This is a genomic window from Prauserella oleivorans (assembly GCF_042685745.1).
GTDB lineage: Bacteria > Actinomycetota > Actinomycetes > Mycobacteriales > Pseudonocardiaceae > Prauserella_A > Prauserella_A oleivorans.
Map to the genome: position 1 here is coordinate 680,087 of NZ_JBHUNT010000001.1, position 225,711 is coordinate 905,797.

216 protein-coding genes, 3 tRNA genes and 1 pseudogene (2 of these 220 only partly in view) are annotated in these 225,711 nt (G+C 70.1%); 106 read left to right on the forward strand and 114 right to left on the reverse strand.

Features of this window, described 5'->3' with window-relative positions; genetic code table 11:
* A protein-coding gene (locus ACFSZT_RS03355) for a FadR/GntR family transcriptional regulator (RefSeq protein ID WP_377396294.1) crosses the window boundary here: on the forward strand, positions 1-87 show its end. The gene continues 663 nt to the left of window position 1, outside the view; 87 of the gene's 750 nt are visible here — the last part of the coding sequence; its start codon lies off the left edge, out of view; its stop codon occupies positions 85-87.
* A gap of 50 nt (positions 88-137) precedes the next feature.
* Here ACFSZT_RS03355 and ACFSZT_RS03360 read toward each other — a convergent pair whose 3' ends face one another.
* The 3 genes from ACFSZT_RS03360 to ACFSZT_RS03370 form a co-directional block, all read right to left on the reverse strand.
* The gene (locus tag ACFSZT_RS03360; protein WP_377395295.1) at positions 138-1,343 is read right to left on the reverse strand and encodes a thioester domain-containing protein; all 1,206 of its coding nucleotides are present in this window, start codon (positions 1,341-1,343) and stop codon (positions 138-140) included.
* A 129-nt stretch (positions 1,344-1,472) separates the two neighbouring features.
* Positions 1,473-2,525, reverse strand: a complete 1,053-nt coding sequence (locus tag ACFSZT_RS03365; RefSeq protein ID WP_377395298.1) for a trans-sulfuration enzyme family protein — start codon at positions 2,523-2,525, stop codon at positions 1,473-1,475.
* Positions 2,526-2,817: 292 nt separating this feature from the next.
* Positions 2,818-2,900, reverse strand: a tRNA-Leu gene (locus ACFSZT_RS03370).
* A gap of 130 nt (positions 2,901-3,030) precedes the next feature.
* Here ACFSZT_RS03370 and ACFSZT_RS03375 point away from each other — a divergent pair.
* The 7 genes from ACFSZT_RS03375 to pknB all read left to right on the forward strand — a co-directional run bounded on the left by ACFSZT_RS03375 (position 3,031) and on the right by pknB (position 12,427).
* The gene (locus ACFSZT_RS03375) at positions 3,031-4,275 is read left to right on the forward strand and encodes an FhaA domain-containing protein (protein ID WP_377478157.1); all 1,245 of its coding nucleotides are present in this window, start codon (positions 3,031-3,033) and stop codon (positions 4,273-4,275) included.
* Positions 4,276-4,399: 124 nt separating this feature from the next.
* A complete protein-coding gene (locus tag ACFSZT_RS03380; RefSeq protein ID WP_377395304.1) occupies positions 4,400-4,870 on the forward strand; it encodes an FHA domain-containing protein FhaB/FipA in 471 nt (156 codons plus the stop codon).
* A complete protein-coding gene (locus tag ACFSZT_RS03385; protein WP_377395307.1) occupies positions 4,867-6,243 on the forward strand; it encodes a Stp1/IreP family PP2C-type Ser/Thr phosphatase in 1,377 nt (458 codons plus the stop codon). Before ACFSZT_RS03380 ends, ACFSZT_RS03385 begins: the two co-directional genes overlap by 4 nt.
* Positions 6,243-7,736 carry an FtsW/RodA/SpoVE family cell cycle protein gene (locus tag ACFSZT_RS03390; RefSeq protein ID WP_377395310.1) on the forward strand — a complete coding sequence of 498 codons (1,494 nt, stop codon included), beginning with the start codon at positions 6,243-6,245 and terminating at the stop codon, positions 7,734-7,736. Before ACFSZT_RS03385 ends, ACFSZT_RS03390 begins: the two co-directional genes overlap by 1 nt.
* Positions 7,733-9,202, forward strand: a complete 1,470-nt coding sequence (locus ACFSZT_RS03395) for a peptidoglycan D,D-transpeptidase FtsI family protein (RefSeq protein ID WP_377395313.1) — start codon at positions 7,733-7,735, stop codon at positions 9,200-9,202. The genes ACFSZT_RS03390 and ACFSZT_RS03395 overlap by 4 nt, the downstream gene beginning before the upstream one ends.
* A 4-nt stretch (positions 9,203-9,206) precedes the next feature.
* Complete coding sequence (locus ACFSZT_RS03400) at positions 9,207-10,445, forward strand: serine/threonine-protein kinase (protein ID WP_377395315.1); 1,239 nt, start codon at positions 9,207-9,209, stop codon at positions 10,443-10,445.
* Positions 10,442-12,427, forward strand: coding sequence for a Stk1 family PASTA domain-containing Ser/Thr kinase (gene pknB / locus ACFSZT_RS03405; protein WP_377395318.1), 1,986 nt, complete (start codon positions 10,442-10,444; stop codon positions 12,425-12,427). The genes ACFSZT_RS03400 and pknB overlap by 4 nt, the downstream gene beginning before the upstream one ends.
* A 164-nt stretch (positions 12,428-12,591) precedes the next feature.
* On the opposite strand, the gene ACFSZT_RS03410 is transcribed toward pknB, so the two are convergent.
* Genes ACFSZT_RS03410 through ACFSZT_RS03420 form a run of 3 tightly spaced genes read right to left on the reverse strand, consistent with a single transcriptional unit; the run spans position 12,592 to position 14,338 of the window.
* A complete protein-coding gene (locus tag ACFSZT_RS03410) occupies positions 12,592-13,230 on the reverse strand; it encodes an aminodeoxychorismate/anthranilate synthase component II (RefSeq protein WP_377395321.1) in 639 nt (212 codons plus the stop codon).
* A gap of 23 nt (positions 13,231-13,253) precedes the next feature.
* The gene (locus tag ACFSZT_RS03415; protein ID WP_377395324.1) at positions 13,254-13,412 is read right to left on the reverse strand and encodes a hypothetical protein; all 159 of its coding nucleotides are present in this window, start codon (positions 13,410-13,412) and stop codon (positions 13,254-13,256) included.
* Positions 13,412-14,338 (reverse strand): class E sortase, encoded by a 927-nt coding sequence (locus ACFSZT_RS03420; RefSeq protein ID WP_377395327.1) that lies wholly within the window; start codon positions 14,336-14,338, stop codon positions 13,412-13,414. The genes ACFSZT_RS03415 and ACFSZT_RS03420 overlap by 1 nt, the downstream gene beginning before the upstream one ends.
* Positions 14,339-14,497: 159 nt before the next feature.
* Here ACFSZT_RS03420 and crgA point away from each other — a divergent pair, with 159 nt between their 5' ends.
* Both crgA and ACFSZT_RS03430 read left to right on the forward strand, forming a co-directional pair.
* Complete coding sequence (crgA, locus tag ACFSZT_RS03425) at positions 14,498-14,764, forward strand: cell division protein CrgA (RefSeq protein ID WP_377395329.1); 267 nt, start codon at positions 14,498-14,500, stop codon at positions 14,762-14,764.
* 60 nt (positions 14,765-14,824) lie between these two features.
* The gene (locus ACFSZT_RS03430; RefSeq protein ID WP_377395332.1) at positions 14,825-15,238 is read left to right on the forward strand and encodes a PH domain-containing protein; all 414 of its coding nucleotides are present in this window, start codon (positions 14,825-14,827) and stop codon (positions 15,236-15,238) included.
* On the opposite strand, the gene ACFSZT_RS03435 is transcribed toward ACFSZT_RS03430, so the two are convergent.
* On the reverse strand, positions 15,224-16,153 hold the full coding sequence (locus tag ACFSZT_RS03435) for a rhomboid family intramembrane serine protease (protein ID WP_377395335.1): 930 nt from the start codon (positions 16,151-16,153) through the stop codon (positions 15,224-15,226). The two genes, ACFSZT_RS03430 and ACFSZT_RS03435, sit on opposite strands and share 15 nt — an antisense overlap.
* A 50-nt stretch (positions 16,154-16,203) precedes the next feature.
* A complete protein-coding gene (locus ACFSZT_RS03440) occupies positions 16,204-16,761 on the reverse strand; it encodes a peptidylprolyl isomerase (protein WP_377395338.1) in 558 nt (185 codons plus the stop codon).
* 100 nt (positions 16,762-16,861) lie between these two features.
* Between ACFSZT_RS03440 and ACFSZT_RS03445 the strand changes: the two genes are divergently transcribed.
* On the forward strand, positions 16,862-17,578 hold the full coding sequence (locus ACFSZT_RS03445) for a hypothetical protein (RefSeq protein WP_377395341.1): 717 nt from the start codon (positions 16,862-16,864) through the stop codon (positions 17,576-17,578).
* 69 nt (positions 17,579-17,647) lie between these two features.
* Here the strand turns inward: ACFSZT_RS03445 and ACFSZT_RS03450 are convergent, their stop codons facing one another.
* The 3 genes from ACFSZT_RS03450 to ACFSZT_RS03460 all read right to left on the reverse strand — a co-directional run bounded on the left by ACFSZT_RS03450 (position 17,648) and on the right by ACFSZT_RS03460 (position 19,733).
* The gene (locus ACFSZT_RS03450) at positions 17,648-18,094 is read right to left on the reverse strand and encodes a DUF6918 family protein (RefSeq protein WP_377395344.1); all 447 of its coding nucleotides are present in this window, start codon (positions 18,092-18,094) and stop codon (positions 17,648-17,650) included.
* A gap of 181 nt (positions 18,095-18,275) precedes the next feature.
* Positions 18,276-18,800 (reverse strand): DUF2020 domain-containing protein, encoded by a 525-nt coding sequence (locus ACFSZT_RS03455; RefSeq protein WP_377395347.1) that lies wholly within the window; start codon positions 18,798-18,800, stop codon positions 18,276-18,278.
* A gap of 84 nt (positions 18,801-18,884) precedes the next feature.
* Entirely contained in the window at positions 18,885-19,733 is an 849-nt protein-coding gene (locus tag ACFSZT_RS03460; protein ID WP_377395350.1) for an SAM-dependent methyltransferase, read from the reverse strand.
* Between the two features lie 108 nt (positions 19,734-19,841).
* On the opposite strand from ACFSZT_RS03460, the gene ACFSZT_RS03465 reads away from it, so the two are divergent.
* From ACFSZT_RS03465 to ACFSZT_RS03505, 9 genes are all read left to right on the forward strand, one after another.
* On the forward strand, positions 19,842-20,609 hold the full coding sequence (locus tag ACFSZT_RS03465; RefSeq protein WP_377395353.1) for an aminoglycoside adenylyltransferase family protein: 768 nt from the start codon (positions 19,842-19,844) through the stop codon (positions 20,607-20,609).
* Between the two features lie 33 nt (positions 20,610-20,642).
* Positions 20,643-20,981, forward strand: a complete 339-nt coding sequence (locus tag ACFSZT_RS03470) for a tRNA-binding protein (protein WP_377395356.1) — start codon at positions 20,643-20,645, stop codon at positions 20,979-20,981.
* A gap of 146 nt (positions 20,982-21,127) precedes the next feature.
* Entirely contained in the window at positions 21,128-22,111 is a 984-nt protein-coding gene (locus tag ACFSZT_RS03475; RefSeq protein ID WP_377395358.1) for a hypothetical protein, read from the forward strand.
* Between the two features lie 11 nt (positions 22,112-22,122).
* Positions 22,123-22,521, forward strand: a complete 399-nt coding sequence (locus ACFSZT_RS03480) for a hypothetical protein (protein WP_377395361.1) — start codon at positions 22,123-22,125, stop codon at positions 22,519-22,521.
* A gap of 40 nt (positions 22,522-22,561) precedes the next feature.
* Positions 22,562-23,968, forward strand: coding sequence for a glutamate decarboxylase (locus ACFSZT_RS03485; RefSeq protein ID WP_377395364.1), 1,407 nt, complete (start codon positions 22,562-22,564; stop codon positions 23,966-23,968).
* A 188-nt stretch (positions 23,969-24,156) separates the two neighbouring features.
* Positions 24,157-25,518 carry a hemolysin family protein gene (locus ACFSZT_RS03490; RefSeq protein ID WP_377395367.1) on the forward strand — a complete coding sequence of 454 codons (1,362 nt, stop codon included), beginning with the start codon at positions 24,157-24,159 and terminating at the stop codon, positions 25,516-25,518.
* Positions 25,519-25,523: 5 nt separating this feature from the next.
* Positions 25,524-26,525 carry a hemolysin family protein gene (locus ACFSZT_RS03495; RefSeq protein ID WP_377396298.1) on the forward strand — a complete coding sequence of 334 codons (1,002 nt, stop codon included), beginning with the start codon at positions 25,524-25,526 and terminating at the stop codon, positions 26,523-26,525.
* A 113-nt stretch (positions 26,526-26,638) separates the two neighbouring features.
* Positions 26,639-27,676, forward strand: coding sequence for a sodium:calcium antiporter (locus ACFSZT_RS03500; protein ID WP_377395370.1), 1,038 nt, complete (start codon positions 26,639-26,641; stop codon positions 27,674-27,676).
* Between the two features lie 63 nt (positions 27,677-27,739).
* A complete protein-coding gene (locus ACFSZT_RS03505; RefSeq protein WP_377395373.1) occupies positions 27,740-28,468 on the forward strand; it encodes a class I SAM-dependent methyltransferase in 729 nt (242 codons plus the stop codon).
* Between the two features lie 14 nt (positions 28,469-28,482).
* Here the strand turns inward: ACFSZT_RS03505 and ACFSZT_RS03510 are convergent, their stop codons facing one another.
* Together ACFSZT_RS03510 and ACFSZT_RS03515 are read right to left on the reverse strand one after the other, a co-directional pair.
* Entirely contained in the window at positions 28,483-30,051 is a 1,569-nt protein-coding gene (locus ACFSZT_RS03510) for an alkaline phosphatase D family protein (protein WP_377395376.1), read from the reverse strand.
* A gap of 116 nt (positions 30,052-30,167) precedes the next feature.
* Positions 30,168-30,743, reverse strand: coding sequence for a hypothetical protein (locus tag ACFSZT_RS03515; protein ID WP_377395379.1), 576 nt, complete (start codon positions 30,741-30,743; stop codon positions 30,168-30,170).
* 166 nt (positions 30,744-30,909) lie between these two features.
* Here ACFSZT_RS03515 and ACFSZT_RS03520 point away from each other — a divergent pair, with 166 nt between their 5' ends.
* Positions 30,910-31,416 carry a GNAT family N-acetyltransferase gene (locus ACFSZT_RS03520; RefSeq protein WP_377395382.1) on the forward strand — a complete coding sequence of 169 codons (507 nt, stop codon included), beginning with the start codon at positions 30,910-30,912 and terminating at the stop codon, positions 31,414-31,416.
* 29 nt (positions 31,417-31,445) lie between these two features.
* Here ACFSZT_RS03520 and ACFSZT_RS03525 read toward each other — a convergent pair whose 3' ends face one another.
* Positions 31,446-32,237, reverse strand: coding sequence for an IclR family transcriptional regulator (locus ACFSZT_RS03525; protein WP_377395385.1), 792 nt, complete (start codon positions 32,235-32,237; stop codon positions 31,446-31,448).
* 137 nt (positions 32,238-32,374) lie between these two features.
* Here ACFSZT_RS03525 and ACFSZT_RS03530 point away from each other — a divergent pair, with 137 nt between their 5' ends.
* From ACFSZT_RS03530 to ACFSZT_RS03555, 6 genes are read left to right on the forward strand one after another with little or no spacing between them, the layout of a single operon-like run.
* Entirely contained in the window at positions 32,375-33,850 is a 1,476-nt protein-coding gene (locus tag ACFSZT_RS03530; protein WP_377395388.1) for a mannitol dehydrogenase family protein, read from the forward strand.
* A gap of 20 nt (positions 33,851-33,870) precedes the next feature.
* The gene (locus ACFSZT_RS03535) at positions 33,871-34,884 is read left to right on the forward strand and encodes an L-idonate 5-dehydrogenase (protein ID WP_377395391.1); all 1,014 of its coding nucleotides are present in this window, start codon (positions 33,871-33,873) and stop codon (positions 34,882-34,884) included.
* A 59-nt stretch (positions 34,885-34,943) separates the two neighbouring features.
* Entirely contained in the window at positions 34,944-36,344 is a 1,401-nt protein-coding gene (locus ACFSZT_RS03540; RefSeq protein ID WP_377395394.1) for an MFS transporter, read from the forward strand.
* 48 nt (positions 36,345-36,392) lie between these two features.
* Positions 36,393-37,637 (forward strand): D-mannonate dehydratase ManD, encoded by a 1,245-nt coding sequence (gene manD / locus ACFSZT_RS03545; RefSeq protein ID WP_377395397.1) that lies wholly within the window; start codon positions 36,393-36,395, stop codon positions 37,635-37,637.
* Between the two features lie 20 nt (positions 37,638-37,657).
* On the forward strand, positions 37,658-38,305 hold the full coding sequence (locus ACFSZT_RS03550) for a bifunctional 4-hydroxy-2-oxoglutarate aldolase/2-dehydro-3-deoxy-phosphogluconate aldolase (RefSeq protein WP_377395400.1): 648 nt from the start codon (positions 37,658-37,660) through the stop codon (positions 38,303-38,305).
* Positions 38,302-39,261, forward strand: a complete 960-nt coding sequence (locus ACFSZT_RS03555; RefSeq protein WP_377395403.1) for a sugar kinase — start codon at positions 38,302-38,304, stop codon at positions 39,259-39,261. Before ACFSZT_RS03550 ends, ACFSZT_RS03555 begins: the two co-directional genes overlap by 4 nt.
* A gap of 72 nt (positions 39,262-39,333) precedes the next feature.
* Here ACFSZT_RS03555 and ACFSZT_RS03560 read toward each other — a convergent pair whose 3' ends face one another.
* On the reverse strand, positions 39,334-40,887 hold the full coding sequence (locus ACFSZT_RS03560; RefSeq protein ID WP_377395406.1) for an SLC13 family permease: 1,554 nt from the start codon (positions 40,885-40,887) through the stop codon (positions 39,334-39,336).
* A 260-nt stretch (positions 40,888-41,147) separates the two neighbouring features.
* Between ACFSZT_RS03560 and ACFSZT_RS03565 the strand changes: the two genes are divergently transcribed.
* The 3 genes from ACFSZT_RS03565 to ACFSZT_RS03575 all read left to right on the forward strand — a co-directional run bounded on the left by ACFSZT_RS03565 (position 41,148) and on the right by ACFSZT_RS03575 (position 43,696).
* Positions 41,148-42,089, forward strand: a complete 942-nt coding sequence (locus ACFSZT_RS03565) for an ATP-binding cassette domain-containing protein (RefSeq protein WP_377395409.1) — start codon at positions 41,148-41,150, stop codon at positions 42,087-42,089.
* Complete coding sequence (locus ACFSZT_RS03570; protein ID WP_377395412.1) at positions 42,086-42,829, forward strand: ABC transporter permease; 744 nt, start codon at positions 42,086-42,088, stop codon at positions 42,827-42,829. Before ACFSZT_RS03565 ends, ACFSZT_RS03570 begins: the two co-directional genes overlap by 4 nt.
* A 66-nt stretch (positions 42,830-42,895) precedes the next feature.
* Positions 42,896-43,696: a DUF4097 family beta strand repeat-containing protein gene (locus ACFSZT_RS03575; protein WP_377395415.1), complete on the forward strand. Its 801-nt coding sequence runs from the start codon at positions 42,896-42,898 to the stop codon at positions 43,694-43,696.
* Between the two features lie 44 nt (positions 43,697-43,740).
* On the opposite strand, the gene ACFSZT_RS03580 is transcribed toward ACFSZT_RS03575, so the two are convergent.
* Together ACFSZT_RS03580 and ACFSZT_RS03585 are read right to left on the reverse strand one after the other, a co-directional pair.
* Positions 43,741-46,881 carry a BTAD domain-containing putative transcriptional regulator gene (locus ACFSZT_RS03580; protein WP_377395418.1) on the reverse strand — a complete coding sequence of 1,047 codons (3,141 nt, stop codon included), beginning with the start codon at positions 46,879-46,881 and terminating at the stop codon, positions 43,741-43,743.
* A 116-nt stretch (positions 46,882-46,997) separates the two neighbouring features.
* Entirely contained in the window at positions 46,998-48,404 is a 1,407-nt protein-coding gene (locus ACFSZT_RS03585) for a DHA2 family efflux MFS transporter permease subunit (RefSeq protein WP_377395421.1), read from the reverse strand.
* Positions 48,405-48,484: 80 nt separating this feature from the next.
* Between ACFSZT_RS03585 and ACFSZT_RS03590 the strand changes: the two genes are divergently transcribed.
* Positions 48,485-48,892: a winged helix-turn-helix transcriptional regulator gene (locus ACFSZT_RS03590; protein WP_377395425.1), complete on the forward strand. Its 408-nt coding sequence runs from the start codon at positions 48,485-48,487 to the stop codon at positions 48,890-48,892.
* Positions 48,893-49,874: 982 nt separating this feature from the next.
* Here ACFSZT_RS03590 and ACFSZT_RS03595 read toward each other — a convergent pair.
* The gene (locus ACFSZT_RS03595; protein WP_377395428.1) at positions 49,875-50,387 is read right to left on the reverse strand and encodes a hypothetical protein; all 513 of its coding nucleotides are present in this window, start codon (positions 50,385-50,387) and stop codon (positions 49,875-49,877) included.
* Between the two features lie 191 nt (positions 50,388-50,578).
* Here ACFSZT_RS03595 and ACFSZT_RS03600 point away from each other — a divergent pair, with 191 nt between their 5' ends.
* Positions 50,579-51,649 (forward strand): helix-turn-helix domain-containing protein, encoded by a 1,071-nt coding sequence (locus tag ACFSZT_RS03600; protein ID WP_377395431.1) that lies wholly within the window; start codon positions 50,579-50,581, stop codon positions 51,647-51,649.
* 75 nt (positions 51,650-51,724) lie between these two features.
* Here the strand turns inward: ACFSZT_RS03600 and ACFSZT_RS03605 are convergent, their stop codons facing one another.
* The 3 genes from ACFSZT_RS03605 to ACFSZT_RS03615 form a co-directional block, all read right to left on the reverse strand.
* Positions 51,725-52,138: a hypothetical protein gene (locus tag ACFSZT_RS03605; protein WP_377395434.1), complete on the reverse strand. Its 414-nt coding sequence runs from the start codon at positions 52,136-52,138 to the stop codon at positions 51,725-51,727.
* 157 nt (positions 52,139-52,295) lie between these two features.
* Positions 52,296-52,368: transfer RNA gene (locus tag ACFSZT_RS03610), tRNA-Ala, on the reverse strand.
* A 31-nt stretch (positions 52,369-52,399) separates the two neighbouring features.
* Positions 52,400-52,585, reverse strand: a complete 186-nt coding sequence (locus tag ACFSZT_RS03615) for a DLW-39 family protein (RefSeq protein ID WP_377395437.1) — start codon at positions 52,583-52,585, stop codon at positions 52,400-52,402.
* 129 nt (positions 52,586-52,714) lie between these two features.
* Between ACFSZT_RS03615 and mbp1 the strand changes: the two genes are divergently transcribed.
* On the forward strand, positions 52,715-52,948 hold the full coding sequence (gene mbp1 / locus ACFSZT_RS03620; protein ID WP_377395440.1) for a microaggregate-binding protein 1: 234 nt from the start codon (positions 52,715-52,717) through the stop codon (positions 52,946-52,948).
* 1 nt (position 52,949) lies between these two features.
* Here mbp1 and ACFSZT_RS03625 read toward each other — a convergent pair whose 3' ends face one another.
* Both ACFSZT_RS03625 and ACFSZT_RS03630 read right to left on the reverse strand, forming a co-directional pair.
* Positions 52,950-53,819: a hypothetical protein gene (locus ACFSZT_RS03625; protein ID WP_377395443.1), complete on the reverse strand. Its 870-nt coding sequence runs from the start codon at positions 53,817-53,819 to the stop codon at positions 52,950-52,952.
* 72 nt (positions 53,820-53,891) lie between these two features.
* On the reverse strand, positions 53,892-54,116 hold the full coding sequence (locus tag ACFSZT_RS03630) for a DUF3072 domain-containing protein (protein ID WP_377395446.1): 225 nt from the start codon (positions 54,114-54,116) through the stop codon (positions 53,892-53,894).
* A 117-nt stretch (positions 54,117-54,233) separates the two neighbouring features.
* Here ACFSZT_RS03630 and ACFSZT_RS03635 point away from each other — a divergent pair, with 117 nt between their 5' ends.
* A complete protein-coding gene (locus ACFSZT_RS03635) occupies positions 54,234-54,587 on the forward strand; it encodes a VOC family protein (RefSeq protein WP_377395449.1) in 354 nt (117 codons plus the stop codon).
* Here the strand turns inward: ACFSZT_RS03635 and ACFSZT_RS03640 are convergent.
* Positions 54,562-55,203, reverse strand: a complete 642-nt coding sequence (locus tag ACFSZT_RS03640) for a GyrI-like domain-containing protein (protein WP_377395452.1) — start codon at positions 55,201-55,203, stop codon at positions 54,562-54,564. The two genes, ACFSZT_RS03635 and ACFSZT_RS03640, sit on opposite strands and share 26 nt — an antisense overlap.
* Positions 55,200-55,721 (reverse strand): PadR family transcriptional regulator, encoded by a 522-nt coding sequence (locus ACFSZT_RS03645; RefSeq protein WP_377395456.1) that lies wholly within the window; start codon positions 55,719-55,721, stop codon positions 55,200-55,202. The genes ACFSZT_RS03640 and ACFSZT_RS03645 overlap by 4 nt, the downstream gene beginning before the upstream one ends.
* Positions 55,722-55,975: 254 nt before the next feature.
* On the opposite strand from ACFSZT_RS03645, the gene ACFSZT_RS03650 reads away from it, so the two are divergent.
* Positions 55,976-56,668: an SRPBCC family protein gene (locus tag ACFSZT_RS03650; RefSeq protein ID WP_377395459.1), complete on the forward strand. Its 693-nt coding sequence runs from the start codon at positions 55,976-55,978 to the stop codon at positions 56,666-56,668.
* Positions 56,669-56,741: 73 nt separating this feature from the next.
* Here the strand turns inward: ACFSZT_RS03650 and ACFSZT_RS03655 are convergent.
* The 9 genes from ACFSZT_RS03655 to dnaA form a co-directional block, all read right to left on the reverse strand.
* Positions 56,742-56,815: transfer RNA gene (locus ACFSZT_RS03655), tRNA-Ile, on the reverse strand.
* A 50-nt stretch (positions 56,816-56,865) separates the two neighbouring features.
* Positions 56,866-57,600, reverse strand: a complete 735-nt coding sequence (locus ACFSZT_RS03660) for a DUF3566 domain-containing protein (RefSeq protein ID WP_377395462.1) — start codon at positions 57,598-57,600, stop codon at positions 56,866-56,868.
* 33 nt (positions 57,601-57,633) lie between these two features.
* Positions 57,634-60,192 (reverse strand): DNA gyrase subunit A, encoded by a 2,559-nt coding sequence (gene gyrA, locus ACFSZT_RS03665; protein ID WP_377395466.1) that lies wholly within the window; start codon positions 60,190-60,192, stop codon positions 57,634-57,636.
* Positions 60,193-60,235: 43 nt separating this feature from the next.
* Complete coding sequence (gene gyrB / locus ACFSZT_RS03670) at positions 60,236-62,200, reverse strand: DNA topoisomerase (ATP-hydrolyzing) subunit B (RefSeq protein ID WP_377395469.1); 1,965 nt, start codon at positions 62,198-62,200, stop codon at positions 60,236-60,238.
* Between the two features lie 266 nt (positions 62,201-62,466).
* Positions 62,467-63,000 carry a DciA family protein gene (locus tag ACFSZT_RS03675; protein WP_377396302.1) on the reverse strand — a complete coding sequence of 178 codons (534 nt, stop codon included), beginning with the start codon at positions 62,998-63,000 and terminating at the stop codon, positions 62,467-62,469.
* A gap of 229 nt (positions 63,001-63,229) precedes the next feature.
* A complete protein-coding gene (gene recF / locus ACFSZT_RS03680; protein WP_377395472.1) occupies positions 63,230-64,381 on the reverse strand; it encodes a DNA replication/repair protein RecF in 1,152 nt (383 codons plus the stop codon).
* A 12-nt stretch (positions 64,382-64,393) separates the two neighbouring features.
* Positions 64,394-65,284 (reverse strand): phosphogluconate dehydrogenase (NAD(+)-dependent, decarboxylating), encoded by an 891-nt coding sequence (gnd, locus tag ACFSZT_RS03685; RefSeq protein WP_377395475.1) that lies wholly within the window; start codon positions 65,282-65,284, stop codon positions 64,394-64,396.
* Positions 65,285-65,313: 29 nt separating this feature from the next.
* On the reverse strand, positions 65,314-66,447 hold the full coding sequence (dnaN, locus tag ACFSZT_RS03690; RefSeq protein ID WP_377395478.1) for a DNA polymerase III subunit beta: 1,134 nt from the start codon (positions 66,445-66,447) through the stop codon (positions 65,314-65,316).
* 916 nt (positions 66,448-67,363) lie between these two features.
* Positions 67,364-69,001 carry a chromosomal replication initiator protein DnaA gene (gene dnaA / locus ACFSZT_RS03695; protein ID WP_377395481.1) on the reverse strand — a complete coding sequence of 546 codons (1,638 nt, stop codon included), beginning with the start codon at positions 68,999-69,001 and terminating at the stop codon, positions 67,364-67,366.
* Positions 69,002-69,519: 518 nt separating this feature from the next.
* Here dnaA and rpmH point away from each other — a divergent pair.
* The 8 genes from rpmH to ACFSZT_RS03735 all read left to right on the forward strand — a co-directional run bounded on the left by rpmH (position 69,520) and on the right by ACFSZT_RS03735 (position 74,913).
* The gene (gene rpmH, locus ACFSZT_RS03700; protein WP_083841012.1) at positions 69,520-69,663 is read left to right on the forward strand and encodes a 50S ribosomal protein L34; all 144 of its coding nucleotides are present in this window, start codon (positions 69,520-69,522) and stop codon (positions 69,661-69,663) included.
* A gap of 23 nt (positions 69,664-69,686) precedes the next feature.
* Entirely contained in the window at positions 69,687-70,055 is a 369-nt protein-coding gene (gene rnpA, locus ACFSZT_RS03705) for a ribonuclease P protein component (protein ID WP_377395484.1), read from the forward strand.
* Positions 70,056-70,081: 26 nt separating this feature from the next.
* Entirely contained in the window at positions 70,082-70,381 is a 300-nt protein-coding gene (yidD, locus tag ACFSZT_RS03710) for a membrane protein insertion efficiency factor YidD (protein ID WP_377396305.1), read from the forward strand.
* Positions 70,382-70,385: 4 nt separating this feature from the next.
* Positions 70,386-71,471 carry a membrane protein insertase YidC gene (yidC, locus tag ACFSZT_RS03715; protein WP_377395486.1) on the forward strand — a complete coding sequence of 362 codons (1,086 nt, stop codon included), beginning with the start codon at positions 70,386-70,388 and terminating at the stop codon, positions 71,469-71,471.
* A gap of 29 nt (positions 71,472-71,500) precedes the next feature.
* Positions 71,501-72,043 (forward strand): Jag family protein, encoded by a 543-nt coding sequence (locus ACFSZT_RS03720; RefSeq protein WP_377395489.1) that lies wholly within the window; start codon positions 71,501-71,503, stop codon positions 72,041-72,043.
* Between the two features lie 188 nt (positions 72,044-72,231).
* On the forward strand, positions 72,232-72,936 hold the full coding sequence (gene rsmG, locus ACFSZT_RS03725) for a 16S rRNA (guanine(527)-N(7))-methyltransferase RsmG (RefSeq protein WP_377395492.1): 705 nt from the start codon (positions 72,232-72,234) through the stop codon (positions 72,934-72,936).
* A 145-nt stretch (positions 72,937-73,081) separates the two neighbouring features.
* A complete protein-coding gene (locus ACFSZT_RS03730) occupies positions 73,082-73,927 on the forward strand; it encodes a ParA family protein (RefSeq protein ID WP_377396308.1) in 846 nt (281 codons plus the stop codon).
* Entirely contained in the window at positions 73,924-74,913 is a 990-nt protein-coding gene (locus ACFSZT_RS03735) for a ParB/RepB/Spo0J family partition protein (protein WP_377395495.1), read from the forward strand. The genes ACFSZT_RS03730 and ACFSZT_RS03735 overlap by 4 nt, the downstream gene beginning before the upstream one ends.
* A gap of 48 nt (positions 74,914-74,961) precedes the next feature.
* Here the strand turns inward: ACFSZT_RS03735 and ACFSZT_RS03740 are convergent, their stop codons facing one another.
* Together ACFSZT_RS03740 and ACFSZT_RS03745 are read right to left on the reverse strand one after the other, a co-directional pair.
* Positions 74,962-75,912, reverse strand: coding sequence for a D-alanine--D-alanine ligase family protein (locus ACFSZT_RS03740; RefSeq protein ID WP_377395498.1), 951 nt, complete (start codon positions 75,910-75,912; stop codon positions 74,962-74,964).
* A 36-nt stretch (positions 75,913-75,948) separates the two neighbouring features.
* Positions 75,949-77,280 carry an aminotransferase-like domain-containing protein gene (locus tag ACFSZT_RS03745; protein WP_377395501.1) on the reverse strand — a complete coding sequence of 444 codons (1,332 nt, stop codon included), beginning with the start codon at positions 77,278-77,280 and terminating at the stop codon, positions 75,949-75,951.
* A 167-nt stretch (positions 77,281-77,447) separates the two neighbouring features.
* On the opposite strand from ACFSZT_RS03745, the gene ACFSZT_RS03750 reads away from it, so the two are divergent.
* Both ACFSZT_RS03750 and ACFSZT_RS03755 read left to right on the forward strand, forming a co-directional pair.
* Positions 77,448-78,086, forward strand: a complete 639-nt coding sequence (locus ACFSZT_RS03750; protein ID WP_377395504.1) for a GNAT family N-acetyltransferase — start codon at positions 77,448-77,450, stop codon at positions 78,084-78,086.
* A gap of 166 nt (positions 78,087-78,252) precedes the next feature.
* Complete coding sequence (locus ACFSZT_RS03755; protein ID WP_377395507.1) at positions 78,253-78,903, forward strand: hypothetical protein; 651 nt, start codon at positions 78,253-78,255, stop codon at positions 78,901-78,903.
* A 51-nt stretch (positions 78,904-78,954) separates the two neighbouring features.
* On the opposite strand, the gene ACFSZT_RS03760 is transcribed toward ACFSZT_RS03755, so the two are convergent.
* The 9 genes from ACFSZT_RS03760 to ACFSZT_RS03800 all read right to left on the reverse strand — a co-directional run bounded on the left by ACFSZT_RS03760 (position 78,955) and on the right by ACFSZT_RS03800 (position 89,743).
* Positions 78,955-80,097 (reverse strand): N-acetylmuramoyl-L-alanine amidase, encoded by a 1,143-nt coding sequence (locus tag ACFSZT_RS03760; RefSeq protein ID WP_377395510.1) that lies wholly within the window; start codon positions 80,095-80,097, stop codon positions 78,955-78,957.
* A gap of 202 nt (positions 80,098-80,299) precedes the next feature.
* Positions 80,300-80,623 (reverse strand): thioredoxin, encoded by a 324-nt coding sequence (gene trxA, locus ACFSZT_RS03765; RefSeq protein ID WP_377395513.1) that lies wholly within the window; start codon positions 80,621-80,623, stop codon positions 80,300-80,302.
* A gap of 32 nt (positions 80,624-80,655) precedes the next feature.
* Positions 80,656-81,651, reverse strand: coding sequence for a thioredoxin-disulfide reductase (gene trxB / locus ACFSZT_RS03770; protein WP_377395516.1), 996 nt, complete (start codon positions 81,649-81,651; stop codon positions 80,656-80,658).
* Between the two features lie 143 nt (positions 81,652-81,794).
* Positions 81,795-82,559, reverse strand: coding sequence for a hypothetical protein (locus tag ACFSZT_RS03775; RefSeq protein ID WP_377395519.1), 765 nt, complete (start codon positions 82,557-82,559; stop codon positions 81,795-81,797).
* Positions 82,556-83,158 (reverse strand): RNA polymerase sigma factor SigM, encoded by a 603-nt coding sequence (sigM, locus tag ACFSZT_RS03780; RefSeq protein WP_377395522.1) that lies wholly within the window; start codon positions 83,156-83,158, stop codon positions 82,556-82,558. The genes ACFSZT_RS03775 and sigM overlap by 4 nt, the downstream gene beginning before the upstream one ends.
* A gap of 42 nt (positions 83,159-83,200) precedes the next feature.
* Positions 83,201-84,745 carry a protein kinase family protein gene (locus ACFSZT_RS03785; protein ID WP_377395525.1) on the reverse strand — a complete coding sequence of 515 codons (1,545 nt, stop codon included), beginning with the start codon at positions 84,743-84,745 and terminating at the stop codon, positions 83,201-83,203.
* 77 nt (positions 84,746-84,822) lie between these two features.
* On the reverse strand, positions 84,823-86,676 hold the full coding sequence (murJ, locus tag ACFSZT_RS03790) for a murein biosynthesis integral membrane protein MurJ (protein WP_377395528.1): 1,854 nt from the start codon (positions 86,674-86,676) through the stop codon (positions 84,823-84,825).
* Positions 86,677-87,122: 446 nt separating this feature from the next.
* A complete protein-coding gene (locus tag ACFSZT_RS03795) occupies positions 87,123-89,231 on the reverse strand; it encodes a DUF6049 family protein (RefSeq protein WP_377395531.1) in 2,109 nt (702 codons plus the stop codon).
* Positions 89,228-89,743, reverse strand: coding sequence for an NUDIX hydrolase (locus ACFSZT_RS03800; RefSeq protein ID WP_377395534.1), 516 nt, complete (start codon positions 89,741-89,743; stop codon positions 89,228-89,230). Before ACFSZT_RS03800 ends, ACFSZT_RS03795 begins: the two co-directional genes overlap by 4 nt.
* Positions 89,744-89,844: 101 nt before the next feature.
* Here ACFSZT_RS03800 and ACFSZT_RS03805 point away from each other — a divergent pair, with 101 nt between their 5' ends.
* Positions 89,845-91,305: a CCA tRNA nucleotidyltransferase gene (locus ACFSZT_RS03805; RefSeq protein ID WP_377395537.1), complete on the forward strand. Its 1,461-nt coding sequence runs from the start codon at positions 89,845-89,847 to the stop codon at positions 91,303-91,305.
* A gap of 1 nt (position 91,306) precedes the next feature.
* Here the strand turns inward: ACFSZT_RS03805 and ACFSZT_RS03810 are convergent, their stop codons facing one another.
* Positions 91,307-93,235: a TNT domain-containing protein gene (locus ACFSZT_RS03810; RefSeq protein ID WP_377395540.1), complete on the reverse strand. Its 1,929-nt coding sequence runs from the start codon at positions 93,233-93,235 to the stop codon at positions 91,307-91,309.
* Between the two features lie 69 nt (positions 93,236-93,304).
* The gene (locus tag ACFSZT_RS03815) at positions 93,305-93,580 is read right to left on the reverse strand and encodes a YbaB/EbfC family nucleoid-associated protein (RefSeq protein ID WP_377396311.1); all 276 of its coding nucleotides are present in this window, start codon (positions 93,578-93,580) and stop codon (positions 93,305-93,307) included.
* A gap of 135 nt (positions 93,581-93,715) precedes the next feature.
* Here ACFSZT_RS03815 and ACFSZT_RS03820 point away from each other — a divergent pair.
* Positions 93,716-94,291, forward strand: a pseudogene (locus tag ACFSZT_RS03820) (YqgE/AlgH family protein); the annotation flags it as partial.
* A gap of 74 nt (positions 94,292-94,365) precedes the next feature.
* Here the strand turns inward: ACFSZT_RS03820 and ACFSZT_RS03825 are convergent.
* Positions 94,366-94,788, reverse strand: coding sequence for an SdpI family protein (locus ACFSZT_RS03825; RefSeq protein ID WP_377395543.1), 423 nt, complete (start codon positions 94,786-94,788; stop codon positions 94,366-94,368).
* A gap of 254 nt (positions 94,789-95,042) precedes the next feature.
* On the opposite strand from ACFSZT_RS03825, the gene leuS reads away from it, so the two are divergent.
* On the forward strand, positions 95,043-97,892 hold the full coding sequence (leuS, locus tag ACFSZT_RS03830; protein ID WP_377395546.1) for a leucine--tRNA ligase: 2,850 nt from the start codon (positions 95,043-95,045) through the stop codon (positions 97,890-97,892).
* Positions 97,893-97,904: 12 nt separating this feature from the next.
* On the opposite strand, the gene ACFSZT_RS03835 is transcribed toward leuS, so the two are convergent.
* On the reverse strand, positions 97,905-98,639 hold the full coding sequence (locus tag ACFSZT_RS03835) for a TetR/AcrR family transcriptional regulator (protein WP_377395549.1): 735 nt from the start codon (positions 98,637-98,639) through the stop codon (positions 97,905-97,907).
* A gap of 361 nt (positions 98,640-99,000) precedes the next feature.
* On the opposite strand from ACFSZT_RS03835, the gene ACFSZT_RS03840 reads away from it, so the two are divergent.
* Together ACFSZT_RS03840 and ptsP are read left to right on the forward strand one after the other, a co-directional pair.
* On the forward strand, positions 99,001-99,870 hold the full coding sequence (locus ACFSZT_RS03840; RefSeq protein WP_377395552.1) for a ribokinase: 870 nt from the start codon (positions 99,001-99,003) through the stop codon (positions 99,868-99,870).
* A gap of 48 nt (positions 99,871-99,918) precedes the next feature.
* On the forward strand, positions 99,919-101,547 hold the full coding sequence (ptsP, locus tag ACFSZT_RS03845; protein WP_377395555.1) for a phosphoenolpyruvate--protein phosphotransferase: 1,629 nt from the start codon (positions 99,919-99,921) through the stop codon (positions 101,545-101,547).
* Here ptsP and ACFSZT_RS03850 read toward each other — a convergent pair.
* The 4 genes from ACFSZT_RS03850 to ACFSZT_RS03865 form a co-directional block, all read right to left on the reverse strand.
* On the reverse strand, positions 101,544-102,128 hold the full coding sequence (locus tag ACFSZT_RS03850) for a DUF1707 SHOCT-like domain-containing protein (protein ID WP_377396314.1): 585 nt from the start codon (positions 102,126-102,128) through the stop codon (positions 101,544-101,546). The two genes, ptsP and ACFSZT_RS03850, sit on opposite strands and share 4 nt — an antisense overlap.
* Before the next feature lie 124 nt (positions 102,129-102,252).
* Positions 102,253-102,903 (reverse strand): response regulator, encoded by a 651-nt coding sequence (locus tag ACFSZT_RS03855; RefSeq protein WP_377395558.1) that lies wholly within the window; start codon positions 102,901-102,903, stop codon positions 102,253-102,255.
* On the reverse strand, positions 102,900-104,054 hold the full coding sequence (gene macS, locus ACFSZT_RS03860) for a MacS family sensor histidine kinase (protein WP_377395561.1): 1,155 nt from the start codon (positions 104,052-104,054) through the stop codon (positions 102,900-102,902). The genes ACFSZT_RS03855 and macS overlap by 4 nt, the downstream gene beginning before the upstream one ends.
* Positions 104,051-105,226: an AI-2E family transporter gene (locus tag ACFSZT_RS03865; protein ID WP_377396317.1), complete on the reverse strand. Its 1,176-nt coding sequence runs from the start codon at positions 105,224-105,226 to the stop codon at positions 104,051-104,053. Before ACFSZT_RS03865 ends, macS begins: the two co-directional genes overlap by 4 nt.
* A gap of 319 nt (positions 105,227-105,545) precedes the next feature.
* On the opposite strand from ACFSZT_RS03865, the gene ACFSZT_RS03870 reads away from it, so the two are divergent.
* Positions 105,546-106,451: a hypothetical protein gene (locus ACFSZT_RS03870; RefSeq protein WP_377395565.1), complete on the forward strand. Its 906-nt coding sequence runs from the start codon at positions 105,546-105,548 to the stop codon at positions 106,449-106,451.
* Between the two features lie 192 nt (positions 106,452-106,643).
* Complete coding sequence (locus tag ACFSZT_RS03875; protein WP_377395568.1) at positions 106,644-109,610, forward strand: beta strand repeat-containing protein; 2,967 nt, start codon at positions 106,644-106,646, stop codon at positions 109,608-109,610.
* Positions 109,611-109,678: 68 nt separating this feature from the next.
* Here the strand turns inward: ACFSZT_RS03875 and ACFSZT_RS03880 are convergent, their stop codons facing one another.
* A complete protein-coding gene (locus ACFSZT_RS03880) occupies positions 109,679-110,467 on the reverse strand; it encodes a dioxygenase family protein (protein ID WP_377395571.1) in 789 nt (262 codons plus the stop codon).
* Positions 110,468-110,658: 191 nt separating this feature from the next.
* Here ACFSZT_RS03880 and ACFSZT_RS03885 point away from each other — a divergent pair, with 191 nt between their 5' ends.
* Positions 110,659-111,027, forward strand: a complete 369-nt coding sequence (locus ACFSZT_RS03885; protein ID WP_377395574.1) for a hypothetical protein — start codon at positions 110,659-110,661, stop codon at positions 111,025-111,027.
* 3 nt (positions 111,028-111,030) lie between these two features.
* Here the strand turns inward: ACFSZT_RS03885 and dnaB are convergent, their stop codons facing one another.
* From dnaB to ACFSZT_RS03960, 15 genes are all read right to left on the reverse strand, one after another.
* Positions 111,031-112,413, reverse strand: coding sequence for a replicative DNA helicase (dnaB, locus tag ACFSZT_RS03890; protein WP_377395577.1), 1,383 nt, complete (start codon positions 112,411-112,413; stop codon positions 111,031-111,033).
* A 500-nt stretch (positions 112,414-112,913) separates the two neighbouring features.
* Entirely contained in the window at positions 112,914-113,708 is a 795-nt protein-coding gene (locus ACFSZT_RS03895) for an ESX secretion-associated protein EspG (protein WP_377395580.1), read from the reverse strand.
* 118 nt (positions 113,709-113,826) lie between these two features.
* A complete protein-coding gene (locus ACFSZT_RS03900) occupies positions 113,827-115,242 on the reverse strand; it encodes a hypothetical protein (protein ID WP_377395583.1) in 1,416 nt (471 codons plus the stop codon).
* A gap of 65 nt (positions 115,243-115,307) precedes the next feature.
* Positions 115,308-115,946, reverse strand: a complete 639-nt coding sequence (locus ACFSZT_RS03905; protein ID WP_377395586.1) for a DUF3558 domain-containing protein — start codon at positions 115,944-115,946, stop codon at positions 115,308-115,310.
* Positions 115,946-116,380 (reverse strand): hypothetical protein, encoded by a 435-nt coding sequence (locus ACFSZT_RS03910; protein WP_377478160.1) that lies wholly within the window; start codon positions 116,378-116,380, stop codon positions 115,946-115,948. Before ACFSZT_RS03910 ends, ACFSZT_RS03905 begins: the two co-directional genes overlap by 1 nt.
* Before the next feature lie 85 nt (positions 116,381-116,465).
* Positions 116,466-116,999 (reverse strand): DUF3558 family protein, encoded by a 534-nt coding sequence (locus ACFSZT_RS03915; protein ID WP_377395593.1) that lies wholly within the window; start codon positions 116,997-116,999, stop codon positions 116,466-116,468.
* Position 117,000: 1 nt separating this feature from the next.
* Positions 117,001-117,639 carry a DUF3558 domain-containing protein gene (locus ACFSZT_RS03920; RefSeq protein ID WP_377395596.1) on the reverse strand — a complete coding sequence of 213 codons (639 nt, stop codon included), beginning with the start codon at positions 117,637-117,639 and terminating at the stop codon, positions 117,001-117,003.
* On the reverse strand, positions 117,636-118,073 hold the full coding sequence (locus ACFSZT_RS03925) for a hypothetical protein (protein ID WP_377478162.1): 438 nt from the start codon (positions 118,071-118,073) through the stop codon (positions 117,636-117,638). The genes ACFSZT_RS03920 and ACFSZT_RS03925 overlap by 4 nt, the downstream gene beginning before the upstream one ends.
* A gap of 202 nt (positions 118,074-118,275) precedes the next feature.
* Complete coding sequence (gene rplI, locus ACFSZT_RS03930; RefSeq protein WP_377395602.1) at positions 118,276-118,731, reverse strand: 50S ribosomal protein L9; 456 nt, start codon at positions 118,729-118,731, stop codon at positions 118,276-118,278.
* A gap of 14 nt (positions 118,732-118,745) precedes the next feature.
* Positions 118,746-118,994: a 30S ribosomal protein S18 gene (gene rpsR / locus ACFSZT_RS03935; protein ID WP_377395605.1), complete on the reverse strand. Its 249-nt coding sequence runs from the start codon at positions 118,992-118,994 to the stop codon at positions 118,746-118,748.
* A 35-nt stretch (positions 118,995-119,029) separates the two neighbouring features.
* Positions 119,030-119,509, reverse strand: a complete 480-nt coding sequence (locus tag ACFSZT_RS03940; RefSeq protein ID WP_377395608.1) for a single-stranded DNA-binding protein — start codon at positions 119,507-119,509, stop codon at positions 119,030-119,032.
* A 10-nt stretch (positions 119,510-119,519) separates the two neighbouring features.
* The gene (rpsF, locus tag ACFSZT_RS03945) at positions 119,520-119,852 is read right to left on the reverse strand and encodes a 30S ribosomal protein S6 (RefSeq protein ID WP_377395611.1); all 333 of its coding nucleotides are present in this window, start codon (positions 119,850-119,852) and stop codon (positions 119,520-119,522) included.
* 101 nt (positions 119,853-119,953) lie between these two features.
* A complete protein-coding gene (locus ACFSZT_RS03950; RefSeq protein WP_377395614.1) occupies positions 119,954-120,886 on the reverse strand; it encodes a hypothetical protein in 933 nt (310 codons plus the stop codon).
* Between the two features lie 86 nt (positions 120,887-120,972).
* Positions 120,973-121,851, reverse strand: a complete 879-nt coding sequence (locus tag ACFSZT_RS03955) for a hypothetical protein (RefSeq protein ID WP_377395617.1) — start codon at positions 121,849-121,851, stop codon at positions 120,973-120,975.
* Positions 121,852-121,926: 75 nt separating this feature from the next.
* Complete coding sequence (locus ACFSZT_RS03960; protein WP_377395620.1) at positions 121,927-122,757, reverse strand: hypothetical protein; 831 nt, start codon at positions 122,755-122,757, stop codon at positions 121,927-121,929.
* Positions 122,758-122,854: 97 nt separating this feature from the next.
* Between ACFSZT_RS03960 and ACFSZT_RS03965 the strand changes: the two genes are divergently transcribed.
* Together ACFSZT_RS03965 and ACFSZT_RS03970 are read left to right on the forward strand one after the other, a co-directional pair.
* Complete coding sequence (locus tag ACFSZT_RS03965; protein WP_377395623.1) at positions 122,855-123,625, forward strand: deoxyribonuclease IV; 771 nt, start codon at positions 122,855-122,857, stop codon at positions 123,623-123,625.
* A complete protein-coding gene (locus tag ACFSZT_RS03970; RefSeq protein ID WP_377395626.1) occupies positions 123,618-125,006 on the forward strand; it encodes a glycosyltransferase 87 family protein in 1,389 nt (462 codons plus the stop codon). The genes ACFSZT_RS03965 and ACFSZT_RS03970 overlap by 8 nt, the downstream gene beginning before the upstream one ends.
* Here ACFSZT_RS03970 and ACFSZT_RS03975 read toward each other — a convergent pair.
* The 3 genes from ACFSZT_RS03975 to ACFSZT_RS03985 all read right to left on the reverse strand — a co-directional run bounded on the left by ACFSZT_RS03975 (position 124,898) and on the right by ACFSZT_RS03985 (position 129,971).
* Positions 124,898-126,445, reverse strand: a complete 1,548-nt coding sequence (locus ACFSZT_RS03975) for a glycosyltransferase family 87 protein (protein WP_377395628.1) — start codon at positions 126,443-126,445, stop codon at positions 124,898-124,900. The two genes, ACFSZT_RS03970 and ACFSZT_RS03975, sit on opposite strands and share 109 nt — an antisense overlap.
* Before the next feature lie 117 nt (positions 126,446-126,562).
* Positions 126,563-129,049 carry a transglycosylase domain-containing protein gene (locus tag ACFSZT_RS03980; protein WP_377395631.1) on the reverse strand — a complete coding sequence of 829 codons (2,487 nt, stop codon included), beginning with the start codon at positions 129,047-129,049 and terminating at the stop codon, positions 126,563-126,565.
* Positions 129,050-129,572: 523 nt separating this feature from the next.
* A complete protein-coding gene (locus ACFSZT_RS03985; RefSeq protein WP_377395634.1) occupies positions 129,573-129,971 on the reverse strand; it encodes a DUF5318 domain-containing protein in 399 nt (132 codons plus the stop codon).
* A gap of 253 nt (positions 129,972-130,224) precedes the next feature.
* On the opposite strand from ACFSZT_RS03985, the gene ACFSZT_RS03990 reads away from it, so the two are divergent.
* Together ACFSZT_RS03990 and ACFSZT_RS03995 are read left to right on the forward strand one after the other, a co-directional pair.
* Entirely contained in the window at positions 130,225-130,803 is a 579-nt protein-coding gene (locus tag ACFSZT_RS03990) for a PadR family transcriptional regulator (RefSeq protein ID WP_377395637.1), read from the forward strand.
* A 13-nt stretch (positions 130,804-130,816) separates the two neighbouring features.
* Complete coding sequence (locus ACFSZT_RS03995) at positions 130,817-131,905, forward strand: inositol-3-phosphate synthase (RefSeq protein WP_377395640.1); 1,089 nt, start codon at positions 130,817-130,819, stop codon at positions 131,903-131,905.
* Between the two features lie 73 nt (positions 131,906-131,978).
* Here the strand turns inward: ACFSZT_RS03995 and ACFSZT_RS04000 are convergent, their stop codons facing one another.
* A complete protein-coding gene (locus ACFSZT_RS04000; protein WP_377395642.1) occupies positions 131,979-132,620 on the reverse strand; it encodes an HAD family hydrolase in 642 nt (213 codons plus the stop codon).
* 87 nt (positions 132,621-132,707) lie between these two features.
* Between ACFSZT_RS04000 and ACFSZT_RS04005 the strand changes: the two genes are divergently transcribed.
* The 3 genes from ACFSZT_RS04005 to ACFSZT_RS04015 all read left to right on the forward strand — a co-directional run bounded on the left by ACFSZT_RS04005 (position 132,708) and on the right by ACFSZT_RS04015 (position 136,535).
* Positions 132,708-133,163 carry a MarR family winged helix-turn-helix transcriptional regulator gene (locus ACFSZT_RS04005; protein WP_377395645.1) on the forward strand — a complete coding sequence of 152 codons (456 nt, stop codon included), beginning with the start codon at positions 132,708-132,710 and terminating at the stop codon, positions 133,161-133,163.
* On the forward strand, positions 133,160-134,374 hold the full coding sequence (locus ACFSZT_RS04010; protein WP_377395647.1) for an MFS transporter: 1,215 nt from the start codon (positions 133,160-133,162) through the stop codon (positions 134,372-134,374). The genes ACFSZT_RS04005 and ACFSZT_RS04010 overlap by 4 nt, the downstream gene beginning before the upstream one ends.
* 94 nt (positions 134,375-134,468) lie before the next feature.
* Positions 134,469-136,535, forward strand: a complete 2,067-nt coding sequence (locus ACFSZT_RS04015) for a PhoX family protein (protein ID WP_377395650.1) — start codon at positions 134,469-134,471, stop codon at positions 136,533-136,535.
* 48 nt (positions 136,536-136,583) lie between these two features.
* Here the strand turns inward: ACFSZT_RS04015 and ACFSZT_RS04020 are convergent, their stop codons facing one another.
* Complete coding sequence (locus ACFSZT_RS04020; protein WP_377395653.1) at positions 136,584-137,330, reverse strand: alpha/beta fold hydrolase; 747 nt, start codon at positions 137,328-137,330, stop codon at positions 136,584-136,586.
* 79 nt (positions 137,331-137,409) lie between these two features.
* Between ACFSZT_RS04020 and ACFSZT_RS04025 the strand changes: the two genes are divergently transcribed.
* From ACFSZT_RS04025 to ACFSZT_RS04040, 4 genes are all read left to right on the forward strand, one after another.
* Positions 137,410-138,102 carry an SDR family oxidoreductase gene (locus ACFSZT_RS04025; RefSeq protein ID WP_377395656.1) on the forward strand — a complete coding sequence of 231 codons (693 nt, stop codon included), beginning with the start codon at positions 137,410-137,412 and terminating at the stop codon, positions 138,100-138,102.
* Positions 138,103-138,244: 142 nt separating this feature from the next.
* On the forward strand, positions 138,245-138,604 hold the full coding sequence (locus ACFSZT_RS04030; protein WP_377395659.1) for a GntR family transcriptional regulator: 360 nt from the start codon (positions 138,245-138,247) through the stop codon (positions 138,602-138,604).
* Positions 138,601-139,503, forward strand: a complete 903-nt coding sequence (locus tag ACFSZT_RS04035; protein WP_377395662.1) for an ABC transporter ATP-binding protein — start codon at positions 138,601-138,603, stop codon at positions 139,501-139,503. Before ACFSZT_RS04030 ends, ACFSZT_RS04035 begins: the two co-directional genes overlap by 4 nt.
* Entirely contained in the window at positions 139,500-140,198 is a 699-nt protein-coding gene (locus ACFSZT_RS04040; protein ID WP_377395665.1) for a hypothetical protein, read from the forward strand. Before ACFSZT_RS04035 ends, ACFSZT_RS04040 begins: the two co-directional genes overlap by 4 nt.
* A gap of 4 nt (positions 140,199-140,202) precedes the next feature.
* On the opposite strand, the gene ACFSZT_RS04045 is transcribed toward ACFSZT_RS04040, so the two are convergent.
* From ACFSZT_RS04045 to ACFSZT_RS04055, 3 genes are read right to left on the reverse strand one after another with little or no spacing between them, the layout of a single operon-like run.
* The gene (locus ACFSZT_RS04045) at positions 140,203-141,507 is read right to left on the reverse strand and encodes an amidohydrolase family protein (RefSeq protein WP_377395668.1); all 1,305 of its coding nucleotides are present in this window, start codon (positions 141,505-141,507) and stop codon (positions 140,203-140,205) included.
* Between the two features lie 21 nt (positions 141,508-141,528).
* A complete protein-coding gene (locus ACFSZT_RS04050) occupies positions 141,529-142,185 on the reverse strand; it encodes a response regulator (RefSeq protein WP_377395672.1) in 657 nt (218 codons plus the stop codon).
* Positions 142,182-143,936, reverse strand: a complete 1,755-nt coding sequence (locus tag ACFSZT_RS04055) for a sensor histidine kinase (RefSeq protein WP_377395675.1) — start codon at positions 143,934-143,936, stop codon at positions 142,182-142,184. The genes ACFSZT_RS04050 and ACFSZT_RS04055 overlap by 4 nt, the downstream gene beginning before the upstream one ends.
* A 143-nt stretch (positions 143,937-144,079) precedes the next feature.
* Between ACFSZT_RS04055 and ACFSZT_RS04060 the strand changes: the two genes are divergently transcribed.
* Both ACFSZT_RS04060 and ACFSZT_RS04065 read left to right on the forward strand, forming a co-directional pair.
* Positions 144,080-144,802: an ABC transporter ATP-binding protein gene (locus ACFSZT_RS04060; protein ID WP_377395678.1), complete on the forward strand. Its 723-nt coding sequence runs from the start codon at positions 144,080-144,082 to the stop codon at positions 144,800-144,802.
* Positions 144,799-147,021: an FtsX-like permease family protein gene (locus ACFSZT_RS04065; RefSeq protein WP_377395681.1), complete on the forward strand. Its 2,223-nt coding sequence runs from the start codon at positions 144,799-144,801 to the stop codon at positions 147,019-147,021. Before ACFSZT_RS04060 ends, ACFSZT_RS04065 begins: the two co-directional genes overlap by 4 nt.
* 44 nt (positions 147,022-147,065) lie before the next feature.
* On the opposite strand, the gene trmB is transcribed toward ACFSZT_RS04065, so the two are convergent.
* The 4 genes from trmB to ACFSZT_RS04085 form a co-directional block, all read right to left on the reverse strand.
* Positions 147,066-147,764: a tRNA (guanosine(46)-N7)-methyltransferase TrmB gene (gene trmB / locus ACFSZT_RS04070; protein WP_377395683.1), complete on the reverse strand. Its 699-nt coding sequence runs from the start codon at positions 147,762-147,764 to the stop codon at positions 147,066-147,068.
* Between the two features lie 22 nt (positions 147,765-147,786).
* Positions 147,787-148,281 (reverse strand): hypothetical protein, encoded by a 495-nt coding sequence (locus tag ACFSZT_RS04075; RefSeq protein WP_377396320.1) that lies wholly within the window; start codon positions 148,279-148,281, stop codon positions 147,787-147,789.
* Positions 148,282-148,565: 284 nt separating this feature from the next.
* Positions 148,566-149,333 (reverse strand): hypothetical protein, encoded by a 768-nt coding sequence (locus ACFSZT_RS04080; RefSeq protein WP_377395686.1) that lies wholly within the window; start codon positions 149,331-149,333, stop codon positions 148,566-148,568.
* Positions 149,334-149,376: 43 nt separating this feature from the next.
* Complete coding sequence (locus tag ACFSZT_RS04085) at positions 149,377-150,315, reverse strand: ABC transporter ATP-binding protein (protein WP_377395689.1); 939 nt, start codon at positions 150,313-150,315, stop codon at positions 149,377-149,379.
* A 270-nt stretch (positions 150,316-150,585) separates the two neighbouring features.
* On the opposite strand from ACFSZT_RS04085, the gene ACFSZT_RS04090 reads away from it, so the two are divergent.
* Together ACFSZT_RS04090 and ACFSZT_RS04095 are read left to right on the forward strand one after the other, a co-directional pair.
* Entirely contained in the window at positions 150,586-151,161 is a 576-nt protein-coding gene (locus ACFSZT_RS04090) for a TetR/AcrR family transcriptional regulator (RefSeq protein WP_377395692.1), read from the forward strand.
* Entirely contained in the window at positions 151,158-152,078 is a 921-nt protein-coding gene (locus ACFSZT_RS04095) for an SDR family oxidoreductase (protein ID WP_377395695.1), read from the forward strand. Before ACFSZT_RS04090 ends, ACFSZT_RS04095 begins: the two co-directional genes overlap by 4 nt.
* 97 nt (positions 152,079-152,175) lie before the next feature.
* Here the strand turns inward: ACFSZT_RS04095 and ACFSZT_RS04100 are convergent, their stop codons facing one another.
* Together ACFSZT_RS04100 and ACFSZT_RS04105 are read right to left on the reverse strand one after the other, a co-directional pair.
* Entirely contained in the window at positions 152,176-152,832 is a 657-nt protein-coding gene (locus ACFSZT_RS04100) for a response regulator (RefSeq protein ID WP_377395697.1), read from the reverse strand.
* Positions 152,829-154,034, reverse strand: coding sequence for a sensor histidine kinase (locus ACFSZT_RS04105; protein ID WP_449301425.1), 1,206 nt, complete (start codon positions 154,032-154,034; stop codon positions 152,829-152,831). Before ACFSZT_RS04105 ends, ACFSZT_RS04100 begins: the two co-directional genes overlap by 4 nt.
* Positions 154,035-154,169: 135 nt before the next feature.
* Between ACFSZT_RS04105 and ACFSZT_RS04110 the strand changes: the two genes are divergently transcribed.
* The 6 genes from ACFSZT_RS04110 (at position 154,170) to ACFSZT_RS04135 (ending at position 162,099) form a co-directional block, all read left to right on the forward strand.
* Positions 154,170-155,771: a dynamin family protein gene (locus ACFSZT_RS04110; protein WP_377395700.1), complete on the forward strand. Its 1,602-nt coding sequence runs from the start codon at positions 154,170-154,172 to the stop codon at positions 155,769-155,771.
* A gap of 113 nt (positions 155,772-155,884) precedes the next feature.
* Entirely contained in the window at positions 155,885-156,271 is a 387-nt protein-coding gene (gene grpE / locus ACFSZT_RS04115) for a nucleotide exchange factor GrpE (protein WP_377396326.1), read from the forward strand.
* Positions 156,272-156,332: 61 nt separating this feature from the next.
* Positions 156,333-158,222, forward strand: a complete 1,890-nt coding sequence (locus ACFSZT_RS04120) for a dynamin family protein (protein WP_377395703.1) — start codon at positions 156,333-156,335, stop codon at positions 158,220-158,222.
* 63 nt (positions 158,223-158,285) lie between these two features.
* Positions 158,286-158,981, forward strand: a complete 696-nt coding sequence (locus ACFSZT_RS04125) for a hypothetical protein (protein ID WP_377395706.1) — start codon at positions 158,286-158,288, stop codon at positions 158,979-158,981.
* A gap of 330 nt (positions 158,982-159,311) precedes the next feature.
* Positions 159,312-161,141: a phosphoenolpyruvate carboxykinase (GTP) gene (locus ACFSZT_RS04130; protein ID WP_377395709.1), complete on the forward strand. Its 1,830-nt coding sequence runs from the start codon at positions 159,312-159,314 to the stop codon at positions 161,139-161,141.
* 91 nt (positions 161,142-161,232) lie between these two features.
* Positions 161,233-162,099, forward strand: coding sequence for an LLM class F420-dependent oxidoreductase (locus ACFSZT_RS04135; RefSeq protein ID WP_377395712.1), 867 nt, complete (start codon positions 161,233-161,235; stop codon positions 162,097-162,099).
* Here the strand turns inward: ACFSZT_RS04135 and ACFSZT_RS04140 are convergent.
* The 4 genes from ACFSZT_RS04140 to ACFSZT_RS04155 all read right to left on the reverse strand — a co-directional run bounded on the left by ACFSZT_RS04140 (position 162,089) and on the right by ACFSZT_RS04155 (position 166,485).
* Positions 162,089-163,384, reverse strand: a complete 1,296-nt coding sequence (locus tag ACFSZT_RS04140) for an Nramp family divalent metal transporter (protein WP_377395715.1) — start codon at positions 163,382-163,384, stop codon at positions 162,089-162,091. The two genes, ACFSZT_RS04135 and ACFSZT_RS04140, sit on opposite strands and share 11 nt — an antisense overlap.
* 87 nt (positions 163,385-163,471) lie before the next feature.
* On the reverse strand, positions 163,472-163,741 hold the full coding sequence (locus ACFSZT_RS04145) for a helix-turn-helix domain-containing protein (RefSeq protein WP_377395718.1): 270 nt from the start codon (positions 163,739-163,741) through the stop codon (positions 163,472-163,474).
* Positions 163,742-163,908: 167 nt separating this feature from the next.
* A complete protein-coding gene (locus ACFSZT_RS04150) occupies positions 163,909-165,516 on the reverse strand; it encodes an alpha/beta hydrolase (protein WP_377395721.1) in 1,608 nt (535 codons plus the stop codon).
* Between the two features lie 90 nt (positions 165,517-165,606).
* Positions 165,607-166,485, reverse strand: coding sequence for a septum formation family protein (locus ACFSZT_RS04155; RefSeq protein ID WP_377395723.1), 879 nt, complete (start codon positions 166,483-166,485; stop codon positions 165,607-165,609).
* Between the two features lie 98 nt (positions 166,486-166,583).
* Here ACFSZT_RS04155 and ACFSZT_RS04160 point away from each other — a divergent pair, with 98 nt between their 5' ends.
* Both ACFSZT_RS04160 and mctP read left to right on the forward strand, forming a co-directional pair.
* Positions 166,584-166,862, forward strand: a complete 279-nt coding sequence (locus ACFSZT_RS04160; protein ID WP_377395726.1) for a DUF3311 domain-containing protein — start codon at positions 166,584-166,586, stop codon at positions 166,860-166,862.
* Positions 166,859-168,502 (forward strand): monocarboxylate uptake permease MctP, encoded by a 1,644-nt coding sequence (gene mctP / locus ACFSZT_RS04165; RefSeq protein WP_377395729.1) that lies wholly within the window; start codon positions 166,859-166,861, stop codon positions 168,500-168,502. The genes ACFSZT_RS04160 and mctP overlap by 4 nt, the downstream gene beginning before the upstream one ends.
* Here mctP and ACFSZT_RS04170 read toward each other — a convergent pair.
* Together ACFSZT_RS04170 and ACFSZT_RS04175 are read right to left on the reverse strand one after the other, a co-directional pair.
* Positions 168,499-169,740, reverse strand: coding sequence for an RNA polymerase sigma factor (locus tag ACFSZT_RS04170; protein ID WP_377395732.1), 1,242 nt, complete (start codon positions 169,738-169,740; stop codon positions 168,499-168,501). The two genes, mctP and ACFSZT_RS04170, sit on opposite strands and share 4 nt — an antisense overlap.
* A gap of 2 nt (positions 169,741-169,742) precedes the next feature.
* A complete protein-coding gene (locus ACFSZT_RS04175) occupies positions 169,743-170,102 on the reverse strand; it encodes a YciI family protein (RefSeq protein ID WP_377395735.1) in 360 nt (119 codons plus the stop codon).
* Between the two features lie 85 nt (positions 170,103-170,187).
* On the opposite strand from ACFSZT_RS04175, the gene ACFSZT_RS04180 reads away from it, so the two are divergent.
* The gene (locus ACFSZT_RS04180; RefSeq protein WP_377395738.1) at positions 170,188-170,754 is read left to right on the forward strand and encodes a peroxidase-related enzyme; all 567 of its coding nucleotides are present in this window, start codon (positions 170,188-170,190) and stop codon (positions 170,752-170,754) included.
* Positions 170,755-170,878: 124 nt separating this feature from the next.
* On the opposite strand, the gene ACFSZT_RS04185 is transcribed toward ACFSZT_RS04180, so the two are convergent.
* Complete coding sequence (locus ACFSZT_RS04185) at positions 170,879-171,040, reverse strand: hypothetical protein (protein ID WP_377395741.1); 162 nt, start codon at positions 171,038-171,040, stop codon at positions 170,879-170,881.
* Positions 171,041-171,347: 307 nt separating this feature from the next.
* Positions 171,348-171,884 carry a helix-turn-helix transcriptional regulator gene (locus ACFSZT_RS04190; RefSeq protein ID WP_377395745.1) on the reverse strand — a complete coding sequence of 179 codons (537 nt, stop codon included), beginning with the start codon at positions 171,882-171,884 and terminating at the stop codon, positions 171,348-171,350.
* A gap of 27 nt (positions 171,885-171,911) precedes the next feature.
* Here ACFSZT_RS04190 and ACFSZT_RS04195 point away from each other — a divergent pair, with 27 nt between their 5' ends.
* Entirely contained in the window at positions 171,912-172,610 is a 699-nt protein-coding gene (locus ACFSZT_RS04195; protein WP_377395748.1) for an enoyl-CoA hydratase/isomerase family protein, read from the forward strand.
* A gap of 157 nt (positions 172,611-172,767) precedes the next feature.
* Here ACFSZT_RS04195 and ACFSZT_RS04200 read toward each other — a convergent pair whose 3' ends face one another.
* On the reverse strand, positions 172,768-173,940 hold the full coding sequence (locus ACFSZT_RS04200) for an alpha-D-ribose 1-methylphosphonate 5-triphosphate diphosphatase (RefSeq protein WP_377395751.1): 1,173 nt from the start codon (positions 173,938-173,940) through the stop codon (positions 172,768-172,770).
* Between ACFSZT_RS04200 and ACFSZT_RS04205 the strand changes: the two genes are divergently transcribed.
* The 7 genes from ACFSZT_RS04205 to ACFSZT_RS04235 are packed head-to-tail and all read left to right on the forward strand — an operon-like array spanning position 173,939 to position 180,397.
* Complete coding sequence (locus ACFSZT_RS04205; protein WP_377395753.1) at positions 173,939-174,100, forward strand: hypothetical protein; 162 nt, start codon at positions 173,939-173,941, stop codon at positions 174,098-174,100. The genes ACFSZT_RS04200 and ACFSZT_RS04205 overlap by 2 nt on opposite strands.
* Before the next feature lie 2 nt (positions 174,101-174,102).
* Positions 174,103-174,792 carry a phosphonatase-like hydrolase gene (locus ACFSZT_RS04210; RefSeq protein ID WP_377395756.1) on the forward strand — a complete coding sequence of 230 codons (690 nt, stop codon included), beginning with the start codon at positions 174,103-174,105 and terminating at the stop codon, positions 174,790-174,792.
* 57 nt (positions 174,793-174,849) lie between these two features.
* Positions 174,850-175,818 carry a phosphate/phosphite/phosphonate ABC transporter substrate-binding protein gene (locus tag ACFSZT_RS04215; RefSeq protein ID WP_377395759.1) on the forward strand — a complete coding sequence of 323 codons (969 nt, stop codon included), beginning with the start codon at positions 174,850-174,852 and terminating at the stop codon, positions 175,816-175,818.
* Positions 175,811-176,614, forward strand: coding sequence for a phosphonate ABC transporter ATP-binding protein (phnC, locus tag ACFSZT_RS04220; protein WP_377395762.1), 804 nt, complete (start codon positions 175,811-175,813; stop codon positions 176,612-176,614). Before ACFSZT_RS04215 ends, phnC begins: the two co-directional genes overlap by 8 nt.
* The gene (gene phnE / locus ACFSZT_RS04225) at positions 176,614-178,215 is read left to right on the forward strand and encodes a phosphonate ABC transporter, permease protein PhnE (RefSeq protein ID WP_377395766.1); all 1,602 of its coding nucleotides are present in this window, start codon (positions 176,614-176,616) and stop codon (positions 178,213-178,215) included. Before phnC ends, phnE begins: the two co-directional genes overlap by 1 nt.
* A complete protein-coding gene (locus ACFSZT_RS04230; RefSeq protein ID WP_377395769.1) occupies positions 178,191-179,267 on the forward strand; it encodes an alcohol dehydrogenase catalytic domain-containing protein in 1,077 nt (358 codons plus the stop codon). Before phnE ends, ACFSZT_RS04230 begins: the two co-directional genes overlap by 25 nt.
* The gene (locus ACFSZT_RS04235; protein ID WP_377395772.1) at positions 179,264-180,397 is read left to right on the forward strand and encodes a TIGR03364 family FAD-dependent oxidoreductase; all 1,134 of its coding nucleotides are present in this window, start codon (positions 179,264-179,266) and stop codon (positions 180,395-180,397) included. The genes ACFSZT_RS04230 and ACFSZT_RS04235 overlap by 4 nt, the downstream gene beginning before the upstream one ends.
* A gap of 5 nt (positions 180,398-180,402) precedes the next feature.
* Here the strand turns inward: ACFSZT_RS04235 and ACFSZT_RS04240 are convergent, their stop codons facing one another.
* Both ACFSZT_RS04240 and ACFSZT_RS04245 read right to left on the reverse strand, forming a co-directional pair.
* Positions 180,403-181,125, reverse strand: coding sequence for a GntR family transcriptional regulator (locus ACFSZT_RS04240; protein WP_377395775.1), 723 nt, complete (start codon positions 181,123-181,125; stop codon positions 180,403-180,405).
* 105 nt (positions 181,126-181,230) lie between these two features.
* Positions 181,231-182,424 (reverse strand): AAA family ATPase, encoded by a 1,194-nt coding sequence (locus ACFSZT_RS04245; protein ID WP_377395778.1) that lies wholly within the window; start codon positions 182,422-182,424, stop codon positions 181,231-181,233.
* 162 nt (positions 182,425-182,586) lie between these two features.
* Here ACFSZT_RS04245 and ACFSZT_RS04250 point away from each other — a divergent pair, with 162 nt between their 5' ends.
* Together ACFSZT_RS04250 and ACFSZT_RS04255 are read left to right on the forward strand one after the other, a co-directional pair.
* A complete protein-coding gene (locus ACFSZT_RS04250; RefSeq protein ID WP_377396329.1) occupies positions 182,587-183,600 on the forward strand; it encodes a glycerophosphodiester phosphodiesterase in 1,014 nt (337 codons plus the stop codon).
* A gap of 128 nt (positions 183,601-183,728) precedes the next feature.
* On the forward strand, positions 183,729-184,298 hold the full coding sequence (locus tag ACFSZT_RS04255; protein WP_377395781.1) for a DoxX family protein: 570 nt from the start codon (positions 183,729-183,731) through the stop codon (positions 184,296-184,298).
* A gap of 102 nt (positions 184,299-184,400) precedes the next feature.
* On the opposite strand, the gene ACFSZT_RS04260 is transcribed toward ACFSZT_RS04255, so the two are convergent.
* Both ACFSZT_RS04260 and ACFSZT_RS04265 read right to left on the reverse strand, forming a co-directional pair.
* On the reverse strand, positions 184,401-185,216 hold the full coding sequence (locus ACFSZT_RS04260; protein ID WP_377395784.1) for an ABC transporter permease: 816 nt from the start codon (positions 185,214-185,216) through the stop codon (positions 184,401-184,403).
* Between the two features lie 70 nt (positions 185,217-185,286).
* Positions 185,287-186,264 (reverse strand): ATP-binding cassette domain-containing protein, encoded by a 978-nt coding sequence (locus ACFSZT_RS04265; protein ID WP_377395787.1) that lies wholly within the window; start codon positions 186,262-186,264, stop codon positions 185,287-185,289.
* 178 nt (positions 186,265-186,442) lie between these two features.
* Between ACFSZT_RS04265 and ACFSZT_RS04270 the strand changes: the two genes are divergently transcribed.
* Positions 186,443-187,270 (forward strand): potassium channel family protein, encoded by an 828-nt coding sequence (locus tag ACFSZT_RS04270; protein ID WP_377395790.1) that lies wholly within the window; start codon positions 186,443-186,445, stop codon positions 187,268-187,270.
* Between the two features lie 146 nt (positions 187,271-187,416).
* Here ACFSZT_RS04270 and ACFSZT_RS04275 read toward each other — a convergent pair whose 3' ends face one another.
* On the reverse strand, positions 187,417-188,745 hold the full coding sequence (locus ACFSZT_RS04275; RefSeq protein ID WP_377395793.1) for an acetyl-CoA C-acetyltransferase: 1,329 nt from the start codon (positions 188,743-188,745) through the stop codon (positions 187,417-187,419).
* A 96-nt stretch (positions 188,746-188,841) separates the two neighbouring features.
* On the opposite strand from ACFSZT_RS04275, the gene ACFSZT_RS04280 reads away from it, so the two are divergent.
* Together ACFSZT_RS04280 and ACFSZT_RS04285 are read left to right on the forward strand one after the other, a co-directional pair.
* Positions 188,842-190,188 (forward strand): 3-oxoacyl-ACP reductase, encoded by a 1,347-nt coding sequence (locus ACFSZT_RS04280; protein ID WP_377395796.1) that lies wholly within the window; start codon positions 188,842-188,844, stop codon positions 190,186-190,188.
* A gap of 1 nt (position 190,189) precedes the next feature.
* Positions 190,190-191,047, forward strand: a complete 858-nt coding sequence (locus tag ACFSZT_RS04285; protein ID WP_377395799.1) for a MaoC/PaaZ C-terminal domain-containing protein — start codon at positions 190,190-190,192, stop codon at positions 191,045-191,047.
* Here the strand turns inward: ACFSZT_RS04285 and ACFSZT_RS04290 are convergent.
* Positions 191,034-191,693, reverse strand: coding sequence for a TetR/AcrR family transcriptional regulator (locus ACFSZT_RS04290; RefSeq protein ID WP_377395802.1), 660 nt, complete (start codon positions 191,691-191,693; stop codon positions 191,034-191,036). The two genes, ACFSZT_RS04285 and ACFSZT_RS04290, sit on opposite strands and share 14 nt — an antisense overlap.
* Positions 191,694-191,781: 88 nt before the next feature.
* Between ACFSZT_RS04290 and ACFSZT_RS04295 the strand changes: the two genes are divergently transcribed.
* Positions 191,782-192,333 (forward strand): SCP2 sterol-binding domain-containing protein, encoded by a 552-nt coding sequence (locus tag ACFSZT_RS04295; RefSeq protein WP_377395804.1) that lies wholly within the window; start codon positions 191,782-191,784, stop codon positions 192,331-192,333.
* 17 nt (positions 192,334-192,350) lie between these two features.
* On the opposite strand, the gene ACFSZT_RS04300 is transcribed toward ACFSZT_RS04295, so the two are convergent.
* Positions 192,351-192,803: an FxsA family protein gene (locus ACFSZT_RS04300; protein ID WP_377395806.1), complete on the reverse strand. Its 453-nt coding sequence runs from the start codon at positions 192,801-192,803 to the stop codon at positions 192,351-192,353.
* 68 nt (positions 192,804-192,871) lie between these two features.
* Between ACFSZT_RS04300 and ACFSZT_RS04305 the strand changes: the two genes are divergently transcribed.
* Positions 192,872-194,143 carry a pentapeptide repeat-containing protein gene (locus tag ACFSZT_RS04305; RefSeq protein WP_377395809.1) on the forward strand — a complete coding sequence of 424 codons (1,272 nt, stop codon included), beginning with the start codon at positions 192,872-192,874 and terminating at the stop codon, positions 194,141-194,143.
* Here ACFSZT_RS04305 and ACFSZT_RS04310 read toward each other — a convergent pair.
* From ACFSZT_RS04310 to pdhA, 3 genes are read right to left on the reverse strand one after another with little or no spacing between them, the layout of a single operon-like run.
* Positions 194,140-195,510 carry a dihydrolipoamide acetyltransferase family protein gene (locus ACFSZT_RS04310; RefSeq protein ID WP_377395812.1) on the reverse strand — a complete coding sequence of 457 codons (1,371 nt, stop codon included), beginning with the start codon at positions 195,508-195,510 and terminating at the stop codon, positions 194,140-194,142. The two genes, ACFSZT_RS04305 and ACFSZT_RS04310, sit on opposite strands and share 4 nt — an antisense overlap.
* Before the next feature lie 16 nt (positions 195,511-195,526).
* Positions 195,527-196,555, reverse strand: a complete 1,029-nt coding sequence (locus ACFSZT_RS04315; RefSeq protein WP_377395815.1) for an alpha-ketoacid dehydrogenase subunit beta — start codon at positions 196,553-196,555, stop codon at positions 195,527-195,529.
* The gene (gene pdhA / locus ACFSZT_RS04320) at positions 196,555-197,769 is read right to left on the reverse strand and encodes a pyruvate dehydrogenase (acetyl-transferring) E1 component subunit alpha (RefSeq protein ID WP_377395818.1); all 1,215 of its coding nucleotides are present in this window, start codon (positions 197,767-197,769) and stop codon (positions 196,555-196,557) included. Before pdhA ends, ACFSZT_RS04315 begins: the two co-directional genes overlap by 1 nt.
* Positions 197,770-198,133: 364 nt before the next feature.
* On the opposite strand from pdhA, the gene ACFSZT_RS04325 reads away from it, so the two are divergent.
* Together ACFSZT_RS04325 and ACFSZT_RS04330 are read left to right on the forward strand one after the other, a co-directional pair.
* A complete protein-coding gene (locus tag ACFSZT_RS04325) occupies positions 198,134-199,564 on the forward strand; it encodes a M20/M25/M40 family metallo-hydrolase (RefSeq protein ID WP_377396332.1) in 1,431 nt (476 codons plus the stop codon).
* Entirely contained in the window at positions 199,564-200,814 is a 1,251-nt protein-coding gene (locus ACFSZT_RS04330; protein WP_377395821.1) for an aminotransferase family protein, read from the forward strand. Before ACFSZT_RS04325 ends, ACFSZT_RS04330 begins: the two co-directional genes overlap by 1 nt.
* Positions 200,815-200,867: 53 nt before the next feature.
* Here the strand turns inward: ACFSZT_RS04330 and ACFSZT_RS04335 are convergent, their stop codons facing one another.
* The 6 genes from ACFSZT_RS04335 to ACFSZT_RS04360 form a co-directional block, all read right to left on the reverse strand.
* Positions 200,868-202,148 (reverse strand): ABC transporter substrate-binding protein, encoded by a 1,281-nt coding sequence (locus ACFSZT_RS04335; RefSeq protein ID WP_377395824.1) that lies wholly within the window; start codon positions 202,146-202,148, stop codon positions 200,868-200,870.
* A 15-nt stretch (positions 202,149-202,163) separates the two neighbouring features.
* Positions 202,164-203,258, reverse strand: a complete 1,095-nt coding sequence (locus tag ACFSZT_RS04340) for a branched-chain amino acid ABC transporter permease (protein WP_377395827.1) — start codon at positions 203,256-203,258, stop codon at positions 202,164-202,166.
* Positions 203,258-204,154 (reverse strand): branched-chain amino acid ABC transporter permease, encoded by an 897-nt coding sequence (locus ACFSZT_RS04345; protein WP_377395830.1) that lies wholly within the window; start codon positions 204,152-204,154, stop codon positions 203,258-203,260. The genes ACFSZT_RS04340 and ACFSZT_RS04345 overlap by 1 nt, the downstream gene beginning before the upstream one ends.
* A gap of 112 nt (positions 204,155-204,266) precedes the next feature.
* On the reverse strand, positions 204,267-206,105 hold the full coding sequence (locus tag ACFSZT_RS04350) for an AMP-dependent synthetase/ligase (RefSeq protein ID WP_377395833.1): 1,839 nt from the start codon (positions 206,103-206,105) through the stop codon (positions 204,267-204,269).
* Positions 206,102-206,878, reverse strand: coding sequence for an ABC transporter ATP-binding protein (locus tag ACFSZT_RS04355; RefSeq protein WP_377395836.1), 777 nt, complete (start codon positions 206,876-206,878; stop codon positions 206,102-206,104). The genes ACFSZT_RS04350 and ACFSZT_RS04355 overlap by 4 nt, the downstream gene beginning before the upstream one ends.
* A complete protein-coding gene (locus tag ACFSZT_RS04360; protein ID WP_377395839.1) occupies positions 206,866-207,654 on the reverse strand; it encodes an ABC transporter ATP-binding protein in 789 nt (262 codons plus the stop codon). Before ACFSZT_RS04360 ends, ACFSZT_RS04355 begins: the two co-directional genes overlap by 13 nt.
* Before the next feature lie 147 nt (positions 207,655-207,801).
* Between ACFSZT_RS04360 and ACFSZT_RS04365 the strand changes: the two genes are divergently transcribed.
* The 3 genes from ACFSZT_RS04365 to ACFSZT_RS04375 all read left to right on the forward strand — a co-directional run bounded on the left by ACFSZT_RS04365 (position 207,802) and on the right by ACFSZT_RS04375 (position 210,860).
* Positions 207,802-209,205: a M20/M25/M40 family metallo-hydrolase gene (locus ACFSZT_RS04365; RefSeq protein ID WP_377395842.1), complete on the forward strand. Its 1,404-nt coding sequence runs from the start codon at positions 207,802-207,804 to the stop codon at positions 209,203-209,205.
* Between the two features lie 540 nt (positions 209,206-209,745).
* Complete coding sequence (locus ACFSZT_RS04370) at positions 209,746-210,729, forward strand: DUF222 domain-containing protein (protein ID WP_377395844.1); 984 nt, start codon at positions 209,746-209,748, stop codon at positions 210,727-210,729.
* On the forward strand, positions 210,618-210,860 hold the full coding sequence (locus ACFSZT_RS04375; RefSeq protein WP_377396335.1) for an HNH endonuclease signature motif containing protein: 243 nt from the start codon (positions 210,618-210,620) through the stop codon (positions 210,858-210,860). Before ACFSZT_RS04370 ends, ACFSZT_RS04375 begins: the two co-directional genes overlap by 112 nt.
* 144 nt (positions 210,861-211,004) lie before the next feature.
* On the opposite strand, the gene ACFSZT_RS04380 is transcribed toward ACFSZT_RS04375, so the two are convergent.
* The 6 genes from ACFSZT_RS04380 to ACFSZT_RS04405 form a co-directional block, all read right to left on the reverse strand.
* Positions 211,005-211,616: an energy-coupling factor transporter transmembrane component T family protein gene (locus ACFSZT_RS04380; protein WP_377395847.1), complete on the reverse strand. Its 612-nt coding sequence runs from the start codon at positions 211,614-211,616 to the stop codon at positions 211,005-211,007.
* Positions 211,613-212,287 (reverse strand): energy-coupling factor ABC transporter ATP-binding protein, encoded by a 675-nt coding sequence (locus ACFSZT_RS04385; protein WP_377395850.1) that lies wholly within the window; start codon positions 212,285-212,287, stop codon positions 211,613-211,615. The genes ACFSZT_RS04380 and ACFSZT_RS04385 overlap by 4 nt, the downstream gene beginning before the upstream one ends.
* A complete protein-coding gene (locus ACFSZT_RS04390; RefSeq protein ID WP_377395853.1) occupies positions 212,284-213,432 on the reverse strand; it encodes a thiolase family protein in 1,149 nt (382 codons plus the stop codon). Before ACFSZT_RS04390 ends, ACFSZT_RS04385 begins: the two co-directional genes overlap by 4 nt.
* Positions 213,429-214,691 (reverse strand): class I adenylate-forming enzyme family protein, encoded by a 1,263-nt coding sequence (locus ACFSZT_RS04395; protein WP_377395856.1) that lies wholly within the window; start codon positions 214,689-214,691, stop codon positions 213,429-213,431. Before ACFSZT_RS04395 ends, ACFSZT_RS04390 begins: the two co-directional genes overlap by 4 nt.
* Positions 214,688-215,263 (reverse strand): biotin transporter BioY, encoded by a 576-nt coding sequence (locus ACFSZT_RS04400; RefSeq protein WP_377395859.1) that lies wholly within the window; start codon positions 215,261-215,263, stop codon positions 214,688-214,690. Before ACFSZT_RS04400 ends, ACFSZT_RS04395 begins: the two co-directional genes overlap by 4 nt.
* A gap of 64 nt (positions 215,264-215,327) precedes the next feature.
* Complete coding sequence (locus ACFSZT_RS04405) at positions 215,328-216,329, reverse strand: ABC transporter substrate-binding protein (RefSeq protein WP_377395863.1); 1,002 nt, start codon at positions 216,327-216,329, stop codon at positions 215,328-215,330.
* A 34-nt stretch (positions 216,330-216,363) separates the two neighbouring features.
* Between ACFSZT_RS04405 and ACFSZT_RS04410 the strand changes: the two genes are divergently transcribed.
* The 9 genes from ACFSZT_RS04410 to ACFSZT_RS04450 all read left to right on the forward strand — a co-directional run.
* A complete protein-coding gene (locus tag ACFSZT_RS04410) occupies positions 216,364-217,392 on the forward strand; it encodes a FecCD family ABC transporter permease (protein ID WP_377395866.1) in 1,029 nt (342 codons plus the stop codon).
* Complete coding sequence (locus ACFSZT_RS04415; RefSeq protein ID WP_377395869.1) at positions 217,389-218,432, forward strand: FecCD family ABC transporter permease; 1,044 nt, start codon at positions 217,389-217,391, stop codon at positions 218,430-218,432. The genes ACFSZT_RS04410 and ACFSZT_RS04415 overlap by 4 nt, the downstream gene beginning before the upstream one ends.
* Positions 218,433-218,620: 188 nt before the next feature.
* Entirely contained in the window at positions 218,621-219,442 is an 822-nt protein-coding gene (locus ACFSZT_RS04420; RefSeq protein WP_377395872.1) for a transporter substrate-binding domain-containing protein, read from the forward strand.
* A gap of 157 nt (positions 219,443-219,599) precedes the next feature.
* Positions 219,600-220,409 (forward strand): amino acid ABC transporter permease, encoded by an 810-nt coding sequence (locus ACFSZT_RS04425; protein ID WP_377395875.1) that lies wholly within the window; start codon positions 219,600-219,602, stop codon positions 220,407-220,409.
* Positions 220,406-221,200 carry an amino acid ABC transporter ATP-binding protein gene (locus ACFSZT_RS04430; protein ID WP_377395877.1) on the forward strand — a complete coding sequence of 265 codons (795 nt, stop codon included), beginning with the start codon at positions 220,406-220,408 and terminating at the stop codon, positions 221,198-221,200. The genes ACFSZT_RS04425 and ACFSZT_RS04430 overlap by 4 nt, the downstream gene beginning before the upstream one ends.
* Positions 221,201-221,365: 165 nt before the next feature.
* Positions 221,366-223,759, forward strand: coding sequence for an oxidoreductase (locus tag ACFSZT_RS04435; RefSeq protein ID WP_377395880.1), 2,394 nt, complete (start codon positions 221,366-221,368; stop codon positions 223,757-223,759).
* 16 nt (positions 223,760-223,775) lie between these two features.
* Entirely contained in the window at positions 223,776-224,237 is a 462-nt protein-coding gene (locus ACFSZT_RS04440) for an SRPBCC family protein (protein WP_377395883.1), read from the forward strand.
* A gap of 28 nt (positions 224,238-224,265) precedes the next feature.
* The gene (locus ACFSZT_RS04445) at positions 224,266-224,490 is read left to right on the forward strand and encodes a hypothetical protein (RefSeq protein ID WP_377395886.1); all 225 of its coding nucleotides are present in this window, start codon (positions 224,266-224,268) and stop codon (positions 224,488-224,490) included.
* Between the two features lie 88 nt (positions 224,491-224,578).
* Positions 224,579-225,711, forward strand: the 5' portion of a protein-coding gene (locus tag ACFSZT_RS04450) for an NHL domain-containing thioredoxin family protein (protein WP_377395889.1). 715 nt of this gene lie beyond the right edge of the window; only the first 1,133 of its 1,848 coding nucleotides appear in the window; the start codon lies at positions 224,579-224,581; its stop codon lies beyond the right edge, outside the window.

Consider the following 225,711-nt stretch of genomic DNA (forward strand, 5'->3'; position numbering starts at 1 on the left):
GGCACGCTGGCCTGCCAGGCGCTGTACGACTACTACGCCGAGTACATCCCCGAATCGCAACGGGCACTCCTGGCACCACTGCTGTGAGCGCGACCGGGGTGCCGCGATGCCGTCGGCCACGGCACCCCGATGGCGGGTCAGGAATGCTGCCGCCGCTGCAGCAGCAGGATCACCGCACCGGCGGCGACCAGCACGACACCGATCGCGAGAGGTGTGAGGGCCGAGAAGCCGGTCTGGGCGAGGTCGTCCGACTCCGCCTGCGGCGACGGCGTCGCCGAACTGGTCGGCGGTGCCGCGACCGCACCAGTCTCGGTGCTGGTCGGCGGCGCCTCGGTGGGCGTCGTCTCCGGCGGCGGAGTCGTCTCCGGCGGAGCGGCCGTCCAGGTGGCCCAGGCGCCGGCGGACAACGTGGTCTTGTCCGACGACGCCACGATCAGCGACTGCGCCGGCCTGCTCTGGTAGTTCTCGCTGACGAACAGCCTGCCGGTGTCCACATGCGCCTTCGCGTCCAGAGTGAACGAGCCCTCGCCGTCGGCCGCGTCGGCGGGGACGTCGACGTAGACCTCGCTGCCGTCCGCGAGGTCGGCGGCCTCGACCGGGTCGCCGTCCGCGTCGGTCAGCGCGACACCCTCGGGCAGCTCGCTGGTGAGGCCGGTGATCTCGCCGGTCGTCGACACCGTGAACGGGCCGAGCCGCTCGCCCGCGGCCCCCGTGAGTTCGCCGGGGCTGACGTCCAGGGCGGGCGCGGGCTGATCGCCGATGCCGACGTTGTCCTCGCCGGTCAGGTAGTCGTAGAGGCCCAGCACGTCGTCGGCCGCCTCGGGCGCGTGCGGCACGGGGTTGTCGCGGTTGATGTCCTTGCCGTCACTGAAGTGCCAGACGGCGGCCTGCGTGGCCGTGATGGCCTCGCGTTCGCTGAGCCCGTCCCGCACCTCGATGCCGGACTCGGCGAGCGTCTGCTCGAGCGACTCGATGTCCACCGCGGGATAGCCGTGGTGGAGCACCCAGTTGATCTTGTCGCGGTGGTCGTGGAACGGCGAGCCGGGATTCGGGAAGCCGTCCCACGGCTGCTCGCTCAGCCCGCGCGCCGGGTCGATGCGGACGTCGATCTCGACGCAGTAGGCGCGCAGCGAGTTGCCGCCGTCGAGGTCGAGCGTGAACAGCGTCGTCGACATCTCGCCATAGCCCTGGCCGAGGTCGACGCGGTAGCCGGACGTGCCCGCGCCGGTGTCGATGCGGGCGGTGGCCTCGTCGGCGGCCGCCGGCAGGGCACCGGTCAGCAACACGGCCGAGGCGCCGAGAACAGCCGCGCCCACGCGGACGCGGCCAGGTGTGGTGTGCATGAATCTCCTAACCCCACAGCGGAGGTGCACTTCCCCAGTTCGAGTGAAGATCACTCGTTCGATGGGCGCGGAGCATACACAGGGCAACAAGCCCAGTCTCAGAAAACTCGAAAGTGGTACATACCAGCGTCAGGTGGTGACGGAATCCAGTGCCTGCGACAGATCGAGCCACAGGTCCTCGGGGTCTTCCAGGCCGACGCTGAGGCGCAGCAACCCGGCGGGCACGTGCGCGTCGCCGGGCAGGGCGGCGCGGCGCTCGATGGTCGTCTCGACGCCGCCCAGGCTGGTGGCGTGGTGGATGAGCTCGAGCCGTGCGCAGGCGCGGTCGGCCGATTCGGCGTCGGCGAGGTCGAACGCCACCATCGCTCCGGATCCGGGATAGCGCACGCGTGTGACCGCGGCGTGGGTGGCGAGCCGTTCGACGAGCAGGGCCGCGGACCGGGACGCCTCGGCGAACCGCACACCGAGGGTGCGCAGCCCGCGCAGCGCGAGCCACGCCTCGAGGGCGCCCGGTGTCGCGCCGCCGCGGGTGCGCGCGTCGCGCAGCCGTCCGGCGAGGTCCTCGTTCGCGGCGACGGTGATGCCGAGGAGGAGGTCGCTGTGCCCGCCGATGAACTTCGTCGCACTGTGCACGACGATGTCGGCACCCATCGCCAGCGGCTGCTGACCGAGCGGGGTGGCGAACGTGTTGTCCACGACGATCAGCGGCCTGCGCGTGCTGCCGGCGGCGTCGGCGACGGCGGGGATGTCCATCACGTCGAGGGTGGGGTTGGTCGGTGACTCCAGCCACAGCAGGTCGGCCTCGCCTGCCGCCGAGACCCACGCGGCGGTGTCGGCGGGTTCGATGCGGCGGACGGTGAGCCTGCCCATGCGCTCGGCGTGCTCGAACGCACCACGCGTGCCCGTGTAGCTGTAGGTGGGGACGGCGACGGAGGAACCGGCCGGCAGCAGGTCGAGCACAGCGGACACCGTGGCGATCCCGGAGGCGAACGCCGTGGCGGATCCTCCTTCGAGGGAGCCGATGGCCTCCTCGAGCGCCGCCCAGGTCGGTGTGCCTGCCTCGCGCGAGTAGTCCAGGCCGAGTGCGCTGGCCGGGACGATGGGTACGTTGGCGGGCTGTCCCTGCCCGTGGGGCCGTCCGGCGACAACAGCCCGAGTGCGGGCCGACCAAGAACCGTTCACGCCAAGAGGCTAGCCACGACCCCGCAAGCCCGACGCGAACAAGTAACGCCCGCCACGCAGTGACGGTGCCGAACCACCAGCTGCAGAGACCCAACGAAACGACCCAACGAAACCGCACGCACAAGGGTTGCCAACAGACGCTGGTCCGTGCCCGAAGCAACCACGCCGGATCAGGAGGGAGCCGGCACCGTGGGGGGGCACGGGGGCACGGGGGGCACGGCCCCCCGACTCAATGACGAAAAGATGAAATGCGAAGCGCCCCCACGCAAGCAGGGGCGCCCCAACCTCGGAGTGGGCGAGGAGGGAGTTGAACCCTCACGTCCTTTCGGACACACGGACCTGAACCGTGCGCGTCTGCCATTCCGCCACTCGCCCGAGTAACTGCGACAGCTCGGATAGCGTAGCAGGCCGCCGGATCGGGTTTCACCGGCCCCGGTGTTCGACGCTCAAAACCCAGATACGATCTGGTTGGGAGTTGTCCGCTGAGGAAGGAGGGTTGTCCGGGATGGGCCGCGTGCAGCGTTTCGATCGGCGCCTCGAGAGCCTCGTGGGCAACACCTTCGCGCGGATGTTCGGTGGCAACGTCGTCACGCAGGAAGTTGCGCAGAGTCTGGAGCGTGAGAGTGAGGACAACGTTCGTGAGCTCGCGGGTGGGCGCAAGCTCGCCCCGAACCACTACATCGTGTCCTTGGGTGCCACTGATCACGACCGGATGGCGGGGGATGAGCAGCGCGTCACCAGGCTGCTCGCGGACGCCGTCGCAGCGCACCTCGCCGAGCACGGCTGGGACACCTATGGTGACGTCGTAGTTTCGCTAGAGCGCAACGAAGCGCTGCATACTGGACAGTTCAAGACCCGCTCGACCGTTGATCCCGACGTCAAAGCACCTGGCGTCGGGGGTCAGGCACGGCCGGCACGAACCAGCGACGCAGGAGACCGACCAATGAGCCAGCCCGGCGGCTACGGCCAATACGACCAGGGTGACCCGTACGGCCAGCAGGGTCAGTACGGCTACGGACAGGGACAGCCCGGCTACGACCAGGGCTACGGCCAGCCCGGCGGCTACGACCAGGGCTACGGTCAACCCGGCGGCTACGACCAGGGCTACGGCCAGCCCGGCGGCTACGACCAGGGCTACGGCCAACCCGGCGGCTACGACCAGGGCTACGGCCAACCCGGCGGCTACGACCAGGGCTACGGCCAACCCGGCGGCTACGACCAGGGCTACGGCCAACCCGGCGGCTACGACCAGGGCTACGGCCAACCCGGCGGCTACGACCAGGGCTACGGTCAACCCGGCCAGCCTCCTGCCCCGGCACCCGGCTACGACCCGGGTGGCTACGCGGCTCCGCCGAGCCCGCCCGGGGGCTACCCGGCGCAGACTCCGCCGCCTGCCGACCCGTACGCCCAGCAGGGCTACCCGCCTCCGCCGCCGCCCGGGATGCCCGGTGCGCCCCGGCAGCTCCAGGCCACGCTGCAGCTGGACGACGGCTCCAACCGCACCTACTCCCTGAAGCAGGGCGGCAACGTCGTCGGCCGTGGTCAGGACGCCGACTTCCGGCTCCCGGACACCGGTGTCTCGCGCCGCCACCTGGAGATCACCTGGGACGGCCAGAGCGCCACGCTGGCGGACATCGGTTCCACCAACGGCACCACCGTGAACGGCACCCCGGTGCAGACCTGGCAGCTCGCCGACGGCGACGTCATCCGGGTGGGCCACTCCTCGCTGGTGTTCCGCACACAGGGCTGAGGCCGGGCTTTTCGGCCATCCCGCATGGCCCGCTCAGGCGGGTCCCGCATAATGGCGGCCATGTGGGGGCCCGTGGCGTGTTCGTCGCGGGGAGGGCGCGAAAAGGCGGGAGCTGACACAACAGGTGCCGGAGCTGGTCGTACAACTCACCAGAGCAGGCTTTCTGCTTCTGCTCTGGCTCTTCGTGTTCGCCGCGCTTCGCGTGGTGCGCTCGGACCTCTACGCAGCGTCCGGGCTGCGCGTGAACATGCCGAGCTTCCGGCGTGGCAAGGAGAAGAAGCCACGTGCGGGGCGCGGCGGCAAGCTGCCGCGCCAGCTCGTCGTCACGCACGGTGCGCTCGCGGGCACCAGGATCGCCCTGGACGGCAAGCCGATCCTCATCGGCCGGGCCGACGACTCGACCCTGGTGCTCGACGACGACTACGCGTCCACCCGGCACGCGCGCCTGTCCCTCCGTGGAGATGAGTGGTACGTGGAAGACCTGGGCTCGACGAACGGCACCTACCTGGACCGGGCTAAGGTCACTGCACCCCTCCGAGTCCCGCTCGGCGTCCCCATCCGGATAGGCAAGACGGTGATCGAGCTTCGCCCATGACTCTCGTCCTTCGCTATGCGGCCCGCAGTGACCGAGGCCTGGTGCGCTCGAACAACCAGGACTCGGTGTACGCCGGCCCACGCCTGCTCGCCCTGGCCGACGGCATGGGAGGCCATGCCGCCGGCGAGGTGGCCAGCAAGGTCGTCATCGCCTCGTTGGCGCATCTCGACGACGACGAGCCCGGCGACGACCTGGTAAGTCAGCTGCGCGACGCCGTGGCCCAGGGCAACCAGGCCATCTCCGAGCTGGTCGCGAACGACCCCGACCTGGACGGCATGGGCACCACGCTCACGGCTGTGCTGTTCTCCGGGTCACGGCTGGGTCTGGTCCACGTCGGGGACTCGCGGGCGTACCTGCTGCGCAACGGCCAGTTCTCGCAGATCACGCGCGACGACAGCTTCGTCAACGAGCTCCTCGAGCAGGGCCGGATCACCGAGGACGAGGCGGCCACGCACCCGCAGCGCTCGCTGCTGCTCAAGGCGCTCACCGGGCACGAGGTGGAGCCGAGCTTCACCGTCCGCGAGGCGCGTGCGGGTGACCGCTACCTCCTGTGCTCCGACGGGCTGTCGGGCATGGTGAGCAACGAGACACTGCAGGAAGCCATGCAGATCCCGGACCCGCAGGAGTGCGCGGACCGGATGATCGAGCTGGCCCTCAAAGGCGGCGGCACCGACAACGTGACGGTGATCGTGGCCGACGTCGTGGACGTCGACTTCGGCGAGGACGCACCCATCGTGGGCGGCGCCGCGGGCGACGGCAGTGACGAGGGACCGCAGGGTGACTCGCCCGCCGCCCGGGCGCGCGCGCTCACGGCGCCGCCGCCGACACCACAGCGGGTCGAGCCCACGGAGCCGCTGCCAGACCCAAAAGCGAAGCGCCGTAAGCGAATCCGGCTGCTGGTCGCGTTGGGACTGGCCCTGATCCTGCTCGCGGCGGCGGCCATCGCGACGCGCTACTTCGTGCTCCGGCAGTACTACGTCGGCGTGGGTGGAAACGACGAGGTCGTGATCTACCAGGGCGTGCCTGGCAGCGTCCTTGGTCTGGACCTGCATCGCCAGGCCGAGGGCTCGTGCCCTCCGGACGCCTCGCTGTGCGAGCCGCTGCGCCTGCAGGACCTGCAGCAGGACGCACGGGCGGCCGTGCGCAACTCCGTCAAGCGCGACGACCTGGCCGCGGCCAGGGACTACATCGACACCCTGCGCCGCAACAACATGCTCGAGATCTGCGACGAGCAGCCGCAGGGTGGCGGCGTCGTGGGCGGCATCGGCCAGGGCGACACGGCACAGCAGCCGACCGAGACGGCGGCACCGGAACAAGGCGGCCAGCAGCCGGGGGTGGACTGCCGTCCGGCGCCCGGCTCAGGCGGTAACTGATGGCTCAGCCCGCAGGAAACCCGGGCGCGGTCGGTCAGCAGTACACGACGAACCCGCCGCGCGAGCTGCCCACTCGCCGAGGCACGGAACTGCTGCTGCTGGCGTTTGCCGCGTTCCTCGTCACCACGGCGTTCGTCCTCGTGCAGGCGAACCAGGAACAGGAGCTGTCCTGGTCGATCGTCTGGTACGGCCTGGCCTACCTCGCGATCTTCGGCGTCGCGCACGTCGCCGTCCGGCGCTGGGCGCCGTACGCCGATCCGCTGATCCTGCCGTGCGTGGCGCTGTTGAACGGCCTCGGGCTGGTAATGATCTACCGGATCGACCTGGCCCGGCAGCAACGGGCCATCTCGCTCGGACAGGACGTCACCTCCAGCGCACCGCGCCAGGTGCTGTTCACGGTGATGGCGCTGGCGCTGTTCCTGGCGGTGCTGATCCTGGTGAAGGACCACCGCACGCTCACCCGCTACGCCTACACGTTCGGCCTCATCGGCATGATCGCGCTCGCGCTGCCCGCCGTGCTGCCGAGCTCGTTGTCGGAGGTCAACGGCGCGAAGGTGTGGCTGAAGCTGCCGGGCTTCTCGATCCAGCCCGGTGAGTTCGCCAAGATCCTGCTGATGATCTTCTTCGCGTCGTTCCTGGTCGCGAAGCGGGACCTGTTCATGACCGCGGGCAAGCGCGTGATGGGCGTCGAGCTGCCCCGTGCTCGCGACCTCGGGCCGATCATCATCGCCGCGGTCGTGTGCCTCGGCATCCTGGTGTTCGAGCGCGACCTCGGCACCGCGCTGTTGTTCTTCGGCATCGTGCTGGTGATGCTCTACGTCGCCACCGAACGCATCATCTGGGTGGTCGTCGGCCTGAGCATGTTCCTCGCCGGCGGGCTCATCGCCTACCAGCTGTTCACGCACGTGCAGCAGCGCGTGGCGAACTGGATCGACCCGCTGGCCACCTACGACGACCCGGGCGGCGGCTACCAGATCGCGCAGGGCCTGTTCGGGCTCGGCACGGGCGGCATGTTCGGCACCGGGCTCGGCGCGGGCAGGCCGGAGATGGTGCCCGAGGCGCACACGGACTTCATCAGCGCCGCCCTCGGCGAGGAGCTCGGCTTCGTCGGCCTGGGCGCCGTGCTCATGCTCTACCTGCTGCTCGCCATGCGCGGTATGCGCAGCGCACTGGCGGTGCGGGACACCTTCGGCAAGCTGCTCGGCGGTGGGCTCTCGTTCGCCATCGTCATGCAGGTGTTCGTGATCGTCGGCGGGGTCACCAAGCTCATCCCGATGACCGGTGTGACGACACCGTTCCTGTCCGCGGGCGGATCGTCGCTGCTGGCGAACTACATCCTCGTCGCGCTGTTGCTGCGGATCTCCGACACCGCGCGACGCCCGCAGCAGCCCTCGCGGCCGCGTCAACCGGTGCAGCAGGCCCCGCTGGCCGAGGCCCACACCGTGATGGTGCAGCGGCCGCGGCAGGCCACCGACGGGGGGAATGTGTCGTGAACACACCACTGCGCAAGGTCGGCGTCGCCATGCTCGTCATGGTGACGCTGCTGATGGTCAACGCCACCTACGTGCAGGTGGTCAAGGGCGACGAGTACAGCGCCGACTCCCGCAACTCGCGCGTGCTCTACGAGGAGTACTCGCGGGAACGCGGCAAGATCGTGTCCGACGAGGCCGGCCAGGTGCTGGCGGGCGTGGCGCCGTCCGACGACATCTTCCAGTTCCAGCGGACATACCTGAACGGACCGATGTACGCGCCCGTCACCGGGTACTACTCCGTGATGTACGGCGCGGGCGGTCTGGAACGGGCCGAGGACCAGTTCCTCAACGGCTCCGATCCGCGGCTGTTCGTGCGCAGGCTGTCCGACATGATCACCGGCCGCGACCCGCGGGGCGGCAACGTGCGGCTCACCGTGCGACCGTCGGTGCAGGAGGCCGCGTACAACGCGATGGTCGACAACGGCTATACCGGCTCGGTGGTGGCGCTGGACCCGAAGACCGGCGACATCCTGGCGATGGTGTCCACACCGTCGTACGACCCGTCGCGGCTGGCCTCGCACGACAGTGACGCGCAGCAGAAGGCGTGGCAGGAGTTCAGCGAGTCCGAGGACAACCCGATGCTGAACCGGGCGATCCGCGAGACGTACCCGCCGGGCTCGACGTTCAAGATCGTCACGACGGCGGCGGCGCTCGAGAACGGCATGACCGCCGACAGCCCGGTGACCAACGCGCCCGAGGTCACGCTGCCGGGCACCAGCACCACGCTGGAGAACTACGGCGGCCAGACCTGCCCCGGCAGCACGCTGGCAGCGGCGCTGAAGTACTCGTGCAACACCGCGTTCTCCGAGACCGCCGCGCAGCTCGGCGCGGACAAGCTGCGGGCGACGGCCGCCAACTTCGGCATCGGAGTCGAGGACCTGCAGATCCCGCTCGGCGTGGTGCCGTCGAGCCTCGGTGACCTGGAGAGCGACGCGGCGCTGTACCAGAGCGGCATCGGTCAGCGTGACGTCCGGCTGACGCCGCTGCAGGACGCGCTGCTGGCGGCGACCGTCGCCAACGACGGCGTCGCCATGAAGCCGCAGCTGGTGAAGGCCCGGCTGGCTCCGGACCTGTCGACCATCGAGGAGAGCACGCCCGAGGAGCTGACCGGCGAGCCGGCGCTGTCCGCGGAGAACGCCGAGGTTCTCACGCAGATGATGATCGAGTCGGAGGAGAACACCAGCGGCGGTGGCAAGGACCCCTCGCTGAAGATCGCCTCCAAGACGGGTACCGCCGAGCACGGGTCCGACCCGAAGTCGACCCCGCCGCACGCCTGGTACACGGCGTTCGCCCCGTACGACGACCCGAAGATCGCCGTCGCCGTGATCGTGGAGTCGGGCGGCAACCGTGGCCTGGCGGCCACCGGTGGCACCGTGGCCGCCGAGATCGCCAGGACCACCATCGCCGCCGCCCTCGGGGGTGGCTGAGCCGATGCTGTCGTCCGGGCAACTCATCGCGGAGAGATACCGCCTCACCAGCCGGATCGCGGTCGGTGGCATGGGCGAGGTGTGGGTGGCGAGCGACACCCGCCTCGACCGGCCGGTCGCCGTGAAGATCCTCAAGGCGGAGTTGTCCGGCGACGCCGAGTTCCTGCACCGCTTCCGCGCCGAGGCCAAGACGACGGCCTCGCTCAACCACCAGAACATCGCCGCCGTCCACGACTACGGCGAGACCCAGGCCGGCGAGCACTCGATCGCGTTCCTGGTCATGGAGATGGTGGAGGGCGAGCCGCTCGCCGCGATCCTGGCGCGGGAGGGCCGGCTCTCCGCCGAGCGCACGCTCGACATCCTCGAGCAAGCTGGGCACGCATTGCAGGCCGCGCACGAGCGCGGGCTCGTGCACCGCGACGTCAAGCCCGGCAACATCCTGGTGACGCCCGCGGGTGCGGTGAAACTCACGGACTTCGGCATCGCGAAGGCCGCCGACTCGGCACCGGTGACGCGCTCGGGCATGGTGATGGGCACCGCCCACTACATCGCCCCCGAGCAGGCGCTCGGCCACGACGCCGAACCGGCGAGCGACGTCTACTCGCTGGCCGTCTGCGGATACGAGTGCCTGGCCGGGCGCAGGCCGTTCCTGTCCGAGAACGCTGTGACGGTCGCCATGATGCACATCCGGGACCTGCCGCCGCCGCTGCCGGCGGACGTCCCGCCTCCCGCGCGTGCCGTCATCGAAGCCACGCTGGTCAAGGACCCCAGGCAGCGTTACGCGAGCGGCGGTGAGTTCGCGGCCGCCGTCGCCGCGGTGCGGGCGGGGCACCCGTTGCCGACACCGTCCGGGCTGGCCGGGTACGCCACGAACGGTGTCGCCACCTCGGGTCCGATGGTTAACGTGGGTCCCGGTTCGCACCCGTCGATGCAGCCGGTGTCGCCGCCCACCGGGACACCGCCGGGAGCGGTCGTGGCGCCGCAGGCGGCACAGCACCGGCGCAGGCCGGCGGGGTTGTGGATACTTCTGTCGCTGGCGCTGGTGCTGCTCGTCGCCGTGGTCGTGGTGCTGCTCATCGTGCTGCTGGGACGGGACGACGGCCCTGCCCCCGGCATGCTGGGCAGCGAACCGACGAGTGTTCAGGACAACTGGTCCGGGACCAGCGAGCGTTCTCCTGGTGGAGCAGGCGTGGAAGGCATGATGGGCACATCGTGGACGGAATGGAACGGCACCGAGCAATGAGCGCACCCCGAATGCTCTCGAACCGCTATGAGCTGGGCGACACGCTCGGCTACGGTGGCATGTCCGAGGTCCACCACGGCCACGACGTGCGGCTCGGCCGCGAGGTGGCCGTGAAGATCCTGCGCGCGGACCTCGCGCGCGATCCGCAGTTCCAGGAACGCTTCCGGCGCGAGGCGCAGAACGCCGCGGCCCTGAACCATCCCGCGATCGTCGCCGTGTACGACACCGGCGAGGCCGACACCGAGTACGGCCCGCTGCCCTACATCGTCATGGAGTACGTCGAGGGCCGGACGCTGCGCGACATCGTCAAGACCGAGGGCCCGATGTCGCAGAAGCGGGCCATGGAGGTCATGGCCGACGTCTGCGCCGCCCTGGACTTCTCGCACCGGCACGGCATCGTCCACCGGGACGTGAAGCCGGCGAACGTGATGATCACGCGCAACGGCGCCGTCAAGGTGATGGACTTCGGCATCGCCCGCGCCGTCCACGACGGCCAGGCCGCGATGACGCAGACCGCGGCCGTCATCGGCACCGCCCAGTACCTGTCGCCGGAGCAGGCGCGGGGTGAGCGGGTGGACGCCCGCAGTGACGTCTACGCGGCGGGCTGTGTGCTCTACGAGCTGGTGACCGGCGAGCCGCCGTTCACGGGCGACTCCCCCGTCGCCGTCGCCTACCAGCACGTGCGGGAGGACCCGAAGCCGCCGTCGGCGGTGAACCCGGCCGTCTCGCCCGAGCTCGACGCCGTCGTGCTGAAGGCGCTGGCGAAGGGTGCGGCCAACCGCTATCAGTCGGCGGCCGAGATGCGCTCGGACCTGGTGCGCACGTTGACGGGCCAGCGCCCGTCGGCGCCGATGGTGATGTCCGACGACGAGCGCACACAGGTGCTGAACGCGCCGCGGCGGGATCCGGAGCCCTACGACGACTACGACCCGGATGCCTACGACGCCGAGGAGGAGGCGCGCCGCAAACGCCGCAAGCGCGGCATCATCGCGGCGTTGCTCGTGGCACTGGGCGTCGGTGCCGTCGCACTGATCGCCTGGCTTTCGGGCGCGTTCGACAGCGAACCGGAGCTCGGCACGGTGCCCGAACTCACCGGCAAGACCGTCGAGCAGGCCGAGGCGCAGCTGCGCGGGATCGGCTTCAGCAACCTCAAGCGGGAGAACATCGTCTGCCGCGACCAGGCACCGACCGACGGTGGCCAGAACTGCTCGCCCGACCAGATCGGCAAGGTGATCGCCACCACCCCGCAGGCCACCGAGCGCGTGCCGCTGACCGAGCAGATCACGCTCAGGGTGGGCGTGGCCCCGGAACAGGTGCAGGTGCCCGACCTCACCGGCCTCGACCGTGCGGCGGCCGAGGAGCGGCTGCGGCAGGCCAACCTGGTGCTCGACCAGAACGTGGTGGAGGTCGAGGTCGACGACGAGTCGTCGTACGGCAAGGTGATCGAACAGGACCCGGCCGCAGACACCGAGGTGGAGCAGGGCTCGTCGGTGCAGATCACCATCGGCGTGGAGCCGGAGAAGATCGACGTCACCAACTACACCGGTCAGAGCTTCGACGTGGCGAAGGCGGGTCTCGAGGGCGCCGGCTTCACCGTTACCCGCAACGACGTCGACTCCGCGGAGCCGGCGGGCACGGTCGTCAACCAGACGCCGAACGCGGGCAGCTTCCCCAAGGGAACCGAGGTCACCCTGGACGTCTCCAACGGCGCCAACCAGCAGATTCCGATGCCCGACCTGCGCGGCATGACCGAGGACCAGGCCATCCAGGCGCTCAAGAGCGCGGGCTGGAACGGTGCCGTCAGTACGCAGACCGAGGAGGTTCGCGACTCCGAGGACGTCGGCAAGGTGACCAACACCAGCCCGGCGCCGGGTTCGACCATCACCAAGAACCAACCGATCACCCTCTACATCGGCGAGGAGGACGGCTCGACGGAGACGTCGGAGTCCGAGGACGAGGATCCGCTGCCGGGTTTCCCGTAGGCGGGACGAGGTAGCCCGCCGGGGCACGGTGGTCGTGCTCAGCACGAGCGCGACCACCGGCGCGGCGCGGGCGAGCGCAGGCGGTCGGTGCGGCCGGCGTCAAGCAGAGCGTGACAAGCGCGGCTGACGGGAGGCCACCGCGTAGCCAGGACGGTGCGTGTCTCTCAGGCGGCCGCGCGCTGGAGCGCCCTCGTCGCACGTTCGAGGTCGTCGACGACGGCGGCGGACACCGGGTGGCCGGCGTTCGCCATCCAGTTCGCGAGCATGCGGTGGCCGCCCTCGGTGAGCACCGACTCGGGGTGGAACTGCACGCCCTCAATGGGCAGCGTGCGATGCCGCATGCCCATGACGATGCCCGACTCGGTGCGCCCGGTGACCTCGAACGTGTCCGGGATGGTCTCGGGCAGCACCGTCAGCGAGTGGTACCGGGTGGCCGTGAACGGCGCGGGCAGCCCGGCGAGGACGCCCGCGCCCGTGTGCTGCACCTGGCTGGTCTTGCCGTGCAACAGTTCGGGTGCACGGTCGACGGTGGCGCCCCACGCGACGCCGATGGCCTGGTGCCCCAGGCACACCCCGAGCATCGGTACGCGCTCGTCGGCGCAACGCTTCACGACGTCGATGCTGCGACCGGCGCGTTCGGGTGTGCCGGGGCCGGGCGAGACGAGCACGCCGTCGAAGCCGGGGATCTCGTCGAGGTCGACCACATCGTTGCGCCACACCGTGCAGTCCGCGCCGAGCTGCGCCAGGTACTGCACCAGGTTGTAGACGAAGCTGTCGTAGTTGTCGACGACGAGAACGCGCATACCCAGGAGCGTAGCCGGTGCGGCTACTCCTGCACCGAGACGTCGTTGAACGGCAGCAGCGGCTCGGCCCACGGGAACACCACGAACATCAACAGCGCGACCACACCGAGCACGAGCACGGCCGCTTCCACCACGCGCAGCGCCGGCGGTCCGGGCAGGTGGCGCCAGATCCAGCCGTACATCAGGCTTCCCCGATCTCGGCGAGAAGGTCGTCGTAGCCGGTGCCCGGCTGCTTCTGGAACTGGTTGGTCAGCACGGCGTGGATGATCATGCGCTCCCGGTCCGAGAACTGCGGATGGCAGGTGGTGAGGGTCAGCAGTGCCGCCTGCGACGCCTTGGGCAGCACGTCGGCGGGCTGGTACGGCACCGGCGCGACGGCATCGCCGCGGTCGGGCGTGACGATGACGCGGCCCACCGTCTGCGCGTAGGCGCCCTGCTTGTCCTGCAGTGGCGACACGTTGGCGCACTTCGGGTCGCCTGCCTTGCGTTCGGCCCAGCCGGCGACCTCGTCGCGCATCGGCAGCACCCGGTAGACGAAGAAGCTGTCGACCGTCTCGATGACGACGGCGTCGCACGAGTTCAGCAGGTCGAGGTCGTTGAACGGCGCGCCCTTGCCGACGCGGTGGCCGGCGATGCCGACGTTGCCCGGCTCGCCCGGCATGGCGGTGCCCTTGTAGTGGCCGGGGCCGACTTCGAGAGCCGCGGCGCCGACACCTTCCTGCACCGTGAAGTTCCAGTCCGCGCCGAACGACGGGATGTAGATGCGCGCGAACGCCTGGCCGTCGAGGGGTTCGGTGTGCAGGGTGCGTTCGGCCCACTGCTCGTCCAGGGCTGCGCTGGCCTCCTGCTGCAGCTTGCCCGACTTCCAGTTGGTGACGTAGAGCTCGTAGACGACGAACAGCAGCAGCACCAGGCCGAGCGTGATGAGGAGCTCGCCGAAGGTCCGTACCACGGCGCGGCCCTTGCCGCCGCCCCGGCGGGCACGTGCCGTCGGCGGCTTGGCCGGAGGTGGCTGGGTCGGCTGGATCGTCCGCGTCGGAGCGCGCCCTTGTCCGCTGAAATCCGGAACCGGGATCTCCCGGGTCTCCGGATCCTCGTACCTCGACAAGCGAGCTCCTCTCACACCGCGGGCGGCACGGCTGCCGTCACGATCTGCTGGTAGGGCGCTTGCTCCCCGGTTCGAGCGCCTGCCCGCTTACGTTAACGTGTGGAGGTGTCGGCAGTTGCGCACTGCCGCGGATTCGACCGAGAGCACGCGAGGACTCCCATGCCCAAGTCCAAGGTCCGTAAGAAGACGGCGTACACCCCACCTGCCGATCGGCGCACGCCGGTCAAGGTGCGGGCGGCCGGGCCTTCGCACCCGGTCTACAAGATCGTGATGTTCGGGCTCATGCTCGTGGGCCTCGCCTGGCTGGTCGTCAACTACCTGGCGGGCGACAAGATCCCGTTCATGCTCGAGCTGGGCAACTGGAACTTCGCCATCGGCTTCGCGCTCATGATCAGTGGCCTGCTGATGACCATGAGGTGGCGCTGAGCCGAACGGCGAGCAGACGGAATCACAACGGTGTGACTAATCCCCAGTGTGGATATACCTGTGGATAACTCCACCCTGAGCTGGGCACCGCATCCGGGTCTGGTAGCGATCGGCTGGGTCCTCGCCATCGCCGGGGCCGCGGGCGCGGTGGTGTTCGCCTCGGGCGGTGACCGGCCGGGCACGGTACTGCTGGGCGTCGTGGCCGCCGCGGTGGCCGCCGGGGCGCTGCACGGCACACTGCTCCGCCCCCGGCTCACGGCCGACGCGTCGGGTCTGCGCATCCGGACCCTCGGCGGTGTGCGGCGGCTGTCCTGGCCCGACGTGGAGTTGCGACTCACCACCACGCGCAGGCTCGGCCGCGACAGCGCCGTGCTCGAACTGGAGAGCGACGAACTCGTGGTGCTCGGCTGGCTCGAACTGGGCGCCGACCCGCGCGACGTGCACGACGAACTCGCCGCGTTACGCCACTCCTAGGCAGACGCCGGGGATGGCGCAGGCCTCCGCGACCGCGGCTCCGTCGCGATAGACGATCAGGCCGACCATCGCCAGCGTCAGGAACACCAGCGTGCCGACCTGGTAGGCGGTCCGCTGCTTCGCCGGCGCATAGACCATCGCGACCATCGCGAGCGCCCCAATGATGAGCCCGCCCAGGTGCCCGAGCAGCGAGATCCCGGGGATCGTCACCGTCAGCACCAGGTTGAGCACGATGATGCCGATCGCCGAACTCGGGTTCAGCTTCAGCCGCAGCACGGCCACCAGCAGCGCGCCCATCAGTCCGTACACGGCGCCGGACGCGCCGGCGACCGCCGAGGTGAGGTCGCCGAACACGAACACGGCCGTCGATCCGCCGAGCAGCGAGACCAGGTAGAGGGCCAGGAACCGGATCTTGCCCAGCAGCACCTCGAGATCCCGCCCCAGGATCCACAGCGCGAGCATGTTCATCGCGAGGTGGAGCAGCCCGTAGTGCAGGAACCCCGAGGTGAGCAGCCGCCACCACTCGTCGGTGACGACCACCCGCAGCGGCCACAGCATGCCGTCGAAGAAGACCTCGGACCGCTGGTTCTGCATCATCTCGCCCGCCTGCGCGGCGGTGACCAGGTAGACGAGCACGTTGACCGCGATGAGCAACGGCGTGACGACGGCCCGCGTGGACACCGGCGCCCCCGCGACGGTGCGCGACCCCCGGAACGCCGGACGTCGGACCCGGCTCTCCCGGGCACCGGCGTGGACGCAGTCGACGCACTGGTAGCCCACAGGGGCGTCGCGAAGGCAGTCCGGGCACGCGGGCCGGTTGCACCGGACGCAGCGCAGGCCTGTCTGCCGGTTCGGATGCCACCAGCAGCCGGGCAGGGCTTCCTGCTGATGCGGCGGGTAGGGAGGCTGGGTCACAGTGCTTCCACGCTACCCGGTTCGCTCGGCCACTCGCCGCTATCGGCAGGTCACGCCCGCTCGACGGTGACGCGCTCGATCACGACGTCGTCCAGCGGCTTGTCCGCGGGACCGGTGGCCGTGCGGGCGATCTCGTCGACGACCGTGCGCGAGTCCTGGTCGGCGACCTCACCGAAGATCGTGTGCTTGAAGTTCAGGTGCGGCGTCGGTGCGACCGTGATGAAGAACTGCGACCCGTTGGTACCCGGTCCGGCGTTCGCCATGGCCAGCAGGTAAGGCCGGTTGAACTGCAGTTCCGGGTGGAACTCGTCGTCGAACTTGTAGCCCGGACCGCCGCGGCCGGTGCCGGTGGGGTCACCGCCCTGGATCATGAAGCCGTTGATGACGCGGTGGAAGATGGCCCCGTCGTAGAACGGCCCCGACTTCTCGCCCTTGGCGTTCGGCTGCGAGTACTCCTTCGTGCCCTCGGCGAGCCCGACGAAGTTCGCGACCGTCTTGGGGGCGTGATCCGGGAAGAGGTTGATGGCGATGTCGCCACGATTGGTGTGCAGGGTGGCCTTGATCTTGCTGCCGACCACGCTCGCATTGCTCTCAGTCACGCGATTCATCGTGCCATCCCCGGCGAGATGTGCCGGAAAGGGGCAGGATGGGTAGTACGTGCAAGGCCCAGCAAATCGACGACCGACGACGAATGACGAGGTGAAAGCGATGGCTCGAACCGCGGAATCGGCGGGTGAGTCCGTGAAGAACGGCTCGCGCAACCTCAAACTACGCGCCATGGAGGCAGGCAGGGTCGGTGCCGACATGGCCGCGCAGGCAGCGCAGGTGGCCGAGCACCGGCTCACGGAGGGCACCGAGGCCGCGCGCCAGGAGCTCGCAAAGACCTCGCGCCGGACCCGCAAGAAGCTGGCCGCGCAGGCGAAGCGCACCAGCAAGGAGGTTTCCAAGAGCGCGAAGCAGGCTCGCAAGATCGCCGCCGAGCGCCGCGAGGAGATGCGTGAGCCGACCCGCCGGGCTCGGCAGGCCGCGATCGAGGCCGCCCGGTCGGCGGGTCAGTCGAAGCGGCGGGCCAAGAAGGACTTCAAGCGCGCGAAGAAGGAGTTCAAGGCCGCGGTCGCCGAGGCCAGGGCCGCTGCCGCGGGCGAGAAGAAGAAGCGCAGCAAGATGCCGCTGCTGCTCGGTCTCGGCTTGGTGGTGGCCGCGGTGGCGTACGCGCTGCGGTCGAAGCCGGAGCCGCCGGTGGCCCCGGCCCCGCCGCGCAGCACCGACACCCCGGCGTCGGGCCCGCAGTCCGGCCAGGACAAGCCTGGTCCGGCCACGTCGGGTGGTACCACCGCCGGCCCGTCGGGCTCGACCCCGACCACCCCGCCCGCCCAGAACAACGGGCAGCCGACCGGCAGCACGCAGGAGCAGAAGAAGAGCTGACCGACCCCGGCACGACGAAGGCCACCCTCCGCGCGGGAGGGTGGCCTTCGTGCGTACGGGCCCGACTGATCAGGCGGCGTAGCGGTCGATCAGCTTGCCGAGGCGCGGCAGGGCCTCCTCGACGTTCTCCTTGCCCTTCGGGCGGAGCTTGCCGTACACCTTCTTGATGCTCTCGCGGCTGCTCTTCTCGGCACGCGCGTCCGTGACGGAGAGCAGAGCGTCGGAGGCCTCGTCTGCGCGGGTCGGCAGGTAGGCGCCGAAGTCGCTGCCACCGCTGGCCTTGAAGTCGGCGAAGATAGGCTCGAGCGCCGCCACGAAGTCATCGAGCAGGCTGTCCACGGCGGAGGAGATGATGCCCGGCTTGATCTTCTTCACCGCGCCGTAACCGGTCTTGATGACGGTTCCCGAGACACCGCCCTTGCCCGCGACCTCTTCGTCGATCAGGTTCGCGAGGTCGGTCACGACGTTCGGACGCCGGCTGGAGTCGAGCAGAGCTTCCTTGAGGGTGTCAGCCACGAAATCTTCCTTCGTCACTTCGAGATTCAGGGGGAGTGTCGCAGGGCCCATTCGTGGCGTCAGCGAACCCCTGAACGGAGTACGCAGCACGGAGGCGGCCAACGCTGGGTTGCCTGCGCGTGCGGGCAACACTAGTACACGATCAAATCGCCCTGCACTCAGTGGTACTTCTCCGTCACGCTCAGATCCCGAGGCCGGAAATGGCCGCCGCGGCAACGGTTCGCGCTTTCACGCTCTGTTGCTGGTTGGTGGTGACGATGACGGCCTGGCCACCCTTGGCGACGGCGTAGACGGCGCCGTCGTCGCGTGACTCGTAGCCGCCTTTCCAGCCGGGCGGCTGCTCGGTGGGGTTCGACGTGGCGATCGGCGCGGCCCGGTCGACCAGTGCCGTCGCGACCTCCGACTCGCCGACGTAGACCCGAACGGTCATCTGGAGCTCGCCGTCGGGACGGTAGAAGAAGCACGTGGGATGCGGCGTGTCCGCCGACGTGCGCACCTCGCCCACGTGCTGACCGTTGGACCGGGCGACCTCGTCGGTGTCGAGATACGGGCATGGTCCGGACCTCACCGGTTCCGGGTCGGGCGGCAGCGTCGGTGCGGTGGAGGCCGGTGCGGTGGAGGCCGGCCGGGCCGGTGTGGCCTCGTCTCGGGCCGCGCAGCCGGCGAGCAGCAGGGCGGCCGCGCCGAGCGCAAGCAGTCGTCGCATAGCTCGGACAGTGAACCAGAACGCGGCAGCCGAGGGAATCGGGCGCGCGGCGCCGTGAATCGGCCGACCGCTGGGGACCGGCGCTTACGGCTTGCGGGCCACTCCGGCCAGCGCCACCTTGTCGGCGACGGTCGGCGGATTGAGCGCCGGACCGTCCGGCCACCAGTCGTTGAGCTGCACGAGACCGGGTTCGAGCACCTCGAGTCCGTCGAAGTAGGCCTCGATCTGCTCGCGGGTGCGGAAGTAGCCCGACCCCATGTCGCCGCGCGCGAAGACGTCCTCGACGAACCGTGCCAGTTCGGTCCCCTCGCCGCCGTCCTGCGGGTCGTGGAAGTGGATCAGCGCCACGTAGGAACCCGAGGGCAACGCTTCGACGTAGCGCCGCATGATGTCGTGCGGCTTCTCGGAGTCCGGCACGTGGTGCAGCGTGCTGCACTGCATCAGCACGAACGGCCGGTCGAGCTCCAGGTGCTGGACGATCTCCGGGTGGCCCAGCACCTCGTCCGGCTTGGTCAGGTCGGCCATGACGAGGTGGGTCAGCTCGTTCTCCTCGAGCAGCGCGCGACCGTGGGCGGCCACTACCGGGTCGTTGTCGACGTAGACCACCCGCGCGTCCGGGTTCACCCGCTGTGCGGTCTGGTGCGTGTTCTCGGCGCTGGGCAGTCCGGCGCCGAGGTCGAGGAACTGGTCCATTCCCGCCGGGCCGGCGAGGAACCGCGTCGCGCGGATCAGCCACTCGCGGCCGGACCGGGCGAGCTCCTTCATCTGGGGCGCCACCGAGTCGATCTGCGCGAAGACCTGCCGGTCGACCTCGTAGTTGTCCTTGCCACCCAGGAAGCAGTCGTAGACGCGCGCCACGCTCGGCTTGCTGGTGTCGATTACCGCAGGCAGGCCGGCAGCGCCGGTGGCCGATGTCACTCCGTCCGCATTCACGCGCGTCACCGTACCGGAGCAACCACGTGCGGTCACCGGGGCGGAGGCAGCCTTGTCCGTTCCGTTGCGGTTTGCCCACGGCGGAGGCGGTTCGCCGACAATGCCGGCATGCGGCAGGTACTCCAGGTCGTCGAGCTGATCGGCGACGTCCTCGACCGCCAGGCGATCGGCTGCTACCTGCACGGCTCCGGGGTACGGGGCGGACTGCGGCCTGCCAGTGATCTGGACCTGCTCGTGGTGGCCGAGCGCGGTTTGGACACCCGGCAGCGGCGGACGCTGCTCGGCGGGCTGCTCACCCTGTCCGGCTTCTCCGGTGGTGCCCGCCCGATCGAGCTGACCGTGGTGGTCCAGTCCGAGGTGCGCCCGTGGCGGTTCCCGCCGACCGGCGACTTCCTCTACGGGGAATGGCTGCGGGAGGAGTTCGAGGCCGGTGCGCTGCCCCAACCGGAGCCGATGCCGGACCTCGCGCTGCTGGTCACGATGGTGCTGGCCGGTGACCATCCGCTGGCCGGGCCGCCACCGGCGCAGCTCCTCGATCCCGTGCCGCACGCGGACCTGGTGCGGGCGAGCGTGGCGAGCATCCCCGAGCTGCTTGCCGAACTGGACCACGACACCCGCAACGTCGTCCTCACTCTGGCGCGCATCTGGACGACGCTCGCGACCGGGGAGATCCGTTCGAAGGATGCCGCGGCCGACTGGGCGCTCAGGCGACTTCCGCCGGAGCATCGGTCCGTGCCGGCCCATGCCAGAACGCTGTACCTGCAGAGCCGGTACGCCGAGGAGGCCTGGCCGGACGTGGTGCGGGCGCGGGTGGGTCCGGACGTCGCGCGGATGCTCGCCGAGATCGACCGGCTGTCCGGCGGCCGAGGCCGGTGAGGCAGCGTGTGGCCGCGTGGGAAGAATCGCGGCATGGACATCATCGAGTGGTCGGACTTCGAGAAGGTCGAGCTGCGCGTGGGCACCATCGTGGAGGCGGCACCGAACGAGAAGGCCCGCAAACCGGCCTATGTCCTGAAGGTCGACCTCGGTGCGGAACTCGGCCTGCGGACGTCCAGCGCCCAGATCACGGACCACTACGAGCCGGACGCGCTGATCGGCCGGCAGGTGCTGTGTGTCTGCAACTTCGAACCCAAGCGCATCGCGGGCGTGAAGTCCGAGGTGCTGGTGACCGGCGCGCACGATGCCGAGGGCCGTGTGGTGCTGGCCGGCTTCGAGCATCCCGTCCCGAACGGCACCCGCCTGCTCTGATCTGCTCTGACCCGGGCGTTTGCCGGGTGCTCCCACCGGGTACTGCCAGGCGCATGCCACGGAAGGGTGAACGCGGGTGAGCGCGCACGGCGCCGGAGCGTGCTGAGGTCGTCGGCATTCTGGCTGATCCAGACCTCCCTTCCGAGTTGGCCAACGAGCTGCCCGATGTGCTGCCGCTGCTGCTGCGCGGATCGTGGACAAGGCACACGAGCGGGTTCCGCGACACCAAGTGGGATCTGGCGCTCTGCCTCACCGATCTGCCACTGCGACGGGACGACGGCGAGGTGATCGTCGCCGAGCTCGACTGCTCGCGGCGCGTCGCGCTGATCTCGGTGCCCGCGGTGGGCGGGATGAACCTGCGTCGCCGTCTGCACAGCCTGCTCGTTCCGCTGGTCGCCCACCTCCGCGGCCGGCAGCAAGCCGGGGACATCGCCGAACACGGCCGCTACCGCGTCCACAACGGCGAGCAGGACGGAGAAGTCGAGGTCGGGCTGCCGAGCCGAACGGGCATGCTGCGGCTGCTCTCCGGCATGGTCCGGGCCAATCGGCCGTGGCGGCTCGTCGTCGGGCCTGTCCACCGCGCTGGCCGGTGCGCTCACCGGTACGGCGTTCGGGGGCTGCTGTACTCGTGCATCTGGTTGCCGGCCACGGCCATGGGCCCCGTCCGGCTGGCGGGCACGGCGCTGGCCGCCCTCGTGGTGCTGGGGGGTTGGATCATCGTGAACCACAGCCTGTGGGAGCGCCGTCCGGGGAACCCGCGCGTCGCGGCGCGCGACGTACGGCTGCGCAACGCGGGCACCGTCGCCACCGTCGGCGTGGAACGCTCGTCTTCTTCTCCGCCCTGTTCACCGTGGCGCTCGCCGCGGCCGGGCTCATCATCCCGCCGGATTTTCTGGCGACCAACCTCGGCCGGCCGCGCCCCTGTCCGACTACCTGGCGATCGGCCTGATGGCGAGCACACTCGGCACGGTCGCGGGCGCGGTCGGCTCCGGGCTGGACGACGACACGACCGTCCGGTAGGCGACCTACGGCTACCGGGAACAGGAGCGGCGCCGGCCGGTTCAACAGCGGCAGGAGCAGCCGGAGACGTGAGGCGTCTGCCAGGTGCGCGCATCCGGTCGGCTGGCTAGGCTCGCCGCGCATGGTGACCCTGGCTGCTGCGAAACGTCTCGTGACGTTCGTCGACGTCGACGATCAGGCGTCCGGCACCGTCTCGGTGTCCGCGCGGCTGGAGCTGGAGCTCGCCGACGGACGCCGGGTGGTGCTGCTGGACGACCGCGGTTGGGGCACGTCCGGCAGCTGGGCTGCGACGTCGGCGCACGAGATGCGCGAAACCGCGCGCGTGGTGGTCGGTCCCGATGAGCCGTTCGACGGCCGCTCACACGAGGACATGGCCGCCGACCACTGGGCGTCACTGCAACGGGAAGCGCGGCAGCAGGGCGTGGCCGTGGGCGAGCTCCGGACACTGCCACACGACGTCGTGCTCAGCCGGGAGGTCCTCGCGCGGCTCTCGGACGGTGGCACCTCAGGACGACCCTGATCGACCTGCGAAGACGCCGGCGCCGATCTAGCGTTGGCGCATGACACCGGCGCCCGACGACGGATCCAGGCGGCAACACCTCGCCGTGAACCCCGTTTTCGCGGCCGAACCCGCGCACATCCCGCGCAACAACCTGCCCCTCGAGGATCTCGATCCTGCCGTGGCGTACCAGATCGTCCACGACGAGCTGATGCTCGACGGCAACGCGCGGCTGAACCTGGCGACGTTCGTGACGACGTGGATGGAGCCCGGCGCCGAACGGCTGATGGCCGAGTGCTTCGACAAGAACATGATCGACAAGGACGAGTACCCGCGCACGGCCGCGCTCGAGCAGCGCTGTGTGCGGATCCTCGCCGACCTGTGGCACGCGCCACGGACCGACGACGTCGCCGGGTGCTCGACCACCGGGTCCAGCGAGGCGTGCATGCTCGCCGGCCTCGCGTTGAAGCGGCGCTGGCAGCACGCGCGGCGGGCGGCCGGGCTGCCCACGGACCGGCCGAACATCGTCATGGGCGTCAACGTGCAGGTGTGCTGGGAGAAGTTCGCCAACTACTTCGACGTCGAGGCCCGCCTCGTGCCCATGGAGGGCGAGCGGTTCCACCTCGACGCCGAGCAGGCCGCCGCCCACTGCGACGAGAACACGATCGGCGTCGTCGCCGTGCTCGGCTCGACGTTCGACGGCAGCTACGAGCCGGTCGCCGAGATCTGCACCGGCCTGGACCGGCTGGAAACCCGACGCGGCTGGGACATCCCGGTGCACGTCGACGGCGCGTCCGGCGCGATGATCGCCCCGTTCTGCGACCCGGACCTCGTGTGGGACTTCCGGTTGCCGCGCGTGGCGTCGATCAACACCTCGGGCCACAAGTACGGGCTCGTCTACCCCGGGGTCGGCTGGGTCGTGTGGCGGGAGCCGGCGGCGCTGCCGGAGGATCTGGTGTTCCGCGTGAACTACCTCGGCGGCGACATGCCGACGTTCGCGCTCAACTTCTCCCGGCCCGGCGCGCAGGTGGTGGCGCAGTACTACACGTTTCTGCGGCTCGGGTTCGAGGGCTACCGTCGGGTGCAGCAGACGTGCCGGGACGTGGCGACGTCACTGGCCGCGCGGATCGGTGAGCTCGGGCCGTTCCGCCTGCTGACTACAGGTGCCGAACTGCCGGTGTTCGCGTTCACACTGCACGACGACGTCAGCGGCTACTCGGTGTTCGACGTCTCGGCGCAGCTGCGGGAATCCGGCTGGCTCGTGCCGGCGTACACGTTCCCGGACAACCGCACGGACCTGGCGGTGCTGCGCATCGTCGTGCGCAACGGCATGTCCCACGACCTCGCCGACCTGCTGCTCGACGACCTGCGCGCCGCCCTCGGCCGGCTTTCGCGGCAGGACAAGCCGTTGCGTGGTGGCGAGTCCGCGTCGTTCGCCCACGGCACGGAATCGGGTCCGCGGCGTTGACTGACCGGGGCAACGCGTCGCATCCCTTACAGTGGTACATATGTCGGATTTGGGAACTTTCGCGGTTCCTGGATCGTCGACTGGTGACTGCACCATTCGGTCGGTCGGCACGAAACAGAGAGGACGATGGACCCCTACCGAAGTACCACCCGCGCCACTCCTGAGCCGATCGGATCGGGGGTGGCGCGATGACCGTGGTCACCATCCTCCTCGGCATGCTCGTCGTGCTCCTCCTCACTGCCGCCACCGGCTATTTCGTGGCGCAGGAGTTCGCCTACATGGCGGTGGACCGTTCCCGGCTCAAGGCCCGCGCCGCCGACGGGGACGCGGGCGCGCAGCGGGCGCTCGGCATCACCCGGCGCACGTCGTTCATGCTCTCCGGTGCCCAGCTCGGCATCACCGTCACCGGCCTGCTGGTCGGTTATGTCGCGGAGCCACTCATCGGTGCCGGTGTCGGGTCGCTGCTCGGTGGGGTCGGGATCCCGACGGGTGTGGGGATCGCACTGGGCACCGTGTTCGCCCTGTTGTTCTCCACCGTCGTGCAGATGGTCTTCGGTGAGCTCTTCCCGAAGAACCTGGCCATCGCCAAACCGGAGCCGGTCGCTCGCTGGCTCGCATGGTCGACACACGTCTACCTCGCCGCCTTCGGCTGGCTCATCAAGCTGTTCGACCACTCGTCGAACCTGTTGCTCAAGGCTTTGCGGATCGAGCCGGTGCACGACGTGGAACACGCGGCGACGCCCAAGGACCTGGAGCGCATCGTCGCCGAGTCCCGCGCGAGCGGCGACCTGCCCGGGGAGTTGTCCACATTGCTGGATCGTGCGCTGGACCTGCACGAGCGCGACGCCGAGCACGCCATGATCCCGAGGCCTCGAGTCGCCACGGTGCCCTCCGACGCCACCCTCGCCGATGTCGCGGAACTCATGGCGGCGGGCCATTCGCGTTACCCCGTGCTCGGCGACGACGTGGACGACGTTCGCGGCATCGTGTGCCTGAAGGACGTGCTCGCCCTCGACCCGGCCGAGCGGAGTGCCCGGCTGGTGCGCGACATCGCCCGCCCGCCGACCATGGTCCCCTCGTCACTCCCGCTCCGGGACGTGCTCACCGCCCTGCGCGGCGACGGCGAACAGCTGGCGTGCGTCATCGACGAGTACGGCGGGTTCGCCGGAGTCATCACCGTCGAGGACATCGCCGAGGAGCTCGTCGGCGAGATCGCCGACGAGCACGACCTACCCGGGGCCGACACCGTCCGCCTGCCTGACGGGAGCTGGGTCGTCGACGGTGGCATGCACGTCGACGAGGTGGAACGGTTGCTCGGCCACGAGCTGCCCCAGGGTGACTACGAAACGATCGGCGGCCTCGTGATCACCGAGCTCGGCACGCTGCCCTCGCCCGGCGACGCGGTGACGGTCGCGCTGCGGCTGCCACCAGGCGCCGACGAGGATGCCGAACCCGTCCGGCTCAGCGCGACCGTGGGCACCGTCGACCGCAGGGTTCCGGCTCGGGTGCGGCTTCACCTCGACCCGGACGCCGAGGAGGTGACCTCGTGAGTGGAATGAGCCCCTGGCTCGCCATGGCCGTCTCCGCCGGGATCATCGCGCTCAGCGCGTTCTTCGTCGCGGTCGAGTTCGCGCTCGTCGCCGCGCGCCGCTACCGGCTCGAGGAAGCGGCAGGCACCAGCGTGTCCGCCCGCGCCGCATTGCGCAGTGCCCGCGAGCTGTCGTTGCTGCTGGCCGGATCACAGCTGGGCATCACCCTCTGCACGCTCGCGCTCGGCGCGATCGCCAAACCCGCTGTGCACGACATGCTCACGCCGATCATGGAGGCCTGGGGACTGCCTGCCGCCACCGCGGACGTGATCGCGTTCGTGCTCTCGCTGGTGGTCGTCACGTTCCTGCACCTGGTGGTGGGCGAGATGGCGCCCAAGTCGTGGGCGATCGCCCACCCGGAGCGCTCGGCGACGCTCCTGGCGCTGCCGATGCGCGGGTTCATGTGGTTCACGCGGCCGTTACTGATCCTGCTCAACGGTGTCGCGAACTGGTGCCTGCATCGAGTCGGCGTCCAGGCCGTCGACGAGGTCGCCGAAGGCCACACTCCCGACGACCTGCGTCAGCTCGTCGAGCACTCGGCGAGTGCGGGCGCGCTCGATGCCGACCGGCGCGAGCAGCTCACCACCGCGTTGGACCTCCGGACGCGTCGGGTCCGCGACATCATGCGCCCGCGTGAGGACGTCGTCGGCGTTCCTGCGGCGGCATCGGTCGCCGAGGTCCAGCAGACCTCGCGGGACAGCGGGCATCTCCGGCTCGTCGTCCACGGGGACGACGGTCGGGCGGCAGGCATCGTCCATGTCCGCGACACGCTCACCCGCCCGGCGGGCACCACGGCGGCGGAACTGATGCGTCCGCTGCTGAGCCTGCCCGCCGATACGCCAGTGGACAGCGCGCTCACCACCATGCGGGAGCGTCGCAACCATCTCGCCGTCGCCACCGAGGACGGAGCGGTCGTCGGCCTGGTCACTATGCAGGACCTGCTCGACGAGTTGCTCACCGCGGCCTAGCCCGTCCGCGGCCGGGACTGTGGACTAGCCGACACTTCGACCGCATTCCCGCGTGAGGGAGCGTGCAGCGGGGTAGCCGGGGCCCGGATGATCACGGGTTCGCGAGGAGGCTGGTGTCCGCGGTAGTGACGCAGCAGTGGCCGGTCGGCTGGGCGGTCACGGTGTTCGTGGCCGCCGCCGCGGTGACGGTGCTGTGCAGTGTCCGGCTGGCCGCACTGGGCGATGCGCTGGCGGACCGTACCGGCTGGGGCGAGGCGCTGTTCGGTGCCGTGTTCTTCGGGCTGGCGACGTCGTTGTCCGGCATCGTCATGACCGGGGTGAGCGCGGCCGGAGATCAGCCCGAGCTGGCCTATGGCAACGCTGTCGGCGGCATCGCCGCGCAGACGCTGGCGATCGTGGTGGCCGATGCGGCGTATCGGCGCGTGAATCTGGAACACGCGGCGGCCTCTCCCAACAATCTCCTGTTCGGGTGCCTGCTCATCGTGCTGCTCAGCACGGCGCTACTGGCCTCCTTCAGCCCGGACCTCACCGTGGCCGGTGTGCATCCGGCTTCGGCCGTCATGGTCGTCTTCTACATCGGTGGGCTGGCCCTGATTCGCGACCGGCAGGAGCCGATGTGGCGTGCGGTTCGCACCAGCGAGACCAAATCGGACGAACCGGAGGACCACGGTCCGCTGAGCAGCCGCGGGCTGGGGACGCTGTGGGGCGAGTTCGTGGCGGTCGCGGCGGTGATCGTCGTCGGCGGCTGGGCAGTCGCGCAGGCGGCCGACAGCCTGGTCTCGGCCACCGGGTTGAGTGCCGGCGTGGTCGGTGCCGTGTTCATGGGGATCGTCAACGCCCTGCCGGAAACCGTCACCGCGCTGGCGGCCGTCCGCCGAGGAGCGGTGACACTCGCCATCGCCGGCGTGGTGGGCGGCAACAGCCTCGACGCGCTCAACCTTGTCGTCGGCGACGTCGCGTTCTCCGGCGGGTCGCTCTACCACGCCGCCAGCCCCGATCAGCTGTTCACCACCACGGCCGCGCTGCTCATGACGGCGGTCCTGCTCGGTGGACTGCTCGTTCGGCAACGGAAAGGGTGGTGGCGGCTCGGATTCGACGGCATCGTGCTGGTGGTCATCTATGCGGCCAGCGTGCTGACGCTGTCCTTCTGACGCCGCGATCGGCCGGGCCGGACGGTTTGCTCCTCCCGAGCGCGTTCTGCTTGGCTGTTCGCCGTGTCGAGGTTCGATGACCCGGCCTGCTACGGCGAGGCATGGGCGCCGGTGTACGACGATCAGTTCGACGGTTCCGATGTGTCGCCCGCAGTCGACTTCCTCGCCGACCTCGCACCCGGCGGACCGGCGTTGGAACTGGCGATCGGAACCGGCCGGGTGGCGCTACCGCTGGCGGAGCGCGGGGTCGACGTGGCCGGCGTCGATTCGTCGGAGGCGATGGTGGCGCGGTTGCGGGAGAAGCCGGGTGGGCAGGCCATCCCCGTCACCATCGGCGACATGGCGGAGCTTCCCGTCCGCGGGTCGTTCCGGCTGGTGTATCTGGTGGCCAACAGCCTCTTCGCGTTGCTCACCCAGGCCAGGCAGGTCGAGTGTTTCCGGGCCGCTGCCCGCGTGCTCGCGCCCGGCGGGTCGTTCGTGCTCGAGTGTTTCGTCCCGGATCCCGGGCGGTTCGACCGCCGCGTACGGACGCTCTCGGTCGGCGAGAACTCGGCCAGCTACGAAGTCGCCCAGCACGATGCGGTAGACCAGCGCGTGTTCGCCCAGCACGTGACCGTGGACGAACGAGGACACCACCTGCGGCCACTGGCGATCCGCTACGCGTGGCCGAGCGAACTCGACCTCATGGCACAGCTGGCCGGGCTCCGGCTCGGACAGCGGCACGCCGACTGGGACCGCAGACCGTTCGATGCCTCCGCCACCAAACACATCTCGGTCTACCGCCCGCGGTGACCGATGTGGACGCCTCAGGCCGGAACACCGCCCGGTACGCCGTTCTGCACCACGAAGCTCGCGCGTGTACTGATCGGTGCGTCCGGCCGTGACACGTACGGCAGCACACGGAAGTCGTTGACGAGCTCGTCCGGGGTCACCGTGACCCGGCAATAGCCGCGCTGGAAGTTGCAGAACTTCATGTGCGGATTGGCCCGGAGGTAGTCCTCGCCGACCGGGAGCATGTCGGCACCGTCGCGACCACTGCTGATCGACGTGCCGACGATCTCGGTGCCCACGACCGGCGAATCGGGGTCCTGGTAGTCGGCCTTGAGGTCCATGAAGTAGTTACTGTGCCGGTCACCGGTCACCACGACGAGGTTGTCGACCTCACGTCGATGGGCCTCGGTGAGCAACCGGTCGCGCTCCACGACATAGGCATCCCATGAATCGGCGAACCAGTGCTGGACTTCGTCGTCGGGGTTGCGGTCCAGCTGGGCCATCGGCAACTGGTTGCCGATGATCTGCCAGCGCGCCTGCGAGGATGAGAAACCCTCGATGAGCCAATCGGCCTGCTTGCCGCCGAGCATGGTCGCGTCCGGGTCGAGGCGGCCGTCGCGCGTGGACCGGTACTGCCGCGAGTCCAGCATCGTGAAGTCGGCCAGGGTGCCGTAGGAGAGCCTGCGGTGGATGCGGACGTCCGGGCCGGACGGCATCTGCGTGTGCCGCAGCGGCTGGTTCTCGTACATGGCCTGGAACGCGGCGGCCCTGCGCCGCAGGAAGACCGCGGGATCCTGATCCGGCTCACTGTCCGATTTGGACCTGTCTTCGCTCCAGCCGTCCTCGACCTCGTGGTCGTCGAAGGTGACGATCCAGGGGCACAAGGCGTGCGCCGACTGGAGGTGCCGATCGGATTTGTACAGCGAGTACTGCAGCCGGTAGCCGGTGAGGTCTACGGTCTCGCCGAGCATGTACTCCGGTAGCGGTTTGCCGTCGTGGTCGGCGGTGAACCCGTACGCCTCCTCGTAGATGTAGTCGCCGAGGTGCAACACCAGGTCGAGGTCCTCCTCGGCCATGCGCTGGTACGCCGTGTAGTGGCCGCCGTGATAGCTCTGGCAGGAGGCGACGGCGAAAGCCAGGGACGAGGGCATCGTGGCGAGGGCGGGTGCGGTGCGGGTCCGGCCGACCGGTGACAGCTCGTTGCCGACGCGGAAGCGGTACCAGTAGTGCCTGCCCGGTTCGAGTCCGTGGACCTCGGGATGCACCGAGTGGCCGAGTTCCGGCGTGGCGAACGCGGTACCCGCCTTGACCACGTCGGCGAACCGCTCGTCGGTGGCGACCTGCCACAGCACCGGGATGATCTTGTCCGGCATACCGCCCTTGCCGTCGGAAGCGAACGGATCCACGGCCAGCCGGGTCCACAGCACGACACCGTCCGGTGCCGGATCGCCGGACGCGACGCCCATCGTGAACGGGTAGCCGCCCAGTCGTGGCGCCGCGGAGACACTGGCGTCCCACCACCCGGTGCCGAGCAGGACGGCTGCGGCACCGGCACCGGAGGCACCGAGGAACCGGCGGCGGCTGAACGACGAGCGACGAGACATGGGCTTCCTTCACGGCCGGACTGTAGTTGCCGCAAGATCGTCAGCGCGCCAGTTGGCCACCGCGGAACGCGGTCATGGCGTACCGGTCACGATTACGCCACGGCCGGCGTGGTGCCTCAGGTTCGGCTCCGGAACAGGTCGTCGATCAGTCCGGCAACCCGGTCCGGTGCGGGATCTTTCGCGACCATCGCGCTCATGGCCTGGGCCTGTGGCGTCGTCGGCAGGTACCCGACCAGCAGCATGGGCAGCAACAGGCGTCGGACGAGCAGATCCCGCGCCGAGGTGGACCCCGGCCTCCGGACGACCGCGACGTTCACGCGGATCGCGTGCTCGTTGCCGGGCGGAACACCCGGCCGGTCGGTCTCGATGGCGGCGAACCGGAACCCGTGCGCGAGGTTGCACGCAGCACAGTCCCTCGGTCCACGGCCCATCCGGTCGCCACAGTCGTCGCAGACGATCCGGTCGAGGGCGCCGTCCACCACGCGCCAGTCGTGCCGATCCGGTTCCGCCGCCACGATCCCGGCGAGCTCGGTTTCCGATTCCGCACCGAAATCGGCGCAGAACCGTCGCCATTCGTCCTCGACGATGTCGTCCACCAACGCCCGGCACCGGGCGCAGTCCGGCGCGCCGGCGTACTCGTAGCCGCCACATTCACGGCATCGGATCGGCTCGGCACCGACTGCGGGTCTCATGCGCTCATCGTCCCGTCAGGCGGCGATGGGCGCGATCGGATTTTCCGAATGGGCGGGTGCGAGACGCTCGCGCGCCGGCTTGCGGGACACTGACCACCCGGCGCGTGCCGGCGCTCCGGCGGGACAACAGGAGGCGGGTTCTCCGTATCGGGAATACTTTCCGGCTATGGGAAGGCATCCGTCTCAGGACCGGCTGACGATCGAGCCCGACGACCTCACCCGTCAGCCGGTTCGGGAGCTGATCGCCGAACACCTCGCCGACATGCACGCCACCTCACCCGCCGAAAGCGTGCACGCGCTGGACCACGCGGCGTTGCAGGAACCCGAGGTGTCGTTCTGGACGTCGTGGAGCGATGGGACCCTGCTCGGGTGTGCCGCTCTGAAGGAACTGTCCCCCTTCGAAGGTGAGATCAAGACGATGCGAACCAGGCGGGAAGCCCGCGGTCGCGGCGTGGCCTCGCACCTGCTCACCTTCCTGATCGACGAGTCCCGCAGGCGCGGCTATCACAGGATCAGCCTGGAGACCGGGAGCCAGGACTTCTTCGCCCCCGCCCGGCGCCTCTACGCCCGGCACGGATTCACCCCGTGCCCGCCGTTCGCCGACTACCAGGCGGACCCCAACAGCGTGTTCATGACCCTCCGCCTCTCCGAGGAGTCCACTGCGGACGGTTGACACCCGCCGCCCGCCACCGGCACGTGCGCTCAACCCGTGGCCGGGGCGAGCGTGTACTCCTCCGGGGCGAGCTCGGCGGCGAGTTCGCGCAGCAGCGCGCCGATCTCGGCGAGACGTTCGGGCGTCATGCGCTCGGCGGGTCCGGTGACACTGATCGCGACGTCCTGCGAGGTCGTGGAGGTGAGGGCGATCCCGACGCAGGCGATACCGGATTCGTTCTCCTGGTTCTCGATCGCCCACCCCAGGGCGCGCGCGGCGGCGACCGCGTCGCGGAAACGCCGGTCGAGCGTGGACTGCGTGTGGTCGGGGTCGGCTTCCTCGACATAGCTGGTCATGAGCGCGTCGCTCTGGGGTGCCGAGGCGACGAGCGCGCGCCCCAGGGCCGTGGTCGCGATGTGCGCACGACGGCCGACGCGTGACCACACCCGGACGGAGCGCTCCGGTTCGATCTTGTCGAGATAGACGACGCGGCGCCCGTCGAGCACGCCGAGGTGGACGAGTTCCTCCGTCCGGCGCGAGAGTTCGAGCAGCAGCGGCCGGAAGAGCAGAGGGAGGTTGTCACCGGCCCCGAAGGTCCGCACCATCCGCCGGAGCGCCTCGCCGAGGACGTAGTTGCGGTCCTCGCCGTCGCGGGTGACGTAGTCGCGGTGCGCGAGGCCGCGGAGCAGCCGGTGGACCGACCCCTTGTTGATGCCCGTGCGGGCCGCTATCTCGCCGAGCGGGAGCCCCTCCGGGCCGGCGGCCGCGACCGTCTCGAGCACGAGGAGCGCGCGATCGAGACTGGTGACGGGTGGTGTGTCCGATGTGGCTTCGGTCTCCATGGCCCCATTCTCGTCCGGCTCGATCTTGCGTTGCGCTGAACGCGAGTTTAGCTTGTGTTCTGCTCTGCAAAACGATCGGTTCATATGGCGAAACGCGTGAACTGTAGCCCTCTGCGTCGCGGAAGGACAAGGACGTCATGACACAGCCACTCGGCCGGGAGAGTGTGCCCGCGGGCTCGCTCATCGGAGCATCCGCCCCGGACCGGACGGGAATCGTCCACCTCGGCCTGGGCAACTTCCATCGCGCCCACGGTGCCGTCTACACCGCGCGGGCGATGGCCGCCGCCGGCGGGAACTGGGGCATCCGCGGCTTCGCCCACTCCTCGGACCGGATCGTCGGCCCCATGCGGGCTCAGGACAACGTCTACTCGATCCTCCAGCTCACCGAACACGGCGCAGAGGCGGGTGTCGTCGACGTCCACCGCGACACCGGCGTCGCCGTCCACGACCCGGAGGCGGTCGTGGACGCCATCGCGGATCCGGCTCACCGCATCGTCACGCTCACCGTCTCCGAGAACGGGTACACGCGCGACCCCGCGACCGGCCGCCTGGCGCTCGACCATCCCGAGGTCGCGGCGGACCTCGCCGCCGACTCGACGCCGCGCACCTCCGTCGGCATGCTCGCCCGTGGCCTCGAGAAACGCGCCGCCTCGGGCGAAGGCTTCGCCGTCCTCTCCTGCGACAACCTCCAGTCCTCCGGCGACGTCACCAGGGCCGTGGTCGACGAGTTCCTGCGGGCCGCCGACGTGAGCGACGACGTGCTCTCCTTCGTCTCCACCTCGGTGTCGTTCCCCAACGCGATGGTCGACCGCATCGTGCCGAAGAGCACCGAGGAACACACGCGCCTCGTCGCGGACCTCCTCGGCGTCGAGGATCGCTGCCCCGTTCCCGCCGAGGACTTCACGATGTGGGTGCTCGAGGACGACTTCGCCGGCGGCCGGCCCGCCTGGGACCTCGCGGGCGCCACCTTCTCCGACGAGATCGAGGCCTACGAGATGGTGAAGCTGCGGCTGCTCAACGGCTCGCACTCACTGATCGCCTACCTCGGCATCCTCTCCGGTGCGCCGACGATCGACATCGCATGGAGCCAAGACTTCGTGCGCGACGCCGTTCTCGGCGGGATCGCCGACGACTACCTCCCGACGTTCACCCCGCCCACGGGATTCGACGCCGAGGCCTACGTGTCCCAGTTGGACGCCCGGTGGCGCAACCCGCTCATCGGGCACGCGACCACGCAGGTGGGCACCGACGGCTCGGTCAAACTCCTCCAGCGCATGCCGGACGCGGCGCTCTTCCACCTCCGGCGCGGACACGTGCCGCACCACCTCGCACTGTGCACAGCCGCCTGGATCGCGTGCGTGGCCCCGCCCACGGGCTTCAACCCGCACCCGCTCGCCGCACGGATCGTCGAACCGGCACGGGACCGGCTCGCGGCGGCCGTCGACGGGGCCGTGACCGTGCTCGACCACGTACGCCGAATCGTGAACGGCGGCTTCTTCCCGGACGCCCTGGCCGCACAGGAAGTGTTCACCGCCCGCGTGGCCGAACTGCTCACCCTCATCACCCGCGACGGTGTGCGAGCCGCGGCCGCCGACGTCGCCTCCGCCCGCTGACCGCCAGGAGCTGATGACCGATGAAAGGCCTGTTCATCCACGGTCCCGAGGACATGCGCCTCGAGGACGTCGCCGTCCCCGAGCCCGGCCAGGGCGAGGTGCTGCTGCGCGTGCGCTACGTCGGCATCTGCGGCTCGGACCTGCACTACTACTTCCACGGCAGGAACGGTGAGAACGTCGTGCGCGAACCGTTCACCCCGGGGCACGAGTTCTCCGCGACCGTCGAGGCTGACCCCAGCGGGGAGTGGCCGCCGGGGACGCCGGTGACGGTGCACCCCGCGCGATACGGCACTCCGGTGAAAGGGCTCGCGGACCGTCCCCACCTGTGGCCGGGCGGCGACTACCTCGGCAGCGCCGCCGACCTTCCCCACCGCCAGGGCGCCGCGGCGGAGTACGTGCTCGTCGAGAAGCACATGCTCCGCGCGTTACCCGACGGGCTGTCACTGCGGGACGCGGCGCTCGCTGAGCCCCTCGGCGTCGCGCTGCACGCCCTCACGATCGCCGGCGACGGCTGCGGGAATCTCGGCGACCGCGCCCTCGTGCTCGGCGCCGGTCCCGTGGGTCTCCTTGTCGTCGCGGCCCTCGTCGCCCGAGGTGTCGAGCACGTGGCCGTCGGGGACATCCACAAACCTGCCCTGGAGCGGTCCCGCGCGCTCGGTGCCCACGAGACGTTCCTCGTCGGGACCGACGACATCCCGGCGACGGCGTACCCCGTCGTGTTCGAGTGCTCGGCGGCGCCCGCCTCCCTCACCCAGGCGATCGCCTCGGCGGCTCGGGCCGGTGTCGTCATCCAGGTGGGGATGCTCGCCGACGCGGCGATCGGCGTGAATCTCGCCCCGCTCGTGTCGAAGGAGGTGCAGCTGCGCGGCACGTTCCGCTTCTCGACGGAGATCGACGAGGCCGTGGACATGCTCGCGGCCAACCCCTCGATCTCCCAGGTCGTCACGCACGTCCTGCCCGCAGCCGAGGCGGTGGAGGCGTTCGCCATCGCCAAGGACTCCGCCGCCTCCGGCAAGGTCCTCCTCGAGTTCTGACCCCGCCCTCCCCGATCGACGGCACCGACGAGGGTGCCACCACCCACGAAGGAACAACGATGTCCACTTCAACCCCACCGCCCGAGACCGGCACCACCAACGCCACCCCGGCCCAGCGCAGCACCGGCGACCTCGCCCGCGCCGCGATGTCCGGGTGGCTCGGCACCGCGCTCGAGTTCATGGACTTCCAGCTGTACTCGCTCGCGGCCGGGCTCGTCTTCGGTCAGCTCTTCTTCACCGGCAGCAGCCCGGCCATCGCCGTCGTCTCCGCGATGGCGACCTACGCGGTCGGCTACGTCGCCCGGCCCGTGGGCGCCTGGTATTTCGGACGGCTCGGCGACCGCGTCGGCCGCACCAAGGTCCTGTTCATCACGATCGCGCTGATGGGCGGTGCGACGACACTCATCGGCGCGCTGCCGACCGTCCACGACATCGGCATCCTCGCGCCGATCCTACTCGTAGTGCTGCGCCTGGTGCAGGGCTTCGGCGCCGGTGCGGAGATCTCGGGCGCCGGCGTGATGCTCGCCGAGTACGCGCCGGCCAGGCGCCGCGGCATCATCGCCTCGCTCGTCGCCCTCGGCACGAACTGCGGCACCCTCGGCGCGTCGGCGATCTGGGGCATCCTCGTCGCGGTGCTGTCGGAGGAACAGCTGCTCGCCTGGGGCTGGCGGATCCCGTTCCTCGGCAGCGCCGTGATCCTGCTGTTCGCCGTGTGGGTTCGGTTGCGGCTCAAGGAAAGCCCGGTGTTCGAGGAGAGCCCGCACGTCACCGACGGGGTGGCACTCACCACGGAGGAGATCCGGGAGAAGGCGCAGCGGGAGAACGACACGCCGATGCTCGAGGCGCTCGAGCAGAAGCAGTGGCGCGCCATGGTGCCCGCGTTTCTCCTGCGGTTCGGGCAGGCGGGGAACTCGGGTCTCCTGCAAACCTACATGGTCTCGTTCATCACCGTCACGCTCGCGATGTCCGACTCGGTGGCCACCAGCGTCGTCATCGTGTCGTCCCTGTGCGCGTTCGTCACGGTGCCGATCGTCGGCGCGCTCGGCGACAAGTTCGGCCGTCGCCGCATGTACCAGGTGATGAGCGTGATCTCGCTGATACTCATCGTGCCGACCATGATGGCGATCGCTGGAGCGGACGTGCCGCAGGTGTTCATCGGCTACATCGTGATGCACAACGTGTCGGTGATGGCGCTGGCCTCGCTGGAGAACCTCACGCTGCCCGAGATCTTCGGCTCGCGCCACCGGTACGCCGCGACCGGTGTCATCCGGGAGATCGCCGCGATGATCGCCACCGGCATCGGGCCGGTCATCGCTGCCGCATGGGTCGCCGCCACGACCGGATCGTGGATCCCGGTCGCGGTGCTGCTCGGGTTCTTCACGATCTGCCCGCTCATCGCGACACTGCTCATGCCCGAGGTGGCCGGCCGCGACCTCAAGGACCCGCGCAACGCCGTCTGATCCGCAACATCCACTTTAGACACTCACGTCCCGGAGGAAGCGACCACCGTGAGCATCTCGACCGTCGACATCATCGTCACCAGCCCCGGACGCAACTTCGTCACCCTCAAAATCGTCACCTCCGACGGTGTCGTCGGGTGGGGTGACGCGACGCTCAACGGGCGCGAACTCGCCGTCGCTTCCTACCTCCGGGACCACATCGCGAGCACCCTCATCGGCCGCGACGAGGACCGCGTCGAGGACACGTGGCAGTACCTGTACCGCGGCGCGTACTGGCGCCGCGGGCCCGTGACGATGGCCGCGATCGCCGCTGTCGACATGGCGCTGTGGGACATCAAGGCGAAGAAGGCGGGCGTTCCGCTCTACCAGCTGCTCGGCGGGGCGAGCCGCGAGAAGATCCGCGTCTACGCACACGCCTCCGGCAACGACTACGCGGCGCTGTCCTACTCGATCCGCGCGTACCTGGCCGAGGGCTACACCGCGATCCGGATCCAGACGGGGGTTCCGGGCCTCAAGTCCGTGTACGGCGTCTCCCCGACCGCGAAGCCCGGCCAGAAGTACGACTACGAACCCGCGCACCGGGCCGCCGACGGAAGTGCCGCCACCCGCCCCGAGGAGGAGGAATGGGACACGCCCGCCTACCTGCGACACGTTCCCTCGGTCTTCGAGAAGGTGCGGGAGGAGTTCGGGCCCGAGCTGCGGCTGCTCCACGACGGTCACCACCGCATGTCGCCGATCGAAGCGGCCAGATTGGCGAAATCGCTCGAACCGTACGACCTCTTCTGGCTCGAAGACGCCACGCCCGGCGAGGACCCGGAGGCGTTCCGGCTCATCCGGCAGCACAGCACGACGCCGCTGGCCACGGGTGAGGTGTTCAATTCCGTCCACGACTACCAGACGCTCATCACCGGACGGCTCATCGACTACGTGCGTTCGGCGCCCACGCACACAGGCGGTGTCACGGGGATGAAAAAGCTGCTCGACTTCGCCGGCATCTACGGAATCCGTTCGGGCATCCACGGGCCGACCGATGTCTCGCCGATCGGCATGGCGGCCGCGCTCCACCTCGACCTGGCGATCCACAACTTCGGCATCCAGGAGTACATGCCGCACAGCGACCTCACGCTCGAGGTGTTTCGTACGTCGTACACGTTCGACCGTGGTTTCCTCCACCCCGGCGACAGCCCGGGCCTCGGCGCGGAACTCGACGAGGAACGCGCCGCGGCTCACCCGTACACCGCCGCCTACCTTCCGGTGAACCGCCTGCTCGACGGCACCGTGCACGACTGGTGAGTCCAGAGAGGACAGACAGCATGAGCCAGCGCCAGACACTGCCACAGCGGACGGCCGCCGCCCGCCTCATCGTCGTCATTCGCGGTGAGAGCGCGGCGGATTACGTACCGGTGATCGACACCATGATCGAGGCGGGCGTGCGGAGTTTCGAGCTCACCCTCACCACACCTCGGACGTTCGCCGCGCTGCCCGGGCTCGTCGAGCGCTACGGGGCTAGGGCCGACATCGGGATCGGCACCGTGACCCGGCCGGTGGATGTCGACGCCGCCGTCGACGGGGGCGCGCATTACCTCGTCACCCCCGTCTCCGACCTCACTGTCGTCGATCGCGCCCTCGAACGCGACATCGCCATCGTCCCCGGCGGGCTCACTCCTACCGAGCTCTTCTCGACGTGGAACCGTGGAGTCGCCGCGGTGAAGCTGTTCCCGGCAGGGCAGGTAGGCGCCGGCTACCTCAAGGATCTGCGCGGTCCGTTCCCGGACCTCACCGTCATCCCGTCCGGAGGAGTGGACCTCGAAGCGGCGCGGGCCTGGCTCTCCGCCGGTGCGGCGGCGGTCAGCGTCGGTGGTCCGCTCCTCGGGGACGCGCTCAAGGGTGGTGAGCTCGGCGCCCTCGCGGCGCGGGCACGCCGGTTCGTCGAGGTGTGCGCCGGGAGTGATACCGAATGACGGTGCGGGTGCTCACCCTCGGCGAGACGATGGGTCTGTTCACTGGAGGGCGGATCGGTTCGTTCGCGCACGTGTCCGAGGCGCAGGTGGGGATCGGTGGCGCGGAGACGAACGTCGCCGTCAGCCTGAGCCGGCTGGGCGTGCCGGTGACGTGGATCGGACGGGTCGGTGACGACTCGCTGGGCAGGCGGATCGTGCGGGAGATCCGCGGCGAGGGCGTCGACGTGCGGGCTCACCTCGACCCCGACGCGGCGACGGGCCTGATGCTCAAGGAGCTCACGGGACCGGGGACGGCGCGGGTGTACTACTACCGGGCCGGATCGGCCGGTTCCCGCCTGGCGTCGGCGGACGTGCCGGCGGGCCTCGTGGAGAGTGCCGGGCTCGTGCACCTCACGGGCATCACGCCGTTGCTCTCGGATTCCGCACGCGAGACGTGCCTCTCCGTGGTGCGGCGGGCGAAAGCCGCTGGGGTGCGCATCAGCTTCGATGTGAACTACCGGTCGACGCTCGCTCCCGCCCACGTCGCCGCGGAGGTGCTGGGCGAGCTGGTCGCGGAGGCGGACCTCGTGTTCGGCTCCCCCGAGGAACTCGCGCAGGTGGTCCCCGGTGCCGGGACGCAGGAGATCGACGCGCTGGCCCGCGCGCTCGATCCCGGCGGCGCGCGCGAGATCGTCGTGAAGCGAGGCGCCGACGGCGCGTCGGCCTACGCCGACGGCTCCGTCATCCACGCCCCGGGCCATCGCATCGAGGTGGTCGACACCGTCGGTGCCGGGGATGCGTTCGTAGCGGGGTACCTCAGCGGTGACGTGCAGGGGTGGAGCGTCAAGGCCAAGCTTGCCCGCGCGAACGCGTGCGGAGCGGTGATGTGCACGATGCCCGGCGACTGGGAGGCCGCGCCCACCCCCGCGGAGCTCGAGGCGTTCCTCGCCGCCGACGGCGACCCGGTGCAGCGCTGAGGCTGTCCACGTGCTCGCCGAGGGCGGATTCGGCGACGTCGCGGCGCCGGGGCGGCACCGCGTTCCCGGGTGTCAGAGACCGGAACCGAACACCAGCGGCACCAGCGTGTACATGACGATCATGACCAGCACCAGCGAGAGCGCGTTGAGCCAGACGCCGGCGCGAACCATCTGCTTGATGGAGACCTCGCCCGAACCGAAGGCCACGGCGTTGGACGGGGTGGCCACCGGCAGCATGTAGGCCGAGCACACGGCCAGAGTGACAGCGATGGTCATGAACAGCGGGTCCATGCCCAGCCCCACGGCCACGGCACCGAAGATCGGGAAGAACGCGGCCGCTGTGGCGGTGTTCGACGTCAGCTCGGTCAGCGCGAGGCTGACGACGATGATGACGAGAAGCACCAGCCAGGACGGCACACCGACGAGGCCGCCGACCTGTCCGCCGAGCCACTTGCTGAACCCGGTGGCCGTGAACATCGCGGACAGCGACAGGCCACCACCGAACAACAGCAACAGGCCCCACGGGATCTCCTTGGCGGCGGACCAGCGCAGCAGCGGCGCACGGTAACGGTCCACGGAGCGCTTCTCCGCGGGCACCAGGAAGCAGGCGATGGCGGCAGCCATGGCGACCTGGGTGTCCGAGATGCCGCCGAGGAACGGCAGGGTCTGCGCGACCGCCGGGATGTCCGCGATAAAGGGCACAGCGACCCAGAAGAAGATCGCGGTCAGAAAGATGGTGCCGACGCGGCGTTCCGGCGTGGTCATGCGTCCGAGTTCGGCCAATTCGGACCGGATCATTCCGGCGCCGCCGGGGATCTCCTTCACCTCGGCGCGGAAGACGAGCTTGGTCAGTACGAGCCAGGCCACGAACAGCATGACGATGGCCCACGGCACACCCACCAGCATCCAGCGGCCGAACTGCAGGTCGAAGTCGTGGGCCTCGCCGAGATATGCCTTCATGAGGGCCATCGGGGGCTGGCCGATCAAGGTGGCGGTGGAGCCGATGGTGACGCCGTAGGCGACACCGAGCAGCATGGACGCGGCGAACTTCGTGCCGGCGGCCCGCTCGTCCACGGAACGCACCAGCCGCAGGATGGACACGGCGATCGGCACCATGATCACGGCTGTCGCCGTGTTGGATACCCACGCCGAGATGAAGGCGGAGGCGGCCATCAAGCCGAACACGATCTGAGCGGGCCGGGTCCCGACCGTCCGGATGGTCAGCAATGCCACGCGCATGTGCAGGTTGGATTTCTCCGTGGCCAGGCCCAGGATGACGCCGCCCATCACGAGGAACACGACCGAGTCGGCGTAAGGGGCTGCGACGTCTTGCATGCTGCCCATGCCGAACAGCGGGAACAGCACCAGGGGCAGCAGCGAGGTCACGGGGATGGGGGCGGCCTCGGTCATCCACCAGATCGCCATCCAGAGGGCGCAGCCGGCCACCGCGCGGCCTTCGAAAGACAACGACGACGGCAGGATCAGTGCCAGCACCAGGCCGGCTGCCGGCCCGAGGGCCAGGAGCCACCAGTTGCGCTTCTCACCGGTGTCGAGGGCATCGCCTTTCTCGGCGGGAGCGGTCGTCGGCCGTGTGGAGTCCGGCTCTCCTGTCGGTGGGTTCCTCATTGCCCTGCCTTCGAACGATGCCGTACCAAGCGCTGTTCAGATCACGTCTGAAGCTGAGATCTCCGGAACCGTACGTTGCCTGGACCAAGAAGGTGAAGGACACATTCGCGCTGTATTGATACATGTCGTGTCCTAATGCCGCCTGAGAGTTGTGTCTTCCCCATGCCAACGCGGCCGTCATCGCGATGTCAGTGGCCGTGTCAGTGGCCGTGTCAGTCGCGTGTCAGGGGGGTGACAGCGAGCCCGACGACAGTGGTCACATGACGGATTCAGCGATCGCGGTCTCGGGACTGCGCAAGGCATACGGGGACAAGGTCGTGCTCGACGGCATCGACCTGGACGTTCCTGCGGGCTCGATCTTCTCCCTGCTCGGCCCGAACGGGGCGGGCAAGACGACGACGGTGAACGTGCTGACCACGCTGCTGCGAGCCGACGGCGGCACGGTCCGCGTCGCCGGGCACGACGTCGCGACCGAAGCCAGGGCGGTGCGCGCGGCGATCGGGGTCACCGGCCAGTTCGCGGCCGTGGACGAGCTGCTGACAGGACAGGAGAACCTGCAGCTGATGGCGGACCTGAGCCGGATGCCGGCCAGGGACGGCAAGCGGCTCGTCGCCGACCTGCTGGAGCGCTTCGACCTGGTGGAGTCCGCGACCAAGCCCGCCTCGACCTACTCCGGGGGTATGCGCCGCAAGTTGGACCTGGCGATGACGCTCGTCGGCAACCCGCGGATCATTTTCCTGGACGAGCCCACGACGGGTCTGGACCCGCGCAGCCGCCGCACGATGTGGTCGATCATCCGTGACCTCGTCGCCGACGGTGTGACCGTCTTCCTCACCACGCAGTACCTCGAGGAGGCCGACCAGCTCGCCGACCGGGTCGCGGTGCTCGACCAGGGCCGTCTCGTCGCCGAGGGCACCCCGGACGAGCTCAAGCGTCGCATCCCCGGCACGCACGTCCGGCTCCGGTTCACCAGCGTCGCCGAACTCGACACGGCCGCGCGGCTGTTCGCCGATGGCACGCGCGACGACGACACACTCACCCTCCGGGTTCCCAGCGACACCGGAACGGCCTCCCTGCGGGCCCTGCTCGACCGGCTCGACGCGCACTCGCTCCAGGCCGAAGAGCTCTCCGTGCACACACCCGACCTCGACGACGTCTTCCTCGCCCTGACGGGCCGCGCCTCGGAGGTGGCCGCGAAATGAACACCCACTCGATGGTGATGCTTCGCCGCAATGTCAAACACATCGTCCGCAATCCGACCTCGGTGTTCAACGCGGTCCTGATGCCGATCGTGATCATGTTGATGTTCGTCTACATGATGGGCGACGCCTTCGACGTCGGTGTCGACTACATCGACTACGCGACACCGGGCCTCATCCTGCTGGCCGTCTGTTATGGACTCGGGGCGACAGCGACGGGGGTGAACTCCGACATGACCAAGGGCATCATCAACCGGTTCAAGGTCATGGACGTCTCCCGTGGCGCGGTGCTGACCGGTCACGTCGTCGCCAGCGTGGCCACCAACATCATCGCCATCGCCGCTCTCATCGGTGTGGCCCTGCTCCTGGGATTCAGCCCGTCGGCGAACTTCGCCGAATGGCTCGGCGTGGCCGGCATGGTCGTGCTGCTCGGTGTCGCGGCAGGCTGGCTCACCGTCGCGCTGGGACTGGCCGCGAAGTCCGTCGAAACGGCGGGAATGGCGTCCGTTCCCCTCGTCATGCTGCCGTTCTTCAGCAGCGCCATCGTGCCGGCGGAGAAGATGGGGCCGGGCCTGCGGCAGTTCGCGCAGTACCAGCCCTTCACCCCGATCATCGAGACCGTTCGCGGGCTGCTGAACGGTTCGCCCTCCGCCGGTGACGCGATCGTCGCCATCGCCTGGTGCGTCGGCATCGCTCTCGTCGGCTACCTGTGGGCTCGATCCACGTTCAAGAAGCGCGCCTGACCAGCCAAATTCCGCTCATCACCTTCCGTTCCAGCACATCGAAGACGAAACGAAAGCAGAGTTGACATGCCTACCTTCGCCACCCCCCAGCCGATCGCCGTCAGCGTCGAGGTCGCCGGTGCCCGGGTCCGGGTCGCCGCGAGCGACCGGAGCGACACCGTCGTGCGGGTCGAGCCCCTCGACACCACCAGCCGGAAGGACCTCAAGGTCGCCGAGAACACCGAGGTCGGCTTCGCCGACGGGCGGCTCTCGGTCAAGACGACGGTGTCCGGGCACAGACGTGGCTCGGTCGCCATCACGATCGAACTTCCAGCAGGATCCAGTGTGGACGCGGGTCTGGCGCACTCGACCGTGCACGTCAACGGCCCGCTCGGCGCGGGTGAGCTGAATCTGGCCTCGGGCCAGGTCCAGCTGGAGAGCGTCAGCAGCTTGAAGGCGAACATCGGCGGGGACGCCACCATCGACGGGGCAGCGTTCGCCATGCGGATCGGCGAGGCCAAGGGCGCCGTCGGGCTCTCGAACTCGGGTGGCGAGGTCTGGATCGGGCACGCCGCGGCCGGCGTCGAGTTCGAGAGTGCCGCCTGCGACCTCGGGATCGGGCACGCCGACGGCGACATCACCGCCCGGAGCGCGAGCGGCGCCATCCGCGTCGGCCGGATGAGCCATGGCCGGGCACGCCTGACGACGGGCTCGGGCGACATCGAGGTCGGCGTCGCCGAGGGCACCGCTGCGGCCGTCGACGCGAGCAGCGAGCGAGGCGCGGTGCACAACTACCTCTCGGCCCCCGCGGACCCGGCCGCGGACGCCGCCAAGGTCGCCGTTTCGGCCCGCACCCGCGACGGTGACATCACCATCCAACGCGGCTGACCAGGTGGGCGAGGCCCGCGATCCGTGGAAGCGGATCGCGGGCCTCATTCTGCGAGGGCGGTCTTGACCAGTTCGGACCAACTCTCCCGCGCGCCCTCCTGGGTCGCCTCGGCAAACCGGGCTGCGCCGAGGTGCTGCCGCGCCGCCCGCTCGATCCTGCCCACATCGGGCTGGGAACGGTCCGCCATGCCGCGTACGCCCCCGCTCGCCGCGAGCAACCGCGCGGCCTGGTCGTACTGGCCCTGGCGCACGGCGAAATCCGCGAGGCCCACGAGCACCTGGGCGATCAAGAGCACGTGCCCGGTCTCGGCGGCCGCGCGGGCGGCCTCGGCACGGTGTTCACGAGCTTCGTCGACGTCCTCGGCGAGGTAGCCGAGCAGGTCGTGGCTCACCGCGCGGATGTAGGCCCGCTCGGCGTCCGCGCCCATCAGTGACGTGGCGACGTCGAGCTGCCGGCGCGCCTCGTCGGAGTCCCCGGTCCAGCGCGCCAGTTCGGCCTTCACCAGCGCCAGCTCGGCCAGTGCCTCCGGCCACGCGACCCGCTCGGCGTACCGCTGCGCCTCGGCCATGGCCCACTCGCTCGATTCCAAGTCGCCCGTGAGCCAGTACAGACGGGCCTGGCGCGAGCGCATCCGCACGAGGTCCTCGAGCGCGCCGACCTCGGCGACCACCGCGGCCGCCTGTTCGTAATGCTCGCAGGCGTTCGCGAACTCCCCGCGGGTGGCGATCCGCTCCGCCAGCTCGGTGAGGGCGAACGACATGCCCCACCGTTCACCGAGCGCGCGGAACTCGTTGAGCGCCGCCTCGAGATACGCGTCCGCGTCCCGGCCACCGTGACCGAGCTGGATCCGCATCTTGCCCAGCTGCAGCCGGGCCAGTGCCCGCACCCACGGGTCCTCGTCGGCGAGCAGCGGTTCGAACGCGGACAGCGACGCCTCCGGCCCGTGCAACAGGCGTTCCAACGGTTCGGCGAACCTCAGCAGCGGGTGCGGACTGCGGACACGCACGCTGAGCTCGTACGCCTGCCGGATCCACTCCTCCGCCCGGTACTGGTCACTCTGCCGCCCGGAGACCACGAACTGCACGACGAACCCGTACACGATCGCCCTGATGTCGTCGGCCACGTCACCGGGGACGGCGGTGGCCGCCAGGACGAGTTCGTTGCCCTCCACCTTGTGCCCGCCGAGCCACCAGTACCAGCCGGCCGCGGCGGCGAGCCGCATCGCGCCGGCCGCGTCCGCGGCGGCGAGCGCGCCACGCATCGCGGCGCCGATGTTGTCGTGCTCGGCCTCGAGCACGGCGAGCCAGTCCAATTGCTCGGCCCGGCGCAGATGGGGCTCCGCGGTTTCGGCCAGGTCGGTGAAATACGCGAGATGAGCCCGGCGAGCCAGGTCCGCTTCCCCCGCCTCCGCGAGCCGCTGGGAGGCGTACTCCTTGATCGTGCCGAGCATCCGGTAGCGCGGCGCCGCTTCGCCCTCGATGACCACGAGCGACTTCTCGGTCAGCGCGGTCAGCAGCTCCAGCACATGCCAGTCTTCGACCGTCCCGCCCGAGCACACCCGCTCGGCCGCTTCCAGGCTGGCGCCGCCGGCGAACACCGACAGCCTCCGCAACACGGACCGCTCGTCGTCGCTGAGCAGCTCCCAGCTCCAGTCGATCACCGCACGCAGCGTCCGGTGCCTCGGCAGCGCGGTACGGCTCCCGCCGGTCAGCAGCCGGAACCGGTCGTCGAGCCGGTTGGCGAGCTGGTCGAGCGTCATGGAGCGCAATCTGGCGGCGGCGAGTTCGATCGCCAGCGGCATCCCGTCCAACGCCCGGCAGATGCGCGCCAGCGACCTCGAGGTGCAGCTGTCGGTCGCGAGGTCGTTGCGCACCGCGCTCGCCCTGTCCCGCAGCAGCCGGACCGCCGGAGCACCCTCGATCCGGCTGGGGTCGGCGTCCTCCGGGGGCAGCGCCAGCGGTGCGACCGGCCACAGCGCCTCACCGGTGATGCCGAGGGGTTCCCGGCTCGTCGCGAGGATCCGCAACCGCCGGCATTCGCCGAGGACCCGATGGGCGAACGCCGCCGCCGACTCGATCACGTGCTCGCAGTTGTCCAGGATCAGCAGCAGCTCACGCTCGCGGATCGCGGCGATGAGCCGGTCGATCGGTTCCGCGTCCGGCGCGTCACCGAGCAGGGCGTCGCGCAGCTTGAGCGCGGCGAGCGTCGCCTGGGCGATGTCGCCGTCCGCACCGACGGCGGCGAGCTCGACCAGCCAGGCGCCGTCGGGAAGGCCGGCCAGCAGCGTGCGTGCGGTTTCCGTCGCGAGCCTGGTCTTGCCCGAGCCACCCGGCCCGATCAGGGTGGTGAGGCGGTGTTCGCCGACGAGCTCGGCGAGCCTGGTGACATCGGCGTCCTTGCCGACGAAGCTGGTCAGCTCCGTGCGCAGGTTGGTCGTCCGGTTCTCCTCGCGCGCGCCGAGCTCACCCCGCAGGAGCGCGACGTGCAGCGCGGACAGCTCCGGCGAGGGATCGACGCCCAGCGAGTCGGCCAGTGTCTCCCTCGTGCGCTGGTAGACGAGCAGTGCCTCGTTGGCGCGACCGGCCGCCACGAGGGCGCGCATCAGGGCGGCGACCAGCCGTTCCCGTACCGGATGTGCGGCAACGAGGTCGGTCAGTTCGGTGACCAGCTCCGCGCGGCCGCCGAGACCGATCTCCGCGTCGAACCGATCCTCGAGGGCACTCAGGCGCAGCCCTTCGAGTCGGGTGGCCGCCGCGTCGAACGCCGCGCTGTCCTGCAGGCCGACGTCCTGCATGGCCGCACCGCGCCACAGCGCCAGGGCCTCGTGCAGCTGCCGGATCCGCCGTTGGTCCTCGTCATCGCGGGCCTGGCGGACGAGGCGTTCGAATCGCACGGCGTCGACGGCGTCGGGTTCCACGTTCAACCGGTAGCCGTCGGAGTGCCCCTCGACGGCTCCGTCCGGCAACGCCTTCCGCAGCCGGGAAACCAAACGTTGCAGGGCATTCGCCGCGTCCGAGGGCGGATGCTCGCCCCAGATCCAGTCGACGAGCGTCGCCTTGGAGACCACGTGGCCCGGGTTGAGCGCGAGAGCGGCCAGCAGCGCCCGCAGCCGGGCGCCCGGTACGTCGGCGATGCCGCCATCGTCCCGGAGAACCTGGAACGGCCCGAGCATCCCGATCTGCACCGGCTGATTGTGCCACGCGGAGGGCGGGCTCCGACCGCGGAAAGCGGTGTGCGGGGACTGAACCGAGTGCGACCGCGAACGCTTCGCCAACGGCAGGCCGGACTGCCGGCGACCATCTACTTTGCACTTCGGGCCAGGTTCGGGAGTCGAAGGGTCGCCGAAGCCACGAGCAACGCCACCACGACGACGCCCATCCCCGTCAGATACACCGCGTGGTAGCCGCCCAGCAGGGCCACCGCGGGCTCGGCCCCGGCCGCACGCAACGACTCCGTCCGCGTCGCCGACAGGACCGCGAGCACGCCGAGCCCCAGCGCGCCTCCCACCTGCTGCGTTGTGTTGAACAGGCCGGAGGCCAGGCCCGCGTCCCGCGGCGTCGCGTCGGACATGCCCTGCGCCATGAGCGCGGGCATCGCCATCCCGGCCCCGACACCGAGTACGAGCAGGCCGGGCAGCACGTCGACCTGATACACCGCGTGGACCGGAACGCGGCCGAGCAGGCCCAACCCCGACGCGAGCAACGTGAGACCTACCAGGAGTACCCGCCGCTCGCCGAACCGTGTGTTCAGCTTCGCAGACAGCCCAAGCGAGACGACGGCGATCGCCGCCGCCGGCGGGACCATTGCTATCCCCGTCGCCTGCGGACTCAGTCCGACCACCTGCCGCAAGTACAGCACCGTCGTGAACATGAACCCGAACATCGACGCAACGAGCAGGAAAAGGACGACGTTCGCGCCGGAGAGCATGCGCGAACGGAACAACCGCAGCGGAAGCAACGGGGTCCGGGCCCGAGCCTGCCGCACCACGAACCCGGCGAGCAGCGCCAGCGCCACCGCACCGAAGCCGCCTGTGTGTGCCGATGCCCAGCCGTATCGCTCGATGTTGGTGATCGTGTAGACCAGCGTCATCAGCGCGGCCGTCACGAGCACCGCACCAGGCACGTCCGTACGCGCCGCACGTGTACCGAGCTCGGGGGGCAGCAGCCGGGTGGCGAGCCCGAGCGCCGCGACACCAATCGGCACGTTGACCGCGAAAATCCAGTGCCAGCTCGCCGCCTGCGTGATCAGACCGCCGGACAGGCTGCCGATCGTGCCGCCCGACGCCTGCACGAAGCTGAACGCGCCGATCGCCTTGGCGCGCTCGCCGGGTTCCGGAAACAACGTGGCGATCATGCCGAGCACCACCGCGGTGAGCGCGGCGGCGCCTGCACCCTGGACGAAGCGTGCGACGAGCAGGACCGGTGCGCTCCACGCAAGCGAGCACAGGGCCGACGACGCGGTGAACACCATCAACCCGGCGAGGAACACACGCTTACGGCCCAGGATGTCGCCGAGCCGTCCGAACAGCAACAGCAGCCCGCCGAACGCGATGAGGTAGGAGGTGGTTACCCACGCGAGCCCGGACTGGGTGAAGCCGAGATCCCGTTGGATCGCGGGCAGTGATACGGCCACGATCGTCTCGTCGACGATCGCCATGAAGGCGCCCGCGCACAGGACGATCAGCGCGAGCAGGCGGGAACGGTCCATCGGGTGCCCCCTCTAAGTACACGATTTGTAACAAGGCACATGCTGTGTGACTATTGCTGCTCGCGGAAGGAGGCACTTCGATGTCCCAGAGTCACACCGATGTACCTGTCGAGGTCGGCGGTGCCAGAGATGGCCGAGATGTGATCGAGGAGGCATGCCCGCTGACCGAGGTCATCGACCACGTCGCGGGAAAGTGGAGCATCGGGATACTCGTCGCCGCCGCGCACGGCCCCGTCCGGTTCACCGAGCTCGAACGCGCCATCAACGGCATCAGCAGGCGCATGCTCACGCTGACCCTGCGCAAGCTCGAACGCGACGGACTCCTGCACCGCACCGTCTACCCGACCGTGCCACCGAAAGTCGAGTACACGCTCACCGACATGGCCGAGGAGCTGCACGAGACCCTCCGCGGCCTCACCGACTGGGCGGAACGGCACCGCGCGGACATCGCCGCAGCCCAGAAGCTCTACGACGCGACGGCACGCTGATCGCAGCTCGAAGCCCACCTTGTCGGCAGCGGCATGCCGGCGCAGACCTACCGCCTGATGTTGCGGGCACGCACGATCCGTTAGACGTATTGCGTTTCGCGGGCAAAGTGAGTGCCGCGACGACGGAGACTGTGGAGTCCGTTTCCGCGACCTCGAGGTGCAAGCAGTCACCACGGCGCCGGAGACGCCCGGCGCGCGAACGGCGATCGAGGCACGGGCACGGGCACCATCGGATACGCGAACAAAGTCGGCAAGCGTGAGCGCTTTGAGCGTCGCGGAGCTGACACCGTCATTGAGAGTTGAGCGAACTCTGGCCCGGCCAACTGCTTGTGTGGTACTGGGACGCCACCCAAGCTGACTTCCGCTCTACGGAGATCGGGCCTGTGGGTGCCCGGTGTGGCGCGGGAGCCGATCCCACGGCCCTATGCCGGCCTTGTGGTTTTCGCCTCGCCCCCGCTGTGGACCGGCCATGGCGAGTACCAGACTCGGTCACGCGTGGCGTGCCCGCGCACCGGTGCGACGTCGAGGCGCCTCCCGCCGGGAGTGGGAACGGCGGAGCGAGCGGTGATTGTCGGACCCCCCCGGATACCGTCCCGCCCGGTAGCGATCGACACAGAAGGGTCAACCCAGCATGGCAGCCGGGACCGCACCGCAGAGTGGGGGACGTCGGCTGCTTGCATACCGGCTCACTCTCGACCCGGCCGCCGTTCGTCGAGTGGCGTGAATGGAAAGGCGCCGAGCCCGGTGAACATCGTTGATCTCCTCAAAGGACGGTGGCCAGCTGCGGGCCTGTTTGGGTATAGGCCCGGTGGCCCCTGGAGTGGCTGTGGCAACACCTCGGTGAGCGCGACGCAGGACACGTCGAGCCGGTCGAAGAGCCAGCCGTACGCGGTGCGGTTCGCTCGGTATCGGTGGATCCCGGCCGCGACGGCCTCGGTCTACAGCGCGGTGACCGGACAGGGTGCATACCCGCCATAGCCGATCAATCGACGCCGGGACAGTCTATGTCGGTTCCGTCCGTATTGACGTTTCTCCACTGAGCAGTATCGGTGGACCCCGGAATCACTCTGCCGTTGTCGACCAGCCGGATCCGAAATCTGAAGCACGCACCCTCAGCCATATTCCACGGCTGGCCCATGCTCGCGTCGGCGTAGATATAGGTATCGTCGCCGTTGCCGGCGTACATGCCGTACTCATACGTGTCCGGGTCATTGGTCACGTTCCATATGTCGAGCTCGACGCCTGCACCGTCCTCTTGCCTATCGCCGAGTTGGACCAAGTCGCCTACAGTCTGAAAATAGACCCATCCACCCGGGTTTCCGTCGTCTGTGTACATGGTCCGGTTCGGCCCAAAATCGTCGGCGGGCGACGGACCGACGCTGTCGTCGATCGACGCGTCCTGGTTCAGACCAAGACCCTCGGCCGTGATCGCCGCCTGAGCCCCGGACGGCATCGCGCCCGTGATCAGGATGCCGGCACCCAGCACGAACATCATCCGTCGTGGTGCTCGCATCGTGTCTACCGTCCTTCCGATCGGTTTCCCGCGTCGCATTGCAAGGAAAGGCCGTCCCGTTCGTGCTCGAGCATTCCGCACTCGCAGCCATAGCTGTTAGGCATCGAGTGCACAGTTCCTTGCCCGCACGTCCACGGAATACGTGCTTGCTCTGTTCGGGGGGTTCCGGTCGCGTGCGCACCGATCGGATCGGCCTCCTGCCAAGATTTCGACGAGCAGGCAGCAGTTGCCCGGGAGGCCGCCGACGGTTCTGGGGAGGATCGATGATCGAAACCGTTTTCCGCAGTGATGAGCTACCCGAAGCCCAGCGGTTCGATCGCTGGCAAGAACTGTTGTCCCAATCTCCGGCGCCGATGCGGGCCAGCTGTGACCACACCGCGAAGTTCGAGGTATACCAGCGTGATCTGTACCTGGAGGGCCTGCGCGTGTGGACGATGGCGTTCCGACCGATGATCTTTCACCGGACGGCGAAGTTGATCCGCGAGTCCGACCCGGAGACCTACAACGTCTGTGTGCTACTCAGCGGCACAATGGGACGCACCTGGGGCGGGCAGGAAGCGATCTACGGCCCGGATGAGTTGCACGTCTATGACTCCTCCCAGCCGTTCGAACTGCGGGCCAGCAGCGCACGGGGGCCGGTCTCCTGCGTCGGGATCGAGATCCCCCGGAAGCACCTGACGTTGCCTCCCAGCCGGGCCGACCGGTTGATCGGGCGGCGGGTATCGGCACGCAGCGGAATAGCCGCACTGCTCGCGGCAACCCTGCAGCAGCTGGCCGCCGATGCCACCCCGTACCGGCCCACCGACGATCCGCACCTCGGCACAATCCTTGGCGATCTGGTCACAGCGCTGTTCGCCCACATCACCGAGGACGAGGACCGCAGCCTGCCACCGCAAACCCACCGCCGGGCGTTGATGCTGCGCATCCAGCAGTTCATCCGGCGCCACTTGCACGATCCACAGTTGACCCGGGATGCGATCGCCGACGCCCACCACATCTCGACCAGCTACCTGCATCGGCTGTTCCAGGACGACGGCACCCCGGTGATGGCGTGGGTTCGCCACCAGCGCCTGGAACGCGCCCGCCACGACCTCGCCGATCCCGCCTTGCGCTCGGTGCCGGTAGGCGAGATCGCCGCACGGTGGGGGTTTGCCGCTCACACCGACTTCACCCGGGCCTTCCGCGCCGCCTACGGAACCTCGCCTCGCGACTACCGTCGGCGGACACTGCACGCCGAGCAGTGAACGTCGAGTTCCTGCCGAGGATGCAGATTGATCAGCCAGAAACGGGGACGGCCTGCCCGAGCCATGGCATCGGTCTTAGCGTGCGCCAGCGGCCGACGCCGTCATTGCCCGGTCGCATTTGGCACTCGTATGGTGTAGTTCAGTCCCGTTGATGACCACTCCGCTCCCGTTCTCTCCCGCCTGCCGATCCTTCGCCCCGTGGTGGCCGGGCCAAGGGTGAGCGCCCGCCTCCCGCGAACGCGCGACCGGCTTGATGTACCGCCGCGCGTACATCTCGTACGCCTCGCGCGTCGAATCCTCGACCTCAAGCACCTTGAGCCACTCGTCGATCGCCACACTCAACGTGCCGTTGGTCTTCGCGTGCCGCTCGGCGTCCACCTGCGCGACAAGCCGAGTGAGGATCCGTTCAGCTTCCCTCTCGTCGGTCGTCGACTCGCGAAGGTACATCGGTTTACCGGTCAGCGGGTCCAGCCCGGTATAGACCTTCACCCCGCAGAGAGTTGCCCCGGCTGCGGATGAAGCCGAGCTGCGCTTACGTGAGCTCCCTCGGTCGGCCACCCCACCAAGGAGTACTCGCAGTCACAATGACTGGCAGAGATCAACAAACGGCGGTCACACAACCGAGGTTTTGGCTGGTCACACTATGTGGAGCTGAGGGGAATCGAACCCCTGACCTCCGCCTTGCAAAAGCGGCGCTCTACCAATTGAGCTACAGCCCCGAGCCGCGGACGAATGCCCGCGAGCGAAAAGTCAGTTCTTGCTGGCCGAGTCCGCCTTGGCCGGCGCGTTGCCGTTGGGCGACACGCCGTTGAGCGGACGGTCGGTCGGCGCAGTGGCTTCGCGCCACAGGTCGGCCTCGGCCTTCGCGTCCTTGTTGCGCTTGATCACGAAGAACACGCCACCCGCGACGACCGCGAGTGCCAACAGCTTCTTCACGGTGAAGGCCTCCTCGACAACCCTGCTGACCCTGCCACCGCGATGCTACTGCACCACGCGCCGCCCAGTTTATGCGGCACGCGTCACGGGTAGTCACCGAATGACGCCAACGGCACAAGGAGGATCCCCATGACGGACAGGGACGAACAGCAGGAAGGCGTCAAGGGTGCCGTCGAGGACATCAAGGGGCGCGTGAAGGAAAGCGCGGGCGCGCTCTTCGGCAACGACTCGATGCAACGCGAAGGCGGCGCACAGCAGGACAAGGCGCAGGCTCAGCGCGAGGTCGCCGAGAAGGAGACCGAGGCCAAGCGCGCCGAAGAGAACGCCGCCGCCGCAGAGGCGCGGGAGCGTTCCCAGCAGTAGCTCACCGGGTTGCCTCCCGAAGATCGACGGTGGTTCCACGTGGAACCGCCGTCGATCTTGTCGTGTCGGCCAGATAGTCGGCGCAGAGGTACCGCGCGTAGGCGTGCAGCAGTGCCAGCCCGCTGACGGATCCACCCAGCGCGTCGAACTCGGCCAGGCTCATCGCGAGCTCGGCTCCCTTGTGCGCCGGCGTGGGGTTGGTGACATCGGTGAACCAGTCGACGAACGTCACCTGCCGCTGCTCGCCGGACTGCCCGCCGGGCGACACCGGGTCGACCACGGCGGGGCGGCTTCGCAGCACCCAGCGGTAGAACTCCGAGTACGCGAAGAACCGCTCCTCCACGCCGGTCGGGGCGATGCCGTGCACCTGCTCGGCCACGCGGACACCGTGCTCCGTCGCCGCTTGCTCGGCCTCGCTCCACGCCCTGTCGTGCACCGAGCGGTCGGCCAGCTCGCCGTCCCGTAACAGCAGGAGGTACCTCGCCCAGAGCTGCGACCCGGGGTTGCCGAACGTGTCGTCGCCTCGCCCGAGCGCGATCGCGAGCCCACGCTCGATCCCCTCCAGGATTCCGGCGTCGACGTACGAAACCCAGGTACCGGGAGCGCCCAGATCTCGGTCGGCGAAGAAGGCGATGATGCCCTCGATGTTGCGCCAGCGAGGTGCGTAGCCGGGGAGCAGCTCGGCGGCCGGACCCGCGGAGAGGCGGTGCACGAACGAAAGCCGGTCGGCCATGGACATCCGGTCGATGTCGTGGAGCGTGCAGTCGAGGGCTCTGGCGCAGTAGGCGGGGTCACGAGATTCGGCGCCGGCCGTCGGGGCGAGACCGAGGCAGAGCAGGCACAGTGACAGGGCGACAGCAGCGACGCGCACAACGCGGCAGGCTAGCAACAGTCATCGCCGCTGCCGGCGAAGTTCACCCGGCCGGGCCAGGCTCCGTCGAGGTCACTCGGTCCCGCGGCCGGTGCGCTGCTTGAGCTCGTCGATCAGTTCCGACGCCCTCGCCTTGCTCAGCCCATCGGGAACTTCCTCGCCGGCCTCCTGTGCGAGAGTGTGCAGGTAGGAGCGCTGCGGCCCGGTCATCGGCTCGTCGCCCGTGACCCATTCGTCGCGGTTCTTCTCCGGGTTCTGGAAGCCCGCACCCGTGCTGTCCTGATTCGGATCACTCATCTCGGACCTCCTTCGCTCATGCGTTCGATCAGGTAGTACCCCGAGAGCCCCGGGGTCTATGCATGCACCTCCCGTTTCACCAAGACGGACCGCGTGGGCACCAACGATGCTGGGCCGGTGATCGAACGCATTCATCCCTACGCCGACGGCGGCGACCTCGCCGCCTCGCGCGAGTTCTACGTACACGTTCTCGGCCTCGATGTCGCCATGGAGGATCCGGTGCTGACGTTGCGCTCGCCTGCCAACCCGACGGCTCAGGTGATCGTGCTGCCGCCCGGCATGGAGAACCCGCCGCCGCGATTCGGGATCGACGTCGGCACACCGGCGAACGTTGACGCCGCGCACGCGGAGGTTGTCCGTCGTGGGCTGCGTGTCGTCTATCCGCTCACCGACGAGCCGTGGGGCGTACGCCGCTTCTTCGTCGAGGATCCGAGCGGCACCGTGGTCAACGTGCTGGCCCACCTGCGGTGACCGGGCGGACCGGCTGCCGCAGGATGGTGCGCAGCTTCTCGGGCGCCACCCTGCGCGCGTCGCTGAGGTAGATCTCGTGGTGCCGCCCGACCATGGTCAGGCCCTCGCCCGGGATGAACTCCTCGTGCATCTGCCGGAGCACTTCGGTCTCGTCGTCGTAGGAGCCGATGTGCAGCGTCTGCACACAGCGTCCCTCGGAGAGCGTGTCGAGGCGGAGGTCGTCGAGCCGAGCCGGAGCGTCCTTCGCACCGACCAGCTCGACGGCTCGCGCGAACAGGTCGGGAGTGATCCAGTCCGGCACCATCATCAGCAACGTCCAGTCCCACCGGGACTTGTCGCGCGCGGTCGTGAAGGCGGCCATGTCGTCGGCCGACCAGAGCCCTTCGAGGGGCATCACCACGTAGTCGCGGCCCAGCTCGTTCTTGCTGGCGAACTTCAGCTTGTAGGCCACGGAGTACAGCGCCGCGACGGCATCACGGTATGCCTGGGCGGTGTTCGGATCGCCGTGGCCGTCCACCATCAGGTACCGCAACTCGGGCACGTCCACGACCCGGAACTCCCCTGCCGTGGCGCGGTAGGCGTCGAGCTTCTTCTTGAAGTCGATCTTGTCGGTCATCGGCCACCCTCCCGGGCTCGCGCCGCGAGCCACGTCCGTTCCGCCTCCAGCAGGCCCAGCGAGTACGAGAACACCTCTCGCGCGGCGTGCGGCAACGGTTCCTGTGCTGCCTGTGCTGCCCGGACACCCTCGATGCGCGACTCGACCTCCGCCAGCCGCTGCCGGATCGCCACGCGGTACTCCTCGCGGGAGAGGAGGCCGAGGTTCGCGATACCCACGAGGACGGGGTGGTGGGCCGGCCGGAGGTCCGCGATGAGGGCACGCGCCTCTTCCCTCGCGACGCGGCGACCCTCATCGGTCACCTCGAAAACCCGGCGAGCCTTCGGCCCGGGCCCGCCCGACGTCGCTCGGACGAGACCGCGTTTCTCCAGCTTGGCCAGCAGGTAGTAGATCGACGAGAACCCGACGTCGGTCCAGTGCCGGATCCCCCGCTGCTCGATGACCCGCTCGAGGTCGTAGCCGTGCGTCGGGCGTTCGACCACGAGCCCGAGGACGGTCAGTTCGGCGGGTGTCAGCACTGGCTTATTCTAGCACTAGAATTTGCCACCTCGGTGTCGAGCCGCATCGGCTTCAGCGGTCGCGCCACGAGCAGCTGCCGACCACCGGCCGCCTCGAACCTCTCCGGCTCGATCTCGGTTGAGACGTTGCTCTACCACCGACAACTTTGATTGTCTTGACAAGAGTATTTGCCATTGTCAGGCTCGTGCCCATCTGGAATGTCTCGGTCATCGACGAGCCGGCCGTTCCCCGAACCAACCGGAGGAGGAGAGACATGGGGCGTGAGTTCGAACTGTGCAAGGAAGTCGAACTGCCGGCCTCCCCGGAGGAGGTCTGGGAGGCCATCGCCACCGGGCCCGGCCTGGCGGCGTGGTTCATGCCGATGGAGATCGACCCGGACGGCGCAAGGGTCGAGAGCTGGGACCCTCCGCACAAACTGACCATCCGCACTCCGGCTGCCGAGGACGGCTCGACGAACGCCTTCGAATACCTGATCGAAGGCAGAGCCGGCGGGTCGAGCGTGCTCCGGTTCGTCCACAGCGGCATCCTCGGCGACGACTGGAGCGACGAATACGAGGGCATGACCAGCAGCGGCTGGGACATGTACCTGTTCACGCTCGCCCAGTACCTGCGCCACTTCAGTGGCCGCCCGGCCACCTATGTGGAGGCGGAGGCACCCGCGGGCGGCGGCTGGGAGCGGTTGCGCCGGCTGCTCGGGCAGGTGCGGCTCGGCGGGCAGGTGGCCATCGACCTGCCGGGTGGCCCGCGGATCTTGGGCGAGGTGGACTACCTGACCGAGAAGTTCATCGGCGTGCGAACTCCCGACGAGCTCATCCGTTTCCACGAACGTTCGGCGCTCGGTCTCCCGATCGCGGTGAGTGACCACCACTACGGCGAGCCCACCGCCCAGGAGCGGAGCGCCGAGTCCTGGCGACGCTGGCTTGCCGCCGCCATGGACGAGCGGTGATGCCGCAGCAGTCAGGCAGCAACAACGCACGAAGGCCGGTTCCCGCATGCGGTAACCGGCCTTCGACCTGCTGTGGGCCCAGGAGGACTTGAACCTCCGACCTCTTCGTTATCAGCGAAGCGCTCTAACCGCCTGAGCTATGGGCCCGTGGAACGGTGAAAAGACTACCTCACCGCACCGCACCCGATTCCACCGGGTCACTCTCGTTCCGAGAGGGTCACCTCCAGGCCGCCGGCCAGGTCGGCGGAGACGTTGTAGATGAACGCGCTGACCGTGGTCAGGGCCGAGATCAGCACGATGTTGATGGCACCGACGATGGCCGCGATGCCGAAGACGCGCCCCGCGGTGATGAACGGCTCGCCGCCGCCCTCGGTGGACTCGCCCTGCACCAGCGAGGTGTAGGTGCCGTTGATCTGGTCCCACACGCCCATGCCGTCGAGCACCGTGTAGAGCACACCCACAGCCACGAGCCAGATGAAGAACAGCGCCACGCCCAGCACGAGTGACAACTTCAGCACCGACCACGGGTCGAACCGCTTGACCTGCAGGCTCGCCCGGCGTGGCCCGCGGCCGGGCCGGCGCAACGCGCTGACCGGCGTCGAACGCGGCTTGCTCCCGGCCTCGGGGCCGCCACCAGGCGGACCGTAGCCCGCCTGGTGCGGTTCCTGCTGCCCGAAGATGCGGTTCGCCGCGGTGCCGCTGACGATCTGCGTGTCGGCGTTGCCGGTCGGCTGGTAGTGCGCACGGGACTGGTGGGAGCCGTCGTCCGCGGGCAGCTGACCCGACGACCAGCGCTCGCCGAAGCCGTCACCCTCCTGACCGGATCCGGTGCCGGCGTCCTTCGCCACGCGCTGCCACGGCGGCGCGACGTCGCCCGCTCCCGTGTCGGTAGTGCCGCCGCCTCGCCGTTCGGTGTTGTCAGGTGGTGTCACAAACGGTCAGTCCCTTGTCCACATCCGCGCTTGCTACTGCTCTTGCGTCGTGCCGTTCGTCGTGTCGCCTGCCTCGGAGACCTCGCCGTTCTCGGACTCCGGTGCCTGGCCGTTGTCCCCGTTGGGGACGTCCGACGGCCGGTCGGCGTTGCGCGCCACGGCCAACAAGGTGGTCCCCTCGTCGAGGTTGATCAAACGGACCCCCTTCGTCTGCCGTCCGGCCTTGCGCACCTGCGCGGCAGGAGTCCGGATGACCCCGCCACTCGAGGTGATGGCGTACAACTCGTCGTCCGCGTCGACGATGAGCGCACCCACCAGCCTGCCACGTTTGCTGTCGTGCTGAATGGTGAGCACGCCCTTGCCGCCACGGCCCTGTACTGGATAGTCCTCGATCGCGGTGCGTTTCGCATATCCGCCGTCGGTCGCCACCAGGAGGAACGTGTTCTCCTTCACGACACTGATGCCGAGCAGCTCGTCACCCTCGTTGAACCGCATGCCCAGCACGCCCGAGGTCGCGCGGCCCATCGGGCGCAACGTCTCGTCGGTCGCGTGGAAGCGAATCGACTGGCCCTCGGCCGAGACGAGCAGCAGGTCGTCCTCGCCCGACGCGAGCACGGCGCCCACCAGCTCGTCGCCCTCGCGCAGGTTGATGGCGATCAGCCCACCCGAGCGCGCCGAGTCGAAGTCGGTCAGCTTCGACTTCTTGACCAGGCCGTTCCGCGTGGCGAGCACCAGGTACGGCGCCGCCTCGTAGTCCGGGATGTGGATGACGCCGGCGATCTGCTCGTCCGGCTGGAACGCCAGGAGGTTCGCGACGTGCTGGCCACGCGCGTTGCGGTTGGCCTCGGGCAGGTCGTAGGCCTTGGTCCGGTAGACGCGGCCCTTGTTCGTGAAGAACAGCAGCCAGTCGTGCGTAGAGCAGACGAAGAAGTGCTGGACGATGTCGTCCTGCTTGAGCGTCGCGCCCTGCACACCCTTGCCGCCGCGCTTCTGCGAGCGGTAGAGGTCGGTCTTGGTGCGCTTCGCATACCCCGTGCGGGTGATGGTGACGACGACGTCCTCTTCGGCGATGAGGTCCTCGATCGACACATCGCCGTCGTAGGGGATGACCTTCGTCCGGCGGTCGTCGCCGTACTTGTCGACGATCTCCACCAGCTCGTCCCGGACGATCTCCCGCTGCCGCTCCGGACGGTCGAGGATGTCCTGGAAGTCGGCGATCTTGGCCTCGATGTCGGCCAGCTCGTCGACGATCTTCTGCCGTTCCAGGGCGGCGAGCCGGCGCAGCTGCATGTCGAGGATCGCGGTGGCCTGGATCTCGTCGACGTCGAGCAGCTCGATCAGGCCGGTGCGGGCCTCGTCCACGGTCGGCGACCGCCGGATGAGGGCGATCACCTCGTCGAGCTGGTCGAGCGCCTTGACGTACCCGCGCAGGATGTGGGCGCGTTCCTCGGCCTTGCGCAGCCGGAACCGCGTGCGCCGGACGATGACGTCGACCTGGTGGTTGACGTAGTGCCGGATCATCTGGTCGAGCCGCAGGGTGCGCGGCACCCCGTCGACCAGCGCCAGCATGTTGACGCCGAAGTTGTACTGCAGCTGGGTGTGCTTGTAGAGGTTGTTCAGCACCACCTTGGCGACCGCGTCCCGCTTGAGCGTGATCACGATGCGCATGCCGCTGCGGCTGTTGCTCTCGTCGGCGATATCGGCGATGCCGGTGATCTTGCCGTCGCGGGCGAGGGTGGCGATGTTCTCGACCAGGTTGTCGGGGTTGACCTGGTACGGAAGCTCGGTGACCACCAGGGTCGTGCGTCCCTTGGCGTCCTCCTCGACCTCCACGACCGCGCGCATGCGGATCGAGCCCCGGCCCGTGCGGTAGGCGTCGGCGATGCCCTGGCTGCCGAGGATCAGGCCGCGCGTCGGGAAGTCCGGGCCCTTGATGCGCTGCATCAGCGCGGCCAGCAGCTCCTCGTCACTGGCGTCCGGGTTCTCCAGCGTCCAGATGACGCCGTCGGCCACCTCGCGGAGGTTGTGCGGCGGGATGTTGGTCGCCATGCCCACCGCGATGCCCGAACCGCCGTTGACCAGCAGGTTCGGGATGCGACTCGGCAGGACGTCCGGTTCCTGCGTGCGGCCGTCGTAGTTGTCGGAGAAGTCGACGGTCTCCTCTTCGATGTCCCGCAGCATCTCCATGGCCAGCGGGTCGAGGCGCGACTCCGTGTACCGCATCGCGGCCGCGGGGTCGTTGCCCGGGGAGCCGAAGTTGCCCTGGCCGTCGATGAGCGGGTACCGCATCGCCCACGGCTGCGCCAGCCGCACGAGCGCGTCGTAGATCGCCGAGTCGCCGTGCGGGTGGTAGTTGCCCATCACGTCGCCGACCACGCGCGAGCACTTGTTGTACCCGCGGTCGGGCCGGAAACCCGAGTCGTACATCGAGTACAGGACGCGGCGGTGCACCGGCTTGAGGCCGTCGCGGACGTCCGGCAACGCCCGCGACACGATCACGCTCATCGCGTAGTCGATGTACGAGCGCTGCATCTCGTGCTGGATGTCGACCGGTTCGATGCGGTCGTGATCCGGAGGCAAGGTTTCCGTCATAGGTCCTTCTCGGTTGGACAGTCCTCAGTAGACGAGGCGCGGATCAGACGTCGAGGAAGCGGACGTCCTTGGCGTTGCGGGTGATGAACGAGCGGCGAGCCTCGACGTCCTCGCCCATCAGCACGGAGAACAGCTCGTCGGCGGTGGCGGCATCGTCGAGGTTGACCTGCAGCAGGACGCGGTTGGCCGGGTCCATCGTGGTTTCCCACAGCTCCTCGGAGTTCATCTCGCCGAGACCCTTGTACCGCTGGATGCCCTCTTCCTTCGGCAGCTTCTTGCCCGCTGCGGCGCCGGCCTCGAGCAGACCGTCACGTTCCTTGTCGGAGTAGGCGTACTCCGGCTCCGACCGCGGCCACTTGATCTTGTACAGCGGAGGCTGCGCCAGATAGACGTGCCCGTGCTCGATGAGCGGCCGCATGAACCGGAACAGCAGCGTCAGCAGCAGCGTCCGGATGTGCTGACCGTCCACATCGGCGTCCGCCATCAACACGATCTTGTGGTAGCGGAGCTTGGAGATGTCGAAGTCGTCGTGGATACCCGTACCCAGCGCCGTGATGAGCGACTGCACTTCCTGGTTCTTCAGCACCCGGTCGATGCGCGCCTTCTCGACGTTGATGATCTTGCCCCGGATCGGCAGGATCGCCTGGAACCGGGAGTCGCGGCCCTCCTTGGCGGAGCCGCCTGCCGAGTCACCCTCGACGATGTAGAGCTCGCACTCCTTCGGGTCGGTGGAGCGGCAGTCCTTGAGCTTGCCCGGCAGGCCGCCGATGTCCATGGCGCCCTTGCGGCGGACGAGGTCCCGTGCCTTGCGAGCGGCCAGGCGCGCCTGCGCGCTCGACACGGCCTTGTTGATGATGACCTTCGCCTCGGACGGGTTGCGCTCGAACCAGTCGGCCAGCCACTCGTTGCACGTGGTCTGGACGAAGGACCGCGCCTCGCTGTTGCCCAGCTTGGTCTTGGTCTGGCCCTCGAACTGCGGTTCCGCGAGTTTGATCGAGACGATCGCCGCGAGTCCCTCGCGCACGTCGTCCCCGGTGAGGTTGGCGTCCTTCTCCTTGAGCAGCTTCTTGTCGCGCGCGTAGGCGTTGACCACGCGGGTCAGCGCGGCGCGGAAGCCCTCCTCGTGCGTTCCGCCCTCGTGGGTGTTGATGGTGTTGGCGAAGGTGTACACCGACGGCGTGAACCCGTTGTTCCACTGCATCGCGACCTCGACCTCGATGCCCTCGCCCTTGGCCTCGAAGCTGATGACGCTCGGGTGGATGGGTTCCTTGGCGTTGTTGATGTACTTGACGAAGTCCTCGAGACCGCCCGGGTAGTGGTAGACGCGCTCCTTGACCTGCGCGCGCTCCCCGGTGGCGTCCTGCCCGTTCTCGTCCTCGACGCGCTCGTCGCGCAGCACGATGGTGAGGCCCTTGTTCAAGAAGGCCATCTCCTGCAGCCGTCGCGCGACGGTCTCGGCGCTGTAGTACGTCGTCTCGAAGATCTCGGGGTCGGCCCAGAAGGTGACGGTGGTCCCCGTGCGGTCGGTGGGTCCGTGGTCGATCAGCTCGCCGGGCTGGGAGCGCTCGTAGTGCTGAGTCCACATCCTGCCGTCGCGGTGGATCTCGACGTCGAGCGCCTTGGACAGCGCGTTCACCACGGAGACACCGACACCGTGCAGACCACCCGAAACGGCGTAGGAATCGCTGTCGAACTTGCCGCCCGCGTGCAGCACGGTGAGCACGACCTCGACGGTCGGCCGCTGCTCCTTCGGGTGCATCTCGACGGGGATGCCGCGGCCGTCGTCGACGACACGCACGCCGCCGTCTGCCATCAGGGTCACCTCGACGCGAGTGGCAAAGCCAGCCATGGCCTCGTCGACCGAGTTGTCCACGACCTCCTGGATCAGGTGGTGCAGACCTCGCTCACCGGTGGACCCGATGTACATGCCAGGGCGCTTGCGGACGGCTTCCAGGCCCTCGAGCACCGTGATGGAGGACGCGCTGTATTCACTCTTGTTCGCTGCCACCGGCCTGATTTCTCCTCAATCTCGCCCAAGGGCGCACGCGCGGGGACGTGGTGGGCACGGGCACACCAGCTGATACTCGTCCGGCATCAATCCGGCTTACCTGTCCAAGTTTACTTGGCCGGTTCCTCTCACATGCATCAAGGACACCCCTGAGTTCGTCACAGAGCGACGAACTCGAACCGGAACGAGTCGGGATGCTCGCGGCGGTGGTGACACGCCGTATCTCGGGCTTTCAGCGTGTTCATCATCAACTGCTGCGGCGGGCGTCAGCCGTAGGTGTCGCGGGGCCCGCGGCCGGGCACATGGCGCGGACCTTTTCGCCAGCTCGGCGCGGTCGGCCCCTGGATCCGCATGCGCTTGACGACGCCGTGCCCGACTCCCGCGGCAATCTTCGCCAGCAGCTGGCGCTGCAGCAACCGGAGCTGGGTCGCCCAGGCCGTGGAGCTGGCCCTGACCACCAGCTCGCCGTCCTTGAGGGTCACCGGCTGCGCGTGCTCGGCGACGTCCTCGCCGACCAGGCGCGCCCACTGCCCGAACACCTGGCCGTTCGCGAGCCGATCGCTCCAGCCCAGCTGGGTCGCCATGCGCGAGGCGAGTCTGCCCAGCGGCTGCGGGTCCCGCTCGTCGAATCCGGGGCCCGACCAGCGGCGCCGGCGCGGATTCTGCGCGACACGCACCTTGCCCGGCTTGCGGTAGCCGGGTTCGTGGCCGCGCTTGGCCGCGCGTTCCCTGGCGGCTTGCAGGGCGGCGTGAGCCAGGTCCCTGCCCTGTGGATGATCGCCGTCGCCCGGCGCGGTCACCGCCTGCGATCGCGGCGAATCGTCACCCTGCGTACCTCGCACGGGTAGTTCACCGGAGAATCCCCCCACGGGAGGGCTATTGACGTGGCGATCATGGTCTGCCGTTACCCCGGGCAATAACAGGTTCGGGGTGTTATCCACACTATCCACAGCCTTATCCCCAGATCGGTGGGTAACTGCTGTGGCCCCGGTCACTCGGTGTGGCTGCGCTGCGCCGAAACGCCCGTGATCAGGCACGTTGCACCTCACCCTCCGCGACCGCGAAGCGGACGCCGTCGAGCTCCTTGGGGACGTCTTCATCCACAGCCGCTGTGACCAACACCTGCTCGGCACTCGCGGCGACCTCGGCCAGCCGCGCGCGGCGCCTGCGGTCGAGCTCGGCGAACACGTCGTCGAGCAGCAACACCGGCTCACCCCCTGCCTCGCCCCGTAACAGCTCGTAGGAACCGAGCCGCAACGCGAGCGCGAACGACCACGACTCGCCGTGACTCGCGTAACCCTTCGCCGGCGCATCGCCGAGCACGAGCTCCAGCTCGTCGCGGTGCGGTCCGACCAGGCTTACCCCACGCTCCAGCTCGTTCGCGCGCGACTCGCCGAGGGCGTGCAGCAGGACTTCGGTGAGCCGCTCCTGGTCGGCGCGGTCGCCTCCGGGCACGCCGTACTCCGCGGGCAGCGCCGCACCAAGGCTCGACCGGTACGAGATCCGGGCAGGCCGCGAGTCCGGTGCCACCCCGGCATAGGCCGCCGCGGTGTGCGGCGCCAGGTCCGCGACGAGATCGAGCCGTGCGGCGAGCAGCTGGGCGCCGACCGTGGCGAGGTGGTTGTCCCAGACGTCGAGCGTGGACAGCGCGTACGGGTCGTCGCCACGCTTCTTGCCCGCCGACTTGAGCAGGGCGTTGCGCTGGCGGAGCACCTTGTCGTAGTCACTGCGCACGCCCGCGTACCGCGGTGCCCGGAGCACGAGCAGCTCGTCGAGGAAACGCCTGCGTTCGCCCGGGTCACCACGCACGAGCGCGAGGTCCTCCGGAGAGAACAACACCGTGCGCAGGATGCCCAGCACGTCCCTCGGCCTGCCGACGGCCCCGCGATTGACCCGGGCCCGGTTCGCCCTGCCGGGGGCGATCTCCAGCTCGACCGTCAGCTCGCGGCCCTCGTTGACCACCGCGACCCGCACCAGCGCACGCTCACACCCGTGCCGCACCAGCGGCGCGTCGGTGGCGACGCGGTGCGAACCCAGGGTTGCCACGTAACCGATCGCCTCGAGGAGGTTCGTCTTGCCGCGGCCGTTCTGCCCGACCAGCACGGTCGCGCCCGGCTCGAGTGGCAGGTCGACGTGCTCCCACGAACGGAAATCGGTCACCTGGAGGTGACGGAGGTACACGCCGCGCCGCGCCTACTCGCCGGCCTTCTTGACGGAGTGGCCGCCGAACTGGTTGCGCAGCGCGGCGACGGCACGCATCGCCGAGGAGTCCTTCTGCCGCGAGGCGAACCGCGCGAACAGCGCCGCCGAGATGACCGGCGCCGGCACGGCGTGATTGATGGCCTCCTCCAACGTCCAGCGCCCCTCGCCCGAGTCCTCGACGTAGCCTTCGAGGTCGTCCAGCTCCGGGTCCTCCTCAAGGGCGTGGACGAGCAGCTCCAGCAGCCACGACCGGACGACCGTCCCGCGCTGCCACGCCTTGATGACGGCGGGCACGTCCTCGACGACCTTGGCCGCCTCGAGCAGCTCGAAGCCCTCGGCGTAGGCCTGCATCAAGCCGTACTCGATGCCGTTGTGCACCATCTTCGCGTAGTGGCCCGCGCCGACGGAGCCGGCGTGCGCGAAGCCCTCCTCGCGCGGTCCCTCCGGGCGCAGCGCGTCGAAGATCGGCATCGCCCGCTCGACGAGAGCCTTGTCGCCACCGACCATCAGGCCGTAACCGTTGGCCTTGCCCCACACGCCGCCGGACACGCCGACGTCGAGGTAGCCGATCCCCTTCTCGGCGAGTACGGCGGCGTTGTGCTTGTCGTCGGTGAAGCGTGAGTTGCCACCGTCGATCACGAGGTCGCCTTCGGAAAGCAGGTCGCCGAGTTCGGCGACGGTCTGCTTGGTCGGCTCCCCCGCGGGCACCATCACCCAGACGATGCGCGGGGCCGCCAGCGCCGAGACGAGCTCGCCGAGCGAACCGCAGTCGCTCACCTCGGCGTTGCGGTCGTAGCCGACGACCTCGTGCCCGGCGGCCCGCAGCCGCTCGCGCATGTTGAAGCCCATCCTGCCCAGGCCAACGAGTCCGAGCTGCACCATTGAATGTTCCCCTTTGTCTTGCTTATCGCTCAGCCGGGCAGCCGCACCGGCATCAGCAGGTAGAGGTAGCCGGGGACGACGTCACCGTTCTCGTCAGCCGGCTTGATGAGTGCGGGCCGGTTGGGGGTGGTGAACGTCAGTTCCGCACGGTCGGCGTGCAGGGCGCCCAGCCCGTCCACGAGGTAACCGGGGTTGAACGCGATGATCACCGGCTCGCCCTCGTAGTCGACGGGCAGCTCCTCCTCCGCGCTGCCCTCGTCGTCGCCGCCTGCCGAGAGCCGCAACGTCCCGTCGGCGAACTCCAGCCGCACCTGGGTACCCCGCTCCGCGACCAGCGACACGCGCTTGATGGCGTCCACCAGCGGCGACACCTGCAGTACGGCGCGCGAGCTGTGCTGGCTCGGGAGCAGCTGGCGGTACGGCGGGAACTCGGCGTCGAGCAGGCGGGTCGTCGTGTACTTGCCGGAGCCGGCCAGGCCGAGGAGCCCGTCCCCGCTGGCGAGGCCGACCTGCACGGTCGCGCCGCTCGTCCCGAGCGACTTCGCCGCGTCAGCGAGGGTGCGGGCGGGCACCAGCACGGCCGCGTCGCCGATCTCCTCGGCCGGCGACCAGCTGAACTCCCGCATCGCGAGCCGGAACCGGTCGGTCGCCACGAGTGTGAGGTTGCTGCCCGAGATCTCCAGCCGCATGCCGGTGAGCATGGGCAGCGTGTCGTCCTTGCCTGCCGCGACGGCGACCTGGGAAACAGCCTGCGCGAACGCCTCGCCCGCCACCTCGCCGGCGAGATCCGGCTGCGCGGGCAGCTGCGGGTAGTCCTCAACCGGCATCGTCGGCAGACTGAACCGGGCGTTGCCGCAGGTGATCGACGCGCGGGCGCCGTCGACCGAGATCTCCACGGGCTGTGCGGGCAGCGCCTTGGTGATGTCGGCCAGCAGCCTGCCGGACACCAGCGTGCGGCCACCGTCGGCGATCGTGGCCGGGACACCCACGGTCGCCGAGACCTCGTAGTCGAAGCCGGACACGGTCAGCGCGTCGGAACCCCCATCGGCACCGGCGTCGAGAAGCACACCACCCAGCACGGGAACCGGCGGCCTGGACGGAAGGCTGCGTGCCACCCAGGCGACGGCGTCAGCGAGCCCATCACGCTCGACGCGGATCTTCATGGTGCCCATCCTTTCGACGGCCGAGCCGTTCGGCTCGAAAGACGACAAACCGCCCCGGCAGCGCCCCCCATGGGCAGGGAGTGACCGAGGTCGTGGCTGTGTGGGTTCACCCGGCTGCGGTGTGTCGACATGGCGACAAACCGGCACCGAGCGGACCGGGGTGTGGGTCTCCACGTTAGAGCGTGAGCGGCCACGCCGTCATCCCGGCCCGGTCGTGGCTCGAGCCGCTTGTCCCCAGCTTCGCCGCTCGCCTGTTTTTGGTTTGTTCTTCTTCGAAAGAGCTTTGTTCAGTCGTAGTAGTAAGGGCTGTGGGTTGTGTGGACAGCCGCGATCACCGCAGGTCCGCAAGCGCGTCGGCATGTGGATGCCTGTGGGTGCACAGCGGTGGATGAGTCGGCGGCGTCGGTGGACAGATTTCGCTGTCCTCAAACACTCCACAGTTGTCCCCAGATTTCCACAGCGTTGTCCCCAGCTGTGCGCCGATCTGTGCCCAGCCTCTGCACCACCGAAACGTGACCCGGATCGCCCGCGGGGGTGACAAACCCCGTGACAGGCAAGGATCTCCACACCCCTGGGGATTCTTTGCTCCCATGGTGTGCACAGCTTGGGGTGCCAAGGGGCGTGTGCAGCGCGTTCGTCACCGCGCTCCGTGGACAGCTTGGGTACCGACCTGTGGATGGGGTGTGGAGACAGCCGATACGGCTCCGGAAGCGGGATGTCGCGATGTCCCGCCATGGCAACGCATTCGGCCTCGTCTGACCGAAGTGGACGCAGCTTTCCGCGCGCACGACGACTGCCCGAATCGGACAGTCACCGATCCGGGTGAGGGAGGGATGCGTTGCCGGGGCGCACACGACGCGCCCTGCGACGCGGGCACGCCCGCAGCGCGCCTATATGGATAAGGAAGCGGCCGGCCTCACTGACGCGCGCGCTGCTTGATGCGCGACGTCAGCTCCTGCACCTGGTCGTAGATCCGACGTCGCTCGGCCATTTCCTTGCGGATCTTCTTGTCCGCGTGCATGACCGTCGTGTGGTCGCGGCCGCCGAACGTCTGCCCGATGCGCGGCAACGACATGTCCGTCAGCTCCCGGCAGAGGTACATGGCGATCTGGCGAGCGGTGGCGAGCGCCTTCGTCTTGCCGGGCCCGCACAGATCGTCGAGCGTCACGTCGAAGAACTCCGCCGTGACACCCATGATCGTCGACGCGCTGATCTCCGGCGCCTGCGAATCGGGAATGAGATCCCGCAGCACGATCTCCGCCAGTCCGACGTCCACCGGCTGCTGGTTGAGTGAGGCGAACGCCGTGACGCGGATGAGCGCGCCCTCGAGTTCCCGGATGTTGGCCTCGATGCGCGCGGCGATGAACTCGAGCACGTCACCGGGAACCGCCAGGCGGTCTTGCGCCGCCTTCTTGCGGAGGATCGCGATGCGCGTCTCCAATTCCGGTGGCTGGATGTCGGTGATCAGGCCCCACTCGAACCGCGTGCGGAGCCGGTCCTCCAGCGTCTCCAGCCGCTTCGGCGGACGGTCCGACGACACGACGATCTGCTTGTTCGCGTTGTGCAGCGTGTTGAAGGTGTGGAAGAACTCCTCCTGGGTTCCTTCCTTGCCTTCCAGGAACTGGATGTCGTCGACGAGCAGGATGTCGATGTCGCGGTACCGCCGCTGGAAGGCGACCTTGCGGTCGTCGCGCAGCGAGTTGATGAAGTCGTTGGTGAACTCCTCCGTCGACACGTACCGCACGCGCATGCCGGGGAACAGCCGCTGGGCGTAGTGACCCACGGCATGCAGCAGGTGCGTCTTGCCGAGTCCGGACTCACCCCAGATGAACAACGGGTTGTACGCGCGCGACGGCGCCTCGGCGACGGCGACCGCGGCCGCGTGGGCGAACCGGTTGGACGCGCCGATGACGAACGTGTCGAAGGTGTACTTCTCGTTCAGCCGCGTCTTCGACGTCTGCGGCTGCGCGGGCGCGGTGTAGGGCTGGCCGGCGGTGGGCTGGCCCGAGAACGTCGGCCAGATCTCGGTGACCGCGGCGAGCGCCTCGCCTTCCTCGTCGACCTCTTCGTCCCCGTCGTCGTTCTGGTCGGCGGTGCCGTTCGGCATGGCGGGCGGCAGAGGACGTTCGGCAACGTCGGGGCGCGGAGGCCGGATCGCCGGGATGATCATGGTGTCCTCGGCGGAGGGCATCGGCGGCGGGCCGTCGGGCCGTGTCCCGAGGTTGCCCTCCAGCCTGCCCGCGGTGGCGTAGCGCGGAGGCGACGTGGGCGAGGTCGGGGCGGGTGCGCTGTCGGCGGTGTCGACCTTGACGGCGAGGGAGACGTCGCGGCCGAGCCGGCGGGACAGGGCGGCGGTGATCGGCTCGCGCAGCGCGCGCTCGATGGCTTCCTTGGCGAAGTCGCTCGGCGCGGCGAGCAGCGCGGTGCCGTCCAGGAGCCCGATGGGCCGGGTCACCCGCATCCAGGCACGCTGCTGAGGGGACAGCGTTCCGTCGGAGAGCTCCCTGACGACTTGCTCCCAGACGACAGCCAGGTTCACCTGGTGCTCAGACACCCTGCTCCGCTCCCCTCCCCTCGACCTTCAGCCTGCCCGACGTCCGAAAGGCACATAGCAGGTCAGTGTGGCCACCCGCGCAGCAGGTATCCACAAGGTTGTCCACAACTGTGCATCAATGTACGGCGACCCGCAGGCACTCCACCCCGCAGGGATCACGGTACCGCCAGCCGAAGTCTCCCACCTTCCAGCGGCGCTGAACGTGCCCCTCATAAGTCATGCTGAGAAAGTCATGCCGAGAAGGGGCACGCTAACAAGCTCCGTGTGTCTGCCACAAGCCGTCGTTCCGGGCAAGCATTTCATGATGTACGGCGTGTTGCCATTCGCGCCTCGAGCGTGACTGGCTGTGCACGGGCAGGGGGCGGTGTCAATGGCGACTCGCCGACTGCGTACCCTCTTAAAGTCTGCCGCTGACAGCGGGCCCGTTCAGGCTGCCCATCTTCCTGGTAGGGCTTCCCCGGGTCGCGCGTTGGTCGCCAGACACCACGAACAGACGTTGAGACCAGGAGAACTGAGCCGTGAGCAAGGGCAAGCGCACCTTCCAGCCGAACAACCGCCGACGCGCGCGGACCCACGGGTTCCGGCTCCGGATGCGTACTCGGGCAGGCCGGGCCATCCTGGCGGCTCGCCGGCGCAAGGGCCGTCAGCGGCTTTCCGCCTGACCTCGCCTGCTGCGAGGCGTTGCGTGCTTCCGGCCGACGCTCGCCTGCGGCGGAGTGAGGAATTCCGTGCCGTCATGCGCGGCGGCGTCCGAGCCGGGCGCCGCCGTCTTGTGCTGCACGCGCTCGCCGGAACTGGTGAGCGGACGAAGGCGGGGTTCGTCGTGAGCAAGGCCGTGGGCAATTCCGTGGTGCGGCACCGGGTGAGCCGGCGCCTGCGCCATCTTGTCGCGGCCAGGCTGGGAACCCTGCCGGCCGGAAGCGCGTTGGTAGTTCGAGCCCTACCGCCCGCTGCCACCGCGACCAGCGCGGAGCTCGGCTCGGATCTCGACGCGGCGCTGCGGCGGTTGAAGCTGATGCCGTCCGCCCGCCACGACAATGGACCAGCGGTGTGAGTAGAGAGCATGTGGCCGGCACCGAGATGGCCGACCCCCACGAGGCGACGACCGCGCCCCGGCCGACTCCGGCCGCCTGGGTCCTTCTGCTGCCGATCCGGCTCTACCGCAAGGTCTCGCCCTACTTCCCCCCGATGTGCCGGTTCTACCCGAGCTGCAGTGCGTACGCGGTCGAGGCGCTGACGAAACACGGCGCCGCCCGCGGCTCCTATCTCGCGATCCGCCGGCTGCTGCGGTGCGGTCCGTGGACCCCGCCGGGACGGGACCCCGTGCCGGAGAAGTTCAGCTTCCGGTACCAAAGCCCTGGTATGTCTACCGAGGAGTAGCTCAGTGCTCGACTTTATCTACTACCCTGTGTCGTTCATCTTGTGGTGCTGGCACAAGGTGTTCGGCTTCGTCTTCGGGCCGGACAACGCCATCTCCTGGATCCTCGGCATCGTATTCCTGACGTTCACGGTCCGCGGCATCATGTTCAAGCCGTTCGTGAACCAGGTCCGGTCGATGAAGAAGATGCAAGACTTCGCGCCGGAGATCAAGAAGATCCAGAAGAAGTACGCGAACGACCGCCAGCGGCAGGCGATGGAGATGCAGCGTCTCCAACGCGAGCACGGCGTCAACCCGCTCGGTAGCTGCCTACCGATGCTGCTGCAGATCCCGGTCTTCATCGGCCTGAACCACGTTCTGCGCATGTTCGCGCCGGGCAAGGAGACCAACTACTTCTTCGACGCCGAGGGCGTGCGGTCCTACGTCGAGGCGAAGATCTTCGGAGTCAACCTCGGCGACGCGATCAACCACCTGGCGGCACTGGGCGGCGGTCAGGCCGGCGCGGCCACCGGCTGGCACTGGGATGTGGCGCCGGTGGCGATTCCCCTGATGCTCGTCGCGAGCGTCGCCACGCACTTCACGGCCCGGCACTCGGTGGCCCGGCAGAACCCGGCTTCGGCGAACGCGCAGACCGCGATGATGAATCGGCTGACGCTGTGGATCTTCCCGGCCGGTGTGCTCGTCTTCGGTGCCTTCTTCCCGATCGGTCTGTTGATCTACTGGCTCTCCAACAACCTCTGGACGCTCGGCCAGCAGCGCCTCGTCTACACCAAGATCGACAAGGAAGAGGAAGCGAAGAAGGCCGAGGTCAAGGAGAAGCGCACCAACCTTGGCCCGAAGCCCGGCCAGAAGCCCCAGGTTGGTCAGAAGCCCAAGCCCGGTCAGAAGCCGGCAACGCAGAAGAAGTCCGACGCCACGCAGGCGGGTAAGAAGCCGGCCGATACGTCCGCGAAGGACGCGAGCACTGAGACCACCAAGAACGGCAAGTCCCCGAAGAGCGGCACCAGCGGCGGCGCCTGGGCGAAGAACGGCGGGAACCAGAAGCGACCCGTCACCCAGGGCAAGAAGTCGCAAGGGCGCAAGCGCCGCTGACGCCACCGGGGCTGGAGAGGAGAAGCGACATGTCGGAGACAGCCGAGGTGATCGGCGCCGAAGAGGACGAGGCCGTGACCAACGCGGCCGAGGACGACGTGGACGACAACGACGACCTGTTGGTGCGCGAAGGCGACATCGCGGGTGACTACCTCGAGCGCCTGCTCGACATCCTGGACTACGACGGCGACATCGACCTCGACGTGGAGGCCGGACGTGCCGTCGTGAGCATCGACGGCGGCGAGGACCTCGACAAGCTCGTCGGTCCCCGAGGCAACGTGCTCGAAGCTCTGCAGGAGCTGACCCGGCTCGCCGTACAGCAGGAAACGGGCACCCGCAGCAGGCTGATGCTCGACATCGCCGGCTGGCGTGCGGAGCGTCGGGAGGAGTTGCGTGAACTCGGCCGGTCGACCGCCGAGGAGGTGGCACGGTCGGGCGAGAAGGTGCGGCTGGCGCCGATGAGTCCGTTCGAGCGCAAGGTCGTGCACGACGCGGTGGCGACGGTCGACGGCGTCACGAGCGAGAGCGAAGGCGAGGAGCCGAAGCGTCGCGTGGTGGTCCTCCCCGCGTAGACACCGAGGACAATGAAGCGGCCCGTCGATGATCGGCGGGCCGCTTCTTTATGCGCCCGCCGGTTTCACGTGAAACGGCGGGTGGACTTGTCCACAACTTCGGACTGTCGTCTCGAATCCGGCAAGACATCAGGGACAATCAAGGGGCTGGTTTCACGTGAAACGGCGACCCCGGTGAGGAGTGACTAGTGGGCCTGGATGGATTGGCGTCCACCACCCCGGCGGCTGCCGTCGCCGTCTTCGGCGACCAGGTGAAGCAAGCGGAGCGGTTCGTGTCGCTCCTACGCGAGCACGGTGTCGAGCGCGGGCTCATCGGCCCGCGTGAGGTGGATCGGCTGTGGGAACGCCATGTCCTCAACTCGGCCGTGATCGGCGAGCAGATCCCACGCGAATCGCGCGTGGTGGACGTCGGTTCCGGTGCCGGGCTGCCGGGTGTACCGCTCGCGATCAGTCGGCCCGATCTCGATATCGTCTTGCTGGAGCCGATGGCGCGCCGGGTCGAGTGGCTGACGGAGGTCGCCGAGGAGCTCGACCTCCGCGTCACGGTGGTGCGCGGACGTGCCGAGGAGAAGGCGGTACACGAGCAGATTGGTCTGGCCGACATCGCGACGGCGCGGGCGGTCGCCCCGCTCGGCAGGTTGGCAGCGTGGTGCCTCCCCCTGGTGCGGTCGGGTGGCGCGCTGGTCGCGTTGAAGGGAGCCAGCGCGCCCGACGAGATCGAACGGGACCGGGCTTCGGTGTCGAAGGCGGGCGGAAGCGAGCCGAGGATCGCCGAGTGCGGCGTCGATGTCTTGGAGACGCCGACGACGGTGGTCGTCATCGACCGCACCGCGGCGCGGACACCGACGTCGCGGAAGGGACGTTCGGGGATGCGGCCGAAGAGGAAGGGTTAGCCGAGCGGATGACGAGCAGTATGGAGCGGCGAATGTTCCACGTGAAACGGTGCGGGATCAAGCGACTGTCGGGGGAGGGTGACGACCGGTGACGCCCCCTGCCGAGACGAGCACCGGAGGCTGGACGCCGATCGCGGAGGAAGCCATGCGTGCCGCGCGCGTTCTCCACCCCGACGCCAACTTCATGCCCCGGCCGACGCGGCGGCGCGTTCTGACGGTGGCCAATCAGAAGGGCGGGGTCGGCAAGACGACGAGCACGGTGAACCTGGCCGCGGGCCTGGCGCTCCATGGGGTGAAGACACTCGTCATCGACCTCGACCCCCAGGGCAACGCGAGCACCGCGCTCGACGTTGATCACCGCGCGGGCACGCCGTCCGTGTACGAGATGCTCATAGGCGAGGTGTCGCTGGTCGATGCCGCGCAGGTGAGCTCCCAGTCACCGAATCTGCTGTGCGTTCCGGCGACCATCGACCTCGCGGGTGCCGAGATCGAGCTCGTCTCGATGGCGTCGCGGGAGTCGAGGCTCAAGGAGGCTTTGACCTCTGAGGCGCTGAACCAACTCGGCGTCGACTACGTCTTCATCGACTGCCCGCCATCGCTGGGCCTGCTCACGGTGAACGCGCTCGTGGCCGCACATGAGGTCCTCATCCCGATCCAGTGCGAGTACTACGCGCTGGAGGGTCTGGGTCAGCTACTCAGCAACATCGAACTCGTGCAGAAGCACCTCAACCGTGGCCTCGCCGTCTCGACGATCCTGCTCACCATGTACGACGGTCGCACCAAGCTGGCCGACCAGGTGACGCAGGAAGTCCGCAACCACTTCGGTGACGTCGTGCTGAAGACGGTGATCCCCCGCAGCGTGAAGGTGTCGGAGGCGCCGGGCTACGGGCAGACGGTTCTGGCTTACGACCCCGGGTCCCGGGGTGCGATGAGTTACCTGGACGCGGCACGTGAGCTTGCCGAGCGTGGAGTCGATAGGGAGCAGAGATGAGCGAGCGCAGGGGTGGACTTGGCCGCGGTCTGGCGGCGCTGATCCCGACCGGGCCGGTCGGTACGGAGGGCGAATCGACCGCGGAGGTGCAGCCCGCGCGCACCAACGGTGGTGACGACACCGGCTGGTTCGCGGCGAACGGTTCCGTCAGCAGCCATGGCGGAGAGGTGGCCGGCGCCGTCTATCGCGAGGTGCCGGTCGGCGCGATCCGCCGAAACCCGAAGCAGCCCCGGCAGGTCTTCGACGAGGACGCGCTCGCCGAACTCGAGCACTCCATCCGCGAGTTCGGGTTGATGCAGCCGATCGTGGTGCGCCAGTTGCCGGGTGACGAGTACGAGCTCGTCATGGGTGAGCGGCGGCTACGTGCCGCACAGCGTGCGGGGCTGGACCACATCCCGGCGATCGTGCGGCAGACGGCCGACGAGGCGATGCTGCGCGACGCCCTGCTGGAGAACATCCACCGCGTTCAGCTCAACCCGCTCGAAGAGGCGGCGGCGTACCAGCAGCTACTGGACGAGTTCGAGGTGACGCACGAGGAGCTCGCGGCCCGCATCGGGCGTAGCCGTCCCGTCATCACGAACACGATCCGGCTGCTGCGGCTCCCGCTCCCCGTGCAACGGCGAGTGGCGGCCGGCGTCCTCTCGGCCGGTCACGCCCGGGCACTGCTGTCGCTCGACGACCCGGATGCGCAGGAGGAGCTCGCCGGCCGGATCGTCGCCGAGGGGCTGTCGGTCCGCGCCACCGAGGAAGCCGTGACCTTGTCCAAGGGTGCGGTGAAGAAGAAGGAGAAGGCGCCCGCCCGCAAGCCGATGCAGGCGCCTGGTCTGCAGGACCTCGCAGAGCGGCTGTCCGACACCTTCGACACCCGGGTGAAGGTGGACCTCGGCAAGCGCAAGGGCCGCATCGTCGTGGAGTTCGGCTCGGTCGACGACCTCGAGCGCATCGTCGCCCTGATGGACCCGAAACAGAACAAATCGGGCACGTGAACCGATGACCTGGGACACCAGGTCATTTCGTCACGGTGATGATTCTGGTCAGCCCGCTCGCTGGACGGCGCGGGCGACCAGATCGGCGAACACCGCACCGAGAGACGTCCCCGCGGCCTCCATCGCCATCGGCACGGTGGAGGTCTCGGTGAGCCCCGGCGACGAGTTCACCTCCAGGAAGTGAACCGTGCCGTCCTCGGCGACGATCGCGTCGGTCCGGGAGATGTCCCGCAGCCCCAGCAACCGGTGGGCGCCAACCGCCAGTTCCCCGAGCGCCTTCTCCGCCTCCGGGGAGAGCCGCGCCGGGGTGAAGAAGTCCGTGAGGCCGGCGGTGTAGCGCGCGGTGTAGTCGTAGATGCCGCTCTCGGGCACGATCTCGACAGCAGGCAACGCCTGCGGACCACCGTCCCGCTCGACCACGGTGACCGCGACCTCGGTGCCCTCGATGTACTTCTCCGCGAGCACGGTGTCGCCGTAGGCGAAGCAGCCCACCATCGCGGCAGGCAACTCCGCGGCGTCCCGCACGACCTGCGCACCGAGTGCCGAGCCGCCTTGGTCCGGCTTGAGGATCAGCGGCAGGCCGAGTCGCTCCACCATCGCGTCGAGCACCGCCTGCGCGCCGAGCTCGCGGAACGTGCTGTGCGGAAGCACCACCCAGTCCGGCGTCGTGAACTCGGCACCGGCGACGAGTGCCTTCGCGATCGGCTTGTCCCAGGCGCGACGGCAACCCCGCGAGCTGGTGCCCACGAACGGCACCCCGAACATCTCCAGGACCGTCTGCACCGAGCCGTTCTCGCCCTCTCCCCCGTGCAGCGCGACCACCGCGGCGTCCGGCCGTTCATCCCGCAGCCGGGTCAGCAGGCTGGCATCGGTGTCCCACTCGTCGACCGTCAGGCCCTGGTCGCGCAAGGCGACGGACAGCCTCCGGCCGGAACGCAGCGACACGTCACGCTCGTGCGAGAGACCGCCGGCGAGCACGGCGACAGTAGCATCGGCCACCCGAAGAACTCCTTGTATAGCAGGGAAAAGCTGAGATCAGGCCGTGTCCGGGCCGGGGAACTCCGGGCCGGACACCGCGCGCGTCGTCACGCTACCGAACGTCCGCATCAAGTCCATTTCGGACTCGAGAACGCCGGCGAGCCGACGCACGCCCTCGCGGATCCGCTCCGGCGTCGGGTAGCAATAGGACAGTCGCATTTGCCTGCTGCCGAAGCCATCCGCGTAGAAACCCGTGCCGGACGCGTACGCCACCCGCGCCGTGACGGCACGCGGCAGCATCGCCTTGGTGTCGACCCCTTCCGGCACGGTGACCCACACGTAGAAGCCGCCGTCAGGTCGGGTCCAGGTGCAGCCCTCGGGCAGGTGCTGCTCGAGGGCGCTGAGCATGGCGTCCCGCCGCTCGCGGTAGTTCTCGCGGAACGTCTTGATCTGGCCCTTCCAGTCGTGCGTCTCCAGGTACCGCGAGACGACGAGCTGGTTCAGCGTCGGCGGGCACAGCGTGGCCGATTCGGCCGCCAGCACGAGCTTCTCCCGCACGGCGTGCGGCGCGAGCACCCAGCCGACCCGCAGGCCGGAGGCGAACGTCTTCGAGAACGAGCCCAGGTACACGACGTTGTCCGGGTCCATCGACCGCAACGCCGGGTAGGTCTGGCCGTTGAAGCCGAGCAGGCCGTACGGGTTGTCCTCGACCACGAGCACGTCGTGCTGCCGGCAGATCTCGAGGATCTCGGCGCGGCGCTCGACGGCCAGCGTCACGCCGGCGGGGTTGTGGAAGTTCGGGATCGTGTACAGGAACTTGACCCGCTTGCCGTGCTTCTCGGCCTGGGTCAGCGCTTCCCGCAGATTCTCGGGCACCAGCCCGTCGTCGTCCATCGCGACGTGGATGACCTGCGCCTGGTACGCCGCGAACGAGCCGAGCGCGCCGACATAGGACGGGCCCTCGGCGATCACCACGTCGCCCGGGTCGCAGAAGAGCCGCGTGACCATGTCCAGGCCCATCTGCGAGCCGACCGTGACGACGATGTCGTCCGGGTGGCCGGTGATGCCCTCCATGGCCATGATCTCGCAGATCTGCTCCCGCAGCGCCGGAACACCATGGGCGGAGCCGTACTGCAGCGCCGTGAGCCCGTCCTCGGCGATCAGCTCGGCCATCTGGTTCGACAGCGAGTCCAGCGGGAGGGCGGCGAGGTTGGGCATACCCCCAGCCAGCGAGACGACCTCCGGCCGGCTGGCTACCGCGAACAACGCTCGGATCTCCGACGCCGTCATGCCGGCGGTGCGCGCGGCGTAACGGTCGAGGTGCGGATCGAGGTTGTTGCGGCCGGGCTCCGACCCTGGTCTGTGCTCCGGTGGCTGGGAGGCAGTCATGGCGTACTTCCGTCTGCTTCGAAAAGCGCTCGGCAGTTGGGTCCGTCTACCTGCAGGCAGATCTTGTCGAGTGTAACCGCCCGGATTCCGGGGCTCCCGCCTTTCTGCCCCTTCTCACATCGGCATATGCTTTGCACGGCCGTCACGCACGAATCCGGGGAGGTGTGGTGTCGCGACGCGTCGTGGGCGTCACGCTGGACAACCTGGAGCAGTTGCCGCTGCACTGCCGGCGTTGCGTGTACTGGGAACTGGCGCCACACCTCAAGCAGCAGGCCGAGGAGTTCGGCGAGACCGAGGTGGAGAAGGAAGCCTGGGTCTCCGGCGTTCTGCTCGAGTGGGGGTCGTGCGGACGGATCATCTACAGCGGCAACCTGCCGGTCGGCTTCGTCCTCTACGCCCCGCCGAGTGCCGTGCCGCGGTCCGACGCTTTCCCCACCTCGCCGCCGAGTCCGGACGCCGTGCTGCTGACCTCGTTCTATGTCGCGCCTGAGTTCCGCGGAGGCGGCCTGGGACGCGCGCTCGTGCAGGCCGTGGCGAAGGACCTCACGCGCCGCGGTGTGCGCGCGATCGAGGCCTTCGGAGACGCCGAGCCGGAGACGGAGTCAGACACGCACGTCTGCGTGGTGCCCGCCGCGTTTCTGCAGAGCGTCGGCTTCAAGACCGTGCGTCCGCATCCGCGCTGGCCACGGCTTCGGCTGGAACTGCGCTCGGCGATCTCCTGGAAGGAAGACGTCGAGGCGGCGCTGGAGAAGCTGCTCGGCCAGGTCTCCGTCACCACGGCCACGCCCAGTACCACCCGCGCCTGAGTTGTCCACAGCTCTGTGCACAACCGGTCGACTTATCCACACCTGAGCGGCGGTCGCCTGGCGTAGGCGGGATCTCCACCATGGGTAGCCCTGGGGGTACTCAATGGTGCGAATGGTTGGCGGTAAGCCACGGCCTTTCGGCGAGGATCGGCCCAAGAAGGGCCGGTTGACACTCGCCGCTGCCGCGACAGCGGGAGCGCTGGCTATCGGAACCACGGGCGGCCTCGGTGGCCTGGGCGCCGGTACGGCTGGTTCGGCAGCCGATGTGGTGCTGTCGCAGGCGCTGCGGGCGAGTGTGCAGACGGCGACGAAACAGGCGGCCCGGGGACGAGTCAACGCCGCGCTGAACACGCTCAACCTGCGCCGGGTCGCCAGGAGCGTGCGCAGCGGGGTCAAGGACGGGATCGAGCATGCCGCCGAGTGCGTGACCTGGTCCTACGGCCAGGTGCGGGAGTTCTTCGCCGCGAACCCGTGTCGTGGGCTCACCCGGCGGCTCGTCGTGGTCGCGGACGAGGCCGGCAACCACATCGCCGTCTCGATCGCGTGGGTACGGATGCCTCGGGCGAATCAGGCCCGCGAACTGCGGGACCTCGTCGACACGCAGGGTACGGGCAGTGTCACGGCACTCGGTGCGGCCGGGGCACGGATCGGCAACGGTGCCTTCACCGGTGAGGCCTACACGTCGGACCTCACCCGACGCGGCCGGCTCGTCATCTCCGAGGCCGCCCTGCTCGACGGCGAACCGGACTCCGGCACCCTCGCCACCATGGAAGCGGCGACCCGGGTGGCAGTGGCGGTCCCGCCACCGCGACAGTGATCTACTCCGACCTACTCCGACCTACTCCGACCTACTCCGACCTACTCCGACCTACTCCGCCTTGGCCAGCTCGTGCGCGAGCACGTCGGCGAAGGTGAACGTGCCGGTCGGCTGGTCGTTCTCGCCGAGCAGGTAGAGCCGCTTGACGGCGATCAGGATGCCCTCGGCCACCACGTCGCGGAACGCGGGGTCGGAAAGCCTGGCCCGGTCGTGTTCGTTGGTCAGGTAGCCGATCTCCACGCGCACCGCAGGGCACCGCGTGCGGGTGAAGATCTCCCACGTCTTGGGGTGCGTGCGGCAGTCGAGCAGTCCGGTCCGGGCGGCGAGCTCACGCTGGATGTAGCCGGCCAGCAGCTCGCCGACCGTCGACGTGGTGCCGTTGCCTGTACCGAAGTGGAAGCTCGCGACGCCCTGGGCGCGCGGCGAGTGGTTGGCGTCGCAGTGCAGCGACAGGAACAGGTCGGCGCCCGCCTCGTTGGCGAACTCCGCGCGCTGCAGCTCGGACGGGCTGTGCGTGGGGCCGCGGGAGATCAGCGCTTCCATGCCCGTGGCCTTCATCCGGCCCTCGAGACGACGCGCGAGGTCCCACGCGATGTCGCTCTCCCGGACGCCGTTGACGACCACGCCGGTGTCGGCGCCGCCGTGACCCGGGTCGATGACGATGCGCTTGCCGCGCAGCCGCGGGCCCGCCCGGCGCACCTGTTCCTGCTCGCGGAGGAACACCGGCCGGCCACCACGCGCACGCGGCGAGAGTTGCCGCAGCGCCCGCACTGTCGCCGCTCCGCAGATGCCGTCGACGGTGAGGCCGTAGTCGCGCTGGAAGTTCTTCAGTGCGTGCTCGGTCTGCGGGCCGAAGTTCCCGTCGGGGCGGCCCGCGTCGTAGCCGAGTTCGGTGAGCCGCTCCTGCAGGGCGAAGACGTCGTCCCCGTGCACCGGCGACGAGATCAGGTACGCCAGCGGCCTGCTGCCGAGGTGGTAGCAGGAGCCGCGAAGCGCGCGGTAGGTCGCCGGACCGACGATGCCATCGGTGATGAGCCCCCGGCGCTGCTGGAACGCGCGGACGGCCTGCTCGACCGAGGCGTCGAAGGACCCGTGGTCGCCCTCGTCACTCCCAGAAAGCAGGTCCAGGCTCGTCAGCATGGACCTGATCTCGGCGACTTCCGGGCCGGCGTCGCCACGGCGGAGTACCCGCATGCACTCCTCGCTCTACCTTGGGCACCTAGTGCGCGATGCTTCTGCAAACTGAGGCAGGGCTGCACACCCTGCCGTTCCTATTGTGCCTTGTGAACTTCGTGTGAGCTCGCAGGCCTGGATCGGGCGTTGTCCCGACCCGGAAACAGGAAAACCCGGGGCGCATATCCCCTGCGCCCCGGGTTCGCCCGATGTGCGGCACGACTCAGAGCACGTCGGCCAGGTCGGACAGCAGCGCGGCCTTCGGCTTCGCGCCCACGATCTGCTTCGCCGGCTTGCCGTCCTGGAACAGGATCAGCGTCGGGATCGACATGACCTGGTAGTCCCTGGCGGTGTTCGGGTTCTCGTCAATGTCGAGCTTGGCGATCTTGATCTTGTCCTTGTGCTCGGTGGCGATCTCCTCGAGCACCGGGGCGACCATCTTGCACGGCCCGCACCAGGTGGCCCAGAAGTCGACGAGGACGGGCTTGTCGCTGGCGAGGACGTCGTCGGCGAAGCTCGAGTCGGTCACCTTCACGGTGTCGGTCATCTTCATAACTCCTGTCGTTCGACCGGTTCGGTTCAGTTGGCCCGGGTCGCGTAGCCGCCACCCACCAGTTCGGAGGTTTCGTTGGCCTCGCTCACCTCGGCGTGCTCGGCGAGCCAGCGCTCGGCGTCGATGGCGGCGGTGCAGCCGCTGCCCGCGGCGGTGATGGCCTGACGGTACGTGTGGTCCACGAGGTCGCCCGCGGCGAACACGCCGTCGAGGTTGGTGTAGGAGCTGCGGCCCTTGGTCACGACGTACCCGGAGTCGTCGAGCTCCACCTGGCCACGCACGAGCTCGCTGCGCGGGTCGTGGCCGATCGCGACGAAGAAACCGGTCACGTCGAGCGTCGACTCCTCGCCGGTCACCGTGTCCTTGAGCCGCAGGCCCTCGACCTTGCCGTTGCCGACGACCTCGGTGACCTGCGAGTTCAGCTTCCAGCGGATCTTCTCGTTCGCCTTGGCGCGCTCGAGCATGATCTTGGAGGCGCGGAACTCCTCCCGCCGGTGGACGATCGTGACGGTCCGGGCGAACTTCGTCAGGAAGGTCGCCTCCTCCATCGCGGAGTCGCCGCCGCCGACCACGGCGATGTCGTGCTCGCGGAAGAAGAAGCCGTCACACGTGGCACACGAGGACACCCCGTGGCCGAGCAGCTCCTGCTCGCCCGGCACACCCAGGTACCGGGCCGCCGCGCCCATCGCGAGGATCACGGCGCGGGCCGCGTAGCGCTTGCCGTTCGCGGTCACGTACTTGACCGGGCCGGTGAGGTCGAGCTGCTCGACGTCCTCCGCCCGGAGGTCGGCGCCGAAGGTCTTGGCCTGCTCGCGCATCTCCTCCATCAGCTCGGGACCCTGGATACCGGACCGGAAGCCGGGGTAGTTCTCCACCTCGGTGGTGGTCATCAGCGCGCCGCCGTACTGGGAGCCCTCGAACACCAGTGGCTCCAACTGCGCACGCGCCGCGTACACGGCAGCGGTGTATCCAGCGGGACCCGACCCCACGATGATCAGGTTCCGAACGTCCTCTGCAGCCACCCGTGACCTCCGCTTCGACAACGCCTGACTACCAGGTCCAACAGAATCGTAGGGGCGGGTGTTCCCGACGTGACGGTGCCCGCACACGCCGCGGGCCGCTGCTCCCGCGATGTGGGAGGGCAGCGGCCCGCGTGCGTGGCAGGTCAGCGGCCGATGGTCTCGTCGAGCAGCAGGCCCGGGTTGTCCGGACCGCAGTCGGGGGCCAGCGCGATCAGCCGGTACCGGGCCAGCTCGCCTGTGGTGTAGAGCACCAGGACGGCCTCCTGGCCGTTGACGGTGGCGGGCCGGAACCCGATGGGCTGGACATCCGGGTCGATGCCCGCGGCCTCGACGCACGCGTCCAGGCGCGCCTCGTTCCCCAGCGGGCCGAAGTCGCGGACGCCGTTGACATCGCCCACGGCCTCCCCGACGTTGCCGTCGTGCAACGCCAGCGGCGGGGTCTCGGACGCGCTGCCGCCGGGGCCGCTCGAGGGGGCGGGCTGCGCGACGCCGCCGGTCTCGTTGCCGCCCGTGCCGGGTACGACGACGAGCACCGCCGCCACGACGGCCGCCGCGGCGGCAAGCAGCCCGGCCGCCCAGCCCGCCCGCTTCTTCCGCCGGGCGCGGGCAGCGTCGAGGCTCACGACGTTCGAACCACGCGCCTGCTGCTCCTGGGCGAGTGCGGCGTCGATCCGGGCTGCGACGTCAGCGGGCATCGGCTCCACCGGCCCCGAGGCGAGCGAGCTCAGGTCGGCGCTGGTGGCCTCCAGTGCGTCGATGACGGCGCGCGCCTCCGGGTTCGCGTTCACGAGAGGCCACAGCTCGGCGGATTCGCGTTCACCGAGGACGCCGGCATGCAGATCGGCAAGCACGTCGACAGACCACGGGGGGCCGACGGCCCCGCCATGCCCCCTGACCTCGTCCGTCATCGTCCCTCCCCGTGTTTGCTTTCGTGAGTTGGGACGCCACCTTCCGGCTCGGGGTTCCGCAGATGTCCGAGAAGTTTCGCGAGTTTGGCGCGCCCGCGAGCACATCTGCTCTTCACCGTGCCCTCCGCGATGCCCAGCATCTTCGCGGTCTCGGCGACGGAGTACCCCTCGACGTCGACCAACACGATCGGCATGCGCTGGTCGTCGGGAAGCTGCTCGAGCGCCTCCTTGATGACCAGCCGCGTCTCCCGCTCCGCCATGGAGTCGCGGGGCACGGCCGGCTCCTGGTGCCCCTGTTCCGGCAGCGGCACTGTGGGGCGGGCCTGGCGCCGGCGCATACGGTCGAGGCAGGCGTTGACGACGATGCGGTGCAACCACGTGGTGACCGCCGACTCGGCGCGGAAGTTCGCCGCGGCACGGAACGCCGAGATGAAGGCGTCCTGCAACGCGTCCGCGGCTTCCTCGGGATCGCGGACCGTGCGCAGCGCGACGGCCCACATCCGGTCGCGGTGGCGCCGGACCAGCTCGTTGAACGCGTGTGGATCTCCAGCAGCGTGGGCTCTGATGAGATCGGCATCCGTTGGCGCTGGTGCGGTCACCCGGGAGAGACTACTAACACCACCCGGGCCTGCTTCCGGGTGTCACCCGGCCGGGAGGAAGGTCACCTCGCCCAGTTCCGAGGCGAACTCGGGCGCCTCGCCGGAGAGGCCGGTGATCCAGACGATCACGAACTCGCTCTCGGCGGGCTGGTTCAGCGTCAGTTCGGTGTCGTTGCCCCGGAGCGTGCCCGACGCCACGACACGGGTGTCCTCCAGCGCGGGGTCCGGCTCGTCGGCGAGCCGCACCTCCACCTTCGTGCCCGGGCTGTCCGCGGTGATCCGCACCTTGGCGAGGTTGATCGGCTCGTCGAAGGTCGCCAGCAGCCCCACGCCCGGCTTGAATGTCGGGAACTGCTGCTTGTACTCGTCCGTGCGCCAGAAGGTCGCGGGGTCGCCGTCGGTCGCCTGCTCGGCGTCACCCGGGCTGTCGCCCTCGCCCTCGGGGTTGTAGACGGTGACCTCCGCGGGCTCCACCGGCGGGCCGGTGTTCGCGGGCGCGTTGTTCTGCGCCGGACGTCCGTTGCCCTGCGGAGGCGGACCCGCCTGCTGGGTGGGCGTCGGATCGGCGAGGTTGACCGGTGGGCCGCTCGAACCCGGGTCGTCCTGGAAGAAGCTGATGGCCATCATGCCGAGCCAGGCCAGCACGGCGACGGCGGCGACCACCAGCACGGTCACACCCAGCGCGAGCTTGCGCCTGCGGGTGGCGTCCTTGACCGGCTTCTTGGTGGTCCAGACGCCGCCGTCCGGGTCGATCTGTTCGGTGTTGATGATCTGGGTGCGTTCGGCGGCCTCGGCCGCCTGCTCGAGGGCGCGCAGGATGGCGGCGCTCGTGCGGATGCCGCCGTGGCCGCCGTCCTCGATGGTGCGCACCGCCAGAGCGGAGAGCTCCTGAGGCACGCGAGGCTCGAGCGACCGCGCGGGCACGATGCGCCCGGTCGGCGACTTCGGTGCGGCCGGCAGCGCCGGCGGACCGCCCGGCAACGCCCACCGGCCGGTGAGCAGCAGGTACAGCACGGCGCCGAGCGCCTTGACGTCGTCGCGCAGCGTCGCGTCCGGCAGCGGGCCCGGGAACGCGAGCCGCAACCGGCCGTCCGGGGTCATCCGCAGCCGCTGCGGGTGGTCGATGCCGAGCACCAGTCCGGACTGGTGGGCGAGCTCGACCGACTCGGCCAGCGCCTGCACCATGCGGGCGGCCGTGCCCGGCTCGACCGGCCGTTCGGCGACGAGATCGATGAGGTCGGTGCCCTTGGTCCACTCGGCCACGACGATGCCCAGCAGCCCCTCACTGGAGGAGATGCCGTTGCCGAGGCTGAGCACGTCCAGAACCCGGGCGACACCGGGATGCTCGAACGTCGCGGCGTGGGCGGCACGCTCGAGGGTCCGCCTGCCGAGCCGGGCCGCTTCGGCGTCGGCCGGGTCCCCGACCAGCATCGTCAGCGCCACGTCCCGGCGCAGCTGTCCGTCCCTGGCTCGCCACAGGTGGGCGCCCGCCCGCTCGTCGATGCCGAACTGGGCGAGCAGCCGGTAGCGGCCGTCGCCGACGACACCGCCGGGCGCCAGCGGCCCACCCCGCGCTCTCGTGCCCACTGGGCTCGGACCCCCTGCCTCTGCTCGACGAATCGCCTAGCCAAGAGGGTACGTGAATACCCCGGGCAAGGGCCGGGTTACGCCCGGCGGATCAACCGGGTGATCCTGCGGGTCACGGGCGCGAGTTCATCCACTTTGAGTGCGATCAGCACCCCGAACGAGACCCCGATGCCGACGATCCCCTGCAGGATCAGCTTCACCCACGCCGCCAGTACCGGCCCGAGCGCGTCGGGCACCAGCATGCCGACCAGGGCGGCCGCCAGCGCGCCGAGCGCACTGGCCACGACCGTGAACAGGATGACGCCGAGCACGCGTCTGCTGCGCAGGTTCCCGAGCTTCACCCAGAGCCACACCTGGCCGAGCACGGCACCGACGACGAACACCAGCGAGTTCACCATCATCACGCCGAGTACGACGTTCACCGGGTGCAGCAGGGAGGAGGCGAGATAGAGCAGTGGGATCTTGACTACCGTCATCACGCACATGATGAGCGTGGGCGTACGCGAGTCCTTCATGGCGTAGAACACGCGCATCTGCAGCATCACCAGCGCGTACGGCAGCAGCCCGAACGCGGACACCGCCAGGGCCTGGCCCAGCCGTTCGGCGTTCTCGACCGAGCCCCGGCCCACCGCGAACAGGGCCACCCCGATGGACGTGCCCGCCACGGCCATCACGGCCGACACGGGCAGCAGCATCAGCGTGGTCAGGCGTGAGCCGTAGGAGAGGTCGCCGATGAGCCTGCGGTAGTCGTGGTCGGCGGCGGCCCGGCTCATCTTCGGCATGAGCGCGGTCAGCAGCGACACCCCGATGACGCCGTACGGAAGCTGGAACAGCAGCCAGGCGTTGGAGTAGATCGACGGGCCACCGGCCGCCCCGGCGGTGAGCACGCGCGTGTTCACCACCATGCCGATCTGGCTGACGGCGACGTAGCCGAGGATCCACAGCGCGAGCCCGCCGAACTCCTTGAGCCGCTCGTCGATGCCCCAGCGCCAGCGGAACCGGAAGCCGGAGCGACGCAGCGCGGGCACCAGGAAGAGGGCCTGCGCGATCATCGCCGCCAGGACGCCGAGCCCGAGCACGAGCACCTGCGGGTCGGTCATGCGGGTCGGCACGATCGTCGGGTCGCCGGGGACGAGGGCGAACGCGGCGATGGTGGCGATGATGACCAGGTTGTTGATCACCGGCGCCCACTGTGCGGGGCCGAAGATCTGCTTGGCGTTGAGCACGGCCGAGAGCACGGCGAACAGGCCGTAGAACAGCAACCCGGGTAGCAGCAGGTAGGCGAACCACGTCGCGAGCTGCGGGTTCGCGTCCCCGGTGTCGTCCATGAGCAGCGACGTCAGCCACGGTGCCAACGCGGTGGAGACCACCGTGCCGACGCCGAGGATGGCCAGCGCCATCGTGATCAGGCGCTGGGTGTAGGCCTCGCCGCCGTCGGGGTCGTCCTGCGACCGCACGAGCAGCGGGACGACCACACTGGTCAGCACGCCGCCGAGCAGCAGCTCGTTGATGATGAGCGGCAGCGTGTTGGCCACCGTGAACGAGTCGTAGAGCACGCCCAGGGTCGCGACCCACGCGAGCATGACCTTCCACAGGAAGCCGGTGATGCGGCTGATCATCGTGGCGATGGCCATCCGACCGGTGGCCTTGGCCAGCGACTGCTTCTTGGCCGGCTTGTCCTTCGGCGGCTCCAGCTGTACTGCCGGGAGCCGCTCGCCGATCTCGGTCGGCCGCGGACCGTCGAGGATCCGCGGCATCATCCGCGTGGCGAGCTCGTCGTACGGCCGGAACACGTCCGGGTCGGCGGCGGGCCAGCGCACACCGGGCGGTATGCCGCGCTCGCGCGGGATGAACATGGTCGCCTCGCCGTCGCGTGGCGGCGGCGGGACGCGGCGGGCCGGCCCCTCGGCCTCCTGCCGCCACGGCCTCACCGGCCTGCGGCGCGGGTCCTCCGGCTGCCTGCCCCGGCGCGGCGGCAGGCCGCGGCCCGGCGGTGACTGGGCCGGGTGCTGGACCGGGGGTGGCCCCTGCGGCGGAGGTGCCTGCCTGCGCGGCGGCGGCCCGTCCGGCGGGTACGGGCTCTCGGGCGGGCGGAGGCGCCCGCTCTGGCTTCCCTGGACGTCGGGAACACGACGTGCGCGGCCGTTGCCGCGGGGATCGGGTGGTGGTGGCGGTGCGTCGCGCCGCTCGGGTGGCGGCTGGCGATGCCGTGCGCTGTCGGGAGGCGTCCGGCGTCCCGGTGCCGGTGGTACACGGTCCGGACGCGGAGGCCTACCCGCTCGCTCGGGCGGCAGGCCCGGCTCTCTGTCCAACACGTGCCCCATCGGTCGGCGGTCAAGCTCCGTCGATTCAGGGTAATGCGGGCCGCGGGTAAATCTCAGGTCGTATGGCCGTTACGACCCTTGACCCGGCGATAGATACGGCGTGCGGAGAGCAGCACCAGCGCCGCCCCGGCGACCACGGTGATGACGACGGTCACCGTGCCGAGCTCGCTCGACGACAGCTCCAGCCGGGCGGGCTCACCCAGTTCCGTGCCGCCCGGTGTGGTCAGCGAGACGTCGATGTTGAATCGCCCGGAGCGCAGCGCCTCGGCCGGGATGAGCTGGCTCAACGTGCTGTTGGCCGAGAGCACCGGGTCACGCACTCGGGCGGGCCGCAGACCCGCGGTGTTCTCCAGCCGGATGCGCACGGTGATGGTCACCGGCAGGTTGTTGCTCAGGCTCACCGGCAGGGGGCTCGACCCGGACGCCAGCGACACGGGCTGGGGCGGCGTGGCCACCGTCACCTGGCCGCGGAGGTCTTCGAGCTGGGCCGACGCCATGCCGGCGGCGGCGGTGCTCTGCCTCGGGCGCCAGGCCGTCGACGTGGCCCGCAGCACGGCGTTGTGCAGCGGCTGGATGAGCGTGGCCGGCTGCACCTGCCGGGTCGGGTCGACGGTCATGGCGCTCTGCAGGTCGGCGGCGGTTGCCTCCAGCCGGGAGAGCTCGCCCACCACCTGGCTTGCCGACGAACGCGAGCCGTCGAGCCCGTCGGCGTCCGTGGCAGGTGTGGCGGTGCCCTCGGACGGAGCGGCCAGCAGGTCGTCCAGCGACACCGGCTCCACCATGCCCGCCCGGTTGAGCGTGGCCACCGCGTCGAGGAACGTGACGAGCTCGCCGACCGGTGCGTTCCAGCGGCGCGGGGGCGCCACGATGACCGCTCCTTCGGTCTGCTCGCCGAGCCCGCCGCGGAAGGCCAGCGCGGCGATGCCGTTCTGGGTCGCGACGTCCGGCTCGTCGGCGGGTGTGAGCCTGCTGCCCGAGGTCGGCTTGCCGCGCATGGCGGTGGCGACCAGCGAGTCGTGGGTCAGCGCACGAACGGGACTGCCCGCGACGTCGACCGGCCCCGTTCCGTCGGCGTCGTCGAGCTGCAGCGGGTCGGTGATGAGGGAGGTCATTCCGGCGCGGGCCGCGGCGCCCAGCGTCCGACCGTCGAGGGGACCACCGGGCCACACCACACCCGGCCGCGGTTCGACGCCCAGCTTCTGCAGGATCGAGGTGCCGTTGAGCGCGGTGCCGACGAGGTCGGCCGGGGTGCGGATCTTCGACACGGTGGCCAGGTCGGCGTCGGCGTACGGGATCTGGACGACGCAGTGGGCGGCCACGAGCGCCTTGAGCTGCTGCAACCAGCGGGCGGCGTGCTCCCGGCCCGAGCCGTCGATCTCGCCACGCGGCGTCCGCACCCGGTAGCCGCGGCTCATCTCCTCCACCGTGTCGAGCAGCTCCGGGTCGATCGCGAAGCACATCGAGCCGAACACCGCCGCGTCGTCCCGGCGCGACGACGCGGCCACCACCAGCGCGTCGAGCCTGCCGCCCGGCTTGAGCTCGCCCGCGAGACCGTCGTCCGAGAGCACGAGCGGCCCGTTGTGCGGGTCGGACACCACGCGCGGCCGGGCCGCCGTGATCGGCCACAGCAGCGACATCTCGGCCGGTGCGGCCTCGCTCGGCGGATCGATCACCGGCAGCATCAGGTCCATCGACGCCAGCCGGGCGGGCCCGCCGTACTCGGGCGTGCCGTTGACATTCACCAGCAGCGGGTAGACCCCGGGCGCCGACAGCGGCAGTTCCGCGATCGGCAGCCGGAACTCCACGCGGGCGCTGTCCCCGGGCTCGAGGGAGTCGGCGATGCCGGTCCACTCGGACGAGCCCGCGTCGGCGGGCGGCGCGTCGGCGAGGGACTCCTCGAACTCCTCCTCGCCGGTCTGCGGCTGGCCGAGCTGCAGCCGCGCCACGACCTCGGAGATGCCGCGGTCACCGGTGTTGGTGACCGTGCCGGAGACGACGAGGGTGTCGTCGGAGGGGGTGACGATGCGGGGACTGAACCCGTCGATGTCCAGCTCGAGCAAGTTGGGCGAGTCCAGCGGCTGGGCCGCTGGCGCCGGTACGGCGAACAGCCCCTGTGCGACGAGGAACGCCAATGCCAGCGCGAACGCGCTGAGCCTGCTCACTGCTTGCTCACTCCACGGCTGTCGTCGAACAACTCTCGTGCCTTGCGCACCAGCTTGCGCTCGTCGGCGTAGGCGAGTCTGCTCTCCAGCTCCGTGAGCGGGACCCAGGCCACCTCGGTGACTTCCACGTCCTCGTCGGACAGCTCGCCGCCGCAAGCTTCGAGGAGGAAATGATGCACCGTCTTGTGGATGCGCCTGCGTTCGGCCACGAACCAGTAGTCGATGGTGCCGAGCGGGCGGAGAACGTGCGCGGTGATGCCGGTCTCCTCCTTCACCTCCCGCACGGCCGTCTCTTCGGTGGTCTCGCCGTCCTCGATGTGTCCCTTGGGCAGCGACCACAACAGCCTGCCGTGCCGGTCGAGCCTGCCGATGAGCACCGCGTTCGCCCGCTCGGGATCGACCACCAGCCCGCCGGCGGAGGTCTCGTTGACCGTGGTCAGCCGCCTGCCGCGGCGCCGTCGGGACCGGCGTCCCGGTTTTGCGCCACCGGAGCGACCGGCCGATCCAGGCATGCTGCGATGCTAGAGCAAACGATGCCGCCGGTAGGCTGGCTTCTCGTGTCCGTGTTGATCCGTTCGCGTTGCCAGCAGACCACATCGGGGGTGCGATCCCGGTGAACCACATCGCCGCCCAGCGCACCGAGGCCCAGCGCAATGCGGTGACGGAACTGTTGCGCATCTCCCCGGTGGCCGACGAGCTCGCCGCCCGCTTCGCCAAGGCGGGACACCGGCTCTACCTCGTCGGCGGGAGCGTGCGCGACGCGCTGCTCGGCAGGCTCTCGCCCGACCTCGACTTCACCACCGACGCCCGCCCGGAGCGGATCCAGAAGATCCTGTCCGGCTGGGCGGAGGCGGTGTGGGACACCGGCATCGAGTTCGGCACGGTGGGCGCGGCGAAGCGGGGCACGCAGCTGGAGATCACGACGTTCCGGTCGGACACCTACGACCGCGTCGGCCGCAACCCCGAGGTGTCCTTCGGTGACACGATCGAGGGTGACCTTGTACGGCGGGACTTCACGGTCAACGCCATGGCCATCGAGCTGTCGACCAAGACCTTTGTCGACCCGCACGACGGCCTGGAGGCGCTGGCCCGTCGCTCGCTGGACACGCCGGCCACGCCGCAGGAGTCGTTCGCCGACGACCCGCTGCGGATGCTGCGGGCCGCGCGGTTCGTCGCGCAGCTCGACTTCACCCCGGCTCCGCGAGTGGTCGAGGCGATGCGGGACATGTCGGCCGAGATCGGCCGGATCACCGCGGAGCGGGTGCAGGCGGAGCTCTCGAAGCTGCTCCTGGGCGTGGCGCCGCGGCGCGGGATCGAGCTCATGGTCGACACCGGGCTGGCCGATGTCGTGCTGCCCGAGGTGCCCGGCATGCGGCTGGCGATCGACGAGCACCACCAGCACAAGGACGTCTACCAGCACTCGCTCACCGTGCTCGAGCAGGCGATCGACCTGGAGACCCGACACGAGCCGGCGTCGGGCCCGGACCTGGTGCTGCGGCTGGCCGCGTTGCTGCATGACATCGGCAAGCCGGCGACGCGCAAGTTCGAGCCGGGCGGCGGGGTGAGCTTCCACCACCACGAGGTCGTCGGCGCGAAGATGGCGCGCAAGCGTTTGCGGGCGCTGCGCTACTCCAAGGACGTCGTGCAGGACGTGTCCCAGCTCGTGTACCTCCACCTGCGGTTTCACGGCTACGGCAAAGGTGAGTGGACCGACTCGGCCGTCCGGCGCTACGTCACCGACGCCGGCGACCTGCTGACCCGGCTGCACAAGCTCGTGCGCGCCGACTGCACCACGCGCAACAAGCGCAAGGCGGCCGGTCTGCAGCGCGCCTACGACGACCTGGAGGCGCGGATCGCCCGCATCGCCGAGGAGGAGGACCTCGCGCGCGTGCGGCCGGACCTCGACGGCAACGAGATCATGCGGATCCTCGGGCTGAAGCCGGGTCCGCTGGTCGGCAAGGCGTGGAAGCACCTCAAGGAGCTCCGGCTCGACCGGGGCCCGCTGGACCACGACGAGGCCGTCGCCGAGCTGCGGGCGTGGGCGGCCGAGCAGGGCATCGAGCCGCCCACGTGACTCAGCCGAGCCGCTCCAGCGCGCCCGACTCCACGTGGTGGCCGATCGCGCGCGGCAGCAGGTAGGCGACCGCGCCACCCGGGAGCGGGCCCCAGGGGGCCGTCACGCCGGTCAGCACCCGGATCGGGCGGCGCACCACGTAGCCGCGCAGGTCCGTCTCGCGCTCGAACGCCAGCGATGTCCGCGGGAACGGCGTGTCGTCCGGATGCACCAGGTTGCCGTTCTCGTTGCCGTAGCGCCGCACCGTGGTGCCCGCGGGCAGGGTGACCAGGCGTTTGTTCCGGTAGTACGGCAGCGGCGGCTCGCCCCGCATCGGCAGGATCGGCCAGTCGGTGGCGTGCGCGGCGGGCTCCGCCGCCTCGTCCTCGGCGACGCCGGCCCGCATCCGGCCCGGCATCAGCAGCAACGCCCCGAGCAGCGCCTCGGCCGCCGCGTGCACGCGCGGGAAGATCCTGGGCTCGACCGGCCTGCCGCCGTCGTGGCGGGCAACCTCCCAGCCCTGCTCGGTCCGCCGCAGGCACCACGCGCCGTCGGCGGCCTCGCCGATCCGGTAGGCACTCTCCGCGACGCCGTACTCGGCCAGCCGGGTACGCAGCACGTCCAGCACGTCCGAGGCCCGCAGCGACTTCGGTTCCTCTCCCCGGTGCACGCGGGTGACGGGATCGGGTTCGCCCAGGTCGGCAGCGGTCCGGGCAGGACGCGGGCGGCCCAGCAACTCCGCCTCGGCACTCGCGCGCACCACGGGGGCCACGTAGGGCACGCGGTAGTCGTGCGCGCGGATGTGGTCGAGCAGGTCGGGCTCCGGCGGGACGCCGTAGGTGCGCAGGTAGTGCGGCACGGCGGCGGGCCAGACCCACACGCCGTCGGTGTGGAAGGCGTCCGGGACGCCGGTCGGCGCCCCGGGGACGAAGATGTCCGGTAGCGCGCCCGGCCTGGTGAGTGCGATGGGCGCGCGGTAGAGGTAGGCCAGCACGCGCGGCACCTCGTCCTGCGGCACCGGCTGCCGGTTGACCACCGGTTGCTCGCCCTCGGTGTGTCCGTCGACCACCTGCGCGTGCCGGAAGACGACGTCCACGGGCAGTCCCGCGCGGGCGGCGAGCCAGGTGGGCACACGCTTGCGCGGGTAGTAGCCGAGCTCGGCCTCGTAGCTGCGCGCCGTGCGCCTGCCCGCCGGCGACAGGCGCCACTCGGGCTCGGTCTCGGCGTCGTAGTCGAAGTCGAAGCTATGGGTGCTGTCGAGGGTGAAGGTGCCCTGGAACCACGTGCCGGTGTCCGGCTGGTACATCGCCGAGCGCAACTGCGTGAACAGCTGGCCGAGCTGCGGCGGCGCCGACAGCGACACGAGCGTGGCCTCGGGGCCCTCGGCGACGGCGCGCACCTCGAGTTCGGAGTAGTCGCCGACCTGCCGGAACTGCGCGCTGACGCGGTCCCAGCCGGACGGCATCGAACCGAGCATCGTCCGGCCGATCGCGCGCAGCAACCGCTGGGAGTCGCCGCTGCCGGGCTCGCTGTGGACAGCACCGTCCTCGGCGAAGTCGTGCCGTTCCTGCCAGAGGGCGGTCAGGCTTTCCGGATCGCGGACCGTGGTGGTCAGGCCGGTGAGGCCGAGCTCGCGGGCGCGCTGTTCGTCCGTGCCTGCCCAGCGCAGGATCAGCTCGCCGTCGGTCGACCGCGGCTCGATGAGGTAGGGCTCGTCGTCGTAGTAGCAGTAGGTGTGGATGGCGAAGGTGGCGTTCGCCTCGGTGGAGGGCACGACCTTGCCGCGCGTGCCGTCGAGCTCGGTGTCGAAGTCGTCGGGCGGTTCCTCCCCGGGCAGCGGCGTGAGCAGCACACTCGCGTCGGCGGTGGAACGCTGGGCGCGGAAGATCCGGCCGTTCCACAACGCGTACAGCGCGCACGCGCGGTCAGCAACCTCGACTCGGTAGCGCACGCCTGTTCCCCCTCGGTCCGTCACCGTGCACCCTCGCGCCAGCCGGAACCGGCTTCGCGCGCGTTCACCTTACTCAGGCCGGCGCTCCGGACGGATCCGTTTCGGCGTCGGCCGGGGCGGTACGGGCGGGCGTGCCGTGGACTGCGACTCGGTGTCGGTGCCGTGCGCGTGGGCGGTGCCCTGCCGGACGACCTCGAGCACGGTTCTGGCGAGCGTGGCCGGATCGGTGCGCTCGAACGCCGAGGGCGCGAACTCGAGTCCGGTGAGCGTCCCGGCGGAGTCGACGGTCGCGCGGACGAGTCCATCCGTCGAGGTGACGGTCAGCGACGACGCGTTGCCAGCCATGGTCACGCGCTCACCCTAACGGGTGGGGCACAGGCTGTGGGCGGCATCGGCAAGTCGGGTCGGCGATGCGACGAAGGTGACGCCGGAAAGACAAGCCACCGTGACGCTCGGCCAGGTCGGGGGTGGGATCATGGAGAGGTGCGAGCGGATGCCGAGGTGGAACCGGGAACCCTGCTGGTAGCTGCACCCACGATGTTCGATCCGAACTTCCGGCGAACCGTGGTGTTCGTGATCGACCACCGCGATGAGGGCACCCTCGGTGTCGTCCTGAACCGGCCCAGCGACATCCCGGTTCACGAAGTGCTGCCGACGTGGGGCCAGCATGTCGTCGAGCCGCAGGCCGTGTTCGTCGGCGGTCCGGTGGAGAAGAAGACGGCGCTCTGCCTGGCCGCGCTGCGCACCGGCGAGACCGCCGCGAGCGTGCCCGGCGTCATCGCGGTGCGTGGACCGGTCGCTCTCGTCGACCTCGACGCCGACCCGGAATCCCTCGTCTCCAAGGTGCGCGGGATGCGTGTCTTCGCCGGCTATGCCGGATGGGACGCCGGTCAGCTGGCCGGCGAGATCGACCGCGGGGACTGGCTCATCGTGCCCGCGCTGCCGAGTGACGTCCTGGCCACGCCGAAGCGGGACCTCTGGGGCCAGGTGCTGCGCAGGCAGGGGCTGCCGACCGCGCTACTCGCCACGCATCCCGGGGACCTGCAGCGGAACTGAGGAGCCCGCCGCGGGTGGGCAACCGGCCGCTGCGCCGGTTCACCGCCGAGGCCCCGGCGACGGTCCGGTAGGTCTCAGGACGCCTGGTCGGCCTGGGCCCCGGTGAGGGCGGAGCAGCCACCGCACGCGCAGCCGGAGCAGCCCGCGGGCACCTCGCTCGGCGGCGGAACGGCGGCCGCGGCGCGGTGACCCAGCACGCCACCACCCGCGACCAGGGCGAACATGCCCACCAGTCCGATCACGGCGGCGATCACGGTGCCCCACGCGTTCGGCATCAGCAGGCCGGCCACACCGGCCAGCACACCCACCGCGCCGGCCACGATCGTCGGCAGGCCGGCGACGCGGTTGGCCACCCGGAAGGCCTCGTCGCTGCGGAGCGTGGCCGCGGTGCGCACGCCCGCCCCTCGATCCCGGGGCAGTTTCTCCCGCAGACCGAGGTAGCCACCCCAGCCGACCAGAATGCCGAGAAGTGCGGGAATCAGCGCGACCACGAACACGCGTCGAGAATACGGTCCGCGCCCGGGTCACCTTGTCGACACCCTGCCGCGGTGTGCCGGGGACCATGCCCGGAGGGCTGTGGAAAAACGGTGTGACGGCCCCGTCTACCATGAAAACCGTGAGTACGGCCAGCCTGCGCCTTAGTCGGCCGCACTGACCGGACGCGCTCCGGCCGGTGCGGCGAACCCCTCACGCCCTCGGGCGGAGGGGTCGCGTTGTTTTTCGGCCAGGTAGGTACACGGAAAGGTTCGTGATGACAGACGGCACCGAGACTCCGGCGCAGCGCTACAACGCGGCACTGGCCCGGCAGATCGAGCGGCGCTGGCAGGACTACTGGGCCGACCACGGGACGTACCACGCGCCCAACCCGGCCGGCCCGCTTGCCGACGACAGCAAGCCGCTGCCCTCGGACAAGCTGTTCGTGCAGGACATGTTCCCGTACCCGTCGGGCGCGGGCCTGCACGTGGGGCACCCCCTCGGGTTCATCGGCACCGACGTCTACGCGCGCTACAACCGGATGATCGGCCGCAACGTGCTGCACACGATGGGCTTCGACGCCTTCGGCCTGCCCGCCGAGCAGTACGCCGTGCAGACCGGCACGCACCCGCGGACCACCACCGAGGCCAACATCGAGCGCTACCTGAGCCAGATCCGCAGGCTGGGTTTCGGGCACGACGAGCGCAGGCGCATCGCCACCACCGACATCGAGTACTACCGCTGGACCCAGTGGATCTTCCTGCAGATCTTCAACTCGTACTACGACGAGAAGGAGCAGAAGGCCCGCCCCATCGCCGAGCTGGAGAAGCAGTACGCCTCCGGTGAGCGCGCGACGCCGGACGGCAGGCCGTGGAGCGAGCTGAGCCGGGTCGAGCAGCGCAAGGTCATCGACGAGCACCGGCTGGTCTACATCTCCGAGGCGCCGGTCAACTGGGCTCCCGGCCTGGGCACCGTGGTGGCCAACGAGGAGGTCACCGCCGAGGGGCTCACCGAGCGCGGCAACTTCCCGGTGTTCCGCAAGAACCTGCGGCAGTGGATGATGCGGATCACCGCCTACGCCGACCGGCTGGTGGACGACCTGGAGCTGCTGGACTGGCCCGAGAAGGTCAAGTCGATGCAGCGCAACTGGATCGGCCGCTCCCGCGGCGCGAACGTGCGCTTCCCTGTTTCCGGTGACACCTCCATCGAGGTCTTCACAACGCGCCCGGACACCTTGTTCGGCGCCACGTACATGGTGCTGGCGCCGGAGCACCCGCTGGTCGAGCAGCTGACCGCGAGCGAATGGCCCGAGGGCACCGACGAGCGCTGGACGGGTGGTGCCGCGACGCCGGCCGAGGCCGTCGCCGCCTACCGCAGGCAGACCTCCCGCAAGTCGGACCTGGACCGGCAGGAGACCAAGGAGAAGACCGGTGTGTTCACCGGCTCGTTCGCGACCAACCCGGTCAACGGCGAGCAGATCCCGGTGTTCATCGCCGACTACGTGCTGATGGGCTACGGCACGGGCGCGATCATGGCGGTGCCCGGCCAGGACCAGCGCGACTGGGACTTCGCCACCAAGTTCGGGCTGAAGATCGTCCGGACGGTCCAGCCCAGCGAGGGTTTCGACGGCGAGGCCTACGTCGGCGACGGTCCGGCGATCAACTCCTCCAACGAGGACCTGAGCCTCAACGGGATGAACGTCGAGGACGCCAAGAAGACGATCATCTCCTGGCTGGAGGACAAGGGTCACGGCGAGGGCACCGTCCAGTACAAGCTGCGCGACTGGCTGTTCGCGCGGCAGCGGTACTGGGGTGAGCCGTTCCCGATCGTCTACGACGAGGACGGCCTGCCGATCCCGCTGCCCGAGGACCAGCTGCCCGTCGTGCTGCCGGACGTCGAGGACTACTCGCCGAAGACCTTCGACCCGGACGACGCCGAGTCCGAGCCGGAGCCGCCGTTGGCCAAGGCCACCGACTGGGTCGAGGTGACGCTGGACCTGGGTGACGGGCCGAAGAAGTATCGTCGCGACACCAACGTGATGCCGCAGTGGGCCGGTTCCTGCTGGTACCAGCTGCGTTACATCGACCCGGTCAACGACGAGCGGTTCGTCGACCCCGAGAACGAGAAGTACTGGATGGGGCCGCGGGCCGCCGAGCACGGCGTCAACGACCCGGGTGGCGTCGACCTGTACGTCGGCGGCGTCGAGCACGCCGTGCTGCACCTGCTGTACTCGCGGTTCTGGCACAAGGTGCTCTACGACCTGGGCTACCTGTCCTCCAGCGAGCCGTACCGCAAGCTGTTCAACCAGGGCTACATCCAGGCCTACGCCTACCGGGACGCCCGCGGCGTCTACGTGCCCGCCGACGAGGTCGAGGAGTCCGACGGCAAGTTCTTCTACCAGGGCCAGGAGGTCACGCAGGAATACGGCAAGATGGGCAAGAGCCTGAAGAACGTCGTCACGCCGGACGACATGGCCGACACCTTCGGTGCCGACACCTTCCGGTTCTACGAGATGTCCATGGGCCCGCTGGCCGATTCGCGGCCGTGGGCGACCAAGGACGTCGTGGGTGCCCACCGGTTCCTGCAGCGGTTGTGGCGGCTGGTGGTCGACGAGGAGACCGGGCAGCTGCGCGTCGACGACGCCGAGCTGACCGAGCAGGACCTGCGCCAGCTGCACAAGACCATCGCCGGGGTCCGCGAGGACTACGCCGAGCTGCGGTTCAACACCGCGGGCGCGAAGCTGATCGAGCTGAACAACTACGTCACCAAGACCTACGGGTCGAAGGACGCCACGCCGCGTGGCCTGGCCGAGCCGCTGGTGCTGATGCTCGCTCCGCTGTGCCCGCACATCGCCGAGGAGCTGTGGAGCCGCCTGGGCCACCCCGACACGCTGGTGCACGGCCCGTTCCCGGTGCCCGACCAGAAGTACCTGGTGGACGACACGGTCGAGTACCCGATCCAGGTCAACGGCAAGGTGCGGTCGCGGATCACCGTCGCCGCCGACGCGAGCAAGGACGACGTCCAGGCCGCGGCGCTGGCGGACGAGAAGATCACCGCCCTGCTGGCCGGTGGCGAGCCGCGCAAGGTGATCGTGGTGCCCGGCCGGCTCGTCAACGTCGTGGTGTAGCGCGAGCCCCGGCTACCCCAGCACGAGGCCGATCTCGCGGGCGAGGTCGGCCAGCAGGGCGTCGAAGAGCGCGTCCGGCTTGGACACCGGGATCGGGTAGTTGCCGAACACCTCGAGGGTCACGTGGCCGTAGAGGCGGGCCCAGAACTGCATCATCAGGTATGTCGTACCGATGGTGAGCCGCTCGGCCGGCACCGCCGTTCCCGCTTCGGCCAGCACGGCGAGCAGGGCGTCGCGGTAGTCGGCGAGGTCGTCGCGAAGCTCCGGCGGCACGACGTCGTCGGAGGGCAGCGCCACCTCGTCGCTGAGCAGCACCTCGCCCGCGGCCAGCAGGAACAGCCTGCCGAACGGTTCGGTGAGCTGCTTGAGCTTCGCCACGCTGTTGCCCGTGCTGCCGCCGGGCGAGGCGAACACGAGCGTGAACTCCTTGGTGTGGGTGAGTGCCCAGCGCCGGAATCCCTTGCAGATCGCGAACAGCCGCGGCGCCCCGGCGTTCTCCTGCCCGGTGATCTCGGCCGTGAGCGCCTCGCCGAGGTCGGAGATGACGTCGAGGCGGAGATGTTCGATGAGGTCATCGCGCGAACCGTAGTAGCGGTAGAGCGCGGGAGCGGTGATGCCGAGTTCCCTCGCGATGGCGCGCAGCGTGACGGCCTCGGGGCCGTGTTCCACGAGCAGGGCCCGTGCCGTCTGCCGGATGTCCCGGTCGGTCGCCGCGCGCTCCCGGGACCGGCGTACAGGCCTGTTCATGACGCACCCCGTCGAGCTGTCGTGATCCATCCGCCTCGGATGCCGGAAGTCTAGGGGCGCTGGGATCGGGGCGCCGCCGGCACCGATCACTCGGGGGGCTACGTGACCGGTGCCGGCGACCCGATGCCCGACCGGGTCCGTGGGGACCGGGACCGGACAACACCACGCGCGAACGCGGTGGTGTCTGGGGAGAGCCCACTCGGCTTCGACGATGACGCCTGGACCCTGAACTCACTCTAAAGAGTTAGAGCCGCCGGGCGAGCACTCGCCTGATTGTCGCATCGGACACCGCCGAAGTTACAAAGAACTTCACATCCGGAATCTCGGGCGGTCGCCGGCGAGGTCGTGGCACGCTGGATGCGTGACCGCAGACGTTCTCGTCGTCGGGTCGGCCAATGCCGATCTCGTCGTCGCCACGGAACGCCGCCCCGCCGGTGGGGAGACTGTCTTGGCCGGCGACACCCGGACGCTGCCCGGCGGCAAGGGCGCCAACACCGCCGTGGCCGCCGCCCGGCTCGGCGCCGACGTCGCGCTGCTCGGCGCGCTCGGCGACGACGGGCACGGCCGGTTGCTGCTCGACTCGCTCCGCTCGGCGGGGGTGCGCACGGATCTGGTGCGAATCGTCGACCGGCCCACCGGCGTCGCCTACATCACGGTGACCCCGGACGGCGAGAACGCGATCCTCGTCTCCCCCGGCGCCAACTACGCCCTGCGGCCCGCTGACGTCGACGGCGCGCTCTCCGGCGCGAAGGTCCTGGTCGCGTCGCTGGAGGTGCCGCTGGTGACCGTCGAGCACGCCCTGACCGCCGCGGCCGAGGCCGGCGTGCGCACGGTGCTCAACCTCTCGCCGGTGGCCAAGGTAGCGACCGGGGTGCTGGCCGCTCTCGACGTGCTGGTGGTCAACGAACACGAGGCCGCCTGGCTGCTCGGCACCGAGTCCGCCGAGCCGGCTCGCCTCCTCGAACTCGGGCCCCGGTCGGCCGTCGTGACGCGTGGTGCCCGGGGTGTCGTGGTGGTGACCCGGGACGGCGTCACCGAGGTACCGTCGCCGCAGGTCGAGGTCGTCGACACAACGGGTGCCGGCGATGCCTTCACCGGCGCGCTCGCCGTGGCGCTCGCTCGCGACGCGAGCCTGGCCGACGCCGCCCGCGGGGCGGTCCGGGTCGCCGCGTTTTCCGTCACGCGGCACGGTGCCCAGCCCTCGTATCCGCACTCTTCGGAACTACAGTGAAGTCTCCAGGCGTCCTTGGGAGGATCATGTACCGGAATGGTCTGCGCCATGGCTGAGCTCTCGGGAGTGGGCGTCAGCCCCGGCCGCGCGAGCGGCCCGGTCGTGCGGGTGACGGAATCCATCGCCGAGCCGGCGAGCAGTCCGGGTCCCGACGACCCGTACGCCGAGGCCGAGCTCATCGCGCCCGCCGCACAGAACGTCGCCGCCCGGCTCGAGGCCATGGCCGCCAACGCGAGCGGGGACGCCGCGGCCATCCTCACCACCACCGCCGCGATGGCCGCCGACCCGGCGTTGGTGAGCCAGGCCGAGCAGCTCGTCACCGCGCAGCGGATTCCCGCGGCCAGGGCGGTCTACGAGGCGGCCAACAACTTCGCGCAGGCACTGGCGAACGCGGGCGGCTACATGGCCGAACGCGTCAAGGACATCCATGACGTCCGGGACCGGATCATCGCCGAGATCCTGGGCGTCGCGCCTCCCGGGGTGCCCGAGCTGACCACGCCGAGCGTGCTCGTCGCCCGCGACCTCGCGCCCGCCGACACCGCCGGGCTCGACCCGCAGCTGGTGCTGGCGCTGGTCACCGAGGAGGGCGGGCCGACCAGCCACACCGCCATCCTGGCCCGGTCGATCGGCATCCCCGCCGTGGTCGCCGTGCGTGGCGCCCTGACCTTCGACGCCGCGGCCCTGGCCGTGGACGGCGACACCGGCATCATCGAGGCCGTCGATCCGTCCGCGCCCGTGGTCACCGCGACGGCCGCGGGTGCGGCCGAGTGGAGCGGCACCGGCGTGACCGCCGACGGCCACCGGGTGAAGGTGCTGGCCAACGTCGGCGCGCCCACCGACGCGCGCGCCGCCGCCGAGGCGGGCGCCGAGGGCGTGGGCCTGTTCCGCACCGAATTCTGCTACCTCGACGCCGACGACGAACCGACCATCGAGCAGCAGCGCGCGGCGTACGCCGCGGTGCTGGAGCCCTTCCGCGGCAAGCCCGTGATCGTGCGGACCCTCGACGCGGGCGCCGACAAGCCGCTGGCGTTCCTCGACCCCGAGGTCGAACCGAATCCGGCGCTGGGTGTGCGTGGCGTTCGGGTCGCGTTCGACCGGACCGGTGTGCTGGACCGGCAGCTGGAGGCCATCGCCGGTGCGGCCGCCGACTCCGGTGCCGAGGTGTCGGTGATGGCGCCGATGGTGGCCACCGCCGAGGAGGCCGCCTGGTTCGCCGAGCGCGTGCGGGCCGCCGGGATCGCCCGGGCGGGCGTGATGATCGAGGTGCCCGCCGCGGCGCTGAGCGCCCGCGAGGTGCTCGAGGCGGTGGACTTCGTGTCCGTCGGCACGAACGACCTCGCCCAGTACACGTTCGCCGCCGACCGCCAGCTCGGTGCGGTCGCGAAGCTCAACGACCCGTGGCAGCCCGCGCTGCTGCGGCTCATCGGGCTCGTCGGCGAGGCCGCGAAGGCGACCGGCAAGCCCGCGGGCGTGTGCGGCGAGGCGGCGGCCGACCCGCTGCTGGCGCGGGTGCTGACCGGGCTCGGTGTGACCAGCCTGTCGATGAACGCGGCTTCCGTCCGCGCGGTCGGAGCCGGCTTGGCGACGGTGACACTGGCCGACTGTGAGCGCGTCGCGCAGGCCGCCGTGGCCGCACCGACCGCGCAGGCCGCCCGCACCGCAGCCAAGGAGAGCTAGCCGAACAGGCCCCGGCGCGGGTGGCGGACGTTCAGCGAGCCACCGTGCACGCGGCCGGACACGACGAACTTCGGAATGCCCGTCGTGCCCGCCGAGTTGGTCTTGTCGTTGACCGTCGACCACTTGAGGTCGTCGAGGCCGTTGAGGTCCACCGACGCCTGCTCCGGCACGATGATGTTGACCGAGCTCCACTTGACGTCGAGCTCGACGTGAACCACCTGGCTCGTGATCTCGGCCTCGCTGAAGTCGAGCTTGGTCTCGCCGTACTTGTTGCGCACCAGCAGCTCCGGCGGCACCCGCCAGCGGCCCCGGCGGGTCAGCGTGGTGCCGTGGCCCTTGATCTCGACCCGGTTGCCCGACGGCGCTGGGATTCCCGGCGCGGGGGCGGCGATCGCGTCGGTGTGCACGAGGCCGGGCAGGTCGACGAGCACGGCGTTGAGCTCCCCGCGCGTGCGGGCCGCGAGTGCCTGGTCGGTGCGCTCGGTGAATTCGTCCAGATCGAGCATGCCGCGCCCGATCGCCTTCTGCAGCAGTTCGACGACGTGTTCCCGCTCGGCATCGGAGACCCGCAGGTTCCGCATGCGGGTGCGCTCGTCCAGGATGCCGTTCTCGCCCTCAGTCACGGTGTCGATGCTAGGCAGCCGAACCGCCCGGCGGATCCGGGAAAACCCGGATGCCGACCCGGAGACGGGCGCATCGGCCGGATCAGTCGTCGCGGTCGAGACCGTGCTCGATGGCGTAGCGGGCGAGCTCGACGCGGTTGTGCAGCTGGAGTTTGCGCAGCGTCGACTGGACGTGGTTCTCGACGGTGCGATGGGAGATCACGAGCCGGTCGGCGATCTGGCGTGCGGTGAGCCCCTTGGCGACCAGACGCAGCACCTCGGTCTCGCGTTCGGTCAGCCGCGGTGGTGGCTCGGCGCCCTGCGGCGCCTCGGCCATGCGCCGGTACTCGCCCAGCACCATGCCCGCCAGGCCGGCCGTGAACACGGGGTCGCCGTCGGCGGTGCGGCGGACGGCGTCGACGAGTTCCTGCACCGAGGCCGACTTCACGAGGTAGCCGGACGCGCCTGCCTTGACGGCCTCGAGCACGTCGGTGTGCTCGCCGCTGGCCGACAGCACCAGCACCCGCGTGCCGCTCAGCTCGCCGGTGATGGTGCGGGTGGCGTCCACACCGGACGTCTCGCCGAGGTTGAGGTCCATGAGCACGACGTCCGGCCGGACCGTCCTGGCGATCCGGACGGCGGCGTCGCCGTCGGCGGCGGTGGCGCGCACGTCGAACCCGTGCTCGGTGAGGTCCCGGGCGACCCCGTCGCGCCAGATCGGATGGTCGTCGACGATCATCACCGACACCGTCATCGGCTCCCCCTTGTCCGCTTGGTGGGTCGTGGTACGCGAAGTTCCCATTCGGTGCCCGCGCCCGGCGCTGTCTCGAGGATGCTCGTGCCGCCGAGGTCGGCGATGCGGCGCCGGATGGACGTAGCTACACCGAGGTGCCCTTCGGCCTCGGCGGCCTCGAGCCGTCCGGGCGGGATGCCCGGGCCGTCGTCGCGGACGGTCAGCACGATCTCCCCGCCCAGATCCTCCAGTAGCACCCAGGCCTTGGCCGACGGTCCGGCGTGCTTGTCCACGTTGGACAGGGCCTCCCGCACGGCGGCCAGCAGTTCGTTGCCGACGGCCGCCGGAAGCCGCACCTCTCCGGCCGGGCCGGACACCTGCACGCGCGGGGTCGCCAGCAGTTGCAGCGCCGCCCGCAGGTCCGACTCGCCCCCGCTGGGGCCGGTCGGCTCGGACGTCACCAGTGCTCGCAGGGCGATCTCCTGCTCGCCGGCGAGCCGTGCCAGCTCCGCGGCCTCCCCGCCGAGCTCGCCGCCCCGCCGCCGGACGCGGGCGAGCACCTGCAGCACGCTGTCGTGGATGGAGCGGGCGAGCCGCTCCCGTTCGGCGGTCGCCGCCTCGGTGCGCATGGCCTGCGCGAGCGCCGCCTGCGATCGGCGGGCGATCGTGGCCGCGATGCCGACGAGCAGGCCGCTCGCGGTCAGCAGCACGCCGTCCCGCGCGACGTCGAGGTCGACCTCCAGCCGCGCGAACCCCGTGGCGGTGGCGACGACGACGCCCCCGAGCACGCCGCCCACTGCGCCGAACCGGGTGCCCGCGGTCAGCGGCGCGACCGACGCCCAGACCGTTGTGACGAGCGGCGCGACCGCGCGGTATTGCGCGTCGGAGAGCACCAGCGGTGACGTCAGCATCACCCCGCAGGTCACGACCACATCGGCGACGACCAGCCCGGCCCACCGGGTGCGCTCGCGCGCGAACGCCACGGTCGTCACCGCCGACCAGACGACCATCACGGCGAAGCCCGCCCATGCCAGCTCCGGCCTGCGGTAGCCCTCGAGGTGCACCAGCACGGCGCCGAGCGCGAACGCGAGCGTGATCCAGCGCAGCACGATCGTGCCCCACCACAGCGGGGTGGCGGGGTCGCGCAGGTGAGGCGTGGACGTCGCGGTCATGACTCGCGCGGCGGCTCCTCGGTGCGGCGGGTGCCACCGGCCGCACCCTCGGCACCCTCGTCGCTCTTGTCGTCCGGCACGGGCAGGACGTCGACCGACTCCGGGTCCGGCTCGCGTTCGTGGAGCAGTGACTTGACGCCGGAGTTGAGCACTGCCAGCAACGGCACCGACAGCAGCGCACCGGGAATGCCCGCCGCGATCAAACCGACCGTGATCGCGAGGACGACAGCGAGCGGGTGCAGCTTCACGGCACGCCCGAGCAGCAGCGGCTGCAGCACGTGGCTCTCCAGCTGCATCACGCCGACCACGATCGCCAGCACGACGAGGGCGGTGACGAACCCGTTGGTCACCAGCGCGACGAGCACGGCGACCGCCCCCGTCACCACAGCACCGATGATCGGGACGAACGCGCCGAGGAAGACCAGTGTGGACAGTGGGATGACCAACGGCACGCCGACGATCCACAGGCCGATGCCGATACCCACGGCGTCCACCACGGCCACCGCCGCGGTCGCCCGGACGTAGCTGACCAGCGAGGAGAACCCGCGCCGGCCCGCTGTGTCCACACGCGACCGCACTTGGCCGGGCACGCCGCGCATCAGGTAGCTCCAGATCTGTTCCCCGTTGACGAGGAAGAAGATCAGCACGAACAGCGTGAGCAGGAACCCGGTGAGGAACTCGCCGACCGTGCTGGCCGTGGTCAGCGCGCCGGCCGTGAGCGCGGCCTGGTTCTCCTGGATGAGGCCGATCGCGTTGTTGATCGCCTCCTCGATCTGGGTCTCCCGCAGGTGCAGCGGTCCATTGATGAGCCAGTCCTCGATCTGCTCGAGGCTGGAGTTGAGTTGCTGCTGCAGTGCGGGCAGGCCGTCGGTGAACTGGATGATGACGAACGTCAGCAGCCCGCCGACAAGGCCCAGTCCACCGATGAGCACGATCGCCGTCGCCAGTCCCCTGGGCACGCGCAGCCCCGTCAGCCGGGCCACGGCCGGCGCGAGGAGCGCGGCCAGCAGCAGGGCGACCGACACCGGGATCACGACCACCGCGAGATAGCCGACGATCTCGATGATCACGTACAGCGCGGCGATCACGACGAGGAAGCGCCACGCGAGTGCCGCGCTGACCCGGAGGCCACGCGGCACCACTCCGGTGACGTCGGCGTCCTCCGAGATCACCGGCAGTTTCGGCGTTTTGTCGTTCACGTGCCAACCGTATCTGTCCGGATGGACGTCCGGGGCGCGCAGGACGATCACGAGCGCGGCGGCGCGTGTTACGTGGGCGCGGCGACCGGATTGCCCCGGGGTACCCGCCGACTACGGGTCGTCACAGCTGGGCACACACCGTGTTTTTCACACCTTCGTGCCATCAAGTCGCGTGGGACGTGCCATCTCGGCGTCGTCTTTGACAATCTCGTGTCACGCGAGCGAAACACGACCCTCGGCAGCGGCTCGCCGGTTGCTTTTCAAGCGGGACAACATCTCTGGCAGGAGAACAGTGGCGACGACTTCCCCGATGCAGGACGCCGGACGCGTCCGCAGGTGGGTGTCGCGCATCCTGGTCGCCGCCGGAGGAGCCGCTGTCGCCACCGTGTTCGGGTGGGTCCTGACCACCGCCTCGGCGTCGGCATCGGAGGGGACGCAACAGCTCGACGTGGTCGCCGACGCGGAGACCGCCGTCGAGGCACCCGAGACACTCGAGGCGCCGGGCGCTACGCCGGCCGTACTTGCCGAGGACTCCGTGGACTGCCCGGCCGAGGCCGCCGCCGAGCGGTTCCGGGCCGCCCACCCGAAGCTCGCCGAGGCGGGCGAGCGCGCCCACCGCTTCTGGCACCACCGCGTCGTCGAGCCCACGGGCAAGGCGCTCGAGAGCGTCGGCCGTCTGCTTACCCCGCCGGAGCTTCCGCGGAACGTCGAGGCCGGTGTCTGGCCGGATCTCGGGCAGCGCGACGGCGACGTCCTCGACCTGCCGCCGCTCGGCGAGTTCCCGGTGCTTCCCGGCCAGGAGGACGCGGCCGGTGCCGAACCGGGCCTGCCCACGGCGCACGAGGCCGTGCTGCCGGAGGTGCCCGGCACGAGCGAGTCCCGTCCCGAGTCCACGCCGGACCGGTCGACCGGCTACGTCGCTGACGTCGCCGCGTCCGACGACGCCACCACCGGCGACGTCGAGGGCCCGCGTGAGGTGCAGCTGCCGGTCGTGCCGCAGCCCGACGAGCAGGCCGTGCCGTCGCCGCTGCCGTCACACACCAGCACGAGCAATGGCCTGCACCTGGACTCGCCGCTGGTCGCCATCCCCGCCGGGATGGGGACCGTCTTCGCGGACGCCGCCGCCGGTTCGCTCCGGCCCGGTGTTCGCTCTGTGTCGACTCACCCGGGCGCTCAGCCCGGTGTGACGCCCGACTGATTCTCGCCGCGGGGTAGCTGACGCCACCTTTGCGGCCGTTCTCGCGCCCGCACGCGCGTCAGCTTGTGTTCCCCGCGTTTCCGCCGCGGCACGCACTTGTGTGTCCGCACCGTCCGTCACCCATCCCCCTCGCGTCGACGGAGCGCAACCCAAGACCCGCAAGGGAACCAAGGAAAAGGAGAACACCTCACTATGCAGACCTGGGCGAAGCGCGGATTGCAGACCGCGCTGGTCACCGGTGGCATGCTGATGCTGGGCACCGGCATCGCTTCTGCCGACGAGAAGGTCGACCCGGACACCCCGGCCGGTCCGCTCGACCTCACCGTCAGCATTCCCGTCGACATCGACGACAACGCGGTCGGCACCCCGCTCGGGCAGGTGAACCTGCCGGGCTACCACGGTGAGATCAGCACCAAGCCGGTCACCGATGCGCTCAACAAGGTCGCGGCCCCGGTGAGCAAGGCCGCCGCACCCGCCGCTCCGGTCGCCGAGCCGGCGAAGCAGGCCGTGAGCAAGGTGACCGAGACGGCATCGACCGTCGGCAGCGCCGCCACGAAGCAGGCGGCCGCGCAGCGGCAGGCGGAGGCTCCGAGCGTCGAGCCGACTGACGACCCGCTGATGGGCAACAAGGTGGTCGGCAACCTCGCGGTGCCGATCCAGATCACGGGCAACGCCATCGGCCTGCTCGGCCACGCCGAGGTGGACTCCGACCACGAGCAGTCCTACGCGCACAACTCGGACGTCAGCACGAGCGGCGCGGGCGGCGGTGTCGCCGGCAACGTGGTGGCGCTGGACTGGGCGCTGCCCGTGCAGATCTCGGGCAACGCGGGCAGCCTGCTCGGTAGCGCCAAGACGTCCGGTAGCGCGTCGCAGGAAGCGGCGACCACGGGCGACATCGACACCGACGGCACGAACGGCGCCCTGGCGGGCAACGTCGTCTCGCCGCAGCTGGCCACCCCGGTGCAGGTGTCGGGCAACGCGCTCGCCTGGTTCCTCGGCCACTCGGAGACCGACTTCGACGCCGAGAGCGAAGCCGAGACTGGCGGCTACATCGCCACCGACGGCGACAAGGGTGCCGCGGCGGGCAACGTCGTGGGTGCTCCGATCGCCCTGCCGGTGCGCGTGGCCAACGACGCCGTCACCTGGGGCGGCGACGCCGACGCCGCCGGCTCCTCGGAGGTCGAGGCGCACGCGGGCGACACCAAGCCCGGCCTGCACGACATCCCGAGCTACATCCAGACCAGCGGTAACGACGGCTTCCTCGCCGGCAACATCGCGCAGCCGCAGGGTGCGCTGCTGGCGTCGGTCACCGGCACCGCGGCCGCGTGGATCGGCAACGCCGTCACCGGTGACGAAGCGGGCCGCGCCTCCGCCGGCACCAGCTCCGAGGCCGAGATGACCGCGGGCGGTGCCTCCAACTCCTCCGGCACCCAGGCCGCCGGGTCGGGCAACGTGGTCGACCTGCCGGTCGCGCTGCCGGTCGAGGTGTTCGGCGTCGGTGGCACGTGGATCGGCAACGCCCACGCGAAGGGGCACGAGAACAGCACCAGCGCGGTCGCCGGTGCGGACACGCTGACCAACGGCGACGGCTCCGTGCTGTCGGCCAACACGGTGGGCGGCCAGATCGCCTCGACCGTCGAGGCCTTCGGCATCGGCGGCAGCTGGATCGGCAACGCCTCCGGCCAGGCGACCGAGGAGAAGGTCGTCGACGCCGGTGGCTACAACGGCACCCGCGGCAACGAGTCGGCCGGCTCCGGCAACATCGTCCAGGTTCCGCTGGCCCTGCCCGCCGAGGTGTTCGGCGTCGGCGGCAGCTGGATCGGCCAGGGCATCGGCGCGGCCGAGGAGACGAAGGTCGTCAAGGCCGGTGGCGGCGGCAACACCGAGGACGACTACGGCTTCGCGGCCGCCAACCTCGTGTCCGTCCCGGTGTCGCTGCCCGCGCAGGTGTTCGGCGTCGGAGGCACGTGGATCGGCAACGGCTTCGGCACGGCCGTCACGGACACGACATCCGAGGCGGGCGGCAAGGTCAACGCCAACGGCAAGAAGGGCACCGGGGCCGGCAACATCGGCTTCGTTCCGGTGTCGCTGCCGGTGCAGGTGCACGGCATCGGCGGCAGCTGGATCGGCAACGGCGGTGGCGCGAGCGACAATCTCACCGACTCGGTGGCGGGCGGCGACGCCACGGCCACCGGTGAGGGCGGTTCGATCGCCGGCAACATCATCCAGGTGCCCGCAGGCGCCGCGGCGACCGTGTTCGGCATCGGCGGCAGCTGGGTCGGCACGGGCACCGGCGCCTCGGCGAACGACGTCGTGTCCGAGGCCGGTGGCGACAGCACGACCATCGGTGACGGCGGCTCCATCGCGGGCAACGTCATCAGCGCCCAGGCACTGCCGATCGCCCAGGTCTTCGGCTCGGCGGCCAGCCTGACCGCCGTCTCGAACGGCGCGGGCGACAACACCACGGACGTCGTCTCGGGTGGCGACATCGAGACCTCCGGTGTGGAGGGCGCGCTGTCCGGCGACATCCTCGACGTGCCGGTGGGCGCGGTCGCGCAGGTGTTCGGCGTGGCAGCCTCGGTCGGCGGCGTCGCGCACGCGGTGGCCGACAACGCCACGACTGGCGAGGTCGGTGGCGAGACCACCACGGAGGGCACGACCGACGCGCTGTCCGGCCTCGACGGGCAGCTCCCGCTCGGCGCGCTCGTGCAGGTCTACGACATCCCGCTCGGCCTGATCGCCGTGGTGTCGTCGATGACCTCGAACGAGACCGACCTCTCGGTTGCCGGTGAGGAGCCGCTGATCAACTTGCCGATCACCGGCTCGGAGCTCCCCGCGACGGCACTGCCGTCGCTGCCCGCGCGGTCGGACCTGCCGGTCGAGCTGCCCACCCCGGCCGACCTGCCGCTGCCGACCGACGCGCTGAATGTCTCCGACGTGCCGAGCCTGGGCGACCTGCCGCTCGACGCGCCGCAGGTGAACACGCTGCCGGTGGAGCTTCCGGCCCAGCGGGCCGACCTGCCGCAGGTTCCGGGGCTGCCCCAGGTGCCGGCGCTGCCGGAGCTTGGGTCCCTGACCCCGCAGGCCGACCTGCCCGCACTGGACGGCGTCATCCAGGGCGTGCTCGACGGCGTTGAGGTCAACGGCCTCGACGTCTGAGCAACCCGCTGAAAAGCAACCGGGCCCCGGAGACGACGACGCCTCCGGGGCCCGGTTTTCGTTTGTCGTCAGTCCAGTTGCACGGACCGCTTGGCCAGGCCGTACCAGTAGCCGTCGATCACCGTGCGCGGAGTGGACGCGGTGTCGCCGGCGCCGAGCGAGACGAACAGCGGGGCGAAGTGCTCGATGCGCGGATGCGCGAGCCGCGCTGCGGGCGCCTTGTGCTGGAAGTCGAGGAGCGCGTCGACGTCACCCGACTTCAGCACGTCCTCGCCCCAGCGGTCGAATTCCTCCGACCAGGACGGCGGGGCGCCGTGCACGCCGTCGACCTGCTGCATGGCGCTCAGGTTGTGAGTGAAGAAGCCGCTGCCGATGATGAGCACGCCCTGGTCGCGCAGCGGGGCGAGCTTGCGGCCGAAGTCGTAGAGCTCCTGCGGGTCGAGCGAGGGCATCGAGATCTGCAGCACCGGGACGTCGGCCTCCGGGTACATCTCCACGAGTGGGACGTACGCGCCGTGGTCGAGGCCGCGAGCGGGTGCTTCGTGCAGCGGTGTGCGGTTGCTGCGCAGCAGCTTGCGGACGTCCTCGGCAAGCTCGGGCGCGCCCGGCGCGCGGTACTGGACCCGGTAGTACTTCTCGGGAAAACCCCAGAAGTCGTAGACCAGCGGCACGGTTTCGGTCGCGCCGATCGTCAGCGGGGCCTCTTCCCAGTGCGCGGACACCACCAGGATGGACGTCGGCTTCGGCAGCGTGGCCGACCAGTCGGCCAGCTGGCGCGTCCAGGTCGCGTCGTCAGCCAGGGGCGGGGCGCCGTGGCTGAGGTACAGGACCGGCATCCGGTCGGTGGGGGCGGTCATCGTCTGGCTCCAAGGTTGAATGTTCAACTACGAGTGTACGACGCCAGGAGCCTGCGCGCTATTCCTCGTTTGCGTGCTCCAGATTGGCCGCCATCCGCGGGCGAGGTTGCTGACGCGGTTCGTCCGCGGCTACCGCGCGGCTGGACTGAAAAGCCCGCGAGTCACAACGCGTTCGGTGCCTACCATGGGACATGGTTGGGAACATCCTGATCTACCTCGTCGCCGTGGCGCTGCCGAGCGTGGTGTTCTCCCTGGTACTCGCGATTCCGCGACTTGTCGACAAGTACGCCCGCCGCCGCGAGCCTCCGCCGCCCGTTCCCCCGGTCGAACGGCTCGCCGCCGACCTGCGGCGTGTGCACCGTTCGCTCGTGGCCCTCGCTCCCGACGCTCCGGTCGTCCGCCGCCGCGCGACCATCGAGGCCTACGACACGTTGCTCGCTCAGGCGTGCCAGGCCGTGCGGGTGCCGCACCAGCTCGACACCGTCGACGGCATCGAGCGTGAGATTGAACGGCTCCGCGTCGAGGAGGCTCTCCGCGGAGCCGGGCTGGCGATTCGCTGAGTCCTACTCGTGCGCGAGATCCGCGAACCGGCTGTAGTGCAGCTGGTGCGCGACGCTGATCGTGCTCGTCGGCCCGGCACGGTGCTTGGCGAGAATCAGGTCGGCCTCGCCCGCACGCGGGTCGTCGCGTTCCCACGCGTCCGGGCGGTGGATCAACAGCACGATGTCGGCGTCCTGCTCCAGCGAACCGGATTCACGCAGGTCGGCGAGCATCGGCCGCTTGTCGGTGCGCTGTTCGGGGCCACGGTTCAGCTGGCTGATCGCGACCACCGGCACCTCGAGCTCCTTGGCGAGCAGCTTCAGCTGGCGGGAGAACTCCGAGACCTCCTGCTGGCGCGACTCGACGCGTTTGCCGGACGTCATCAGCTGCATGTAGTCGACGACGATCAGCTTGAGGTCGTTGCGCTGTTTGAGTCGCCGGGCCTTCGCGCGGATCTCCATCATGGTCAGGTTCGGCGAGTCGTCGACGAACAGCGGCGCCTCGCTGATCTCGCTCATCCGCCTGGCGAGCCGGGTCCAGTCGTCGTCGGACATCCGGCCACCACGCATGTCGGCGAGGCGGATGCGGGCCTCGGCGGAGAGCATGCGCATGACGATCTCGGTGCGGCTCATCTCCAGCGAGAAGATGACGCTGGTCATGCCGTGGCGGATCGAGCACGACCGCGCGAAATCCAGCCCCAGTGTCGACTTGCCGACACCGGGTCGTGCCGCGACGATGATCATCTGGCCGGGGTGCAGGCCGTTGGTGACCTCGTCGAGGTCGGTGAAGCCCGTCGGGATGCCCTGTGCCGTGCCACCGCGCGAGGCGATGGCGTCGATCTCGTCCATCGTCGGCTGGAGCAGCTCCTCCAGCGCGACGTAGTCCTCGCTGGTGCGGCGCTCGGTGACCTCGTAGATCGCGGCCTGGGCGCGGTCGACCACCTCGTTGACGTCGCCGCCGTCGGTCCCGTCGGCACCGTAGCCGTACTGCACGATGCGCGTGCCCGCCTCGACCAGCCGGCGCAGGATGGCCTTCTCGGCCACGATCTGCGCGTAGTACCCGGCGTTGGCAGCGGTGGGCACGGTCGCGATCAGCGTGTGCAGGTACGGCGCTCCGCCGACCCGGTTCAGCTCGCCGCGGCGCTCCAGTTCGGCGGAGACGGTGATCGGGTCCGCCGGCTCGCCCCGCCCGTAGAGGTCGAGGATGCAGTCGTAGACCGCCTGGTGGGCGGGCCGGTAGAAGTCGCCGGGACGCAGCACTTCCACCACGTCGGCGATCGCGTCCTTCGACAGCAGCATGCCGCCGAGCACGGATTGCTCCGCCGGGACGTCCTGTGGCGGCTGACGATCGAACCCGCCGTGCTCTCCAGGGGCAATTGCGGGTCTGCGGTCGTCGGTGAGCGCCACCGGTGCAGGCACCTCCCTTTGACATCAGTCGAACACGCGTTCGAATTATATCGCGATATCGCCGCGGATTCCCGTACCTCACCGGGTTCCGCGTTTCGTGCGCGCCGGAGCACGCTAGATCGCTCGGACGGAGCAGCGCAATTCGCCTTGGGGACCGTCCTGTGCACTACCTGTGGATGGATCGGCACAACGAATCACAGGGTCAGCGAACCCTGTGTACAACTTGGGGATATCGACCTTTCGTATCACGAAACATGCAGGTCAGACCCTGTGTGCAAGCTGTGGATAACTTTGTCGGTGTGACCTTCGGCGTGTCGCGCGAAACTCGTCGTTCGGCGTGTCGCGAACATGATCTATCACCAGGCGCGCGCGGGGTTGTGGATCATTGGTGCTGAGCGTGGAGTGGCCACCAGTTGGGCTGATCGAGTGGCCCATGATCACGCGATCGGCAGCTTGTGCTGCGGGCCGGTAACCAGGCCGAATGCCGGTCGCCGGAAACGTCAGACCGTGACCAGCCGACCTTGAGCGTGGCGCAGCCGGTCACCGAGCAGCCGCGGGGTGGCGGGTGTGCACACGTACTGCGTCTCGCCGACGCCGGGCACTTCTTCAGTGAGCCAACGGCCTTCGACGGTGTCGATGTAGGTGACCGGCTTCTCGATGCGCTGGCGCGTGCCGCCGCGTGTGCGGACGGCCACGTACAAGCTCCCGCCGCCGACCCGTTCCAGGCCCAGGATGCGGGAGAACTCGGCGGCGGCGCGTTCGCCCGCGTCGGGCGTGTTGGTGCGCATGAGCTGGAAGTCGTCGCCGTACGTGTCGCGCTTGCCCCCGGTGACCGCGCTCTTGGGAACCACCACCTGCTGGCCGCGCGCCGGTCCGTACCACGGCAGCTGTGCGAGGAAGTTGTCCAAAAGCTCGTGCGTGTGCACGTTGGCGAGGACGACGAACCCGCGGTCGATGTTGCGGACCACGACGAACGCCTCGCCCCCGGCGCCGGTGCCGGCCAGGATCGTCAGGTTCAGCGTCTCGCCTTCGTGGGGTCCGCCCACCCAGCCGTAGTACTCGAGCTGGGGGTGCGCGATCGCGTTGGCGGTCGCCAGCAGGCCCGGGTGAATGCCCCGGGGCCCGGCCAGCCCGAGCGACGCGAGCTCCTGCTCGGCCTGGTGGTCGAGCTTCTTCTGCGCCTCCGCGCTGTACCAGGTGGCACCCTTGTTGAGAGTGCTGTGTGGTTCGGTGCCGCATCGGCGCACCAGGTTGACCAGCGTGCTGGTCCGGAGTATCACCTGCTGGTCGAGCACCGCGTGCTCCTCATCGTTGTGTCATGACGTGCCGGGCGACCGGGCCGCTGCCGAGATGTTGCCCGGAAGCGGCCGGTCGCCCGCGTTCGTCGTGGAAGGTGGGTTGCGGCGGTGGGGATTACTCGCCGATGACCGGCGGGGCGGTCTTCTCGTCGGTGCCGAAGAGCGTGTTGCCGTCCTCGTCGATCAGGAACTTGCGCTGGTGCTCCTCGTCGTCGCTGCCCTGGCCGCGGCCCGCGCCTGCGCCCATCGGCATCATGCCCGCGCCACGACCGGCGGCACTGCCCGCGGCCGCCGCCGCACCTGGGCGAGCGCCCGCGGCTCCGGCCGCGCCCGCACCCGAGTTGGCACCGGGTGTGGCGGCCCCGGACGCAGCGCCCGGCCCGGCCGTACCGGCGCCGGCTCCCGAGGCGCCACCGGGTCCGAAACCGCCGACGGCTCCGATACCGCTGACGCTGCCCGAGCCCGATCCGCCACCGGAACTGCCGGGTCCGAACCCGCCCGTGCTGAACCCGCCCGCGCCCGGCCCGTAATTGCCGCTCTGGAAGTCGGGCCGGGAGTAGGACGGCGGCGTGTAGCTGGACGCGGAGGTGCTGTCGTCCCATTCCGGGGCCGTGTAGCCGCCACCGCCGGGGTAGCTGCCGCCCGGATAGGTGCCCCCGGGGTAGTTCCCGCCAGGCGTACCGCCCGGATAGTTCCCACCGGGGTAGCTGCCGCCCGGGGTGTTACCGCCCGGGTAACTACCGCCGGGCGTACCGCCACCGGGAATGCCGCCGGACCCGCCGGGGTAGCCCCCGGAACCGCCGGGGTAGCTGCCGCCCGGCACGCCGCCACCCGGCGTGCCGCCCGTGCCGGAGCCGGTGCCGTCGCCGGGCTGGGGGATGGTGATGCGTCCGGTTCCGCCGTCGTCACCGCCCCCGTTCTCGTCGAGCTTGATGTCGCCGAACTCGCCGGAAACGCTGGTGTACCGCGGCATCCGCGACGCGTTGGCCGCGCTCTCGCCGAAGTAGACGTCGAACGCGCGGACGTTCTTCTCGGCCTTCGCGTTGTAGTCCGCGATGGCCCGGTCGGTGTCGGTCTCGAGAGGGTTGATGTCGTTCCAGAAGCCGCTCTCCGGCGGCTCCTGCGGCAGCGGTTCCACCTCGCGGTAGACGCGGTCGAAGGCCTGGTATTGGCCATCGAGCGCGGTGCCGCTGATGCCGAGGTTGGTGTTCGAGTCCTCCATCCAGATCTTCAGCGGATGGGCGCCCGACCGCGCACTCGCGCCGCCCTCACCAGTCCAGGCGGCGTCCATCTTCTGGTTCAGCTGCTCGATCTGGGCGATGCGCTGCTCGTAGCGGCTCTGCAGCGTCTGGGTCGAGGACTGTCCCTCGATCAAGGAATCGGCGCCAGGTCCGCTGGTGATCTGCTGGTAGATCTGGAACGCGTCGATCTGCCGGTCGCCGTGCGAGCTGGACTGATTCTCGGCCTCGTCCTGAGTGAACCATGCCCCAGCGGCAACACCGCCGGCTGCAGCCAACAGTGGTAGCACCATTTTTCCTCAGCTCCCCAATGTTCAACGTCTGTTCGACGTGCCACCCACCGGCAGGGTTCCGCTACTCATCGGGCCCCGCCCTTCAAGTTCTCGATCATGGTCTGGGTCGACAGTTCGGCGACCTCACACCCGCGCGGGTAGTCCGCGTTCAGCGAGCTGAGTTGAACCATTGTCGAAACAACGAACTGATCCGTGAGACCCACGTGCAACTGGCAGGTGCCTTCCGAACGGCCATCGCTGTTGCTTGCGTAGGCAGCTGGGTAGCCGGCGATTTCGGTCGGCTCGAAGTAGGCCAGGGCGTCCTTGCGTGCGTATACGTCGCCGATTCCGTTGGTGAACTCCGGTGTCAGGATGACGCTGACCTGGCTACCGGAGTCCTCCTTGTACTCGTACTCGCACACCGGTGCGCCCGAGTTCGTCGACTCACGCTTGCCAGGTTGCAGGTTGAGTTGCTGGACCTGCTGGCTTGACAGCGCTGCACAAGGATCCTGTTCGAGGCTGGACACGTCGAGCGGCTCGGCCACGCTCGGTGTGTCGCTGCCTGGGGCAGCGCTGCTGCTGGGTGCAGCAGCAGAACTTGAGGCTTGGGTGCTCGGCTGGCCGACGGGGGTGGGCGTGCCGCCCTCGGAATCGGAACAGCCGGACAGCAGTGCGATGGCGATAAGCGTCGTGCTCAGCCCGCCAACGGCACGGCGAGCGACCATCAGAGCATTCCCCCGAACTTCTTGATCTCGTCGCGGGCATGCTCGTTCTGCGCCTCGGTGCCTGCCTTGGCTTCCTTGAGCTTCGCGATGTACATCTCGACATACTGCTTCATCCGCCGAGTCTGCTGAACGAGTGCTTCACCGGAAGGGTTTGCTGCCTGTTGGAAGTCACCGCTCGCGAACTCCCTGCCTGGCGCCTGCACGTTGGCCACATTCTCGGCTTCCCGCTCGTCGTCCTCCAGGCCTTCACGTAGGTCTTCCCACTGCCTGATGACCTCGTCGATCTCCTCGGGCGTGAAGGTGTATCCCCCGCCGCCACCCGCGCCGCCACCGGCGCTGCGGCCCACGGCTGCCATGGCCTTGCCGGCGGTCTTCACCATCGAGATCGCTGGGATGCCCGGTATCTCCGGAAGCCGGTCAATAGGGCTCAACATCAGTTCCGATCCCCTTCGTCAACCCCCGCGCCCGCGGCACCCCAAGCCACGGCAGTCACTCCGGGCAGCAAGTTTTCCGTCCTTCTCAGGTAGGCGTCAAGCGCACCGAAAGTGAGACGAAAGTACCGGCCCGATGGTTTCGTTCGGCCGGTTCGAACAAGGCGAGGTTCGCCTTGCGGGCATAGATATCAGACAGGCCGGTCTTGAACGCGGGAACTTGGACAAAGCTCACCTGGCTACCGGATCCATCGGTGTACGTGTATTCGCAGGCTGGTGCGCCGTCGACCGGCTCGACCTTTCCTGGCTGCAGGTCTCGCTTGCTCACCTGCGCTTGGGACAGCACTGCGCAGGGGTCGTGCTCAAGCGTGGCCACGTCGAGCGGCTCCGCTACGCGTGGCGCGTCACTGCTGTGGTCTGTGCTGCTGCTCGGTGTGGAAACGTTCGATGCCGGCGAATCCGTGAGGGGCTTACCGGCCGCGCTCGGCGTCCCCGACTGGGAATCCGAGCAGCCGGCCAACAACGCTGCGGCGATCAGTGTCGTGCTCAGTAAGCTTCTCGCTGCGCGCGATTTCTGAGGTCTGGACCGCGTGGCGCCCGTGGGCGCCGTCCGGTCAGTCACCTCAGGCCCCGCCCTTCAAGTTCTCGATCACCGTTTCCGCTGTCTTCTCGGCTACTGCGCAGCCCTGCGGGTAGTCACTTGTCGAAGGTCGGAGGTCGGCGTAGAAGGTGAGGACTTCGGTGTCGCTCATGCCGACCAGTAGCTGGCAGACACCTTCAGACCGCGAATCCACCCGGTCCGCATAAACCGCTGGATAGCCCGACACCGTGGTTGGTTCGAAGACGCCGAGAGCCTCTTTGCGGGCGTACACGTCGGCGAGGCCATTGCTGAACGGCTCCTCGTACTGGACGTTCACAATGCTGCCGGAGTCGTCGTCGTACTCGTACTTGCAGTATGGCCCTTGCTGAATGCTGTCCCGGACACCCGGCAGGAGGTTGAGCCCGGCTGCGATGGACTCTGGCAGCGCCGCGCACGGGTCCTGCTTGACGACCGAGATGTCGAGAGGCTCTGTCACACGGGGTACGTCGCTTGCCGGATCGGCGCTGCTGCTGGGAGCGGCGCTACTCGAGGCCGGCGATTCACCGGTGGACGGCTGACCGATCGGGCTCGGCGTGCCACCTTCGGAATCCGAGCAAGCGGTGAGTAGCGCAACGGCGACCAACGTCGTGCTCAGGCCACCAACGATGCGGCGTACGGTCATGCGAGCATGCCCCCGGGTTTCTGGATCTCCTCGCGAGCCTGCTCGTTCTGGGTCTCCGTGGCCCCTTTGGCGTCTTTCAAGGCCTGGATGTACTTCTCGACGTAATCAAGCATGCGTTCTGTCTGTTCCAGCAAGGCAGTGCCGGACGGTCCGGCAGCCTGTGCGAAGTCACCGCTCGCGAACTCTCGGCCGGGCGGTCGTACATCGGCTACTTTCCGGGCCTCGAACCGATCTTCCATAAGGCCATCACGTAGATCTTCCCACTGCCTGATGACCTCGTCGATCTCCTCGGGCGTGAAGGTGTATCCCCCGCCGCCACCCGCGCCGCCACCGGCGCTGCGGCCCACGGCTGCCATGGCCTTGCCGGCGGTCTTCACCATCGAGATCGCTGGGATGCCCGGTATCTCCGGAAGCCGGTCAATAGGGCTCAACATCAGTTCCGATCCCCTTCGTCAACCCCCGCGCCCGCGGCACCCCAAGCCACGGCACTCACTCCGGGCAGCAAGTTTTCCGTCCTTCTCAGGTAGGCGTCAAGCGCACCGAAAGTGAGACGAAAGTACCGGCCCGATGGTTTCAACCAGACACGAAAACGGCGGGGCCTCTCGGTGAAGAGAGACCCCGCCGTAATCCGTTCACTTACTTGGCCGTGACCTCGAGTCGGACGTCCGCCCGCACGTCGGGGTGCAGGCGAGCCGTGACCGTGTGCTTGCCGACCGTCTTGATGTGCTCGTTGAGCTGGATGGTCCGCTTGTCGAGCAGCGGGCCGCCGGCCGCCTTGATGGCACCGACGATGTCGGCCGCCGTCACCGAACCGAACAGCTTCTTCGAGCCCTCGGCGGCCTTCGCGGCGAGCTGGATGTCACCGAGGCCCTCGAGCGTCGCCTTGATCTCCTTGGCGTGGTCCAGGTCGCGGATCCGCCGGGCCTCCTGGGCACGCCGGATGGTCTGGACGTTCTTCTCCGCGCCCTTGGTGGACGGGATGGCGTAGCCACGGGGCAGCAGGTAGTTGCGCGCGTAGCCGTCCTTGACCTCGACGATGTCGCCGGGACCGCCCAGGTTCGCCACGTCGGTCGTCAGGATGATCTTCGCCATGTCTGACTCCCTTCTCAGCGAGCGGTCGAGGTGTAGGGCAGCAGCGCCATCTCGCGGGAGTTCTTGACCGCGATGGCGATGTCACGCTGGTGCTGGCTGCAGTTGCCGGTGACGCGACGGGCACGGATCTTGCCGCGGTCGGAGATGTACTTCCGCAGCAGGTTGGTGTCCTTGTAGTCGATGCGCTCCGGGTGGCCCTGCTTCTCGGCCTTGCAGAAGACGCAGACCTTCTTCTTCGGCTTACGAACGGGTGGCTTAGCCACTGTGTACTCCTGGGGAACTGATGTGTGGTTGCTTGTCAGAAGGGCGGCTCGTCGGAGAAGCCGCCGCCACCGGCCGGTGGCGCGGAACCCCACGGGTCGTCGGCGGGCGCGCTCGCGCCACCGCCGCTGAATCCGCCTGCACCGCTGCCGCGGCTCACCTTGTTGACCTTCGCGGTCGCGTAGCGCAGCGACGGCCCGATCTCGTCGACCTCGAGTTCGACGACGGTCCGCTTCTCGCCTTCCTTGGTCTCGAACGACCGCTGCTTGAGCCGGCCCTGGACGATGACCCTGGCGCCCCTGGTCAGCGTCTCCGCGACGTTCTCGGCCGCCTGCCGCCAGATGTTGCAGCGCAGGAACAGCGCCTCGCCGTCCTTCCACTCGCCGGTCTGGCGGTCGAAGGTGCGCGGCGTGGAGGCGACCGTGAAGTTCGCGACCGCCGCGCCCGACGGCGTGAAGCGAAGCTCCGGGTCAGCGGTCAGGTTGCCGACCACCGTGATGATGGTGTCTCCGGCCATGGTCGCCGCCTCAGGCCTTCGCGGCGATCTTCGCGGCGGCCTTGGCCCCGCGCGGTGCCTGCTGCCGGACCACCTTGGTGCGCAGCACGGTCTCCTGCAGCGACAGCTGGCGGTCGAGCTCCTTGACGGCGTCCGGCTCGGAGTGCAGGTCGAGGACGGCGTAGATGCCCTCGGCGTGCTTCTTGATCTCGTAGGCGAGGCGGCGCCGGCCCCAGACGTCGACCTTCTCCACACTGCCACCCGAGTTGCGGATGACGTTGAGGAAGTTCTCGAGGGTGGGGGCGACCGTGCGCTCGTCCAGCGACGGATCGAGGATGACCATTACCTCGTAATGGCGTGACACAACCACTCACCTCCTATGGGCTCAGGCGGTCACGGACGTTCCGTGACAGGAGGGTTGTCCCGGTAAGTCTAACCGGGATGGGCGACGAGATCGGGCGCGGGTCAGGAGACGCGGCGAAGCACCCAGGTCCTCACCAGCGCGGCGGTGACCCCGGCCAGCGCCACGACGGCCAGCAGCATCGGCAGCTGCACCTGGCTCGGCGTGTCCGGAGCGGCGAGCGCGTCGGCGTTGCCCGCGTTGCGCACGTCACTCGAGCCGTCGCCCGAGCCCGCCCGGTCGGCGCCGAGGATGCCGAATTCCGGCGAGCCGGGAGCGCCGGGAACCCCGCTGGACGGCGAGTACCGCATGCTCGGCGGCACGGAGATGCCCGCGGTCGGCGCGGTCGCGGCGGGGATGCCGCTGTAGTCGCGCGGCGGGGCGGTCGCCGAGCCGGAGCCCAGCGGAGCCTCGGTGCCCGGGACGGCCGTGTCGGAGCCGGGGCCGGACGTGGCCGGCGCGCCGTGGCTCGCGTTCGGTGCGGGGTCCGGCCGGTCCGCGGACGGGGTGGTCGGCGCGACGTAGTCGGTGGCCGACAGCGTGAGCCCGCAGTTGCCCGACACCTTGTTGACGATCGTCTCGAGCACACGGCGCTTGGTGTCACCGAAGACGCCGAGCGCCCAGTGCCCCTCCAGGGCCTCACCGACCTCGGCGCCGATCGTCTGCCCGCCGATCGTGCTGGTCCGCGCGTTCGGCACCGCGCCGACGGTGAGCTGCTCGCCGGCGATCTCCTTGGCGAGCTCGTTCGGCCATGTGGCCTGCAGGAGCCTGGTCTTGGCCTCCTCGGCACCCAGGCGCACGAGTTCCTGGACCGCCGAGCCCGGCACCACGACCTGCTGTCCGATGGGTGCGGCGACGGCGGCCGTGCAGGAGGGGGCGACCGCCTGGTCGGCGGCGGTGGCGGTGCCCGAGGCGAGCACGGTGATCCCGGTGGCGGCCGCCACCACGGCGGCTGTGCTGAGCGCCTTGCGCGTCATCCTGGCGAGGGCGGTGGGCATGGTGCGCACAGAAGCTTTCCCTCCGAAAATGGCCGAGCGTCAACAAAGGCAACGAGTCGTCGCGCCCATGGATACGCGCGAGCAGACTACGTGGTTGCCTTCCGGAGCACCCAGGTACGTACCAGCCCCGCGCTGACTCCGGCCAGTGCCAGGACGGCCAGCAGGGTCGACAAGGCAGGCCCCGTGGCCGAGTCATCCGCGGCCGCCGGGAGCGCGTCGGCCTCGCCGGCGTTGCGCACGCCCGGGTCACCGGACGTCGAGCGCTCGCCGTCCTCGCCGAGGAGGCCGAACTCGGGGCTGTAGCCGGGGATCTGGCCGCCGTAGCGCACGCCCGGAGAGACGTTGAACAGGCCGGGCGTCGCCGCGGGCAGGCCGGAGTACCGCTGCAGGGGCGACCACGTCGGTGTGATGCCGAGCCACGGCATGCCCTGCGGGGTGCTACCGCCCACCACGGGGCTGTTCGGGGCGGGCAGGGCTTGCGGCCTGGCGTCGGCCGGGCCGGTGCCGCCCGTCTCCGGACGCGGCTGCGCGGGTTGCCGGGGCTCGCGGGCCGCCGGTGGCTGCGCAGGTGCGGGTTCGCCGGCACGACGACCGAGGGAGCCGACGGCATCCGTCACCTGTCCGACGGTGCCGGTGGTGCCCTCCACGACGCCGTTGACGGCGCCCGCGACGGGCTCGCCGACCGCGGGGATCGGCGCCACCACCGTGTCGACGAGGTTCACCGTGACCCTGCACAGCCCGTTGAGCAGCGAACCGACGCTGTCGGTGACGATGCCGAGGTCGATGGGCAGGCCGAGCGCGGTGACGCCCTGGATGTGATCGCCGGGCGCTGCCGTCACCGTGCCGCCGCACGGCACCTGCTTGGTCTCGGCGGCGGCGACACCCGGCGTGGCGAGTGCGGCCGAGGCCGCCAGCACGACGGCGGCGGATCCGACGGCGGCGACTTTGCCGGTGTAGGTGCGCATGGCCAGGCCTCCCCGATCAGCTCTGTAGGGACAACGAACCAGGAACGGGGATGTGACGCAGGCCTGGTAGGCCGATCAGGCGGTCTTGCGGCGCAGCCAGGCCCGGCTCAACGCGGCGATGACCACGAGGAGTGTCACCACCGCGAGCACCAGCGGCACCCGGTCGTGGGGCTGCGCGGCCGGCAGGGCTTGCGCGGTGCCCGACTGGCGCGCGGCCTCCTCCGGCCGGTCGCCACCCTCCGGCAGGCCGAGCCCGGGGCCGACCGGCGCGGGCGGCGCCTGGATCCCCGCCGCGAGCGGTCCGTTCACAGCGCCGGTACCGCCGACCGGGTCGGGCGGCGTGGTGCCGCCCGCGGGCGTCGTGACCTGCGGGTCGGGGGCCGTGAGGTGCACCGGCTCGGAGTCGGTGCCGTCCTCGGGGACGTCCGGCTCGGGGGCGTCCGGAACCGGAGCGGGTTCGGGGGCGGCGCCAGGGTCGTCCGGCTCGGGCTGCTCCGGGCTCGGAGCCTCGGGTTCACCAGGCTGTTCGGGGGCCGGCAGTGCCTCCTGCACCGGCGCCACGAGGGTGTTGACCGTGCCCTGGGCGACATCGCAGACCTGGCCGAGCGGGTTCACGACGAGGTCGGCATCGCTCAGCCCGAGCGTGTCGACGACTTCCTTGACCGGCGGCCGGATCGCCGCGTCCGACTCGGTGCCGAGGCCGACGCCGACGACGCCGGGCGCGTTCCCGGCGGCGAGCAGGTCGACGGTCAGCGGCTCGCCGTCCTCGCCTTTCACCGTGCTCGCGCAGCTGCCGACGATCACCGGTTCCGCGCTCGCCACGCCGGACAGTCCCAGCGCGCACACGGTCGCCGCGATGCCCGTCGCCGCGATGCGCCTGACCTGCCGACCCACCCCAGTGCTCACGAGCCCCCACCTCACGCTACGTATGTGGTCGCAGTCAAATGCGAAGCACGTGCGAAGGTACTCGATGGAGCCGGGGCGGAGTCGATACCCTCGACGAATGCTGATCGGCGCGCACGTCCGGGATGACGACCCGATCTCCGCGGCACGCGAGCGGAACGCCGACGCGGTGCAGTTCTTCCTCGCCGACCCGCAGGGCTGGAAGAAGCCGCAGCCACACCCGCAGGCCGGTGAGTTCGGACCCGCCGGGATCGACGTCTACATCCACTCGCCGTACGTGCTCAACGTCGCGTCGCTGAACAACCGCATTCGGATCCCGTCGCGCAAGACGGTCGCGCAGCATGCGGAGGGCGCGCGGGCGGTCGGTGCGAAGGGCCTCATCGTCCACGGCGGGCACGTCCGCAAGGGTGAGGACGCGGCCGAGGGCATCGCCAACTGGCGCAAGCTGTTCGAGCGGCAGGCCGAGCAGGGCGGGTTCGGGGTGCCGATCCTCATCGAGAACACCGCGGGCGGCGAGAACGCCATGGCCCGCGACCTGGACATGCTGGCGCGGCTCTGGGACGCCGTCGGCGACTTCGGCGCCGGGTTCTGCCTGGACACCTGCCACGCCTACGCCGCGGGCTGGGAGCTCGACACCGCCGTCGAAAAGGTGCTCGCCATCACCGGCCGCATCGACCTGGTGCACCTGAACAACTCCCGGGACCCGTTCGGTTCGCAGCGTGACCGGCACGCCAACGTGGTCGGCGGTGACGGCACCATCGAGCCGGAGCTGCTGGCCGCCGTGGCGAAGGCCGCGGGCGCGCCGGTGATCGTGGAGACGCCCGCGGAGGGCCAGGCCGCCGACATCGAGTACCTGCACGGGCTTGCGTAACGGCACGACAGGGCGTGGTGTGCAGCCGGCCGTCGTGGTGCTGCTGTGCGCGGTCACGCTCGCCTTCGGGCTGGTCAACAAATACCGGTGCACCGGGCCCGAGTTCGACGACTCGGGTCGGAGCACCCCCGGTTACGCCGAGCGCAACTTCACCGACGTCTGCTACTCCGACATCCAGTTCCTGTGGCTCGGGCGGGACATCGATCGGCACACCTTCCCCTACGTGCACGGCGATCTGGTCGATGGAGCGCTCGTCGGCGGCGCGCTGGAGTACCCGGTGCTCACGGGGCTCGTCATCTGGGCGGGCGCGTTCTTCGCCGACACGGACGCGGAATTCCTGCTGCACTCGGCGTTGCTGCTGGCGCCGCTCGGGCTGCTGACGGCGTGGCTGCTCGCGGCGCTGGCGGGGTGGCGGGCCCTGTTGTGGGCGCTCGGTCCACCACTTGTGCTGTACGCGTTCCACAACTGGGACCTCGCCGCCGTGCTGTGTGCGGTGGCGGCGTTCTTCGTGCTGTACCGCGGCCGTGGGGCACTGGGCGCACGCTCGGGCTGGGCGGCGGTGCTGCTGGGCGCCGGTGCGGCCGTGAAGCTCTACCCGGCGTTGTTCGTGGTGCCGCTGGCGCTCTACGTCTATGCCGAGCGCCGCGGTGAGGCGCACCGGGCGCTGCGGATACCCGCGATCGCGGCGGGTACGGCCATCGCCGTGAACCTGCCGTTCGCGCTGGCCGGGTTCGACGGCTGGTGGGCGTCGTTCGAGTTCCAGGGGCAACGCTCGGTGGACGGCACGACGAACTCGATCTGGTTCTGGGGCGTGCGGCACCTCTTCGCCGACGACGCGACGTTCCAGTCGTTCACCGGCGTCGCGTCACCTCTGCTCGTGCTGGGCTCGCTGGCGCTCGCTTGCCTGCTCGGGTGGCGGCGCTACCAGCGGGAGGGAAGCTACCCGTTCCTGCCGGTGTGCGCGGCCGCGTTGTGCGGGTTCTTGTTGCTGCACAAGGTGCACTCGCCGCAGTACATGTTGTGGCTGCTGCCGATGTTCGTGCTGGTGGCGGTGCGGTGGGGTTGGATCGTGGGGTATCTGGCCGCCGATCTCGCGCTCGGCATCGGCCTGTTCCGCTGGTACGCCGAGGGCGCGGGGATCGCCGACGGGCTGGCCGCGCAGGCCGTGGTCGTCGGTGTATGGGGCCGGGCCGCGCTGCTGGCCGGACTGTTCGTCGCGTTCCTGGGTGCGCGGACCGTGCCCTACCGCGAGGGGCCCTACCGCGAGGGGCCCTACCGCGAGGGCGAGCGGACCACCACGACGTCGCGGGCGCCGTCGAGCACGCCGCCGAGCGGATCGTCGTCACCGGCCGTGCGCACCAGGTCTCGCGACGGCCGGTAGATCTCCCGCACCACCAGCACGCACAGCGCGATCACCGCGAGGTCGCGCACCACCACGGTGCCCAGGAACCAGCCCTCCGGCAGACCCTTGTTGTCGATGCCGAGGTAGTAGAACATCCGCGGCGCCCACACCAGCGCGTCGATGACCATCCAGGCGAGCAGCAGCCGCCAGCGCGGAATGGCGAGCACCGCGAGCGGCACCAGCCACAGCGAGTACTGCGGGCTCCACACCTTGTTGGTCAGCAGGAACGCCGCCACCACCAGGAAACACAGCTGCGCCACTCGGGGCCGCACCGGCGCGGTGAGTGCCAGGTAGGCCACGCCGGCGCAGCAGACCAGAAACAACGCGCCGCTGACCGTGTTCAGCCAGGTGGGGGTCTCGCCTGGGGCGAGCGGGCCGTCGAAGCCGACCCAGCCGGTGAAGTACGAGACGACGTTGTAGAGCGAGTCGGGGTCCATGCCGCGTTCGGTGTTGAGCCGGAAGAACTCCGACCACCCCTCGCGCAGGAACAGCATGAACGGGAGGTTCACGGCGAGCCAGGTGCCCGCCGCGGTCAGCGCGGTGGTGGTCCACGTGCGCAGCCGCCCCGCCCGCAGGCACAACACGAGCAGCGGACCGAGGAAGAACAACGGATACAGCTTGGCCGCGGCACCCAGCCCCAGCAGCACACCGGCCGCCACTGGCTTGCGCCGTGCCCACGCCAGCAGTGCGCAGGCCGCGAACGCCGTGGCGAGCGTGTCGAAGTTGGTGAACGCGTGCACGACGGCCAGCGGCGAGATGGCCACCAGCGCCGCGTCCCACGGTCTGCGGCGTGCCGATCGCGCCACTGCCCAGATGGTGACCAGCCAGGCGGCGGCCAGGAAGAAGGCGGTGAGGTTGAAGTACACGGCCACCGGTAGCGCGCCCGGCAGCCAGCCGGAGGCGGCGACGTCGGTCCATGCGTGCGTGAGCTTGGCGTTCACCCACTGGAAGAGCCCGGTGAGCACCGGGTACTCCATGTACCGCACCTGCTCGCGGTCGGTGCCCTCGTTCTCGACCCAGCTCGTGGCGTACGGGAAGGTGCCGCCGCGATCGAGTTGCTCGGCCGAGTAGAGCGGCACGACGTCGGAGTAACACATCGCGACGTACGGCCGGCCCGACCGCCAGTCCAGCTCTGCCTGTCCGTTCTCGCCGACGTACTGCTGGATGCAGGCGGCCTTGCCGAACCACCCGAGCGTGAGCGCGACAACGCCCAGCAACAGCCCGACTCGCAGCGGCGACCAGAACCAGTGCCGGCCGACGGCGGCGTGCTCCCCCAGCGGCCCCCCGATGGGGCGCGTCGCGGCCGCGACAGTGGGCTCGGTCCAGCTCGGGATCACGCGCTGTTCCGGATCCAGCGACATGGTCTCGGGCGTTGCCCCCGGCGAGGGAGCATGTTTATCGCTGGGCACGCGCCGCATGTTACAAGCGGCGCGGCGGTGGGTGCCCGTGCGTGGGCGGCGCCGCGGAGGAATTCAGGCGGACAGCAGACGGGCGGGCCGTCCGCGGTCTCTGCCGCGAACGACCCACCCGTGCAGCTATGGAGCTGATGACATCTCTTCCTGCCTGGCGCCCTCCGGCTCCTCGTCGTCACCGGGGAACGGCCAGTTGTCGTCGGGTGGCCCACCCGGAGGCGTGACGTCGTCCGACTCGCTCTCCTCCGGAATGCTGGGTTCCGTCGGCGTGCTGGGTTCCGTCGGCGACGGCGGAGTCGTCGGCTTGGGCACCGACGAGGACGGCGTGGACGGCTCCGTCTCGCTCGGGGGCGTGTAGGTCGGCGTGGACGACGAGTCGTCCTCCTCCGGCACCACCGGCGCCTTGCCGATCAGTTCGACCTCGGGGAACGGCTCCTTCGGCAGATTCTCGTGGTAGGAGTCCATGAACTCCTTCCAGATCTCACCCGGCAGGCCGCTGCCGTAGATCCGGCCGCCGTCGGCGTCGCGGATCGGCTCGCCGCCGCCCGTGCCGACCCACACGGCCGTGGAGATCTGCGGGGTGTAGCCGACCATCCACGCCTGCGAGTTCTCGTTGACGTCCTTGGTGCCGTCCGGCGCGACGTACTGGTGCGTACCCGTCTTGCCCGCGCACTCGCGGCCGTCCGCGCACGTCAGCTCGGAGTAGCTGAGCACCGGCTCCAGCGACTCGGTGACGTTGCCCGCGATCTGTTTGCTCTTCTCCTCGTCGGAGGAGAACGCGGGCTCGCCCTCGGTGGCCGCCTTCGTGGTCTCGTCGAACAGCACCTCGCCGTCGGCCGTCGTGAGCTTGGCGACGAAGTGGGTGTCGCGCTTGATGCCGCCCGAGGCGAACGTGGCGTAGGCACCCGCCATGTCGGTGGGCGTCACCATCGTGTCACCACCGCCGATGGAGATGTTGCCGTCGACGCTGCCCATCGTCTCGCGGTCGCCGTGCTTCTCCGGGATGCCGGCCGCCAGCGCGGCCTCGACCACCGCCTTCGGCCCGACCTCGTTCACCACGATGTCGTAGAAGACGGTGTTGATCGAGCGCTCCATGGCCTCGGCGACCGTACATTGCGGACACTGGGCGTTCTCGGAGTTGCGGATCTCGGCGGCGCCGAACTTGCGCGGCGAGCTGCCGTCGTAGATCTCGCCGAGGCCCTTGCCGCGTTGCAGCAGCGCGACCAGGTCGAACGGCTTGAACGACGAACCGGGGTTGCGCTGGACGTTGCCCCAGTCCATCTCGTCGACGCCGGGCTTGTTCGGACCACCGTAGTAGGCGGACACACCACCGGTCTTCGGGTTGACGGCGACCAGGGCCTTCCGCAGTTCCTCGGGCTGGTCCTTCATCACATCGTTGACGGCCTTCTTGGCGAGAGTCTGGGCCCGCTGGTCGATGGTGGTGTAGACGCGGTAACCACCGGTCTGCACCTTCTCCTCGGGGTAGCCCTTGGCCTCGAGCTCGGCCATGACACGTTGCTTGATGAACGCGTCCGGTCCGTTGAGCGACTCGGGCCGCGACTGCTCCAGCGGGATCAGCTGCGGAACCTGGGCGGCCGCCCGGTCGCCGGGGGTGAGCCACTTGTTGGCCACCATCTGGTCCATCACGTAGTTCCAGCGCTGTTCCCGGACGACGGGGTCCTCCGACCGGCCCGGCTGCTGGATCATCCCGGCGAGCAGCGCCGCCTCGGAGGCGTTGAGCTCCTTGGCACTCTTGCCGTAGTAGGCCTCGGCGGCCGTCTCGATCCCGTAGGCACCGCGTCCGAAGTAGATGGTGTTGAGGTACGCGGTGATGATCTCCTGCTTGGACTGCTCGTTGTTCATCTTGAACGCCTTGACGAGCTCGGTCCATTTACGGGTGATGGAGTACTCGTCGTTCTGGGTCGCCATCTTGATGTACTGCTGACTGATGGTCGAACCACCGCCGACGCCGCCGGTCAGCTGGTTGTAGACGGCGCGCATGATGCCGGAGATGTCGAAACCGGGGTTGGTCTCGAACGTCGCGTCCTCGGCCGCGTAGGCCGCGTGCCGCATCACCGCGGGGATGTCCTCGGGCTTGAGGATGATCCGGTGCCCCTCGGGCGGGACGTCGCGGCCCATCTCCTTGCCGTTGGAGAAGTAGTAGGTGACGACCTTGCCCTGCTCGGCCGCGACCTCTTCCGGCGTCGGGACGTCGACGAAGAAGTACGTGACGGCGAACGCGAGCGCCGGCAGCACGAGGAAGACGCCGACGAACGCGTAGGCGGCCCGGCGGATTCGCCGCCAGCGACGCTTCTTGCGCTCCGCCGCGCTCAGGACGGGCTTGCCCTTCGCGTCCACGGCGGCGCCGTCGTCATCGGCGTCGTCGGTGTCGTAGCCGGGTTCGCGCGACCGGGCGAGGTCGTCGCGGTCGTCGTAGCCGGCCTCGTCGTAGCCGTAGTCGTCGTACGGGTCGTCGTCGTAGCCGGTGCCGTTGTAGGCACGGTGCGTGATGAGTTCCGGCTCACGTTCCTCGGCGGCCCGGCCCGCCGCGTAACCGCCCGCGGCACCCGCGGCGCCACCGGCTGCGGCACCACCGGCCGCGGCGCCCATGCCGTTCGGACGTTCGGGCGGCCGCCCGCTCTGAGGGCGTTGCGGCGGCGGGGGTTGCCGGTAGCCGCCCGGTGCGGGACCCCGGGGTGGACGTCCGGGCGGTGGCTGGTGGCCCGGCGGTGGAGGCGGCACGGGACGGCCGCCCTGGGGACGGCGCGGCGGCGGCCCGGGTTCACCGGGCCAGGCGGGCCTGCGGTCGTCGTCACCCGTCGGCCACATCGGCTGCTGGGGCTGTTGCGGCTGCTGAGGTGGCTGCGGCCGGCGGTGGGGCTGCTGCGGCGGCCTGCCCTGGGGAGGCTGCCGCGGTGGTCTCGGCGGCTCCTCTCCGCCTGGCCACTGCGGCGCGTCGTCACCGGACGGCCACCGGCTGTGCCTGCCGCGGCCGGGCTCCTGTTCCGGCCGGCGGTTGTTTCCGTGGTCGTTCACTCAAGACCCTCCCAGATCGGCGCGTCGGGGTACGCCGTTCTGCGGACCGAACCCTCTCGTGTGCGCGGCGGGACCCCGTTCCGCCCCGTGTTTGCCGTCACTGACCCGCGGTCCTCCGCGAGCGGGGGTGCGGCGTTCCGGTTCCCAGGACGTACGACTGAACCAGGTGGTTCCAGCCGCACGATCGGCAGACCTCCACCACATAGACGGTGAACTCGGCGAACAGGTTGGCCATTCGCTCGAGTTCGTCCGGCGCCCTGGCCGAGCCGGCGACGTGCTTGAGCTCGTCGCCGTAGACCCAGCGGACTTGGGTGAGAGCTTCCTTGCGGCACACCGGGCACGCGGCGTCGCTGGGCGTGCCGTGGAATTTGGCCGCCCGGAGCAGGTACGGGGTGGCGTCACAGACGTCCATGGTGCTGACCCGGCCGGAGTAGACCTCGGCCAGCAGCGCACGGCGCTGCAGCGCGTAGTCGACGACCTGCCTCTGGTTTCGCACCACAACAGAGTACGTGTTCCGTCTCGTTTGGCTACGCGCCGATCGGCGGAGTGCACCACGGTGTCCGAATCGACACGCCGAGCAGTAGATAACGGTCCGGTGAACAATCCGGTGAGCGGGCATGGACCGACGGTTACCTTCGCCACTCCGATGTATCGGTGCGATATAATCGCCCGGTAGGTTGGCGAAGGTCATCTTGTGCCTCTGCGGCAACGCGGGCTGGTGTCGTTTCGTTCCCGGAAGGGGGTACGCCGTGCTGGAGTTCGCAATTCTCGGACTGCTGCATGAGGCCCCCATGCACGGTTACGTGCTACGCAAGCGCTTGCACGAGACCCTCGGTATGTTCCGCACGTTCAGCTACGGGTCGCTGTACCCGACACTGCGTCGGCTGCAGCGGGCCGGGTGGATCGTCGAGGAGGATGCCGATCCGGCGACGGGCTGGAACCGCAGGGCAAAACGTGTGTACAAGCTCACGGCGGACGGCAAGGAGCACTTCGCCGAGTTGCTCGCCGATGCCGGTCCGCAGACGTGGGACGACGAGGGGTTCGGTGTCCACCTGACGTTCTTCTCGAGGACACCCGCCGACGTCCGGATGCGGATCCTGGAAGGTCGGCGCCGCCGCGTCGAGGAACGCCGCGAAGGTCTTCGGGCAGCGTTGGCCAGGGCCGAGGAGAAGATCGACCGCTACACCCGCGAGCTGCACCAGCTGGGGCTGGAGACCAGCGAGCGGGAGGTGCGCTGGCTCAACGAGCTCATCGCGCACGAACAGGCCGAGCAGCGCGGGCAGGACCCGTCCGCGACTCGGCGAGACCTACGTACGGAACACGAGTAAGGGAGATACCGGCATGGGCGAGAACCGCCGCGTGAAGGTGGCCATCGTTGGCGTCGGCAACTGTGCGGCATCGCTGGTTCAGGGTGTTCACTACTACCGCGATGCCGACCCGGGCTCGCGCGTGCCTGGCCTGATGCACGTGCAGTTCGGGGATTACCACGTCCGGGACGTCGAGTTCGTCGCCGCCTTCGACGTGGACGCCAAGAAGGTCGGCCAGGATCTCGCCGCGGCGATCTACGCCAGCGAGAACAACACGATCAAGATCTGTGACGTCCCGCCGCTCGGTGTGCCGGTGCAGCGTGGTCACACGCTCGACGGTCTCGGCCGGTTCTACCGGGAGACGATCGAGGAGGCCGACGAGCAGCCGGTGGACGTCGCCGCCGCCCTGAAGGCCGCGGGTGCCGACGTCCTGGTCTCCTACCTGCCGGTCGGCTCCACGGAGGCCACCAAGTTCTACGCGCAGGCCGCGCTCGACGCGGGCGTCGCCTTCGTCAACGCGATCCCGGTGTTCATCGCCTCCGACCCGGAGTGGGCGCAGAAGTTCACCGACGCGGGTGTCCCGATCGTCGGCGACGACATCAAGTCGCAGGTCGGCGCCACCATCACGCACCGCGTGCTGGCGAAGCTGTTCGAGGACCGGGGAGTCCAGCTCGATCGCACCATGCAGCTCAACGTGGGCGGCAACATGGACTTCCTGAACATGAAGGAGATGGAGCGGCTCGAGTCGAAGAAGATCTCGAAGACCCAGGCGGTCACCTCGCAGATCGACCGCGACCTCGGCAAGTCGAACGTGCACGTCGGCCCGTCGGACCACGTCGCGTGGCTGTCGGACCGCAAGTGGGCCTACGTGCGCCTCGAGGGCCGCGCGTTCGGTGACGTGCCGCTGAACCTGGAGTACAAGCTCGAGGTGTGGGACTCGCCCAACTCGGCGGGCATCATCATCGACGCCATCCGGGCGGCCAAGATCGCGAAGGACCGCGGCATCGGTGGGCCGCTGCTGTCGGCGTCGTCGTACTTCATGAAGTCGCCGCCGGTGCAGTACGACGACTCCACCGCGCGCGACTCGGTGGAGAAGTTCATCCAGGGCGACGTGGAGCGCTGATTCCGGCTTCGTGCCGACCCGGGGCGGGTGCCGCGTGCGGTGCCCGCCCCGTCGCGTGTCCGGGGTTCGCGCGTCAGAGCCCCAGTGCGGCCGGGAGGTCGCCGATCCGGTCGAGCACCACCGATGCCCGGGCGACTACCTGCTCGTCGGGCGGGTAGTGCGGGTTGGGCACGGCGTAGACGGTCATGCCGGCCGCGAGCGCGGCGCGCAGTCCGCTGTCGGAGTCCTCCACGGCGGCGCACTCGCCGGGCGGAACGTCCAGCCGCGACGCCGCCTCGAGGTAGACGTCCGGAGCCGGTTTACCCGCGGCCACCTGTTCGCTCGACACGACGACGGGGACGTGTTCGGTCAGCCCGGTGGCTTCGAGCAGGTGCTCGATGAGCGTCGGCGGGGACGAGCTGGCGATGGCCACCGGGAAGTGCTCCGCGACGCTGCGCACGGCCTCCACGGCACCGGGCAGGACCGGCGGCCCCTCGGAGTAGCGCCTGCCCATCTCGCCGACCACCTTCTCGGCGACCTCGTCCGGCGTCAGTGCGGTGCCGAGTTCCTCCACCAGGTAGGCCGACCATTCCGGCGTGCTCATGCCCTGCAGGGCGCGGGTGGCCTCGTCCTGCCACGTGCCTCCGTGCTCGGCGACCACCGAGCGGCGTACCTCGTCCCACTGCTGCTCGGAGTCGACGAGGACGCCATCGAGGTCGAAAACGACTGCTCGCATGGTGTGGAACATAGTTCGAGCAGTCGTGGGCAGGCAGTGTGGCCGACATTACTTCGCCTACCTAAGCAATATTGTTAGCCTGCCTAAGTGACCTCTCGCGTAGCCGAACTCGCCCACGAGCTGCGGCCGCTGCTGTTCCGCCTGTACTACCTGGTGCGGCGGCAGGCTCCGCGGCACTCGCTCACGCTTACCCAGGGCTCGGTCCTGTCCGAGCTCATCCGCGGCGGCCCGCGCCGGATGAGCGTGCTGGCCGAGCTGGAGGGTGTGCGCCTGCCCTCGATGACCGACGTGGTCGGCAGGCTCGAACGGGACGGACTCGTCACCCGCGCCCACGATCCCGCCGATGGCCGCGCCGTGCTCGTCACCGTCACCGACGAGGGCAAGCGGTTCCACGACGAGCTGATCCGCGGCCGTGAGGAGTTCCTGCGCGAACGTCTCACCGCCGTGGGCCCGGAGGACCGCGCTGCCATCGAGGCCGCGATCCCCGCGCTGCGGCGGCTGCTCACGCCCGTCACCACCGAGGAGGAAGTCGCAAGCCGATGAGTGCCGACAACCACTCCCTGCTCTCCGCCGTGAAGGGGCAGCCGAAACAGGTCTGGATCACCGCGTTCGCGGCGGTCATCGCCTTCATGGGCATCGGACTGGTCGATCCGATCCTGCTCTCGATCGCCGAGGGACTGGACGCGACGCCGCAGCAGACCACGCTGCTCTTCTCGTCCTATCTGGCCATTCAGGTGCTCGCGATGCTCGTCACGAGTTCGGCGAGTGCGAAGTTCGGCGCCAAGCGCACGGTGCTGATCGGTCTGACGCTCATCGTCGTCGCCACGGCCCTGTGCGCGGCAGCTGGGTCGATCGAGCAGCTCATCGGACTGCGTGCGGTGTGGGGCCTCGGCAACGCGTTCTTCATCGCCACGGCGTTGTCGGTGATCGTCGGGGCCGCCACGGGCGGGCAGGCAGGCGCCATCCTGCTCTACGAGGCGGCGCTGGGCCTCGGCCTGTCGGTCGGTCCGCTGCTCGGCGCGGTGCTCGGGCACATCTCCTGGCGTGGCCCGTTCGTCGGCACGTCGGTGCTCATGGCGTGTGCCCTGGTGCTGTGTGCGGTGTTCCTGCGCAGCGACGTCCACGAGAAGCGCGACCGCATCCGGCTGCTCGACCCGATCCGCGCACTCAAACACGGTGGCCTGTTGCGGACCTCTGTCGGTTCGGCGTTCTACACCGCCGGCTTCTTCGCCGTGCTCGCGTGGTCGCCGTTCGTCCTCGAGTGGGGTGCCATCGAGATCGGGCTGGTCTTCTTCGGCTGGGGCCTGTGCGTGGCGGTGGCCGGTGTGGTGCTGGCTCCGCGGCTCGCGGCACGGCTCGGTGAGCGGCACGCCACCGTCGTGTCGGTGCTCACCTACGCCGTGCTGCTGCTCGTGATGGTGGTGCCGAGCAAGCCGCTGCTCGTCGCCGCGATCATCCTCAGTGGACTGGCCTCCGGGCTGCTCAACACGCTCTTCACCGGCACGGCGATGTCGGTCAGCGGCGCTCCGCGTCCGGTCGCGAGCGCGGGCTACAACTTCTGCCGATGGCTGGGTGGTGCGGCGTCGGCCACACTCGTCGGGCACGTCGCCGAGTGGCTGGGGTTCGACCACGCGCCGTTCCTGGTGTCGGCGGTGCTGTGTGTGCTGGCCGCCGGTCTGCTGTCGGTGGGCTCGAAGCGGCGTGACCCGCGCACGGTTCCCGCCGAGGCCGCGTTGGTCGGGGAAGAGTTCTAGGCGTTTGCTTGCCGTTCATCTCAAGGATGAAGACGTCTTAATTTCGCCACATACCGTCACTCTCGTTCCCCTGACTGAGTGACCTGGAGGCCGTGTGTCCGTCCAACCTGGGCGTCTTCTCCCGCTGCTGACCTCGCATCGTTCCGGACGGTCGCCGGTGACCTGCGAGTACCGGTGCGGCAACGCGTGTGCCCACCCGGCACCGAACACATCGGACAACGAGTACTTCGGCGACGTCGTCCGCAACGTCGTGTCGCGCCGGGGCGCGCTGAAGGCCGGTGCGGTGATGACGGCCACCGCGGCCGGTTTCGCCGCGCTGTCCGGCACCGCGGCCGCCGCCGTGCCGCCCGCCCTGGCCGGCAAGCCCGGCACGTCGGGCCGGCAGGGCGCGCCCGTGCCCGGCACCGACTTCGACCCGGTGGCCCCGAACACCGCCGATGCCGTGGTGATCCCCGAAGGCTACGAGCAGCGCGTGCTGATCCGCTGGGGCGACCCGGTGGTCCCCGGCGCGCCGGAGTTCGACTTCCACAACCAGAGCGCGGCCGCGCAGGCCAAGCAGTTCGGCTACAACAACGACTTCGTCGGCCTGATCCCGCAGGACGGCTCGGGCAAGCGGAACTTCCTGGTGGTCAACCACGAGTACACCACCGAGGTCGACATGTTCCCGGCCGGGACGTACGACCCGGAAAACCCGACCGAGGAGCAGGTGCGCATCGCGTGGGCGGCGCACGGGCTGTCGGTGGTCCAGGCCGAGCGTGAGCGCTCGGGCGGGTTGAAGGTGGTGCCGAGCCGGTACAACCGCCGGATCACGATGGACACCGAGTTCGAGGTGCGCGGCCCGGCCGCCGGGTCGAAGTACCTGAAGACCTCCGCCGACCCGAGCGGCCGCGTCGTCCGGGGCACGCAGAACAACTGCGCGGGCGGCGTGACGCCGTGGGGTACGGTGCTCTCCGGCGAGGAGAACTTCAACCAGTACTTCGCCAACGCCGAGACGGTCACCGACCCGGTGCAGGCCGAGCGGCTCGCCCGCTACGGCATCTCGGGTGGCGCCAGCACCCGCAAGTGGGAGCGGTTCGACAAGCGCTGGGACATCGCGCAGGAGCCGAACGAGGTCCACCGCTTCGGCTGGGTCGTCGAGATCGACCCGAACGACCCGGACTCCCGCCCGATCAAGCACACCGCGCTCGGCCGGTTCAAGCACGAGGCCGCCAATGTCAAGATCGCCAAGGACGGCCGCGTGGTGGTGTACTCCGGCGACGACGAGCGCTTCGACTACATCTACAAGTTCGTCTCCAACGGCAAGTACAAGCCCGGCAAGAGCGCGCACGCCCGGCGGCACAACATGAGCCTGCTCGACGACGGCACGCTCTACGTCGCCAAGTTCACCGGCGACAGCCCGGCGAGTGAGATCGACGGCAGCGGCGCCCTGCCCTCCGACGGCGAGTTCGACGGTGTCGGCGAGTGGATCCCGCTGGCCAGCGGCAACAAGTCGTTTGTGGACGGGTTCACGGCCGAGGAGGTGTACGTCTTCACGCGTCTGGCGGCCGACAAGGTGGGCGCCACGAAGATGGACCGCCCCGAGGACATCGAGCCCAACCCGGTCAACGGCCGCATCTACGCCGCGCTCACCAACAACAGCGACCGTGGCGCGTCGGGCAAGGCGGGCGCCGACGAGGCCAACCCCCGCAACGGCAACCGCAACGGCCACGTCCTCGAATGGGAGGAGGACGGCGCCGGCACGCGGTTCGTGTGGCGGCTGCTGCTCGTCTGCGGTGACCCGGCCACGGCCGACACCTACTTCGGCGGGTTCGACAAGAACGCGGTCAGCCCGATCTCCTGCCCGGACAACCTCGCCTTCGACAGCTACGGCAACCTCTGGATCTCCACCGACGGCAACGCGCTCGGCTCGAACGACGGCCTGTTCTCGGTGCCGGTGGACGGGCCGAACCGGGGCCAGGTGAAGCAGTTCCTCACCGTGCCGATCGGTGCCGAGGCCTGTGGTCCCGTGGTGACCGACGACGTGGTGCTCGTCGCCGTCCAGCACCCGGGTGAGGGCGCGGGCGCGGCCAACCCCGAGTCGCACTGGCCCGACGGTGGCTCGGCCAACCCGCGGCCCGCGATCGTGGCCGTGTGGAAGAAGGGCCGGATCGGCGTCCGCTGACGAGTATCGGTGGCCGTGCCGGCCGCGTGACCGGCACGGCCACCGCCGTCAGCAGTCGGCGAGGAAGCGCTCGATCGACGTCGCGAGCGCGATCGGCGTCTCGTCGATGGCGTAGTGCCCCGCGTTGCCGAACTCCTCGAGTTCCAGCTTCGGGTACCACTGTGCGAACGTGCCGCGCATCGTCTCCGCGCCGAGTGCCGGGTCGTGCTCGCCCACGATCACCTTGATGGCGGCGGAGTTTCCGGCGATGCGCTCGTGGAAGTCGGTCTTGGCCCACGCCTCGAGGTAACCGGCGACGGCGTCGCGGTCGGCGTTCTCCAGCGAGTGCCGCACCGCCGCGTCGAGCCACGTACCGGTGAGCCGGTTGCCCGTGGTGAAGTCGATGATGGCGCGGCGATTCTCGGGGTTGTCGGCCGCGCCCGCGAACAGCTGCCAGGTCTCGTCGTCGAACGGCACCCCGCTCGCGGGCACCGGCGAGATGCCCACGACGCCGCGGATCCGTTGCGGTGCCTCGGCGAGCACGTACTGCATCACGCTGCCGCCCATCGAGTGCCCGACGAGGGAGAACCGGTCGGCGCCCAGTTCGTCGGCCAGTGCCAGGACGTCGCCGGCGGCCTCGGCGATGGTGTAGTCCCCGGTCTCGCCGCGCCGCGCGCCGTACCCGCGGTAGTCGCAGAACACGTAACTGAACCGGTCGCCGTCGAGGTGCGGGGTCAGGGCCGTCCAGGCCCGGCTCGACCCGAACCAGCCGTGCAACGCGAGCACCACGTGCTCGCCGGTGCCGAATCGCTCCATGGCGCCTCCTGATCGTCGGTGATCGTGCGTCCCCGGGAGCTTCGCACAGCACTCGCCCGCCCGCCATTACGGTGGGGGCATGGCTGACCGACCGCTCGCACTCGTCACCGGAGCCTCCCGAGGAATCGGCGAGGCCGTCGCCCGCGCACTCGGTGGTACGCACCGGGTGCTGCTCGGCGGCCGGGACGTCGGCGCGCTGTCGCGGCTGGCAGGTGAGCTGCCGGACGCGACGCCATGGACGGTGGATCTCACCGACGAGGCCGCGGTCGCCGACGCCGCGGCGGCGATCCCAAGCCTCGACGTGCTCGTGCACTCGGCGGGGGTGGCGCGACTCGGCACGGTCGAGTCCTCGCCCGCGCAGGTGTGGCGGGACAACTTCGAGGTCAACGTCGTCGCGGTGGCCGAGCTCACCCGGCTGCTGTTGCCCGCGCTGCGCGCGGCGCACGGCCACGTGGTGCTCATCAACTCCGGCCAGGGTCTGTCCGCACGGGCCGGCTGGGGCGCGTACGCCGCGAGCAAGTTCGGTCTCCGGGCGTTCGCGGACGTGTTGCGCGCCGAGGAGGAGCCGAACGGACTGCGCGTGACGTCGGTGTACCCGGGCCGTACGGACACCGAGATGCAGCAGGCCATCGTGGCCGGTGAGGGCGGCGAGTACGCGCCCGAGCGGTACCTGCGGCCGGACTCGGTGGCGGCTGCCGTGCACGCCGCCGTGACGGCGACGCCCGATGCGCATCCCACCGAGGTCGTCGTGCGCCCGCGACCGCATCGCTGACGCACCGGCTGCGCCGCGAACCGCTCCTCGGCATCGAGGGGCGGTTTTTTCATGCGCGCATTTGACACCAGTCGTCCACTGGTGCCATGGTTACCTACATGACTAATGAACCAAGGCACTGGTTCACCGGACGGCGGCTCTGATGGACGACGCACGCCCGCTGTTCCTGCAGATCGCGGAGCAGATCGAGGACTCGATCATCGACGGCTCCCTGCCGGAGGAGACCAGGGCGCCGTCGACCAACGAACTTGCCGCCTTCCACCGGATCAACCCGGCGACGGCGGCGAACGGCATCAACAAGCTGGTGGCCGACGGCTTGCTCTACAAGCGAAGGGGGGTCGGGATGTTCGTGAAGGCGGGGGCCCGGCAGGAGCTGGTCGAACGCAGGAGGGAGGCGTTCGGCCGCACCTTCATCGCGCCGCTGCTGGCGGAGGCGCGCAGGCTCGAAATGGACGCGGAGGACCTGAAGAAGATGATCGATACCTGGAGGGACGACCTATGACCGTGGTGAGCCTGCAAGGGGTGACCAAACGCTACGGCGCGACAACGGCCGTCCAGGACGCGTCCTTCGACCTGTACGAGGGCCGGATCCACGGGATGCTCGGCCGCAACGGTGCCGGCAAGAGCACGCTGATGCGGATGCTCACGGGGCAGGACTTCCCCACCGCGGGGCAGATCCGCGTCTTCGGGCAGAATCCGTACGAGAACGCCGACGTGCTGCGGCAGGTCTGCTTCATCAAGGAATCGCAGAAGTACCCGGACATCTTCCAGGCCCGGCACGCACTGCACGCGGCGAGCCTGGTGTTCCCCAACTGGGACGCCGACTTCGCCGCCGAGCTCGTCGAGGAGTTCCGGCTTCCGCTCAAGACCCGGGCGAAGAAGCTCTCCCGCGGTCAGCTCTCGGCGGTCGGTGTGGTCATCGGCCTGGCGGCACGCGCGCCGCTGACGCTGTTCGACGAGCCCTACCTCGGTCTCGACGCGGTGGCCCGGCAGCTCTTCTACGACCGGCTGCTCGCCGACTACGCCGAACACCCGCGCACGATCGTGCTCTCCACCCACCTCATCGACGAGGTCAGCGACCTCATCGAGCACGTCGTCGTCATCGACCGCGGGCGCATCATCATGAACGACAGCGCCGAAAACCTGCGCTCGCAGGCGGTCACCGTCAGCGGGCCGTCGCGCGCCGTCGAGGAGTTCGCGGCAGGCCACACCGTGCTGCACCGAGAGGAGATCGGCGGCTTCGTCCGGGTGACCCTCGTCGGAGTTCCGGACGCGCGCGACACCGACAACCTCCGGGTGGAGCCGGTGTCGCTGCAGCAGCTGGTGGTCCGGACCACGCAACTCGCCGACGGAGACCGAGCTCTCGTCGGCGCCAAGAACGGCAGGGAGGCCGGACGATGAACCACATTCTGCGGGTCGCCCGCATGCAACTGGTCAATTCCTGGGCCATCATCGGGCTTCCGATCGGCATCCTGTTGCTGGCCGTGGCGGCGAACGTGGTGATCTTCGTGGCCCTCAGCGCACCAGACGCCGACGGCGAGCTCATCACCGGCGGCATCCTGTCGATCTACATCACACTGCTGATCAGCCACCTGCAGACAATGACGCAGATGTTCCCGTTCGCCGTGGGGTTGAGTGTGACCCGCAAGGCGTTCCTCGGGGCGGCGGCGTTGATCGTGACCGCGCAGTCGTTCGGGTACGCGGTGCTGTTGTGGCTGCTCGAGCTCATCGAGAAGGCCACCGGCGGGTGGGGTCTGGACCTCACGTTCTTCGCGCTGCCGTTCCTGGACATGGCCAACCCGCTGGCGCAGATCCTGGTCTACGCCGCGCCGTTCCTGGTGTTCTCCTTCTTCGGGCTCTGGGTCGGCATCGTCTACAAGCGCTGGGGCCAGTTCGGTGCCTGGGCGCTCGCGGTCTCGCTCGCAGGGCTCGGCGTGGCGATCGTCGCGCTGGTGAGCTGGCGGGGATGGTGGCCGAACGTGGGCGAGTTCCTCACGACACAGCCGACGATGGCGCTGCTGGTCGCTTACCCGGTGCTGATCGCCGCGGTGCTCGCCGGCGCGACCTACCTCACCACCCGGAAAGCCGTTCCGTAGCGCGTCAGTTTCGGATCCGCGCCGAGGCCGTGGCGACCTTCGCCTGCGCCTCGGCGCGGTCGATGCGTACCGACTCGCCACCGGCCACCACTTGCTCACCCGCGACCCACACGTCCCGCACCCGGCGCGACCCGGCCGCCCACACCAGGTTGGCGAGCAGCTGGTCGTCGGGGACATCGAGCCCGGTGGCGAACGCCGGGTCGTCCAGGTCCACGTGCACGACGTCGGCCCAGTGGCCGGGTTCGAGAGAACCGATGTCGTCGCGGCCGAGGGCCTGCGCGCCCCCACGCGTGGCAAGCAACAGCGCGTCCGCCGCGCTCACCGCAGTCGAGTCCTGAGTGGACACGCGGGCCAACATGGCCGAGAGCTGGACCTCCTCCCACAGGTCCAAATCGTCGTTGCTGGCCGGGCCGTCGGTGCCGAGGCCCACCGCGACCGAGGCCGCACGTAGGTCCGTCAGCCGCGCGATGCCGGACGCGAGCTTGGCGTTGGAGCCGGGGCAGTGCGCCACGCCCGCGCCGCGTGCGGCGAGCAACGCGATGTCCTCATCGGACAGATGGACGGCGTGGGCGGCGATCAGCCTGCCGTCGAGCAGTCCCACCTCGTCGAGCAGCCGCGGCACCGAGCCGTACTCGGCGCGCTGCTTCTCGTCCTCGTCGGGCGCCTCGGCGACGTGGATCTGCACCAGCGCGTGGCGCTGCGCCGCCGCCTCGGCGATCTCCCGCAGCGCCTCCGGAGGCAGCATGTACGCGGAGTGGGCCGCATAGGACAACTCGACCCGCTCGCCGGGGCCGAACCTCAGGCCGTCGGTGTCGATCCAGCGGTCGGCGGCGGCGAGCATGGCACGCCAATCGAGGCCCGGCAGGTCGATGATCGGGCCACCCAGCACGACCCGGGCTCCCGTGGCCAGCACGGCGTCGGCCATCCGCTCGGCGTGGAAGTACATCTCGGCACTCGTCGTCACGCCGCGGCGCAGCATCTCGACCGAGCCCAGCAGCATGCCCGCGTGCACGTCGTCCGGGCGCAGCTTCGCCTCGGCGGGCCAGATCACCTCGCGCAGCCAGCGCAGCAGCGGGAGGTCACCGCCCATGCCCCGCAACAGCACCATCGGGCTGTGCGCGTGGGTGTTCACCAGCCCCGGCAGCAGGATGCCCGGCAGCTCCGTCACCCGCGCCTGCCCCGGTGCCGACGCCGCGGGCCCGCAGTAGGTGATGCGGCCGGTGTCGTCGATGTCGACCACGCCGTCGCGGACGACGGAGCAATCCGGATCGGCGGGAAGGACGACGGGAGCGGACAGCCGGTGGATCATGCGGCGAGTCTAGTGACGTCCTCATTCGCTGACGATGCCGTTTCGCCAGGCCCACGCCGCGATCTCGACTCGGTTGCGGGCGCCGATCTTGCCCTGCACCGACGCCAGGTGGGTCTTCACCGTGGACAGCGACAGGTAGAGCTCGGCGCCGATTTCGGTGTTGGTGAGCCCGCGTGCGGTGGCCCGCACGACGTCGAGTTCACGCGCGGTCAACGGCTCGGCGGGTGCCTCGGCCGGCGTGGGCGTGGCCGGCTGCTCGCTGAAGTGTTTGAGCAGCCGGACCGTCACCTGGGGCGAGACCAGAGCGTCCCCCCGGGCGGCCGCCCGGACCGCCTCGATGAGCAGCGCGGGTCCGGCGTCCTTGAGCAGAAAGCCCGATGCGCCGCCCTGCAACGCACTGTGCACGTACTCGTCGAGGTCGAACGTCGTCACCACCACGACCTTGAGCGGATCGGCGACGTCCGGGCCCGCGAGCTGCTTGGTCACCTGCAGACCGTCCATGCCCGGCATGCGGATGTCGAGCAGGCACACGTCGGGGCGCAGCTCCCTGGCCCTGCGCACGGCCTCGATGCCGTCCGCGACGTCGGCCACCACCTCGATGTCCTCCTGGGCGTCCAGGATCATGCGGAAGCCGATGCGCACCATGTCCTGGTCGTCGGCGATCAGTACCCGGATCATTGCGTCTTGTCCCCCGCCTCGTCCCCCGCCAACGGCAACCATGCCTCCACGAGCCAGCCACCGTCCGGACCCGGCCCGGCCGCGAGCCGGCCGCGCAGGAGGTCCACGCGCTCGCGCATGCCGACCAGACCGTATCCGCCCGGAATCGCCGAGGCTCCCTGAGCACCCGGGTCGCCGTCGTCGCTCACCCGGATGTGCAGTTCCGGCTCGCCCGTGCCCACCGCGCGCACCGACACCCGCGCGCGGGTCGCGCCCGCGGCATGTTTGCCGACGTTGGTGAGCGACTCCTGCACGATGCGCAATGCCGAGCGTGCCACCTCCTGCGGCAGGTCCGGCGGCAGGTCCAGGTCGAGCTCGGTGGCCACGCCGTGGTTGCCCGCGTCGACGAGGCGGCGCAGGTCGGCGTCGAGGTCGGTGGTGGCCTGCTCGCTGAACTCGCTGCTGCCCGCCGGCGCGTCCCCCCGCATGCTGCGCACGAGCCTGCGCATGGCGGCGAGGGCGTCGGTACCGGCGTGTTCGATCTGGCCCAGCGCGTCCACCACCACGCGCGGGTCCCGCTCGGCGAGCATGCGGGCGGCCTGCGCCTGCACCACGATCCCGGTGACGTGGTGTGCCACGACATCGTGCAGTTCCCTGGCCAGCGCCATACGCTCGGCGGTCTGGGCCTCGCTGACGGCGGCCTCCACCGCCTGCGTGCGCTCGGAGTCGCGGGCCCGCAGGTACAGCCCGATCGCCACCGAGATGCCGAGCAGGAGCACCGCCCCGACCGCCATGCTCTGCAGCAGGTCGACATGCGGGTAGACGTTCACCACGGCACCCAGCCCCACCACGGTGGACAGCAGCGCGATGGCACCGACAGCGCGTCCGGGCTGCACGTGGCGGACGAGGAACGCCGAGACCATCATGCCGGACACGACAGCGGTCATCGGGAAGCCGCCGATGTCGTTGAACGGCAGCGCGCGAGACAGCATCGCCACCGAGATCGCGCACAGGGCCAGCACCGCCGCCAGCGCGAGTGCGCCCGCGAACGGCTTGCGCAGGGCGAACACGACCGTCACGGCCGCGGCCGCCGTCGTGAGGAGCACCAGCGAACCGCCCCACCCTGCCGCGGCGCTCGAGTACGTGTCGAAGAACAGGGTGAGCGCCAGTACCCCGACGAGCAGCCACTGCTTGCGCAGCAGCGTCGCGAGTGCGCTGCGCGCACCGCCGTCCCCTCGCCGGTACTGGAGCGCCGGTACCACGACCAGCACCAACAGGATGAGCCCTCCGGCGAACGCGGGCAGCATGTCCCGGAAGGTCATCGCGCCGTCTCGACCGGCCACCGCGACCAGCGTCGCCGTGACCAGCGCCGCCGTCGTCGCGAACGCCATGCCGGAGCTCGCCGCGCGGACGCAGAAGTAGACGATCTCCAGCCCCGCGACGGTCTCGGCGAAGGTGATGTTCGGCAGCAGCGTGGTGTAGGCCGACACCGCGTTCGCCCGGATGAGCACGGTGCCCGCGACGAGCACGACCGCAGCCGTCCACGCCGCCGTGACCGGCTGCGTCCGCGCCCACAGAGCACAGGCCGAGAGCCCGAGGATGCCGGGAAGCAGCAGCAGGTCGATACCGGGCGTGCCGAGGGAATCGATGCTGGCCTTCGCGACGATCGCCAGATCGCACAGCAGTGCCGCGAGCAGCACCACCCCGGGCAGGCCGAGCCATTGCAGGAGACCGGCCGCTCGGCGGCGGGCAGCAGAGGGTGACACGGGCACGACGTGACGGTAGATGATCGCGCCCACCGGGTGCCTTGGCCGTCAGGCCGGTGCCACCTCGGCCGATCGGCTGATTGGGACCCGGCCAGACGTGGCCGTCTGTCCGAAGTGGTGTACCCGGGCGCCGGACCAGGCTTTCAGGCATGCCAACACAGACCACGAACGCCGCCGGTCCACTCGCGACCACGGCCTGGCCGGCCCTGTCCGGGCGCGGACTCGTCAAGCGCTACGGCACCCAGTACGCACTGGCCGGAGTGGACATCGACATCTCACCCGGCGAGGCCGTCGCGATCGTCGGCCCGTCCGGCTCCGGCAAGACGTCGCTGCTGCACGTGCTCGCCGGCATCCTGCCCGCCGATGACGGCGAGGTGTACCTGGCGGGCAGGCGGATCGACTCGCTCAGCGAGGCCAGGCGCAGCGAGCTGCGGCGCACCGAGTTCGGTTTCGTGTTCCAGTCCGGCAGGCTCGTGGCCGAGCTGAGTGCCGAGGAGAACGCCGCCCTGCCGTTGCTGCTGCACGGACGGAGTCGCAGCGCCGCGCTCGCCGAGGCCCGGCAGTGGCTCGGCCGGCTCGGTCTCGCGGGCAAGGAGTCTCGCAGGCCCGGTGAGCTCTCCGGCGGCGAGGCGCAGCGGGTGGCCATCGCGCGGGCGTTGGGGCATCGGCCGAGCGTGATCTTCGCCGATGAACCGACCGGTGCGCTGGACACCCGCACCGGCCGCGACACCACGGACGCGCTGCTCGGCGCGGCCGCGGAGACCGGCGCTGCCGTGGTGATCGTGACCCACGACCGGGATCTCGCCGAGTCGGTGCCGCGCAGGGTCGCCATCCGCGACGGCCGGGTGGACACCGGGGTGACGGCCGCATGAGCGCCTTCCGGCTCGCGCTGCGCGTGTTGTGTGCCGACCGGCGCACCCGAACCTCGGCGATCCTCACCGGCATCGGCGTGGCCATCGCGACGGCTCTGGTGCTGTTGCTGGTCGGCCTGCCGTTCGCGACCGAGGCCAGGGGGGAGCGGTCGGCGTGGCAGGCCCCGTCGTCGACGTCGGGGGACGGCGGGTCTGCCACGCTGGCGGTGGCCGTGAGCGAGGACCTCACCGGTGGGAGGGAGATCAGGCGGGTCGACGTCGCGGCGCTCACCGACCCGGCGGCCGTGTCCCTGCCACCGGGCATCGACAAGCTGCCCGCTCCCGGTGAGGCGCTGCTGTCCCCCGAGCTGAAGCGGCTCGCCGACGGCCTGCCCGCCTCGCAGCTCGGCGACCGGTTCGGCGACGTCGCGGGCGTACTGGGCGAGGACGCCCTGAAGTACCCGGACCAGCTCGTCGCCCTCGTCGGGCACACCCCGGAGGACATGCCGTCGTCGGCGTTCCCGCAGGCGGGGTTCACCACCGGCGGAGCCGAGCAGGACGCGAATCTGCAGCTGCTCGCCGGTGTGGGTGTGGTGGTGCTCGTGGTGCCGAGCCTGGTGCTGGTGGCGTCGTCGGCGCGGCTGATCGCGGCCAGCCGGGAACGCAGGCTCGCCGCCGTGCGGCTGGCCGGAGCGACCCCGCGGCAGGTCACAACCATGGTGGCGGCCGAGACGGCGATCGCCGCGGTCGGCGGTGCGCTGCTCGGTGCAGCGGTGAGTCCGCTCCTGCACCGGCTGGCGACGTACGTCCCGTGGGACGGCGGTACCTGGCGGCCGTCCGACTTCCAGCTTCCGCTCGCGGTTGCGGTGCCGATCGTCGTCGCCGTGCCCGCGCTCGTGCTGCTGGCAGCCGTGCTCGGCCTGCGCCGGGTGATGTCCGCGCCGCTCGGCGCGGCGGGTGCGCACCGGCCCAAGCCACTGCACTGGTGGCGGTTGTTGTCGTTGCCACTGGCGGGCCTGTTCTTCGCCTACTTCCTGCTCACCGCCGACGACGAGGCGGGCATGATGCTCGTCCTGGTGGGCCTGGGGCTGATCGTCGGCTCGGCCGCCTTGATCGGGCCGTGGGTGACGTCGGCGATCGGCGGCATCTTCGTCCGCGTCTGGCGCAAGCCCTCGACGCTGCTGGCCGGCAGGCGGCTGCGGGACGACCCCAGAGGCGCCTACCGGGCCTCGGCCGGTGTGGTGCTCGCCGTGTTCACGGGCTCGATGGCGCTGACGTTGCTGTCCACGATCGAGTCGATGGCCGGCTACACGTCCCAGTTCCGCGACGACGTGCTCTACGTCTACGCCGACCGGACCGAGGCCGAGGGGATCGCCGCGGAGACCAACGCCGCCCTCGCCCGCTACGGCCAGCGGGAACAGGCGGTCGGCATCGGCACGGTGTATCTGGCCAACAGGTACGGCACGGCACGGGCCATGGTGGTGGACTGCCGTTCGGCCGAGCGGTTGCTCTCCGTCGACATGGACGGGGCGTGCGCGGGCCGGCCCGCGGTCTACACGCCGTACCCCCTCGACCCGCGCTCCATAACGGTGACCGCGACCTCCGCTGATGGCGGTGTGCCGCTCGGCGCCGACATCCCGGTCCGGCCGCTGACCTCGACGGGCGACATCACCGTGGACCCGATCATCGACCCGGCCGTCCTGCCGGAAGGCATCGAACCGCAGGATGCGGTCGTGGCCGTGCCGACCACCCCGGCGAACGCCGACGTGGTGCGCACGGCACTGGCCGGTGCGGCGAACGGCATCGAGATCCAGAGCCGCGACGGCACGGTGACCAGCCAAGACACGGTGTTGTCGGACCTGCGGCGGGTGACCGTGCTGGGCCTGGTGGTGGCCGCGGTGCTCAGCGGCTGCAGCGCGGCGATCGCGACGGCCGGGTCGGTGCTGGACCGCCGCCGGACGTTCGGCGCGCTCATCGCGGCGGGCACGCCGGTGCGGGTGCTCGCCCGGGCGCTGCGCACGGAGGCCGCGATGCCCGCACTGGTGGCCACGATCGGTGCGGGCGCGGTCGGCACGGTGGTGGGCGTCGGGTTGTTCACCCTGGTCGACGACGGCCCGGTGGTGTTCAGCCCGTGGCTGCTCGCGCCGGTGGTGCTCGGCCTGGGGGTGGCGATGATCGCGGCGTCGGTCTGCACGCCCGCGTTGAAGCGGGTGCGGTCGGAACCGCTCGCCGACGAGTGAGGGGGAGGCGAGGGGCGCTCCGGTGGGAACCGGGGCGCCCCTCGTCACGGTCGCTTCTCGAAGATCAGGTCGCGGCTGACCCGGCCTTCCTCCTCCGCGCGCCGCTCGAACTTGGTGAGCGGGCGCCACTCCGGCCGCGGCGCCCAGCCGTCGAACCTGTTCCGCAGCGCCGGCTCGCCGGTGCACACCTCGAGCATCTGGTCGGCGTAGTCCTGCCAGTCGGTGGCGAGGTGCAGTGTGCCGCCCGAGGCCAGCCGCGAGGCCAGGAGCCGGACGAACGGCGGCTGGATCAGGCGCCGCTTGTGGTGGCGCTTCTTGGGCCACGGGTCCGGGAAGAAGATCCGTACGCAGGCCAGCGACTCCGGTGCGACGTGGTCGGTGAGCAGCGGCACGGCGTCGCCGTGCAGCAGCCGCAGGTTCTCCACCCCGAGCTTCTCGGCCCGCAGCATGAGCTGGCCGAGGCCGGCCTCGTAGACCTCGACGGCGACGTAGTTGACCTCGGGCGCGGACGCGGCGAGCTGGGCGGTGGTCTCCCCCATGCCGGAGCCGATCTCCAGCACGACCGGGGCCGGCCTGCCGAACCACTCGGCGAAGTCGATGGGGCCGGGCTCCAGCTGGGACACGGTGCGCCCGATCTTCGGCCACACGGTCTCCCACGCGCGCTGCTGCCCGACCGTCATGCGCCCGCCGCGTTTGACGTAGCTGACGACACTCCGCAGGCGCGGCTGCTGCTCGCTATCCACGAGCAGGCACGATAGCCGCAGCTCAGCGCACCGCTTCGAGCTCCCCCAGCCGCGCGCGCAGGCCTCCGGGGCCGGCGATGGCGAGCGGTTCGGGGGTCGGCCCGCTGTGCGCAGGGAGCACGTCGATCCACCCGGTGTGCCGCGAGGTGTTCAGGATCGTGGTCGGCGTTCGCCTGCCCCCGCGTCCGCCCTCGGACGGCATGAACTCCCAATAGCCGGATTCGCCGTCGGCCGCCCAGGGTACGAATTCCCATCCGGGTCGCCTGCTCAGCAATCTGTGCACGCGATCCTCGATGCGGAACCCGTCCTCCCGGTGAGCCAGAGTTCCGGCGGCCAGCGCGCGCAACCACCACGGGCACGGGACCGGCTCGTCGCCCGCGCACGCCGCGCGATACAGCGCGAGGACCTTGTCCTCCGGCGCCCGGTGCACCCACGCCTTGCGCAGGTCGGCTGGTTCGGCGGCGTCGCCCACAACTCGGGGCAACTCGATGGCTTGCGACCATTCGAGTTCCACCATCGGTTCGAGGCGCGGGATCTGTGTCACCGTCAAGGGTCACCTCCGTAGAGTCCTGACGGGCTGATTACCCACTATTCCCTGTTTCACGCCGTGACGGCGGGTGCAGTGGGGGTACTCACAGATCGTTAACCCATTCTTAATGCACTGTTGTTGTCCCGCGAACAAAACAGGCCCGGGCCGCCCCCGAATTGCGGCCCGGGCCTGTTTCTTTCCCCTTCATCCTTCGTGGCCGTGTTCCCGATTTCCGCGGCCGTTTCCGGATTTCCTGTGGTGATCTTTTTCGCTCACGCGTCCCGCTTGCGCGCGGTGCCGATGGCGATCGCCAGCAGGCCCACGGCGAAGACGGCGAAGTACACCAGCGCCCAGCCGGGGCTCAGCGTGGACGTCGACAGCGGCGCGCCGGCATCGGCGACCCGGCCCGCGTTGGAGGCGCCGTCACCGGTGACGAACTTGTGCAGCACGTTGAACGGCATCCACTTGTAGATGTCGTCGCCGATGCTCGGGATGATCGGCACCAGGCTCTCGACGGCCAGGAAGTAGATCAGCACGAGCGAGATGGCGCCCGCGCTGTGCCGCACGAGGATGCCGACGGCGACGGCCACCACGGCGGCCAGCGCGCAGGCCGGCCCGACGCCGGCGACGTTGAGCCAGTCGGCGGTGCCGTTCAGCGCGAGATCGGCCTCGGGTTGCAGCAGCAGTGACAGGCCCCAGGACGCGAAAGCCATGATCTCGCCGATCACCAGCGCGAGCACGGCCACGACGGTGGTCTTGGCGAGCAGCGCGGCCGAGCGGTTGGGCACGGCCTGGAACGTGGTGCGGATGGTGCCGAACCGGTACTCGGTGGTGATCGCCAGAGTCGCGAGCACCATGATCACCGCCATGCCGAAGCTGTAGGCGAACTGCGTGGTCGCGACGGTCGCCGGGAATTCCTCGCTGGCGTTGCCGACGACGAGTGCGGTGAAGCCGGAGGTCAGCACGAGCGCGGTGAGTGCGCACCACCACGGCGACCTCGTGGTCAGAAGCTTGATCCGTTCGACTGCGAGCAGAGTCATTGTCCTCGTGTCCTCGTGTCCTCGTTCAGGGCGAGCTGAGTCGTCAGTTGGTGGTGGCGAGCGCGCGCTGCGCCTCGCTCTCCAGATCGGCGTGGTACTCGACGGAGTCGCCGGTGATCTGCATGAACGCCTGCTCCAGGGAGCCGCGCTGCGGGCTGAGCTCGTGCAGCGTCACTTGGTTCTCCATGGCCAGCTGGCCGATCTTCTCGCTGCTCACACCGGATACGAGCAGCGCGTCGTCCTCGGCGGTGACGGTGGCTCCGAGCCGGTCGAGCGCGGCCCGGAGCCGGTCGAGCTGCGGGCTGCGGACCTTCACGCTGCTCTCGGTGGCGCGCGTGACGAATTCGTCGGTGCTGCTCTGCGCGATGAGCCTGCCCTTGCCGATCACCACCAGCTCGCTGGCCGTCAGCGCCATCTCCGAGAGCAGGTGGCTCGACACGAAGACGGTGCGTCCCTCGTCGGCGAGCCGGTGCATGAACTTGCGGATCCACAGGATGCCCTCGGGGTCGAGGCCGTTGACGGGTTCGTCGAACAGCAACACCTCTGGGTCACCGAGCAGTGCGCCCGCGATGCCGAGCCGCTGCGACATGCCGAGCGAGAACCCGCCCGCGCGCTTGTCGGCGACAGCGGACAGCCCCACGATGTCCAGCACCTCGTCGACCCGGCGTGGGGAGATCTTGTTGGATTTCGCCATCCACGTCAGGTGGGAGCGGGCGGAGCGGTTCGGGTGCACCCACTTGGCGTCGAGCAGCGCGCCGACCGTCCTCAGTGGATGGTGCAGCTCGGTGTACCTCTTCCCACCGATGCGGACGTCCCCCGCCGTCGGGTTGTCGAGCCCGAGGATCATGCGCATCGTCGTGGACTTGCCTGCCCCGTTGGGGCCGAGAAAGCCGGTGACGCGGCCGGGTGCGACGCTGAAGGTCAGGTCGTCGACGGCGAGCTTCTTGCCGTACCGCTTGGTGAGGCCCTTCGCCTCGATCATGGTGTGTCCCCTCCTCATGCGGCGATCCGGCGCCGCGATGCGGGCAAGTGCGTTGTCGGCGAACCATGTGACTTCCCCCAGGTTCGCCGCTCCATCGTCGCGGACGAGGACCGCCGTGCGCGTCATCCTGAGGGCCGAACTACCAATCGCCTCAAGTCGTACCTTGGCCCACCCCGCGCGCCCAGGCGATCGGTGATGACCCTGAGTTCACCCTGAACTGTTTTCCCCGGCACATCGGCAGGGGTTAATGAACTGTGGTTCAATATCCCTGTGGCGCGGCCACGGACCATCAGCGACGAGCGACTGCTCGCGGCCACGGGCGTGGTGATCGGCCGGTTCGGCCCGGGGTTCACGCTCGCGCAGGTCGCCGAGGAGGCGGGGGTCGCGGTGGGCAGTGTGGCGCAGCGGTTCGGGTCCAAGGCCGGGCTGCTGCGGGCACTCACCCAGGCGGGACGCCGAGACGTGGTCGCGCGGTTGCGGTCGGTCGCGGTGTCAGCCGCCGATCCGCGTGCGGCATTGCGCGACGCGCTCGTGGCCGTCTACTCCGAAATCGGTGACGCCGCGACCGCCGCGAACCACCTCGGCCAGCTGGGCATGGACATCGCCGACCCCGAGCTGCGCGGCCTGCTCGGTGAGCACTACGCCGCCATGGAAAAGGAACTGCGCGGGCTCGTGCGGGCGGCCGCGGCCGACGGCTGGAACGGACCCGAACCGCCCGTGGCGGCCCGGACGCTCCTCGTGGCGGTCAACGGCGCGGCCCTCGACTGGTCCATCCGGCCCCGGGGAACGCTCGTCGCCCGGCTGCGCGAGACCATCGATTCGATTACCGGGAGCTGGTACGCATGAGCACGCCGTTGGGGGGCAAGGTCGCGGTCGTCACGGGCGCGACCCGTGGCTGCGGCAGGGCGGTCGCCGTCGAACTCGGCCGCGCGGGTGCCACGGTGTTCGTCACCGGCCGCACGACCCGCCTGCAGCGCTCTCCCATGGGGCGTGCGGAGACCTTCGAGGAGACCGCGGAGCTCGTCGACGCGGTGGGCGGGCGCGGCATCGCGGTGCGGTGCGACTTCACGTCGGTCGCCGATGTGGACGCTCTACGGGACCGGATCGAGTCCGAAGTCGACGGTCGGCTGGACATCATCGTCGACGACGTCTGGGGCGGTGATCCGTACGCCGATTTCGCCTCGGCCTACTGGGAATCCGATCTCGACCAGGCGCTCACCATGGTGCGCAACGGCGTCGAGACGCATCTCATCGCACTGCATCGGCTCCTCCCGCTGCTGGTGCGCAGGCCGGGCGGGCTCGTCGTCGAGGTCACCGACGGCGAGGACGACGAGTACGTCGGCGCCGGCATCCCCTACTACCTCGTCAAGTCCGGTGTGCGCGCGCTCGGCCGGGCCCTCGGAGCGGAGCTGGCGAAGCACGACTGCACCGGACTGGCCGTCACGCCGGGCTTCCTGCGGTCGGAGGCCATGCTGGACCTGTTCGGCGTCACCGAGGCGAACTGGCGCGACGCGGTCACCGACCAGCGGCCGGAGTTCGCGGTGTCCGAGACGCCCACCTACCTCGCGCGCGGTGTCGTCGCGCTCGCGACGGACCCGGACGTGCAGCGCTTCGCCGGACGCACCCTCGCGTCGTGGACGCTGATGCACACCTACGGCATCACCGACGCCGACGGCAGCAAACCGGACTTCGGCCGGTACTTCCGCGAGGTCTACCTCACCGGCACCGACCCGCACACGGTCGACGCGACCAACTACCGCTGACCGCTGCGTCCGCCCCGGCAATCGTCAACTCCTTTTGCCCCCAACCAACTGGCACCGCCGGGGGTTCCCTACCCGCACCGAGCCCGAAGGCGAGTCCTTACACCCCTCCAGGCCGGGTGAGGCCGGTCTCGTAGGAGAAGACGACGGCTTGGACGCGATCGCGGAGCCCGAGCTTGGCCAGGATCCTGCCGACGTGCGTCTTCACCGTCGCCTCGGACAGGAACAGCACCTCGGCGATCTCGGCGTTGGACAGTCCCTTCGCGACCTGGGTGAGCACCTCGCGTTCCCGGTCGGTGAGCACGTCGAGCGCACTCGCATCGCGGGGTGCGAGCTGGCCGCTGCCGATGAACCGGTCGAGCAGCCGCTTCGTCACGGCGGGCGACACGACGGCGTCCCCGGCGGCGACCGAGCGCAGCGCGGACACCAGGTCGTCGGGTGGCGTGTCCTTGAGCAGGAACCCGCTCGCGCCGTTCTGCAGTGCCGCGTAGACGTACTCGTCGAGATCGAACGTGGTCATCACGAGCACCTTCGACGTGCCCGCCTCGACGATGCGCTTGGTCGCCTCCACGCCGTCGAGCACGGGCATCCGCACGTCCATCAGCACCACGTCGGGGCGCAGTTCGCCGGCGAGCCGGACCGCCTCGTTCCCGTTCCCGGCCTCGCCGGCCACGTCGATGTCGTCCTGGGCACCGAGCACCATCCGGAACCCGACGCGCATGAGTTCCTGATCGTCGACGACGAGTACGCGGATCACTGGTCCAACCTAACGGGCAGCACGGCCCGGACCTGCCAGCCGCCGCCGGGGCTCGGGCCGGCGTCGAGTGTGCCGCCGTAGACGTTGGCTCGCTCCCGCATGCCGATCAGCCCGTTGCCGCCCGGCACCGGCGCGGTGACCACCGGGCCGTCCGCCGCCCCGAGCGGCCGCGCCTTGCCGCCACCGTCGTCGTCGACCTCGACGCGCACCCGGTCGCCGTCGCGGCAGATCCGCACGCGCGCCCGGGTGCCGGCTCCGGCGTGTTTGAGGCTGTTGGTGAGCGACTCCTGCACGATCCGGTACACGCCCAGCGACACGCCCGCGGGCAGCTCGGTCAGGTCGAGGTCACCGTCGAGTTCGAGCCGCACGGGCAGCCCGGCGGACTCCATGCGCGCGACCAGCTCGGCCAGGTCGGCGGCGGTCGGCTGCGGCACCCTGGGTTCGCCGAGCGCGTCGGAGCCGTCCTCGCCGCGCAGCACGGCGAGCAGCCGGCGCAGCTCGTTCAGCGCGCTGCGGCCGGTCTCCGAGATCGTGCGGACCGCGCGTTCGGCGAGCTCGGGGTTGCCGCGGATGGCGTAGGAGGCGCCGTCGGCATGCACGACGATGACGCTCACTGCGTGGGCCACCACGTCGTGCAGCTCCCGGGCGATGCGGCTGCGTTCCTCGGCGACCGCGATGCGGGTCGCCTGGTGGCGTTCGGTTTCCAGCAGGTGCAGCCGCGCCTCCACCTCGGCCTGGTAGGCCCTCCGCGCTCCGACGAACTCGCCGAGCACCCAGCACAGCGCCAGCGACAGCCAGACGACGATGGTGTTGAGCAGCCACGCGCCGGGGAACTGGATGAACTGCTGCACCAGCGAGGCGGTCAGCGTCAACGCCGTGTAGATCGCGGCCTGCCTGCGTCCGGCGTAGACCACCAGCGTGTACACCGCGACGCACCCGACGAAGCCCGCGCCGAGCCCGATCCGGCCCAGCCCCACCGCGACGTGCGGCACGCTGACGACCAGTACCCAGTACGCGAAGAACACCGGATACCGGCGCCGGAACGGCATCGGGGCCATGAGCGCGAGGGCGAGCGGGAGGGCGAGGTACCACTCCGGCACCTCGAAGTCCGGCTGCAGCGCGAACGCGATGTAGACGCAGAGGTCGATGGCCAGCAGCACGACCGCGACGAGACTGTCACCGACCACCGGATGCGCCCGCATCCACAGACTGATCCGCCGCACGCGTCCACGGTATGGGGCGCGCTGGTGCCGCCGCGTCGTCCTGCGGTAGCACCTTGCGTGCGCATGCAGGATGACGCGGTGGCAGGATCAGCGCTCGCAGGGGAAGGGGGTTCGATGACCGCAGCGGACGGGGGCCGGCCGGCCGGACCGCTCTCGACCTCGGTGGCCAACCTGTGCCGCCGGCTGCAGCCGCAGGTGTCGCCGCGTACGGCGGCCGGGTTCGCGGAGGTGCTGCGCAGGCTGGACGCGCCGTTGCAGGTCGCCGTGGCGGGGCGGATCAAGTCGGGCAAGTCGACTCTGGTCAACGCGCTCATCGGGCGCCGGGTCGCGCCGACCGACGTCGGCGAGTGCACACGGCTCGTCACGCGGTTCCAGTACGGCACTGTCGACCGCATCGAGGTGGTCTTCACCGACGGCACCAAGCAGGTGCTGCCGTTCGCGCCGGACGGCATGATCCCCGCCGAGCTGGGCGTGGACATCCGGCGCGTCTCGCACATCGAGGCCTACCTGACCAACGCCGTGCTGCAGGGCATGACCGTGATCGACACGCCGGGCCTCGGCTCGCTGGACGCGGCGTCGGTGTCGCGGACCGAGCAGCTGCTGGGCGCGGCCCGTGGCGGCGATGCGGGCGACGCGCACGACTCGGGCGGCTCCGGCGATTCGGGCAGCCCGGGTTCGGACACCCTCGACGAGACGTCCCGCAACGCGGTCGCGGGCGCGGAGGCGGTGCTCTACGTCGTCACGCAGGGCATCCGTGCCGACGACCAGCAGGCGCTCGCCGCGTTCACGGCGGCCACCGCCAGCCGGGACGCCGGCCCGGTCAACGCCATCGCCGTGCTGAACAAGGCCGACACGATCCCGCCCGAGTCGGTCGACGGCGCGGACGGTGACGTGTGGAAGGCGGCGTGCCTGCTGGCCGAGAAGCAGGCGGCCATGCTGAAGCCGCGGGTGGCGGACGTGCTGCCGGTGATCGGGCTGATCGCGGAGTCGGCCGAGTCCGGGCAGTTCACCTCGGCCGACGCCGACGCGCTGCGGCGCATCGCCGAGCTCGACGACGGCGACCTCGACGTGATGCTGATGTCGGCCGACATCTTCACCACCTGGGACTGCGACCTACCCGCGGGGGTGCGCGTGCGGCTGCTGGAGAAGCTGGACCTCTTCGGCATCCGGCACGCCGTGGACGCGATCAGGTCCGAGCCGCAGATCACGGCCGGCGCGCTACGGCGCAAGCTCCTCGACGCCTCCGGGCTCGCCGCGGTCCGGGCGCGGCTGGGCACCGTGTTCGCCGCCCGCGCCGACGGCATCAAGGCGGCCGCCGCGCTCGCCTCCGTCACCGCGCTCGCCCACGCCTCGGGCGATGCCGCCGAACGCCAGCGGGTGCACGACGCTATCGAGGTCCTGCTCGCCAAGCCGGAGGCGCACCAGCTGAGGCTGCTCGAGGCACTGACGCTCGTCGCGTCGGGTGCGGTGGAGATGCCCGAGGACCTCAGCGAGGAGGTGCTGCGCGTCGGCAGCAACGCCGACATCCCGGCCCAGCTCGGCAAGCCAGGCGCGTCCCGCGCGGATTTGTCGACCTATGCACTGGAGCGGGCCGGCTGGTGGCGCTCGTTCGCCTCGTTCGGGGCCACCCCGGCACAGAGCCGCGTCGCGCACGTCGTGCACCGGGCGTACTTCCTCATCTGGCAGCAGTTGCGCGAGCAGGGAGGTTCCCGGTGAGCGGCTGGTTCCGCAAGCGCAAGGACACCGAGCCCGCCGAGGCCGAGGTTCAGGCGGCCGAGGCTCCGGAGACGGAGTCCCGGGAGGCCGAGTCCGACACGCCGACCGGCCGGATCCCCGTCGCGGCCGACGGAACCGTACCCGCGGGTACCGCGTCGAACGCCGATGTGGAACCCGTAGGACTCGTCGCCGGCCCGATCGGTCACGAGCAGGCGCTCGCCGACCGTCAGGCGCTGATCCAGTTGTGCCTGTACGCCATGGACCGCGCGCGCAGCGGGGGCGTCGCCGAGCGCATCGAGCAGGGACTCGCCGCCATCGGCGTGCACGCCCTGCGCCCCGACGGCCAGCGCTTCGACCCCGCCATGCACGAGGCGGGCGGTGCCGTGCCCACCGACGACGCCAACCTGGCGGGCATGGTCGCCGAGACGGAGGTCGTCGGGTTCGTCGATCACGAGCGGCTGCTGCGGGCGCCGATCGTCACCGTGTACACGAAGCGGTGACCCGCCGGCCCGACCACGCCCCCCATTGAGGCGCTTCGCGCCGCCCTGTTGAATCAAGCCCGTGACCACGGCACCCTCGCTCGGCAAACCGAGCCTGCCTGCCCAGGTCAAGCAGGCGCGGGAGGCGCTGCTGACGCTGCTTCGCGACCAGGACGCGCAGGCCGCCGCCTGGGTCGAGGAGCAACGAAGAGCCCGCACCGGCAAGCCGTCGGTCGTGGTGGTCGGCGAGACCAACCGCGGCAAGAGCTCCCTGGTCAACGCCCTGCTGGCGACGCCAGGCCTCTCCCCTGTCGACGCCGAGGTCGCCACGGCCACCTACCTCGTCTTCGAGCATTCCGAGGAGTGGCTCGCCCAGGCCTGCTACCCCGGCCAGCTCGCTCCCGTCGGGTTCCCCATGGACGAGCTCGTCCGCTGGGTCTCCGCCGCACACGACCTGCCCGAGGGCCAGCTCCCGCCCCGCTACGTCGAGGTGTCGGGCCCGGTACCGCTACTGGAACGCATCTCCGTGGTGGACACCCCGGGTGTCGGCGGCCTGGACTCGGCACACGGTGAGCTCGCCATGGAGGCGGCGGCGAGCGCCACCGCGCTGCTGTTCGTCGTCGATGCCTCCGCTCCCTTCACCTCCACCGAGCTGCAGTTCCTCTCCCGGATGGCCGACCGGGTCGAGACGGTGGTGTTCGCTCTGTCCAAGATCGACCAGTTCCGTGGCTGGCGCGAGGTGCTCGACGCCGACCGGGCGCTATTGGCCGAGCACGCGCCCCGGTTCGCCGAGGCGGTGTTCCATCCCGTGTCCGCGAGGATGTTCGAGATGGCAGCCAAGGCGCCGAGCGAGCAGGCCGCCGCGATGCTGCGCGAGAAGTCCGGGGTCGCCGAGCTGCAGGGCGCGCTGCAGGAGCTGCTGGTCGGCAGGTCCGCGATGCTGGCCGAGGCCAACACCCTGCGTGCGTTGTCGAGCGCGCTGGCCGAGCAGCACGCCAGGCTGAACGCCGAGCGCCGCGCGCTGTCCTCGGGCGAGGCGGAAGCCGAGCACCTGCGCGCCCGCCGCGACCAGCTCACCGCCGAACGCCGCTCCTCCACCCGTGGTTGGCAGCTGAAGCTCCGCGGCGAGGTGCAGCGCACGCGGGTGGAGGTCGGCCACGAGGTCAGCAGGCGCATGCGAGACGCCCAGTCCTACTTCAGGCAGCGGATCGATGCCGCGAGCCGGGACGAGCTGGCGACACTTCCCCAGCAGGTCGACATGGCGCTGCAGACCATCTCGCAGCAGATCTCCGGGCTGCTCGCCCACCGGCTCAACCACGTGACCGACGTGGCGCTCGCGGAGCTGTTCTCCGCCGAGGAGCTCGACATCATCCGCGCCCAGTTCGCCCGCGCGGGCGGGCCCCCGGTCGTGCTACGCCCACCGGACAAGCGCCCACCGACGGCCGAGGACAAGCTGCTGGTGTTCATGGGCGTCTCGGGTGGCGCGGGCGCGGCGAAGCTCGCGGCGGCCCCGCTGGCCGGGTTCGCGCTGTTCAACCCGGTGGTGTTGCCCGCGACCATCGTGATCGGACTCGGCGCCGGGTGGTGGATGGCGCGCACCCGCAGGCACGCCGCCGACAAACAACACACCAAGCAGTGGCTGGTCGAATCGATCGCCGATGCCCGCTCCACGCTGGATCAGCTGGTCGCCGAACAGCTCATCGAGGCCGAGCAGCAGCTTTCCCTCGCCCTCGACGACGCGCTGAGCAGGCGGATCGAGGCCATCGAGGCGGAGCTCAAGGACGTCGACAAGACCATCAAGATGGACGCCCAGGAGCGCGCGAAGACGCTCTCGGCGGTGACGAAGCGGATCAAGGAGATCTCCGACGGCCGCGACCGCGCGGAGGCGTTCCTGACCAGGATCCGCGCCTTGCGGGACCGTCCCCGCGCGGACGACGGCGCTGGTGCGGGGAACCGAAGCGGAATACGGTGAGTCTCAACCACAGCATCTGCTCGAGAAAACGGTTGGCAGCCCTGACCAGAGGGGGAGTTCCCAGTGTGGGTCGACGAGAGTGGTGGTGCGGACGCCACTGACACCACTGACACCACAGGCACCTCGGACGAGATGACCGTCGTCGTCGAAGGCGAGGACTACTCCGCCGACGTCAACTTCGACATCGACGAGGACGGCGTCGAGGACACCGCGGTCATCGAGCACGCCGACGGCAGTGGTCAGGCCTTCGTGGACACCGACGGCGACGGCGACGCCGACGAGTACCTGGCCATCGACGCCCAGGGCGAGGTGGTCACCCACGCGCAGTTCGACGACGCGAGTGGCGACTGGGTGTCGGTCGAGCCGGGCGGGCAGGGGGACGACGCCCCGGAGACGCAGACCGGCGCGGGCGGCACCATCACCGCCGACCTGCCGGAAGGCGACATCGAGGTCGGCCCCGCGACGGTCGACACCGACTCCGACGGCGTGAACGACACGGCCATGGTGGACGACGGCGCGGGCAACACCATCGCGTTCACCGACGCCGACGGTGACGGCCAGGCCGATGTCGCCGTGGTGATCGGTCCGGACGGCGAGTCGACCGTGCTGGAGCACACCGGTGACGGCGAGTGGACCGAGACGACCGGCACGTCGGCCGGCGCCGATGGCAGCGACAGTGTCTGGGGTGGAGGCGGCCAGGCCGTCGAAGGTGTCGCCAAGATCGATTCGGCCACCGGCCAGTGGATCAGTCAGAACTGACCGGCCCGGCTGCAGCCCGAAAAGGGCGAACAGGACATCCGGTTGAAGACCCGGCCCGAGCGCGGAGCCGGGTCTTCGCCGTATCGGCAGGAAAGTCTCTTCCAATGGTCCGGTTCAGCTGCAACTGAATCGATTCCCTGATCGTTCTTGTGAGAGAACCGACAGGTCAGAGGTCGTTTCCGCCTGTGTTCGGCCGCTAGTCTCAGGGAATCCCCAAATAACCGGACACCGCTCGGGCGGTGTGCGAAGCCATTCGGTCGCCGGCAACGGAGCCCGCACCTGGACTTGGTAGTTCGGTGTGGGCTCTTGTCGTCGAAGACAGGAGAAGAGATGACTGCAGTAGCCATCCCAGGGCTGGACCAGGCGCCAACTACGCACAGCGGCGTGCTGTCTTGGGTGCGCGAGGTCGCGGAGTTGACCACCCCCGACCGAGTGGTGTGGGTCGACGGCTCCGACGAAGAGGCCGAGCGCATCAACAACGAGCTGGTCGAAGCGGGGACCTTCGTCAAGCTCGACAAGAAGCCCAACTCCTACTGGGCCGCATCAGACCCGAGTGACGTCGCCCGCGTCGAGGAGCGCACCTTCATCTGCTCCGAACGCGAGGAAGACGCCGGGCCCACCAACAACTGGATGCACCCGGACGAGATGAAGGCCACCATGACCGAGCTCTACCGGGGCTGCATGCGTGGTCGGACGATGTACGTCATCCCCTTCTGCATGGGACCGCTCGGTGACGAGAACCCGAAGCTCGGCATCGAGATCACCGACTTCGCCTACGTCGTGGCTTCGATGCGCGTGATGACGCGCATGGGGAAGGCCGCCCTCGACAAGTTCGTCAAGGAGGACGGCACCGAGCGCGAGTTCGTGCCCGCGCTGCACTCGGTCGGCAAGCCGCTCGAGCCCGGCGAGAAGGACGTGCCGTGGCCGTGCAACGACACCAAGTACATCACCCACTTTCCGGAGTCCCGGACCATCTGGAGCTACGGCTCCGGCTACGGCGGCAACTCGCTGCTCGGCAAGAAGTGCTACTCGCTGCGCATCGCCTCGGTGATGGCGCGCGACGAGGGCTGGCTCGCCGAGCACATGCTGATCCTCAAGCTCATCTCCCCGGAGAACAAGGCCTACTACGTCGCGGCGGCGTTCCCAAGCGCCTGCGGCAAGACCAACCTCGCCATGATCCAGCCGACCATCCCGGGCTGGCGCGCCGAGACCGTCGGTGACGACATCGCCTGGATGCGCTTCGGCGAGGACGGCAGGCTCTACGCGATCAACCCCGAGTTCGGCCTGTTCGGTGTCGCGCCCGGCACCGGGGTGAAGACGAACCCGGTCGCGATGAACACCATCGAGCAGGGCAACACCGTGTTCACCAACGTCGCGCTGACCGACGACGGCGACGTCTGGTGGGAGGGCATGACCCCGGAGGCGCCCGCGCACCTGACCGACTGGAAGGGCCGCGACTGGACGCCGGAGTCCGACGAGCCGGCCGCGCACCCGAACTCGCGTTTCTGCACCCCGATCGCGCAGGTGCCGACCCTGGCGCCCGAGTGGGACGACCCGAAGGGTGTGCCGATCTCGGCGATCCTGTTCGGTGGTCGTCGCAAGAACACCATCCCGCTGGTGAGCGAGGCCCGCGACTGGCAGCACGGCGTCTTCATGGGCGCCACGATGTCGTCGGAGAAGACCGCCGCCGCCGCGGGCAAGGTCGGCGAGGTGCGCCGCGACCCGATGGCGATGCTGCCGTTCCTCGGCTACCACGTCGGCGACTACTTCCAGCACTGGCTCGACACGGGCAAGAACGCCGACGGCGCCAAGCTGCCGAAGATCTTCTACGTCAACTGGTTCCGCCGTGGCGACGACAAGCGGTTCCTGTGGCCGGGCTTCGGCGAGAACTCGCGCGTGCTGAAGTGGATCGTCGAGCGCATCGAGGGCAAGGCCTCGGCCCAGGAGACCCCGGCGGGCTTCGTGCCGCGCGCCGAGGACCTCGACACCGAGGGCCTGGAGGAGCCGCTGGCCGACATCCAGGCCGCGCTCGCCGTCGACCCGGAGGAGTGGCGGCAGGAGATCCCGCTGATCGAGGAGTGGTTCGCCAAGATCGGTGAGGACAAGGTGCCGTCCGCCCTGAAGGACGAGCTGGAGGCGCTCAAGCAGCGGCTCGCGTAGTCACGCAGTCCGAACGTCCCCATGGGCACCGGTTCCGCCATGAACGAACGGTGGTGCCCATGGGGACGTCGTACGTCTACGGTCGGAACCCGTGGAGTTCCGATTCGGCGTGAACATGCTGGCCTCCGCGGGCCGGGCTCACTGGATCGACCTGTGCCGTAAGGCCGAGCGACTGGGGTACGACGTCGTCGCGGTGCCCGATCACCTCGGGATGCCGGCGCCCTTTCCCGCGCTGGTCGCCGCCGCCGAGGCGACCGAGCGCGTGCGCCTGGGCACCTACGTGGTGAACACCGGTTTCTACAACCCCGTCCTGCTGGCCAGGGACGTCGAGGGTGTGGACCAGTTGCTCGAGGGCCGGTTCGAGCTCGGTCTCGGCACCGGCTACGTCAAGGCGGAGTTCGACGCGGCAGGGCTGCCGTTCCTCTCGCCGGGTAAGCGGCTCGATCACCTCGAACGCTGCATCGAGGCGATCCGCGAGCACTACGGTGACCGAACGCCGCCCCCGCTGTTCCTCGGTGGCCAGCGCGACCGGATGCTGCGGCTGGCCGCGCGAGAGGCCGACATCGTGGGCTTCACCGGCGTGCGCTTTTCGCGGGACGGCGATTCGGCGGCCATCGCCTCGCCGGACGAGCTCGACGAGCGGATCGCGTTCGTGCGGTCCGAGGCCGGGGACCGCGCCGACGGCCTCGAGCTCAACCTGCTGATCCAGTCGGTGGTGGTCACCGACGACCGGTCGGCCGTGCTCGAGCAGCTCCGCCGGTACGACCCGGACCGGACACCGGAGGAGCTCGGCGAGGTGCCGATTCTGCTGGTCGGCACGGTCGAGCAGATCGCCGAGCAGCTGCGGGCGCAGCGAGAGCGGTTCGGCATCACCTACGTGTCGGTGATGGACAAAGACCTCGACGCGTTCGCCGAGGTCATCGCCCACCTGCGCGGAGGCAAGCCCCTCACTCGTTGAACAGGCCGATGATCTCGTCCACCGCCAGGTAGGCGAAGAGCACCAGGCACACCGTCAGCAGGGTGTTCGACAGCCAGCGCGACCGGCCCTCGGGTCCGACGCGGTTCGAGTTGAGCAGGAACAGCAGGGTGCCCGCGAGGAACGGCATGAAGAACGCCCCGAGCACGCCGTAGGTCACGGTCAGCTGGAACGGCCGGTCGAGGAACAGCAGAGCCATCGGCGGGAAGGTCAGCCACAGCACGTACACGCGGAACGCGGTGCTGCGCCTGCCTGCCTTGCGGTCGTAGTCCTCCACCGAGTCCTCGGCGTGCGCGGGCAACCGCCACGTGCGCCACCAGTCGGCGAAGAGCAGGCTCACGCCGTTCCACACACCGATGAGCGAGGTGAACGACACCGCGAAGAACCCGACGAGGAACGGGATCCGGGCCCACTGACCGTATTCCTGCGCCAGGATGTCGCCGAGCATCAGCAGGCCCTCGTCGCCGGAGACGACGTCCTGGCCGAACAGCAGCTCCGCGCCCACGATGAGCATGGCGACCACGAAGATCGCGGTGGTCACGTAGCCGACCGTGTTGTCCAGCCGCATCATCGGCATCCACCGCGACGTGCGCCAGCCCTTGGCCAGGGTCCAGTAGCCGTAGGCCGCCATTGTGATGGTGCCGCCGACCCCGCCGATCAGGCCGAGCACGTAGACGAACGAGCCGCTCGGCAGCCGCGGCACGAAGCCCTCGGCGGCGTCGAACAGGTTCGGCGTCACCAGCACGGCCGTCCCGACGACGGTGACGAACATGATGCCGACGAAGACGGTCATGATCTTCTCGATCACGGCGTACCGGCCGAACCAGACCAGCAGGAAGCCGACGACGCCGCAGATCATCGCCCAGTACCGCACGGACAGGCCGGGGAACAGGGCGTTCAGCGGCAGGCCGCTCGCGGACATCGCGGTGGCGCCGTAGACGAAGCCCCACACCACCGCGTAGGCGCCGAAGTAGACGAGCACCCACTTGCCGAGCGTGCGCCAGCCGGAGAGGATCGTCCGCCCCGAGGCCAGGTGCCAGCGTCCGACGGCCTCACCGAGGGCGATCTTGAAGATGGTCCCGACGATCACCGCCCACAGCAGCGTGTAGCCGTACCGGGAACCGGCGACCATCGTGGCGACGAGGTCACCCGCGCCGACGCCGGTGGCGGCCGCCATGATGCCCGGGCCGATCTGGCGGATCTTGGCTTTCCAGGTGACGGGGACGTCCTCGTGGGCCACCCCGGCGTGGCCGGCTTCGTTCGACATGACAGGCAAAATAAGCGCTGAGCCCGCGCCGCGAAACCAAATGTTGCCGGACGTTCATCACTTTCCGGTCGGCCGGTGATCCGGTCGTCAGCTGACGGCGAGCCTGCCCGGTGCGTCCTCGTCGAGTGCGCCGCGGAGCGCGTCGAGGGGTAGGCCGACGGCGTCGGCCACGGCCACGACCGTGAAGAAGGCAGGCGTGGGGATCCGCCCGGTCTCGATCTTGCGCAGCGTTTCCACCGAGATGCCCGCCTCCGCGGCGACCTCCACCATGCTCCGGGCGCCACGTGCCTCGCGCAGGAGGGCTCCCAGCCGCTCGCCGCGCGCGCGTTCGGCATCGCTCAAAGGCACTCGCACCACGGCCCCGATACTAATACCGGTTCCGGGCCGGCACACAGCTTGTGGACAACTCTGTGCACATCCTGTGGATCGGTCGCGGCGCCCGAATCCGTTGCGAACCCGAGCACGACGAGGCCCGCCTCCCCGCGTCTGCGTATGCGAGGAGGCGGGCCTCGGCGGTCGCCGCCCTACGCCCCGGGCGGCACAGGAAGCGGCATGCCCTCGCAGGTGGTGTCCTCGGGCACGACGCCGTCGACGAGGTAGTCCTCCACCACGTCGTCGGCACAGGCGTTGCCGCCGGCGTAGATGCCGTGGTCGCCCTCGTCGGTGATCGTCAGCATCCGGGAGCCCTCGAACCGTTCGTGGGCGCGGCGCGCACCTTCGATCGGTGTGGCGGGGTCGTTCTCGGACTGGACGATCAGCACGGGCGGCACCCCCTCGCCGTCGAGCTCGGGCAGGTCGATCGGCTTGTTGTCCCAGAAGATGCACGGCTGGACCAGCCAGCCCCAGCCCATCAGCGGGTACTGCCTGCCGAGCCGCTCCGACTGCCAGACCACGGTGCTCCGGTTGCCGAACCACGGCCCCTCGTTGCAGGGAATGGTCCAGAAGCTCGCGTCGTAGGCGTCGTCATAGCCGTGCGGCACGATCAGCGGCTGCGGGCCCACGGCCTTGACCTCGGCCAGCATCTCCTCCACCCGCTCGAGCGCCGAGACCTCCTGGTCGGCGCTGCGGCTGCCCTGGGTGAGGGTGCGCAGGGATACGAGGTAGTCGGCGAGGGCCGGGAAGGACTGCTTGTCGTAGAGCTGGCCCGCGATGGCCGAGTCCAGTTCGTTCGGGCCGACCTTCTCGCCGTCGAGTTCCACGGGTTCCTTGGCCAGCGCCGCCCGGACCTCCTCGTAGGTCTGCCGAGCCTCCTCGCCGGAGGTGCCGAAGTGGTACAGCCGGTCGTAGGAGGCCAGCCACGGCAGGAAGTCCTCGCGCCAGCGGCGTTCGAAGCCGAGCGGCTGCCAGTCGAACGAGCGCTGCCAGGTGGTGGTGAACTCGGTCGCCGAGTCGAGCACGAACCGGCCGGTGTGCTCGGGGAAGCGCTGCGCGTAGTGCGCGCCGAGCCAGGTGCCCGCCGAGTAGCCGACCCAGTTGATGCGGTCTCGGCCGAGCAGCGTCCGCAGCAGGTCGATGTCGTGGGTGGTCTGGAACGTGTTGATGAGCGGGCCGAGCTCGCCCGACTTCACCTGGCAGGAGTCGGCGGCGTACTCGGTGGCGTCGAGGATGAGCTTGAGGTTCTCGCGGCTGCGGTCGCGTGGGTCGAGCGAGCTGCCCGTGCCGATCGCGCCGCCGCACGTGATGTTGGTGCTCTGGCCCGTGCCGCGCGGGTCGAAGCCGATGATCTCCTGGTGCTCGCGCAGCCGGTCCTGGTTGCGGAGCCGGGCCGGGAAACTGCGGCCGGGTGCACCGGGGCCGCCGGGGTTGGTGATGACGCTCGCCGTCGCGGTGCCGCCGGTGGCCTTGAGCCGGCTCACCGCGATGGTCAGGTCCACTCCCTCGTCCGGTTTGTTCCAGTCGCGCGGCGTGAGGTAGGTGGCGCACTCGATGTCCTCCGCGCCGGGTGGCGGTGGCGCGGGCAGTTCGTCGCCGGTGCAGCGGTGCCAGTCGAGTGTCTGCTCGGCGTAGCGGTCCGGGATCTCGGCCCTGGCCGGTGTCCGCGGCTGCTCGGGTGCGGCGACGACCGGCGCCGCGGTGGCCAGCAACGAGCCTGCCATCGCCGGAACCACCACGGCGAGGCGAAGTTTCCTCATGTTCATGTGCCCCTCAAGATCGACGATCGCCGGACATTCAAACTGCCCGGCACCGTCGGGGCAACCGTTCGTCGGTCGGTTTGGTGAGTCCTAATTGGGCAAACGGGACGAACGGAGTCCGCGCACCGGCTTCGTCACCGGCTCGACCGTCTCGGCGTAGCAGGTGATGTTGGTGAAGCCGTAGCGCCAGTTCACCTCATCGGGCCAGCGCCACGATGCGGTGACGTCGTCGCGCTCGGCACCGACGTACTCGCGGACCGCCCGCGTGCACGCGGGCCTCGCGCGGTCGTTGAACGCGCGCTCCGACGGGAACGGCTCGGCGGGCCTGCCCATCGCCACCGTGCCGACGGCCTCCCCGCTGTGGGGCCGATCGCACGACACGAGCCGTGGGAGCTCCTGGGACGGCCGGGTGGCCGAGCACACCTGGAACTCGTACAGCCCGTCGCCCGCCAGGGCGTTGCGGACGGAACCGGTGCGGGGCAGGGCCGACCCGTCGGCACCCAGCTCGGCGACGCCGCAGCGGTACCAGCGCTTACCGGCGGTCCAGTCCTCCCGGCCGGCCCACAGCAGCCAGGCGCCGAGGGTCGACGCGTCGTAGTCCTCGTTGCCGAGATAGTCGGCCGCCGCCTGCCTGCACTCGGGGAACACGGCGGCGAAGACGGTGTCGCGGTCGGGCGGCTGCTCGGGCATGCCCCCGCCGAACGTGCCCTCCGCGGTGATCTCCACCGTGTGCGGCTGCCTGCAGTCCACGGGCGTGACGTCGTTGCCGTTGACGCACTGTCCAGGGCCGGCGACCACCGGCTCGGGGCCGGCAGGGTTGTCGGGCGGCGACGCGTTCTCGCTCGGGCGCGGCTCGGCCGCCGTCGCCGGCCCCGACTCCGCCGTGCCCGCCACCTCGGCCGAGCATCCGGTCAGCGCCAGCACGACCGCCGCGGCGGCCGCGATCACCACTCGCCCATGTCTCGCCATCGGCACCGACCCTACCGAGGCCGGTGGTTCAGCCTTTAAGGTCAACGCCGCATTACTCGTGAGTATCCACAACCTACGACCGGAGCTGGTGAAGTCCTATGGCAGCGCACGCCGGCAAGACCGGGAACGGGCTGCGGTTCAACGCATGGAACCTGCTGCTCCTCGTTCCCCTCTGGATCCTGATCACCCCGCTGTACAACCGCGAGGAGCCGAGGTTGTTCGGCATGCCCTTCTTCTACTGGTGCCAGTTCGCGGGCATCGCGGTCGGTGTGCTGTGCACCGCACTCGTGTACCTGAAGACGCGGAGCCGGCCCGTCGTTCCGGCACCCGGTGCGGGCCCCGACGTGGACGACCTCGATGAGGGGGCCCGCCGATGAGCGACATCCAGTGGCCCGAGCTGCTCGTCTTCTGCGCCCTGTTCCTCATGGTCACCGTCATGGGGTTCGCGGCGGCCCGCTGGCAGGCCGGTCAGACGCTGGACCACCTGGACGAATGGGGCCTCGGCGGGCGCAAGTTCGGCTCGTGGATCACGTGGTTCCTCATCGGCGGTGACCTCTACACCGCCTACACCTTCGTCGCCGTCCCCGCGCTGATGTTCGGTGCGGGTGCGATGGGGTTCTACGCGCTGCCGTACACGATCATCGCCTACCCGATCGTGTTCCTGCCGCTGCTGCGGCTGTGGTCGGTGTCGCGGGCGCGCGGCTATGTCACGCCCGCCGACTTCGTCCGCGGCCGGTACGGCTCGCCGCTGCTGGCCACGCTCGTGGCGATCACCGGGATCGTGGCGACCATGCCCTACATCGCGCTGCAGCTCGTCGGCCTGGAGTCGGTGCTGCGGACGATGGGGTTCAACGCGGGCGGCTTCCTCGGTCACCTGCCGCTGCTGATCGCCTTCGTGATCCTGGCGCTCTACACCTACCAGTCCGGCCTGCGGGCGCCCGCGCTGATCGCGTTCGTCAAGGACCTGCTGGTCTATCTGGTGATCCTGGTGGCCGTGGTCTACCTGCCGACGAAGCTCGGTGGCTGGGGCGAGATCTTCGGTGCCGCCGAGCAGAAGTTCGCCGCGTCCGAGTCGGCCACCGACGGGGTGCTGCTGAATGCCAACAACCAGCTGCAGTACCTGACACTGGCCCTCGGCTCGGCGCTGGCGCTGTTCCTGTACCCGCACTCGGTGACCGGGGTGCTGGCCTCGCGTGGCCGGAATGTCCTGAAGCGCAACATGTCGGCCCTGCCCGCGTACTCGCTGCTGCTCGGGCTGCTGGCGCTGCTCGGGTTCGTGGCCGTCGCGGCCGGCACGGAAGCCCTCACCAACCAGGCGACCGGCAGGCTGGACACGAACACGATCGTGCCGAAGCTCTTCGACGACCACTTCCCGTCCTGGTTCGCGGGCATCGCGTTCGCCGCCATCGGCATCGGCGCGCTCGTGCCCGCGGCGATCATGTCGATCGCGGCGGCCAACCTGTGGACCCGCAACATCTACAAGGAGTTCCTCAAGCGCGACGCCACCCCGGCCCAGGAAGCCAAGCAGGCCAAGCTCGCCTCGCTGATCGTCAAATTCGGCGCGGTGGCGTTCATCGTGTTCATCGACCCGCAGTTCTCCATCGACCTGCAACTCATCGGCGGCGTGATGATCCTGCAGACGTTGCCTGCCGTGGCCATCGCGCTGTACACGCGCTGGCTGCACCGGTGGGGGCTGGTCGCGGGCTGGTTCGTGGGCATGTTCTGGGGCCTGTTGCTGCTCTACAACATCCCCAACCCGGCCACGGGCAAGGAGCACTTCGGTGGTTCGGCGCTCGCGCTGGACAAGCTGAACATCCTCGGGTGGCAGCCGTTCGCGGGCTCGCAGGTGCAGATCTACGTCGGCATCGTGGCGCTGCTGGCGAACCTGCTGGTCGCCGTGGTGGTGTCGGTGATCGCGCGGCGGCTGAAGGTGTTCAACGGGCTCGACGCGACCGACGACGCCGACTACCACGTCGACGAGGGCGACAAGGACCTGCGTCCGGTCGCGGTGCACTAACGCGCGTGGCCGGCGACGCCGGTGCACTCGGCGAGCCGGCGGCGCAGGAAGCGGCGCTGTGGTTCGGGACCCGGCAGGGCGAGGGCGGTGCGGTAGTACGCCGCCGCCCTGTCGGGTTCGCCCGCCCGCAGCCACAGCGCACCCAGCGCGGCGGGCAGCGAACGGTGACCCGCCAGCCGTGGATCGTGTTCGAGGCGTTCCAGTTCGGCGATCCCCGCGGCCGGACCGTCGACCATCGCCAGGGCGATCGCCCGGTTCAGCAGGGTGACCGGCGACGGCCGCAGGGTGACCAGCCGGTCGTACAGGCCGAGGATGCGCGGCCAGTCGGTGCGCGCCGGGGCGTCGCTCGCGACATGACACAGCGCGATGGCCGCCTCCACGTGGTAGGCGGACAGTTCCGGCCCGGTGCACGCCGCCGCGAACGTCCGGGTGCCCTCCGCGATCAGCGCCCGGTCCCACAGCGACCGGTCCTGCTCGGCCAGCAGCAGCACGTCACCGGAGTCGTCAACGCGGGCCGGTAGCCGGCTGGCCTGCAGCAACAACAGCCCCACCAGCGCGCGGGCGCGTGGCAGGTCGGTGCGCGGGTCGGCGAGCAGGAGCCGCCCGAGCCCGATGGCCTCGCCGCACAGCTCCCCGCGCACGGCGGCGTCTCCACTCGTGGCGTCGTACCCCTCGTTGAACAGCAAATACAGCACCGCCAGCACGCTGTCCACGCGTGCCTCGAGGTCCTCGGCGGGCGGCAGCTCGAGCGAGTGCCGCGCCCGCAACCAGCGTTTCGCCCTGGTCAGCCGCTGCGCGACCGTGGCGGGTTTGGTGAGCAGCGCCGCCGCGATCTCGTTCACCCCGAGCCCGCCGACGGTCTTGAGCGTCAGCGCCACCTGCGAGGTCTGCGGCAGCTCGGGGTGGCAGCAGAGCAGGATCATGGCGAGCTCGGCGTCGCCGCTGCCGGGTCCGGCGTCCGGGTCGAGCTCGGTGAGCAGCGGCAGCTTCGCCCGCAGCGACGCCTCCCTGCGGATGAGGTCGAGCGCCCGGTTGCGCGCGGCCCGGAACAACCAGCCCCGCGCGTTGTCGGGGACGCCGGTGTGCGGCCACGTCCGCAGCGCCTGCTCGAAGGCGTCGGCCATGGCCTCCTCGGCGAGGTCGAGCCGGGACGGGCCGAGCGTGCGGGCCAGCGTGGCGACGATCTGCCCGGCGCTGTGCCGGAACAGGTGCTCCACCACGCCGGCCGGCTCGCCCATGGTTAGTCCTCGCAGCCGTTGTCGCCGACCTTGCGCACCTCGATCGGGCCGAACCGCAGGTGCGGGTGCGTGCCGAACACCTTCTCGGCCTGGTCGAGGTCGTCGGCCTCGATGACGATGAACCCGCCGACGATCTCGGTCGCCTCGGTGTGCGGGCCGTCGGTGCTGGTGAGCTCGCCGCCCGAGGAGCGCACCACCCGGCCCTTGGTGGCGGAGAGCCCTTCGGAGATGACGAGCCTGCCTTCCTTTTCCAGGTCCTCGCTCCAGCGGAAGTAGGCCTCGAGAGTCCGCTGCGCCTCGTCCGGGCTCACCCCGGCGTAGGCGTCCTGGGTGACGCGGAGGAATCCGGCGTACCTGGGCATGGCTGCCTCCTTGGCGTGGTGCCTTCAATGGTCACCCCGAAGACGAACGAGGACACCCCGATTCGACACGGCTAGCGTGAGGGTCATGAGCGAGCGAGTGAGCCGGTTCGGCGTGGTCGACATCGAAAAGCTGCCCGACGACCTGCGCGAACGCGTCGGCGAGATCGCCGAGAAGTCTGGGTTCGTGCCGAACATCTTCCGGGCTCTGGCGCACCGGCCCGAGGAACTGAGGGCGTTCCTCGACTACCACGACGCGCTGATGAACCGCGCCGAGGGCCTGAGCAAGGCCGAGCGGGAGCTGGTGGTCGTGGCGACCTCGGGAGCCAACCACTGCACATACTGCGTGGTGGCGCACGGCGCGATCCTGCGCATCAGGTCGAAGGACCCCCAGCTGGCCGACCGCGTCGCGAGCAACCCGTGGGGTGCGGAGCTGCCGGACCGGCAGCGGGCGATCGTCGACCTGGCGCTCGCGCTGGCCCACGACTCGGCGAAGTTCGGGGAGCGGCACGTGGCCGCGGCACGCGAGGCGGGTCTGACGGACGACGAGATCTGGGACGTCGGCGCGATCACGGCGCTGTTCGCGATGTCGAACCGGCTGGCGCATCTGACGGCGCTGGCGCCGAACGCGGAGTTCTACACGATGGGCCGCTGACCGGCCCTGAACATTGGAAACCCCGTGATGCTGCCAGGTCGGGGGTCCGCCAGCATCACGGGGTCATGGGGGGTATCGACGCCGCACTCGGCGGCGTTACACCCGAAGGCGAGTGTAATTCAGATCACGCGCGCGACGCGGGGCGGCGGTAACCGCGTGTCTGGGCGATGGACATGAATTCCTGGCGAACGGTCGCGGCGGTCGCGGTGTCGATCGCTCGGTTGATCGCGCGGCGGGTACGGGCCTGGGCTCGACGGGCACGGAGTCGGGCGGCGATGTTGTCCATCGGGTTTGCGGCATCTCCTTGGAGTCTCGACAACTTCCTTTACATCCCTTATTATGCGCCACCCACGTCCAGATTGCCAGCGATTATGCGGTGAGATGGCTTACGTGCCGAACAATCAACGGCAGTGGCGGCATCATTGGCGTAGTCCATCAGGAGGCGGACGAGTCTGGGTGGATCTAGCCCTTTCTAGTGGAAGGGCTAGAGACCAGTAGACGGCCCGATCGAACCCGGCGCTGTGGTTCGAGTGCCGTGATTCGAGTGCCGTGGTTCGAGTGCCGTGGTGGCGGGGCCGTGGCTTCCGCGCGGCTCACTCCCGCTCGGCGACCGTGTGCGCCAGATCGCGCAACCAGCTCAGCCGCTCGCGGAGCTGCCGCACTTCGAGGTCCAGCAGTGCGGGGCCGAAGCCATGGCGGGCGTCGGGCATGTCGCTGATCGCCTCCAGTGCCGCGATCCGCTCATGCAGGTGCCGGGCGTGGCCGGCCAGCTTGGCGCCGAGTTCGGCCGGGCCGAGGTGATGGGCGAAGAGCAATTTCACCAGCGGATGGTCGGTGTAGAGCTCGTGCAGCGGCGCCACGGACTCGTCCGCGTCCGACCGGAGCCAGTGCAGGAACTCCTGGGTCCCCGACTCCGTCGCGGCGTAGACGCGGCGAGACCGTCCCCCGCGGCCGGGCTCGTCCCGGCCGGTCACCCGGCCCTCGGCCTCGAGCTTGGCCAGCAATGGGTACAACACCCCGTCATTGACGCGTTGTTCCCGCGGCACGCCGGGAGCCAGTCGCGCCTTGAGTGCGTACGCGTGGTCAGGACGGTCGGTGAGGAGACCGAGGACGAGATGTCGTAGCGCCATTACCTACATTCTAGGTAATCTGGCCGCATGGACACCTCAGCTCTTTCCTCGGCGAGTCTCACCGTGTCGACCGAGGGGTCCGTGACCGTCGTGCGTATGCACCACGGCGAGGACAGCCGCTTCCACCCGCTGCTGCTCGACGCCCTCGACGGTGTCCTGACCTCCATCGAGGACGGTGACGAGGCCGGTGCCCTGGTGCTCACCGGCACCGGCAAGTTCTTCTCCAACGGCCTCGACCTGGAGTACCTGGGGTCGCATCCCGACGACGCCGAGGCGACGCTGGCGCGGGTCCACGGCCTGTTCGCGCGCGTGCTGGCGCTGCCGGTGCCGACCGTCGCCGCCGTCAACGGCCACGCCTTCGCCGCCGGTGCGATGCTCATGCTGGCCTGCGACGTCGCGATCATGCGCGCCGACCGCGGCTACGTTTGCCTGCCCGAGTCCGACCTGGGGCTGCCGTTCACGCCGGGCATGAACGCGTTGCTCACCGCGCGACTCAGCCCGCCGGTGGCCCACGAGGCCATGGTCACCGGGCGCCGGTACCCGGCCGCGGAGGCGAAGGCCGCGGGCATCGTCTCGGAGGTCGCCGCGGAGGCCGACGTGCTCGGCGACGCCGTCGCCCGCGCCGCCTCGCTGGCCGGCAAGCCACGGCACGCACTGGGACAGATCAAGCGGGACCTCTACCGGAGCGCGCTGGACGTGCTCACCGGTTCGACGGTGGGCTCGTAACCCCGTCGGCGCGGTCCGGGATCCTGCGCAGGGTCGCGAGGTACCGCAGGTGGGTCTCGGCCGCCGCGCGGCGCCTGGCCGGCCTCGCGCGCCTCGATCGCGTCCACGTGGCGGTGTGCCGGCCGCGGCTCGTGCCCCACGCGGCGTGCACGTCCGGTCAGGCGCGCGCCACCCAGCGGACGACCGGGTGCGGGCCGGCCAGATCGGCCAGCACGAGGTCGGCTCGCCTGCCGGCGGCGAGCCGACCACGGTCGTCCAGTCCGACGGCGTTCGCCGGCCCGCTCGTGACGAGCCCGATGGCCTCGGGCAAACCGAGCACGCCGCGCTCGGCCAGGTGGACAGCCGCGGGCAACAGGGCCGTGGGCAGGTAGTCGGAGGCGAGTGCGTCGACGAGCCCGGCGGCGGCCAGTTCGGCGGCCGAGACGTTGCCGGCGTGCGAGCCGCCGCGGACGACGTTCGGCGCACCGGCCACCACGAGGACGCCCGCTTCCCGCGCACGTTCGGCGGCCGCGCGCGTGGTGGGGAACTCCGCGACGCGCCCGCCCCGGTCGAGCAGGGCGTCGACGGCCTCGGCGCTGTCCAGATCGTGGCCCCACAGCCGGATCCGCCCGGCCCGCGCCAGCTCGCCGAGCCAGTCGAGCGTGTCGCGGCCGGCGGCGCAGGCCCGCTCCCGGCTCGCCTGCCACCACGCGACGTGCTCCGCCGCGTCCGCCGCGGTCATGCCCTCGCCGACCTCCAGCCAGTGGCGCATCGTTGCCGGATCGGCGTACTGGCCCTGCCCCGGCGTGTGGTCCTCGTGGGACACCACTGGAAGGTCGCCGGCAGCCGGCTCGGCCAGGCGCTTTTCCAGTTGTTCCCGTCCGGACACACACCGCACGTCCAGCCGGTGCAGCACCCGATGGTCCACGAGCGCCCCGGCGCCGTTCGCCGCGTCGACGGCCGGGGCCAACTCCACCGCGCGGGGCGAGTCGATCGGCAGGCCGACCGCACTGCGCTCCTGGTAGGCCAGGCCGTGGTAGGCGGTGGTGATGCCCGCGGCGCGGAGCCGGGCGCTCGCCGAGGCGAGGGCGAGCCCGGGAGCGAGCGAAGCGCCCGGACGCGGGTGGCACTCCTTGTTCAGGGTGTCGCTGTGCACGTCGATCAGACCGGGCAGCAGGTGCAGCCCACCGCCGTCGACGTCGGTCGAGGCACCGCGTGGATGGGGCCCGACGTCGACGATCACGCCGTCGCGCACCACGACCCGCGCGTCCTCGACCACTCGGTCGGGCAGGACTGCGCGGACGTGGCCGAGGTCGTAGTCGGCGGGCGTGGTGAGCAGCCAGGGTGACATGCCGATGAGCCTGTCCGGACAACTCGTCCAGAAGATGAACGACGCTTTGCCCCGGGTTCACCTCGTGCGGGCGGCGCGTTCCCTCGCGTGCCGCACAGTCGTGGTCGCGCGTTCGAGCACCGATCCCGGCCGCCGCGGCGCCGACATCGAAGGGACCTGACCATGACCCCACCGCAGTACCGCCTGGCCTGCCTCGACATGGCCGGCACCACTGTCTGTGACGACGGAGCGGTGATGGCGGCCTTCGGCACGGCTCTCGACGCCATCGGCATTGCCGACGGCACACCGGAGCGGCAGAAGGCGGTCGACTACACGCTCGAGACGATGGGCCAGTCGAAGATCGAGGTGTTCCGCGCCATCGCCGGCGACGAACAGGCCGCGCAACGGGCCAACGCCGCGTTCGAGGCGGCCTACCTCGACTCGATCCGCTCCGGTGGCGTCGCCGGGATCGACGGCGCCACCGACGCGATCCGGACGCTGCGCGAAGCCGGCACGAAGGTGGCGCTGACCACGGGATTCTCCGTCGAGACCCGGGACGCGCTGCTCGACGCGCTCGGCTGGCGCGACGTTGCCGACCTGGTGCTGTCCCCCGCCGACGCCGGTCGTGGCCGCCCCTACCCGGACATGATCCTCACGGCCGTCATCCGACTGGCCGTGGACGACGTTCGCCAGGTCGCCGTCGCCGGCGACACGACGTCCGACCTGCTGAGCGGCCACCGGGCCGGAGCAGGCGTCGTCGCCGGTGTCCTCACCGGCGCCCACACCGAGGCCGATTTCGCCACCGTTCCGCACACCGACGTGCTCGGATCCGTCGCCGACCTGCCTGCGTTGCTCGGAGCCGCCCACGCCTGAGCGCACCGCACCCGCATCCGTTGATCCGAATTCCGATCGAGATTCGAGGACTGTGACATGACTGCCACCCCGACCACCCGCCGGCTGCTCGCGGCCCTGGCCGCGACCGGCCTGCTCCTCGGCGGCTGTTCCGGCGACTCCGGCGGCGAGGCGGCCGCGAACGAGAAGGGCTTCCCCGAGACGATCGTGCTCGGCGCCATCCCGGCCGAGAACTCCACCTCGCTGGCCGCGGGCTACGACCCCATCGTGAAGATGCTCGAGGACGAGACCGGTTCCACGGTGGAGGTCAGCCAGGCCTCCGACTACGCCGGCGTGATCGAGGGCCTCATGGCGGGCAATGTCGACATCGCGTTCCTCGGCTCGTTCGGCTACGTCATCGCGACCGAGAACGGCGCCGAGATCACGCCGCTCGGCGCGGTCACCGAGACGAAGGACGAGGAACCGGGGTACTACTCGTTCGGCATCACCCGGGCGGACAACGTCGAGATCAACAGTCTGAAGGACTACGCGGGCAAGGACGTCTGTTTCGTCGACCCGGGCTCCACGTCGGGCTACCTCTACCCGACCGCGGGCCTGATCGAGGCCGGTGTGGTCGATTCGGCGGCCGAGAGCGCGATGTCGAAGTCGCTCAAGCCGGTCTTCGCCGGTGGCCATGACGCCTCGGCCCTGGCCGTGAAGAACGGCGACTGCGACGCCGGGTTCTCCATGCAGAGCATGGTCGAGCGCACCCTGATCGACAGCGGCGACCTCACGCAGGGCGAGCTGAAGAAGGTCTGGCAGTCCCCGAAGATCTCCGGCTCGCTGTTCGTCGCTCGCAACGGGCTCGGCAAGGACGTCGTCGCCAAGCTCACGAAGCTGATGACCGAGAAGGCGAACGCGGACTACCTGCGCTCGCAGGGATTCTGCGAGGGCGACTGCCTGCTCACCGACGAGGACGCCTGGGGCGTCAAGCCGGCCACCGATGCCGACTACGACGGCGTGCGCGAGGTCTGCCGGCTGACCCAGGCGGAGGCCTGCCGTGGCTGAGCTCCAGGACGGGACGGAGACCGCACGGACTGTCGTCCGCACCCGCGGGCTCGTCAAGCGGTTCGGCACCACCACCGCGGTCGCCGGCGTCGACCTCGACATCCGGGCCGGCGAACTCGTCGTCCTCCTCGGGCTGTCCGGCTCGGGCAAGTCGACGCTCCTGCGCTGCCTCAACGGCCTGCATCCGGTGTCCGAGGGCGAGGTCGTCGTCCACGACGTCGCCGTCCACGAGTGCCGGCCCGCGCAGCTGCGGCGACTGCGGACCGATGTCGGGTTCGTGTTCCAGCAGTTCAACCTCATGGGCCGGCTCACGTGCCTGGAGAACGTCCTCATCGGAGCACTCGGCCGGGTACGCGGCCCGCGGTACGGGCTGCTGACGTGGCCGGCGCGGCTGAAGCGGGAGGCGCTGGGCCACCTCGATCGGGTCGGTCTCGCCGACCAGGCCTACCAGCGCGCCGACACCCTGTCGGGTGGCCAGCAGCAGCGGGTGGCGCTCGCCCGGACGCTGATGCAGGGGCCCCGGCTGGTGCTCGCCGACGAGCCGGTCGCCTCCCTGGACCCGGAGAACTCCGACGCCGTGATGGATCTGCTGCGTCGCGTGTGCCGCGAGGACCGGCTCACGGTGTTGTGCAGTCTGCACCAGGTGGAGCTCGCCCTCGGCTGGGGCGACCGGCTGGTGGGCCTGCGCGCCGGGCGGAAGGTGCTCGACCGGCCCGCCGCCGACGTGTCGCGAGCCGAGGTCATGGACGTCTACCGCCGCCTGGAACCGGCGGCCGACGAGGTCGCCGTCGCCTGATGTCCACGCTCACCCCACCCCAGCTCACCGCGCGCGGCGAGCGCGCCACGGTCCGCCCGCCGAACCGGCACCGGCGGATGCTGACGGTCGTCGCCGTCACCGGCGTGCTCGCCACCGTCGCGTCGTGGTGGTACCTCGGCTTCTCGCCTGCGCTGCTCATCGAGGGAGCCGACGCGGTCGGCCGGCTGCTCGAGCGGATGCTGCCGCCCGTCGCCGAGGAACCGGGCCGGACGGTCGACCTGGTCGTCGAGACGCTGCTGATGGCGCTGCTCGGCACCGTGCTCGCCGCGGCCATGTCGATTCCACTGGCCTTCCTGGCCGCCAGGAACACGACGCCGCACCCGGTCGTCATGGCCGCCGCCCGGGGCGTCATCACGTTCTGCCGGGCCGTGCCCGACCTGGTGTTCGCGGTCGTGTTCGTCCGGGCGCTGGGTATCGGGGTGCTCGCCGGTGTCCTCGCGCTGGCCCTGCACTCCATCGGCATGCTCGGCAAGCTGTTCGCCGACGCCATCGAGGAGATCGACGAGGGCCCCCGCGAAGCGGTCCGCACTACGGGAGCGGGCCGGCTCAGCGTCCTGATCAGCGGGGTCGTTCCTCAGGTGGTGCCGTCCTGGATCGGCACCTTCATTCACCGGGTGGACATCAACCTGCGGATGTCGGTGGTGCTGGGCTTCGTCGGCGCCGGAGGCATCGGGTTCGCCCTGCAGAGCACGCTGCGGAGCCTGTCCTACGACTCCGCTCTGGGCATGATGCTGGCCGTTCTCGTCGTGCTCGCCGCGATGGAGGTGGCCACGGTCGTCCTGCGCCGGCTCCTGCTGCAGCCCTCGCCCCGGCAGCAACACCGCGAACGGCGCACCCGCTGGATCTTCGGAATCGGCCTGGTGGTGGCCACCGCGTACGCGTTCGTCGAGCTCCGGATCGATCCGCTCGCGGTGGTCACGTCGATCCCCGACCTCGTGGACGCGGCCGCGCGGCTGGTGCCGCCCGACTTCGGCCGGGTCGGCGACCAGCTGTGGGAGGCGGTCCTGCAGACCATCGCCATCGGGGTGTTCGCGACCGCGGGCGGCATCGTCCTGTCGATTCCGGTCGGCCTGCTGGCGGCGCGGACCGTGGCGCCGCACCCGGCCGTCGCCTGGGCCGCCCGCGGCCTGATGCTCGCCGTGCGCAGCGTGCCCGAGCTGATCCTCGCCGTCGTGTTCGTGGCGGCGGTCGGTCTCGGCCCGGTCGCGGGTGTGTGCGCCCTGGGCATCGGCTCGATCGGGTTCCTCGGGAAGCTGGTCGCGGACGCGGCGGAGGAGATCGACCCCGGGCGGGTCGAGGCGGTACGCGCGGTCGGCGGCGGCTGGTGGCAGGTGCTGTTCTCCGCGGTGCTGCCCCAGGCCATGCCGAATCTGGTCGGCTCGTCGCTGTACCTGCTCGACGTCAACATCCGGCAATCCACCGTGCTGGGGATCGTCGGCGCCGGTGGTGTCGGCTTCCTGCTCTACGAGGCCGTCCGCACGCTCAACTTCGAGTTCGCCGGCGCGATCATCCTGATCGTTTTCATCATCGTCTACGTCATCGAAAGGCTCGCGGGATGGATCCGCTCGCAGGTCATCTGAACGGCCCGGCGGCGCCGACGCGGGCACCGGCGCCCGCCACGACGGTGGCCGCCGTCTGGCATGGCGGCACCTCGGTGGCGCTCGAGGAGGTGCGGGTGCCCGAGCCCGGGGCCGGGGAACTGCTCGTCGCCGTCGACCTGGCCACCGTGTGCGGCAGCGACCGGCACACGGTCAGCGGCCGGCGCAGCGCCGCCTGCCCGAGCGTGCTCGGACACGAGGCGGTGGGCCACGTCGTCGCGGCGGGCGCGGGCGCACCGGCCGCCGTCGGTGACCGTGTGGTGTGGGGCGTGACGGTCAGCTGCGGCGCCTGCGACCTGTGCCGGAGCGGTCGCACAGCCAAGTGCCGGCACGTCCGCAAGATCGGCCACGAGCCGTTCGACGCGGGCTGGCCGCTGTCCGGAGGGTTCGCCGGGCACATCCTGCTGCCCGCGGGAACCACGGTCGTGCCGGTGCCGGTGGACCTGCCGGACACGCTGGCCGCGCCCGCCGCCTGCGCGACGGCGACGGTGATGGCGGCCCTCGAGGCGGCCGGGTCGCCCGCCGGTGCCCGGGTGCTGATCTGCGGCGCGGGCATGCTGGGGTTGACTGCCGCGGCGATCGCCGCCGACCGCGGCGCCGCCACCGTCGTGGTCACCGATGTCGACCCGGACCGGCGCGCGCTCGCGACCGAGTTCGGGGCCACCGACACCAGGCACGCCGCCGAACCACTGCCCGCCGTCGACGTCGCGGTGGAGCTCTCCGGCGCCACCAGCGCCGCCGCGAGCGCACTCGCGGCGCTCGACATCGGAGGGCGGCTGGTCCTGGCCGGAGCGGTCACGCCCGTCGCGCCGGTGGCGGTCGACCCGGAACGCGTGGTGCGGGGCTGGCTGACGATCACCGGAGTGCACAACTACGAGCCGCGTCACCTGCGCCAGGCGATCGACTACCTCGCCGCGAGCCGCGAGCGGTGGCCGTGGGAGACGCTGGTGAGCCCGGCCGTCCCCCTCGCCCGGGTCGGCGACCTGCTCGCCGGGCCGAACCAGCGGGTGCCCCGGCTGGCGGTGGCTCCGTGAGCGCCGACCTCGTCGTGGTCGGCGGCGGAATCGTCGGGCTCGGCCACGCCGTCGAGGCCGTGGCCCGCGGTCTCACCGTCACCGTCGTGGAGCGGGAGGACCGGCCGCTCGGCGCGTCGGTGCGCAACTTCGGCCACGGGTGTGTGACCGCCCAGGAGGGAGTGGCGTACCGGCACGCGCTCGCCGCCCGGGACCGCTGGCTCACGCTTGCCCGGCGCGCCGGGTTCTGGGCGGCCGAGACGGGAACCGTGGTGGTCGCGCGGGCCGAGGACGAGCTCGAGGTGCTGGAGTCCTTCGCCGCCGAACGCGATGGTGCCGGTGTCACCATGCTGACCGCCGCGGAGGCCGACCGCCGCGCCGGCACCGCGGGCGCGCTCGGCGGCGCCTACCTGGAACGCGACATCCGGGTCGATCCGCGGGCCGCGGTGCCTGCCATCGCCCGCTGGCTCGCCGAGCAGCCCGGCGTCACGTTCGGGTGGTCCACGAGCGTGCTCGGCGTCGAGCCCGGCGGGGTCCGCACCAACCGGGGCGACATCGAGGCCCGGGAGGTCGTGGTGTGCATCGGCCACGACCTCGACCGGCTGTTCCCCGGGCTCGCCGCCGATGCCGGCGTCCGCCGCTGTGCGCTGCACATGCTGCGGGTGGCGGCGCCCGCGTACCGCACGCGGGCCGCCACCGAGGCGCCGGCCGTGCTCACCGGGCTGTCCATGCTGCGCTACGCCGGTCTCGTCCGGCAGCCTCCGTCCGCCCGGCTCAGGGCCCGGCTGGCCGCCGAGCGCCCGGAGCTGCTGGAGCTTGGGGTGAACCACATGTTCACCCAGCACCCGAGCGGCGACCTGCTGATCGGCGACACGCATGCCTATGGCGCGAGCGTCGACCCCTTCGCCGCCGAGGACGTCGACGAGCTGATCCTCGACGAGACGGCCCGGCTGCTGGGGACACCGTCCCTGCGGGTCCGGGAACGCTGGCGCGGGGTGTACGCCTCGGCGCCCGGGGAGTTTCTGGTGCGGCAGGTCCAGCCGGGGTGCACCGTGGTCGCGGTGACCGCCGGGATCGGGATGACGACCGGGCTCGGGCTGGCCGCGCACGTGGTCGACCAGCTGGTCACCGACCGCGTGCCGACGCCGTAGCGGCGTCAGCCCGGCGCGTCCTCCCCGGCTTCCAGCACGACGCGGATCGCGTCCGCCCGGATCCAGCGCTCGGTCAGGCACACCGGTGCGCCGGTCGCCTCGTCGGTGTTGAGCGACTTGACGAACCACACCGGCGCCCCGGGGTCGATGGCGAGTTCGTCGGCGACCTCCTCGCAGGCGGCTTCCATGCTGGCGCGGACCCAGCTACGGGCGGGCACCACGCCGCCGACGGTGCGGATGATGTGGTCCAGCGACTCGGACACCCGCACCGCGGTCGGCAGCTCGGGCACGGCGGCCGCCGCGACCCACTCGGTGCCCCACGAGGCAGGCAGGTCGTCGGTGAACGACCGGCGCTGCAGCCGCCACACCGGGGTCCCCTCTTGCATGCGGAGTTTGCGCGCCACCTCGGCCGGCATCGGCACCGAGGTGCAGGAGCGCACCACCGTCCGGGGTGTCGCACCCGCCTCGCGCAGCGTCTGGCTCCACGAGGGCGGGCGGCGGCTGGAGATCAGGTAGTCGACCCGCCGGGACGTGAAGGTCCCCAGGCCGCGCACCCGGCGGACGAGAAACTGGCGCTCGAGCTCCTGGACCGCGGCCCGGGCGGCCGCGCGGCCGACCCCGAACCGTGCGGCGATCGCCAGCTCACCGTCCACTTTGGTACCGGGTGGAAGATCGGCGATCTCGGCGGCCAAGGCCGCTGCGATGTCCCGGTACTTGGCTGACGCCACGGCCTCACTCTGTCACCCACACGGGCGGCCGGCATAGCCCTGCCACCAAGAGTTCGACTGACCGTCACCAAGGTCCGGTTTCGCCGGTCGACGGCGATCCGGACCTCAGTCGAAGCGGTTCAGCAGGTAGTTGCCGAAGTGGGGGACCGTGAACGCGATGTGCCCGCGCTCGGCGGAGTAGACCAGCCCCTTCTTCATCAGGCTGTCGCGTGCGGGCGAGAGCGACGACGGCTTGCGGCCCAGGAACACGGCGACGTCGGAGGTGCCCGCGCTCTCGTCGCGGCCCTGCGTCAGCTCCGCCATGGCGCGCAGGTACTCGCGTTCGGCGGGCGTGGCCCGTTCGTACCGGGAGCCGAAGAACCCGACCGCCAGTTCGGCCTGCGCCTCCGGTGCCGCGACGCGCACGTCCTCCTCGGTGATCGGGTTCGACGGTGCGGCGTCCCATGCGGCCTTGCCGTAGGCCTGGATGAAGTACGGGTAGCCGCCGGATGCGGAGAACAGCGCGTCGAGGGCGTCCGGCGTGATCTCGGCGTCCTCGCGCTGCACCGGCGCGAGGACGGCGCGGTCGGCGTCGTCGCGGCTCAGCCGGTCGATGCGGGTGTAGCGGAACAGCCGTTCCGAGTACGACTTCGACGCCGACAGCACCGCGGGCACGTGCGGGAGCCCGGCGCCCACCACGACCAGCGGCGCGCCGGACTGGGACAGCTCGTGGCATGCCGCGCACAACGCCGACACGTCCTGCGGCCCGAGGTCCTGGATCTCGTCGATCAGCAGCGCGACACCCGTTCCCACGTCGGTCGCCAGCTCGGCGACCTCGGTGAACAGCTCCACGAGATCGATCTCGATGTCCCCGGAGTCGGCGCGGCCCTGGGCGGGCGGGACGTCGATGCCGGGCTGCCAGCGGTCGCGCAGCTTGGCGTCGGGCTTGTTGGACTTGAGCGCGAACGCCTTGAGCACGGCGAGCACCTCGTCCACGCGGTCCGGTGCGCGATGCCGGACGGCGAGGTCGCGCACCGCGCGGTGCAGGGCCGCGGAGAGCGGCCTGCGCAGGTCGGCGTCCGGCCGCGCCTCGACCTTGCCCGCGCCCCAGCCGCGCCGGATCGCCATCGAGCGCAGTTCCCCCAGCAGCACGGTCTTGCCGACTCCGCGCAGGCCGGTGAGCATCAGGCTGCGTTCGGGCCGGCCGCGGGAGACCCGCTCCAGCACCACCTCGAAGGCGTCGAGCTCGCGTTCGCGGCCGGCGAGTTCGGGCGGGCGCTGGCCCGCGCCAGGGGCGAACGGGTTCCGCACGGGGTCCATTCCTACGACCGTATTGGCTTCTCTAGCTCAGACTCGATATTGGACGAGAAACGGCAATCGGCGTGTCACCGGCCATCGGGAGTTCGTCTTGATGTCACCCGGACGTGTCAGGGTCGGCGGGTGATCAGAACACAGCGTGTGCTCGCCGCGGTCGCGGCGCTGCTGGCGACCGTCCTCGTCGGCACCGCCACGGCCACCGCGGCGCCCGAGCCGAAGCAGAAGTTCTTCGACATCCAGGCCCATCGCGGAGGCATCGGGCTCACCGTGGAGGGCACGCTCGCCGCGTTCTCGCGGGCCATGGAGCTCGGCGTCACCACGCTCGAGCTCGACGTGCAGATCACGCGCGACGGCCGGGAGGTCATCACCCACGACCGGCGGATCAACCCGGCCAAGTGTGCCGACACCGGCCCGGTCACGCCCGGCGACCCGCAGTACCCGTACGCGGGCAAGTACATCAAGGACCTCACGTTCGCCCAGGTGCGCACGCTCGACTGCGGATCGCAGCAGCAGCCCGACCATCCGGACCAGGAGCTCTCCCCCGGCGCGAAGATGCCCACGCTGGCCGAGCTGTTCGCCCTCGCCCGTGAGTACCGCGCGTTCGGAATCCGGTTCAACATCGAGACCAAGGTCGAGGCGGCGGCGCCGCACGAGACGGCTCCGCGGGAGCAGTTCGTGGAGCGCGTGGCCTCGGAGGTGGAGCGCTCCGGCTTCGCCCGCAACGTCACGATCCAGAGCTTCGACTGGGGCTCCCTCATGCTCATGCGCGAGCGCGCACCCAAGCTACCGGTGGTGGCGCTGACCCAGCCGGAGTTCCTCCAGGTGGGCGAGCCCGGCAAGTCGCCGTGGCTCGGCGGGCTCGACATCGACGACTTCGGTGGCAGCCCGGTGCGCGCGGTGACGTCGTTCGGGGCGAGCGCGCTCTCGCCGGTCCACGGCAACCCGCAGGGCGGCACCGTGAACGACCCGGACTACGTACCGTTCACCACCAAGGCGCTGGTCGACGAGGCGCACGAGGCGGGACTGAAGGTGGTCCCCTGGACGGTCAACGACAAGGCGACCATGCACAAGCTCATCGACGACGGCGTCGACGGGATCATCACCGACTACCCGGACCGCCTCCGCGAGGTGGTCGCCGACCGTGGCTTCAAGCTCCCAAGGGCGTACGACCGCCGCTAGCATCCTCTAGGTGTTTCTAGTCGTGAAGTTAGAGACGGGTAGAAACATGAATGCGGCGAGGAGTGGGTAGGCCTTGCGGCGACAGTGTTCCCGATCATCAAGGGAAGGTCGCGATGATTCTGCGCCGTGTGGCACGCCCACTTCTCGCCGCCATCTTCATCTCCGGCGGCATCAACGCCCTGCGTGATCCGGAGGGCCACGCCAAGATGGCGGAGCCGTTTCTCCACAAGGCCGTGACCTCCAAGGCCGACCAGCTGCCCGACCAGGTGCCGACGGACCCGCCGAACCTGGTGCGCATCGACGGCGCGGTCAAGGTGGTCGCGGGAACCCTGCTGGCACTCGGCAAGTTCCCGCGGGTGTCGTCGCTGGCACTGCTCGGCAGTCTCGTGCCGACGACCATCGCCGGGCACCCGTTCTGGGAGGAGAAGGACCCCCAGCAACGCCAGCAGCAGATGATCGAGTTCTTCAAGAACGCCGGACTCGCCGGTGGCCTGCTGCTCGCCGCGGCCGACACCGAGGGCAAGCCGTCGGTGGCCTGGCGCGCCAAGCAGGTCGCCCAGGAGGCGGGCAAGCAGGTGCAGGACACCGCCGGCACCGTCCAGCGCAAGACCGGCAAGGCCACCGGCGCCGTCCAGCGCAAGACCGGCAAGGCGGCCGGAAAGGCGACGAAGGCCATCGAGTCGGTGCTCCCCCGGTAACACCGCCACGGCGACAGGCGCGCGAGCCCGGGCAACGGTACGCGGCGGCCGTGGCGCGCTGGGTCGCCCGACAAGGTCGCCGGCCGGGCCGGACAGCGCTGGCTACCGGCTCGCCACCCGGCGATACTTCGCGGTCGCCAGTGGCGCGAAGATCGCCACGATCGCAAGACAGCTCAGGATCGCGTACAGGGCGGCGTTCTCGGCGGGCCAGCCGCCCGGTGCGGGCCAGCCGGTCGGGCTCGTGTTGCCGAACAGGTCTCTCGTCGCGTTCACCGCTGCCGTGAACGGGTTCCAGTCCGCGATCGTGCCCAGCACGCCGGGCAGGCTCTCCTGGGGGACGAACGCCGACGACACGAACGTCAGCGGGAACATCCAGATCAGCCCCGCGCTGTTGGCGACCTCGACGCTGCGGGCGACCAGTCCGATGTAGGCGCCCACCCACGACATCGCGAAGGCGAACAGCAGGATCATCAGGTAGCCGAGCACGGCGTCGAGCGGGTTGGAGCGGATGCGCCAGCCGATCAGCAACCCCGACGCCGTCATCACCACGAGCACCACGACGCTCAGCACCTGGTCGGCTGTGGTGCGCCCGACGAGCACCGCCAGCCGCGACATCGGCAGCGAGCGGAACCGGTCGATGATGCCCTTCTGCAGGTCGTTGGCGAATCCGATCACCGTGTAAGACGAGTTGAACGCCACCGTCTGCGCGAAGATGCCCGCGATCAGGAACTCGCGGTAGCTCGCGCCCCCGCCGCCGGGGCCGCCGATCGCATCGCCGAAGACGTAGGCGAACAGCAGCACGAACATGATCGGGAACGCCGTCGCACCGAGCAGCCACTCGGGGTTGCGCCGGACGTTCATCACGTTGCGCCAGGTGATGACCCCGCTGTCGGAGACGATCTTGGAGAACCGGGTCATGACGCCTCCTGTGTCCTGCGTGGAACCCGCACCCGGTCGGCGTTCCTGAGCGGGAGAGCGCGATTATCGCTCATGACGCCTCCTCCCCCTCCTCGCTCGCGCCGTGGCCGGTCAGCGACAGGAACACGTCGTCGAGTGTCGGCCGGTGCAGCCCGACATCGGCCACCACGACGTTCTCGGCATCGAGCCTGCGCAGCGCCTCGACAAGGGCTTTCGGTCCGGTGTCCACGAGCACGCCGACCCGGCGGGTGTGCTCCTCCACCGCAGGGTCGCCGACACCGACCTCGGAGAGCACCCGCACCGCGATCGGGATCTCGGTGGGCTCGTCGACGACGAGTTCCAGCCGCTCCCCGCCGATCTCGTTCTTGAGTTCGTCGGCCGTGCCACGGGCGATGACTCGGCCGCGATCGATGACGACGATGGAGTCGGCCAGCCGGTCGGCCTCCTCGAGGTACTGGGTGGTCAGCAGCACCGTGGCACCGGTGGCCACCAGCTCCTCGATGACTTGCCACATCTCGATCCGCCCGCGTGGGTCGAGCCCGGTGGTCGGCTCGTCGAGCACCACCACACTGGGCTGCCCGACGAGCGCGCCCGCCAGGTCGAGCCTGCGCCGCATGCCGCCGGAGTAGCCCTTGGCCACCCGGTCGGCGGCCTCGTCAAGGCGGAACCGGCTGAGCAGCTCCCGGGCCCGGGCGCGCGCGGTCGCCTTCTTCTGGCCGTAGAGCCTGCCGACCATGTACAGGTTCTCGAAGCCGGTGAGGTTCTCGTCCACGGCCGCGTACTGGCCGGACAGCCCGATCGCCTCGCGGACGGCGTCCGGTTCGGCCACCACGTCGTGCCCGGCCACCTCCGCCGACCCGGAGTCCGGTCTGAGCAGGGTGGTCAGGATGCGGACGGTCGTGGTCTTCCCCGCTCCGTTGGGGCCGAGCAGGCCGAGGACCTGGCCGGTAGGAATGTCCAGGTCCACGCCGTCGAGTGCGCGTGTCGAGCCATAGGTTTTGACGAGGTTCCGCGCTCGGACCGCGACCCCGTCGTCGCTTGCGGACATGCCGCCAGACTAGGAGCGGTCACCGACAAAGTCGCCCGATTTAGCGGTCGGCGAAGTCGACCGGGCTCGACCGCTTGGGCAATCGTGAGACGAGGCGACCGGGTGGCCGGAGCCCGATCGCATTGACAGCATCATTGACGCGATGCCTTCCGAGTCTTCCGTGCCTTCCGTGCCTGCCGTGCCTTTCGAGTCCGTGCGTTCCGGCAGTGCAGCGGCCCCGGCGGCCTCGACGGCGCTGAGCCGGTGGGAGAGGCGCACCGAGTGGCCGCTGATCGGCCTGTCGGTGCTGCTTTTCGTGCTGTACGCGTGGACAGTGCTCGATCCGGGCATGTCGCCGGAGCTTCAGCGCGTTGTCGACGTCGTCATGTGGCTGACGTGGGCCATCTTCGCCGCCGACTACGTCATCCGCCTCGTCCTGGCCACCGACCGAGGCAGCTTCCTGCTGCGCAACGTGTTCGACCTGGTGGTCATCCTGGTGCCCATCCTGCGCCAGCTGCGGGTGCTGCGACTGGTCATGGTCTTGGTGCTGTTGAACCGGCGCGTTCAGGCGCGAGTGCGCGGCCAGGTCGTCGTGTACGTCGCCGGTGCCACGGTGCTGCTCGGCATGTCCGCGGCGCTCGCCGCGCTCGACGCCGAACGCGGCGCTCCCGACGCCACGATCACGGGTTTCACTGACGCGCTGTGGTGGACGATGACCACGATCACCACGGTCGGTTACGGCGACTACTACCCCGTGACGGCCCTGGGCAAGCTCATCGCCGCCGGTCTGATGCTGGCGGGCATCGCCCTGCTCGGTGTGGTCACCGGGAGCATCGCGTCCTGGTTCGTGGAGAAGTTCGGCGGGATGGAGCAAACCGTCGAACGCGCCGGCGAAGCCAGTTCCCAGAGCGCGGCGGAGGCCGAACGACTGCGCGGCGAGATCGCCTCACTCACCTCCGAGATCGCGGCACTGCGGGAGCGGCTTTCCGACGGATCGGCATTGGATCCGGACTCCCGCGCGCCCTGACCGTATCGACCGGTCGCTCGCATGGTGAGCCGGCACGTCCCGGCGGGGTCGGGGAAGCTTCCCGGCGACCGGCATGCGAGTCGGCAGGCTTGCGCGACTTCGCCCGGCCCGACGGCGCGCCCCGCTCACCCCCGAAGTCCGGGAGTTCACCGCTCCAGGATGGCCGTCACGCCCTGTCCGCCCGCGGCGCAGATGGAGATCAGTCCGCGGCCCGATCCCTTCTCCGCCAGCAGCTTCGCGAGTGTGCCGACGATGCGGCCGCCGGTCGCCGCGAACGGGTGGCCGGCCGCGAGCGAGGAGCCGTTGACGTTGAGCTTCGCGCGGTCGATGGGGCCGAGCGGCTCGTCGAGCCCGAGCTTCTCCTTGGCGAACGTCGGGTCCTCCCAGGCCTTCAGCGTCGCGAGGACCTGCGAGGCGAACGCCTCGTGGATCTCGTAGAAGTCGAAGTCCTGCAGGGAGAGCCCGGCGCGGGAGAGCATCCTCGGCACCGCGTAGGCGGGCGCCATCAGCAGCCCCTCCTCGCCGTGCACGTAGTCGACCGCGGCGGTCTCGCAGAACGTCAGGTAGGCCAGCACCGGCAGCTTGCGCGCCTTGGCCCACTCCTCGGTGGCCAGCAGCACGGCCGACGCTCCGTCCGACAGCGGCGTCGAGTTGCCCGCCGTCATGGTGCCCTCCGGCCCGCCGAACACCGGCTTGAGCTTGGCGAGCTTCTCGGGCGTGGAGTCGGGGCGCAGGTTCTGGTCGCGGGTCAGGCCGAGGAAGGGGGTGAGCAGGTCGTCGAAGAAGCCGCGCTCGTAGGCCGCCGCGAGCCGCTGGTGGCTGGTGGCGGCGAGCTCGTCCTGCTCGGCGCGCGAGATGTCCCACGAGTTCGCGGTGAGCGAGGCGTGCTCGCCCATCGACAGGCCCGTGCGCGGTTCGGCGTTCTGCGGGATCTCCGGGACGATGTGGCCGGGGCGCAGCTTGGTGAGCAGCTTCAGCCGCTGGCCGACTGTCTTGGCCGCGTTGAGCCTGACGAGCAGCCTGCGCAGGTCGTCGTTGACGGCGAGCGGTGCGTCGCTGGTGGTGTCCACCCCGCCGGCGATGGCGGAGTCGATCTGCCCGAGTGCGATCTTGTTGGCGACGTTGATGACGGCCTGCAGGCCGGTGCCGCACGCCATCTGCACGTCGGAGGCGGGGGTGGTGGGCGCGAGCCTGCTGCCGAGCACGCACTCGCGGGCGAGGTTGAAGTCGCGGGCGTGTTTGAGTACGGCCCCCGCCGCGAGCTCGCCGATCTGCTCGCCCTGCAGCGAGAACCGGCTCACCAGCCCGTCGATGGCGGCCGTGAGCATGTCCTGGTTGGACGCGTCGGCGTAGGGACCGTTCGAGCGGGCGAACGGGATGCGGTTGGCGCCGACGATCGCGACCTTCCGCACCACCGGGCCCCTCGGCCTGCTCGACCGGGACCGGCTGCCGCTCGACTTCTGCGCTGAGGTCATGACTCCTCCTGCTCCGCGTTCTCGCACCCGCTGACAGTGTAACTTACTGGTGAGTAGGTTAGGCTGGGAGTGACAATCGGCACGGGAGGCATTGCGATGGCGGACAAGTATCAGCAGTTCACCAAGAGCGCGGTGGGCAAGTTCCTGGTGCCCAGGCTCGGCCTGCCCAATCCGCCGACGCTGCGGCGCTACCGGCCGGGCCAGCCGCCCCTCGATGGTCCCGCACTTCTGGGCGCCGCGCCGGGCGGCAGGCTCGAGAAGAAGCTGACCACGCAGCTCGGCGCGGCGGGCATCGAGGTGCTGTCCACGCCGGCCGGTGACGACACCCGGTACGGCGCGCTCGTCTTCGACGCCACCGGCATCACCGACCCCGCCCAGCTGCGCGAGCTGTACCGCTTCCACCACCCGGTGATCCGCAAGGTCGGCGCTTGCGGCCGCGTCGTCGTCCTCGGTACCCCGCCGGAGGTCACCGAGGGCCGCGAACGCATCGCCCAGCGCGCACTCGAAGGTTTCACCCGCTCGGTCGGCAAGGAGCTCAAGCGCGGCGCCACGGCCCAGCTCGTCTACGTCGCCAAGGGCGCCGAGGACGCGACCGAGTCCACCCTGCGCTTCCTGCTCTCCGCCAAGTCGGCGTTCGTCGACGGCCAGGTGATCCGCATCGGCGCCGGCGGTGTCACGACCGCGACCGCGCCGGAGAACTGGGAGAAGCCGCTCGCGGGCAAGGTCGCGCTGGTCACCGGCGCCTCGCGGGGAATCGGCGCCGCCATCGCCGAGACGCTCGCGCGCGACGGCGCCCACGTCGTCGCCCTCGACATCCCCGCCCAGGGCGCGGACCTCTCGCAGGTCGCCAACCGCGTGGGCGGCTCGGCGCTGCAGCTCGACATCACCGCGGCCGACGCGCCGGACAAGCTCGCCGGCTACCTCACCGAGCGGCACGGCGGTGTCGACATCGTCGTGCACAACGCGGGCATCACCCGCGACAAGACGCTCGGCAACCTCACCGAGGGCGCATGGGACGCCGTGCTCACCGTCAACCTGGTCGCGCAGCTCGCCGTGAACGACAAGCTGCTCGGCGACAAGGTGCTGCGCCAGGGCGGCCGGATCATCGGTGTCTCGTCGATGGCCGGGATCGCGGGTAACGTCGGCCAGACCAACTACGCCGCGAGCAAGGCCGGTGTCATCGGCATGGTCGACGACTCGGCGCCGCGGCTGGCCGAGTACGGCGGCACCATCAACGCCGTCGCGCCCGGGTTCATCGAGACGCAGATGACCGCCGCCGTCCCGCTGATGATCCGCGAGTTCGGCCGCCGGCTCTCCAGCCTCGCGCAGGGCGGGCTGCCGGTGGACGTCGCCGAGACCATCGCCTGGTACGCCAACCCCGCGTCGGCCGCGGTCAACGGCAACGTGGTCCGGGTGTGCGGCCAGGCGTTCCTGGGGGCCTGACATGCCGGTCAAGGAGCTGGACACCGCCCCTAACGTCGCCGCGCTCTACCCGAAGGTCGTGCTGGGAGGGCTCCGCAAGCGTGGCGGCGACGCATTGCCCGACCTGGAACTGGTGCGCTCCGGTGTGGTCGCCGACCCGGGCCATCTCGCCGCCTACAACCGGGTCTGCGGATTCCGGTTCGGCGACGAACTGCCCGCCACGTTCCCGCACATCCTGGCGTTCCCGCTGCAGATGGCGTTGATGTCCGAGCCGGACTTCCCGTTCCCGCTGCTCGGCATGGTGCACGTCGCCAACCGCATCACCCAGCACCGCCCGGTGCGGCTCGGCGAGGCGATGACGCTGCGCGTGCGCACCCAGAACCTGCGCCCACACGAGAAGGGCACGCAGTTCGACGTGGTCAGCGAGGCGCTGGTCGATGACGAGCTCGTGTGGACCGATGTGAGCACCTACCTGCGCCGGGGCGGTGGTACCGGGTCCGGCTCGCGCGGTGAGCAGCTCGCGCCGCCCTCGCCCGGGGCGATCTGGCGGGTGCCGGGCGACATCGGCCGCCGGTACGCGGAGGTCTCCGGCGACCGCAACCCCATCCACCTGCACCCGTTGACGGCCAAGCTGTTCGGCTTCAAGGCCGCCATCGCCCACGGCATGTGGAGCAAGGCACGCGTGCTGGCGGCGTTCGAGGGACGGCTGCCCGAGGCCTACGCCGTGGACGTGCGGTTCAAGCTGCCGGTGCTGCTGCCCGCGAAGGTGGCGTTCACCTCGTGGCGCACGGACGGTGAAACCGGTGCCGGGTGGGCGTTCGAGCTGTGGAACGCCCGCACGCCGAAGCCGCACCTCTCGGGCGTCATCACGACTCCCTAGGACGCCAGACGTCGCCTTCCACGAGGTCGTTGAACCCAAGCCAGATGAGGTTCATCAGCCACGAGGCGAGCACGCCGTCGGGCACGTCGGAGTTGTCCAGCCACCAGTCGGCCAGCGATTCGGCGGCACCGACGAGCGCGGCGGCGAGCCCCTTGCCGGAGAACTCGGCCTGCTCGCCGAGCCCCTTGCGGGAGCCCTGCGAGACGACAAGCTGTGCGACGAGATCGATCGCCCGGCCGCGGAGCGCGTTGACCTCGCCCGCGAACGGGCCGCCGACCGTCAGGGCGTGCCGGTGGAGCACCGTCCACGACTCGCGGTGTTCGGCGACGAAGCGGTAGAACGCGCGCAGGCCGTGCCAGAGCTGCATGTCCGGCGGCACGTCGACCTTGATGCCCGCCTGGACGGCCTCGAGCAGCCTGCCGGACTCGCGGCGGATGCAGTGGGTGAACAGGTCTTCCTTCGCGCCGAGGTAGCTGTAGATCATCGGCTTGGACACGCCGGCGGTCTCGGAGATCTCGTCCATCGATGCGGAGTGGTAGCCGTGCTGCGCGAACACCGCCACCGCGGCGTCCAGGATCTGCTTCTCGCGGACAGCCCTCGGCAGCCGCTTGGCTCTTTCCCCCGAACGCTGTGCATCCTCCGCCACGCCGTAACCTCCCGCCGCCGAAAACGCTACCGTTTCAGGCGCTTCCGTTCGGATTGCCGCTCTATCTACCGCTGAGTAACCTTACGCTGTGCCTTCAGGGAGTGTCCTGGACGAATTCGCGCGCAGCATCGACGTGGGCGCGTTGAGTACCGAGCAGTTCCTGCGGCTATTGGAAACGCTGCACATGCTGGACGTCACCGGGGCCGGCGTCGAGCTGAGCTCGCTGTCCACCGAGGTGCTCGTGGACATCGTGGCCAGCGCCTCGAAGGACCAGCTCAAGGCGCTGGCGGGGCACCCGGAGCTGCGGCCGCTGTTCCTCGAAGAGGTCTTCCGCCGCATGTGCGACCGGTTCCTGCCGGAGAAGGCGAAGGGCGCCGACATCGTGGTGAGCTGGCGGTTTCCCAACGGCGAGGACTACGACCGGTTCCAGACCGTCATCGAGGACGGCACCTGCGTCTCCACGGCCGACTGCCTGCTCACGCCGGACACCACGCTGACCATCGCGGTCGAGGACTTCCTGCGGATGGCCACCGGGAACGCGGGAGTGGCGTCGCTGTTCGTCACCGGCAAGCTCAAGGTGAAGGGCGACTACGCACCGGCGGTGCGGTTCATGAGCTACTTCGACGTGCCCAAGCCGTAGCCGGGCAGCGAGGGCGGTCAGCCCTCGATGACGCGCGGTGGCGAGTCCTGCCGCGGCCCGTCCTCGGACACGACCTCGCTGTCGACGATCACCACACCACGGTGGCGCGGGTAGCCGAGCGGAGCGCGCCGCTCGGCCCGGCGCAGCCACGCCCTGCGGACGACGGCGCGGGTCGGCGGCAGCAGGAAGAGCAGCCCCAGGACGTCGCTGACGAAGCCGGGCAGCAGGATCAGCAACCCACCGACCCCGACGAGCATGCCGTCGGTGATCTCCGCGTGCGGTGACTTGCCGGAACGTGCCGTGGTCAGGAACGCGCGCGCCGCCTTGCCCCCTTCGCGCCGGGCGAGCCAGGAGCCGAGGAACGCACCGGCGAGCAGCACACCCAGGGTCGGCAGGACACCGATCAGCGACGCGACCGCCCAGACGGCGGCCACCTCGGCGATCACGTACAGCAGGAACACGACGGCCATACCGGAACAACGCGTCGGCCCTCCGGTTTGATCCCGCGCCACGCGCCGCGCCGCTAACCTCACGCCTCGTGGATCGCTTCACCGTCCGGCGCCTGCGGTCGAGCATCGGCATGTCGGTGTTCGGCTGGCTGGTGCTCGGCGTCGCCGTCGCGGGAGGTACCGCGGCGGGCCTGCTCGCGCTGCTGGGCTGGCCCCGGATCCCGGCAGCAGGCGAGTTCGGTGTCGCACAAACGCTGGAGCTGCTCAAGATCGCCCTGGCCGTCGTGGCCGGGTTCGGCGGGGTGGTGCTGCTGGCGGTGAATCTGCGCAGGCAGCGGGTGGCGGAGGCCGAACACGACCTCGCCGTGGAGCGCGGCGAGCGGGAGCAGGTGCAGTCGTTCAACGAACGGTTCGGCACCGCGGCCGAACAGCTCGCCCACGAGAGCCCGGCCGTGCGCATCGCCGGCGTGTACGCGATGGCCGGGCTCGCGGACGACTGGCTGGCCAAGCGCCAGGTCTGCGTCGATGTGCTGTGCGGCTATCTGCGGCTCGGCTCGGCCGAACCGGATCCCGGCGAGGTGGAGGTCCGCGACACCGTGCTGCGCATCGTCCGGGAACGCATGCGCACGGGTGGCCACTGGCGGCAGGTGGCGCTGGACTTCACGGGCGTGAGGTTTGTCGACGCCGACTTCAGCGGGATGGTCTTCGGCGGTGACGTCACCTTCGACGGCGCGGTCTTCGAAGGCGAACGAACCTCCTTCGACCACGCCCGGTTCCACGGAACGCTCAGCTGCCACGGCACGAGCTTCGACTCCCGGCTGACGACGTTCACCTCGGCCCGGTTCCTCGGCACCGGGGTCGAGTTCGTCGGTACGCGGTTCGGCGGCGAGGTGGTGGACTTCCGGGACGCCGAGCTGCGCGGACGTTCGGTCGACTTCTACCGCGTGGCATTCGGCAAGCAGAAGCTCGACTTCTCCGCCGTGACCGTGCGGTCGGGCGTGCTGCGGTTCGAGTCGTGCGAGTTCAGCGACGTGGAGCTGAGCTTCGAGCTGCTGAACGACCTGCTCGCCTTCCACGACGGCGCGTCGCCCCATGGCCGGGTGTCGATCGAGGACTCGCGATTCACCGATGGCTCCTTCGATCTCCGGCACGTCGTCAGCCCCGAGCCCGGCCCGCTGTGGCTGCTGCACACGCGGTTCGAGAACGTCGAGTTCCGGCTGCCGGGCGAGCCGCCCGCGGGGCGGATCCACGTCCGCGGGCTGGAGCTCGTCGGTTGTGACCTGCCCGGGGCGTACACGCGGGAGCTGTCGTCGCGGTCCACCGGAGCACCGGCGGACCGCGACGATCAGGCACCGGCCTAGTACGTGATGGCCATGGCCGGGTCGGCGAGCAGCGCACCGACATCGGCGAGGAACTGCGAGCCCTGCTGGCCGTCGATGACCCGGTGGTCGAAGCTCAGCGACAGCTGCAGCACCTTCCGCACGGCCAGCTCACCGTCCACCACCCACGGCATGTCCTTGATAGCGCCGAGCGCGAGGATCGCGGACTCTCCGGGGTTGATGATCGGCGTGCCGGTGTCCACGCCGAACACGCCGACGTTGGTGATGGTGAAGGTCCCGTTCAGCATGTCCGCGGGCGGCGTCTTGCCCTCCCGCGCCGTGGCGGTGAGCTGCTCCAGCGCGGTGGCCAGCTCCACGAGCGACATCGAGTCGGCGTCGCGGATCTTCGGCACCACGAGCCCACGCGGCGTCGCCGCGGCGATCCCGAGGTGCACGTAGTCCTTGAAGACGATCTCGCCCGCCTCGCCGTCCCACACCGAGTTGACCTCGGGTGTCCGCTTGGCCGCCAGGCACACGGCCTTCGCGGTGAACGCCAGCGGCGTCAGTTTCACCCCGGCGAACGTGGGATGGCTCTTGAGCCGCTCCCGCAGCTCCATCATCGGTGTGACGTCGACCGTGAGGAACTCGGTGACGTGCGGTGCGGTGAACGCACTCTGCACCATCGCCTCGGCCGTCGCCTTGCGCACGCCCTTGATCGGCACGCGACGTTCCCGCGTCCCCGGCTCGGCGTGCGCGGGCACGGCAGGTGTCTCCCGCGCGGCCGCGCGTTCGACGTCCTCGCGGGTGATGACGCCGCCGTCCCCGGAGCCGGCGAGCGCGTGCAGGTCGACGCCGAGCTCCTTCGCCAGCTTGCGCACCGGCGGCTTCGCCAGCGGCACGTAACCGCCGCGCTGGGCGGGCACCATCGGGGCCGGCTCGGCCACGACTGCATTCGTGCCCGCGTCGGTGCCCGTGTTCGTGCTTCCCGCCACGGCCGGTGTGCCGCGTGCGGCCTTGCGGGGACGGCGTTTGGCCACGACGGTCTTGGAGCCGTAGCCCACCAGCGGCTTCATCTCGTCCGTGCTCGCCTCGGCGGCGTGCGCGGTGCCGTTCATCGCGGGTGTGGCGCCGGCCGTGGTGCCTCCGGTGGACGCCGTGCCATGCGGGTCCACGTCGACGGTGAGGATCGGCGTGCCGACCTCCACCGTCTGTCCCGGCTCCACGAGAAGCTCGGTGACCACGCCCGCCCACGGGATCGGCAGCTCGACGGCCGCCTTCGCCGTCTCGATCTCCACGACGATCTGGTTGACCTGTACCTCGTCGCCGGGCTTGACGCGCCAGTTGAGGATCTCGGCCTCGGTCAGCCCCTCAGCGGTGTCGGCGAGGGGGAACTGCTTGTACTCAGGCATGCTTCGAAAAACCCCCTCACCAGTCCAGCGCGCGGTCGACGGCGTCCAGCACCCGGTCGAGATCCGGGAGGAAGTGCTCCTCGAGCTTCGCGGGCGGGTAGGGCGTGTCGAATCCGGTCACGCGCAGGACCGGCGCCTCCAGCGAGTAGAAGCACTCCTGCTGCACGCGGGCCGCGACCTCCGAGGTCAGCGACGACTCCGCCTGGGCCTCGCTGACCGCGATGAGCCTGCCGGTCCGCCGCACCGACTCGAACACCGGCGCCAGATCCAGCGGCGAGAGCGTCCGCAGGTCGATCACCTCCAGCGACCGGCCCTCCTCCTCGGCGGCCGTGGCCGCGTCGAGGCACACCTTCACCGACGGGCCGTACGCCACGAGGGTCGCCGCGTCACCGCGCCGCAGCACGCGCGAGCTGAACAGCGGGTCCGGGGTGGCCGAGGTGTCGACCGGTGCCTTCAGCGCGCCCGAGTGGTAGAGCCGCTTCGGCTCGAAGAACAGCACCGGGTCGTCGCACCGGATGGCCTGCTGGATCATCCAGTACGCGTCGACCGGGTTGGAGCAGGAGACGACCTTCAGCCCCGGGATGTGCGCGAACAGCGACTCCGGAGACTCCGAGTGGTGTTCCACCGCGCCGATGCCACCGCCGTAGGGCACCCGGATCACGACCGGCACCGTCACGCGGCCCTGCGAGCGGTAGTGCAGCTTCGCGAGCTGGCTGGAGATCTGGTCGAACGCCGGGAAGATGAACCCCTCGAACTGGATCTCGCACACGGGCCGGAACCCGCGCACGGCCAGGCCCACCGCGGTGCCCACGATGCCGGATTCGGCCAGCGGTGTGTCCAGCACGCGGTGCTCGCCGAAGTCCTTCTGCAGACCGTCGGTGATCCGGAAGACGCCGCCGAGCTTGCCGACGTCCTCGCCCATCACGATGACCTTCGGGTCGGCCTCCATCGCCGCGCGCAGGCCCTGGTTGAGCGCCTTGCCGATGGTCAGCTGCTGCACGGCCTGCGTCGCGTCGGCCACGGGCGTGGTCACGGGAGCCGCCATCACCGCTCACCTCCCGCGAAGCCGGCGAGGTAGGAGAGGTACTCCTCGCGTTGGGCGTCCAGCACCGGCGACGGCTCGGCGTAGACGTTGGCGAAGATCCGTTCCGGCGGCGGGTCGGGCATGTTGAAGCAGAAGTCGCGCAGCTCGGCGGCGAAAGCGTCGGCCTCGGCCTGCACCTCGTCGAAGAACGCCTGGTCGGCACCGCCCGTGCGCGCGAGGTGGGCGCGGACCCGCTCGATCGGGTCCTTGAGCTTCCATGCCTCCAGCTCGTCGGAGAGCCGGTAGCGCGTGGGGTCGTCGGTGGTGGTGTGAGCGTCCATGCGGTATGTGAACGCCTCGATCAGCACCGGTCCGTTGCCGTGCCTGCACTCGTCGAGCGCCCAGCGGCTCACGGCCAGGCAAGCGAGCACGTCGTTGCCGTCGACGCGGACACCCGGGAAGCCGTACCCGCGGGCTCGCTGGTACAGCGGCAGCCGCGACTGCCGTTCGGTCGGCTCGGAGATGGCCCACTGGTTGTTCTGGCAGAAGAACACGATCGGCGCGTCGTAGACGGCCGCCCATACGAAGCCCTCGTGGACGTCGCCCTGGCTGGTGGCGCCGTCGCCGAAGTAGACGATGGTGGCCTCGTTGTCCTCGGCGGAGGCGTTGCCGACCTTGCCGTCGAACTTCTGGCCCATGGCGTAGCCGGTGGCGTTGAGCACCTGGTTGCCGATGACGATCGTGTACGGGTGGAAGCCGTGCTCGGCGGGGTCCCAGCCGCAGTGGTCGCTGCACCGGAAGATGCCGAGCAGCTCACGGAAGTCGACGCCGCGTGCGTAGGCGACGCCGTGTTCGCGGTAGCTGGGAAACGCCATGTCCTGCGGCTTCAGGGCGCGCCCCGAGCCGATCTGCGCCGCTTCCTGGCCGAGCAGCGGGACCCAGATGCCGAGCTGGCCCTGCCGCTGCATCGCGTTGGACTCCCGGTCGGCCCGCCGGACGAGCACCATGTCCCGGTAGAGCCCGCGGAGTGCCTCGGCGTCGACGTCGGCGACGTACGGGTCGAACTGGGCCGATGGGAGCCGTTCACCTTCGGGCGTCAGGAGCTGAGTGAGCTCAGCACCGCCTTCTGTCGTCGCTCGCAAACCCGCGATCACCTGCTCTGGGGACGGTTGTGCCGCTGTCGCGGCCGGTCCGGCGCCAGGCTCCGGGCGCGTCCACTGTTCTGGGGACGGCATGCGCTATCTCCTTGGGGTCGTGCCGCGCAGCCGCTTGTGGCAGCCGCGGCGGCTCGCCGGCGGCCACCGTGACGCATCGGATCCGTGCGCTCGTTGCCCGTCGGCGGTGACGGTTCACGTTCGTCATCCTGGCACGAATGGGTGTGTTTTGCGGAGGGGAGAAGACCGATTTGTTGCCGCCAGGTGGTCGCTGAGCTGCGGAAACGTTAGGAAGCCCGACCGTGGGGCCGCCGAAAGTCGGTGCTCGGATCCGGGGCCTACCTGCCCCGCTGCCAAGGCCTGGTGCGGGGACCGGCGCGTGGTGTGCACGGCCGCTCGCTCACTGTGACTCGTGACACAGCTGTTTCGTGCCACGATCGAGGTCATGGACAACGCGGTGATGCGGCAGACGGTTCGAGACCGGTGGGCACGGGACGCGCTGGCGAGCCTGTCCGGATTCGTGGAGATCCCGGCACTCTCGCCCGCATTCGACGCCGACTGGGCCGCGGCCGGCCGGCTGCACGCCGCCGTCGACCACGTGCGCCGGTATCTCGCCGACCGCCCGATCGCCGGAGCGAGCACCGATGTCGTCGAGCTGCCGGGCCGCACGCCGGTGCTGCTGCTCGACGTACCCGCGCGGGACGCGACCACCGACGAGACCGTCGTCGTCTACGGCCACCTGGACAAGCAGCCCGCGGCCGGGGCGTGGTCGCCGGGGCTCGGGCCGTGGACGCCGGTGGTCAAGGACGAGCGGCTCTACGGCCGCGGCGCGGGCGACGACGGCTACGCCGGGTACGCCGCCGCGACCGCGCTGGAAGCCCTGCACGCCGCGGGCGGCAGGCACGCGCGCACGGTGGTGCTGCTGGAGACCGGTGAGGAGTCGGGAAGCCCGGACCTCGACGCCTACCTGAGTCACCTCGGCCCGCGGCTCGGCAAAGTCGGACTCGTCGTCTGCCTGGACACCTCCGGCGCCGACTACGAGCGGCTGTGGCTGGCGACGTCGCTGCGCGGCATCGCCTTCCTCGACGTGACCGTCCGGGTGCTCACCGCCGGGGTCCACTCCGGGCACGCCAGCGGCCTCGTGCCCAGTAGTTTCCGGATCCTGCGCGAACTGCTCGATCGCATCGAGGACCCGCGCAGCGGCCGGTTCAAACTGCCCGAGCTCACCGTGGCGGTGCCTCCCGACCGGCTCGCCGAGGTGCGCGTGGCGGCCGCCGAGGGGTTCCTGACGCCGCAGTTGCCGCTGGTCGAGGGCATGCGGTACGCCACGGACGACATCGTGGAGCTGACCCTGGCCAACACCTGGCGCACGACGCTCTCCGTCACCGGCGCCGACGGGCTGCCGCCGCTGCTCGACGCGGGCAACGTGCTGCGCCCCTACACGAGCCTGAAGCTGAGCTTCCGGCTGCCGCCCACCGTCGATGCCGGCGCGGCGCTGCGTGCCGTCGAGAAGACACTCACCACCGACGTCCCCTTCGGCGCGCAGGTGGAGATCGCCCGCGCCGAGGCCGCCGACGGCTGGAACTCACCGCCGCGTGCGGCGTGGCTGGAGTCCACATTGGACGCCGTCAGCGCCGACGTGTTCGGCAAGCCGTGGCGGGCCCTCGGACTCGGTGGCACGATCCCGTTCCTCGGCATGTTCGGGCGCGCGTATCCCGACGCGCAGTTCGTCGTCACGGGGCCGCGGGGCCCGGGCAACAACGCCCATGTCCCCGACGAGTGGCTGCACCTGGAACAGACCGAGCGGGTCACCGAGGCCGTCGCCCGAATCCTGCACGCACACGCCACGGCCGGACGGGCCGGGGAAGGAGACTGATGGAGACCAAGCTCTGGCACCCCTTCGCCAACATGGCGGAGGTCAAGGAGCACCCGTTCGTCGTGGACCGGGCCGAGGGCGTCTGGGTGTACGACCGCGACGGCAAGCGCTACCTCGACGGCACGGCCGGGCTCTGGTACTGCAACGTCGGACACGGGCGGAGCGAGATCGTCGAGGCGGTCGCCGGGCAGATGCGCAAGCTCGACACCTACTTCACCTTCCACGACTACAGCAACGAACCCGCCGAGCGGCTCGCCGCCCGGCTGTCCGCGCTGGCGCCGATGGACGACGCGAAGATCTTCTTCACCTCCGGAGGTGGCGAGTCCATCGACACGGCCGCCAAACTCGCCCGGCTGTACTGGGCGCGGCGCGGCGAGCCCGAGCGCGTGCACATCCTCAGCAGGCGCGGTTCCTATCACGGCACCAACGGATTCGGCACCGGCATCGCGGGCATCGAGGCCAACCGGGACGGCTTCGGCCCGGTGCTCGCCGACGCCACGCGCGTCGACCGCGACGACCCCGAGGACCTGCGCGCCGCGATCGAGCGCATCGGTGCCGGGAAGGTCGCCGCGTTCTTCGCCGAGCCGGTGCAGGGCGCGGGCGGAGCGTGGGCGCCGCGACCCGGCTACCTGGAGGCCGTCGCCGACATCTGCGCCGAGACCGGTGTGCTGTTCGTGGCGGACTCGGTGATCGGCGGGTTCGGCAGGCTCGGCGACTGGTTCGGGGTCGAGCGGTGGGGCCTGCGCCCGGACCTCATCACCTTCGCCAAGGGCGTCACGAGCGGGTACCTGCCGCTGGGCGGCGTCGCCGTGTCGGCGCGAGTGGCGGATGTGTTCTGGCAGGCGCCGGGCCATGCGTTCCCGCACGGTCCGACGTACTCCGGTCACCCGAGCGTCGCCGCGGCCGCGCTGGCCAACCTCGACATCCTGGAACGCGAGGAGCTGCCGGCGCGCTCGCGCCAGATGGAGAAGCTGCTGCACGAGGCTCTGCTCGCGGTGGGCGAGCACGCGGCCGTCACCGAGGTGCGCGGCGGCACCGGGCTGCTCGGCGCTGTCCGGCTCGCCCCGGAGGCGCTGCCGGACAAGAGCGTCATCCACCGCGTCGCGCGCTCCGTGCGCGAGCATGGGCTCATCGTGCGCGTGCTCGGCGGCGACTCGCTGGTCGTCTCGCCGCCGCTGACGATCACCGACGAGGAGCTCGACTTCCTCCGCGCGAGTATGACGGCGGGCATCGAGGCCGCCCTGTCCTGACGCGACCCGGGAAGGGACGCCGACCCGAGCGTGGTGTCCCTTCCCGGAAGCCGTCAGGAGTCGGCCTTCTGGAACTGGAACTTCCTGGCCGCGTCGGAGGTGACGCCGTACTTCAGCGTCGACAGGCCGAACGGCTTGCTCGGGTCCACGCTGAACAGCGTCGTCGACCGCGGCGGGTTGCGCGTGGCCGCCGGGCCGTAGGTGTAGTCGCCGCCGACGCCGTCGAAGGAGAGCGTGCCGATCTCCTGGCTCGCCTTCAGGACGCCGTCGCGCGAGAGGTCACCGTTCTCGACCGCCTTCTCCAGCACGGCCGTCATCGCCCGCGCCTGGTTGTAGCCGAACACGAAGTAGTAGTCCGGCTGCTGTTGCGGCGCGAACCGCTGCACCCGCGCCAGCATGTCCCGCATGCCGGGCACCGACCGGTCTCCCCACTCCGTGCCCTCGGCGGCGACCGTGACGTAGCGCTGCATGTACGGGGCCACGGCCGACTTGGTCAACGCGCCCACGAAGCTCGGCGACTGCGCGTACCACCGCGGCGTGAACTGGGCCTGCGCCGCGGTGCCCCAGATCTTGCCCGCGTCCGTGGGCGTGGCCGTCAGGAACACCATGTCGCAGCGGGCACCCGCCAGCGCCCCGATCTGCCCGGCGTAGTTCTCGGTGCCCACCTTGAATTTCTGGCTGTTGACGACCTGGAAGCCCATCTCCCGCGCGGCGAACTCGACACCTTCCTGGCCCGCCTCGCCGTACACGTCGTCCTGCACCATCGTGCAGATCCGCGAGTTGCGGTTGCCGCCGCCCTCGGTGAGGTAGTGGTGCATCGAGTTGATCGCCTGGATCTGGTAGGGCGCCCCGACCGGCAGGAGGTTCTCCTCCCGCACCCAGATCGCGTCGAGCGAGGCCGGGGCGGCGATCATCCGGTCCGACTTCAGCAGCGGCAGGATCGCCAGCGTCGGCGCGGTGCCGAGCACCTGGGTGAGGGCGACGACGTCACCCTTGATCTTGTTGTACTGCTGGACGGTGAGGTCGGGCTGATACTGCGTGTCCTCCTGGACGAGTTCCACTTTGTACCTGCCCGCGATGCCGCCCCGGGAATTGATGTGGTCGAACCACACCTGGTTGCCCTCGGTCAGCGGCTGGCCGATCACGGCGATCGGACCGGACAGCGGACTCAGCACACCGAGCCGGATCGTCGACCCGTCGAACCCGGCCGTGGTGGCGGGCCGGCCCGCCTGCCCGCCGCCCGACTGCTCCTCGTCCCCGGCTCCACCGCACGCGACCACCAGCAGTGCCGTGGCCGCGAGCACCATCGCCGCTTTCCCTCGTTTCCACTGCATGACGCCTCCAAGGGGTCAGTAGGAGAACGGCCAGGCCTTGAAGTAGGCCTTGATCCGCAACCAGATGCCGGCCAGCCCCCGTGGCTCGAACACCAGGAACAACACGATGAGCAGGCCGAAGAGGGCCTGATTGAGCGTGAACACGCTGATGAAACCCTCGCCGCCCACGCTGGCCTGCACGCCGGGAATGGCGTCGCTGTACCGGTCGATCAACGCGGGCAGCGCACCGACGAAGATGGCGCCGAGCACGGCGCCGAAGATCGTGCCGAGCCCGCCGACGATCACGATCGCGATGTACTGAATGGACAGCAGCAGGTTCCACTCGTCGGGGCTCACGAACTGCTGGTAGGAGCCGAAGAGCGCACCGGCCGTCGCGGCGATGGCGCTGGAGAGCATGAACGCGCCGATCTTGTACCGGCCCGCTCGCACGCCGATCACCTCGGCGGCCTGGTCGCGGTCGCGCACCGCCTGCAGCGCCCGGCCCGGCCGCGTGCGCACGAGGTTCTTCGCCAGCAGCGCCACCAGTGCGACGAGTGCCCACACGAGCCAGAACCAGCCCTGGTTGCGCGAGTAGCTCTCGCCGAACAGGTTCAGCGCGCCGAAGTCCACCGGCCCGATGGCCGCGCCCGCCGTGACCGGGGTGCCGGAGTTGCCGCCGGTGAGGCCGGTGAGGTTGCGCCACAGGTGCTCGCCGATGAACACGAGCCCGAGGGTGACGATCGCGAGGTAGTGCCCGCGCAGCCGCAGCGCGAACGGCCCGATCAGCCCGCCGAGCACCGCGCCGATGGCAGCCGCCGCGAGCAGCCACACTACCAGCGGCAGGCCGATCTCGCCGCCGATCCGTGCGGCGACGTAGGCACCCGCGCCGATGAAGAACGCGTGCCCGAGGGAAATCTGTCCACAGTAGCCGGTGAGCAGGTTGAGCCCGATCGCACCGATTGCGGTGATCCCGACGTAGATCAGCACCGAGAGCCAGAAGTCGTCCTGCACCACCGTGGGCAGCACGAGGAACCCGACGACGAGGATGCCCAGGCCGACGCGCGAGGCCGGGCTGCCGAACAGCCGGAGCTCGTCGGCGTAGCCGCGGGTGACGTTGCGGTATGCGCCCATCAGACCCGCCTCACTTCCTTGGTGCCCAGCAACCCGTAGGGACGGATCAGGAGGATGACGATCATGAGCACGTACGGCACGATCACCGACACGTTGTCGCCCGCCCACGGGAACAGCTGATCCTGGTAGCCGCGCGTCAACGCCTCGGCGAGGCCGATGAGCAGCCCGCCGAGCACCGCACCGGCGGGCGAGTCCATGCCGCCGAGGATCATCGCCGGGAACGCCGCGAGCGCGATGCCGCCGATCGACGGGGTCAGCCCGCCGGGCCCGGCCGCCATGAGGATGCCGGCCAGCGCCGCGAGCGCCGCCGCGATCGCCCACGACGTCGCGTACACGCGCCGGGCGCTGATTCCCTGCGCCAGGGCGGCTTCCGGGTCGAACGCGGTGACCCGCATCGCCAGGCCCAGCGAGGAGTACCGGAAGAACACGAAGAACGCGGCGACGACCGCCGCGGTGAGCCCGATCGTCCACAGGTCCCGGACACCGAAGACGATCCCGCCCGCCTCCACGGTGCGGATGTTCCACGGGTTGCTGACCTGCTTGTGGTCGAAGCCCCAGATCGCCGTGACGGCGGGCTCCAGGATGAACAGCAGCCCGATGGTGATCATGATGACCGCGAACGGCGGCTGCCCCACCATGCGCCGCAACACGATCCGCTCGAACATCGCGCCCACCAGCGCCGCCGACGCGCAGCACAGCACCACCGCGACCGCGAACGCGACGGCGAGATTGTTGGAGAACGTGTAGCCGAGGTAGGCACCGAGCATCAGCAGGCCACCCTGCGCGAAGTTGATGACGCCCGTGGACTTGAAGATCACCACGAACCCCAGCGCCACCAGCGCGTAGGTGGAGCCGAGCGCCAGCCCGGCGAAGCAGTTCTGCAGGAACTCGGTCATGTCGCCGCCTCGGCGGGAGGGAGTGCCTCGGCGGGGTTGGTCGCCGCCTCGGCGGGAGGGAGTGCCTCGGTGGGGTTGGTCGCCGCCTCGGCGGGAGGGAGTGCCTCGGCGGTCATCGATACATCGCCTCGATCTCGGCGCCGAAGCGCTGCTCGATGGCCTTGCGCTTCACCTTCTGCGTCGCCGTCAGCTCGCCGCCCTCGTGGTCGAGCTCCTTGCCGATCAGCGTGAAGCGCTTGATCCGCTCCACATTCGCCAGCTTGGCGTTGGCGTCGTCGACCACGCCCTCGACGAGCTCGTGCACCTCCGGCTTGGCCGACAGGTCCGCGTAGGTGGTGTAGGGGAGATCGCGCCTGCGCGCCCAGTCGCCGACGGTGTCGTACTCGATGCCGATCAGCGCCGTGAGGTACTTGCGCCGGTCGCCGATCACCATGGCTTCCCGGATGTAGGGCGAGACCTTGAGCAGGTTCTCGATCTCCGACGGCGAGACGTTCTTGCCGCCGGCGGTGATGATGATGTCCTTCTTGCGGTCGGTGATGTGCAGGAAGCCGTCCTCGTCGAGCTCGCCGACGTCGCCGGTGTGCAGCCAGCCGTCGGGTTCGATCGTCGCGGCGGTGGCGGCCGGATCGTCCAGGTAGCCGAGGAAGACGCCGGGTGAGCGGGTGAGGATCTCGCCGTCGTCGGCGATCCGCACCTCCACACCGGGCAGCGGCTTGCCGACCGCGCCGAGCCGCACGTCGTCCTCGGGCGTGAGCGTGCACACCGCGGTGTTCTCGGTCTGCCCGTAGCCCTCGCGCACGGTGACCCCGATGGCCCACAGGTACTCCAGCACCTGCGGGGCGATCGGCGCCGCTCCCGACAGGGCGACGCGCACCCGCACCAGTCCGAGCTTCTCCCGCAGCGCCCGGAACACCAGCAGCTCGCACAGCGCCAGCACGATCCGGTCGCCCGTTGTCGTGCGCCCGCGCTGCCTGCGTGGCGCGATCCGCCTGCCCTGCCGCAGACAGAACCGGTACAGCACGCGCTTGAGCCGTGACGCGTCCGCCATCTTCAGCTCGACGCCCGCGAGCATCTTCTCCCACACGCGGGGCACGCCGAGGAACACCGTCGGCTGGATGTCGCGCATGTCGTGGGCGAACGACTCCCCGCCCTCGCCGAAGTTCACCACCGAGCCCGCCCATACGGAGTCGATCACCGACGTCAGCCGCTCGGCGATGTGGCACAGCGGCAGGTAGCTCAGCACCTCGTCCTTGGCCGAGCCACCGAGCGCGCCGACGAACGTGCTCGCCGACGCCACGAGGTTGGCGTGCGAGAGCATTGCGCCCTTCGGCGGCCCCGTCGTGCCGGAGGTGTAGACGACGATCGCGGGCGCGGCCGGGTCCAGCTCGGCGACCGAGGCGGCGAAGGCGCCGAGCGGGTCGCCGCTGTCGCCTCCCCGGCGCTCCAGGGCCTCGAACGTCAGCAGATCGTTCCGGCTCACTCCGCGCGGGTCGATGACGACGATGTGCCGCAGCTCCGGCAGCTCGTCGCGGACGGCGAGCGCCTTGTCCAGCTGCTCCTCGTCCTCGGCGATGAGCACCTGCGCGCGCGAGTGGCCGAGCAGGTAGGCCACCTCCGCGGCGGGGGAGGTCGGGTAGATGCCGACGCACTGCGCGCCCAGCCCCTGCACCGCGAGGTCGGCGATCACCCACTCCGGCCGGTTCTCCGCGTGGATGGCGACGCGGCTACCGGGCTCCACGCCGAGCGCGCGCAGCCCGGCCGCCACACAGGCCACGCGGCGGGCGTAGTCGGCCCATGTCCACTCGCGCCAGTAGCCGCGGTACTTCTCCCGCATGGCGACGGCGGCGCCGCGTTCCCGGGCGTTGTCGAGCAGCTTGCCCGGCAGCGTCGGGCCGGTGTGCCTGCGTGCCGTGGAATCCTGGCGCCGGCCGGCCACGAGATCGGAGGTCATCGGGCACCTCCCAGGTAGGCCTCGACCACCTGCGGGTCGTCCTGGATCTCGCTGGGCTTGCCGGTGGCGATGGCGACCCCGAAGTCCAGCGCCAGCACCCGGTCGGCGAGGTCCATCACGAGGCTCATGTCGTGCTCGACGAGGATCATCGCCAGCCCCAGCTCGCGCCGGACCTCCAGCAGGTAGCGCGCGGTGTCCTCGGTCTCCTCGAGGTTCATGCCGGCCACCGGCTCGTCGAGCAGCAGCAGGCGCGGCTCCATCGCGAGTGCGCGGCCCAGCTCCGCGCGTTTCGCGACGCCGTAGGGCAGCATTCCGGCGGGCATCTTGCGATACGGCTCCAGCTCGAGCAGCTCGATGATCTCCTCGACCGCCGCGCGGTGCGTGATCTCCTCGCGCTTGGCCCGGCCCCACCAGAACATGCCGGCGAAGAACCCGGTGCGCATCAGGTGGTGTCTGCCGAGCATGAGGTTCTCCACGAGCGTCAGATGCCCGAACAGGCCGAGGTTCTGGAACGTGCGCGCCACGCCCATCGCGGCCACGGCGGCCGGAGGCCTGCCCAGCAAGGACCTGCCGTCCAGCGTGATGCTGCCCTGCTGGGGCCGGTAGACGCCGTTGAGGCAGTTGAAGATCGACGTCTTGCCCGCGCCGTTCGGCCCGATGACGGCGAACAGCTCGCCGCGGTCGACGTCGAAGCTCACGCTGTCCAGCGCGGTCACGCCGCCGAAACGCAAGGTCAGGTCCCGCACGGAGAGCAGGGAGTTCACGCGCTCCATCGCTTCTTCCTCCGGTAGCTCTTCACCTCGGCGAACGAGCGGCGCTCCCCGGGACCCGCGCCGAGATAGAACTCGCGGATGTCGGAGTCGGCGAGCAGCTCGGCCGCGCGACCGTCCTTGACGACCTTTCCGGTCTCCAGCACGTAGCCGGAGTGCGCGATCGACAGGGCCATCACGGCGTTCTGCTCGACGAGCAGAACGCTGGTGCCCTGGTGGTTGATGGTGGCGATGATGTCGCGCACCTGCTCCACGAGCTTGGGCGCGAGCCCGAGCGACGGCTCGTCCAGCAGGAGCAGCCTTGGCCTGGCCATGAGCGCCCTGCCGATGGCGAGCATCTGCTGTTCGCCACCGGAGAGGTAACCCGCGATCGACTTCCGGCGCTGCGCGAGCACGGGGAACAGGTCGAGCACGCGGGCGTAGGACTCGCGGACCTCGGTGCGCGAGCCGCGTGTGAAGGCGCCCGCGCGCAGGTTCTCGTCGACGGTGATCTCGGCGAAGATCCGTCTGCCTTCCATGACCTGCGCGATGCCCTTGCGCACCACCTCGGCCGGGTCGGCGCCGGTGATGTCCTCGCCGTCGAGCCGCACCGTGCCCTTGGTGATCTTGCCGCGGTGCGGGACCAGCAGTCCGGTGACAGCGCGCAGCAGGGTCGTCTTGCCCGCGCCGTTGGCACCGAGCAGCGCGACGACGGACCCGGAGGGCACCTCGAGGCTCAGCCCACGCAGGACGAGCACGACGTCGTCATAGACGACCTCGAGGTTGCTCACGGACAACATTGGCCGCACGATCCACCCCTCCCGCGCGAATGTGATGTGGATCACTACGGGTAGGGACGCTATGCGTGACCGGAACGCGACACAACGGGCGGAGCCGAACTGTGACCTTTCGCCCGGTGGCAGGATGGAACGGTGGAACAGTTGACCGTGAGTGACACAGTCCGTGGGTTGTGGACGAACGACGTCCTGCCCAGCCTCTCCGGCCTGGTGGAGATTCCCGCCCTCTCGCCCGCTTTCGACAAGGACTGGGCGCGGTCGGGACAGCTGGACGCGGCCGTGGACCACGTCCGCGAGTGGATGAGCGCCCGCCGGATCCCGGGCGCGACCGTGGACGTCGTGCGCCTCGAAGGCCGCAGTCCGGTGCTGTTGCTCGACGTCCCGGCCACCCCGGGCGCCGAGGACAAGGGCACCGTGCTGCTGTATGGCCACCTCGACAAGCAGCCCCCCGTGGGCGGCTGGTCCGACGGGCTCGGGCCGTGGAAGCCGGTGATCGAGGACGGCAAGCTCTACGGTCGCGGTTCCGCCGACGACGGGTACGCGGGGTACGCGGCCACGGCGGCGCTCGAGGCCGTCCGCGCGGCGGGCGGCGCGCACGCGCGGGCCGTGGTGCTGCTGGAAACCGGCGAGGAGTCCGGTAGCCCCGACCTGCCGGCCTACCTGGAACACCTCACCGAGCGGCTCGGCCGCGTGACGTTCGTGGTGTGCCTCGATTCCGGCGGCAACGACTACGAGCGGCTCTGGCTCACGACATCGCTGCGGGGGCTCGCGCAGGTGCACCTCACCGTGCGGGTGCTCGACTCGGCGCAGCACTCCGGCCTGGCGAGCGGTGTGGTGCCGAGCTCGTTCCGCATCCTCCGGCAGCTGCTCGACCGGGTCGAGAACGCCGAGACCGGCGAGATCAGGTTGCCCGAGTGCAACGTCGAGATCCCCGCCAACCGCATCGGCGAGGCCAGGGCGACTGCCGAGGTCGCGCCCGGTGCGGTGCGTAAGTCGTTCCCGCTGCACGGATCGACCCGCCCGGTCGCGGACGACGAGCTGGAGCTGTTGCTGAACAACAGCTGGCGGCCGACGTTGTCGGTGATCGGCGCCGAGGGCATGCCGCTGCCCGCCGACGCCGGGAACGTGCTGCGTGACCACACCACGCTCGCCCTGAGCTTTCGCTTGCCGCCCACGGCCGACTCCGCCGCCGCGCTCGCCGCCATCGAGAAGGCGCTCACCACGGATGTGCCCTACGGCGCGACCGTCGAGCTCACCGGCACCGAGGCCGCCGGCGGCTGGAACGCCCCCGAGGCGGCTCCGTGGCTCGCGGAGGCCCTGGAGCAGGTCAGCCGCGACGTCTTCGGCAACCCGTGGCGCAGCGTCGGCCTCGGCGGCTCGATCCCGTTCATGGGCCTGCTCGGTGAGAAGTACCCGGAGGCCCAGTTCCTCGTCACCGGCGCGCTCGGCCCCGACTCCAACGCCCACGTGCCCGACGAGTGGCTCCACCTCGGACAGGCCCAGCGTGTGACCGAGGCAGTGGCCCGGATCCTGGACGCCCACGCCCGCGGGTGAGCATGGGCCCGTAGGCGGCGCGCGTTTGGTGCGCTTCGGGTGGCCGAGGCGGTGTGGGTGGCCGGGTGGCGCGGGGCGGCCGGTGGCCGGGTAGGGGTGGACGGTGGACGGCCGCGTGTGTGCCGTTCCGGTAGCCGTGTCTGCGGTTTGTGTCGCCGTGTCGGCCGTTCCGGTAGCTGTGTCGGGCGTTTGTGTCGTCGTGTTGGTCGTTCCGGTGGTCGTGTCGGCCATTCGCGTTGCCGTCGTTGGCCGTTGGGTCGCCTCGCCGGCGGTAGGAGTCGGCGCCTCGCCTGTTCTCGGGCGTAGTGTTGCTTTTCCTCGTCTTATGTTCGTGCCTGCCGCGGATTGCGGTTACCGGGTTGATTGGGTGGTTGGGTTTCAAGCATGCCTTCGGCGCGCCGTGGGAAACTGCCGCTCCACGCATCACCATGCATTGTCTGGTGGTTAGCGGCAGTTCCCCACGGAACGGGTTTCGTGGTCACGTTCCGTTGTTTGCGGCTTCACTCATATGATTCGGTATTTCCCGGTAGAATTGTGGGCATGGGGGAAAGTTCTATCGAGCGCCTGGTCGAGCTGGAGCGCGAGATCGCTCGGCTGCAGGCGTTGCAGGCGCGGGCTTTGGCGGAGTATTCGGCGTCGCGGGATGATGCTGCCGATGTGGCGTCGGAAGTGGCGCTGGGGTTGGCGGTTTCGGAGAATTCTGCCCGGATCAACGTAGGGTTGGCGCGGGATTTGGTGACCCGGTTGCCGGAAACGTTGGATGCATTGTCGCGGGGTGACATTGATTTGTACAAGGCGTCGAAGGTCTCGGAGCCGACCTCGGTGTTGTCCGATGACATGGCGCGCGAGGTGGATGCGGCGGTGGCTGGGCGCTTGGCCGGGCGGGATCCGTCGTCGATTCGGCGGATGGTCAGCCGGACCGTGCACAAGGTCGACCCGGAGGGTGCCGCGGCGCGGGCGGAGGCGCGGCGGCGGGAACGGCGGGTGGAGTTGCGGCACGGCGATGATGCGATGGCCACGCTGACCGCCGACCTCCCGGCCGAGGTGGCCTCGGCCGCGGATGCGCGCATCGATCGGTGTGCCCGCGCGCTGCGCAACGCCGGTGACCAGCGGACCATGGATCAGCTGCGGGCGGACGTGTTCGCCGATCTCCTGCTCAGCCGGACTCCGGGTGGTGGCTCATCGAGGGTGGAGATCTTCGTGTACATCGACCTCGCCTCGCTGGTTGGCCTGTCGACCAACCCGGCCGAGCTCGCGGGGCACGGACCGCTGCCCGCCTCCATCGCGCGGGCGATCGCGTTCGACCCGAACTCGACCTGGCGGCGGATCATCACCGACTCCCACACCGGGCCCCTGTCGATGTCGGCCGCACCCGCTACCGGCCGCCCGCCGTCACCGCCGACCACGTCACGATCCGGGACCGGGAGTGCCGGTTCCCGACCTGCCACCGCCCTGCGCACTACAGCGACCTCGACCACGTCGTCCCGTACCAGCGTGGCGGTGAGACCAGCACGGCCAACCTGATCGGCCTGTGCCGACGCCACCACCGCACCAAACACACCCCCGGCTGGCACTTCCACCTCACCGACACCGGAAGCCGGCACATCACCACCCCGACCGGCCACACCTACCGATCGCCGCAACCCCCGCCGTAGCGGCGACACTCGGCACCGTCGTAGCGCGCACAGCCACCTCCATGGGTGCCGGTACTCACCCGCGCCGCGCTCAGCCCGGCTCCAGACGGACCTTGCCATCCCCCGCAGGCATGTGCGGCCACTCGACCGGCGACCCGCCCGCACTCAGCGGTCGCGGTCGACGGCACCTCTCGCGGCCAGTGCCTCGCCGAGCTCGTCGGCGTGGCGGAGGGTGCGGACGAGGAACGGCACGGCGAACGCCGTCACCGACTGTTGCGCGCCGCGTGCCTTCGCGGCGTCGCGGACCTCACTCGCGATGCCGGACAGGGTCGCCACCGCCTGCACGGTGAGCCCGACCAGCAGGCCGATGGTCTGTGGTCGCACCCCGAACCGGCGCAACGGCCCCGCCGCACGCTCCACAGTAGACACCATGTCGTCGACCCGGGTGGTCAGCGTGAATAGACTCGCCGCCGCCAGCGCGGCCACGAGCCGCAGGCACACCACGGCCGCCGAGTGCGCCCCGAGCAACCACCATTGCAACGCGAACACGAACGCCGACAACACCACCAGCGTGCGCACCAGCGGCAGCCAGCGCCGCGGCGGGATCCGGGCGACCGCGTAGCCGAGCACGAGCCCGCCGCACAGCACAGCCAGCCACAGTGGCGAGTCGAGCACGAACACGACCGCCGCGAGCGCGAGCACGGCCAGGAACTTCGCCCCCGCCGGGGAGCGGTGCAACAGGCTGGTGCCGGGCTCGTAGAGGCCGAGTGGGGTCATCGTGCCAGCTTCCGGTAGTACCGCAGTGCCGGTTCCGGCTCGTCGTCGGCCACTACCCGGCCCTCGTCGAGCACGACCACGCGCTCGAAGTCGTCGAGCAGGTCGAGATCGTGCGTCACCAGCAGCACCTGTTGCCGCAGCGTGCCGAGCAGGTCGGCGAACCGGCGCTTGTTGCGCAGGTCGAGCAGGGTCGTCGGCTCGTCGCAGACCAGCACGTCCGGGTCGAGCACCAGCATCGAGCACAGCGCGAGCAGCTGCTTCTGTCCACCGGAGAGCTGGTGCGCGGGGTGATCGGCGTACCCACTCAGCCCGTACTCGGCGAGCACCTCCTCGGCTCGCCGCGCGCGTTCCTGTTTGGACAAGCTACTGCCGCGAAGGGAGAACGCGACGTCCTCGCCGGCGGTCGGCATGACGATCTGGCTGTCCGGGTTGGTGAACACGAAACCGACCCGCTGCCGTACCTTACGGCCCTGCTTGCCGGGGTCGAGCCCGTCGACGCGAACGCGTCCCTCGGTGGGCAGCACGAGACCGTTGACCATGCGGGCGAGCGTGGACTTTCCGGAGCCGTTGGCGCCGACGAAGGCCACCCGCCGCTCCGCCAACGTGAGGTCCACATCGGACAACACGACGCGGTCGCCGTAGCGGTGTCCCACACCGTCGAACTCGATCACCGCACGACCTCCCACAACGTCGCCACCCCGACTCCACCGCCCGCCGAGAGCGCGGCGAGCCCGGATCGCCCGCCGGACTGGCACACCAGCCGCGAGAACAAGCGCACCACGAGCACCGCGCCCGACGCTCCCCAGGGGTGGCCGAGCGCGATGGCGCCACCGTCGGGACTCGCGGAATGCTCGTCGATACCCGCCGCGTCCAGACACGCGAGCGCCTGCCCGGCGAAGGCCTCATTGAACTCCACGACATCCGGCGTCCGGTCGAGTACGCGTTTCATGGCGGGCACGGCTGCGAGCCCGAGCCGGTTGGGATCCACGGCCGCGGTCGCCGACGCCACCAGCCGCAACCCGGGCAGCCCGCGCTCCCGTCGCAGTCGCTCGCTGACGACTAGCACGGCGGCCGCGCCGTCGTTGACCCCGCACGAGTTGGCCGCTGTCGCCGTGCCATCCGGTGTGAAGGCGGGCCGGAACCGCGCGAGCCGCTCGACCGTGAATCCGGCGCGTGGCCGTTCGTCGGCGGTGACGTCGCCGACCGGCACCAGCTCCCGGTCGAACCGGCCGGCACGCTGCGCCTGCACGGCGCGGGCGTGGCTGCGGGCGGCGAACGCGTCCTGCCGGGCTCGGGAGATCCCCGCCTCGGCGGCGACGAGGTCGGCGGCCGGGCCCATGTCGGGGTCGCCCAGCTCGGCAGGGGCGAACGGGGCGCGCGTGTACCAGGTCGGCGGTTCGGTACGCCACGCGCGGTAGGGCGCCGTCGACGCGCTTTCCACCCCACCCGCGAGGTACGCCTCCCCCTCGCCGGCGCGGATGCACGCCGCGGCCGTGGTGATCGCGGCGAGCCCGCTCGCGCACTGCCGGTCGACGGTCACGCCCGGCACGGCCACGTCCAGCCCCGCCCGCAACGCCGCCACACGAGCGGGGTTGCCGCCCGGGCCGAACACGTTGCCGAGCACGACGTCGTCGACCGTGTCCAGGCCCGCGTCGTCGAGGACCGCACGCAGCACGGGCGCGGCGAGCTCGTCGACAGTGAACCGGCGCAACGCGCCACCTGCGGTACCGATGGGCGTGCGGCGGGCCGCGACGACGACCGGCGTGGTGTCAGCGGTCGGGCCAACGTCGGCGGTCAGGCCAGGGCCGACGGTCATGTCAGGGGCTCCGCGGCGAGCGTGCCGTCGCGCAACCGCTCGGCCGCCTCGGCGCGGGCCGGTTTGCCGGACGCCGTGCGCGGCAGCGCCGTCGTGACCAGCCAGCGCCGGGGCCGCAGCCCGGGCCGCAGCGATGCCCGCGCGGCCGCACGCAGATCGCGCAGCGCGGGTGGCCGCCGCGCCTGCACCACCGCCGTCACCAGCTCGCCCAGGCGTGGATGCGGCGTGCCCGTCACCACCACGTCGTCCACGCCGGCGACCGTACGCAGCACCGCCTCGACCTCTTCGGCGGGCACGAGCGTGCCGCCGCTGGACACGACGGCCGAGCCCCGGCCGCGCACCACGAGCCCGTCCTGTTCGGACAACTCCACCCGGTCTCCGACGCTCGACCACTCCGGCGCCGGATCGAGCACGCCCTCGCGCAGGTAGCCGCTGAAGGCGAGCGGCGAGCGCACCCACAAAACGCCGTCGCGGACATCGAGCTCCACCCCGGGCACCGGGCGAAGCGCGCCGTCGTCGCGCCGTATCGCGATGAGCGAATGCTCGGCAGAGCCGTAGTACTCCACGAGCCGGGCCCCGGGGAAGGCCCGGGCGAACCGCTTGCGCAGCTCGGGGGCCACGTGGGCGCCCCCGCACACCACGGTGCCGAGCGCCGAGGAGCCGGGCCTGCGTTCGGCGTCGGCGACGAGGTCGGCCAGCATCGCGGGCACCACGTGGACGGCACAAGCGTGACGTGCCTCGCCCGGGTCCCAGCGCGGGCGCAGCCACAGACGCTCTGCGCACCACAGCGTGTGCAGAGCGCCGAAGAGGAACAGCGACGAGCTCAACGGGCCCGCCACGAGCACCGGGCCCCGGACGTGACCGAGGGCCGCGAAACTGCGCAGCCACGACGCCCGTGTGCGGATCCCGACCTTGGGCCTGCCGCTGCTCCCCGACGTCGTCGGCAGGTAGAAGTGCGGGTCGCCGCCGCACGGCTCGACACTGCCGGCGGGAGCGGGCGTGCCGCTCACCACGAGCGACGGCGCCGCATCCTGGAGCACGGCCTCGCGCTCGCGGTGTGTCCAGGTCGGCTCGGTGACCAGGGTCGCGGCGCCCAGCAGGTCGGCGCCGAGCAGCCAAGGCAGCACGTCGGGCGAGTCGACCGCGATCCGCGAACCCTCGGTGACACCCTGGCGAGCGAGCCAGGCGGCCGCCCCGTGCGCGGTCGCCAGCAGGTCGGCGGGCGGTGTGGCACCGCCGAGCACCGGGGGCGTGTTCACTCGCTGCGCGCCGCCGGACGTGCCAGGGTGCCGGGCAGCGCACGGTGCACGACGGCGGCGATCAGCGCGGTCGCCGCCACCTTGCCGAGGTCACCGGGCACGAACACCAGCGACTGCACCGCGGCGGCGCCGAGGTCGCCCGTGTACGCCCCGAGGAACGGGATGCCGATGGCGTAGTCGGCTAGCAGACCCGCCGACGTCGCGAGGAGCAGCACCGGCAGCCCCGGCCGCTCCGAGCGCTGAACGATCAGGCCGGCCACGAGCGCGGAGAGGATCCAGCCGAACAGGAAGCCGCCGCTCGGCCCCACGAACGGGGCGAGCCCGCCACGCCCACCGGAGAGCAGCGGCAGCCCGATGGCGGTGAGCGCGAGCATCAGCACGACCGCCGCCGTGCCGCGGCGAGCGCCCAGGATCGTGCCGACGAGCAGCGGTCCGGCGTTCTGGATGATGATCGGCACGCCGGAACCGCCGACGTAGAACCCCGGAAAGATCCCGAGCACGGCGATGAACGCGGCGAACACGACGACGCGGGCGAGGTCCGCGCCGGGCAGCGAGACACGTGGTGCAGGCACGTCTGGCAAGGTAACCCGCCCCACTGGGTAGTCCGAATAGACGTACGTCACCCTCGGCCCGGCCTCAGATCTGCTTGAGATCCCGCGCCAGACGGTTGAGCTGCTCTGTCGCGGCCCGGTAGGAGAACGGCGTCTCCGGGTTCCACGCGAACACGTTGCCCGCCTTGACGGCAGGCAGCTGCTGCCAGGTCGGGAACGCGGTGAGGTCGCGGGGCTGGAGGTTGCCGAAGCGGCTGTCCAGCAGGATGGCGTCGGCCTGGTACTTGCCGGCGTTCTCCCAGCTGAGCTGCTCCCAGTAGTTGCCGTCGCCGGGGGCGGCCGGCTCGACGAACGTCAGCCCCTTGTCCGCCAGGTGCTTGCTCGACGGGAAGCCCTGCGCGTTGCCCACGTACATGCCGTCCTGGGTCGCCGAGGCGAGCATCAGCTTCTTGCCGCGTGTGGCCGACACGGTGGCGCCGAACTCGGCGTCGGCCCGGTCCCAGGCCTGCTTGGCCTGGGTGACCGAGGGCGCGTCGACGTCGCCGCCGAGCTTCTGCGCGAGCGTGCGGAACTTCTCGATGCCGTCGGGCATCGAGACACCGGCGAGGTTGACGCCGATCGTCGGCGCCACCTTCTCGATCTGGCCCGCCTGCTCCTCCGGCACGTACCAGAGCTCGTTGCGCAGGTACATCACGCTGACGAGCAGGTCGGGATTCAGGCTGACGTAGCGGTCGTAGTTGAACTCGCCCCAGACGTTGCCCAGCGACTGGACGCGGTTCACGTCGACGTTGCCGACCTGCGGATCCTTCTGGCCGTTGGGCAGTTTCGAGGGGCCGAAGATGCCGATCGGCCGGACGCCGAACTCCCACAGCGCGGCCGCCGCCGTCACCTGGGCGACGATGCGCTGTGGCCGGGGACCGTCCAGCTTGCGGCCCCGGTCGTCGGTGTAGGACCACGTGTTCCCGGAGTCGGAACCGGCTCCGCCGGACTCCTCCTGGTAGCCGCACGCGGCCAGGGTTGCCGTCGCGCCGAAGGCGAGGGCTCCGCCGAGAAACCGGCGGCGGGAAATATCTGCGAGCCTGGTCATGGCGTGAGGTTAGCCTGGCCTTACCCTAAACGCCATGGTTGTGACGTCGGCGCCCACCACGCGCCGGACTCGCCGCGGCACCCGGGTGGCCGCGCTGGTGGTGGTCGTCGTCGCGCTGGCGATGGTCATCGCGGCGTCCATCGCGCTCGGCTCGAACCGGCTCTCGCTGGGCGAGGTGCTCCATGCGCTGTTCGCCTACGACGGAAGCTACGCCGACGTCGTGGTGCGCGACACCCGTCTGCCGAGGACGCTGCTGGGCATCGGCGCCGGCATGGCGCTGGGGCTGGCCGGGGCGCTCATGCAGGCGGTGACCCGCAACCCGATCGCCGAACCGGGCCTGCTCGGCATCAACCACGGCGCGGCGGTGCTCATCGTGTTCGCCTCGACCGTCTTCGGCATCACTGCGCCGTCCGGGCTGGTGTGGTTCGCGTTCGTCGGCTCACTCGGCGCCACCGCGCTCGTCTACGCCATCGGCGGTGGGCGCGGCGCGTCGAGCCCGATGCGGCTCGCGCTGGCGGGCATCGCGATCCAGGCGGCCTTCGTCGGCGTCAACCAGGCGATGCAGGTGATCGACACCCACACGCTCGACCAGATGCGGTTCTGGCTGGTCGGCTCGCTCGCCAACCGGGACCTGGCCGCGCTCGGCGGCCTCGTGCCGTTCTTCGTGGTCGGCGTCGTGCTCGCGTTGCTGCTCGGCAGAGCGCTCAACGCCCTCTCGCTCGGCGACGACGCCGCCCAGGGGCTGGGCGCCAATCCGGCCGTCATCCGGCTCACGAGCATCGTCGCGGTCGGGCTTCTCGCCGCCACGGCGACGGCGGCCTGCGGGCCGATCGCGTTCGTCGGGCTGATGGTGCCGCACTTGGTCCGCCTGGTCGCGGGCCAGGACGAACGCTGGGTGCTCGGGCTGTCGGTGCTCGCCGCGCCCGTGGTGCTGCTCGGTTGTGACGTGCTGGGCAGGCTGCTCGCCAGCCCGGCCGAACTGCAGGTCGGTATCGTCACCGACATCGTGGGCGGGATCGTGTTCGTCTTGTTGGTCCGCCGGTTGAGGACGGTGAACCGGTGACCGCCCGCCGGGTCCGGCCTGCCGTCGTGATCGCCTGCCTGCTGCTGGCGACGGCCGCGCTCGTGGTGCTGTCCATCGGTACCGGCGACTACGCCCTGACACCGGGCGAGGTGCTGCGCACGCTCGCCGGGTACGGCACCAAGGGCGACTACCTCATCGTCACCGAGCAGCGGCTGCCACGGGTCCTGGTCGCCCTGCTCGTGGGCGTCGCGCTGGCCGTCGCGGGCGCGGTCTTCCAGACCCTCACGCGTAACCCGCTGGGCAGCCCGGACATCATCGGCTTCACTGCGGGCTCGGCCACCGGAGGGGTCGCCGCCATCGCCCTCATCGGGGCGGGCACGCTCACCGTGGCGCTCGGCGCGGTGGCCGGCGGCCTGCTCACGGGCGTGCTCGTGTCCGTGTTGTGCGGCAGCCGGGGGCTGCGCAGCGACCGGCTGGTGCTGGTCGGCGTCGGCGTGAGCACGGTGCTGCTCGGGGTCAACGCCTACCTGCTCACGCGCGCGACCGTCGAGGTCGCGGCACAGGCGGTCACCTGGCAGGTCGGCAACCTCGCGGGCCGCGACTGGAGCTACCTGCCGCCCATCGGCGCGGCGGTGCTGGTGCTCCTCCCGGTGGTGCTGCTCCACGGCCGGTCCCTGCGAATGCTCGAGATGGGCGACGAGACCGCCATCGGCATCGGTGTGGACGTCGACCGCGTACGGCGGGTGCTGTTCGTGGTGGCGGTCGGGCTCACCGCGGTCGCGGTGGCGACGGCGGGCCCGATCCCGTTCGTCGCGCTCGCCGCCCCGCAGCTGGCGAAGCGGCTCACCCGGCGGCCCGGGCCGAACCTGGTGCCCTCCGCGGCCATGGGAACCCTGCTGGTCGTCGCCGCCGACTACCTCGGCCAACGGCTGCTGGACTCCTCGCTGCTGCCGGTGGGCGTGGTGACCTCGGCGCTCGGCGGTGCCTACCTCGCGTGGTTCCTCGTGCTGGGCCGCCGTCCCGCCCGAGCCGTGTCGGCTGCACCGAGACCTCGCGTGCGGACGTCCCGCCGCCCGTGACGATGCCCTCGCCGGAAATCACTCCGCGGCAGAACACCGCTGCGTGAGTAGCTCATCGCGCATGGTGGCGTGACATCGAGCGGGATCGCGGATGAAACCGCTCCGTAACGACCCTGGTGCTGTTAACCACCTCGTTGGAGTGGCAGTATGCGTTGACTCGACCAGTTTGCATTACTAGGAGTGACACAGTGGCGCGTCGAACCAACCTCCGGGCGCTTGTCCTGCTCCCCGCACTGGCGCTCGCTGCCACCGTGGCGGGCTGCGCGGAAGAGGTCAACACCGGCGGGCAGTCCCAGGCCGGTGAAGAGGTCCAGCTCATCAACGAGGGCCAGCTCACCACCTGCACCCACCTGCCCTACCCGCCGTTCCAGTTCACCCAGAACGGCCAGACCGTCGGGTTCGACGTGGACATCGTGGACCTGGTCGCCAAGGACCTCGGAGTCGAGCAGTCGATCTTCGACACCAGCTTCGAGGGCATCGAATCGGGCCAGTCGTTCAACACCGGTCAGTGCGACCTGGCCGCCGCCGCCATCACCATCAACGACAAGCGCGACCGGGTGATGGACTTCTCGAAGGGCTACTTCGACGCCAACCAGGCGCTGCTCGTGAAGAAGGGCTCCGGCATCCAGGGCCTCGAGCAGCTCCGGGGCAAGACGCTCGGCGTGCAGCTCAGCACCACCGGCGAGGACTACGCCGAGCAGAACAAGGCCAAGTACGGCTACACCACCCGGCAGTTCGAGGACCTCGCGCTGCTGCAGACCGCGGTGAAGACCGGCCAGGTCGACGCGGCGATCAACGACAACTCCGTGCTCTACGACTTCGTCAAGCAGAACCCGGACACCGAGGTCACGGCCGAGTTCGAGACCGGCGAGCAGTACGGCATCGCCGTCAAGACCGGCAACGGTGCGCTGCGCGCGAAGATCAACGAGGTGATCGACCGGGCGAAGCAGGACGGCACCTACGACCGGATCTACGAGAAGTGGTTCGGCAAGAAGCCGCAGAGCAACTGATCGCAGCGGTGCCGGCCGGTGGCCACGCGTCACGTGACCGCCGGCCGGTGTGAAACAGTACTTGGTCAGTAGCCCACCGACTGCGTTTCGCCGGTGAGGAGCCGGGCACGGATCTGCCCGGCTCCTCGCCCGCGAGTTGTTTCGAGGAGTCAGACTCATGGCGATGTCGCGGCGTAAGCGCGCGCAGACATTCCGCGGTGTCCAGTACGGCGTGCTCGTGCTCGCTATCGTGCTCCTGGCGGTGTTCGCCGACTGGGGCCGGATCAGAGACGCCTTCTTCAACGTGGACGCGGCCTCGACCCAGCTCCCGGAGATCCTGACGACCGCGCTGGTCAACACGATCATCTACACGGCACTCGGGTTCGGGCTGGGGCTGGGCATCGGGCTGGTGCTCGCCCTCATGAAGCTGTCGTCGGTGGGGCCCTACCGCTGGATCGCGACGCTCTACATCGAGTTCTTCCGCGGCATTCCCGCGCTGCTGGTGTTCATCGCGCTCGGCTTCGGTGTGCCGCTGGCGTTCAACCTGCGGTTCGACATCTACTCGACCGCGGCCATCGCGCTCGGCCTGGTCGGCTCGGCCTACATCGCCGAAACGCTGCGGGCCGGCATCCAGGCGGTGCCGAAGGGTCAGATCGAGGCCGCGCGCTCGCTCGGCATGTCACAGGCCAGGACCACGGTCACCGTGGTGATCCCGCAGGCGTTCCGGATCATCCTGCCGCCGCTGACCAACGAGCTGATCCTGCTCACCAAGGACTCGTCGCTGATCTACCTGCTGGGCCTCGTGCGCGACGAGTACGAGCTGGCGAAGTTCGGCCGGGAAGGCCTGAACCAGACCAACTCGCTGACCCCGATCCTGCTCGCCGGCCTGTGCTACCTCATCATCACCGTGCCGCTCGGCTACCTCTCGCGGTACCTCGAGCGCCGGGGCGGCCGGAAGCAGGACGAAGGACTGAAGGTGACGGCATGAGCACCCATGGAGCGATGAGTGCGGATGGCGCGGTGAGTACCGACCCGATCGTCGAGGTGACCGGGCTGCACAAGGCGTTCGGCAGGCTCGAGGTGCTCAAGGGCATCGACATGACCGTCCGGCGGGGCGAGGTCGTGTGCATCATCGGCCCGTCCGGTTCGGGCAAGTCGACGCTGCTGCGCTGCGTGAACCTGCTCGAGGAGCCGAACTCCGGCAGCGTCGTGGTCAACGGTTTCGAGATGACCGATCCCGATGTCGACATCGACAAGGCCCGGCGCACGATCGGCATGGTCTTCCAGAGCTTCAACCTGTTCGGTCACCTCTCGGTGCTCGACAACCTCACCGTCGCCCAGCGCAAGGTCCTCAAGCGCGACAAGGCGGAGGCGGAGGCCATCGCCAGGGAGAACCTGCGCAAGGTCGGGCTCGAGGAGAAGGCCCACTCGATGCCGGACCAGCTCTCGGGCGGCCAGCAGCAGCGGGTGGCGATCGCCCGGGCGCTGTCGATGCAGCCCGCGGTGATGCTGTTCGACGAGCCGACCTCGGCGCTGGACCCGGAGCTCGTCGGCGACGTGCTCGCGGTGATGCGGCAGCTCGCGGTGGAGGGCATGACCATGCTCGTGGTGACACACGAGATGCAGTTCGCCCGTGAGGTGGCCGACAAGGTGCTGTTCATGGACGGCGGCGTCGTGGTGGAGCAGGGCCCGCCGGCGCAGGTGATCGGCGCGCCGGAACACGAGCGCACCCAGTCGTTCCTGCACCGCGTGCTCAACCCGGTGCACGTCGACGAGTAGCGCCGCACGGACAGTAGAGCCCTCGTCCCCCCGGCGGTCCCTCGACCAGGGAACCGATCGCGCTGTGCGACCGTCCGAGTACCGCAAGTACCACGGTCGGCGGTTGTGTCGGGTCGTCAAGATCGGCTTCGCTGGCCCGACACAGCAGCAGGAGAGGGGCGCGGGATGCCGGTGCGTCGCCGTCTCACCGGACGCGAGAACGGAGAGGCCGAGGTCGGTCACCCGGAGCCGGATGCGCCGCCGCGACCGTTCAACCCGTTCGATCCCGACTCGGAACCGCATTACGTGGTGGACGCCGCGGAGCTGCTGCGTCCGTTCACCGAGACCGGCCCCACGGGCCTGCTGCGGTGGCGGAAGCAGTCGACGAACGCGCCGATCGTGCAGCTGGAGAACGCCTACATCCGGGGCCGGTTCGACCTGCGCGGAGCCGACTTGCAGTACCTGTTCCGCTTCGAGCGGTGCTGGTTCGAGGAATCGCCGGACGTGCGCGAGGCGAACCTGCTCGGCCTCGTGTTCCGGCGCTGCCGGCTGCCGGGGCTGAAGGCACGCAACATCCGCAGCCGCAACGACGTGCGGCTCATCAACTGCCTGGTGGAGGTCGACGCCGGCAGCGTCGACGGGGAGACCACGGTGCGGCGCGGCGACGGAGCCGAGCGCGGCATGCCCGACGCGGCCGTCAACCTCACCGACGGCGTCGTCGAGGGTTCCGTGGTGCTGACGCGGACCAAGATCGTCCACCCTCGCGGCAAGGCCGTGCACGCCGACCGGCTCGTGGTGACCGGCGCGCTACTCGCGTACCGGCTGGAGGCCGACGGCGAGGTGCGCATCCCCGGCCTGCGCACGGGCGGCAACGTCAACTTCTCCGGTGCGCAGCTGAGCAACCCGGGCGGGTTCGCGCTCAACGGCAACGGGGTCCGGGTCGGTGGCAGCCTGCTGTGCGAGGTCGACAGTTTCGGCGTGCGCACGAAGCCGCGCCGGTTCTCCGCCGACGGCATGCTGTACATGCCGAGCCTGAACGTGTCCGGGGACATCAACTTCCGGGGCGCCCGGCTCAACATGGCCCAGTCCGGCGAGCTGGTGGTCGACGCGTGGAAGACCGGCGACTGGTACGTCGACCCGCGGCCGGCGCTGATCGCCGACCGGCTGCACGTCGAGGGCAACGTGGAGCTCTCCGACCAGCTCGACGTCACGGGCACGATCCGGCTGGTCAACGCACACGTGGGCGGGTCGCTGCGGCTGGCGGATTCCCACATCCGCGTGCTGCCCAGCCAGCAGCCGCCGTACCGGGACCGGGCGGTGCACCTGGACGGCAGCGAGATCAACGGCGACCTCGACGGCAAGCGCATGCGGGCGGAGGGCCAGGTCCGGCTCGCCGACGTCACCGTGCGCGGGAACGTGCTCATCAGCGACGCTGTGTTCGCCCACCCAGCCCGCGACGTGGTGTCCGCCCGGCGCAGCCGGGTGTCGGGAAACCTGCAGCTGCGGCGGTGCTCGGTGGAGGGGACGCTGCGGCTGATGGGCATGACCGTCGGCGGCAGCATCGACCTGCGCGGCACCGACGTGACCCGGCCGGAGATCACCGACGCGGGCAGCTGGGCGGTGGACCTGCGGTCGGTGCAGGTGGCCAGGAGCGTGCTGCTCACCGCCGACCGGGAACGGCCGTTCCGGGTGCGCGGCGGCGTGACCATGGACGGTGCCGTCGTGCAGCGCCAGCTCGACCTGACCGGGGCGGAGCTGCACGGCCCGCCACGGGAGAACCCGACACCGCACGAGGTCGACGAGTCGGTCGCGCTCGACGCGGGCGACACGAGCGCCGACGAGTTCGTCCTCGCGCCGGACGTGCCGCCGCGGGGCAAGGTCGTCCTGCAGCGTTCCCGGTGCGGCACGCTGAACGACACCGAGGCGCTGTGGCACGCCCAGGGTGGGCTGGTGCTCGAGGACTTCCGCTACGACGGTCTCGCCACGCCCATCGAGCTCGACGACGACGTGACCGTCCGGAAACGGCTGGCGCTGCTGCACGATGCGATCCGCGGCTACCGGCCGGGGCCCTACGACCAGTTCGCCGCCATGCTGCGGGCCTGCGGAAACGAGGAGCACGCCGACACGGTGCTGCTCAAGAAGCAGCAGTACCGCTACGAGTCGCTCGCCAAGGGCCACCGCTTCCTCGGCGGCGGGGTCCGGCTGTGGAGCTGGTTGCAGCGCTGGATGGTCGGCTACGGCTACCGGCCGGTGCGCGCGCTGGCGTGGCTGGTGGTGCTCCTGGTGGCGGGCAGCCTGTGGTTCGGGTTGCGCAGTGACGACTGCACCACCGACACCGAGCGGTTCGAGGTGATCGGCGAGCGCTGCGCGGTGAACCGGGACGACACCGGCCTGGAGTGGAACCCCGTCCTCTACACCGCCGACCTGCTGGTGCCCATCGCCGACTTCGGCAACAAGGGCCGCTGGTACATGGCCGACGAGGACAAATGGGTCTCCACCGGGTTCACCGCGATGGGCTGGGTGCTCGCCACCACGGTCGCGGCCGGTGTCACCCGCACATTGCGCCGCAACGGTTCGTGAGCCAAGATCCACGGCCATGGCTGCACCGGACGCGCAGGGCGAGATCGACGTCGACGCACCCGCCGAGCGGGTCTACGCGCTCGTGAGCGACCCGGGTGTGCTGGCCGAGCTGGCGGGCGAGTATCACGGCCACCGCTGGCTCGGCGGTGCCACCGAGGCCAGGCCGGGGGCGCGGTTCCGCGGCCACAACCGCAACGGATTCCGGCGGTGGAGCACCACGTGCACGGTCACCGATGCCGAGGAGGGCAGCCGGTTCGCGTTCGAGGTGACGTTCGGCCCGTTGCGCATCTCCCGCTGGCAGTACGACCTCGAACCGCGCGACGGCGGGTGCCGGGTCGTCGAACGCACCTGGGACCGGCGGCCGGACTGGTTCCGCACCGTCACCGGGCCGGTGCTGGGCGTCCGGGACCGGGCGGCGCGCAACCACGCCAACATTCAGACCACGCTGACGCGGCTCAAGGCCCGCGCGGAGTCGTAACGTCGCAGCGCACGGCCGCGATGAGCTGGTGTCGTCCCCTTCCGACCCGGAAAGCCTGGCACCGCCCATGCGACTTGCCGCCTCGATCGTCGCCGCCCTCCTGCTGGCCGGACTGTGCGCGGGTTGCGCGGACGAACCGGAACCGCGGCCGACGTCCGGCTCGACCAGCTCCACGCTGTGGAAGACCGGCACCCGGCTGCCGACGGTCACGCTGACCGAACCGGCGAGCGGGCCGGTGCGCGACCGCAGCTGACCGGGCACGGCGAACATCACATCGCTCTGCCGGGGGTAATGCCTTCGCCGCGGGCACACCGGCGGGCCACGGCGCGTTGACTGGAGGCGTGAGTGTCTCGACAACGCGGCAGAACGTCCGGGCGCCCGAGCTCGCCGGAAGGGACTGGCTGAACACGGGTGGCGACCGCATCCGGCTCGCCGACCTGCGCGGCAAGATCGTCTTGCTCGACTTCTGGACCAGCGGCTGCATCAACTGCCTGCATGTACTCGACGAGCTGAAGCCGATCGAGGACGAGTTCGCCGACGTGCTCGTCACCATCGGGGTGCATTCGCCGAAGTTCCCGCACGAGGGCGAGCGCGCCGCGATCGAGGCGGCCGTCGAGCGCTACGGCGTGCGGCACCCGGTGCTGAACGACCCCGACATGGCCACGTGGCAGCAGTACGCGGTGAAGGCGTGGCCGACGCTCGTGGTGATCGATCCGGAGGGCTACGTCGTGCACGTGGCCGCGGGCGAGGGACACGGTGAGGCGCTGCGCCGGGTGATCGCCGGCCTGGTCGCCACCCACGACGACAAGGGCACGTTGCGCCGGGGCGGTAGCCCGTACGTGCCCGCCGAGCAGGCCGCCACCGAACTGCGGTTCCCGAGCAAGGCCGTCGTGACGGCCTCGGGCCGGGTCCTGGTGGCCGACACCGCCAACCACTCGATCGCCGAGTTCGCCTCCGACGCCGAGACGCTCGTACGCCGCTTCGGCAGCGGGGCCCGCGGCGACCTCGACGGCGCCTTCGACATCGCCCGGTTCGCCGAGCCGTCCGGCCTGGCGCTCCTGCCGGAGCACGTCGCCGAGCGCGTCGGCTACCACCTCGTCGTGGCCGACACCGCCAACCACAAGTTGCGCGGCATCGACCTGCGCAACGGGAGCGTCACCACGGTAGCGGGCACCGGCGCGCAGTGGCGCGACGGCACGGACTCCGGCCCCGCGCTGGAGGTCGACCTGACCAGCCCGTGGGACGTGCGCTGGTGGGACGCCGTCGACGGCGTGGTGGTCGCGATGGCGGGCAACCACACGCTGAGCGTGTTCGACCCTGTCGAGCGCACCATCCGCCGGTTCGCGGGCACCACGGTCGAGGGACTGCGGGACGGAGCGGTCACCGAGGCGTTCTTCGCGCAGCCGTCGGGGCTCGCCGTCGGCCGCGACCGGTTGTGGCTCGTCGACGCGGAGACCTCGGCGCTGCGGTGGAT

Bases quoted from the DNA above. Each gene is read 5' to 3' on its own strand.
- ACFSZT_RS03815 (WP_377396311.1), bottom strand. From the start codon at position 93,580: ATGGCTGGCAACGCGTCGTCGCTGACCGTCACCTCGACGGATGGACTC.
- ACFSZT_RS04265 (WP_377395787.1), bottom strand. From the start codon at position 186,264: ATGTCCGCAAGCGACGACGGGGTCGCGGTCCGAGCGCGGAACCTCGTC.
- ACFSZT_RS03835 (WP_377395549.1), bottom strand. From the start codon at position 98,639: ATGAACAGGCCTGTACGCCGGTCCCGGGAGCGCGCGGCGACCGACCGG.
- ACFSZT_RS03515 (WP_377395379.1), bottom strand. From the start codon at position 30,743: ATGAGACCCGCAGTCGGTGCCGAGCCGATCCGATGCCGTGAATGTGGC.
- ACFSZT_RS04085 (WP_377395689.1), bottom strand. From the start codon at position 150,315: ATGATCGAGGCGAAGGGCCTCACCAAGCGGTACGGCAAGAAGCTCGCC.
- ACFSZT_RS03575 (WP_377395415.1), top strand. From the start codon at position 42,896: ATGCCTACCTTCGCCACCCCCCAGCCGATCGCCGTCAGCGTCGAGGTC.
- ACFSZT_RS03950 (WP_377395614.1), bottom strand. From the start codon at position 120,886: ATGCCCACCGCCCTCGCCAGGATGACGCGCAAGGCGCTCAGCACAGCC.
- ACFSZT_RS04160 (WP_377395726.1), top strand. From the start codon at position 166,584: ATGGCAGCGCACGCCGGCAAGACCGGGAACGGGCTGCGGTTCAACGCA.
- trxA (WP_377395513.1), bottom strand. From the start codon at position 80,623: ATGACCGACACCGTGAAGGTGACCGACTCGAGCTTCGCCGACGACGTC.
- ACFSZT_RS04030 (WP_377395659.1), top strand. From the start codon at position 138,245: ATGGACGACGCACGCCCGCTGTTCCTGCAGATCGCGGAGCAGATCGAG.
- ACFSZT_RS04355 (WP_377395836.1), bottom strand. From the start codon at position 206,878: ATGGAGCGCGTGAACTCCCTGCTCTCCGTGCGGGACCTGACCTTGCGT.
- ACFSZT_RS03965 (WP_377395623.1), top strand. From the start codon at position 122,855: ATGCTGATCGGCGCGCACGTCCGGGATGACGACCCGATCTCCGCGGCA.
- ACFSZT_RS03720 (WP_377395489.1), top strand. From the start codon at position 71,501: ATGTCGGAGACAGCCGAGGTGATCGGCGCCGAAGAGGACGAGGCCGTG.
- ACFSZT_RS04110 (WP_377395700.1), top strand. From the start codon at position 154,170: ATGACCGCAGCGGACGGGGGCCGGCCGGCCGGACCGCTCTCGACCTCG.
- ACFSZT_RS04390 (WP_377395853.1), bottom strand. From the start codon at position 213,432: ATGACCGTCGGCCCTGGCCTGACCGCCGACGTTGGCCCGACCGCTGAC.
- ACFSZT_RS03880 (WP_377395571.1), bottom strand. From the start codon at position 110,467: ATGACCGCCCCCACCGACCGGATGCCGGTCCTGTACCTCAGCCACGGC.
- ACFSZT_RS04215 (WP_377395759.1), top strand. From the start codon at position 174,850: ATGACTGCCACCCCGACCACCCGCCGGCTGCTCGCGGCCCTGGCCGCG.
- ACFSZT_RS03775 (WP_377395519.1), bottom strand. From the start codon at position 82,559: ATGACGGACGAGGTCAGGGGGCATGGCGGGGCCGTCGGCCCCCCGTGG.
- ACFSZT_RS04065 (WP_377395681.1), top strand. From the start codon at position 144,799: ATGAGCGCCTTCCGGCTCGCGCTGCGCGTGTTGTGTGCCGACCGGCGC.
- ACFSZT_RS04105 (WP_449301425.1), bottom strand. From the start codon at position 154,034: ATGCGGGCGCATCCGGTGGTCGGTGACAGTCTCGTCGCGGTCGTGCTG.
- ACFSZT_RS03910 (WP_377478160.1), bottom strand. From the start codon at position 116,380: ATGTTGAGCCCTATTGACCGGCTTCCGGAGATACCGGGCATCCCAGCG.
- ACFSZT_RS03730 (WP_377396308.1), top strand. From the start codon at position 73,082: ATGCGTGCCGCGCGCGTTCTCCACCCCGACGCCAACTTCATGCCCCGG.
- ACFSZT_RS03630 (WP_377395446.1), bottom strand. From the start codon at position 54,116: ATGAGTGATCCGAATCAGGACAGCACGGGTGCGGGCTTCCAGAACCCG.
- ACFSZT_RS04205 (WP_377395753.1), top strand. From the start codon at position 173,939: ATGCCGATGAGCCTGTCCGGACAACTCGTCCAGAAGATGAACGACGCT.
- ACFSZT_RS03745 (WP_377395501.1), bottom strand. From the start codon at position 77,280: ATGACTGCCTCCCAGCCACCGGAGCACAGACCAGGGTCGGAGCCCGGC.
- ACFSZT_RS03955 (WP_377395617.1), bottom strand. From the start codon at position 121,851: ATGCGCACCTACACCGGCAAAGTCGCCGCCGTCGGATCCGCCGCCGTC.
- ACFSZT_RS04000 (WP_377395642.1), bottom strand. From the start codon at position 132,620: ATGCGAGCAGTCGTTTTCGACCTCGATGGCGTCCTCGTCGACTCCGAG.
- ACFSZT_RS04370 (WP_377395844.1), top strand. From the start codon at position 209,746: ATGGGGGAAAGTTCTATCGAGCGCCTGGTCGAGCTGGAGCGCGAGATC.
- gnd (WP_377395475.1), bottom strand. From the start codon at position 65,284: ATGGTGCAGCTCGGACTCGTTGGCCTGGGCAGGATGGGCTTCAACATG.
- ACFSZT_RS03385 (WP_377395307.1), top strand. From the start codon at position 4,867: ATGACTCTCGTCCTTCGCTATGCGGCCCGCAGTGACCGAGGCCTGGTG.
- ACFSZT_RS04175 (WP_377395735.1), bottom strand. From the start codon at position 170,102: ATGCCCAGGTACGCCGGATTCCTCCGCGTCACCCAGGACGCCTACGCC.
- ACFSZT_RS04170 (WP_377395732.1), bottom strand. From the start codon at position 169,740: ATGGGCGAGCCGGCCGGCGTGGTGGAGCACCTGTTCCGGCACAGCGCC.
- ACFSZT_RS03855 (WP_377395558.1), bottom strand. From the start codon at position 102,903: ATGACGGTGTCGGTGATGATCGTCGACGACCATCCGATCTGGCGCGAC.
- ACFSZT_RS04155 (WP_377395723.1), bottom strand. From the start codon at position 166,485: ATGGCGAGACATGGGCGAGTGGTGATCGCGGCCGCCGCGGCGGTCGTG.
- ACFSZT_RS04345 (WP_377395830.1), bottom strand. From the start codon at position 204,154: ATGACCGAGTTCCTGCAGAACTGCTTCGCCGGGCTGGCGCTCGGCTCC.
- ACFSZT_RS03465 (WP_377395353.1), top strand. From the start codon at position 19,842: ATGCGGCAGGTACTCCAGGTCGTCGAGCTGATCGGCGACGTCCTCGAC.
- ACFSZT_RS03390 (WP_377395310.1), top strand. From the start codon at position 6,243: ATGGCTCAGCCCGCAGGAAACCCGGGCGCGGTCGGTCAGCAGTACACG.
- ACFSZT_RS04245 (WP_377395778.1), bottom strand. From the start codon at position 182,424: ATGGACCCCGTGCGGAACCCGTTCGCCCCTGGCGCGGGCCAGCGCCCG.
- ACFSZT_RS04285 (WP_377395799.1), top strand. From the start codon at position 190,190: ATGCCGGTCAAGGAGCTGGACACCGCCCCTAACGTCGCCGCGCTCTAC.
- ACFSZT_RS03455 (WP_377395347.1), bottom strand. From the start codon at position 18,800: ATGCGACGACTGCTTGCGCTCGGCGCGGCCGCCCTGCTGCTCGCCGGC.
- ACFSZT_RS04095 (WP_377395695.1), top strand. From the start codon at position 151,158: ATGAGCACGCCGTTGGGGGGCAAGGTCGCGGTCGTCACGGGCGCGACC.
- ACFSZT_RS04185 (WP_377395741.1), bottom strand. From the start codon at position 171,040: ATGGACAACATCGCCGCCCGACTCCGTGCCCGTCGAGCCCAGGCCCGT.
- ACFSZT_RS03905 (WP_377395586.1), bottom strand. From the start codon at position 115,946: ATGGTCGCTCGCCGTGCCGTTGGCGGGCTGAGCACGACGCTTATCGCC.
- ACFSZT_RS03490 (WP_377395367.1), top strand. From the start codon at position 24,157: ATGACCGTGGTCACCATCCTCCTCGGCATGCTCGTCGTGCTCCTCCTC.
- ACFSZT_RS04080 (WP_377395686.1), bottom strand. From the start codon at position 149,333: ATGACTCTGCTCGCAGTCGAACGGATCAAGCTTCTGACCACGAGGTCG.
- ACFSZT_RS04210 (WP_377395756.1), top strand. From the start codon at position 174,103: ATGACCCCACCGCAGTACCGCCTGGCCTGCCTCGACATGGCCGGCACC.
- ACFSZT_RS03480 (WP_377395361.1), top strand. From the start codon at position 22,123: ATGGTGACCCTGGCTGCTGCGAAACGTCTCGTGACGTTCGTCGACGTC.
- ACFSZT_RS03520 (WP_377395382.1), top strand. From the start codon at position 30,910: ATGGGAAGGCATCCGTCTCAGGACCGGCTGACGATCGAGCCCGACGAC.
- ACFSZT_RS03735 (WP_377395495.1), top strand. From the start codon at position 73,924: ATGAGCGAGCGCAGGGGTGGACTTGGCCGCGGTCTGGCGGCGCTGATC.
- ACFSZT_RS03410 (WP_377395321.1), bottom strand. From the start codon at position 13,230: ATGCGCGTTCTCGTCGTCGACAACTACGACAGCTTCGTCTACAACCTG.
- ACFSZT_RS04180 (WP_377395738.1), top strand. From the start codon at position 170,188: ATGAGCGAGCGAGTGAGCCGGTTCGGCGTGGTCGACATCGAAAAGCTG.
- ACFSZT_RS04260 (WP_377395784.1), bottom strand. From the start codon at position 185,216: ATGACCCGGTTCTCCAAGATCGTCTCCGACAGCGGGGTCATCACCTGG.
- ACFSZT_RS04190 (WP_377395745.1), bottom strand. From the start codon at position 171,884: ATGGCGCTACGACATCTCGTCCTCGGTCTCCTCACCGACCGTCCTGAC.
- ACFSZT_RS03535 (WP_377395391.1), top strand. From the start codon at position 33,871: ATGAAAGGCCTGTTCATCCACGGTCCCGAGGACATGCGCCTCGAGGAC.
- ACFSZT_RS04300 (WP_377395806.1), bottom strand. From the start codon at position 192,803: ATGGCCGTCGTGTTCCTGCTGTACGTGATCGCCGAGGTGGCCGCCGTC.
- ACFSZT_RS04200 (WP_377395751.1), bottom strand. From the start codon at position 173,940: ATGTCACCCTGGCTGCTCACCACGCCCGCCGACTACGACCTCGGCCAC.
- ACFSZT_RS04045 (WP_377395668.1), bottom strand. From the start codon at position 141,507: ATGATCCACCGGCTGTCCGCTCCCGTCGTCCTTCCCGCCGATCCGGAT.
- ACFSZT_RS04405 (WP_377395863.1), bottom strand. From the start codon at position 216,329: ATGACCAGGCTCGCAGATATTTCCCGCCGCCGGTTTCTCGGCGGAGCC.
- ACFSZT_RS03590 (WP_377395425.1), top strand. From the start codon at position 48,485: ATGTCCCAGAGTCACACCGATGTACCTGTCGAGGTCGGCGGTGCCAGA.
- ACFSZT_RS04315 (WP_377395815.1), bottom strand. From the start codon at position 196,555: ATGGCGGCTCCCGTGACCACGCCCGTGGCCGACGCGACGCAGGCCGTG.
- rplI (WP_377395602.1), bottom strand. From the start codon at position 118,731: ATGGCGAAGATCATCCTGACGACCGACGTGGCGAACCTGGGCGGTCCC.
- ACFSZT_RS03510 (WP_377395376.1), bottom strand. From the start codon at position 30,051: ATGTCTCGTCGCTCGTCGTTCAGCCGCCGCCGGTTCCTCGGTGCCTCC.
- ACFSZT_RS03530 (WP_377395388.1), top strand. From the start codon at position 32,375: ATGACACAGCCACTCGGCCGGGAGAGTGTGCCCGCGGGCTCGCTCATC.
- ACFSZT_RS03485 (WP_377395364.1), top strand. From the start codon at position 22,562: ATGACACCGGCGCCCGACGACGGATCCAGGCGGCAACACCTCGCCGTG.
- ACFSZT_RS03440 (WP_377395338.1), bottom strand. From the start codon at position 16,761: ATGAATCGCGTGACTGAGAGCAATGCGAGCGTGGTCGGCAGCAAGATC.
- macS (WP_377395561.1), bottom strand. From the start codon at position 104,054: ATGACCGCGACGTCCACGCCTCACCTGCGCGACCCCGCCACCCCGCTG.
- ACFSZT_RS03800 (WP_377395534.1), bottom strand. From the start codon at position 89,743: ATGCCTGGATCGGCCGGTCGCTCCGGTGGCGCAAAACCGGGACGCCGG.
- ACFSZT_RS03560 (WP_377395406.1), bottom strand. From the start codon at position 40,887: ATGAGGAACCCACCGACAGGAGAGCCGGACTCCACACGGCCGACGACC.
- ACFSZT_RS04380 (WP_377395847.1), bottom strand. From the start codon at position 211,616: ATGACCCCACTCGGCCTCTACGAGCCCGGCACCAGCCTGTTGCACCGC.
- ACFSZT_RS04310 (WP_377395812.1), bottom strand. From the start codon at position 195,510: ATGCCTGAGTACAAGCAGTTCCCCCTCGCCGACACCGCTGAGGGGCTG.
- ptsP (WP_377395555.1), top strand. From the start codon at position 99,919: ATGGCTGAGCTCTCGGGAGTGGGCGTCAGCCCCGGCCGCGCGAGCGGC.
- ACFSZT_RS04330 (WP_377395821.1), top strand. From the start codon at position 199,564: ATGGAGACCAAGCTCTGGCACCCCTTCGCCAACATGGCGGAGGTCAAG.
- ACFSZT_RS03850 (WP_377396314.1), bottom strand. From the start codon at position 102,128: ATGCGGAACCTGCGGGTCTCCGATGCCGAGCGGGAACACGTCGTCGAA.
- ACFSZT_RS03980 (WP_377395631.1), bottom strand. From the start codon at position 129,049: ATGGGCGCCGCGGCCGGTGGTGCCGCAGCCGGTGGCGCCGCGGGTGCC.
- ACFSZT_RS03540 (WP_377395394.1), top strand. From the start codon at position 34,944: ATGTCCACTTCAACCCCACCGCCCGAGACCGGCACCACCAACGCCACC.
- mctP (WP_377395729.1), top strand. From the start codon at position 166,859: ATGAGCGACATCCAGTGGCCCGAGCTGCTCGTCTTCTGCGCCCTGTTC.
- ACFSZT_RS03525 (WP_377395385.1), bottom strand. From the start codon at position 32,237: ATGGAGACCGAAGCCACATCGGACACACCACCCGTCACCAGTCTCGAT.
- ACFSZT_RS04035 (WP_377395662.1), top strand. From the start codon at position 138,601: ATGACCGTGGTGAGCCTGCAAGGGGTGACCAAACGCTACGGCGCGACA.
- ACFSZT_RS03470 (WP_377395356.1), top strand. From the start codon at position 20,643: ATGGACATCATCGAGTGGTCGGACTTCGAGAAGGTCGAGCTGCGCGTG.
- ACFSZT_RS04130 (WP_377395709.1), top strand. From the start codon at position 159,312: ATGACTGCAGTAGCCATCCCAGGGCTGGACCAGGCGCCAACTACGCAC.
- ACFSZT_RS03555 (WP_377395403.1), top strand. From the start codon at position 38,302: ATGACGGTGCGGGTGCTCACCCTCGGCGAGACGATGGGTCTGTTCACT.
- ACFSZT_RS04050 (WP_377395672.1), bottom strand. From the start codon at position 142,185: ATGATCCGGGTACTGATCGCCGACGACCAGGACATGGTGCGCATCGGC.
- gyrA (WP_377395466.1), bottom strand. From the start codon at position 60,192: ATGACGGAAACCTTGCCTCCGGATCACGACCGCATCGAACCGGTCGAC.
- yidD (WP_377396305.1), top strand. From the start codon at position 70,082: ATGGCCGACCCCCACGAGGCGACGACCGCGCCCCGGCCGACTCCGGCC.
- ACFSZT_RS04340 (WP_377395827.1), bottom strand. From the start codon at position 203,258: ATGGGCGCATACCGCAACGTCACCCGCGGCTACGCCGACGAGCTCCGG.
- ACFSZT_RS03570 (WP_377395412.1), top strand. From the start codon at position 42,086: ATGAACACCCACTCGATGGTGATGCTTCGCCGCAATGTCAAACACATC.
- ACFSZT_RS03760 (WP_377395510.1), bottom strand. From the start codon at position 80,097: ATGCGGGTACTCCGCCGTGGCGACGCCGGCCCGGAAGTCGCCGAGATC.
- ACFSZT_RS04425 (WP_377395875.1), top strand. From the start codon at position 219,600: ATGGCGATGTCGCGGCGTAAGCGCGCGCAGACATTCCGCGGTGTCCAG.
- ACFSZT_RS03920 (WP_377395596.1), bottom strand. From the start codon at position 117,639: ATGACCGTACGCCGCATCGTTGGTGGCCTGAGCACGACGTTGGTCGCC.
- ACFSZT_RS04140 (WP_377395715.1), bottom strand. From the start codon at position 163,384: ATGTCGAACGAAGCCGGCCACGCCGGGGTGGCCCACGAGGACGTCCCC.
- ACFSZT_RS03595 (WP_377395428.1), bottom strand. From the start codon at position 50,387: ATGATGTTCGTGCTGGGTGCCGGCATCCTGATCACGGGCGCGATGCCG.
- ACFSZT_RS04020 (WP_377395653.1), bottom strand. From the start codon at position 137,330: ATGGAGCGATTCGGCACCGGCGAGCACGTGGTGCTCGCGTTGCACGGC.
- ACFSZT_RS04060 (WP_377395678.1), top strand. From the start codon at position 144,080: ATGCCAACACAGACCACGAACGCCGCCGGTCCACTCGCGACCACGGCC.
- ACFSZT_RS04435 (WP_377395880.1), top strand. From the start codon at position 221,366: ATGCCGGTGCGTCGCCGTCTCACCGGACGCGAGAACGGAGAGGCCGAG.
- ACFSZT_RS04195 (WP_377395748.1), top strand. From the start codon at position 171,912: ATGGACACCTCAGCTCTTTCCTCGGCGAGTCTCACCGTGTCGACCGAG.
- mbp1 (WP_377395440.1), top strand. From the start codon at position 52,715: ATGACGGACAGGGACGAACAGCAGGAAGGCGTCAAGGGTGCCGTCGAG.
- ACFSZT_RS03900 (WP_377395583.1), bottom strand. From the start codon at position 115,242: ATGGTGCTACCACTGTTGGCTGCAGCCGGCGGTGTTGCCGCTGGGGCA.
- ACFSZT_RS03565 (WP_377395409.1), top strand. From the start codon at position 41,148: ATGACGGATTCAGCGATCGCGGTCTCGGGACTGCGCAAGGCATACGGG.
- ACFSZT_RS04350 (WP_377395833.1), bottom strand. From the start codon at position 206,105: ATGACCTCCGATCTCGTGGCCGGCCGGCGCCAGGATTCCACGGCACGC.
- leuS (WP_377395546.1), top strand. From the start codon at position 95,043: ATGACAGACGGCACCGAGACTCCGGCGCAGCGCTACAACGCGGCACTG.
- ACFSZT_RS03940 (WP_377395608.1), bottom strand. From the start codon at position 119,509: ATGGCCGGAGACACCATCATCACGGTGGTCGGCAACCTGACCGCTGAC.
- ACFSZT_RS04150 (WP_377395721.1), bottom strand. From the start codon at position 165,516: ATGAGGAAACTTCGCCTCGCCGTGGTGGTTCCGGCGATGGCAGGCTCG.
- ACFSZT_RS04025 (WP_377395656.1), top strand. From the start codon at position 137,410: ATGGCTGACCGACCGCTCGCACTCGTCACCGGAGCCTCCCGAGGAATC.
- ACFSZT_RS04275 (WP_377395793.1), bottom strand. From the start codon at position 188,745: ATGACCTCAGCGCAGAAGTCGAGCGGCAGCCGGTCCCGGTCGAGCAGG.
- ACFSZT_RS04040 (WP_377395665.1), top strand. From the start codon at position 139,500: ATGAACCACATTCTGCGGGTCGCCCGCATGCAACTGGTCAATTCCTGG.
- ACFSZT_RS03550 (WP_377395400.1), top strand. From the start codon at position 37,658: ATGAGCCAGCGCCAGACACTGCCACAGCGGACGGCCGCCGCCCGCCTC.
- ACFSZT_RS04230 (WP_377395769.1), top strand. From the start codon at position 178,191: ATGGATCCGCTCGCAGGTCATCTGAACGGCCCGGCGGCGCCGACGCGG.
- ACFSZT_RS03650 (WP_377395459.1), top strand. From the start codon at position 55,976: ATGGGGCGTGAGTTCGAACTGTGCAAGGAAGTCGAACTGCCGGCCTCC.
- phnE (WP_377395766.1), top strand. From the start codon at position 176,614: ATGTCCACGCTCACCCCACCCCAGCTCACCGCGCGCGGCGAGCGCGCC.
- ACFSZT_RS04430 (WP_377395877.1), top strand. From the start codon at position 220,406: ATGAGCACCCATGGAGCGATGAGTGCGGATGGCGCGGTGAGTACCGAC.
- ACFSZT_RS03995 (WP_377395640.1), top strand. From the start codon at position 130,817: ATGGGCGAGAACCGCCGCGTGAAGGTGGCCATCGTTGGCGTCGGCAAC.
- ACFSZT_RS04325 (WP_377396332.1), top strand. From the start codon at position 198,134: ATGGACAACGCGGTGATGCGGCAGACGGTTCGAGACCGGTGGGCACGG.
- pdhA (WP_377395818.1), bottom strand. From the start codon at position 197,769: ATGCCGTCCCCAGAACAGTGGACGCGCCCGGAGCCTGGCGCCGGACCG.
- ACFSZT_RS03925 (WP_377478162.1), bottom strand. From the start codon at position 118,073: ATGTTGAGCCCTATTGACCGGCTTCCGGAGATACCGGGCATCCCAGCG.
- ACFSZT_RS03495 (WP_377396298.1), top strand. From the start codon at position 25,524: ATGAGCCCCTGGCTCGCCATGGCCGTCTCCGCCGGGATCATCGCGCTC.
- ACFSZT_RS03445 (WP_377395341.1), top strand. From the start codon at position 16,862: ATGGCTCGAACCGCGGAATCGGCGGGTGAGTCCGTGAAGAACGGCTCG.
- pknB (WP_377395318.1), top strand. From the start codon at position 10,442: ATGAGCGCACCCCGAATGCTCTCGAACCGCTATGAGCTGGGCGACACG.
- ACFSZT_RS03885 (WP_377395574.1), top strand. From the start codon at position 110,659: ATGGTTGGGAACATCCTGATCTACCTCGTCGCCGTGGCGCTGCCGAGC.
- ACFSZT_RS04410 (WP_377395866.1), top strand. From the start codon at position 216,364: ATGGTTGTGACGTCGGCGCCCACCACGCGCCGGACTCGCCGCGGCACC.
- ACFSZT_RS03585 (WP_377395421.1), bottom strand. From the start codon at position 48,404: ATGGACCGTTCCCGCCTGCTCGCGCTGATCGTCCTGTGCGCGGGCGCC.
- ACFSZT_RS03415 (WP_377395324.1), bottom strand. From the start codon at position 13,412: ATGTACGGCTGGATCTGGCGCCACCTGCCCGGACCGCCGGCGCTGCGC.
- ACFSZT_RS03640 (WP_377395452.1), bottom strand. From the start codon at position 55,203: ATGACCGACAAGATCGACTTCAAGAAGAAGCTCGACGCCTACCGCGCC.
- ACFSZT_RS03400 (WP_377395315.1), top strand. From the start codon at position 9,207: ATGCTGTCGTCCGGGCAACTCATCGCGGAGAGATACCGCCTCACCAGC.
- ACFSZT_RS04075 (WP_377396320.1), bottom strand. From the start codon at position 148,281: ATGGTGGAACTCGAATGGTCGCAAGCCATCGAGTTGCCCCGAGTTGTG.
- dnaN (WP_377395478.1), bottom strand. From the start codon at position 66,447: ATGAAGATCCGCGTCGAGCGTGATGGGCTCGCTGACGCCGTCGCCTGG.
- ACFSZT_RS03360 (WP_377395295.1), bottom strand. From the start codon at position 1,343: ATGCACACCACACCTGGCCGCGTCCGCGTGGGCGCGGCTGTTCTCGGC.
- crgA (WP_377395329.1), top strand. From the start codon at position 14,498: ATGCCCAAGTCCAAGGTCCGTAAGAAGACGGCGTACACCCCACCTGCC.
- ACFSZT_RS04280 (WP_377395796.1), top strand. From the start codon at position 188,842: ATGGCGGACAAGTATCAGCAGTTCACCAAGAGCGCGGTGGGCAAGTTC.
- ACFSZT_RS03975 (WP_377395628.1), bottom strand. From the start codon at position 126,445: ATGCGGCGCGTGCCCAGCGATAAACATGCTCCCTCGCCGGGGGCAACG.
- ACFSZT_RS03875 (WP_377395568.1), top strand. From the start codon at position 106,644: ATGCAGACCTGGGCGAAGCGCGGATTGCAGACCGCGCTGGTCACCGGT.
- ACFSZT_RS04440 (WP_377395883.1), top strand. From the start codon at position 223,776: ATGGCTGCACCGGACGCGCAGGGCGAGATCGACGTCGACGCACCCGCC.
- ACFSZT_RS03375 (WP_377478157.1), top strand. From the start codon at position 3,031: ATGGGCCGCGTGCAGCGTTTCGATCGGCGCCTCGAGAGCCTCGTGGGC.
- ACFSZT_RS04335 (WP_377395824.1), bottom strand. From the start codon at position 202,148: ATGCAGTGGAAACGAGGGAAAGCGGCGATGGTGCTCGCGGCCACGGCA.
- ACFSZT_RS04360 (WP_377395839.1), bottom strand. From the start codon at position 207,654: ATGTTGTCCGTGAGCAACCTCGAGGTCGTCTATGACGACGTCGTGCTC.
- ACFSZT_RS04010 (WP_377395647.1), top strand. From the start codon at position 133,160: ATGAGTGCCGACAACCACTCCCTGCTCTCCGCCGTGAAGGGGCAGCCG.